Origin of the sequence: Chryseobacterium scophthalmum, assembly GCF_900143185.1 — a bacterium.
In the GTDB taxonomy this organism is placed as follows: Bacteria; Bacteroidota; Bacteroidia; order Flavobacteriales; family Weeksellaceae; genus Chryseobacterium; species Chryseobacterium scophthalmum.
Genome location: NZ_FSRQ01000001.1, coordinates 1152632 through 1383317, shown reverse-complemented (window position 1 = coordinate 1383317; position 230686 = coordinate 1152632). Strand labels below are relative to the sequence as shown.

At 33.3% G+C, this 230686-nt stretch carries 182 protein-coding genes and 1 tRNA gene (2 of these 183 cut by a window edge); 127 read left to right on the top strand and 56 right to left on the bottom strand.

The window, feature by feature from the left end:
- The 16 genes from BUR17_RS06215 to BUR17_RS06140 form a co-directional block, all read left to right on the top strand.
- A protein-coding gene (locus BUR17_RS06215) for a vWA domain-containing protein (protein WP_074229458.1) crosses the window boundary here: on the top strand, nucleotides 1–1236 show its 3' portion. Its footprint begins 1296 nt before the window's first position; the window shows 1236 of its 2532 coding nt (coding positions 1297–2532); the start codon falls outside the window, past its left edge; its stop codon occupies nucleotides 1234–1236.
- A gap of 67 nt (nucleotides 1237–1303) precedes the next feature.
- Nucleotides 1304–4069, top strand: coding sequence for a TonB-dependent receptor (locus BUR17_RS06210; protein ID WP_074229457.1), 2766 nt, complete (start codon nucleotides 1304–1306; stop codon nucleotides 4067–4069).
- Between the two features lie 3 nt (nucleotides 4070–4072).
- A complete protein-coding gene (locus tag BUR17_RS06205; protein ID WP_074229456.1) occupies nucleotides 4073–8632 on the top strand; it encodes a TonB-dependent receptor plug domain-containing protein in 4560 nt (1519 codons plus the stop codon).
- Nucleotides 8633–8852: 220 nt separating this feature from the next.
- Nucleotides 8853–9356, top strand: coding sequence for a GbsR/MarR family transcriptional regulator (locus BUR17_RS06200; RefSeq protein ID WP_074229455.1), 504 nt, complete (start codon nucleotides 8853–8855; stop codon nucleotides 9354–9356).
- A gap of 148 nt (nucleotides 9357–9504) precedes the next feature.
- On the top strand, nucleotides 9505–9891 hold the full coding sequence (locus tag BUR17_RS06195; RefSeq protein ID WP_074229454.1) for a hypothetical protein: 387 nt from the start codon (nucleotides 9505–9507) through the stop codon (nucleotides 9889–9891).
- An 18-nt stretch (nucleotides 9892–9909) separates the two neighbouring features.
- Nucleotides 9910–10722 (top strand): DCC1-like thiol-disulfide oxidoreductase family protein, encoded by an 813-nt coding sequence (locus BUR17_RS06190; protein ID WP_074229453.1) that lies wholly within the window; start codon nucleotides 9910–9912, stop codon nucleotides 10720–10722.
- Nucleotides 10723–10733: 11 nt separating this feature from the next.
- Nucleotides 10734–11516, top strand: coding sequence for a fatty acid desaturase family protein (locus tag BUR17_RS06185; RefSeq protein ID WP_074230248.1), 783 nt, complete (start codon nucleotides 10734–10736; stop codon nucleotides 11514–11516).
- 77 nt (nucleotides 11517–11593) lie between these two features.
- On the top strand, nucleotides 11594–12058 hold the full coding sequence (locus tag BUR17_RS06180; RefSeq protein WP_074229452.1) for an SRPBCC family protein: 465 nt from the start codon (nucleotides 11594–11596) through the stop codon (nucleotides 12056–12058).
- A 72-nt stretch (nucleotides 12059–12130) separates the two neighbouring features.
- Nucleotides 12131–12841 carry a YqjF family protein gene (locus tag BUR17_RS06175; RefSeq protein ID WP_074229451.1) on the top strand — a complete coding sequence of 237 codons (711 nt, stop codon included), beginning with the start codon at nucleotides 12131–12133 and terminating at the stop codon, nucleotides 12839–12841.
- Nucleotides 12842–12968: 127 nt separating this feature from the next.
- Nucleotides 12969–13862 (top strand): TIGR01777 family oxidoreductase, encoded by an 894-nt coding sequence (locus tag BUR17_RS06170; protein WP_074229450.1) that lies wholly within the window; start codon nucleotides 12969–12971, stop codon nucleotides 13860–13862.
- Between the two features lie 91 nt (nucleotides 13863–13953).
- A complete protein-coding gene (locus BUR17_RS06165) occupies nucleotides 13954–15393 on the top strand; it encodes an alpha-L-fucosidase (protein WP_074229449.1) in 1440 nt (479 codons plus the stop codon).
- A 243-nt stretch (nucleotides 15394–15636) separates the two neighbouring features.
- A complete protein-coding gene (locus tag BUR17_RS06160) occupies nucleotides 15637–18300 on the top strand; it encodes a glycoside hydrolase family 3 N-terminal domain-containing protein (protein ID WP_074229448.1) in 2664 nt (887 codons plus the stop codon).
- Nucleotides 18301–18397: 97 nt separating this feature from the next.
- Entirely contained in the window at nucleotides 18398–18661 is a 264-nt protein-coding gene (locus BUR17_RS06155) for a hypothetical protein (protein ID WP_074229447.1), read from the top strand.
- 216 nt (nucleotides 18662–18877) lie between these two features.
- Complete coding sequence (gene lpdA / locus BUR17_RS06150; protein ID WP_074229446.1) at nucleotides 18878–20266, top strand: dihydrolipoyl dehydrogenase; 1389 nt, start codon at nucleotides 18878–18880, stop codon at nucleotides 20264–20266.
- A gap of 153 nt (nucleotides 20267–20419) precedes the next feature.
- Nucleotides 20420–21034 carry a PH domain-containing protein gene (locus BUR17_RS06145; RefSeq protein ID WP_074229445.1) on the top strand — a complete coding sequence of 205 codons (615 nt, stop codon included), beginning with the start codon at nucleotides 20420–20422 and terminating at the stop codon, nucleotides 21032–21034.
- A 124-nt stretch (nucleotides 21035–21158) separates the two neighbouring features.
- On the top strand, nucleotides 21159–21959 hold the full coding sequence (locus BUR17_RS06140; protein WP_074230247.1) for a patatin-like phospholipase family protein: 801 nt from the start codon (nucleotides 21159–21161) through the stop codon (nucleotides 21957–21959).
- A gap of 40 nt (nucleotides 21960–21999) precedes the next feature.
- On the opposite strand, the gene BUR17_RS06135 is transcribed toward BUR17_RS06140, so the two are convergent.
- The 6 genes from BUR17_RS06135 to BUR17_RS06110 all read right to left on the bottom strand — a co-directional run bounded on the left by BUR17_RS06135 (nucleotide 22000) and on the right by BUR17_RS06110 (nucleotide 28299).
- Nucleotides 22000–22440 (bottom strand): hypothetical protein, encoded by a 441-nt coding sequence (locus BUR17_RS06135; RefSeq protein WP_074229444.1) that lies wholly within the window; start codon nucleotides 22438–22440, stop codon nucleotides 22000–22002.
- Nucleotides 22441–22521: 81 nt separating this feature from the next.
- On the bottom strand, nucleotides 22522–23247 hold the full coding sequence (locus BUR17_RS06130) for an ABC transporter ATP-binding protein (RefSeq protein WP_074229443.1): 726 nt from the start codon (nucleotides 23245–23247) through the stop codon (nucleotides 22522–22524).
- Nucleotides 23248–23331: 84 nt separating this feature from the next.
- Nucleotides 23332–23913, bottom strand: coding sequence for a hypothetical protein (locus BUR17_RS06125; RefSeq protein ID WP_074229442.1), 582 nt, complete (start codon nucleotides 23911–23913; stop codon nucleotides 23332–23334).
- Between the two features lie 512 nt (nucleotides 23914–24425).
- Nucleotides 24426–25553: a sensor histidine kinase gene (locus BUR17_RS06120; RefSeq protein WP_228418623.1), complete on the bottom strand. Its 1128-nt coding sequence runs from the start codon at nucleotides 25551–25553 to the stop codon at nucleotides 24426–24428.
- A 338-nt stretch (nucleotides 25554–25891) separates the two neighbouring features.
- The gene (locus BUR17_RS06115) at nucleotides 25892–27235 is read right to left on the bottom strand and encodes a sigma-54-dependent transcriptional regulator (protein ID WP_074229441.1); all 1344 of its coding nucleotides are present in this window, start codon (nucleotides 27233–27235) and stop codon (nucleotides 25892–25894) included.
- A gap of 23 nt (nucleotides 27236–27258) precedes the next feature.
- Nucleotides 27259–28299 (bottom strand): PDDEXK nuclease domain-containing protein, encoded by a 1041-nt coding sequence (locus BUR17_RS06110; RefSeq protein ID WP_074229440.1) that lies wholly within the window; start codon nucleotides 28297–28299, stop codon nucleotides 27259–27261.
- Between the two features lie 263 nt (nucleotides 28300–28562).
- Here BUR17_RS06110 and BUR17_RS06105 point away from each other — a divergent pair, with 263 nt between their 5' ends.
- From BUR17_RS06105 to BUR17_RS06080, 6 genes are all read left to right on the top strand, one after another.
- Nucleotides 28563–29804 carry an efflux RND transporter periplasmic adaptor subunit gene (locus tag BUR17_RS06105; protein ID WP_074229439.1) on the top strand — a complete coding sequence of 414 codons (1242 nt, stop codon included), beginning with the start codon at nucleotides 28563–28565 and terminating at the stop codon, nucleotides 29802–29804.
- A gap of 7 nt (nucleotides 29805–29811) precedes the next feature.
- Nucleotides 29812–31227: a DUF4932 domain-containing protein gene (locus tag BUR17_RS06100; protein ID WP_074229438.1), complete on the top strand. Its 1416-nt coding sequence runs from the start codon at nucleotides 29812–29814 to the stop codon at nucleotides 31225–31227.
- Nucleotides 31228–31257: 30 nt separating this feature from the next.
- The gene (locus tag BUR17_RS06095) at nucleotides 31258–32037 is read left to right on the top strand and encodes a GIN domain-containing protein (protein WP_074229437.1); all 780 of its coding nucleotides are present in this window, start codon (nucleotides 31258–31260) and stop codon (nucleotides 32035–32037) included.
- 39 nt (nucleotides 32038–32076) lie between these two features.
- Nucleotides 32077–32799, top strand: coding sequence for an ABC transporter ATP-binding protein (locus BUR17_RS06090; protein ID WP_074229436.1), 723 nt, complete (start codon nucleotides 32077–32079; stop codon nucleotides 32797–32799).
- A 93-nt stretch (nucleotides 32800–32892) separates the two neighbouring features.
- Nucleotides 32893–35307 (top strand): ABC transporter permease, encoded by a 2415-nt coding sequence (locus BUR17_RS06085; RefSeq protein WP_074230245.1) that lies wholly within the window; start codon nucleotides 32893–32895, stop codon nucleotides 35305–35307.
- 82 nt (nucleotides 35308–35389) lie between these two features.
- Nucleotides 35390–36688, top strand: coding sequence for a TolC family protein (locus BUR17_RS06080; RefSeq protein ID WP_074229435.1), 1299 nt, complete (start codon nucleotides 35390–35392; stop codon nucleotides 36686–36688).
- Nucleotides 36689–36908: 220 nt separating this feature from the next.
- On the opposite strand, the gene BUR17_RS06075 is transcribed toward BUR17_RS06080, so the two are convergent.
- Nucleotides 36909–38390 (bottom strand): aminotransferase-like domain-containing protein, encoded by a 1482-nt coding sequence (locus BUR17_RS06075; RefSeq protein WP_074229434.1) that lies wholly within the window; start codon nucleotides 38388–38390, stop codon nucleotides 36909–36911.
- Between the two features lie 65 nt (nucleotides 38391–38455).
- On the opposite strand from BUR17_RS06075, the gene BUR17_RS06070 reads away from it, so the two are divergent.
- The 5 genes from BUR17_RS06070 to bioA are packed head-to-tail and all read left to right on the top strand — an operon-like array spanning nucleotide 38456 to nucleotide 43095.
- Nucleotides 38456–39079 (top strand): hypothetical protein, encoded by a 624-nt coding sequence (locus BUR17_RS06070; protein WP_074229433.1) that lies wholly within the window; start codon nucleotides 38456–38458, stop codon nucleotides 39077–39079.
- Nucleotides 39072–40181 carry an aminotransferase class I/II-fold pyridoxal phosphate-dependent enzyme gene (locus BUR17_RS20895; protein ID WP_074229432.1) on the top strand — a complete coding sequence of 370 codons (1110 nt, stop codon included), beginning with the start codon at nucleotides 39072–39074 and terminating at the stop codon, nucleotides 40179–40181. Before BUR17_RS06070 ends, BUR17_RS20895 begins: the two co-directional genes overlap by 8 nt.
- Complete coding sequence (bioD, locus tag BUR17_RS20890; protein WP_074229431.1) at nucleotides 40182–40790, top strand: dethiobiotin synthase; 609 nt, start codon at nucleotides 40182–40184, stop codon at nucleotides 40788–40790.
- Entirely contained in the window at nucleotides 40787–41803 is a 1017-nt protein-coding gene (gene bioB / locus BUR17_RS06055) for a biotin synthase BioB (protein WP_074229430.1), read from the top strand. The genes bioD and bioB overlap by 4 nt, the downstream gene beginning before the upstream one ends.
- Before the next feature lie 26 nt (nucleotides 41804–41829).
- Nucleotides 41830–43095: an adenosylmethionine--8-amino-7-oxononanoate transaminase gene (gene bioA / locus BUR17_RS06050; RefSeq protein ID WP_074229429.1), complete on the top strand. Its 1266-nt coding sequence runs from the start codon at nucleotides 41830–41832 to the stop codon at nucleotides 43093–43095.
- A gap of 297 nt (nucleotides 43096–43392) precedes the next feature.
- On the opposite strand, the gene BUR17_RS06045 is transcribed toward bioA, so the two are convergent.
- From BUR17_RS06045 to BUR17_RS06030, 4 genes are read right to left on the bottom strand one after another with little or no spacing between them, the layout of a single operon-like run.
- A complete protein-coding gene (locus BUR17_RS06045) occupies nucleotides 43393–44955 on the bottom strand; it encodes a peroxidase, FMP-type (RefSeq protein WP_228418621.1) in 1563 nt (520 codons plus the stop codon).
- Nucleotides 44956–44989: 34 nt separating this feature from the next.
- The gene (locus tag BUR17_RS06040) at nucleotides 44990–46480 is read right to left on the bottom strand and encodes a ferritin-like domain-containing protein (protein ID WP_074229428.1); all 1491 of its coding nucleotides are present in this window, start codon (nucleotides 46478–46480) and stop codon (nucleotides 44990–44992) included.
- Between the two features lie 6 nt (nucleotides 46481–46486).
- A complete protein-coding gene (locus BUR17_RS06035) occupies nucleotides 46487–48550 on the bottom strand; it encodes a GMC oxidoreductase (RefSeq protein ID WP_074229427.1) in 2064 nt (687 codons plus the stop codon).
- Nucleotides 48547–49032 (bottom strand): sugar dehydrogenase complex small subunit, encoded by a 486-nt coding sequence (locus tag BUR17_RS06030; protein ID WP_074229426.1) that lies wholly within the window; start codon nucleotides 49030–49032, stop codon nucleotides 48547–48549. The genes BUR17_RS06035 and BUR17_RS06030 overlap by 4 nt, the downstream gene beginning before the upstream one ends.
- A 588-nt stretch (nucleotides 49033–49620) precedes the next feature.
- On the opposite strand from BUR17_RS06030, the gene BUR17_RS06025 reads away from it, so the two are divergent.
- Nucleotides 49621–50808, top strand: coding sequence for a GAF domain-containing sensor histidine kinase (locus tag BUR17_RS06025; protein WP_074229425.1), 1188 nt, complete (start codon nucleotides 49621–49623; stop codon nucleotides 50806–50808).
- Nucleotides 50809–50872: 64 nt separating this feature from the next.
- Here BUR17_RS06025 and BUR17_RS06020 read toward each other — a convergent pair whose 3' ends face one another.
- Genes BUR17_RS06020 through BUR17_RS21130 form a run of 3 tightly spaced genes read right to left on the bottom strand, consistent with a single transcriptional unit; the run spans nucleotide 50873 to nucleotide 52244 of the window.
- Nucleotides 50873–51544 (bottom strand): DNA-3-methyladenine glycosylase family protein, encoded by a 672-nt coding sequence (locus BUR17_RS06020; protein ID WP_074229424.1) that lies wholly within the window; start codon nucleotides 51542–51544, stop codon nucleotides 50873–50875.
- 15 nt (nucleotides 51545–51559) lie between these two features.
- Nucleotides 51560–52072 carry a methylated-DNA--[protein]-cysteine S-methyltransferase gene (locus BUR17_RS06015; protein WP_074229423.1) on the bottom strand — a complete coding sequence of 171 codons (513 nt, stop codon included), beginning with the start codon at nucleotides 52070–52072 and terminating at the stop codon, nucleotides 51560–51562.
- A 46-nt stretch (nucleotides 52073–52118) separates the two neighbouring features.
- Nucleotides 52119–52244, bottom strand: a complete 126-nt coding sequence (locus tag BUR17_RS21130) for a hypothetical protein (RefSeq protein ID WP_262484505.1) — start codon at nucleotides 52242–52244, stop codon at nucleotides 52119–52121.
- Nucleotides 52245–52488: 244 nt separating this feature from the next.
- On the opposite strand from BUR17_RS21130, the gene BUR17_RS06010 reads away from it, so the two are divergent.
- The 9 genes from BUR17_RS06010 to BUR17_RS05975 all read left to right on the top strand — a co-directional run bounded on the left by BUR17_RS06010 (nucleotide 52489) and on the right by BUR17_RS05975 (nucleotide 58922).
- Nucleotides 52489–52890, top strand: coding sequence for a hypothetical protein (locus tag BUR17_RS06010; RefSeq protein ID WP_074229422.1), 402 nt, complete (start codon nucleotides 52489–52491; stop codon nucleotides 52888–52890).
- An 87-nt stretch (nucleotides 52891–52977) separates the two neighbouring features.
- A complete protein-coding gene (locus tag BUR17_RS06005; protein WP_159437590.1) occupies nucleotides 52978–54633 on the top strand; it encodes an ATP-binding protein in 1656 nt (551 codons plus the stop codon).
- A 2-nt stretch (nucleotides 54634–54635) separates the two neighbouring features.
- On the top strand, nucleotides 54636–55376 hold the full coding sequence (locus tag BUR17_RS06000) for a LytR/AlgR family response regulator transcription factor (protein ID WP_074229421.1): 741 nt from the start codon (nucleotides 54636–54638) through the stop codon (nucleotides 55374–55376).
- Between the two features lie 323 nt (nucleotides 55377–55699).
- Nucleotides 55700–56068 carry a hypothetical protein gene (locus BUR17_RS05995; RefSeq protein WP_143747535.1) on the top strand — a complete coding sequence of 123 codons (369 nt, stop codon included), beginning with the start codon at nucleotides 55700–55702 and terminating at the stop codon, nucleotides 56066–56068.
- Between the two features lie 76 nt (nucleotides 56069–56144).
- Entirely contained in the window at nucleotides 56145–56795 is a 651-nt protein-coding gene (locus BUR17_RS05990) for a DUF2589 domain-containing protein (RefSeq protein ID WP_074229419.1), read from the top strand.
- Nucleotides 56796–56874: 79 nt separating this feature from the next.
- Nucleotides 56875–57405 carry a DUF2589 domain-containing protein gene (locus BUR17_RS05985; RefSeq protein ID WP_159437589.1) on the top strand — a complete coding sequence of 177 codons (531 nt, stop codon included), beginning with the start codon at nucleotides 56875–56877 and terminating at the stop codon, nucleotides 57403–57405.
- A 4-nt stretch (nucleotides 57406–57409) separates the two neighbouring features.
- Nucleotides 57410–57601 carry a hypothetical protein gene (locus BUR17_RS20640; RefSeq protein WP_143747533.1) on the top strand — a complete coding sequence of 64 codons (192 nt, stop codon included), beginning with the start codon at nucleotides 57410–57412 and terminating at the stop codon, nucleotides 57599–57601.
- Between the two features lie 5 nt (nucleotides 57602–57606).
- Nucleotides 57607–58068, top strand: a complete 462-nt coding sequence (locus tag BUR17_RS05980) for a DUF2589 domain-containing protein (protein WP_074229417.1) — start codon at nucleotides 57607–57609, stop codon at nucleotides 58066–58068.
- Nucleotides 58069–58109: 41 nt separating this feature from the next.
- Nucleotides 58110–58922: a glycoside hydrolase family 25 protein gene (locus tag BUR17_RS05975; RefSeq protein ID WP_074229416.1), complete on the top strand. Its 813-nt coding sequence runs from the start codon at nucleotides 58110–58112 to the stop codon at nucleotides 58920–58922.
- Nucleotides 58923–59270: 348 nt separating this feature from the next.
- Here BUR17_RS05975 and BUR17_RS05970 read toward each other — a convergent pair whose 3' ends face one another.
- From BUR17_RS05970 to BUR17_RS05955, 4 genes are all read right to left on the bottom strand, one after another.
- A complete protein-coding gene (locus tag BUR17_RS05970) occupies nucleotides 59271–60389 on the bottom strand; it encodes a hypothetical protein (RefSeq protein WP_074229415.1) in 1119 nt (372 codons plus the stop codon).
- Nucleotides 60386–64390 carry a hypothetical protein gene (locus tag BUR17_RS05965; protein ID WP_074229414.1) on the bottom strand — a complete coding sequence of 1335 codons (4005 nt, stop codon included), beginning with the start codon at nucleotides 64388–64390 and terminating at the stop codon, nucleotides 60386–60388. The genes BUR17_RS05970 and BUR17_RS05965 overlap by 4 nt, the downstream gene beginning before the upstream one ends.
- Before the next feature lie 184 nt (nucleotides 64391–64574).
- A complete protein-coding gene (locus BUR17_RS05960) occupies nucleotides 64575–66065 on the bottom strand; it encodes a contractile injection system tape measure protein (RefSeq protein ID WP_074229413.1) in 1491 nt (496 codons plus the stop codon).
- 50 nt (nucleotides 66066–66115) lie between these two features.
- Nucleotides 66116–66430: a hypothetical protein gene (locus BUR17_RS05955; protein ID WP_074229412.1), complete on the bottom strand. Its 315-nt coding sequence runs from the start codon at nucleotides 66428–66430 to the stop codon at nucleotides 66116–66118.
- 670 nt (nucleotides 66431–67100) lie between these two features.
- Between BUR17_RS05955 and BUR17_RS05950 the strand changes: the two genes are divergently transcribed.
- The 17 genes from BUR17_RS05950 (at nucleotide 67101) to BUR17_RS05875 (ending at nucleotide 91013) form a co-directional block, all read left to right on the top strand.
- Nucleotides 67101–67685 carry a DUF4255 domain-containing protein gene (locus BUR17_RS05950; RefSeq protein WP_074229411.1) on the top strand — a complete coding sequence of 195 codons (585 nt, stop codon included), beginning with the start codon at nucleotides 67101–67103 and terminating at the stop codon, nucleotides 67683–67685.
- A gap of 45 nt (nucleotides 67686–67730) precedes the next feature.
- Nucleotides 67731–69479, top strand: a complete 1749-nt coding sequence (locus BUR17_RS05945) for a phage tail sheath family protein (protein ID WP_074229410.1) — start codon at nucleotides 67731–67733, stop codon at nucleotides 69477–69479.
- Nucleotides 69480–69557: 78 nt separating this feature from the next.
- Nucleotides 69558–71282, top strand: coding sequence for a phage tail sheath family protein (locus BUR17_RS20965; protein WP_074229409.1), 1725 nt, complete (start codon nucleotides 69558–69560; stop codon nucleotides 71280–71282).
- A 34-nt stretch (nucleotides 71283–71316) separates the two neighbouring features.
- Nucleotides 71317–71748 carry a phage tail protein gene (locus tag BUR17_RS05935; RefSeq protein WP_074229407.1) on the top strand — a complete coding sequence of 144 codons (432 nt, stop codon included), beginning with the start codon at nucleotides 71317–71319 and terminating at the stop codon, nucleotides 71746–71748.
- A 23-nt stretch (nucleotides 71749–71771) separates the two neighbouring features.
- Nucleotides 71772–73121 carry a phage tail sheath family protein gene (locus BUR17_RS05930; RefSeq protein ID WP_074229408.1) on the top strand — a complete coding sequence of 450 codons (1350 nt, stop codon included), beginning with the start codon at nucleotides 71772–71774 and terminating at the stop codon, nucleotides 73119–73121.
- 33 nt (nucleotides 73122–73154) lie between these two features.
- The gene (locus BUR17_RS05925; protein ID WP_074229407.1) at nucleotides 73155–73586 is read left to right on the top strand and encodes a phage tail protein; all 432 of its coding nucleotides are present in this window, start codon (nucleotides 73155–73157) and stop codon (nucleotides 73584–73586) included.
- A gap of 2 nt (nucleotides 73587–73588) precedes the next feature.
- On the top strand, nucleotides 73589–74056 hold the full coding sequence (locus BUR17_RS05920) for a phage tail protein (RefSeq protein ID WP_074229406.1): 468 nt from the start codon (nucleotides 73589–73591) through the stop codon (nucleotides 74054–74056).
- 200 nt (nucleotides 74057–74256) lie between these two features.
- Nucleotides 74257–74415: a DUF5908 family protein gene (locus BUR17_RS20850; RefSeq protein ID WP_167594292.1), complete on the top strand. Its 159-nt coding sequence runs from the start codon at nucleotides 74257–74259 to the stop codon at nucleotides 74413–74415.
- On the top strand, nucleotides 74415–75173 hold the full coding sequence (locus BUR17_RS05915; RefSeq protein ID WP_074229405.1) for a CIS tube protein: 759 nt from the start codon (nucleotides 74415–74417) through the stop codon (nucleotides 75171–75173). The genes BUR17_RS20850 and BUR17_RS05915 overlap by 1 nt, the downstream gene beginning before the upstream one ends.
- Nucleotide 75174: 1 nt before the next feature.
- Nucleotides 75175–76917 (top strand): type VI secretion system tip protein VgrG, encoded by a 1743-nt coding sequence (gene vgrG / locus BUR17_RS05910; RefSeq protein WP_074229404.1) that lies wholly within the window; start codon nucleotides 75175–75177, stop codon nucleotides 76915–76917.
- 2 nt (nucleotides 76918–76919) lie between these two features.
- On the top strand, nucleotides 76920–77210 hold the full coding sequence (locus BUR17_RS05905; RefSeq protein ID WP_074229403.1) for a PAAR domain-containing protein: 291 nt from the start codon (nucleotides 76920–76922) through the stop codon (nucleotides 77208–77210).
- A 153-nt stretch (nucleotides 77211–77363) separates the two neighbouring features.
- Nucleotides 77364–77774 (top strand): GPW/gp25 family protein, encoded by a 411-nt coding sequence (locus BUR17_RS05900; RefSeq protein ID WP_074229402.1) that lies wholly within the window; start codon nucleotides 77364–77366, stop codon nucleotides 77772–77774.
- 88 nt (nucleotides 77775–77862) lie between these two features.
- Complete coding sequence (locus BUR17_RS05895; protein ID WP_074229401.1) at nucleotides 77863–80919, top strand: baseplate J/gp47 family protein; 3057 nt, start codon at nucleotides 77863–77865, stop codon at nucleotides 80917–80919.
- Nucleotides 80920–80943: 24 nt separating this feature from the next.
- Nucleotides 80944–83832 carry a hypothetical protein gene (locus BUR17_RS05890; RefSeq protein WP_074229400.1) on the top strand — a complete coding sequence of 963 codons (2889 nt, stop codon included), beginning with the start codon at nucleotides 80944–80946 and terminating at the stop codon, nucleotides 83830–83832.
- Complete coding sequence (locus BUR17_RS05885; RefSeq protein WP_074229399.1) at nucleotides 83822–86806, top strand: PKD domain-containing protein; 2985 nt, start codon at nucleotides 83822–83824, stop codon at nucleotides 86804–86806. Before BUR17_RS05890 ends, BUR17_RS05885 begins: the two co-directional genes overlap by 11 nt.
- A 101-nt stretch (nucleotides 86807–86907) precedes the next feature.
- Nucleotides 86908–89994 (top strand): PKD domain-containing protein, encoded by a 3087-nt coding sequence (locus BUR17_RS05880; RefSeq protein WP_074229398.1) that lies wholly within the window; start codon nucleotides 86908–86910, stop codon nucleotides 89992–89994.
- A gap of 104 nt (nucleotides 89995–90098) precedes the next feature.
- Nucleotides 90099–91013, top strand: a complete 915-nt coding sequence (locus BUR17_RS05875) for a hypothetical protein (RefSeq protein WP_074229397.1) — start codon at nucleotides 90099–90101, stop codon at nucleotides 91011–91013.
- Between the two features lie 74 nt (nucleotides 91014–91087).
- Here the strand turns inward: BUR17_RS05875 and BUR17_RS05870 are convergent, their stop codons facing one another.
- A complete protein-coding gene (locus BUR17_RS05870; protein WP_074229396.1) occupies nucleotides 91088–91750 on the bottom strand; it encodes a S24 family peptidase in 663 nt (220 codons plus the stop codon).
- Nucleotides 91751–92666: 916 nt separating this feature from the next.
- Here BUR17_RS05870 and BUR17_RS20740 point away from each other — a divergent pair.
- The 30 genes from BUR17_RS20740 (at nucleotide 92667) to BUR17_RS05730 (ending at nucleotide 134321) form a co-directional block, all read left to right on the top strand.
- Nucleotides 92667–92825 (top strand): hypothetical protein, encoded by a 159-nt coding sequence (locus BUR17_RS20740; protein WP_159437588.1) that lies wholly within the window; start codon nucleotides 92667–92669, stop codon nucleotides 92823–92825.
- Between the two features lie 303 nt (nucleotides 92826–93128).
- The gene (locus BUR17_RS20735; RefSeq protein WP_159437587.1) at nucleotides 93129–93305 is read left to right on the top strand and encodes a hypothetical protein; all 177 of its coding nucleotides are present in this window, start codon (nucleotides 93129–93131) and stop codon (nucleotides 93303–93305) included.
- A gap of 58 nt (nucleotides 93306–93363) precedes the next feature.
- Nucleotides 93364–93741 carry a hypothetical protein gene (locus tag BUR17_RS05865; RefSeq protein ID WP_074229395.1) on the top strand — a complete coding sequence of 126 codons (378 nt, stop codon included), beginning with the start codon at nucleotides 93364–93366 and terminating at the stop codon, nucleotides 93739–93741.
- 337 nt (nucleotides 93742–94078) lie between these two features.
- Nucleotides 94079–97966 (top strand): AHH domain-containing protein, encoded by a 3888-nt coding sequence (locus BUR17_RS05855; RefSeq protein WP_074229393.1) that lies wholly within the window; start codon nucleotides 94079–94081, stop codon nucleotides 97964–97966.
- Complete coding sequence (locus tag BUR17_RS05850; protein WP_074229392.1) at nucleotides 97950–98660, top strand: imm11 family protein; 711 nt, start codon at nucleotides 97950–97952, stop codon at nucleotides 98658–98660. The genes BUR17_RS05855 and BUR17_RS05850 overlap by 17 nt, the downstream gene beginning before the upstream one ends.
- Nucleotides 98661–99104: 444 nt before the next feature.
- A complete protein-coding gene (locus BUR17_RS20730) occupies nucleotides 99105–99473 on the top strand; it encodes an AHH domain-containing protein (RefSeq protein WP_074229391.1) in 369 nt (122 codons plus the stop codon).
- Nucleotides 99474–99475: 2 nt separating this feature from the next.
- Nucleotides 99476–100180 (top strand): hypothetical protein, encoded by a 705-nt coding sequence (locus tag BUR17_RS05840; protein ID WP_074229390.1) that lies wholly within the window; start codon nucleotides 99476–99478, stop codon nucleotides 100178–100180.
- Between the two features lie 356 nt (nucleotides 100181–100536).
- Nucleotides 100537–101046: an AHH domain-containing protein gene (locus BUR17_RS05835; protein WP_074229389.1), complete on the top strand. Its 510-nt coding sequence runs from the start codon at nucleotides 100537–100539 to the stop codon at nucleotides 101044–101046.
- A 15-nt stretch (nucleotides 101047–101061) separates the two neighbouring features.
- Nucleotides 101062–101337, top strand: a complete 276-nt coding sequence (locus tag BUR17_RS05830; protein ID WP_074229388.1) for a hypothetical protein — start codon at nucleotides 101062–101064, stop codon at nucleotides 101335–101337.
- A 61-nt stretch (nucleotides 101338–101398) separates the two neighbouring features.
- Complete coding sequence (locus BUR17_RS20635; protein WP_143747531.1) at nucleotides 101399–101623, top strand: hypothetical protein; 225 nt, start codon at nucleotides 101399–101401, stop codon at nucleotides 101621–101623.
- Nucleotides 101624–102079: 456 nt separating this feature from the next.
- Nucleotides 102080–102343 carry a hypothetical protein gene (locus tag BUR17_RS05825; protein ID WP_074229387.1) on the top strand — a complete coding sequence of 88 codons (264 nt, stop codon included), beginning with the start codon at nucleotides 102080–102082 and terminating at the stop codon, nucleotides 102341–102343.
- Between the two features lie 10 nt (nucleotides 102344–102353).
- Entirely contained in the window at nucleotides 102354–102761 is a 408-nt protein-coding gene (locus BUR17_RS05820; protein WP_143747530.1) for a hypothetical protein, read from the top strand.
- A 376-nt stretch (nucleotides 102762–103137) separates the two neighbouring features.
- Entirely contained in the window at nucleotides 103138–103773 is a 636-nt protein-coding gene (locus BUR17_RS05815) for a hypothetical protein (protein ID WP_074229385.1), read from the top strand.
- 291 nt (nucleotides 103774–104064) lie between these two features.
- Nucleotides 104065–104475: a 5-fold beta-flower protein gene (locus tag BUR17_RS05810; protein WP_074229384.1), complete on the top strand. Its 411-nt coding sequence runs from the start codon at nucleotides 104065–104067 to the stop codon at nucleotides 104473–104475.
- Between the two features lie 402 nt (nucleotides 104476–104877).
- Nucleotides 104878–105735 carry a hypothetical protein gene (locus tag BUR17_RS05805; RefSeq protein ID WP_074229383.1) on the top strand — a complete coding sequence of 286 codons (858 nt, stop codon included), beginning with the start codon at nucleotides 104878–104880 and terminating at the stop codon, nucleotides 105733–105735.
- Between the two features lie 264 nt (nucleotides 105736–105999).
- On the top strand, nucleotides 106000–109929 hold the full coding sequence (locus BUR17_RS05800) for a coiled-coil domain-containing protein (protein WP_074229382.1): 3930 nt from the start codon (nucleotides 106000–106002) through the stop codon (nucleotides 109927–109929).
- Between the two features lie 482 nt (nucleotides 109930–110411).
- Entirely contained in the window at nucleotides 110412–111896 is a 1485-nt protein-coding gene (locus BUR17_RS05795; protein ID WP_074229381.1) for a hypothetical protein, read from the top strand.
- Nucleotides 111897–112211: 315 nt separating this feature from the next.
- Nucleotides 112212–112958 carry a hypothetical protein gene (locus tag BUR17_RS05790; RefSeq protein WP_074229380.1) on the top strand — a complete coding sequence of 249 codons (747 nt, stop codon included), beginning with the start codon at nucleotides 112212–112214 and terminating at the stop codon, nucleotides 112956–112958.
- A 681-nt stretch (nucleotides 112959–113639) separates the two neighbouring features.
- Nucleotides 113640–114956 (top strand): ATP-binding protein, encoded by a 1317-nt coding sequence (locus tag BUR17_RS05785; RefSeq protein ID WP_084550429.1) that lies wholly within the window; start codon nucleotides 113640–113642, stop codon nucleotides 114954–114956.
- Between the two features lie 496 nt (nucleotides 114957–115452).
- Nucleotides 115453–115953: a hypothetical protein gene (locus BUR17_RS05780; protein WP_074229379.1), complete on the top strand. Its 501-nt coding sequence runs from the start codon at nucleotides 115453–115455 to the stop codon at nucleotides 115951–115953.
- On the top strand, nucleotides 115950–116390 hold the full coding sequence (locus BUR17_RS05775) for a lysozyme (RefSeq protein ID WP_074229378.1): 441 nt from the start codon (nucleotides 115950–115952) through the stop codon (nucleotides 116388–116390). Before BUR17_RS05780 ends, BUR17_RS05775 begins: the two co-directional genes overlap by 4 nt.
- A 217-nt stretch (nucleotides 116391–116607) precedes the next feature.
- Complete coding sequence (locus BUR17_RS05770; RefSeq protein WP_074229377.1) at nucleotides 116608–117219, top strand: hypothetical protein; 612 nt, start codon at nucleotides 116608–116610, stop codon at nucleotides 117217–117219.
- 14 nt (nucleotides 117220–117233) lie between these two features.
- Complete coding sequence (locus BUR17_RS05765) at nucleotides 117234–118253, top strand: hypothetical protein (protein ID WP_074229376.1); 1020 nt, start codon at nucleotides 117234–117236, stop codon at nucleotides 118251–118253.
- Nucleotides 118253–122278 (top strand): hypothetical protein, encoded by a 4026-nt coding sequence (locus tag BUR17_RS05760; protein ID WP_074229375.1) that lies wholly within the window; start codon nucleotides 118253–118255, stop codon nucleotides 122276–122278. Before BUR17_RS05765 ends, BUR17_RS05760 begins: the two co-directional genes overlap by 1 nt.
- Before the next feature lie 738 nt (nucleotides 122279–123016).
- Nucleotides 123017–123757 carry a hypothetical protein gene (locus tag BUR17_RS05755; RefSeq protein WP_074229374.1) on the top strand — a complete coding sequence of 247 codons (741 nt, stop codon included), beginning with the start codon at nucleotides 123017–123019 and terminating at the stop codon, nucleotides 123755–123757.
- Between the two features lies 1 nt (nucleotide 123758).
- On the top strand, nucleotides 123759–128579 hold the full coding sequence (locus BUR17_RS05750; RefSeq protein ID WP_074229373.1) for a leucine-rich repeat protein: 4821 nt from the start codon (nucleotides 123759–123761) through the stop codon (nucleotides 128577–128579).
- Between the two features lie 11 nt (nucleotides 128580–128590).
- On the top strand, nucleotides 128591–128791 hold the full coding sequence (locus BUR17_RS05745; RefSeq protein WP_074229372.1) for a hypothetical protein: 201 nt from the start codon (nucleotides 128591–128593) through the stop codon (nucleotides 128789–128791).
- A 910-nt stretch (nucleotides 128792–129701) separates the two neighbouring features.
- Nucleotides 129702–130553: a hypothetical protein gene (locus tag BUR17_RS05740; RefSeq protein ID WP_074229371.1), complete on the top strand. Its 852-nt coding sequence runs from the start codon at nucleotides 129702–129704 to the stop codon at nucleotides 130551–130553.
- Nucleotides 130554–130555: 2 nt separating this feature from the next.
- The gene (locus tag BUR17_RS05735; protein WP_074229370.1) at nucleotides 130556–131974 is read left to right on the top strand and encodes a phage tail protein; all 1419 of its coding nucleotides are present in this window, start codon (nucleotides 130556–130558) and stop codon (nucleotides 131972–131974) included.
- Nucleotide 131975: 1 nt separating this feature from the next.
- The gene (locus BUR17_RS05730; RefSeq protein ID WP_074229369.1) at nucleotides 131976–134321 is read left to right on the top strand and encodes a pyocin knob domain-containing protein; all 2346 of its coding nucleotides are present in this window, start codon (nucleotides 131976–131978) and stop codon (nucleotides 134319–134321) included.
- 235 nt (nucleotides 134322–134556) lie between these two features.
- On the opposite strand, the gene BUR17_RS05725 is transcribed toward BUR17_RS05730, so the two are convergent.
- The 5 genes from BUR17_RS05725 to BUR17_RS05705 all read right to left on the bottom strand — a co-directional run bounded on the left by BUR17_RS05725 (nucleotide 134557) and on the right by BUR17_RS05705 (nucleotide 139538).
- Nucleotides 134557–135093: a DUF3575 domain-containing protein gene (locus tag BUR17_RS05725; RefSeq protein WP_074229368.1), complete on the bottom strand. Its 537-nt coding sequence runs from the start codon at nucleotides 135091–135093 to the stop codon at nucleotides 134557–134559.
- A gap of 88 nt (nucleotides 135094–135181) precedes the next feature.
- On the bottom strand, nucleotides 135182–136330 hold the full coding sequence (locus BUR17_RS05720) for a helix-turn-helix domain-containing protein (RefSeq protein WP_074229367.1): 1149 nt from the start codon (nucleotides 136328–136330) through the stop codon (nucleotides 135182–135184).
- A 90-nt stretch (nucleotides 136331–136420) separates the two neighbouring features.
- Nucleotides 136421–137467 carry a serine hydrolase domain-containing protein gene (locus BUR17_RS05715; protein ID WP_074229366.1) on the bottom strand — a complete coding sequence of 349 codons (1047 nt, stop codon included), beginning with the start codon at nucleotides 137465–137467 and terminating at the stop codon, nucleotides 136421–136423.
- Between the two features lie 152 nt (nucleotides 137468–137619).
- Nucleotides 137620–138744: a helix-turn-helix domain-containing protein gene (locus BUR17_RS05710; protein ID WP_074229365.1), complete on the bottom strand. Its 1125-nt coding sequence runs from the start codon at nucleotides 138742–138744 to the stop codon at nucleotides 137620–137622.
- Between the two features lie 176 nt (nucleotides 138745–138920).
- Nucleotides 138921–139538, bottom strand: a complete 618-nt coding sequence (locus tag BUR17_RS05705; protein WP_074229364.1) for an RNA polymerase sigma factor — start codon at nucleotides 139536–139538, stop codon at nucleotides 138921–138923.
- 240 nt (nucleotides 139539–139778) lie between these two features.
- Here BUR17_RS05705 and BUR17_RS05700 point away from each other — a divergent pair, with 240 nt between their 5' ends.
- The 8 genes from BUR17_RS05700 to BUR17_RS05670 all read left to right on the top strand — a co-directional run bounded on the left by BUR17_RS05700 (nucleotide 139779) and on the right by BUR17_RS05670 (nucleotide 149213).
- Nucleotides 139779–140726, top strand: coding sequence for a FecR family protein (locus BUR17_RS05700; RefSeq protein WP_074229363.1), 948 nt, complete (start codon nucleotides 139779–139781; stop codon nucleotides 140724–140726).
- 62 nt (nucleotides 140727–140788) lie between these two features.
- Nucleotides 140789–144076 (top strand): TonB-dependent receptor, encoded by a 3288-nt coding sequence (locus tag BUR17_RS05695; RefSeq protein ID WP_074229362.1) that lies wholly within the window; start codon nucleotides 140789–140791, stop codon nucleotides 144074–144076.
- A gap of 79 nt (nucleotides 144077–144155) precedes the next feature.
- Complete coding sequence (locus BUR17_RS20725) at nucleotides 144156–144296, top strand: hypothetical protein (protein WP_159437586.1); 141 nt, start codon at nucleotides 144156–144158, stop codon at nucleotides 144294–144296.
- 75 nt (nucleotides 144297–144371) lie between these two features.
- Nucleotides 144372–145682 (top strand): hypothetical protein, encoded by a 1311-nt coding sequence (locus BUR17_RS05690; RefSeq protein ID WP_074229361.1) that lies wholly within the window; start codon nucleotides 144372–144374, stop codon nucleotides 145680–145682.
- A 72-nt stretch (nucleotides 145683–145754) separates the two neighbouring features.
- Entirely contained in the window at nucleotides 145755–146669 is a 915-nt protein-coding gene (locus BUR17_RS05685; RefSeq protein ID WP_074229360.1) for a T9SS-dependent choice-of-anchor J family protein, read from the top strand.
- Between the two features lie 146 nt (nucleotides 146670–146815).
- Nucleotides 146816–147556, top strand: coding sequence for a hypothetical protein (locus BUR17_RS05680; RefSeq protein ID WP_074229359.1), 741 nt, complete (start codon nucleotides 146816–146818; stop codon nucleotides 147554–147556).
- Nucleotides 147557–147572: 16 nt separating this feature from the next.
- Entirely contained in the window at nucleotides 147573–148937 is a 1365-nt protein-coding gene (locus tag BUR17_RS05675) for a S41 family peptidase (protein WP_084550426.1), read from the top strand.
- 3 nt (nucleotides 148938–148940) lie between these two features.
- Nucleotides 148941–149213 carry a hypothetical protein gene (locus BUR17_RS05670; RefSeq protein WP_074229358.1) on the top strand — a complete coding sequence of 91 codons (273 nt, stop codon included), beginning with the start codon at nucleotides 148941–148943 and terminating at the stop codon, nucleotides 149211–149213.
- Between the two features lie 192 nt (nucleotides 149214–149405).
- Here the strand turns inward: BUR17_RS05670 and BUR17_RS05665 are convergent, their stop codons facing one another.
- The 8 genes from BUR17_RS05665 to BUR17_RS05630 form a co-directional block, all read right to left on the bottom strand.
- On the bottom strand, nucleotides 149406–150155 hold the full coding sequence (locus tag BUR17_RS05665; protein ID WP_074229357.1) for a copper chaperone: 750 nt from the start codon (nucleotides 150153–150155) through the stop codon (nucleotides 149406–149408).
- A gap of 2 nt (nucleotides 150156–150157) precedes the next feature.
- Complete coding sequence (locus tag BUR17_RS05660) at nucleotides 150158–151696, bottom strand: tyrosinase family protein (protein WP_074229356.1); 1539 nt, start codon at nucleotides 151694–151696, stop codon at nucleotides 150158–150160.
- Nucleotides 151697–152140: 444 nt separating this feature from the next.
- The gene (locus BUR17_RS05655) at nucleotides 152141–153994 is read right to left on the bottom strand and encodes an alkaline phosphatase family protein (protein ID WP_074229355.1); all 1854 of its coding nucleotides are present in this window, start codon (nucleotides 153992–153994) and stop codon (nucleotides 152141–152143) included.
- An 84-nt stretch (nucleotides 153995–154078) separates the two neighbouring features.
- Nucleotides 154079–154747, bottom strand: a complete 669-nt coding sequence (locus tag BUR17_RS05650) for an HAD-IA family hydrolase (protein WP_074229354.1) — start codon at nucleotides 154745–154747, stop codon at nucleotides 154079–154081.
- Nucleotides 154748–154751: 4 nt separating this feature from the next.
- Nucleotides 154752–155906, bottom strand: coding sequence for a TIGR03364 family FAD-dependent oxidoreductase (locus BUR17_RS05645; protein WP_074229353.1), 1155 nt, complete (start codon nucleotides 155904–155906; stop codon nucleotides 154752–154754).
- Between the two features lie 12 nt (nucleotides 155907–155918).
- Nucleotides 155919–157229, bottom strand: a complete 1311-nt coding sequence (locus tag BUR17_RS05640; protein ID WP_074229352.1) for a DUF5690 family protein — start codon at nucleotides 157227–157229, stop codon at nucleotides 155919–155921.
- A gap of 3 nt (nucleotides 157230–157232) precedes the next feature.
- Entirely contained in the window at nucleotides 157233–160058 is a 2826-nt protein-coding gene (locus BUR17_RS05635) for a TonB-dependent receptor (RefSeq protein WP_074229351.1), read from the bottom strand.
- A 337-nt stretch (nucleotides 160059–160395) separates the two neighbouring features.
- Complete coding sequence (locus tag BUR17_RS05630; protein ID WP_084550423.1) at nucleotides 160396–160971, bottom strand: helix-turn-helix domain-containing protein; 576 nt, start codon at nucleotides 160969–160971, stop codon at nucleotides 160396–160398.
- A 357-nt stretch (nucleotides 160972–161328) separates the two neighbouring features.
- On the opposite strand from BUR17_RS05630, the gene BUR17_RS05625 reads away from it, so the two are divergent.
- The 3 genes from BUR17_RS05625 (at nucleotide 161329) to BUR17_RS05615 (ending at nucleotide 166170) form a co-directional block, all read left to right on the top strand.
- Nucleotides 161329–163830, top strand: coding sequence for a PIG-L family deacetylase (locus BUR17_RS05625; protein WP_074229349.1), 2502 nt, complete (start codon nucleotides 161329–161331; stop codon nucleotides 163828–163830).
- 100 nt (nucleotides 163831–163930) lie between these two features.
- Nucleotides 163931–165622 (top strand): sodium:solute symporter, encoded by a 1692-nt coding sequence (locus tag BUR17_RS05620; RefSeq protein WP_074229348.1) that lies wholly within the window; start codon nucleotides 163931–163933, stop codon nucleotides 165620–165622.
- A gap of 29 nt (nucleotides 165623–165651) precedes the next feature.
- Nucleotides 165652–166170, top strand: a complete 519-nt coding sequence (locus tag BUR17_RS05615; RefSeq protein WP_074229347.1) for a DUF2911 domain-containing protein — start codon at nucleotides 165652–165654, stop codon at nucleotides 166168–166170.
- A gap of 100 nt (nucleotides 166171–166270) precedes the next feature.
- On the opposite strand, the gene BUR17_RS05610 is transcribed toward BUR17_RS05615, so the two are convergent.
- The 8 genes from BUR17_RS05610 to BUR17_RS05570 all read right to left on the bottom strand — a co-directional run bounded on the left by BUR17_RS05610 (nucleotide 166271) and on the right by BUR17_RS05570 (nucleotide 176837).
- Nucleotides 166271–167782, bottom strand: a complete 1512-nt coding sequence (locus BUR17_RS05610) for a serine hydrolase domain-containing protein (protein ID WP_084550420.1) — start codon at nucleotides 167780–167782, stop codon at nucleotides 166271–166273.
- A 72-nt stretch (nucleotides 167783–167854) separates the two neighbouring features.
- Nucleotides 167855–169294 (bottom strand): serine hydrolase domain-containing protein, encoded by a 1440-nt coding sequence (locus tag BUR17_RS05605; RefSeq protein ID WP_074230241.1) that lies wholly within the window; start codon nucleotides 169292–169294, stop codon nucleotides 167855–167857.
- Nucleotide 169295: 1 nt separating this feature from the next.
- A complete protein-coding gene (locus BUR17_RS05600) occupies nucleotides 169296–170795 on the bottom strand; it encodes a serine hydrolase domain-containing protein (protein WP_074229345.1) in 1500 nt (499 codons plus the stop codon).
- Between the two features lie 102 nt (nucleotides 170796–170897).
- Nucleotides 170898–172034 carry a helix-turn-helix domain-containing protein gene (locus tag BUR17_RS05595; protein ID WP_074229344.1) on the bottom strand — a complete coding sequence of 379 codons (1137 nt, stop codon included), beginning with the start codon at nucleotides 172032–172034 and terminating at the stop codon, nucleotides 170898–170900.
- Between the two features lie 490 nt (nucleotides 172035–172524).
- A complete protein-coding gene (locus BUR17_RS05590; RefSeq protein WP_074229343.1) occupies nucleotides 172525–173637 on the bottom strand; it encodes a hypothetical protein in 1113 nt (370 codons plus the stop codon).
- Between the two features lie 468 nt (nucleotides 173638–174105).
- Nucleotides 174106–175206, bottom strand: coding sequence for a hypothetical protein (locus BUR17_RS05585; protein ID WP_143747528.1), 1101 nt, complete (start codon nucleotides 175204–175206; stop codon nucleotides 174106–174108).
- A gap of 95 nt (nucleotides 175207–175301) precedes the next feature.
- The gene (locus BUR17_RS05580) at nucleotides 175302–176255 is read right to left on the bottom strand and encodes a hypothetical protein (RefSeq protein WP_074229341.1); all 954 of its coding nucleotides are present in this window, start codon (nucleotides 176253–176255) and stop codon (nucleotides 175302–175304) included.
- A gap of 508 nt (nucleotides 176256–176763) precedes the next feature.
- Nucleotides 176764–176837: transfer RNA gene (locus tag BUR17_RS05570), tRNA-Arg, on the bottom strand.
- Between the two features lie 48 nt (nucleotides 176838–176885).
- Between BUR17_RS05570 and BUR17_RS05565 the strand changes: the two genes are divergently transcribed.
- From BUR17_RS05565 to BUR17_RS05555, 3 genes are all read left to right on the top strand, one after another.
- Nucleotides 176886–177932: an ABC transporter substrate-binding protein gene (locus tag BUR17_RS05565; RefSeq protein ID WP_074229340.1), complete on the top strand. Its 1047-nt coding sequence runs from the start codon at nucleotides 176886–176888 to the stop codon at nucleotides 177930–177932.
- A gap of 125 nt (nucleotides 177933–178057) precedes the next feature.
- Nucleotides 178058–178702, top strand: coding sequence for a monofunctional biosynthetic peptidoglycan transglycosylase (mtgA, locus tag BUR17_RS05560; RefSeq protein WP_074229339.1), 645 nt, complete (start codon nucleotides 178058–178060; stop codon nucleotides 178700–178702).
- 13 nt (nucleotides 178703–178715) lie between these two features.
- Complete coding sequence (locus tag BUR17_RS05555; protein ID WP_074229338.1) at nucleotides 178716–180749, top strand: recombinase; 2034 nt, start codon at nucleotides 178716–178718, stop codon at nucleotides 180747–180749.
- On the opposite strand, the gene BUR17_RS05550 is transcribed toward BUR17_RS05555, so the two are convergent.
- The 6 genes from BUR17_RS05550 to BUR17_RS05525 all read right to left on the bottom strand — a co-directional run bounded on the left by BUR17_RS05550 (nucleotide 180727) and on the right by BUR17_RS05525 (nucleotide 184027).
- Complete coding sequence (locus BUR17_RS05550) at nucleotides 180727–181023, bottom strand: hypothetical protein (RefSeq protein ID WP_074229337.1); 297 nt, start codon at nucleotides 181021–181023, stop codon at nucleotides 180727–180729. The two genes, BUR17_RS05555 and BUR17_RS05550, sit on opposite strands and share 23 nt — an antisense overlap.
- 56 nt (nucleotides 181024–181079) lie before the next feature.
- Entirely contained in the window at nucleotides 181080–181454 is a 375-nt protein-coding gene (locus tag BUR17_RS05545) for a four helix bundle protein (protein ID WP_074229336.1), read from the bottom strand.
- An 88-nt stretch (nucleotides 181455–181542) separates the two neighbouring features.
- Entirely contained in the window at nucleotides 181543–182646 is a 1104-nt protein-coding gene (gene recF, locus BUR17_RS05540; protein ID WP_074229335.1) for a DNA replication/repair protein RecF, read from the bottom strand.
- Nucleotides 182643–182948 carry a type II toxin-antitoxin system RelE/ParE family toxin gene (locus tag BUR17_RS05535; RefSeq protein WP_074229334.1) on the bottom strand — a complete coding sequence of 102 codons (306 nt, stop codon included), beginning with the start codon at nucleotides 182946–182948 and terminating at the stop codon, nucleotides 182643–182645. Before BUR17_RS05535 ends, recF begins: the two co-directional genes overlap by 4 nt.
- Nucleotides 182933–183250, bottom strand: a complete 318-nt coding sequence (locus BUR17_RS05530; RefSeq protein ID WP_074229333.1) for a hypothetical protein — start codon at nucleotides 183248–183250, stop codon at nucleotides 182933–182935. The genes BUR17_RS05535 and BUR17_RS05530 overlap by 16 nt, the downstream gene beginning before the upstream one ends.
- 12 nt (nucleotides 183251–183262) lie before the next feature.
- Nucleotides 183263–184027, bottom strand: coding sequence for a UbiA prenyltransferase family protein (locus BUR17_RS05525; RefSeq protein ID WP_185116685.1), 765 nt, complete (start codon nucleotides 184025–184027; stop codon nucleotides 183263–183265).
- Between the two features lie 18 nt (nucleotides 184028–184045).
- On the opposite strand from BUR17_RS05525, the gene BUR17_RS05520 reads away from it, so the two are divergent.
- The 16 genes from BUR17_RS05520 to BUR17_RS05445 all read left to right on the top strand — a co-directional run bounded on the left by BUR17_RS05520 (nucleotide 184046) and on the right by BUR17_RS05445 (nucleotide 200359).
- The gene (locus BUR17_RS05520; protein WP_074229332.1) at nucleotides 184046–190012 is read left to right on the top strand and encodes an alpha-2-macroglobulin family protein; all 5967 of its coding nucleotides are present in this window, start codon (nucleotides 184046–184048) and stop codon (nucleotides 190010–190012) included.
- 42 nt (nucleotides 190013–190054) lie between these two features.
- The gene (eco, locus tag BUR17_RS05515) at nucleotides 190055–190546 is read left to right on the top strand and encodes a serine protease inhibitor ecotin (protein ID WP_074229331.1); all 492 of its coding nucleotides are present in this window, start codon (nucleotides 190055–190057) and stop codon (nucleotides 190544–190546) included.
- Nucleotides 190547–190704: 158 nt separating this feature from the next.
- Complete coding sequence (locus tag BUR17_RS05510; protein WP_074229330.1) at nucleotides 190705–191160, top strand: DUF1569 domain-containing protein; 456 nt, start codon at nucleotides 190705–190707, stop codon at nucleotides 191158–191160.
- Nucleotides 191161–191260: 100 nt separating this feature from the next.
- Nucleotides 191261–191731: a hypothetical protein gene (locus BUR17_RS05505; protein WP_074229329.1), complete on the top strand. Its 471-nt coding sequence runs from the start codon at nucleotides 191261–191263 to the stop codon at nucleotides 191729–191731.
- A 2-nt stretch (nucleotides 191732–191733) separates the two neighbouring features.
- Nucleotides 191734–192132, top strand: a complete 399-nt coding sequence (locus BUR17_RS05500) for a hypothetical protein (protein WP_074229328.1) — start codon at nucleotides 191734–191736, stop codon at nucleotides 192130–192132.
- A 13-nt stretch (nucleotides 192133–192145) separates the two neighbouring features.
- On the top strand, nucleotides 192146–192517 hold the full coding sequence (locus tag BUR17_RS05495; protein ID WP_074229327.1) for a VOC family protein: 372 nt from the start codon (nucleotides 192146–192148) through the stop codon (nucleotides 192515–192517).
- A gap of 95 nt (nucleotides 192518–192612) precedes the next feature.
- A complete protein-coding gene (locus BUR17_RS05490) occupies nucleotides 192613–193062 on the top strand; it encodes a VOC family protein (RefSeq protein ID WP_074229326.1) in 450 nt (149 codons plus the stop codon).
- 228 nt (nucleotides 193063–193290) lie between these two features.
- Nucleotides 193291–193689: a DUF1398 domain-containing protein gene (locus BUR17_RS05485; protein ID WP_074229325.1), complete on the top strand. Its 399-nt coding sequence runs from the start codon at nucleotides 193291–193293 to the stop codon at nucleotides 193687–193689.
- An 11-nt stretch (nucleotides 193690–193700) separates the two neighbouring features.
- Entirely contained in the window at nucleotides 193701–193973 is a 273-nt protein-coding gene (locus tag BUR17_RS05480; RefSeq protein ID WP_143747527.1) for a hypothetical protein, read from the top strand.
- 321 nt (nucleotides 193974–194294) lie between these two features.
- A complete protein-coding gene (locus BUR17_RS05475) occupies nucleotides 194295–194969 on the top strand; it encodes a DUF2490 domain-containing protein (protein WP_074229323.1) in 675 nt (224 codons plus the stop codon).
- A gap of 277 nt (nucleotides 194970–195246) precedes the next feature.
- The gene (locus BUR17_RS05470; protein ID WP_074229322.1) at nucleotides 195247–196857 is read left to right on the top strand and encodes a Na+/H+ antiporter; all 1611 of its coding nucleotides are present in this window, start codon (nucleotides 195247–195249) and stop codon (nucleotides 196855–196857) included.
- Between the two features lie 23 nt (nucleotides 196858–196880).
- Nucleotides 196881–197261: a VOC family protein gene (locus BUR17_RS05465; RefSeq protein WP_185116684.1), complete on the top strand. Its 381-nt coding sequence runs from the start codon at nucleotides 196881–196883 to the stop codon at nucleotides 197259–197261.
- A 36-nt stretch (nucleotides 197262–197297) separates the two neighbouring features.
- Nucleotides 197298–198341, top strand: coding sequence for a glutaminyl-peptide cyclotransferase (locus BUR17_RS05460; RefSeq protein WP_074229320.1), 1044 nt, complete (start codon nucleotides 197298–197300; stop codon nucleotides 198339–198341).
- Between the two features lie 91 nt (nucleotides 198342–198432).
- The gene (locus BUR17_RS05455) at nucleotides 198433–199338 is read left to right on the top strand and encodes a hypothetical protein (protein ID WP_084550417.1); all 906 of its coding nucleotides are present in this window, start codon (nucleotides 198433–198435) and stop codon (nucleotides 199336–199338) included.
- Between the two features lie 32 nt (nucleotides 199339–199370).
- Nucleotides 199371–199985: a deoxynucleoside kinase gene (locus BUR17_RS05450; RefSeq protein WP_074229319.1), complete on the top strand. Its 615-nt coding sequence runs from the start codon at nucleotides 199371–199373 to the stop codon at nucleotides 199983–199985.
- A 26-nt stretch (nucleotides 199986–200011) separates the two neighbouring features.
- Entirely contained in the window at nucleotides 200012–200359 is a 348-nt protein-coding gene (locus BUR17_RS05445) for an ArsC/Spx/MgsR family protein (protein WP_228418619.1), read from the top strand.
- Nucleotides 200360–200432: 73 nt separating this feature from the next.
- Here BUR17_RS05445 and BUR17_RS05440 read toward each other — a convergent pair whose 3' ends face one another.
- Together BUR17_RS05440 and BUR17_RS05435 are read right to left on the bottom strand one after the other, a co-directional pair.
- Nucleotides 200433–200738, bottom strand: coding sequence for a DUF493 family protein (locus BUR17_RS05440; protein WP_074229317.1), 306 nt, complete (start codon nucleotides 200736–200738; stop codon nucleotides 200433–200435).
- 39 nt (nucleotides 200739–200777) lie between these two features.
- Nucleotides 200778–201455: a DUF4197 family protein gene (locus BUR17_RS05435; RefSeq protein WP_074230238.1), complete on the bottom strand. Its 678-nt coding sequence runs from the start codon at nucleotides 201453–201455 to the stop codon at nucleotides 200778–200780.
- Nucleotides 201456–201882: 427 nt separating this feature from the next.
- Here BUR17_RS05435 and BUR17_RS05430 point away from each other — a divergent pair, with 427 nt between their 5' ends.
- The 5 genes from BUR17_RS05430 to bglX all read left to right on the top strand — a co-directional run bounded on the left by BUR17_RS05430 (nucleotide 201883) and on the right by bglX (nucleotide 210998).
- Nucleotides 201883–204717: a SusC/RagA family TonB-linked outer membrane protein gene (locus BUR17_RS05430; protein ID WP_084550414.1), complete on the top strand. Its 2835-nt coding sequence runs from the start codon at nucleotides 201883–201885 to the stop codon at nucleotides 204715–204717.
- Nucleotides 204718–204727: 10 nt separating this feature from the next.
- Nucleotides 204728–206149: a RagB/SusD family nutrient uptake outer membrane protein gene (locus tag BUR17_RS05425; RefSeq protein ID WP_074229315.1), complete on the top strand. Its 1422-nt coding sequence runs from the start codon at nucleotides 204728–204730 to the stop codon at nucleotides 206147–206149.
- Between the two features lie 71 nt (nucleotides 206150–206220).
- Nucleotides 206221–207609 carry a glucoamylase family protein gene (locus BUR17_RS05420; RefSeq protein WP_074229314.1) on the top strand — a complete coding sequence of 463 codons (1389 nt, stop codon included), beginning with the start codon at nucleotides 206221–206223 and terminating at the stop codon, nucleotides 207607–207609.
- Between the two features lie 245 nt (nucleotides 207610–207854).
- The gene (locus BUR17_RS05415) at nucleotides 207855–208562 is read left to right on the top strand and encodes a carboxylesterase family protein (RefSeq protein ID WP_074229313.1); all 708 of its coding nucleotides are present in this window, start codon (nucleotides 207855–207857) and stop codon (nucleotides 208560–208562) included.
- Between the two features lie 108 nt (nucleotides 208563–208670).
- Nucleotides 208671–210998: a beta-glucosidase BglX gene (gene bglX / locus BUR17_RS05410; protein ID WP_074229312.1), complete on the top strand. Its 2328-nt coding sequence runs from the start codon at nucleotides 208671–208673 to the stop codon at nucleotides 210996–210998.
- A 76-nt stretch (nucleotides 210999–211074) separates the two neighbouring features.
- Here bglX and BUR17_RS05405 read toward each other — a convergent pair whose 3' ends face one another.
- Entirely contained in the window at nucleotides 211075–212562 is a 1488-nt protein-coding gene (locus tag BUR17_RS05405) for a T9SS type A sorting domain-containing protein (protein ID WP_074229311.1), read from the bottom strand.
- Nucleotides 212563–212850: 288 nt separating this feature from the next.
- On the opposite strand from BUR17_RS05405, the gene BUR17_RS05400 reads away from it, so the two are divergent.
- Complete coding sequence (locus BUR17_RS05400) at nucleotides 212851–213261, top strand: hypothetical protein (RefSeq protein ID WP_074229310.1); 411 nt, start codon at nucleotides 212851–212853, stop codon at nucleotides 213259–213261.
- 95 nt (nucleotides 213262–213356) lie between these two features.
- Here the strand turns inward: BUR17_RS05400 and BUR17_RS05395 are convergent, their stop codons facing one another.
- A complete protein-coding gene (locus tag BUR17_RS05395) occupies nucleotides 213357–214523 on the bottom strand; it encodes an iron-containing alcohol dehydrogenase (RefSeq protein ID WP_074229309.1) in 1167 nt (388 codons plus the stop codon).
- Nucleotides 214524–214590: 67 nt separating this feature from the next.
- A complete protein-coding gene (locus tag BUR17_RS05390; RefSeq protein WP_074230237.1) occupies nucleotides 214591–215466 on the bottom strand; it encodes an AraC family transcriptional regulator in 876 nt (291 codons plus the stop codon).
- A 403-nt stretch (nucleotides 215467–215869) separates the two neighbouring features.
- Here BUR17_RS05390 and BUR17_RS05385 point away from each other — a divergent pair, with 403 nt between their 5' ends.
- From BUR17_RS05385 to gcvP, 6 genes are all read left to right on the top strand, one after another.
- Nucleotides 215870–217873: a S9 family peptidase gene (locus tag BUR17_RS05385; RefSeq protein WP_074229308.1), complete on the top strand. Its 2004-nt coding sequence runs from the start codon at nucleotides 215870–215872 to the stop codon at nucleotides 217871–217873.
- A gap of 387 nt (nucleotides 217874–218260) precedes the next feature.
- Nucleotides 218261–218815 carry an RNA polymerase sigma factor gene (locus BUR17_RS05380; RefSeq protein ID WP_143747526.1) on the top strand — a complete coding sequence of 185 codons (555 nt, stop codon included), beginning with the start codon at nucleotides 218261–218263 and terminating at the stop codon, nucleotides 218813–218815.
- Nucleotides 218816–218826: 11 nt separating this feature from the next.
- Entirely contained in the window at nucleotides 218827–219165 is a 339-nt protein-coding gene (locus tag BUR17_RS05375) for a hypothetical protein (protein ID WP_074229306.1), read from the top strand.
- A gap of 90 nt (nucleotides 219166–219255) precedes the next feature.
- A complete protein-coding gene (locus tag BUR17_RS05370) occupies nucleotides 219256–219510 on the top strand; it encodes a hypothetical protein (RefSeq protein ID WP_074229305.1) in 255 nt (84 codons plus the stop codon).
- Nucleotides 219511–219970: 460 nt separating this feature from the next.
- Nucleotides 219971–220621: a DnaJ domain-containing protein gene (locus tag BUR17_RS05365; protein ID WP_074229304.1), complete on the top strand. Its 651-nt coding sequence runs from the start codon at nucleotides 219971–219973 to the stop codon at nucleotides 220619–220621.
- 390 nt (nucleotides 220622–221011) lie between these two features.
- Nucleotides 221012–223870, top strand: coding sequence for an aminomethyl-transferring glycine dehydrogenase (gcvP, locus tag BUR17_RS05360; protein WP_074229303.1), 2859 nt, complete (start codon nucleotides 221012–221014; stop codon nucleotides 223868–223870).
- A 71-nt stretch (nucleotides 223871–223941) separates the two neighbouring features.
- Here gcvP and BUR17_RS20845 read toward each other — a convergent pair whose 3' ends face one another.
- Nucleotides 223942–224112 carry a hypothetical protein gene (locus tag BUR17_RS20845; RefSeq protein ID WP_167594291.1) on the bottom strand — a complete coding sequence of 57 codons (171 nt, stop codon included), beginning with the start codon at nucleotides 224110–224112 and terminating at the stop codon, nucleotides 223942–223944.
- Nucleotides 224113–224448: 336 nt separating this feature from the next.
- Between BUR17_RS20845 and BUR17_RS05350 the strand changes: the two genes are divergently transcribed.
- Nucleotides 224449–227451, top strand: a complete 3003-nt coding sequence (locus BUR17_RS05350; RefSeq protein ID WP_074229301.1) for a LamG-like jellyroll fold domain-containing protein — start codon at nucleotides 224449–224451, stop codon at nucleotides 227449–227451.
- Between the two features lie 285 nt (nucleotides 227452–227736).
- Here the strand turns inward: BUR17_RS05350 and BUR17_RS05345 are convergent, their stop codons facing one another.
- The 4 genes from BUR17_RS05345 to trpB form a co-directional block, all read right to left on the bottom strand.
- The gene (locus tag BUR17_RS05345) at nucleotides 227737–228333 is read right to left on the bottom strand and encodes a hypothetical protein (protein WP_074229300.1); all 597 of its coding nucleotides are present in this window, start codon (nucleotides 228331–228333) and stop codon (nucleotides 227737–227739) included.
- A 64-nt stretch (nucleotides 228334–228397) separates the two neighbouring features.
- Nucleotides 228398–229129 carry a lipoyl(octanoyl) transferase LipB gene (gene lipB, locus BUR17_RS05340; protein WP_074229299.1) on the bottom strand — a complete coding sequence of 244 codons (732 nt, stop codon included), beginning with the start codon at nucleotides 229127–229129 and terminating at the stop codon, nucleotides 228398–228400.
- A gap of 32 nt (nucleotides 229130–229161) precedes the next feature.
- A complete protein-coding gene (gene trpA, locus BUR17_RS05335) occupies nucleotides 229162–229896 on the bottom strand; it encodes a tryptophan synthase subunit alpha (RefSeq protein ID WP_074229298.1) in 735 nt (244 codons plus the stop codon).
- A 76-nt stretch (nucleotides 229897–229972) separates the two neighbouring features.
- On the bottom strand, nucleotides 229973–230686 hold the 3' portion of the coding sequence (gene trpB / locus BUR17_RS05330; RefSeq protein WP_074229297.1) for a tryptophan synthase subunit beta. It continues 474 nt past the right edge of the window; 714 of the gene's 1188 nt are visible here — the last part of the coding sequence; its start codon lies beyond the right edge, outside the window — the gene reads right to left on this strand; its stop codon occupies nucleotides 229973–229975.

Below are 230686 nucleotides of genomic sequence, written 5' to 3'. Positions count from 1 at the left end.
TTTAAATATGATTATCCACAACCGAAAAACAATGAGCCGTTTTCTATTAATACAGAATACAACGATTCTCCTTGGAATAACAAACATAAATTATTGAAAATCGGTTTGCAGGGAAAAGAAATTCCAACAGATAAACTTCCCAACTCAAATTTTGTTTTTCTGATTGATGTTTCAGGTTCGATGAATGAACCGAATAAATTACCGCTATTGAAATCTTCTTTTAAACTTCTTTTGGATCAGTTAAGACCAACCGATAAAGTAGGAATTGTAGTTTACGCCGGAAGCGCCGGAATGGTTTTACCACCAACTTCAGCCAAAGAAAAAGGGAAAATCATTGAAGCCCTAGATAAACTTCAGGCAGGCGGAAGTACAGCGGGTGGACAAGGAATTGAATTAGCTTACAAATTGGCTCAGGAAAACTTTATCAAAAATGGAAATAATCGTGTCATTATCGCTACAGACGGAGATTTTAACGTTGGAGCATCTTCAACAGGTGATCTTCAGACTTTAGTGGAAGAAAAAAGAAAATCAGGCGTTTTTCTTACCTGTTTAGGTTTCGGAATGGGCAATTTCAAAGACAACAGAATGGAAACTTTAGCGAATAAAGGAAACGGGAATTATGCTTACATCGATAATCTTCAGGAAGCTAATAAATTTTTAGGAAAGGAGTTTGCCGGAAATATGTATGCGATTGCTAAAGATGTAAAAATTCAGATTGAATTTAATCCGAAATACGTAAAATCATATCGCCTAATTGGTTACGAAAACCGAAAATTGAAAAATGAAGATTTTACCAACGATAAAATTGATGCAGGAGAATTGGGAAGCGGTCATACTGTTACCGCTTTATACGAAGTCATTCCGAATGATGTGAATTCTGAATTTTTGCCAAAAGAAAATGATTTAAAATATACGAAAAACACAAATGATGAAAATTTTAATGATGAATTGGCAACGGTAAAATTCAGATATAAAAAACCTGATGGCGATACAAGTTCTGAAATTATTCAGGTTGTTAAAAACACAAATCAACCTTTTTCATCTTCAAGCAATGACTTTAAATTTGCTTCATCTGTGGCTTGGTTCGGATTGGTTTTAAGAAATTCTGCTTTAATCAAGAATAAAGATTTAAAAGAAATAGAAAATCTTGCTAAAAAAGGAAGAGGCAAAGATGATGAGGGCTACAGAGCGGAGTTTGTGAGATTGGTGGAAACATACAGGTCGACACAAAAATAACATTTCAAAAAAAGAAATTTCTTCGGAGATTTCTTTTTTTTCTCTATTTTTAGAAATATTATCAAAGATGAAAAAAGTTTATCTGTTATTGCCAGTTTTTGCGGTGCAGTTTGCCTTTGCGCAGAATTCTCAGCGTTATTATTCCGGAACGTTTTTTAATGAAAAGAAAAAGCCTCAGAACTTTCTTAAAATATTCAATAAAAACAGTGGAGTTTATGAACTGACCGATGAAAAAGGCTACGCAATTATTGCTGCAAAAGAATACGACACTTTAGTTTGGAATAACGGAAAAAATATTGAGGTTGTTAGTTGGGTTTATGAGCTAAAATATCTTTTAGAAAACCAGGTGCCAAGAGAAACGGTTAAGGATATAAACTCTAAAGATTACGAAAGCCTGCTTGAAAAACCCTTGATTGATAAATTTAGCATAGAACATTCTTACGATTCTTTAAGTAAAAACTCAGATCGACAATTTTCTGCGGTTAGAAAACTTAAATTAAAGTCAGATTCTCTATATAAAATTAAAAGTCAGCCAAAAAGATCTCTTGTTTTTAACGGAAGTTTTAGTACTTCTGTAGATATCAAAAACAGAAACAGAATTCCACAGACTCAAAGTCGTTATGTTCAGGGAAGATCTGAAAATGGTTCTCTAATTTGGAAGGGACCGGACACAGGCGAAATGTTCAGTTTCGGACCGGATATTTCTACTCTAGGCTTCAACGGACAACCGTATGAATATGATGTTAACGGACAATTGGTTGATTTATCCAATGCCGTTTCTCCGGCAAAAGCTTACAAAAACAATATTTTTAAGACAACGGTTGGTTACAGCAATCAGTTGAATATAAATGCCATGATTAAGAGTGATGGTTACAATGAAGATGCGCGAATTTCTTTCAGCTTAGGACAACGAAAAGACCAGATGTATTTTATAGACCAGTTTGATGTGACGAATTCTTTTAAAGCTAAATTCAGCACAAAAATTTTAAATTTTAATTTTAATGCAGGGTTTAATTATGAAGAAAATAAAGCAACCAATACCAATAGAATTGGGCTTTTTAACAGAGCATATCAAAATTCTTTATTAACTCCGGTTTCTTTTTCAAATAAGCAGAATGCTTATCTAAGCAATGGTTTGCAGAGAAGTTACAGTTTGTATGCAGATAATCCCGATTTTCTTTTTGATCAGGCTAATAAATACAATTATTACGAAAATATCCGCCAGTTTAATTTTGATGTAAGTAAAAATTGGGATGATTTTAAACTGAATATCAGTCAGGCTTATGACAATCAGGATATCATGCATCGAGATATTTATAAACCGTCAACCAATGAATTTATCAACGGACTATACAACAGAAGAGACCAAAAAAATGAGTTTTATAATTCCAATATTTTAACAAGCTATGAATTTGGATATAATGATTTTAAAAATAAGTTCAGTTTAAACTATATTTTGAATGACAGAAAAGTAAGTGTTAATCATAGTTTAGACCGAAACTATATGTATCAAAGAACTTCACAGGATTATATTTTTAATTATAATTTAGATTATGACGATTATGATGATGTAGAATTTGGAGTAAATGTTGGAAATTCTTTTTACATCTCAAATACTTCGTTGAAAAATGCTTATTGGCTTCCGAAAGCAAACGGATATTTTACTTTTAAAAATTTATTTAATAAGTATGGAAGTAAACTTCAGCTATTTGGAGCTTATACGCAATTAGCTACAGAACCGGAAATGGCAAAATCTTATTCCTCGTATACGACGACACAGTTTTCTGCTCAGAATTCTTACCAATATTTTCCTTTAAAAGAGGTTGAAACATTCAAAAATCTCTCAAATGTTGATATCAAAGAATGGAAAACTGGATTTAAATTTATGCTTAATGGGAAAATAGATCTTAGTGCAGAATATTTTAAACGAAGAATTTCTGATGACATTTTTCCAGTTTTTGAAGGACAGAATTTGGTTCTGAAAAATCTTGCAGATCATACCTACAAAGGGTTTGAAGTGAATTTAAATTATGATAGAATCATTGCTAATCAGAATTTTTCTTTAGGAAGTAAAGCTTCATTTTTCAAATATCGGGATATTGTAGACCGTGTAAATTCGGGATACAATAATTTGATGATTTCCGGTTTTAATGATATTTATAAAACATTGTCTGAAGGCCAGGTTTTGGGTGGAATAATGGGAAGTTATTTTGAAAGAAATACTGAAGGAAAAATAGTTATTGATGATTATGGTTATCCCGTAAAAGCTTCAGGAATGAAATTGATTGCAGATCCTACTCCAGATTTTGTTATGAAATTCTCTCATAATATCACTTACAAAATGTTTGCTTTAGACATCAGCTGGGAATGGAAAAAAGGCGGACAAGTATGGAACGGAACTCAGGCTGTTCTTGATTATTACGGTCGTTCCCAAACTTCGGCAGATGAAAGAAATATTAAAAACTATGTTTTTGAAGGCGTCAATTATAATGGAAATGTGAACCAAATTCCTGTAGATTTTTACAATCCCAATCAGTCAATAAGTGACAATCGTTGGACAAGGTATGGTTTTCTTGGCGTGGCTGAAAATTATGTTGAAAAAGCAGATTACTTAAGAATCAATGATATTACACTTTCTGCTTATTTCGATATAGGGAAATTCCGAAAAGCTCTTGGAATAAGTTTTTACGTGAATAATATTTTCCTTTGGCAGGCAAACAGCGGAGTAGATTCTGAACAGAATTTCTATGATTTTGATAACAGCCGAGGTTTAGATTTTTTCAATCTTCCTTCTTTTAAAACTTACGGTTGCACGGTTTCTTTTAAATTTTAAACTATGAAATTCAGATTTTTATTCAATATAGCTTTTGTTTTTACTCTGCTTTCATGCCTGTTTTTTAATGGACAGACTAAATTCAGTGATTTTAAAAAAGAAAAAACTTACTTACAGACCAACCATGTTTTTTATAAACCGGGAGAGGAAATGTTTTTCAAAATATTTATTGTTCAGGCTGATAATAATCTTCCCGCCAATCAAAGCAGAACAGTGAATGTAGAATTGATTGATCCAAGTGGAGCGGTTGTAAAGAAAAGCAAATATGCTATAAAAAACGGCCACGCAGAAGGTGCTTTTAGTTTTTCTGAAGATATGAAAGGCGGAATTTACAAAATCAGAGCTTTTACAGCCTGGATGCAGAATGAAACCGGGAAAAATGTATTTGAAAAAGAAATTACGCTCCAAAAGATAGTTTCTCCGAGGATTTTAATGAAACTTGACTTTCCTAAAAAAGGTTATGGAGCAGGAGATGAAGTTTTGGCAGATTTCTCGATGAGAAGTTTAAACAACCTTCCAATTCCGTTTTATGAAGCCTATTTTACGGTTAGCCACGAAGGTAAAAAAATTACAGAAGGTTCATTGATTACTGATAAAGAAGGAAAATATTTACTAAAATTTAAACTTCCAGAAGTATTGAAATCTTCGGATGCTTTATTGAATATAAAAGTGAATTACGATGGTTTCACTGAATCTATTTCGAGAAACATCCCAATTGTTCTGAATAATCTGGATTTGAAATTTATGCCTGAAGGCGGAACTTTTATCAACGGAATCGAACAGAATATTGCTTTTAAAGTTTTAGATGAATTTGAAAAGCCTGTTGATGCAGTTTTAGAAATATATAATCAAAATCATCAGAAATTGACTGAAGTTTCAGCTTATAATTTCGGAATGGGAAGTTTTCTTTTTAAACCTAAAAAAGGTGAAATGTATTATGCAAAAGTTCTTAAGCCCGAAAATATCAGTAAAATATATCAACTTCCCATCGCAAAAGATGACGGAATTGTTTTTAATGCTAAAAAAGAAAATCAAAATGTTAAGTTAATTATCAACTCAACTTTTGCGAGAAAAGTTTTAATCACCGGAAATTTCAGAGAAAAAGAAGTGTTTTCTAAATCTTTAAATTTAAAACAAGGATTAAATTTTCTCGATATTTCAGAAAAAGAACTTCCCATCGGTATTTGTAGATTCACGATGATTGTAAATAATATTCCTTTAGCGGAAAGAATTGTATTTGCAAATGAAAATAAGCAGATGAAGGTGAAAACTACTCCAACAAAGAAAAATTATTTACCGAGAGAAAAAGTAATTGTCAATATTGAAACTACTAACGAAAACAATCAACCTATTCCCGCAAATCTTTCGATGAGCGTAGTCGATGATAAACTCTGGACGTATGCAGATGATAAGCAAAATCATATTTTTTCCTGGCTTTTATTGGATTCTGAACTGAGAGGAAAAATAGAAAGACCTCAGTTTTATTTCGATAAAAAAGAAGAAAAAGCGACAAAGAGTTTAGACTTAGTCATGTTGACCAATGGTTACCGATATTTTGAAATGAATTCTGACGTTGAAAAAACAGGAAATTACAAATACCTTCCTGAAAAAATCAACCCAATTTACGGCATTGTAGAAGATGAGAATAAAAAGCTTGTAAAAGCAGAAGTGTATTTGATTGAAAATTACACTAAAATAAAAAAACAAGCTACTTCAGAAAACGGGTTGTTTTATTTCTCAGATTTAGATGGAATATATCAACATGATGTCATTGCAAAATCTTTAAATCCAAAACAGAAAGTGAAAATCAGAATACTTTCTTATCAATTGAATATTAATCCTTTGATAAAGCAATCTTTACAAAATATTAATGTTGAGGAAATTATAAAAGAAGCGGAGATAAAAGAGAAAAAGACTTCAGTTTCTAAAGGAATTGAAGGACTGTTGAAAACTTTGCCATCAGTTAATAGTAAATCTGATACGGTAAAATCTCAAAATATTGAAGAGGTTGTTGTTTTAGGTTACAATAAAACACAGATAAAATCTAAAGATGTTTCCGCAAGTACTACAGTTTCTTCAGAAAAGCTTGAAAATAGACCTAACGTATCTTTTTTGCAATCTTTACAAGGTCAAGCAGCAGGATTGTCCATAAGTTCGGCTTCTGGTTCGCCAGGTTCAAGTAAAATAGATGTTGTGATCAGAGGTGTTGGATCAATAGCAGCTCATTCTAATCCTTTATATGTTATTGATGGAATGATTTCGAACTCCACGCAGTTTAGAAATTTAAATCCAAACGACATCAATTCTATTTCTGTTTTAAAAGACGCTGCTGCGACTTCCATTTATGGGAATAGAGGATCAAACGGAGTGATTATTATCAATTCAAGAAATGGAAAAACTTCAAATATTAAATTCGACATTACACCCGAAACTTATTTTGCTGTCAAAAATATTCCACGTGATAGTCTGACGATTTATGGTGAATCTTATCGTTATGATGGCTACAGAAAATTTTCATATCCAATTTACAAATCGACAAACACTTCTTACCGCCACGATTACCGTGAAACTTTATATTGGAATCCCATTGTAGAAACCGATAAAAACGGAAAAGCTCAGGTAGAATTTTATCAGTCTGATGCCAATTCTGCTTTTAGAATAATGACAGAAGGAATTGCAGCTTCAGGATTAATTGGAAGAGATGAAACAACCTATGCAGCACAAAGTTTAATTTCAATTGATGCAAAAATTCCGCAATATTTAACAAGAACTGATCAAATGATGATTCCGGTGGTCATTAAAAATAATTCTTCGGAGACGAAAACCTTAACAATGAATGTCATTGTTCCGAATCATATTAAACTAATGGAAGCAGATAGTTTGATTACGCTAAAACCATTAGAGTCCGGAAGATTATTTGTTAAAATGCAGACAGATAAATTAATCAGTTCTAATATTCAGTTTACCGTAAAATCAAATGAATTTAGAGAAACAATGATTTTGCCGTTGAAAGTAGAAGAAAAAGGCTTTCCGCATCGTTTTTCAATTGTCAATAACAAACCAGAAAACACGAAAATCAATATTCCGGAATATGTAAACGGCAGTTTTGAAGCATCTTATTATGTTTACGAAAACTCGGCATTGCAAATGTTTGAAGATATTGAAAGGTTAAAACGAGAACCTTACGGATGTTTCGAGCAGCTTTCTTCTACAGTTTACCCGAATGTTTTTATTCTTGATTATTTAAAATCAACCCATAAAATTAACTCTGGAACAGAATATAATGTTATTCGAAATATGAAAAAAGGATTCGAAAAAATGCTGTCCTATAAAAATAGAGACGGCGGATTTTCTTATTTTGGTGATAGCGAATCTGATGTTGCATTGTCCGCATTTGCTTTACTACAGTTCAGAGATTTAAAGAAATATGTAAATGTAGATACAAAATTGGTTCAGAATCTTTCCTCATTTATTCTGTCGAAGAAAAATGCAAACGGACTTTTTGAGGTAAGAAGAAATTATGAATCGAAAGCAGGATATTCAGAATATTCATGGTCCAGAAATATGTATGTTTTGTATGCTTTGTCTAAACTTGGTATTAAAAATGAAATTCAGAATACTTACGAAACCAGCCTAAAAAGAGCTTTGGCCACAAAAGATTTTTATCAGTTGGCGTTAATGGCAAATGCATCTTCAAATCTTGGGAAAAAGGAAGATTACAATCAATTACTTTCTATTTTAAACGAACAGTACAAAAATAAAGAGGTAAAAACCAAAACTACATTTACAGGTTCACAAGGAATTTCAGCCAATGCAGAAACGCTTTCCTTATACATGATGGCTTTACAAAAAAATGAAAAAAATAATCAGTTGGAAATTGCAAAAGTTGCAGATGAATTGATTAATTACAACGGATATTACGGATTTGGTTCAACACAAGCTACAACAGTTGCTTTAGAAGCATTATTAGATTTCTTCGCTAAAAATGAAAAATTATTTGGAATTGATAAACCGGAAATTAAAATCAATAATGCCAAAGTATCACCAAATATTATGTTTTCTTCAGCTTTCAGGAAAGGTGAAAACGACTTGAGTGTTGAATATTTATGTGATAAAGGTTTACCTTATAAACTAGATTACCAATATTACACTTTGGAAGCTCCAAAAAGTGAAAATATTCCTGTTACTCTAGAAACAAAACTAAAATCTGAAACTTCAAAAGTAGGTGAGACCAACAGAATGACGGTAACCGTGAAAAATAAAATCAACGGAGATCTACCAATGACCACAGCAAAAATCGGAATTCCTGCCGGATTGACTTTACAAAATGCATTGTTGAAAGATATGGTTGATAAGAAGCAGGTTTCTTATTATGAAATATTTGATAACTATCTGGTTTTATATTGGGAACATTTTGATGCCAATGAAATAAAAACCATTAATCTCGATTTAAAAGTAGAATTTGCTGGAGAATATACCGGAAAAGCGAGTAATGTTTATCTTTATTATATGCCGGAATCTAAGTTTTGGAATGAAGGAATTAAAGCTAAAATAGAACCTTAATATAATTTGAACCTATTAAACAATTTCTTCTGTAGTTTTCAAATGTTCCAGCGGAGCAATATCTGTGTAGAAATAGCAAGATAATTTTAGATGGCACTCCGGAGGAGTGCTATCTGTTTAATAACAAGGAATTTTAATAAAACAAAAATAAACTTTCAAAAATTACTGAAAATTCAAAAACTATTATTACATTTGTAATAGAAATTAAAAAGATAAGAAAATGCAACTTTCAGAAGCTAAAGAAAAATATATTCAAACTTGGGGAACATTTGCTACGAGTTGGGGAATCAATCGTACGATGGCACAGGTTCATGCTTTACTTTTGGCCAACGGAAAACCGCTTTCTACCGATGAGGTAATGGAAATGCTTGAAATTTCGAGAGGAAATGCCAATATGAATCTTCGTGCATTGATGGATTGGGGCATTGTAAAGAAAGAGTTCATCAAAGGTGATCGTAAAGAATATTTTATCGCTGAAAAAGATGTCTGGTTTTTGTTTAAGCAAATAACGAAAGAAAGAAGGAAAAGAGAAATAGAACCAGTTGTGGCTTTTTTAGATGAACTAAAGAAAATCGATGACAACGATTCTGAAGAAGCTAAAGAATTTATCAAATTGATGGATGATTTTAGCAACGTGACGAGTAAAATAAACAATATTATGGATCTTGCGATAAAAAGTGACGATCATTGGTTGGTCGGAAAGATTACCAACTTATTAAAATAAAAAGGACTTTAAAATCCTTTTTTATTTCACACAAACTTTCAAAAATTATTGAAAATATTATAATTATGAAAAATTTAATCATTCATTTAGTCCTGATTTTTTATTTCGGAGGAAAAACGAAAAGACTCAACTTTTAAAATGTATTGCTATGAAAACTTTTATTAAATATGATTATTATACCCAAATGTTTGTTGCTTTGAGCTTTATCATACTTTTGATTACAGATATTGCAGTTTTTGAAAAAGGTTATAGCTGGTTAGGATATTTTTTAATGGCAGCTTTCCACACGGTAAGTTTCCTGATTAGAATGTTTTCAAAAGATTATTCCAAAAGCACAGAATTTAAAATTTATTCATTTATAAGTCTTACAATTCTTATCTCACTGCTGCTTATAATGATCTTTGACGATATTGATTGGGTGACAAATTTTATAGGATTAATTTTAATGTTTGGAATTCCTCTTACACCAATTTTGGCAATCTGTTATTTAATTATTATTTATAAAGACTATCATGGATTAGTGCAAAATTCTTAATGATTTAAAATTATAAAAATGAAAACCCTGCAAAATCACACCCTGATTTACGACAACGAATGTCCGATGTGTAATATCTATTCAAAAGGTTTTATAAAATCCGGAATGTTGAATGAAAGTGGAAGAGAAGCCTTTACTGAACTGAGTTTTAAGAATAAAAACCTCATCGATTTCAACCGTGCAAAAAATGAAATAGCTTTAGTTGATCACAACAAAAATAAGGTAATTTATGGTTTAGACAGTTTGCTGTTAATCATCGGAAACTCGTTTCCGACGTTAGAAAAAATTGCGAGAATACAACCTTTATATTGGTTTTTTAAAAAGCTGTATTCTTTCGTTTCTTACAACAGAAAACAAATTATTCCATCACAGAATGATGATGAAAACAGTTCTTGCATTCCAGATTTTAACTTGAAATATAGATTGATTTATGTAGGTTTTGTTGTTCTTTTTTCGGGATTGGTTTTGGGTATTTTTAGTTCTAAATTAGGTTTAAATTTAAATCAGAATTTCGCCAGAGAATTAATCATTTGCTTAGGGCAAATTGTCTGGCAAACTTTATTTTTAAGAATGTATTTAAAAGAGAAAATTTGGGATTATCTCGGAAATATGATGACGGTTTCTCTAATCGGAACCTTGCTTTTAGTTCCTGTTTTATTCATCAATTTAAGTCCTTTTTTCAATCTTATTTACTTTGGAACTGTAGTTTTCATCATGTTTTTAGAACACATCAGAAGATGCAGAATTTTAAAATTAAATCTTCTTCCTACAATATCTTGGATGCTTTTCAGATTGACAGCTTTGGCAATCATTATTTGGTTAAATTTCTAAAAAAACGCAAAATGAATCATCTTGAACTCACCAAAAAAGTAGTATGGAAAGATCTTAAAAAGCTTTCCGTAAAAGAAATGTTGATAGAAAATAATATCTCTTTGCCATGGCTTTTTATTTCTCTGTTTTTGGCTTACAAAGGATATTACTGGGCAGCGCTTCCGTTTTCCGGATTCTATTTTTTGACTGCCTTAAGACAGGTTCACAACGGATTTCACAACTCTTTAGGAACTGGCAAATTTCTTATCTGGTTTTCAATGTATCTCAACAGTATTTTGATGATGGCATCTATTCATGCTGTGAAATTCAATCACATCAGACACCATAAATTTTGTCTTTCCGAAGAAGATTATGAAGGAAAATCGGCTTCAATGAAATGGTATGAAGCTATTTTATACGGACCGAAACATATGTTCTTAATTCATTGGATGACTTTTAAATTATCCAATAAAGACTACAAAAAGAATATGTTTTTAGAGTTAATCTCGATTGCTGTTTTTGTTTTCATTGCTTTTTATTTCCAGATTGATTTTTTAATATATCACATTTTAATTATGTTTTTTGGTGAATTTTTAATGGCATTTTTTGCAGTTTGGACGGTTCATCATGACACCCACGAAACTCCAAACATTGCAAGAACTCAACGCGGATTTTGGAAAAATAAATTGACCTTCAGTATGTTTTATCACATGGAACACCACCTTTTTCCCGCAGTTCCCACCATAAAATTACCAGAATTGGCAGCAAGAATCGATAAAGTTTTGCCGGAATTAAATAAGAAACAAACATTTTAAAGGTATAAAAAATAGAGTCCCGAAGGGACGACTTAAATCAGGATAGGATAAAATCCTATCAAATAAAAAATTAAATCATGTCTACAATCCATTTAACAACAATCATCAAATCGGATATTCACAAAGTTTTCGATTTGTCAAGAAATATTGATTTGCATCAAAAATCAACTTCAAAAACCAATGAAAAAGCAATTGCGGGAAGAACTTCAGGAATGATTGAGCTCAATGAAACAGTAACCTGGAGAGCAAAGCATTTAGGATTTTACCAAACCCATACTTCAAAAATTACAGCGATGCAAAAGCCCAATCATTTCACAGATGTTATGCTGAAAGGAAGATTTAAATCTTTTAAACATCAGCATATTTTCAGAGAGGATGGCAAAAACACGATAATGACAGATATTTTAGAATTTGAATCACCTTTTGGAATTATCGGTCAATTGTTCAATTATTTTTTTCTGAAAAATTATATGAAAAAATTTTTATTAAAAAGAAATGATATGATAAAAAACACAGCAGAAAATCATAAAATAAACAGTTAGTATTAGAACTGTCATGCTGAGCGAAGTCGAAGCATCTCACGCAAGACCATTAACTATAAACAACCAATCATTATGAAATTTTTAAAAGCCGAATGGCGAAAGTTAGCTATCATCAACTACGAAATTAACCCCGATATATTATTGAAATATCTTCCAAAAGGAACAGAATTAAACTTCTACCAAGGGAAATGTTATGTAAGTTTGGTTGGATTTATGTTTTTAAATACCAAATTATTGGGACTTTCAATTCCTTTTTATCGAAATTTCGAAGAAGTGAACTTAAGATTTTATGTCAAGAAAAAAGAAGGACACCAATGGAAAAGAGGAGTAGTTTTCATTAAAGAGATTGTTCCGAAATATGCATTAAGTGCAATCGCAAATTCTATGTATAAAGAGAATTATAAAACTTTAAAAATGAAAAATCATATCAAATTTACTGATGATGATTTGATTGTAAAATACTCATGGAAAGATAAAGAGTGGTATTCTATGCAGATTATAGCCGAAAATAAATCTAGAACGATGGAAGATGATTCTGAATTTGAGTTTATCACAGAGCATTATTGGGGTTTTACGAAAAAAGATGATAAAACCTCAGAATACGAAGTTTGCCATCCAAAATGGGAGTGGTACATGGTGAAAAATCACCAGCTTGAAATTGATTTTAAAAAAGTCTACGGAAAAGATTTTGAATGTTTAAATCATCAGAAACCAATCTCTGTAATGCTTGCAGAAGGCTCTGAAATCGAAGTGAGAATGAAGAAATATTTGGTGCAAAAGTAAAAAGAGCCAAGTGAAAAGTAATTTGTAAATTTTTAAAACAGTTAGTATTAGAAATGTCATGCTGAGAGAAACCGAAGCATCTCACACAAAACCATCAACAAGCAACCAACAACCAAAATAAAATCCAATGAAAATAATCATCGCTGCCGGAACCGGTTTCCTCGGAAAAAATCTCGAAAAATATTTTACCGAAAAAGGAAATCAAGTGTATATTTTAACGAGAAATCCAAAACGTAAAAACGAAATTTTATGGGATGCAAAAACGTTAGGTGAATGGAAAACTTTGCTTGAAAATTCAGATGTTTTAATCAATCTGGCGGGAAAATCTGTCGATTGTCGATACACAAACAAAAATAAGCAGGAAATTTACGATTCAAGAATTAATAGTACAAAAATACTTCAACAAGCGGTTGACAATTGTATTAATAAACCAAAAATATGGTTGAATGCAAGTTCGGCAACAATTTATGTTCATTCAGAAACACATTTAAATACAGAAGCAAACGGAATAATCGGTGACGATTTTTCGATGAATATCTGTAAAAGCTGGGAAAAAGAATTTTTTAAAACTGAAAATAAAGACACCAGAAAAGTTGCATTAAGAACATCGATTGTTTTAGGAAATAATGGGGGAGCTTTTACCAAATTAAAATTGATTACAAAATTGGGTTTGGGCGGAAAACAGGGAAGAGGAAATCAAAACGTAAGCTGGATTCATATTAATGATTTTTGCAAAGCTGTAGAATATATTATTGAGAATAAAAATCTTTCAGGAGAAATTAATGTGACTGCTCCAAATCCTTTGTCTAATGAAGAATTTATGCGAAAATTAAGAAAAGAAATGAAAATTCCATTGGGTTTAAATGCTGCGGCTTGGCAACTTGAAATCGCCTCAGTATTTTTAAAAACAGAAACCGAATTATTATTAAAAAGCCGAAACGTCTATCCTAAAAAATTAATGAAAAGTGGTTTTAAATTTACCTATCCAAGTGTTAAAACTGCATTTAAAGATTTGATTTAGCAAAAAAATGAAAACTGAGGAAGAAAACTCGAAAAAACAACTGTTTGTGAATTTATCAAATGATGATTAAATTAGCGAAAAACTAAACTTTATGTTAAGTAAAAAAACTAAAAACTTATTTTTCTCATCATTATTCATATCATCTACTTTTTTTTCACAAGCGCACAATGTTTCGGAAGGTTATCAAAAACCGACAGACCCTTTAGTTATTCAAAATCTTGAAAATTGGCAGGATCTTAAATTCGGACTTTTCATGCATTGGGGAACGTACAGCCAATGGGGAATTGTTGAAAGTTGGAGTCTTTGTCCGGAAGATGAATCGTGGACGCAGCGTAAACTCGAACACGGAAGATCTTATAATGAATATGTAGAAAACTACGAAAACCTTCAGAAAACTTTTGATCCGACGCAATTCAATCCTCAAAAATGGGCAGATGCGACGAAAAAAGCGGGAATGAAATATGTGGTTTTCACAACAAAGCATCACGATGGTTTTGCGATGTTTGATACGCAACAGTCCGAATATAAAATCACTTCTTCAAAAACTCCTTTCTCTAAAAATCCGAAAGCGGATGTGACAAAGGAAATTTTCAATACATTTCGAAATGACGGCTTCAAAATCGGAGCCTATTTCTCAAAACCCGATTGGCATTCCGATGATTATTGGTGGTCGTATTTTCCGCCAAAAGATAGAAATGTGAATTACGATCCGAAAAAGTATCCTGAAAGATGGAACAGTTTTAAAAATTTCACTTTTAATCAGTTAAATGAAATCACTTCAAACTATGGTAAAGTAGATATTCTTTGGTTAGACGGAGGTTGGGTGCGCCCGTTTCATACGATTGACCAAAATGTTGAATGGCAAAGAATAATCAAGGTTGAACAAGATATCGACATGGATAAAATAGGGATGATGGCTCGCAAAAATCAACCCGGAATTATCGTTGTAGACCGTACTGTTCCAGGAAAATGGGAAAATTATGTAACTCCCGAACAAGCCGTTCCCGAAAAACCTCTTACAATCCCTTGGGAGAGCTGTATTACGATGGGGGATTCATTTTCATATGTTCCGAATGACAATTATAAATCGTCTCAGAAGATCATTGAAACTTTGGTTAAAATCATTTCACGAGGTGGAAATTACCTGATGAATATTGCTCCCGGACCAAACGGAGATTATGATGCGATCGTTTATGAAAGATTAAAAGAGATTTCAGCTTGGATGAATGACAATCAATCTGCAGTTTTTGCAACAAGAGCTATTGCGCCTTATCACGATGGAAATTTTTATTATACCCAAAGTAAAGATGGAAGAACAGTTAATATTTTTCACTTGGATGAAAAAGTAAATTATGAATCTCCTGAGACATTAAGCTTTGCAATTCCTGAAAATTTTAAACCAAAGTCAGTGAAAATTTTAGGTTTAAATAATAAAATTCAATGGAAGAAAAAAGGTAATTCAATTGAACTCATCTTACCAAAAGAAAGAACTCAATTAAAATATTCGACCGTAATTCAAATTATACAATAACTATAAACTGTCTTTAAAACGACCTAGGAAATCGGAGCGTTAAGAAAATTAAAACTTAATCGGTTAAGAAATTCCCATTGTTTGAAGCGCGACACAAATATTGAATCGAAGAACGAATATTGAATTCGCGCAAGTTTTGGGGATTTTAGGATTAAATTTTAATTTTTAGCGGAGAGTTCCAAGTCTTGAATTTTTGGTTCTTTTGTTTCAAGACAAAAGAACAATAATTAAATCAAATTATTTATGTGCTTTAAATTTCGTTTTAAAATTATAGCAATTTCATTATTGAGCACTACATTTATTACCGCTCAAAAACCTTTATACAAAGATCCCAAACAACCCATTGAAGCCAGAGTCCAAGATTTGCTGAAACGTATGACTCTAGAAGAAAAATTCTGGCAATGCTTTATGATTCCCGGAGATTTAGATAACGTTCCAAAAGGTCAATATTCTCATGGAATTTTCGGATTGCAGGTGAGTGCGGGAAATCAAGGCGGTGGAATTGCCGGACAATTATTGAAATACAATGCCAATGAAGATGCGGAAAGATTAGCAAAAAAAATCAATGCCATTCAAAAATATTTTGTCGAAGAATCGCGATTGGGAATTCCTATTATTCCTTTTGACGAAGCCTTACATGGATTGATGCGTGAAGGCGCAACCGCTTTTCCACAGGCGATTGGCTTGTCGGCAACCTTCAATCCTGAGTTAATGAAAGAAGTTTCGACAGCCATTGCAAAAGAATCAAAATTGAGAGGAATTCGTCAGATCTTAACTCCGGTTGTGAATTTGGCGAACGATGTTCGATGGGGAAGAACGGAGGAAACGTATGGCGAAGATCCGTTTTTGACTTCTGTAATGGGTGTAAATTTTGTCAGTTCTTTTGAAAATATGGGAATTATTACCACTCCAAAACATTTTTTAGCAAATGTAGGTGAAGGTGGAAGAGATTCTTACCCGATCCATTGGAGTAAAAGATATTTGGAAGAAACGCATTTAGTTCCTTTTCAAAAAGCCTTTAATCAGGGAAAAAGTCGTTCGGTGATGACTTCTTACAATTTGTTGGATGGACGACCTTCTACGGCAAATTACTGGTTATTGACCGAAAAATTAAAAAAAGAATGGAATTTCAAAGGTTTTGTCATCAGTGATGCAAGTGCGGTTGGTGGAGCAAATGTTCTGCATTTTACGGCAAAAGATTATGATGATGCTTCTACACAGGCGATCAATGCAGGTTTGGATGTAATTTTCCAAACCGAATATCAACATTATAAATTGTTTATTCCGCCATTTTTGGATGGAAGAATTTCTAAGGAAAGAATTGATGATGCCGTTTCGAGAGTTTTGAGAGCAAAATTTGAATTAGGTTTGTTTGAAAATCCTTACGTTTCTAACAAAAATATTGAAGAATTAAAGAAAATCAATCATAAACCTTTAGCCGAAAAAGTAGCTGTTGAATCTTTTGTTTTGCTTCAAAATAACAATCAAACACTACCGATTTCGGAAAATACTAAAAAGATTTTGGTTGTTGGAACCGATGCGGTAGATGCACGATTGGGAGGTTATTCCGGACCGGGAAATAAGAAGGTAGGTATTTTAGACGGAATTAAAAACTTCGTGAAAGATAAAAATATTGAAATCACTTATTCAAAAGGAATTGATTGGAATTTAAAGCAATTTGTTACGATTCCGACTGAGTTTTTATCTTTCGAAAATCAAAAAGGCTTAAAAGGAAATTATTTTTCTAATTCTGATTTAAAAGGAAATCCTGCTTTTGAAAAACAGGACGAACAATTGAATTTCAAATGGACTTTATATTCTCCAAACCCTGAAAAACTGCAGCCAGACAACTACAGCGTTCGTTGGACAGGAAAATTGGAAGCTCCAAGTTCAGGAAAATATCAATTGGGACTTCGTGGAAATGATGGTTTCAGATTGTTTTTAAATGGAAAATTATTAATTGATAATTGGGAAAAGCTGAGCTATTCAACAAAAACGGTTGATGTTGATTTAGTAAAAGGTCAAAAATCTGATATAATCATTGAATTTCATGAAAATAGGGGAGAAGCAAACATAGAACTGATCTGGAATTATGGTATAAATAATTACCAAAAAGATTTTAATGATGCTTTAAAATTAGCTGAAAATGCAGATTACATTATTGTTACCGCAGGAATTCATGAAGGCGAATTTCAGGATCGTTCTTCGTTGAGCCTTCCGGGAAATCAGGAAAAATTTATTGATGAAGTTTCAAAATTAAATAAACCAACAACAGTGATTTTGGTTGGAGGTTCTGCGATAAAAACGACCGATTGGAAAGATAAAGTGGGAGCGATTTTAGATGTTTGGTATCCCGGAGAAGAAGGTGGAAATGCGGTTGCAAAAGTTCTTTTTGGAGCTGAAAATCCTTCAGGAAAATTACCAATTACGTTTCCGATTGAAGAAGGGCAATTGCCTTTAACGTATAATCATCATCCTACAGGAAGAGGAAATGATTATCATGATTTGAGTGGCGAACCGTTGTATCCGTTTGGTTTTGGATTGAGTTATACGACTTTCGAAATCTCTGATTTACAATTAAATCAAACAAAATATTCTGAAAACGACACGATTGTAGCAAAAGTCAATGTGAAAAATACAGGTTCAAAAGCTGGAAGTGAAGTTGTTCAGTTATATGTAAAAGATTTACTGGCTTCAGTTTCAAGACCGATTATTGAATTGAAAGGTTTGGAAAAAGTATTTTTAAAACCGGGAGAATCTAAACAGGTTTCGATTGAAGTTCCTGTGAAAGAACTACAGTTTTTAGATGAGAAAATGAACTGGATTGTGGAAAAAGGAACCTATAGGATTTTTGTAGGAAATTCTTCAAAAAATCTGCCTTTAAAACAGAATATTGAAGTTCAATAAATTGAGGATATAAAAATATGGTACGATATCTGTAATAATCACTTTAAACCAGAATGAAATTAATTAATCTTAAAATCATTCAAAAAAATTAAATGTTATGAAAAAGCTATTGATATCAACCATTTTGTTAGTAGGATTGTCAACAGGTGTTGTAGCACAGAAACATCCAACTCCGCCGCCACATCCTTCGAAAACACAATTATACAACAGTAAACTGAATGAGTTAAATAAAAGGTACAATACTGAAAAAAAACTGATCATAAATCATCCGGTTGCTACCAAAAAAATGAAACAAGATCAGCTTAAAGCTTTAAACGTACGTTATCAAAACGAAAAGAAATTGTTGAGATCTGCTAAATAGATGTACAAAATATGGTAAAATGAAAATTTGAACAACTGTTTAATTTTACGATATTTTTACTATTAAATAAATTTATTAAAAGAGAATACGTTTTTGTGTTCTCTTTTTTGTTTATAATTAAATGAAAACCATGTTCGTTATGCATTGCTTCACGAATTTTCAGAAACGTAAAACATCCAATATTTTTCCTTAAATTCGCATAAAAATTTTAAGCTAATGAATTACGATATTATTGTCATCGGAAGTGGTCCTGGTGGATATGTTACAGCAATCAGAGCGGCACAATTGGGTTTCAAAACTGCAATTATCGAGAAAGAAAACTTAGGAGGAATCTGCCTTAACTGGGGATGTATTCCAACGAAAGCTTTGTTGAAGTCGGCTCAGGTTTTTCATTATATTAATCATGCAGAAGACTATGGTTTGAATAAAGTGGAAGCTAGTTTTGAGTTTCCAAACGTTATTCAGAGAAGCCGTGGTGTTGCTTCTAAAATGAGCAAAGGAATTGAGTTCTTGATGAAAAAGAACAAGATCGATGTTATTTTAGGAACTGCAAAAGTACAAAAAGGTAAAAAAGTTTCTGTTACAGATAAAGAAGGAAAAGTAACTGAATACACAGGAACTCACATTATTTTGGCTACAGGAGCTCGTTCTAGAGAGTTGCCAAACTTACCTCAAGACGGTAAAAAAGTAATCGGATACAGACAGGCATTATCTCTTCCTGAGCAGCCAAAATCTATGATTGTTGTAGGTTCTGGAGCTATCGGAGTTGAGTTTGCTGATTTTTATAACACAATGGGTACAAAAGTAACTGTTGTAGAATTTTTACCAAACATCGTTCCTGTAGAAGATGAGGATATTTCTAAGCACTTAGAAAAATCTCTTAAGAAATCAGGGATCGAAATCATGACAAATGCTTCTGTAGAAAGCGTTGATACAAGCGGAAACGGTGTGAAAGCTACTGTAAAAACTGCAAACGGAAACGTAACTCTTGAAGCTGATATCTTGCTTTCTGCTGTAGGAATTGCTGCAAACATCGAGAACATTGGTCTTGAAGAAGTGGGAATTCAGACAGATAAAGGTAGAGTTTTGGTAAACGAATGGTACGAAACTTCAGTTCCTGGTTACTATGCAATCGGAGATATTATCCCAACTCAGGCTTTGGCACACGTTGCTTCTGCTGAAGGTATTACTTGCGTAGAAAAAATCAAAGGAATGCACGTTGAAAAAATCGACTATGGCAATATTCCTGGATGTACTTACTGTCACCCTGAAGTTGCTTCTGTTGGTCTTACAGAAAAGCAGGCTAAAGAAAAAGGTTACGAGCTTAAAGTTGGTAAATTCCCTCTTTCTGCAAGTGGAAAAGCTACTGCAAACGGAAACACAGATGGTTTCATCAAAGTAATTTTTGACGCTAAATACGGTGAGTGGTTAGGTTGTCACATGATTGGTGAAGGTGTAACTGATATGGTTGCTGAAGCGGTTGTTGCTAGAAAATTAGAAACGACTGGTCACGAAATTATTAAGTCAATTCACCCGCATCCAACAGTTTCTGAAGCAATTATGGAAGCTGCGGCTGCTGCTTATGGTGAAGTGATTCACATTTAATATTCACTTTGTCAAAGTTGAAAATCTTTGATGAAGTTCAATAATATTAAAACCACAGATTTTGTCTGTGGTTTTTCTTTGTCTTAAATAACTTTTTTCATTTTTATCTCGCATATTTTATTAATTTTATCCACTTAATAAAGTACAAATTTTATGTTTAAAAAATTAGCTGCGGAAGCTTTAGGGTTAGGTGATATCGGTAAGATTATTCCTTCTCAGGATTATGATAAAGTAGATTCTGATGATTATATTTTATCTGAAGATAATGAGAAAATATTCTTTTTAATTAAATCTAAAAGAGATGAATATTGCTTTACCAACAGAGCATTAATTCATATCGACGGAGCAAGTGCATTGGATAAAAAGAGAGTTTTAAAGAGATACGAATATTATCAGTTTCCTTTTTCAAATATCGCATTACAGACTGCCGGAACGATTGATTTGGATGTTGAAATTTCATTTAATATCGGGAATGTTCCTTTGATGATTAGTGTTGCAAAAGGTCAGATTGATCAATTGAAAGACCTTTATAAAGCGCTTTTGGCTATTCAGCAGGAAGTTCATCATAATCATTCTTTGCTGAATTTTTCAAATGACAGTATACAGAAAGCAATTGGTAGTGTTGCATCAGGAAAACAGGAAAATGTTTCAAAAAGTCAGGAATTAAGAGCGATCAACGAATATATTTTTGCCTGGAACACCAATAGTTTTGATAAATATAATCAAAAAGATTTCTCAAGAATTTTTGAAAAATATATTAATAATTAGGATTTAAAATTCTATTTATAAAATTAAACCACAGATTTTGTCTGTGGTTTTTTGTTTAAATAATTAACAAAATATTTAGATTTCTTAAATGTAATGTTTAAGGATGTTTTCTTACATTTATTTAATGAACTTTGAAAGAACAGGATTGGTTTTATCAGGCGGCGGTACCAAAGGAATCGCTCATGCAGGAGTATTAAAATTCTTGAACGAACAGAATATTGATGTAGATATTCTGGCTTGCTGCAGCGCTGGTTCTATTGTGGGCTGCCTTTATGCAATCGGGAAAAAGCCTGAAGAAATTTTAGATTTCTTCCAATCGGTGTATTTTTTTAATTGGAAACATTTTACATTTAATCAGCCTGGCTTGGTTTCTTCGGTGATTTTCAATACTTATCTGAAGCCGATTTTCAATGATATGAAAATTGGTGATCTTGACAAAGAAGTAAAGATCGTTGCAACCGAATTGGTTGGCGGAACAGAGAAAATTTTCGATAATGATTTTTTAATAACTGATGCTATTATTGCATCATGCTCGATTCCCGGCATTACAACACCTTATATTTTAGGCGAAGAAATGTTCTGTGACGGAGGTGTTTTGAATAATTTTCCGGCAGATATTATCCGTGATGACTGTGATAAACTGATTGGCGTATTTGTTTCGCCTCCTCACGATATTAAAATCGATGATTTGAAGACGATAAAATCAATTGTTTCGCGGTCGTATGATTTGCTTTCTTATCGTATCGAAAAGGTGAAATTTGAGCATTGCGACTGGTTGATTTCTTCTCAGGATTTGTCAAGCTATGGAACTTTTGAGCGTAAAAAAGACCGTTTAGAACAAATATTTAATATAGGATATCGTGCTGCCAAAGAAAGTTTTGCAGAAAGTAATTATTTTACACAATTGAAAAAGTTTGGATCTTAAAACAAAAAAACTCTCACTTTATAGCGAGAGGTGATGAGTTTTAATTTTTTACAACTTGTGCATCCTGTCTTACCAAAGTTTCGCCATTTCCGTCGATGACAACTAAGGTATAAGGTGCTTTTTTCGGAGAGTCTGTTAAATAATTCCTCCATACCTGATAAAGAGTTCCGTTATTATTAAATTCGAAATAATAATTACCTCCCGATCCGTCCGGAACTAATTCTCCGTTACTGATAATCATACTTGGTTTTGCCGTAATTTTTGTATTGGCTCGCCAAGATTGATATAGATAATTTCCATTTGGTTGTTTATCGATTCTTACTTTGAATTTTTTTGTTTTAATAATAACCGTTTTAGGAACATTCTGAAAATATCCTGTTCCATTATCTTCTGTAAAATTTGGTGTTTGTTTTAAATCGTGAGCGGCAATAAGGGAAAACTGAGCGATGCATAAAGTTCCCAATAATAATTTCTTAATCATGTTGATTTTGTTTTAATTATTAGATGGGAATCAAATTTAAAGCCAATAAAAGATCTAAAAAGTTTTTACTTTTTAATTGCTTTAAGCCTTAGTCTCAACTTCAACCTTAAAATCCTGCGTATAACTCGCAAAAGCATCTTCTAAACTCTCAAATTTTCCTTTAAAGTCATTAATATTACAATCCTGAATGATATTTCCCTGATGAATAAGAATTACTCTTGTGCAAAGCGCTTCAACCTCCTGCATAATGTGTGTAGAAAGTAAAACTGTTTTTTCTTTCCCGATTTCTTTCACCACATTTCTGATTTCTAAAATCTGATTGGGATCTAAGCCGTTCGTTGGCTCATCTAAGATCAATAAATCGGGTTGATGAATAATTGCCTGCGCCAAACCAACTCTTTGCTTGTAACCTTTAGAAAGCTGACCGATTTTTTTAGATTTTTCGGGAGTTATTCCGACCAATTCTATCACCTCATCAACTCTGGCTTCAGAAATTTTATGAATATTGGCAACAAACTGCAGATATTCTTTTACATACATTTCCAGGTAAAGCGGATTGTTTTCAGGAAGAAATCCTATATTTTTTTTGCTTTCAATTTCGTACTCTGAAATATTTTTTCCGTTAAAGATAATTTCACCTTCATCAATTTTCAGTGCACCGACAATAGATTTCATCAAAGTAGATTTTCCGGCTCCGTTAGGACCCAAAAGACCGATGATTTCACTTTTATCAATGTTGATGTTGATGTTGTTTAGAGCAGTCTGCTCACCAAATTTCTTTGTTAGATTAATTACCTGAAGAGACATAGTACAATGAAATATTTTCACAAAAATAGAAATAAAAAAACTCATTCGGTAAGAATGAGTTGATATATATTGAAAAAACGAAATTTATTTTCTTTTTTTCGTTGGTTTTACCGGAGTTTTCGGAGTGTTGTTTTGATAAGTATTTGATGAACTTTGAGCCGAGGTATTATTCATTGAATTTACCGGAGTTTGTTTTACTGCAGATTTGGTGTACAATGCAGCTTTTGGAGTTCCGATACCGAAGATTTTATCAATCTGTTTTTTATTTAAAAACTGAGATTTACCGACATACTTTTTATTCTTGTTGATATATTGAATAATTTGTACCGTTGGTTGACCGTAGTTTCTCTCGTATTGAAGCTCAATAATATCATTAGGAAGTTCTAAAGAAATGTTTCCGGTAGGTTGATCAATAAATCCATCAGTAATCATTTTATAAAGTTCCTGCACATCACCGTTCATATCATTAAATGAAAATGATCTGAAAGTGTTCAGATTACTCGTGTTGAGATCCTGATAATTAAAAGTAAATTTATTTTCTTTTTTATATAAGCCGACAGAGTTATCCTTTCCGATTTCGACTAATGTTTCATTTTTCAGAACCTTGATTTGTGAGAATGCAGATATTCCGGAAAATAAGGTGAGGAGTAAAATTATTTTTTTCATGCTATTGTAAATTTAATATTTTGGTTGGTAATGCTAATTTATAGATAAAATCACAAACACCATTTTTTTATACTAAGCAAAAATAATGTTTTTTTTTAATTTGTTTTTTTTTGAATATTATGCAAATCGTAATATATACTGACGAAAATGACTTTAAAATTCAATTTTATTCTACATATTTAGATTTTTTTATAAAAATATTACTGCTTAAAAGTTAGATTTCAATAAATTACACAAGAACTGTAGGTAATTTGTCTAAAGACATATGTGATCTCAGTTTTTAACAATATAAATATCTTTACATTGGGTTTGTTTATAGGTTAATAGTTTAATGTATTTAAATACAATACTTTAAGTATATTAATGTTTTTATTTAAAATTTTAATTAAAATTTAATATTAAATAAAAATATGTAAGCTATTCAAAAAGATATATAAATAAATTTTTTATAAATCAATTGGAATCAAGAGTTATACCAATAATAAGATTTATTATAAAATTAACTTAAATCCTTAGCTTAAAAACCAAATTTCAAACCTACTTCCCTGATCGAGAGCTTTATAATTAAGATAGCCTTTATGCGCTTCTATGATGCTTTTGCTGAGCGTTAAACCAATTCCGGAACCTCCGTTTCTTGTTGTGAAAAAAGGAAGAAAAATCTTATCCTGAATTTCCTTCTGAATACCAATTCCACTGTCTTCTACACTCAGAATAATTCGTTTGTTAAGGGTTTTTATTTCTGTTTTGATGATTCTTTCATTGGTATTAGAAACTGCAAAAACTGCATTGAGATAGAGATTAATTAAACAACGTTCAATCATTTTTTGATCTGCAAAAACCATCTGATTCTCTAATGAATTAACAATCTTGATATTATTCTTCTCAAATTCCGGCTTCAAAAAATTAAGCGCAGACTCTACAATTTGAGTCAAGGAAATTGTTTTGAAAACAGGTTTTGGCAGTTCTGCAACCTGTCTGTAATCGTCTACGAAATTCAGTAATTGTTTTGATTTGTTATTGATAATCATCAGACTTTCTTGCATATCCTGTTGATCTTCTTTTTCAATGACATCCTGATTCGCAATATATTCCAGATTTTGAATCAAACTGTTTACAGGCGTTAAGGTATTAAGCAATTCGTGAGAAATCACTTTCATCAGATTATTCCAGGCTAACTTTTCCTTTTGCTCAATAATTTTCTGAACAGATTCTAAGCTGATGATACAAAAACGGTTTTTTACATTTTCAACTTTTTTGGTTCTGAGAGAAAATGATTGTTTTGTATTTTCATTAATAGAAATATCAAAGAATTCCTGTGAATTTTCATATTGTGTATCCTCAATAATCCTATAAAAATTCGGTGTTTTATTTTCGTAAAGATTCCAATAATTATACTTCGGAATTTCCAGAATTTCCAGAAAAACTGGATTCACATAAAAAACTTCCCATTCATTATTTTTTTTAGAGAGAATCATCAATCCTATTTCAAGTTGATTCAATATTTCTTCATACAAAAGCTTATAAGAAGAATGAGAAAGATGTTCTTCTTTGCTTTGATAATAGAGTTTTACGGCATTTTCAACCAGACTGTTTTGGTCGGCTTCAGGAAATAATGAAAAATCTTTTTTTTGAATTGCCAAAAGCAACTTTTCTGTTTTTTGAATATAAGACAAGGCCGAAGTCTGCGCAAAAAAAATACAAACCAAACTTATTGAGGAAAACAGGACGCAATTAATCAATCTGTTTTGTGAATAAAAATCAAAGGCAAAAATTCCGCTGACAATTGCAAGCAGAATAAATAGTAACCAAAAAAACTGTTGTTTTTTCATTGTTTTTTCAACGTTCATTGATAGGATTTTATCCTATCTTTTATTAAATCGTTCCTTCGGAACTCTCAAAATAACATTAGAGTGGTCACACTGAGCGAAGTCGAAGAGTTTTAATTCTATCAACCAAGAACGATCAACTAATAACCAAATCACAATTCAAATTTTTCCATTCTTCTATACAACGCGGCTCTTGATAATCCCAAATCTTCTGCGGCAAGAGATATATTTCCACGATGTTTTTTTAATGCTTTTTTAATCAGAATTCCTTCCATTTCTTCGATGTTGAGATTGACGATTGTTTTTTCTGATTCTTCATCTTGAGGCATCAACAATTTCAGATTTTTCTCATTAGAAAGAATCACGCTTCGCTCAATGCAATGATCGAGTTCACGAATGTTTCCAGGCCAGGAATAAGTGATTAATTCGTTAATCAAAGATTCATTTAAAACTAAATCTGGTTTGTGATATTTCTGTTTATATTTATCTAAAAAATAATTGGCTAAAGTCGGAATATCTTCCAATCGATTTCTCAGACTCGGAATTTGCAATTCAACCGTATTGATTCTGTAATACAAATCCTTCCTGAATCTGTTTTCTGAAACTGCTTTTTTAAGATTTTCGTTCGTTGCAAAAATAAATCTTACGTCCAGTAATCTCTCTTTACTTTCACCGATTCTTGACAATTTTCGGTTCTGAATCAAACTTAATAATTTGGTTTGAAGATGAAGCGGAAGATTTCCAATCTCATCAAGAAAAACCGTTCCATTTTGAGCATTTTCAATCTTTCCGGAATAATCCTGATTGGCATCTGTAAACGCTCCTTTTTTGTACCCAAATAATTCAGCTTCAAACAAACTTTCTGAAAGGCTTCCTAAATCGATGTGGACAAAAGGCTGATTTATTCTTTCAGACAATTCGTGGATGTGTTCTGCAAGAACGTATTTTCCGGTTCCGTTTTCACCTAAAAGTAAAATATTTGCATCAGTTGGCGCAACTCTCGTAATCTGATCCATCACTTCCTGCATTGCAAAAGATTGCGTTTCCAGTTGATATTGATTGGTTTTGATGCTCACATTTTCCCATTGATTGAGCTTTTTATTTTTTCGGGAAATATCGACAGCGAGATTAACGGAGGCGAACAACTTTTCGTTATTCCAGGGTTTTAAAATAAAATCAGAAGCACCATTTTTCAATGCTTCAACTGCTAATTCTACTTCACCATAAGCGGTCATTAGAATGATTGGAAGTTGCGGTTCTAAGGTTTTAATTTCCTGCATCCAATACAAACCGTCTTTTCCGCTTTCAAAACCTTTCCTGAAATTCATATCAAGAAGAACTGCATCAACCTGTTGCTCGGTTAAAAACTTCAAAATATTTTTTGGCTGACTGAGACAGCTCACTTCCGTGAAAAATTTCTTCAGCCACACTTTTGCCGAAAACAAAATATCTTCGTCATCATCCACAATTAAAATATGAGCTTCTTTTTTTCGCATTTTTTAAATTTAATAAATAAGAATTATAACAATTTTTTACGTTCGAAACGTTCTTTTGCTTCAATTAGAGCCAAATGTAATTTTCTTTCCAGTTCTTTTTTCGGTGGTAATTCCGTCCAATATTCTGCAACCATAATTCCATCTTTATGCATTTCCAAAAGTTCGATTTGTTCTTTACTGCTTTCTGCACAAAGTATTAATCCGATTGGTGTTTCTTCGCCTTCTTGTCTTTCATTTTTGTTGAGCCATTTCAAATATAATTCCATTTGTCCTTTATATTTGGCTTGAAATTTCCCTAATTTTAATTCGATTGCCACCAATCTTTTGAGTGAACGATGATAAAATAATAGGTCGAGATAAAAATCTTCTCCGTCGATAATCATTGTTTTTTGACGCTCCACAAAAGCAAATCCTTTCCCTAATTCTAAGATGAATTTTTCAAGTTCGTGAAGGATGGCTGTCTCGATATCTTTTTCTAAATGATCATTTTGCAAGCCAAGAAAATCTAATAAATAGGGGTCTTTGAATGTGTTTATTGGAAAGTTTTCGTTCTGTGATGATTGTAGATTGGCAATTTCGGTTCTTTCAAAAGCTTTGCTGGCGATTTGTTTGCGAAGTTCTCTCACGCCAAGTGTATCATTAATTGCTAATTGTGCGTAAAATTGTTTAGCTTCGACTGATTTTAAAGGAATTAAAACCAAAAAATGAGACCAGGTCAATTGTCGTGACAGTGTAACGACAATTTGCAAATCAGAAAAGTGTTCTGCAAATTGCATCATTCTTCGTACATTTTTTTCAGCAAAATTTCTTCCGTAAGAAGTTTCCAATTGTGCCGACAATGTCGATACAGTTTGCTTTCCGTATTCAGCACGTTGGTTTTGTAGAATATCATCATTGATACGTTTTCCAACCTGCCAAAACAAAATGGTAAGCGTACTATTGGCTTGCATCGCAACCTGTTGGTGACTTTGCTCAATCAGTTGGGATAAATCGACAAATAGTTTGTCGTTTGAAAATGCTATTTGATTATCGGGAGGTTCTGTATTTTTTAATTTTTTAGCCATATTTTCTTATTTGGTTGTCGGTTGATGGTTTTAATTAATACATATTCAATTGTTCAAGATTTAAAACAGATTTTAAAAACAATCAACTAATCACTGACAACCATCAACTAAATTTGTCCGTTTTCGCACAAAAAGTGTCCGATAATGAACAGTTTTAAAATTAATTAAAATATATTTAATCACATTATCAAAGAGTTATAAGATTATAAATCTCTGGCATTTGAATTGACTAATTATCTGTAAGTAAAATAGTTATCTCAAATATGGATACGAAAATAGTAAAAAAGAAGTCTAAACTAAAATTAATATTAATCATCATAGCTTCTGCGTTGGCAGTTTTGATTTTTGGATGGTACTTTCTCAATCAGAAAAAAACATTTAATGTAAAGTTAGAAGATATTCAAACTGATGTGGTGACGAAAGGAAAATTTGAAGATATGTTGATGGTAACAGCACAAACGCAATCTCTAAATTCTTCTTTAGTGAATGTTTTAGAAGGTGGCGCTGTGAAAGAGATTTTTGCAGAAGACGGACAAATGCTAACAAAAGGACAACCTATTGCGAGAGTTTACAATCCGAATACAGAATTTAATTACTTGAATCAGGAAACCGGGATTATGCAGCAAATAAGCCAAATGAGAAGTTCTCTTTTAGAATTAAAAAACCAGGAATTCAATCAGGATAAAGAATTATTGCAGTCTCAGAATGATTATAATACGGCTTTGCAGGCTTATAATCTTCAGAAAAGATTGTACGATGCAGAAATCGGAAAGAAAACCGATTATGATATGGCTTCCCAAAATCTTAATTATCAGAAACAAAGAAAACAAATTGTGGAAAAAGGGAGTGCCAATGAAAAAACATCCAGAAATTCTCAGTTTGCAGCCATTAATAATTCGATTAACCAAATGGAAAAAAGTTTGGATATTTTGCGCTCTAATAAAAATAATTTCCTAATTATGGCGCCGGTTTCCGGAAGGTTATCTTCATTTAACATTTCGCTGGGACAAAATTTGACAACCGGTGAAAGCATCGGAAAAATAGATTTGATGGGCGGTTACAAACTAATTGCAAAAGTAGATGAATATTATATCAACAAACTTCAAGTCGGAATTAAAGGAAGTTTGGAAAGCAATGCTAAACAGTATGAAGTGATTATTTCAAAAATTCTTCCAGAAGTAAAAGACGGACAGTTTTCTGTGGAACTAAATTTTATCGATGCAAAAATTGAGAATTTAAAAATCGGGATGACTTTCGGAGTGAAGCTTAAACTTTCTGCTGATACACAAAGCATGATGATTCCGAAAGGAAATTTTTATAAAGACACCAATGGGAAATGGATTTTCGTTCTGAAAAATAATAAAGCAGAAAAACGAGATATCAGTTTGGGAAGAGAAAACCCAATGTATTACGAAGTTGTTTCAGGATTGAAAGCGGGGGAAACCGTTATTACTTCAGATTATTCTGAATTGAAGAAATATGAAATATTAGATATAAAAAAATAAAATAAGCATGATTTGGATTAAAAAACTTTGGACGTTAATTGTTCTTTTGGTTTCAATTTTAAACTTTTCACAAGAAAAGCTAACTCCTAAAGTAGATGAAAGAGTAGAGATTGTAAGTACTGTTTTTCGATTGGCAGGAGCTCAAGAATATAGTCAAGATTACAATAAAAAATATGTGGCGGATATCAATACTTATTTTGATGCTTATAAAAACTCAGGAATTGTTGAGTTTATTAAGCAAAACAGAAACAAAAACGGTTTGGGAAGAGATGCAGTGATGTCGATGGCACTTCATTTATCTTTTAAAAATGGAAAATTCAGCCAGATAAAAGAAAAAGTAAATTTATTGGATAGAAGATGGGAAAAAGTAGACAAAAAGCAATTTGTTCTTTTGTTAAATCAATTTTACAAAACCACAAATTTTCAGCAGTTTTTTGATAACCATTCAGCAAATTATAAAAAAGCAGAAGACGAATATCAAACAACTATTTTGTCTGACTTTAATCAAGGTTGGTATTCTAAATTTTATGGTAAAAAAGCCAATGAAGATTACAACATTATTTTAGGCTACGGAAATGGTGGAGGAAATTATGGAATTAAAACTCATCCCGAAAACCAAAAAGAAACTGTAAATGCAGTAGTTGGAATGTCGTCTTTTGATAAGGATGGAAATGCAAAATTTGATAAAAACGAGTTTCAGCCTTTACTGATTCATGAATTTAACCATTCATTTATTAATTATATTTTGGAGATGGGCGATAACAAGTCCAAATTAGAAAATTCGGCCAAGATTATTTATGAATTGGTGAAAGAAGACATGGAATCTCAAGCTTACACCAATTGGGAAATCATGATTAATGAAAGTTTGGTAAGAGCTTCTGTCATTCGTTATATGATAGATAATAAATATTCGCAAAAAGAGATCAATGAAGAAATTTCCATTCAGGAAAAAAGAAAATTTTTATGGATAAAAGATTTAGTGGAATTGTTAGGGAAATATGATAACAACAGGGAACAATATCCCACGCTAGAAAGTTTTTATCCTGAGATTATTTCTTTCTATGATCAATTAGCTCCAAAATTTAAAACCTTTATGAATGATTATGAAAAAAATCAGCCTAAAGTACTGTCTATTTCTCCAGATATCTGGAACAAAAATGATGTAGATCCTTCGATTAAAGAGATCATCGTCAATTTTGACAGAGAAATGGCAGAAGGATCTTCTATTAACTTGGGAAGTACAGGAAAAGAGCATTTTCCTTTGATAAAAAATGAAGGTTTTGTGAATAACCATAAAGGAATAAAACTTTTGACAGATATGAAACCTAATACAGAATATGAGTTTGTACTGACTGATAATAAATTTAAGTCGAAAGAAGGTTATCCTCTAAAAGAAACTGTGATAAAATTTAAAACAAAATAAAAATTAATCTAAACAAAATAAAACATACCTATGAAAACTTTAGCAATATTATTTCTTACAACCTTTGCAACACAGGCTTTTCAGGCTTCTGCAAACCCCAATTTTTATATAGAAAATCAAAGTATCAAGTCTTCTCAAATTGAAACAAAAACCATTGCCTTAGAACATTTTGATGGCATTGCTTCTGATATGGTTTTTGATGTAGAAGTGGTAAAATCTAACGAAGAAAAAGTTGTGATTAAAAGCAATTATCTTCAATTCGTAGAAGTAAATGTGAAAAACAGTGTATTGAAAATCGCCTACAAAAGAGGACAGTCTTTAGAAAACGTGGATACTAAAATTATTGTTTATGCAAAAGATATCAAATCTGTGAGCGCAGGAATTGGCTCTATTGTAAAAATTAAGAATGATTTTGATATTCAAAAATTTTCTACAGTGAGTGGAGGAAAAATTTATGGTGATTCTAATGCTAAAAAAGTAACAATCAATACAGAGTCCGGAAGCTTGGTTTCAGGAACTATCAATACAGAAAACCTTGTACTGAATTCAAGATCAGCAAGCACAATAGATATTCAGGGCAAAATTTCAAAAGCAATAATCAATTCAGAACAGGCTTCTAAAGTTATTGCTACCAAAGCTATTATTACCGAAGCATTAGTAGACGCAAGATCGGCTTCTTCGGTAAGTTTAAGTGTGTCTAAAGAATTGACAGCATCTGCAAATTCATTAGCAAAAATCAGATACAAAACCTTGTCAGGAATCAAATTTTCTGCAAGCAGGGATTCTGGTGGAACGATTGATACGCTGTAACCCAATTCACAAAAACTATAAATTTTAAATAATACGACAATGATAAATATTCAAAACCTTTCAAAAGTATATAAAACGGAAGACGTACAAACCAATGCGCTTAATAATGTAAGCCTGCAAATCAAAGAAGGTGAATTCGTTGCGATAATGGGACCTTCTGGTTGCGGAAAATCTACTTTTCTTAATATTCTTGGTTTATTAGACAGCGCTTCTTCCGGTTCTTATCAGTTTGAATCTATTGAAACAATCGGAACTTCCGAAAAGAAAAAATCTGAAATCAGAAAGAAAAATATAGGCTTTATCTTCCAGAATTTTAATCTGATTGATGAATTAACAGTTTATGAAAATATAGAATTGCCTTTAATTTACAACGGAGTTTCTTCTTCAGAAAGAAAAAAACGCGTGGAAGAAATTATGGAGAAAATTAACATTGCGCACAGGGCAAAACATTATCCACAGCAACTTTCCGGAGGCCAGCAACAAAGAGCTGCCGTTGCGAGAGCTTTGGTTACAAAACCAAAACTGATTCTTGCCGATGAACCAACAGGAAATCTCGACAGTTCTAACGGAAATGAAGTGATGAATCTTTTGGCAGAACTTCACAGAGAGGGCTCTACAATTGCGATGGTAACGCACTCTTCTTACGACGCAGGTTATGCATCCAGAATCGTGAATATGAAAGATGGTGAGATTTTCTCTGAGGAACATTCTTCCCAAAGAAAAGATGTTTTCGAAAAAGCAGATGCCAAAAACTTCGCGTAAAAACTTTAGTTGAAAGTTATCGGTTGTTAGCTGATGGGAATTCTCAAAACTAGCAACGATCAACTAACAACGATCAATCAAAAAACTAAAATTATGCTACAAAACTGGCTCAAAATTGCCTTCATCAATTATAAAAAGAATTGGCTTTCCACAATAATCAATTTGTTTGGATTGACGATTGGGCTTACCGGATTTATGCTCATTCTGATGCATTGGAATGATGAAGAATCTTTCGAAAAATGGAATCCTAAGAAGGATAATATTTATTATTTTCAGACGTATTACAAAAAAGATAATATTTATGGCGGTGCTATTTCGATACCTTTAGCTGAAAATGCATTGAAGCGAATCTCTGAAGTTCAGGATTATGTTTTGATGAGCGGTTCTGATATCGCTTATAAGATGACCACAAAAAACAAAACAGCTTATCAAGAAGGTGGGCTTGCTGCGTCGGAGAATTTTTTCAATCTGTTTCCATTCAAATTGGTGACTGGAAGCTATAATGACGTTTTTAAAAATGATAACAATATTGCTATTTCTAATGTTGTGGCAAAAAATCTTTTTGGTAAAACTGAAGTTGCGGGCGAAACGATTAAAATTAATAAAACAGATTACATCGTTACAGCGGTTTATGAGTTACCGAAAGGAAACAGCCAGATAAAACCGGATTTTATTTTCAAACCTGCAGAACAGTTGAAAAATGATAAAGAATCTTGGGGTAATTTCAATTATGGAGGTTTTTTTCTGTTGAAAAAAGGAGCAGACCCGAGAAGTTTTGAGAAAAAATTTCTTGATATCATTATGCTGCGTGCGAAAATAAACTCTAAAGATGCAGGAATGACACCTCAGCAATTTATTGATACGTATGGACCAACTGATTCATTGCTTACACCGCTAGATAAAATAAAATTGCATGCAGAATCAACTTGGTTTGGGAACCCGGATTTCAAGTCATTAATGATCTTATTCACACTTTCGGTTCTGATTGTGATTTTATCAGCCATTAATTTTATCAATTTAAAAACAGCACAAGCTTCTCAAAGAGCCAAAGAAATAGGGGTAAGAAAAGCGATTGGAAGTACAAAATCCAGCCTTATAGTTCAGTTTCTGATGGAAACTTTTTTAATCTGTTTTGCTTCATATCTTCTTTCTTTGGCTTTAACAGAACTTCTCTTACCAAGTCTCAATAAGTTTTATAATAAAGAAATTGTGATGAGCGATTGGCGCATTTACTTCTATTCGTTTGCGATGGTGGCTTTAGTGACGATTGTTTCCGGGCTCATTCCGGCTTTATATTTATCTAATTTCAAAGCGATAGAAACCTTAAAAGGAAATTTTGCCAGAAGTAAAAATGGTGTTTGGCTGAGAAACGGAATTCTGACTCTGCAACTAATTATTTCTTCTTTTTTCATTATCGGTGGATTGATTGTCAATCAGCAGGTGAAACATATGATGGATAAAGATTTAGGCTTCAACGGGAAACAGATTTTTCAAATCAATTTTAATGAAGATAACAATGGAAAACCTTGGCTGAAATATGAAAGACTTAGAACCGAAATGGCAAAAATTCCTGGTGTAGAAAGTGTTTCATTTGCGGAAGCGCCTCCCGGAACCAGTAATCAGAGCAGTTCTAATATGGATTATTTGAATACGAGTATTCAGGCTCGTCACGGCTCTATGGATCATAATTATCTTCAGTTTATGGGTGTTAAATTGCTTAAAGGACGTTGGCTGGACCCAAAATTATCATCAGATACAATTAATAATGCCTTGGTAAATGAAGCTTTTCTTAGAAAATTTGGCTGGACAGATGAACAGGCAATGAAAAGAGAAGTCAGACCGGGGTTTGACAACAAAGCTTATCACATTGTAGGAATAACAAAAGATTTCAACGTCAGAAGTTTGAAGAGCGAAGTAGAACCCATGATATTTTTTCATTACAGAGAAACTACCTGGAAAAGATATAATGTAAACAATATTCAGTTGAAATTAAAAGCAGACGATATTGACGGAACTGTAAAAAGACTGAAAACGTATTGGAAAGATAATGCAGAACCGGGTTATCCATTCAGCTCTTATTTTATAGATAAACAATTTGCAAAAACTTTTGAAACGTATCAGAAACAGCAGACGCTTTTCACGATTTTGAACGCGATGGTTTTAATGGTGGCTTTACTTGGACTATTCGCTTTGTCATCATTAATGATCGAGCAAAAATTAAAAGATGTAGCGATCAAAAAAACTTTGGGTGCATCAGACGGAACTTTGATTGTAGGATTAACGAAACAATTCCTTTGGATTACCTTAATTGCTGTTCTGATAAGCATTCCTATAAGTTATTATCTGATGAATGAGTGGCTGAAAGATTTCGCATACCGAATTGATATGCCGGTTTTACCATTCATTTTAAGTATGATTTTATTATTGATTTTAACTTTCGCAGTGGTGAGTATTAAAGCATATCAAGCTACAAAAGTGAATCTTGTAAAATATCTGAAATACGAATAAAATTGGTTGATAGTTTTTGGTTTTTAGTTGATAGAAATTTTATCAATAAGACCATCAACTATCAACCAACAATCAACCAATTATGAAAAAACTAGTCTTCATATTCATCATCAATCTTTTCCCGGCTCAACAGAGTTGGACGCTCAAACAATGTCTCGATCATGCTTCGACAAATCATCCGTTGGTAAAACAGGCAACGGTCAATATTCAGAAAAATGACCGACAGATTGCAGCTTCAAAAGGGATGTTGCTTCCATCTGTAAATGCGGGAGTGAATCACAGCTACAGTTTGGGTTCGTCAATCAATCAGTCGAGTAATCAGAGAGAAACACTTAATACACAATACGATCAGGTGATTGCTCAGGCAAATATTGAATTATTCAATTGGAGGAATTATTTGAATATTTCATTGTCGAAACTCAATAAAAACGCGAGTACATATAAGCTTAAGCAGGCTCAGAATGAAGTGAAGTTTAATGTAATTCAGAATTTTTTCACGTATCAAAACAGTAAAAGCTGGTTGGAGGTTTTAGAAACACAGATCACAGGGATCGAAGACCAGATCAAACGCACAGAAAAAGAAGTGGAAATAGGAAGCCGTTCAAAAAGTGATGTTTACGATATTAAAGCTAATTTGGGAACTTTACAGGAACAGTGGGTTTCAGCAAAAAACCAACGTGATCTGGCAAAAATAAACCTTCTGAATGCACTGAATATTACTCAGGATTCTATAGATTTTGTAATGGATGATAATGCATCTTTAGTTCAGGAAGATTTTAATATGGCTGATCTTACCAATAAATTAATAGAAAATAATCCGGCTTATAAGACTGTTGTTGCAGAGATTACGGTTCAGGAAAAAAATATTGATATTGAAAGATCTTATTACCTTCCAACATTGACGGGAAACTACAGTTGGTCAACTTTTTACAATAGATCTCTGGGTAATAATTCTTTTACCAATACGAGTTTTTCAGATCAATTTAGTCAGAATAAAAACCAATCGATCTCTTTTGGTTTGAATATTCCGATATTTAATAAATTCCAAATTAAAAATAACGTAGAAATAGCAAAACTAAATGTTATTAATTCCAACTACAGCAAAGATTTAATCATTAATGATTTAACAAAATCGATCAATTCCATAAAAGCTCAGTTTCTGAATGCCCAGGAAAAATACAGCCTTTTGGAACTGAATTTCGAAAATCAAAAACTGTCTTTTCAGAAATCTGAAGAAAAATATAAAGAAGGTTTAATGGATGCTTATACATTTTTTGTGGTAAGAAATAATTGGCTTCAGGCGAATTATAATTTAATAAGCAGCAAAAATGATGTCAATCAGCAAGTAGAATTATTAAAGGTTCTTCAATCTGAATTTTAACATTCTGCAAATAATTTTTCGCTGATTTTTTATCTATTGTAAGCTCAACCTTGTCAAGGTTAATAATTCACATATTTATTAACCTTGACAAGTTTTTTTTTGAAATATTTTTAAAGAAAATGAGTACTATGGTTGTTGCTTTGTAAGCTTTTGAATTTCTCTTTTTTCATCATTTCTTTTGATACTTTTGCGGTGAAAAATATTCTTATTTTTTTTGAAATCAGGATAATAATTTGATGTTTTCAGATAAAATTTCAATGCTTTTATCCATTTCTGTCAGATTCAAATTTCCAAAACCCAACCGCATTGCTGTAAGATTTTTGTTCTGATAAAGCAGGGTTTTAGGAATGAAAAGATTGTTTTGGGCACAGTTTCTACTGAGTTGCATTAGATTTATATGGATTTTCCACTTCATCCACACCGCCAAGCCTCCTGAAGGTTTTTGAAAATCGATATAGCCTCCCAAGTCTTGTTCTAAAAGAGAAACGAAATGATCTCTTCTTTCCTGGTAGGTTTTTAATGATTTTTTTAAATATCGGCTGATCTCTCCTTCAGCGATCATTTCTCCCAAAACGTGCTCCATCAGAACGTCTCCTTGACGATCTATAATTCCCAAATATTTTCGCATTTCGGTCATCAGATCTTCTGGAGCTACAATGAATCCTGTACGAAAACCGGGAACCAAAGATTTTCCAAAAGAGCCGATATAGATGACCATTCCGTTAGTGTCTGCGCTTGCCAAAGGAAGAATAGGACTTTTATCATAATGGAAATCATAATCGTAATCATCTTCTAAAATGATAAAACCAAATTCATTCGCAAGATTGAGTAATTCCAATCTTCGTTTTGCACTCAAGGTGACCGTGGTAGGATAGTGGTGATGCGGAGTAAGATAAAGCATTCTTATTTTCTGCTTTTTACAAACTTCTCTTACTTCTTCTACATTAATTCCTTCCTCATCAATAGAAATAGACTGGATGTTTACTCCTGCTTTTTGGAAGATCATGTTGACTGAGAAATAACTTAATTCTCCGACCAAAACAACATCGCCTGCCGAAAGTAAAATTTCAGAGACAATGTAAATACTCATTTCTGTACTTCGAGTGATCAAAAGATTGTTTTTTGAGATCGGTAAGCCTCTTGATAGATTTAAAAATTGTGAGAGGTTTTTTTTGAAAAATTCACTTCCGTCCTGATTGTATTGTCCTATTTTATGAGCTTTTCTTTTTAAAATGGAACTGTAAATTCGGGAATGATGATCAATTTGCGTTAAACGGATATCAGGAACTCCATCGTTGAAAATGTATTCACAATCAGAATACTCAAACGGGTTGTCTAAAATATTTGAAGTTTTAAAAGAAAAACCTGTAGATTTGGGATAATGTTCAAGATTATTTTTTTCGAAATCTTGAATTTGAAATGGTTTTTCCTGATTTTTTCCAATTACAAAAGTTCCTTTATTGGGAAGACTTTCTACCCAGCCTTGTGCAAACAATTCATCATAAGCAGCAACAATTGTATTTCTGTGAACCTGCAAAATGATGCTCAAAGCTCTTGTTCCCGGAAGTTTTATACCAAAGGGAAGAACGCCTCTTTGTATTGCATTAATTAATTGATTGGAGATCTGCATGTAGATAGAAATCTCTGAATTTCTATTAATTAAAATAAAACTCTCATAAGGAAACTCAACCGGACTACTCATAATGTTGAAACTGGTACAACTTAACCATCCGGCAATATACTACTTTTGGCACAAAATAAATAGTAATGGAATTTTATAATCTTATTGATAAGATCGTAAGCGATAATAAAGCTCATTCAAAATGGCTCAATACGCTGTCTTTTATGGAAAATGCGGGAGCGAGAAAGATTTCTGCTTGCGAACATCCTACAAAAGTAAATTTAATACAGTTGAAACATGCTTGTGAAGAGCATCGTCATGCATATTATCTTAAAAAACAAATTGGGAAAATAAATCCTGAATTATGTAAAACTTATGAAAGTAACGAGCTTTTAGCACCGATCGCAACGCGACAATATCTTCATGCTTTGGATGTTAAAGCGTGTAAGTATCTTCATGCTCATTTTGATTTGACAAAAGAAGAATTAAAATATGCGGCTTATCTTTTCGTGACGTATGCAATTGAAGTTCGTGCCGATGAATTATATCCTGTATATCAGGAAGTTCTTACCAAAACCAATTCAAAAGTAATGGTGAGATCGATTATACTGGAAGAAGAAGGGCATTTGGAAGAAATGATCCATCAATTGGATGAATTTTCTGAGAACTGGAAACCACACGCAGAGAAAATTATAGAAATTGAAAAAGATTTGCACATCGATTGGGTTAATGCAATAACTGAGGAAGTGATGAAACCTGATTATGCTTAATCATCTTCATTATTTTCAGAAGGCGCTGGATAAAAGAAAAGCAGATCAAACTTTAAGAATATTAAAACCTCAATCTGAAGGTATCGATTTTTATTCTAATGATTATTTGGGATTGGCAAGAAATGAAGAGTTACGAAATTTATTGTTAAAACAGATTAATGAAAATCCTCATTTGCTTTCCGGAAGTACTGGTTCGAGATTGATCAGTGGAAACAGTAAGGAAATTATCGAAACAGAAAGCTTTATTTCAAAAGAGCATCAAAATGAATCTGTATTGCTTTTTTCTTCCGGATATAATGCCAATTTAGCTCTGTTTTCTACGCTTCCGAACCGTCATGATACGATTATTGTTGATGAGAAAATCCACCGTTCCGTACATGATGCCTGTAAAATGTCTCATGCGAGAAAACTGAAATTTAAGCATAATGATGTTGGTGATTTAGAACAGATTTTAAAAAGACAAAACGGGAATTGCTACGTTGCGATAGAAAGTCTCTACTCGATGGACGGAGATTTTGCCCCGATTGAGAAGATTACAGAAATTGCTAAAAAATACAAAGCTTTTTTGATTGTAGACGAAGCTCATTCTTTTGGCGTTTTTGGATACGGTTTGGTTGAAAAATACCAATTGCAAACAATGGTTTTGGCAACGGTAATTACTTACGGAAAAGCGCTTGGTTCACATGGAGCAGCAATTTTATGTGATGAGGTTGTCAAATCTTATCTTGTGAATTTTGCATCACCATTTATTTACACAACCGCCGCTCAGGATATTCAATGGAGAAGTATAAGAACTGGGTATGAATTTTTAAAAACAAACAAAAATCCATCTTGCAGTTTACAGCAAAACATCAAAGTTTTTCATCAACAAAATATAAAAACTCCGTCGTCGGAAAATAGCCCGATTCAGGCAGTTTTAGTTTCTGACAATCATCGGTTGAAAGATTTGCAGGAAACTTTATTGAGTGAGGGATTTTTGACCTATGCTGTTTTTAGTCCTACGGTAAAAGAAGGGACAGAAAGACTGAGAATCTGCCTTCACAGCTTCAATACAGAAGAAGAAATTGTAACACTAAGTAGAATTATTAGAAGATTTATTTAAATGAAATTATTTATAACCGGAATTGGAACCGAAGTCGGAAAAACTGTTTGCTCGGCAATTTTAATAAAATACTTTAAAGCTGATTACTGGAAACCCATTCAATCCGGAGATCTACATTTTTCAGACAGCATAAAAATTAAAGAATGGGTCGGTGAAAGTGTAATCATTCATCCTGAAAGATATAAGTTAAAACTCGCGGCGTCACCTCATCAATCAGCTGCGGAAGAAGAAATTTTAATTAACAGTAATGATTTTAAACTTCCTGAAACTCAAAATAATTTAATTGTAGAAGGAGCGGGAGGATTGATGGTTCCAATTTCTGATGATGAATTCATTATTGATGTAATTGAAAAACTAAACCTTCCCGTTGCTTTGGTTGTGAAGAATTATTTAGGATGCATCAATCATACTTTATTATCACTGATGGCTTTAGAACAAAAAAATATTAAGTTGGAATATCTGATCTTAAATGGAAGTTTCCCTGCAGATACAGAAAGAGTGATCTGTAAAAATATTCAAGAGGAAACCAAAGTTATAAGAATTCCTGATTTAGAAAAAATAACAAAAGAAAATATAGAACGTATTACAAAACAATTAGAAAAAATATGACAGATAAAACAAAATTGAGAAATAATTGGACGAAAGAAGAGATCGAAGAAATCTACAACCTTCCTCTCCTTGAATTGATTTATAAAGCAGCAACCGTTCACAGAGAATGGCACAATCCAGAAGAGGTACAAATGTCAACTCTATTATCTATAAAAACAGGAGGTTGCGTAGAAGATTGTTCGTATTGCGGACAGGCTGCACGTTATCACACCAATATTAAAGTTCAGGCTTTATTACCAACTGAAAAAGTAATCGAACATGCTCAAAAAGCAAAAGACAACGGCTCTTCTCGTTTTTGTATGGCTGCAGCTTGGAGGGAAGTGCGAAATAATCGTGATTTTGACCGCGTTATCGACATGGTAAAAGGTGTAAATGAACTCGGATTAGAGGTTTGCTGTACGCTTGGAATGTTGACGGAAGAACAAGCTGTTCGTCTTGAACAGGCTGGTTTGTATGCTTATAATCACAATTTGGATACTTCAGAACAGTATTATGAAGAGATTATTTCGACAAGAACTTTTGATAATAGAATTAATACCATCAACAACGTCAGAAAAGCTGGAATTACAGTTTGTTCGGGCGGAATTATCGGCTTAGGCGAAACGCATGCAGACAGAATTTCAATGTTGTTAACGTTGGCAACAATGCCGAAACATCCCGAGTCTGTTCCAATTAATGCTTTGGCAAGAGTTGCAGGAACACCTCTTGAAAATAATGAAAAAACTGACACTTGGGAAATGGTAAGAATGATTGCTACCGCAAGAATTGTAATGCCTTCGTCAATGGTTCGTTTGAGCGCGGGAAGAATTGAAATGACAGAATTTGAACAAGGTTGGTGTTTTATGGCAGGAGCAAACTCAATTTTTACAGGTGAAAGAGAAACTTTGTTGGTAACACCAAACCCGGGAGTTTCTGAAGATATGCAAATGCTGCAGACTTTAGGATTAAAACCGATGAAAAGACAAGCTGAAAAAGTAATGGATCAATTTGAAACCTGGAAAGCTAACTTCTAGTTTCTAATCTCTAACTTCTATAATCTATGAATTTACAAGAGCGAGACAGAGCCGTCAATTGGCATCCTTACACGCAAATGAAAACTGCAGATGATGCAATTCCTATCGTTAAAGCAAAAGGAGTTTACCTTTTTGACGATAAAGGAAATAAATATATCGATGCGGTTTCTTCATGGTGGGTTACGCTTCACGGTCATGCGCATCCTTACATTGCACAACGGGTTTCTGAACAGTTAAATACTTTAGAGCAGGTTATTTTTGCGGGTTTTACTCATGAACCGGCGATAGAGCTTTCTGAAAATTTACTAAAACTTCTTCCTCAAAATCAACAGAAAGTTTTCTATTCTGATAATGGTTCAACAGCGGTGGAAGTCGCTTTGAAAATGTGTATTCAGCATGCTTACAATCAGGGAAAAGAAAAGACAAAAATTTTGGCATTTAAAAACGCATATCATGGCGATACTTTTGGGGCAATGTCGGTGAGCGGAAGAAGTGTTTGGACAAAACCTTTCGGAGAAATGCTGTTTGAAGTTATTTTTATTGATATTCCTAGTTCTGAAAATATTGAAGATCTCAAAGCTGAAATTTCAGCGTATCAGGATGAAGTTGTTTGCTTCATTTACGAACCCCTCATTCAGGGAGCTGCAGGAATGTTGATGTATAATGCTGAAGATTTGGATAACTTAATGAAATTCTGCAGAGCAAATGAAATTTTGATGATTCAGGATGAGGTTTTTACCGGTTTTGGAAGAACAGGAAAATTGTTTGCAGCTAATTATCTTTCAGAAAAGCCAGATATAATGTGTTTTTCTAAAGGTTTAACAGGCGGTACGATGCCAATGGGAATTACAACATCTACTAATGAAATTTTCGAAGCATTTTTGTCTGATGATAAATATAAAACGTTGTTTCACGGGCATTCTTTTACAGCAAATCCGTTAGCTTGCACTGCAGCTTTAGCAAGTATGGAGCTTTTATTAAATGACGAAACTCAACAAAGTATCCAGCGAATTTCGGAACAACATTTTAGTTTTTCAAATGTTTTAAGAGAGCATCCAAAAGTTGAAAACGTACGACAAACCGGAACTATTTTAGCCTGGGAAATTAAAAATGATCATAAAACCTCTTATTTTAACGAGATAGGAAAAAAAGTTTATGACGAATTTCTGTCGAGGGGAATTGTTATGCGTCCGTTAGGAAATGTGATGTATCTGGTTCCGCCTTATTGTATCAACTCAGAAGAATTAAATTTCATTTATGAAAATATTTTGGAGGTGCTAAATTGTCTTTAATTTTAAGTCTATTTAAACTAATTTTAATTTTTACCACAAAAGAAACAAAAGACAATTATAAAGCTGTTATTAGATAATCAAAGTTCTCAAAAGAACAAAAAATCAAAGATTTTTAAAGGCTTTGTGTGCTTTTTTTCTTTATAGCTATTAACTTTAAATAGAAATATCTAAATCTTTTGCCTCTTTTGTGGTTTAATAAAAGTTTAAATAAGTTTTTTGTTTAAAACCATAAAAAAAATAAACATTTCAATATTGAAATGTTTATTTACCTAATTTTAATTTACTGAAATGTTTATTCTAACTTTTGTGATAAGGGCAACCTGAAGGAGGGTTTGCAACACGCTCGGTAATTGAAGCAGGTGTTGTCATACTCATTGCAGAAGGAGCGTTGAAGAACTGCTCTTCAATTACTTTTCTCTGATCTGCAGGAATGTCCTCAATTTTTCGAAGTGTATTTACCTGAATGTGCGGCCAGCTTGTTGTACCGCCGTCATTTCCAAAATCAAATTCGAAAAATATAATTTGCTCATATTGCAGCTGAAGAATTTCTTTTCCGTCTTCAATTACGGTTTCAATCCACAAGTTAAATTCTATTTCTACAGTGGGTACAAAACGATTAACAAAAGGAACATTTAAAATTCCACCTTGTGCACCAGTTGGCATTTTTGATGACATTTGGATTAGGACATAATTGGCAACAGTTTGTCCGCTCAATGTATCTCTTAATCGCATATCGGGTCTTACACAATAAGGATATAGCTCGTCTGCCAATATTCTCTGCGTATAGATTTTGTTTGAACCGGGATCATTTTCATCGTTTAATGTTTCGTGAACCCAAGCCGGAGCTGGTTCGTCAAGGTTAATCGCACCTCCTGCACCACCCATTGTAGGTGAAATCGCAAGATGAGGAGGATCCCAAGTTGCAATACCGGTAGGAAATTTTGGGGTACCTTTTCTAAGATAATATATTTTCTTATCAACACTTTCAGGGGTAATATCTCCCAACACAGTAATTGTGCTTCCGTGAGGAATAACACCACTTCTTGAGATAGAGTAGTCTGGGATAAAATAAGGTCCTGTGATTCCATCCATTGGCTTAATTTCCTGTGCAGGAATAATTTCGTAATATTTCTGTCCTTCTTTCAACTGGCTCAAAAGAATGTATGAAGAATTACCGTTTTCGTCTTTTACTTCAACCAATGGCTCGTTTCTGTATTCTCCTTTGTATCCGTATTTTTCAAAATCTTCGGTAGAAAATGCGTGAATTCCGCGGTCTTTTTCTATGGTTTCTTTCGTTGCAGCATAATTGTAAACATCACTTAACCAAAGATACATTCCATTTTCTTCATGAATTCCGGCGTATTGCAAATCTGGATTTCCTTCTACTTTATTTACACTTTTAATGGTTTGATCGTATTTTACAGCACCACAAAATAATTCGGTTGCACCACCACGGTTACGAACACCTCCTGGAACGATTTCGAAAGTTAATTTTTCAATATATTCTTCAGTATCAAAGCTGAATTTTCCGGGAATTGTGCTCGGATTTGTACCCGGAGAAGGCATAATGGTAGTATGTATTCCGCTTCCCAGAGAAGGTCTGCCGATGTTTGTATTGTAATTGGCATTATAACTTACCCAAGTACCGTTTAGCGCTTCCAAAACACCATAATCAACATTATTTGCAATTTCCTGAAGATTTTCTTCACTAAAAGGTCTTACAGGATCATCGATCAAAAGTTTCGAGTATCCGTTCATTAAATTGGCAAGATAACCTTTCGGGGCTTCATCCTGATTTGGAGCAGCAGCTCTTGAAAACTGATTTTCTTGTCCAAAAATTTCTTTATTTCTTTTTAACATGATGTATTAGTTTTTGATGGTTTTAGTTTTAAATTTAATTTGCAGGATATTCAAAAGTTGGTCCTGCATTTTGAGTAGAATTTAAAGGCTGGCTCATCAATCCAATGGCCTGTTCTTTCAAAGCGTACATGTACATGATTGATTTTTCCAATTCTTTCGCATTACCTTCTACTGCAGCCTGAATGGCGTCTAAAAGATTTTTATAGGTTTGGTTAAATGCTTTTCCCTGTGCGTACAATTGCGGATTCGATTGGTAATCGCTCATTTTCGGGTTTGGCTTCATCGGGTAGGCTGCGTTCCAGTCAACCGGTAATTCTTTTCCTACAGGTGGAGTGGTTACAGGCATCATTCCGTTTTCATCGGTGAAAGGTCTGTAGTCTCCGCCAAGATAAAAATGCTCATGAAAAACTTCTTTAAATCTGAAATAATGCGCCAATTCTGCACCTTCTTCAAACTGCGAAGGATCTACATCAAAAATAGAATCATCTGCACCTTCACCTTGTCCTTTAATTTCCTGAAAAACAGCAATTACTCCATCCAAAGCTTCTACAGGATGTAGTTTTCCGCCGCTTCCGTAATATTGTTCCGGACGAATTTGTTTTGCGGGATCTCCAGTGAAAATTCCACCTGTGTTTAACTCTTCAAAATTTTGGGGAAGCCTTCCGTTCGCTTTGTAATAAGCAATGATTTGAAAAACAACGATGTAAAAGAATAAAACGTCATAATATTCACCAATGGTATGAACATTCTGCATCATAAAATCTTTCATGTTTTCCAGCGTCCACAAATTATTTTCCTGAACAGCACTTTTGGAATATAAAGCTGAATTTTCTGCTTCAGGTGTATATTTCGGAGCTTTTACCAAAGGATTACTTGGGCTTTCAATCGCAATAAAAGTAGCAATACTGTTTGTAGAAAAAGTTTCAAGACCAACAAAAAAATCAACATTCATCGGCAATTTCATCGGATAAGTAGGGTAGTTCTGAGGTCTGTTTACCGACGGCTGAATACTTACCGCATTCATTACATTACAAACCATAATCATGTGAAGCATTTCTTCCACGGCAACACTTCTGATAATTTGTGATGCCAAAATATTGGTTCCGTCTTTAATCGAATATAAAGCCGTAAGATAAGGTGGAATCGTAGAATGTTCAATTAAAATTGCTGTTTGCAAAAGATCCTGTAAAATAGGACGATAGTCTAATTCCGTTAATCCTTTTTTAGCTTCAGTAAGTTGCCCTTTTGAAAGCTCTGCAGAAGGCTTTAAATTTGAAATTTTAATAGAGAATTGTGAGCTTAAATAATCATTGAATTCTTTGATTTGATTATTTAGCAACAGGTTTGTGAGCGTTTTGCTGTGGTATTTTAATCCTTCAATCCAGTCTTGTTTACTTATTGTTGAATCAAATAATAAGGACTGAAGAGAAATTGCTTCTGCTTCGATTGTATTTTGGGCTAAAGAACTTCTTGACGAAATATTAGTTTCCTGAGGTTCTGTTTTATTGATAAGTCTTTGTCTCATTTCTTTCTATTTTAAAATTGTTTCCAGATCCTTCAATATAGATTCTACCGAACGTATTGTGAATGCTGATAAGGTTAATGTAGGGTTTGAAGTTCCTAAAGTGGTCATGTTTCCTGCGCCGACGATGTATAAATTCGGGTGATCCCAAGATTTACAATAACTGTTGGTTACAGAATCATCCGGCGTGTCACCCATTCTGTGAGTTCCCACGATATGACCGGCTCCGTTGTAAGAATATCTCACATTATTGTACACAAAAGTGTTGTTATCCGTCGCGTTATACTTTGTGAAATCTTCAATATTTAATCTTGCAAACATCTGATCAGAAGCTAGTTTTGCCTGTTCCATCGCTCTCATTTCATATTCATTCAGTTCATAATTGATAACAGGACGCGGAATTCCTAATGCATCAAGATATTGATCATTAATGGTAACTCTGTTGTTCGGATTTGGAAGCTGTTCAATTTCAAAATGAAATAAAACCTGTCTCGAAAGTCTGTAGGTTAACGCTTCTTTTAATTCTTCGCCGAAAAGTCCCTGTCCCAAAAATTCTGAAAGATCAGATCCTGGTGAAAACGCTGGCCAGCTCCATCCCCAATTATCTAATGGAGAAATCCATGCAGAAAATTCGCTTCTGAAATCTCCGTCACGGAAAGACGAAATGTTCGTGGTAGAACCGGGACCTCTATAAGAATAAACCGGCTCCGGAAATAATCCCCAAGTAAGCATGACCATATGATCCATCAGGTTTCTTCCTACCTGATCGCTTCTGTTGGCAACTGTTTTTTCAACTTTTTGCCCGTTTTCGATAACGGTGTATTTTGAATTTAAAAGAATTTTAGGGTTTTCAAAAGCATTGGCTGCAAGAATGACAACTGAATTTGTAGTGTCGATTTCTTCTTCAATAAAATCTGTTTTTTCTCTGGAAGTATATCTTCTTATATGAACTTTTGAAATTTTTTCCTGATTAGCCTGATCCACACTTAATCTGTAAACAACACTCTGCGCTTGAATCTGAATATGAGGATTTCTCTGCAGGTTTTCGTTTTTATTGACTTTATAAAGTGCTTTTTTCAGGGTTTTCAAAGCGTTGTATTTTGCCTGAACCGGACAGATCGGAACGCAAGAAGCATTTCCTTCACAACGTTCTCCCATGTAAGGATTCCAGACTGCGCCCAATGCTTTGTAATCTTCGTGTTCGATATTATTTAATGATAATTTATATCCTGAATCTGAAGAATTTGCTTTGATTAATTTTGCTTTTCCATAAGCAATATTTGGAGTAGAATTTCTTCCCTGAGGCGAAGGAACCATCATCAACGGAATATTCTTAAAATTCAACTGAACCGAAGTTCCTGCTAATCCGTTAATAATTTGCTGATCCATATAACTTTGCGGAATTTCATCCATCGGAAAAACATAATCTTTACCATAATATTCTTCCATACTTTCCTTGATCGGATATTCCTGAGCAGAAACATTTCCGGAAACTCCTATTTCAAACTCAGCCATTTCATAATAAGGCTTCAGAGTTTCATAATCAATCGGCCAGTCCATTGCTCTGCCGTATTTTTCTTTTAATCTAAAGTCATTCGGAAGCATTCTCGGTGTAGTTCCCAACCAGTGAAGGGTAGTGCCGCCTCCAACTCTTATCGCATCACTCGCAAAAGGCATCGGACCAAACTGAACTAAATATCCTTTTTTATCAGGAAACGGTGGAATGATAGGTTCCATATCTAAAACATTGGGTGAAGGTGCCTGTTTCAGATTCGGATAAGGCGAGTTCGGAACTTTAGCTTCTTCCATGTAAAACTTACGGATGTAATCGTTGTAAGTCGTCATAGAAGTTGCGGAATCCAGTTCTATTCCGGCTTCTAAACCGGCTTCGTACATGAGAATAGATAATTCTTTATATGTTTTTGAATCGTTTATTTCAGAACGGTGGATCATTTTTCCTTTTTCTGTATCAAAAACATGATCGGTTAAAAGTTTTGCAATCAGAGATCCGGCAATTCCGGTTCCCACGATGATTACATCTTTTTTCTGCTGTAATTTTTCTTTCTGATTCATGAGTTGCTGTTTACAGGTTTTACGCCCCAAGATTTAAAGCCAGGTTGTTTTGCTCCGGGTGGATGAGCTTGCATTACGTTCCAGACCAATCCTTCTTTATAAGATAAATCGTTGATGTAAGAGCCTTCCCAGGTTCCAAGGTACCAAAGCGTGATAATACTGTTGGCAATATCCTGAGTCGCAGGATTGGCAAGAATGTTAGAAGAAATAGCGTTATTCAGTTGGTTTTGTGTAGTAGAATTTTCAAGAATATCTTTAGAAATATTCAGAAATTCTGTAAAAGTTACAGCTTCTATCTGATGAAGAATATGCGTGTAATAAGTCTCGGCTAAGCCTGTAGATTGCAGTTCGTTCACAGAAAATCCGGTGAGAGATTCTGAGATAGCCATGAACACGTCGTAATAATAATCGTCGACGTTGAAGATTTTTTGGATAATCATTTCGTTGAAATTTGGTGTTACAATAACTTGCCTTCTTATCATTTTAGGAAGACAAAATAATACAATCGAAAAATAAAAATGGTGACATTTTAGTCTTGATCAGACCGCATAGAAGTTTTGCAAAGTTTTTTTTAAGTTAGACATGGTTATTAGTTTTAGTTGTCCAAATTTATTGAGTTTTTGCTCGCCGAAACTCAGTATTTTTACTATAATGGCGCATGCGTGTGGTATTTGTAATTATTATAAAAAAGCTTTTTCGAAGAATGATTTTTATTATTCTTTTTTATTTAATTTAGAACTGTTCTAGTTTACGGAGTCGCTTAGAATTAAAACTCTATCGTGAGTTATTAATTTTGATTTCAACTTTCTATATAGATTCTAAGAAATTTAAAAAAAGAACTTTATTTATAACGATTTTCTTAATTGGTGCTTTTATTTGTCTGATTTCAACAAGATTATTCTCAAAATATTTTAGCCAAATTAAGAAGACAATTAAACCGAAATAATCCTCCATGCATTTTTCCAGAATCTAAAATCTTTGTAAATATCGTGGATTTATTCTTACCTTTATCAATTGGGAAAGCTTTAAGAAAATGGCTTCTAAACTAATTAAGACCGAAGAACTATTATATGGAATCTCGTACAATTGAAAGCGATTTTGAAAAAGATATTGAACAGGTTAACCAGATTCCGGCTGTTGCAAATATATTGGAAGTAATCTGCAGTACAACGGGAATGGGCTATGCAGTGGTTGCAAGAGTGACAGAAAACCGTTGGATCGCCTGTGCCGTGAATGACAAAATCAACTTCGGATTAGGAATAGGTGGTGAACTTAAAGTCGAAACTACGCTATGTCATCAGGTAAGAGAATTTCAGGAAACAGTTGCCATAGATTATGTAGACAACGATCCTTTATATTCTGATCATCATACGCCCAAAACGTATGGTCTTCAAAGTTATATTTCAATTCCTTTGATTCTGAAAAATGGAGATTTCTTCGGTACTCTTTGCGCAATAGATCCAAGACCCGCCTTGGTGAACAATGAAAAAACAATCAATATGTTTAAGCTTTTTGCTGAATTGATTGCGTTTAACCTAGATTCTATCCAAACGCTGAGTGAGACTAAAGACAAATTGCTGAAGGAACAAAAAGATGCAGAAACCAGAGAACAGTTTATTGCAATGTTGGGTCACGATTTGCGTAATCCTGTCAATGCGATTTCTATTTCTGCTCAGGTTTTATTGAGAAGTTCTATGGATGAGCGAAATATGAAGCTGGTAAAGATTATTCAGGATTCTACAATCCGTACAAAAGGTCTTATTGACAATATGCTTGATTTTGCAAGCGGACGTCTTGGAGGAGGAATTAAACTAAATTATGAAAATAATGACAGTTTGGAAGATGTTCTTAATCAGGTGATCAATGAACTGAGGGTCGTTTATCCCGATAGATTGATTCTTACTGATCTCGATTTAAATAAAGAAATTAAAGGAGATCATAAACGTATCGCTCAGCTTTTTTCAAATCTATTAGGCAACGCAATCACTCACGGAGAACAAGGAACTCCTATCATTGTAAGCGCAAAAACGGGATCTGATCATTTTGAATTGTGCGTAACCAATAAAGGAAATAAAATATCCAACGAAGCAAAAAGACATCTCTTTATGCCATTCTCCCGTGGAAAAGTACATCAAGGACAGGAAGGATTAGGTTTGGGATTGTATATCGCCAGTGAAATTGCTAAGGCGCACAACGGAAAACTGTCCGTAGATTCCACCGATGAACAGACTTGTTTCACATTTCATATTCCCAATTAAGCAGAGCGTTTTTTTTCTAAAATTAATGCAGATTACAAAAATAATATGATGTGCAGAATTTAAATTAAGGTTTTTTTTGTTTTTTTGGAGCAGAAAGATAGTAGTGCCAAAGCATCATTGAAGCTATCGACCGGAAAGGTGTCCACTTCTCACTGATTTCAAAAATTTCTTCTTTGGTAGATTTTGGAGGAAGTTGTTTCAGGCGTTTTAAAGCATTTACTGCAGCAAGATCACCGATTGGGAAAATATCTGTTCTTTGAAGAGTAAACATTAAATAGACATCAACAGTCCAGTTTCCGATTCCTTTTAAGCTGACTAATTCTTTTCGCACCTCATCATTCGACATTTTCGAAAGTTTTTCAAGGTCAATTTCACCATTTACAATTGCATTTGCCAAGCTTTTGATATAAATGTTTTTCTGACGACTGACATAACATTCCCTCATTTCCTCGTCGCTTACCCGAAGAATTTTTTCAGGAGTGATTTCTGTCAATTTTTCTTTTAATTTATTTAAAGCTGCCAAAGCAGAAGCCAAAGAAACCTGCTGTTCCAAAATGATATGAATGAGGGTTTCAAAAGTATTTTCACGCGCACACATTAGAGGATAACCATGATTTTCCAGAATTAATTTTAAATCCTGATCCTGACTTGCCAGATGATTACACAACTCCTGAAAATTTTCCAGATGGAAGGTTTCTATTTCTTTTAAAACGACACAATTTGTGGTTTTCTTCATAGCTTAAATTTGGGTTTAAAATAAACTTGGGATAGTAAAACCACACTCCAAATCGAGAAGAATAGATTTGTTTTCCAGACCACCTGCAAAACCAACCAGTTTTCCTGATGCTCCCACAACTCTGTGACAAGGAACAATAATCGATATCGGATTTTTATTTAAAGCACCTCCAACAGCGCGAACTGCTTTTATATCGCCAAGAATTTTCGCCAAGTCACCATAAGTTTTGGTAGCTCCGTATGGAATTTTCAATAAAGCTTCCCAAACTTTAACCTGAAATTCAGTTCCTTTAAAATCAAGGGGAATGTCAAAAGTTGTTCTTTTATTCTCGAAGTATTCGTTTAATTGCTTTTCAGTCTGTAAAAGTATCGGATGATTATTTTCTTGCACAGGTACAGAAAGCTTGGTTCTTTTATAATCTTCACCTTCCCAGGTAATTGCCACAAGACCTTTATCAGAAGCAATTGCCCTGATTAATCCGACTGGAGAGGGGATATCTTTGTAGCTCAATTGCTCTTTATTTTTCATCTTGTTGTGATAATTTTTTGATGTTTAGCTTAATGCTTGTAATATTTCAGATGAGTTTTTCAATGATTCTTTTTGCAGATTGTATTTCGTCGGCTCTTTTGAAAACAGAAGCGATAACAATAGAACCTTCAAGGATTGTATAAATTGTTTCTGTTAATTCTTCATCCGACATTTTTTTGTGTGATCTGAATTTTCCACCAATATTTTTATAAATTTTTTACAGTATTTATGATGAAAACTTCACCGAATTTTTAAAATCTAATCATTTAAAGGAAAAGAAATTTGGGCATCAATACAAATAAAATTTTTGTATCATTTAATTGTTGCGTAATCATATTCATATCAAAATTATCCCTATAGATACTATAAATTTATTAAATTGCATTCAATTAATAACTAATATTTTTGAAAATTACATGAGTGTCACATTTCCTTTTGAATTTACAATTGGTAATACAATTGAATTTAAAAACAACACAGGTCCTAATCCGTTGATGCCATTAGTACAGGCAAGTTATACTGATCAAAAAAAAAATAGTATCAGCGTTAGTGTTAACATATTTATTAATACCGAAGTGAAAATTGCTCATAAGGATATTAATATTATACAAGACGAACTAAATCAATATCTTTTTTTTGTAGAATATACTAATGACATAATAACTAACGCAGCAAAAACCTTTAGAAACTACAGACTAGATTTTGAAATAAACCAAATTAATGCAGATGATAATCATGGGGAAATCGTTGTTTATATGAAGGACGAAGATCCCACTTTATCACGTGGTACAGTAACCACAGTGCAGCATAATAATTAATGGAAAATCAAAATGTTTATCACAGAATATAATACTGGAAACTTAACACCTAAGTTATCAATATGTCTGTTATTTACATTTTGTTTGATGAAGTCTCAAAGTATTGTAAATGAGAATATAAAGAATAAATCTATTCAATTTTCATCACACCACAATTTTTATAAAGCTTCTACATTTTTTCTAAATAAGAATGAAGATTCTACTTTAATTTACACCGGGAGGCAATTGGATGCATTGAACAATCCACAAGAGATCAATCATTATTGTTACTATTTCCGGGGCATTGCTTTTAAAAAGAAAAGGATGTTTGAAGAAGCAAAAAATGAGTTTGGAAAAATCCCAGACGATTTTATTTTTAAACAAAAAATACAGGTGTATTTAGGTGATATTGCAGTAGAAAAACAGAATTATAAACAAGCCCTAAATTTTTACGAACAGGTAAGAAAAAATAAGGAATTTGAAAAATTTGATATTGACGAAGCAAAAGTCATTCACAACGTAGGATTGTGCCACCTTCATATGAAAGATTATAAAAATGCAGAAATTTATTTAATTAAAAGCCTAAAACTGCATGAAAATAAGAAAGATACAATAACAATAATCAGTTCCTATATGGATATTGCCGGAATGTATTATGAGCAGTATCTGGATAATTTAGCCATTCCATTTTATAAAAAATCTTATATATTATCAAAAAAAATAAAAGGCAACTACCTTCTCAAAAAAAATGCAGCACTGAATATGGCTGTTGTAGAAGAAAACAAAAAGAAATATTCGCAATCGTTAAAATACAGGAAAGAGTCTGAGATATGGAATGATTCTCTCAATAATCAAAGTCGAGTATGGTCTACTGTTCAGCTTGAAAAAAAATTGGCTATAAAAAGTAAACAAGTGGAAGTAAATGTACTAAAAGCTCAAAATAGATTGGAAGCTCTTGAAAAAAACAGGATTCTTTATATAACAATCTTACTTTTGATGATGTTTTTGGGAGGTATTTATTTTTATCTTCAAAAGCTTAAAACCAATAAAGTTATACTCGATCAAAAAACAAAACTAGACGAATCTAATACAGCTAAAGACATCTTGTTTTCTATTGTGAGCCATGACCTGCGATCTTATATTAATTCTTTAAAGAACAGCTATTTTAAAATGCAGGCCAATATAGAAGATTCGGATCTTGTTAAATTGGAAGAGGAGATAAGAACAGGTTCTACTATTGCCGAATCTACAAATCATCTTCTGAATAACCTTTTGCATTGGGCATTGATGCAGACCAATCAGCTTTATTTTAATCAGGAAAACATCAATATCTACATGATAACCGAACAGGTCGTGTACAACTACAGATCTTTGATGATTGAAAAAAATATTTTATTTGAGAATAACTTAACAAATAATTTAAAAGTTAAGGCAGATCAGGAATCTCTGAAGATTATATTGAGAAATATTTTGGATAATGCCATAAAATATACAGATAAAGGAGGTAAAATTTTGATTTATACGAACGCAATTTACGACCAATATCATTCTATAACAGTTGAGGATAGCGGAAAAGGGATGACCGAGGAATTACAAAATGAGATATTACATGATTCTAAAATAATTTCAGATAAAAAAAAGTCTTCAAGAGGTTTAGGATTACATCTTTGTCAGTCGTTAATTAAAAAAAATCTGGGTCTTTTTAAACTGGAATCAAGTACAAATATTGGGACCAAAATAACCATTTCATTATTAAGTGCATAATCATGAGCAAAGTCAATATTCTTATTTTTGAAGATCTTCAGGAAGATGCCATACAGCTTTCGGAAGTACTATTGACTAATCATTATAATGTCATCGGTATCGCTGCAACATTCGAACAGGCACTGAATTACATGCACAATGAGCCTGTAGATATATTGATTATCGACATTTTTATAGATAATCATCCTGAAGGTATTAATCTTGCACAAATGATCAATGCCAATCCGAAAACCACCAAACCATTTGTTTTTCTTACTAATTCTTCCGATAGGCGGGTATTTGAAAAAGCAAAACTTACCAAACCATTTAGCTACCTTTTAAAACCTTTTAATGAACTGGAAATATTATATGCGATAGAAGTTGCTATAGAAAAATTTTATGAACAGACGGATACTATTACCATCAGTTCTAATCCGGTTGTTGCTAATGATTATATATTTATCAAAAAGGGTAAGAGCCTAAAGAAAGTATCTATAAAAGACATCATATATATTGAAGTAGAGGAACGTTATTGCAATGTGATTACGGAGTCTGAAAAATATTTGATACAGATATCATTGGCTAAATTTTTGCCATTTTTAGAATCTAATCAATTCATCCGAACCCACAGAAATTATATGGTTAATCCCACCAAAATCATTGAAGTTACATTGTCAGAAAATACCATTTTACTTCAGGGAAATCATATAATCACTCTTAGTAACAAATACAAAGATTTCTTATCCAATTATAAGATATTCTAAAAAATAGCTGTTTAATATCTTTTTTAAAAGATTAGCTTTCATAATCTTATACCCGATTTTCTCAATCTTATGTCACTGGTTTTTCATCTGGTGACATCATTTTTTATTCACTTTACCCAACGCCGTAGTTTTACATCAGAATAACAAAAGAAGCTAGCACTTTAGTTACTTGAATTTTTCTTAAAAGGCTTATAGACAGGAATAAACCCACATGTGTTTTACGTGAATAATAAATATGATTCCCATCAAATCCCTTATAGAAAAATCAAAAACAGGGAAGCCGAAAACTGGTTAGAGTAGGTATGAATTATAAAATTAAAACTATGGCATCAAAAATTATTTCAAAGTCAGGAAGGGATCAACCTATTTATGGTTTTGATGACGAAACTGATCTTTATGAAGTTGCTGATCTTGTGAAAAAAATTCGAAAAGATCTTGGAACTGAGATGAATAAAGTAATGATCTATGTGCTTTCTGGTACACATGGTGATAAAAATGGGAATCTAGACGCAGAAGGAGAATTCTATGATGAGGATAAATTGGGAGAATTACAAACTGTTAAAGCTGTAAGAGTAGATCAAAAAACACCAGCAAACACCTGGACAAATTATTTTGGCAAAACAAAAAGCATTCTAATCTTAGCTTGGTGTTACAGCGACAGGTGGAAAGGGCTCGCTACATATAACAAATAATTAGTAGACAACCCATTCATACTCAGGGAAGCCGAAAACTGAATAAGAGTAGGCAAAAAAAATAAAATTAAATAAAATGAACGATCAATTATTATCTGTGGCTCAACAATTTTCTGGGCTACCAATCGACTCTCTAATTGGAGGACCATTATTGGCAGCAGCCAAAGCTAATGCAAATATGGCATATACGCAGACACAGTTTCTTTTGGATACATGTTTTAATCAGGATGCAACCTCCAAGAATTATACACCAATTATCATCAATATGGAATTACAGAATAATGTAATTACACCAGGTGATCCAACGGCTACTCCTCCTACAGAAACTACGGTTACACCATTTACAACAATCTTTAATCTACCTATTTTAACCATAATTCCTTTGAATTCTCTTGCGGTAGATAATGTAGATATTGATTTTGAAATGGAAGTAAAATCAAGCTTCTCTCAAGATACGCAACAAGACACAAGTAAAGAAACAAAAGGAGAGGGCGGTTTTGAAGCAAAAGCAGGATGGGGACCTTTCTCAGTCACCATTCATGGAAGTGTAAGTTACGATTCTAAAGAATCTTCTTCTGATAGTACTCATTACGAGAAAAGTAATAGTGCAAAATATAGCGTGAAGGTTCATGCAGGTCAGTTGCCTCTGCCAAAAGGAGTGTTAACAATTATTGATGCGTACAGCAAAAATATTACACCAATTCAGGTTCCTGCCAAAGATAAGTAAGCCATAAACTTAACATTATGCATGTTTGGAGATTTTATCTCCAGACATGTTTTTAAAGAAATCAATAAATATCAAAATAATGAGTGATCAGGAACAATACAATCATAAAGCAGCTTTAATAGAAGATCTCTTGGCAGCACCTTTCATTGCAGCTGCAAATGCTAATTCTAAAATGGCACAGGAACAGGTTAAATTTTTAATGGAAACTTGTTTTGACGCAAAAGAGGATTCATTTTCTCCAAAAATGGTCAGCCTGACTATCAGGAAAAATAATCAGTCTGAGACTGAACCCAACGAATTGCTGACTTTTGAGTTACCATTGATAACGATTATACCTTTTAACTCACTCTGTGTAAAAGATATTAATGTAAAGTTTGATATGGAGATCCTATCTCTTGCCCCAAAACATGTGGCAGACAATGATGAAACCGGCAAAAAAAATATGGAGATGAGGGGAAGTGTGGCGGCTTCGAAAAGCGATGACAGCCCTACCCAGAAAAGACATCAGTCTAAAATGCATGTAGAAATAACAGGCGGAACTATACCGCTTCCTGTAGGATTAACAACAATACTGAAATTTTATTCTAATAACATTCAATTAAAATCTTAATATCATGAACCAAACATTACAATGTCCACAATGTAAATCAGAAATAACTTTTAATGCACAGGCATTAATTGCGGGTGCTACTTTCACATGCACAACTTGTGAGTGCCAAATAAGGATGTCGCCATCAAGCATGAATCAGGCAAAAAAAGTGTACGATAAGTTTACCGAACTGAAGAAGAAAATCGCTCAAAAATAACTGATATGGTAAATTTTAAGAATTTAATAGAAGCGCTTAACGATTCCATCACCATAGCTAATGAATCTTTATTGAGTAACCATAATGAGTTTATTGACACTTATTTTGAAAAAGCTGAAAATGGCGGTTTGTTTGCAAAAACTGTAACACTTAATTTTCCTGTTAAAATGGGAGATAATACAATAAAAGATGTTCCTGTAAATGCTCCGGTCATAACACTTATACCCGTTTATTCTCCAAAAGTGGAGGAGGTTAAATTGACGGCAAGCCTTGAAATAGCTTTAGATAATGATGAGTTAATGGTAAGCTTTTCAAATGATGAAAAATCGAGCAGCCTCTTTGGTAATAAAAGCAAAACCTCAACTGCTAAACTAGAAATTGTTCTTAAACCTAGTGAAACTACAGAAGGAATGAAAGATATTATTGAAGGTTATGAGAAAGTACTGAGAGCACAAATTCCAGGTTAATAAAAGAGTAATTAATATTTAAACAAAAAAAAAACAAGATCATGAATTTAATATCAAAAATAGTTATTGGCGCAGTAACAATTAACGCACTAGGATTAGCTGTAATATCCTATAAAATAACAGACAAAGACTTAAAATACAAAGTCAGACAAATGATACCTGAGTCTTCAAAAAGTACTTTGACAACAGACAAAAATGTTTCTTCGAAAACAATAAATGATAATCCAATAGAAAATAATAATAATCTTAAAACCTCTTTACAAGGAATTGACGTTTCACATTGGAATGGCAATATTGTGGAAGATTTGCCCAAAAAAGACAATCTGAAATTTGTAATCTGCAAATCTACACAAGGAGAAAAGGATATAGATCCCGAGTTTGAAAAAAATTGGAAATACTTAGATGAAAACAATATCATGAAAGGGACTTACCATTTTTATGTATATTCTCAAGACCCTATAAAACAGGCTGAACATTTCTGTAAAACTGTAGATAAAGTAGCTAAGATTAAAGATACTGATTTCCCCTTAATTATTGATGTTGAAGAAATGAGCCTTCCTAGAAAATCAATTGATCTCCATAGGTTAAAAAATGATTTGATGGCATTTTTAAACTTTGTTGAAAACAAAACAAACCGAACGCCAATTATCTATTCCGATTTTTCTTTTCTGAATAAATATTTAAACCATTCCGATTTTTCAAAATATCCTTTGTGGCTAGCTGAATATTCTCATTCTTTACAACCTAAAATACCTACAATCTGGGAAAAAAAAGGTTGCCTGATTTGGCAAAAAACAGACAGCTATCATGTAAATTCAACGGATACCGATTTTGATATTTACTATAAGGAATAAACCTAAAGTAATCAATTTTGACTCAATATAAAGATGAAAATCTTACAAAAAGCACTGTAAATATTAATTTTACAGCGCTTTTTGTTTAATAATGGACAATCTAAAAATTGTATATTTCAGAGAAAATAGTAACAACAAGGTACCAGCGATTAATACAGCAAAACTTATGAAATATAATCCTTCAGGATTATAGAACCTATAATTGCGACCCATCAATTATGTTTTTGATAAAGATAAAAACTTTTTGAAATAAAACTGCCACACGAAAGGATTCGTGCGGCAGCTGGGTCATAAAAAGCGAAAATTCTAAAAAAATAGAAATTTCGCTTTAAATTATAAATAAACTAGTTAGAATTTATCTTTATAATGATTATAAAATTCTAATTGATCTATTAAAACCTCGTTAATCTCTGTCCAACCATGTTTTTCGGATAAATCAATAGCTGCTTTCCAAGCATTCATATTAGGATTTCCAAAATTTACTCCACTCCAATATCCTGCACTTACTAAAGCATCCCATGCCATAATAGGATCGTTTAATTCTTCATCTATTGCTTTGGCAGCTTCTATATGAGCATCTCCATTGTATGAACTTTTATTTTTACTAAGTATCTGACCTACTTTATATAACGGATGATTTTTCATTTTTGAAAAATAGCCTAATTCAGGTATAAATTTACTAATAATAGTATCTAATTGAAAACTGGATGATGTAGTATAAGGGATAAATCCAAAATCAAATTCTACTGCGTCAAAACCATGTGGCTGAATAAAACTTTGCCAAAATTGATTTTCTTTTTTTTCCGTTTCTATATCAATTAAACTATAAGCTCTTTGTCCAATAGCATTATAAGCTCTTGTCTTCCATATACCATAATCATTTATTTCAAAATCTGGAAGATAAGATTCATTTTCAATCATCGAATTCATTAATTGAACGTATTCTTTCTGTTGTGGAGTATTATAATAATAATTCCAAAAATCTAAATATACTTTGGTATAAAATTCCGAGGGATTTTCCAAATATTTTAATTTATCATCATTTTGCAGATATTCTTTTAAGAATTCTAATGAATCTAAGCTATTTATATATTCTCTAAAAGGCAAAGAAAGTTCTTCAAGTAATTGCCAATCATCCAAAATATATTTCTTAAATTTTGCTGATTTTAGCATTTTCAATTGCCTAAATATTAAAAAATTATCTAAATTATTCGAAAATAAACAATGATCAACTCCACTTCTTAAATAAACAGGAGAATCAATCAGCTTTTTATTTGGTGTTAATTTAATGGCATAACTATCATATGTCTCAAAGGAAACAGGTGCTACATACCATTGTCCAATTTGTAAGATCTTGGTATAAATTTTAGCTTCTTCCTCATGACTAAATTTAAAGCCTAAAATAGTATCTGTTTCTCTGCCTATATACAATCCTTTTAGATCTTGGTGTATTTTGTTTAGTTTCATAGATTAATCTTTTTAATAATATGATTTCTCCAAATTATATTGGCTATTTCTCTTAATTTATCTAATGCTTTTGGATGTTCAGATTTATCTCCATCTTTATCACTTTTACTAAGAGCTGTCGCCACAGTCTGAAGCCCCACAGTTAAAGCACTTTCATAGCTTTTTTCTGCAATATCATTTACGGTTTTTAGGATTTTTATTTTTTCACGTTCTAAATTTTCATCAAAAGCTCTTGTTCCAACAGCAAAACTATTAAATAAATCTTGAATCTGCTTAGTAATATCTTTAGAGATTATATCAAACGCTCCAGCTTTATTACCTTTTGATTTTACAACAAAACTACCTTCATTTTCTGTTACAAAACTATTTATATCAATATTACCACGTTTTAATAATAGATGAGCCTCTTTAATAAAATTATCCCAATGTGACTTCCACATCTGAGCTCGCTTAACATTATTTACACCATCATAACCCATAATTGTAATTTCCCTATTTTCTAAGGAATACTTCTCTACGTCTTGTGTGACGTCTTTTTGCAATTCTTTACTATGAACAGCTTCATCAGACTCTCTATGGGTATCTTTATGCAATAAAATTGCTGATAGGTTATTTCCGTGACCTGGGAATTTTGTTTTTACATCAGTTTCTCTTTGTAAAAGCTTGTCGACTACATCTTGAAAAGGTTTATCCTTACTAGATTCTTGTTTTTCATTTATTTTTCTTCCATTATGACCATAAAACTCCTTTATCCTATCCATAAATTTATTCTCTGGAACATGATGTGATTCTCTATCCTCTCCTTGTAGCGGATGCATTCCAACAACTAGTTCTCCAAAAGGCTTTTCTTCAATTTTCTCAAGTTCAGTTCCGGTCTCATGAACATTCTCCGGACTCGCTGTATATCTATAGATAATTTTATCATCTTTACTTTCAGCTCTTAAAGAACTAAAAACTGGATATTTTGCCTTAGTTTTTTTAGCGGCTTTATTTGCCTGTTCAAGAGTAAGCTTATTATTGTGATTATCATCTACTTTTTTCTCTTCCTCTTTTAAATAGATAAATCCTGCATCAATTTTCTTCTGTTTTTCAGGCTCATGGGTATTATCTTTTTTACTTTTTCCTACAATTTTCCCAAGCAATCCCTTAGCTTTCCCTTTCACAAAAGTCCAGAATTTGGTAATGGCTTTTACAATACGCTCTCTTATTTTATGAATAACGCCAATTACTCTATCTGCCAATCCGCTAATACCTAAAAACGATGCTAAAAACCCGATCAAGACAGGGATAGATTTGCCCAATGCATTTTCTATCGATTTGGCTACGGCGCCTATATTTCCGCTGGCAATTGCTTTTATACTTTCGGTAAAGGCTCTTACCAATTCCATGATTTGTGTAGCTTTCTGAATGAAGAATTTTACTAGATCTATAATTGCCATTGCGGCTTTTACAAACGCTCCCACCGGAGTAAGCATACTCATTATCGTTTTGATACCTGCCTTTATTACCTCTGTCTGAACAATATCCATGATCGTATCCATGATTGTTTCTTTCAGATCGGTAAACTGATCTTTTAAGTGTTCCCAAAGTCCTGCAATACCGTCTTTACGAACGATCTGTACCATTTCGAAGCCTGTTTCAAGAACTTTCATTACGGGTTCTCCGATCACTTTAGCGCCAATAGATCTAATGCCTACCCACGTTAGATCAAGCACTTGCATGGTAATGGAGAAAATTCCTTTTAATGAAAATGCATCTTCCGGTACGATAACAGAAACACCTTTTGAAGCTCCTGTAAGCCACCCAAAGAAACCTGTTTTAAGGTGGGTCCAGATATTGGCTCCAAAATTGGTAAATCCTTGCGAAACTCCGGCAATAAGATTTGACAAGAAATCAATTGGATGTGCAATGATTGATAAAATCACATCTATTGCTCCCGAAAGTAAATCGGTAAGTGTTTTTTTGATATTTTGTATGGTTTCCCAAACGCCTAATGTTGCTTCTTTTAAAGCGCTTAAGAATCCTTGGTTACGTTTTTTAAACTCTTCAACCATTTCATCAACTTCTTTAAGGGTATTGTTATATTTGGTTACCAATGAATCAATTAATGAAGATTCTTTTTCACTTATCGAATTTTCAAGTTGTTTAAATTGTCCCTGAATAGCATCAATATCGCCTTTAATTGCTTTTTTAACATCGGCAGGCAGATTTTTGATGAATGTTGTTACCTTTTGACGACCAGAAGTAATAGCAGCTTTGGCTTTATTTAATCGATCTGTTACCAATTTGGCGATAGTATCAATCGTTCCGTCTAGTTTTGTTAAAAATAACTTTCTTCCTTCAGTGAAAAATACATTTACTTCGTCTGGTAATTTTCCGTTCCAGCCATCTTTTATACGTTTACCATATCCACGAACATCGTACCAGCTTCCGTATCGCTTTTCTTTGTATTCGTCAGTTTTTTTAGTGACATATTTTTCAAATGCATCTTTAGCAACTTTAGCACCTGCATCAAATAACTGGGTTACTTTAGTCTCGAGATCGTTTAATTCGCCATCAACAGATTTTTTAGTATCAGCATAAATTTGATTCAGCTGAGCGACAACATCCTGATGTTTGCCTGTATTTTTTTCACCAGCCTTATGTTGTTTTTGAGTTACACCATCCAGCATTTCTTTTCTGCTGTGATGCATGCCTTCCATCGTGTTATTGGTTTTGCCTTGTGCTTCTTGTTTAGAAGATTCCAATTTTTTATTTTCAGCAGCCTTAAATTCTCTAGGAGTATTTTCGGCATTCTCTTTTGCTGCTTTTTTAGTATTGAGGGCATTGATGAAACTAGGTTCGTTGGAACTCGCCAACTGCTCATCTGTAATATTATTTTTTTCAAATTGCTGCTCAACTGCTTTGTAGCCGTTGGTGACAGGTTCGCTTAGTTCAGCGTCACCTCTTTTACCAGGTATTGTAGCTTTAATATTCACTTTTGAACCTATTTTCGGATCAGGTAATGCTGTGGTTACACGTTGCTGAACCTTCGATTCATTTGGCTCTTGTTTGGCAACTGCTTCAATACTTCCTGTTACATTATTTTTGGATGCAACAACATCTGCACCAGCCAACTGATTAACTTCCGCAATATTATTATGTGCTTCAAAATTTTCAACCTGTTTTTCATTGGTCGGCAATTTCATTTTATCAATTCTGCTTTTTAATTTTGCTTTGAAATCGGAAGGTTTGAAAGGGTTTGCCTTTTGTTGATCCAACTTCTCTACCTGTTGGCCTTTTGCTTTTGATTTTCGTTCTCCAACAGGTACCGCTGCTGCTGCATTTGCATGAGTTTCAGCTTTTTCTTTAGTAGTGTGGGTACGTTTTGTTTTGGCCGTATTTTTAACTAAACTTACTGTTTGAGTAAACTGTGGATCACTATGTGGATCAGTAGGTGTTGTTCTAACTGCAGCACCTTCTTGTTCAGCAGGCAAAACCAATCCTTCACTTTCTTCTGGTATGACAGCAGAATTTTGAACAGATTGTACTTCATTCAGAGCATTAGGTTCTGAATTCTCTGCTGTTGTAGACTCAGAATTGCTTTGAGCACTTTGAGACATAGTTGCTTGTTCTTGAGCAGTCTTTGGCAGATACGTTCCCGATTTAATATCGTTGTAATTTCGTGCCTGATTAATATTCAAGGTCGACATATAGTCTTTCTCCATATTTTTGGTATCGGGATGATTGATGTCTCCCGTTTGTGCCAAATTTTCCTGAAACTTTTTATACATTATTTCAGAGCCCTGATCGTAAATGGTTTGTGAACCATGAACGGCTACAATACTACCATTGCGATTTGTTGATCCGGATTTAACGGTGGAGTTATCGGGCTTTTGTGTTTGTGAACCGACAACTTCACCCTCGGATAGAGGTACAACCACCGGTTGTGTCAGTGTTTGCTTTTTGGCCTGACTCTGGTGGGGTTTGTTGTCTTTTTCTACAGGTTTTGCTGTTTTCATTGACTTAGTTTTTTAATTTCATATTGAGTTAGAAGACCTATAAAACGCAATTGATATGTTTGCGTTTTATAGGTCTATTGATCTTAAGAATTAGATCATAATAGATTTTTTAGAACCTGAAGGACTAAAAATGGCTATTCAGCTTGCGATTTTAGAATGTTTAAAAAAAAATAACTAGCGATGATTACCAATTCACAAACATAAATTTCTTTTTCCACGGGAGTTTGACGAGACCAAGTCCCCAACCGAGATTTTTAAGTAAAATATCTTGTGTTTTTTGTTCTACAGTAAGAGTATAATCATGATCGGTGACCACTAATTTACCCGGACGCTGGAAAAACTCGTTTTGTAATAATGCTACAGAGGATTTTTTCATTGAACTCCAGTTATGCTGAACGCTTTCTATGACATTTTTGGCTTGTGTTTTATGCTTACGAGAAAGTTTAATATGTCTGTTAATGGTTTGATGCATCGGAATATTGCATAAGAATTTTTCAAAAACCATGTCATATTCTGGGTCGTTTGTTTTTCCGGTCGCGATATAATGTAACAAATGCGCGCACAACTCAGGATTGATAAGTTGCTGGGTTTTTAGATCGATAAGATCACAATGTTCAAAAAAAGTTTTGATAAATGGATGGATCAAAATAAGTCCTGCATTTTGAACATATTGCCCATCATCTTGGCTTAATTCATTATTGTCGTCTTGACTTAAATTTTTGTGAAATGTTTCATTCTTTTGATGAATTGTTTCCTTCAGAGTTTTTGCATTTTCAGACTTTTCAGACTTTTCTTTTGGATTATTTTTGATGCTTTCTATACTTTCAAATATTTCATCTTCTTTAATAAAAGGGAATATCTTAACTACGGTTTTCAGATTCTCATGCTTGTTTTTTGTCTTTGAAAAAACGGTCGAAGCTGATTCAATTTTTATTATTTGTTGCAGAAGATATTCCCGAATATTAACATTTGATGAGCTTAAATGCTGCGACAACACATTCAAAACCAAACGCCAAACGATTTGTCTTTCTGCATGATTCAGTTTTGAAATATATTGTATGATATCAACATTTAAATTGATTTTTAACTCCCTATTTTTTAAAATAGACAAACATAATTGCGCAATTTGTTCATCTGAAAGTTGATTGATAATCCGTTCCTGAACATTTGGCTTTGAGAAAACAGAAATAATTTTTTTTTGAAAATTGCTGTTCACAATCAATGTGTTAAATACCGCTGGTTCCAAAAAAGCAATCCCATTTGTACTTGAATTCCACCAAGGCATATTTCCTTTTTCTAAAAAATAGATAAAAGTTTGAATTGCTTTTTCCTGATTGTCAACTAAATATGCTTTAGAATCGCTTTCTGTTTCTTGATCTGACTTGTCAATTGGCTTTGTAATTTCAGACAGTTCATCTTTAAAGAGTTGCGCAATTTTATCTTTTAATTCAGCATTTAGCGAGCTGCTTTTTACATCCAGATTCAGTTCTAAATGCGGAATTTGAAGAGTATGATCATCTAATTTGTACTCTAAAGCATTGATGTATTTTTCTATTTCCGGAAAAACATCAATAGACAAAAAGCTACTGATATCTTCTTTTATACTAAACGCTTTGTCTTTGTTGTTGACGCTAATTTCAACAAAAACTTTCTGTATGATATGATCTTGCTTCACGCTAAATGGATTTTAATTAAAAAATTAGGAGCTGTTAAATTGTTTGGTTTTTAGTCGAATTCTCCACCCCAAAAACCAGCCGGACAAAGACTTAATGTTGATCTTTGCTTGGCGCTCAACCTGCATCCGCAACCTCTTACAAACCCTTCTTTTGGATGATCCAGAACTTCCAGTGTATTCGGATTAAGCCATTTCATCGCATTACAGTTGTTGCCATTTTTTAAAGGACATTGGTTACAGATTTCTTCTCTTACAGAGAAAACGTATTCTTCGCTTTGATTAGCGATACCAATTTTTGAGCGTAATTCATTGAAATGACCGCCAATGATTTCATTGCGCTTGCTAAAAAGTTTTTTGATATTCATGTGATTAAAGTTTTAAAATTATTGGGGTCAAAATTAAGCGAACAAAAGACATATTTTCGAATTATGAAGTAGTTCTATTCAGTCTTTGCAGTAAAAGAGAAAATTATTTGCTGATCATGCAGGTTTACAATTTCTGGAAAATTCTTTGATGTAAAACGGAAAATTTATAATCAGAAAAGTGCTGAACTTTGTGCATTTTTTAGGAGCTTTATCCCGCTTTTCATTACAATCTTTTTTTTCAAAAAAGGATTTTCATTGCAATCGGGGCTAAGAATTTAGTTGCCTGTCAAAACATTAGGAAACATCCACAAAGTTTTTCAATTTTAATAAATATTGATTTCAAAACAAGGTCTAAAATCACAAAAAAATCATATTCAATTACTCTTCAATTTTCTACTGAAATAAAATGATTTTTAATTATAAAATTAGACCTAAATAACAAGCTTTAATTTCACTTTGATTAGATTAAAATAATTTTTATTTAAATTTTACTTTTAAATAATGGTTTTAATTATTTGTTTATCAATTGTTTATGTGTTTTGTTTTTAAATGTTTTCATAAATGAGTGAAAATAGTATTTACTGCAAAGACAGGTAAGAGACCCCAAAATATTTGTCTTTTGATTGGCGATGATTGTATGTTTGCAGCATAATAATTAAGAACAGAAATTATGATAAACGAAGTATTGACCATTTTAAAAAATCAGCTGAACAGCTCAGAAGGTTTACAGGATGTTTTAGGTGATATTGCTGTTGTTGATGACATCGCAAAACATGATGACGACACCTCAGGTCTTGATAATAAAGTAGTAATTACCCTGCTGAATGTTGAAGAAGAATCTACATTGAAAAACAGATCAAGATACAATAAAGTGCAGATAAGCGAAAACCCGACTCAGTTTGATATGAAAATGGAGAGCCCACCTGCTTACTTAAACTTATATGTAATGATCGCTGCTCACAGAGCAACCTATGCGAACGCTTTAGCAAATATTTCAAAAGTGATTGAGGTGTTTCAGACCAACAATGTATTGGAATATCTTGATCCGGAAGACGAGAGAGAGAATGATTTCAAATTCAGGATCGAGTTACACACTATTCCGTTTGAACAGCTGAGTTACATTTGGGGATTATTGGGCGGAAAGGTAATGCCTTCTGTCTTATATAAAATCAGTGTAATAAAAATTGTGGCTAAAGATGTTACCTCTATTGAATTAATTAATGACGTTAATATTGAGAGTATTAAAGTTAATTAACCATAAAAACAAAAACTAATAACCTTTTATTCAAATTTTTAAATCATGCCAAATCCAACAACACCAGGTGTTTCAGTTGAAGAAATTACAAAACTTCCTTATTCAATTGCATTAATAGACACAGCGATACCTACATTTATTGGGTATACTAATCAAATCCCAGAAGGTTATGATATTAATGATAATACTAATGCTATTAATATTAATAATAATACTAATAAAAATCTTAAGATCAGTTCTCTTTTGGAATTTGAAGATAAGTTTGGAAAAGCAAAGCTGGAAAGCATTCAACTAAAAGACACCAAAGATAAAGGACTAACTGTTGTAGCACCGGAAGTACAGTTTTTAATGTATTATTCACTACAGATGTATTTTGCGAATGGTGGCGGTCCGTGTTACATTGTTTCTGTAGGAACTTATGCTTCGGCTTCAACGGGAGTACAATTATCTTCCCTGCAAAATGGATTGGATAAAGTTGACACCTTAAAAGCTATTGAAGATCCTATTCTTCTTGTCTTTCCAGATGCTGTCTCATTAACAGAACCAAGTTTTTACGAGCTTTACAATTATACAATAGGAAAATTAGAAACAAAAAAAAGGTTTGCCATTTTAGATACTTACGAAGGAAATTCTGCAACAATTGGCAACTTTAGAGCTGGAGTAGGTTCAACTAACCATGCGGCAGCTTATTTTCCTCATCTTAAAACCATTTTGAATTATAGTTTTGATGAAGATAAGACAATAACGCATACCGGTTTACAAGAAACAAATCAAGAAAACGATGATTTTTATGCGGGTGAAATTGCTGCTTTAGAAGTATTGAGAGATTTAGCAACCGCTGAAATTTCAACCACATCTGTAAATGGTTTTGTACTGGCAGATTTATTAGAGCAAGCTATTGCGATTGCAGAAGAAATTTATGAAACTGCTGATTCTAAAGATGCTTTAAGAGAACCGCTTAATGAGGCTAAAGCTGTGGTAGATGCGATATATGACGGAACAATAGACGATTTTAGGATACCTCAGGATTTACAGGTGAATACCCCTATTTTTAGAGGAGAATTTGATGATTTAATCGATGCAATTCGTCTTTCAAAAGATAAGGTAGGGAATGCAAATGGTTTAACATTGAAAAACCTACAGTCATCTGATTCTTTATTATACAATCAAATAAAAGAAGCCATAAAATCTTTACAAGTTGTTTTACCACCATCATCAGCAATTGCAGGAGTTTATGGTAGAGTAGATAGTGTAAGAGGCGTGTGGAAGGCTCCGGCAAACGTAAGTCTTAGTTACGTCACAGAGCCAACAGAAAAAGTTTCTGAGAAGGAACAGTCAGATTTAAACATTCATGATTTCGGGAAATCGATCAATGCGATTAGATTTTTTACAGGAAAAGGCAACTTAATCTGGGGAGCCAGAACCCTTGATGGAAAAGATAAAAAAGGTGACGGAAAAGACAATGAATGGAAATATGTGCATGTACGTCGCTATTATAATATGCTTGAACAATCGATCAGTGATTCGCTCGAAAGATTTATTCACGAGCCTCATACTCCGCACACATGGTTGCGAGCAAAAACAATGTTAGAAAATTTTCTAAACCAGCAATGGATGGAAGGTGCATTGGCAGGAAGTACCCCGAAAGAAGCTTACGAAGTAAAAGTGTACGGAAGCAAAGATCCTGTTACTGAAAATATCATCAATCCGATGAATGTAGAAATCAAAATAGCATTAGTACGCCCTGCAGAATTTATCATTTTAAATTTCTCACACAAACTGCAACAATCCTAAAAATACAATCGATCACGAATGAAAATTCGAAGTTTTACTTCGAGGAATAATTAATATTAATTTAAAATTTTTTAAAAAATGAATTACAAAACCCCTGGAGTCTATGTGGAGGAATTGGCAAAGTTTCCGCCTTCCGTAGCGCAAGTTGAAACAGCTATTCCCGCTTTTATTGGGTACACTGCTGATGGACCAAAAAACAAACCAACAAGAATCTCTTCAATGTTGGAGTACGAAACTCTTTTTGGAAAAGCAAACCCTGAAACCTTTGCTGTAGCTTTCAAAGGTGGCGTTGCAACAGCAACACAAACGAAAGTAAGCGATTTTAAAATGTACTATGCCATGCAAATGTATTTTGCAAACGGTGGTGGTGCTTGTTATATCGTTTCTGTAGGAAATTACACAGATCTTGTGCTTGTAGAATCTTCTACAACAGATAAAACTTTATTAAAAGGTCTTGAATTGTTAAAAAAGGAAGACGAACCTACATTAATCGTCTTCCCGGATCTTCAAGGTTTAGTTCCTACTGCTGCTGATATTGCTGCTGCTCAAGCTGCTGCTGATGTTGCTGACAGTAATAAGCTTGCTGCTACAGCAGCTAAAGATGCCGCTAAAGCTGTTGTAGATGTTGTTGCTGGTGCTAATTTAGAGGCTGCTGTTGCCGCTGCTGTTGCTAAAGCTAACACTTATGCTGTTACTGATACTAACAACACAGTTCAAGTCGCTGCTGCTCAGGCTGCTCAAGCTGTCGTAGACGCTGCTCAGGTTGCTGCTGCTATTAATAATGCTACTATCCCTACTGTTAAAGCTGCTGCTCAGGTTGTTGCCGATGCTTTTAACACAGATTTTACGACCGCTACGACTGTCGCTACTGCTGTTGGTGTTGCTAAATCTTTAGCTGTTTCAAGAGCTGGAGATACTACTGGTATTAGTTTAGTCTATTCTCTTTACAACAAAGCTTTAGATCAGGCAGAACTAATGAAAGACAGATTTGTTATTATGGATGTTCTTGGAGATGAGGCTGTTTTTAGAAATAAAGTAATTTCAAAAGGTCTAAAATATGGAGCAGCTTATCACCCGAAATTAAAAACAGTTTTGACTTATGATTTTGAAGACGCTAATGTTTCTGTTACCGGTGCTTCTGGTGTGAAAAATTTAGCAGAATTGAAAACTTCAAGCTCAGAATTGTATAACCAAGCTAAAAAAGCAATTGAATCTAATAGAGTTGTATTGACACCATCATCAGCAATGGCAGGAGTATATGCTAAAGTAGATTCTACTTCCGGAGTATGGAAATCACCGGCAAATCTAGGACTGAACTTCGTAGAAGCACCGTTAGTTAAAATTTCTGACAGGGAGCAAGACGCTCTTAACGTAGATGCCGTATCCGGAAAATCAATTAACGCAATCAGAACTTTTACCGGAAAAGGATCATTAGTTTGGGGCGCAAGAACTTTAGACGGAAACAGCAATGAATGGAGATACATCTCTGTACGTCGTTTCTTCAACATGGTAGAAGAGTCTGTAAAAAAAGCTACAGAACGTTTCGTTTTCGAACCAAATACTGCCAATACATGGATTCGTGTACAAACAATGATCGAAAATTTCCTTAATCAACAATGGCAAGACGGAGCATTGGCTGGAAGTAAACCTGAAGATGCTTATTACGTAAGTGTTGGTTTAAATAAAACAATGTCTGCTCAGGATATCTTGGAAGGAAGAATGATCGTAGAGATCGGTATGGCAGCAGTGCGTCCTGCTGAATTTATTGTGTTGCGTTTCTCACACAAGCTACAAGAATCATAAAATAAACTAAATAACAATTAAATAAAAAATAATTATGAGTACATATCCATTAGTAAAGTTTGCCTTTGAAGTTGATTGGGGTGGAACAAAAGTAGGTTTTCAGGAAGTGAGCGGATTAAATGCCGAAGCAGCTTTAATTGAATACAGACATGGTGCAAGTCCTGATTTTAGTAAGATTAAAATGCCGGGATTGAAGACTTTCAGCAACATTACTTTAAAGAGAGGAACTTTCAAGAGTGATAACGAATATTTTGAATGGTTCCAAACCATCCAATTAAATACGGTAGAGAGAAGATCAATTACGATCTCACTTTTAGACGAAAACGGAGAACCTGCAGTAACTTGGAAAGTGAAAAATGCATTCCCGCTAAAAGTAAATGCAACAGATTTGAAAGCTGAAGGTAATGAGGTAGCTATCGAAACTCTGGAAATTGCACACGAAGGATTAACGATCGAAAATAACTAATATTAACTTTAAAATTAAAAAAAATGAATTACAAAACACCTGGAGTCTACGTAGAGGAAATTGCAAAATTCCCACCATCTGTAGCACAAGTAGAAACTGCTATTCCCGCTTTTATCGGGTATACAGCACAAGGTCCAAAAAATGAGCCAACAAGAATCTCTTCAATGTTGGAATACGAAACGCTTTTCGGAAAAGCAAAAAATGAAGCGTTTACATTTACTGTAGTTGAGGCGACTACAACACCACCAATTAAGCCGAGAACTGTTACGGCACAATTATCAGCACCTAGTCCTTTCAAAATGTATTATGCTATGCAAATGTATTTTGCAAACGGTGGCGGACCATGTTATATCGTTTCTGTAGGTAGCGCTGTAGGTTATCCAACTGGAGTAGATGCAGTAGATTTAGATGAATTGAAAGACGGTCTTGCTACTTTAGAAAAAGAAGACGAACCGACTCTTATTGTTTTCCCGGATGCGGAAGGCTTATCAACAACACATGCTTATCAATTGTATAATTTAGCTTTAGATCAAGCGGAAGATTTAAAAGACAGATTCGTTATTATGGACGTTCTTGGGGATGTTTCTACATTTAGAACTGCTGGTCCTAGTTCTGGTCCAAGCGGTGAGCGTCTAAAATATGGAGCAGCTTATTATCCAAAATTAGAAACAGTATTAACTTACAGTTATGATCCAGCTATTATTGTTACAGATAATAAGACTCTGGAATATTTCAAAACTAATGATTCAGAATTGTACAACTTGGCTAAAGCAGCAATTGAATCTAAATCAGTTGTATTGGCTCCATCATCATCAATGGCAGGAGTTTATGCTAAAGTAGACAGCACTTCTGGAGTATTCAAAGCACCAGCTAATGTTGGACTTAATTTCGTAGTAGCACCAATTGAGAAAATTTCTCACCAGGATCAGGAAGCTCTTAATGTAGATGCTACATCAGGAAAATCGATCAACGCGATCAGAACTTTTACAGGAAAAGGACCATTAGTTTGGGGAGCAAGAACTTTAGACGGAAACAGCAATGAATGGAGATATATCTCTGTACGTCGTTTCTTCAACATGGTGGAAGAATCTGTGAAGAAAGCTACGGAACGTTTCGTTTTCGAACCAAATACTGCCAATACATGGATTCGTGTACAAACAATGATCGAAAATTTCCTTAATCAACAATGGCAAGACGGAGCATTGGCTGGAAGCAAACCTGAAGAAGCTTATTACGTAAGTGTTGGTTTAAACAAAACAATGTCTGCTCAGGATATTTTGGAAGGAAGAATGATTGTAGAGATTGGTATGGCTGCAGTGCGTCCTGCTGAATTTATTGTGTTGCGTTTCTCACACAAGCTACAAGAATCATAAAATAAACTAAATAACAATTAAATAACAACAATTATGAGTACATATCCATTAGTAAAGTTTGCCTTTGAAGTTGATTGGGGTGGAACAAAAGTAGGTTTTCAGGAAGTGAGCGGATTAAATGCCGAAGCAGCTTTAATTGAATACAGACATGGAGCAAGTCCTGATTTTAGCAAGATTAAAATGCCGGGATTGAAGACTTTCAGCAACATTACTTTAAAGAGAGGAACTTTCAAGAGTGATAACGAATATTTTGAGTGGTTCCAAACCATCCAATTGAATACGGTAGAAAGAAGATCAATTACGATCTCACTTTTAGACGAAAACGGAGAGCCTGCAGTAACTTGGAAAGTGAAAAATGCATTCCCGCTAAAAGTAAATGCAACAGATTTGAAAGCTGAAGGCAATGAAGTAGCTATCGAAACTCTGGAAATTGCACACGAAGGATTAACGATCGAAAATAACTAATCATGGCTCTTTTATATCCTCCAACTAGTTTCTCTTTTATTGTTAATGGGATTTCAACAACAGAGGGTATTGACTCCAGATTTCAGTCTATATCTGGTTTATCAACAGAAATTACAACTGAAGAATATGCCGAAGGAGGTGAAAACAGGTTTACCCATCAACTTCCTTTGCGACCAAAATATCCAAATTTAGTTCTTAAGCGTGGATTAATAGTGAGTTCGGGATTGATAAGCTGGTGTAGAAATGCAATGGAAAACTTCGAGTTTGAACCCAGAGACCTTATTGTTTCTCTTTATGGAGGGCTTCAGTCTACAGCACCTTTAATGGTTTGGAATGTAGTTGGAGCATATCCTGTAAAATGGGAAGTTTCAGAATTCAACGCCGAAGAAAGCAAACTTGCTATTGAAACAATAGAACTGAAATATAGATATTTCACAATACCCACATCGTTAGCAAGCTTAGGCTTGTAATTTCTAAATCTATCTAAGCACTTTAAAGTGTGTTAGTTTTCATATAACATTCAGCGAAAATTTTCAGATAAAAAAATAAAGGATTGGTCTATAACAAGACTGAACACACTCTTTATGTGCTTAGATTTTTCAAAATAAATATGTTAAATCATTGGTTATTAGTGTTTTGAATATTAATAATTGATTAAAAAACAAACGAAATGCCAATAGAAATAAAAGAGCTTCACATTAAAATAAATGTGGACGAAAAAGCAGCAGCGACAACTGCCTCATCGGTAGATGAAGGAAAGATCATGCATGCAATTAGTGAAAGTGTAGAACAAATAGCAAATATTGAAAAACGTAAAAAAGAAAGATAATGGAAAAGTTAACGATAGATACGTATGAAAATAATAGTTTTTCATCTATAATTCAATCAGGTGCTTTTGTTGCTGCTATTAATCCTACAAGTTTTTCGATATCATATAAAACATTCCAAAATACTGATCAAGCTGCAGGTTCACCAAATACGAATGTAAAATATGAAAAATCACTTGCGCCTAGTTTACAGATAGAATTTCTATTTGATGCTACAGGAGTAACAGATATCAATTCTGGTAACACGCTCGTAAATAAAATAAGTAAGCTAAAAAAGCTAAGTAAAAACGTAAATGGGGGAAATGCTGTAACTGAGCAGATTAAAAAGTTTTATGAAGCGACTGGGGAGTTTGTAGGTCCTTTGCATAAACCTCGCAATGTGGTTCTTCGATGGGGAGCAAGTTTGCCTCCCGGTTCGAGTTCGAAAGCTGCTTTCGAATATAAAGGGATGCTTACCGATTTAACGATAGATTATAAGTTATTTGACAGTGAAGGAAAACCTTTAAGAGCTACAGCAAAAGCAACATTTACTGAGTCTATTAGCCCAGAATTAATGGAAAAACTTGTAAAAACATCTTCTCCGGATCTTACCCACAAAAGAACAGTGCAAGATGGAGACACACTACCCTTAATGACTAAAGGAATTTATGGTGACTCTAAATATTATTTAGAAGTTGCTAAATTAAATGGTCTTATCAATTTCAGACAGTTAAAACCAGGGAGTGAATTATATTTTCCACCTATAGAAAAAATATCATAACATGAACAATAGCGGATACATAAAAACAGCAAAAAATCCAGACCTGATTACTTTTAAGGTGATGTCCGGAGATACCGAATTGCCGGGTAAATATGGTATAAAAAGCATAGTGGTAGAAAAAGAAATCAATAGAATTCCTTATGCCCGCATTGTTATTTTAGACGGAAGTGCACCAGAACAGGATTTTAAACTAAGTAATGAAGAATTGCTTATTCCTGGGAAAGAAATTGAAATTACCGCAGGATATCATTCTAAGGAGGAAACTATTTTTAAAGGAGTTGTTGTAAAACATAATGTAAAAGTGAGAAGTGGCTCTTCTTACCTCATCATCGAATGTAGAGATAAGGCGGTAAAAATGACCTTAGGTAGAAAAAGTAAATATTTCTACGACAGCAAAGACAGCGATATCATCGAAGAATTAATTGGTAATAGTGGTGCAACTGCCGATGTAGAAGCTACTTCAAATTCACATAAAGAACTGGTTCAGTATCAATCTTCAGATTGGGATTTTATGTTGACCAGAGCACAAGCCAACGGTAAACTGTGTTTTGTTGAAGATGGAAAAATTAAAGTTGCTAAACCTGATTTCAGTGCAAAAGAAATAGAAACAGTAGTCTACGGATCATCAATACATGAATTTGACGGAGAGATTGATGCAAGAGACCAATTCAATAAAATTACAGCAAAAACATGGAGCTATACCGATCAGGAACTGACAGAAGTTGAAGCTCAGGATCCGGCAATTAATCTTAATGGAAATCTTTCATCCGGTGATTTGGCAAAAGTTTTCGGAATTGAAGACCTTCAGCTTAAACACGGCGGAAATCTTACCCAAAACGAACTACAAGATTGGAGTGATGCTAAAGCAACTTTCCAGCAGTTAGCCAAAACAAGAGGAAGGGCAAAATTTCAGGGAATTTCTGTGAAGTTGGGAGATACATTAGCATTGCAAGGAGTAGGAAACCGTTTTAACGGAAAAATATACGTCACAGGTGTCCGTCATGAAATTGTCGATGGAAATTGGCTGGTTGATGCTCAGTTCGGGCTTTCTCCAACATGGTTTTCAGAAACGTATGATGTAAGCGAAATGCCTGGTTCAGGAATTATTCCTTCAATAAGCGGATTACATATCGGTGTGGTTTCACAATTAGAATCAGATCCGGATGGGGAAGACAGAATTTTAGTAAAGATCCCAATCATCAATAACGAAGAGGAAGGAATTTGGGCAAGAGTTGCTACGCTGGATGCAGGAGAAAACAGAGGATCATTCTTCAGACCGGAGATCGGGGATGAGGTGATCATCGGATTTATTAATGACGATCCTAATGATGCAGTGGTACTGGGAATGTTGAACAGCAGTACAAAACCGGCTCCAATTGTAGCTTCTGACGATAATCACGAAAAAGGATTTGTTACCCGAAGCGAAATGAAAATGATCTTTAATGATGATAAAATTTCATACACACTTGAAACTCCAAAAGGTAAAAAAGTGATCTTGGATGAAGATGCCGATGTTATTAAAATAGAAGATGAACATTCTAATATTCTGACTCTTAATAAAGACGGTATCAGTATCGAAAGCGGAAAAGACATTAAGATCAAAGCAAAAGGCGACATTACGATGGAAGGAGTCAATATCAATGTGAAAGCAAGTGCTCAGTTTAAAGCAGAAGGCAGTTCTGGTTCTGAACTTAAATCTGGAGCGGTAACCGTGGTAAAAGGATCTCAAGTAAAAATTAATTGATCATGAAACCAGCAGCAAGAATTACAGATATGCATACTTGTCCTATGGTAACAGGTACAACTCCTCACGTTGGAGGTCCCATTATTCCGGCAGGAGAACCGACTGTATTAATCGGTGGAAAACCCGCCGGAAGAGTAGGAGACAAGGCAATATGCACAGGTCCGCCAGATACGATCGCATCAGGATCTTCGAGTGTAATGATCGGTGGAAAACCCGCCGCCAGAATGGGAGATTCTACAGCACATGGAGGCGTAATATCCGCTGGTGAAGCTACTGTTTTAATAGGTGGATAATATTTAAACATCAGTTTACATAATGATAAACTGCATTTAAATAACATTCAACTCAAGTAAAAAGTAAAACATCAATAACAAAACAGTTAGAAAAACTAAAACTCTATGTTACAGATGCAAAATGCTATAACTAAACATAATACAAAATAACGTATGAAAATAAATACAGATTTTTTAGGAACAGGCTGGAGTTTTCCGCCTGAGTTTAATGAGACTGAAGGAAAACTGGCAATGACCTCCGATGTAGAAGACATCAATAATAGTCTTATTATTTTATTGTCAACAAGACCGGGCGAACGTGTAATGTTCCCTGATTACGGATGCGATTTGCAGGAAATGCTCTTTAGTCCTCTAGACTTAACATTGATTACCCAAATGAAAGGGATCATTGAGCGTGCTATTTTATACCACGAGCCTAGAATAAACATTTTAAGTATTGAAATTGATACCCAAGATGAGCTTGAAGGTGAAGTTTTAATAACAGTTGACTACGAAGTAAGAAATACCAATACAAGAAGCAATATTGTTTTTCCTTTTTATAGAGAGGAAGCAACTGAAATATAATGAATTACGGGATGTCTGTAGCCATTTTGAATACTACCAACATTACAATAAGTATTGCATCTGACCATAGAAAGATAAATATAAACAAATGAAAAAAACAGATACATTTTCACATTATCGTGAAGGAAAATCACAAATGCAGCGCTTTTTAGCAGAATTAGATCCGGGCAATCTTGAATTACACGATTTCGATTTGTTTGATTGGCTATTGTTCGCAAACAACTTTGCGAGACGTGTAAACTATTTTGACAAAGATGATAATACAACACCAAAAGGAAAATGGGGAAACTTCTTCCTGGGTGATGATGGTCCTGATGCGATCCCACGTAGAGAAAGCGTTGAGTACAAAAGTATGAAAAAACAGGTTGCAGATTTGATGTCCCAGTTTGAGCAAGACAGCAACTTAACTCCCCATTTAACATTATTTGTCTGCTTTTTAAAGTTATTAGATTTCTCAAAAAAAGCTTTCAATAATTTAACGAAAAGGCATTTGGATTTCTATTATAATGAAATTCTTCAAATTGAAAAAAATGATGCCAAATCAGACAAAGTCTATGTGATTTTTGAATTGGCAAAAAAAGCGCTTCAGGAAAAAATTCCAACCGGAACATTGCTGGATGGCGATAAAGATGCTGGTGGAAAAAAACGAGTTTACAAAACTAATGATGATCTTATTGCCAATCAGGCAAAAGTTGTCGAGGTAAAAAGTTTTTTAAACGACGGTAAAGAAAGAGAGCTAAAAATGGCTCCGAAAGCAAATACTGCAGATGGTCTTGGTGATAAATTGCCGGAAGAAAGCAATTATTGGTGGCCTTTCGGGTACAACGCTAATGAAACGATCTCAGAAAAAAGATCTATTTATAAAGAGCTTCCAAAAGCTAAACTGGGATTCTCGGTGGCGTCATCTTTATTTGATTTAAAAGAAGGTGAAAGAACAGTAACTCTTACAATCGTTTTTGAGGAAAATTCAGCGCAAAAACTACATAGTATTAAGAATGAAGATATTGTAAATAATATCAAAGTGCTTTGTAGCGGAGAAAAAGAATGGTTATCAGGTGTTCCTTTAGAATGTCTCAAAAACAAAGAAAACATATTAGAACTTTCTTTTACATTACCTAAAGATTTCCAGCCAGTTGTAAAGTACAATAAGGAAGTTTTGCTAGAAACTTTTCAGACCAATTTCCCTGTTGTAAGGTTTATGATTGAAGGAAAAGAATACTACGATATTTATGAAGCTCTTTCAGAAACGTTAGTAAAAAACATAGAAATAGCGGTTAATGTAAAAGGAGTAAAATCTATTCAGATAGAAAATGATAATGGTGCATTAAATTCAGAAAAACCTTATTATCCATTTACTGCACAACCAATTAAAGGATCTAATTTTTTTATTAAATGTCCTGAAATGTTTTCAAAAAAATGGGAAGATGCAGACATTACCATCAATTGGAAAAATACTCCGAATTCTATAACAGATTTATACAACGGATATGTTATTAAGCCTAATCAAAACGTCAGCTTAGCAGATTATCAAAAATTAAAAACTTCGATTGTAGGTTCTGATGGTTATTTTAAAGCAGATACAGCATTATTGCACAAAGAAATTTGGTATACAAAAGCTAATAATATTGATGTATTTAAAAAAATAGAAGGTGCGGGTTATCAAACTCAGTTTTCTATCAGGAATAATAGTGATAAATCTGGTACAAGTGAATCGATCAGATTAACATTTAACCAATCTTCATTACAGGATGTTTATCCTAAACTATATACATTGGCGTTATCGAGCGGTGCTGAAAGCGGCAAGCTGATTCCAAATGAACCGTATATTCCTTTTGCGGAAGATATTGAGCTGAATTACAGTGCAAAAGATAAGGTTTATTTAGATTTAGAGACAGATTCTGAAGGAGAAGTTTTAAAAAGCGAAGACGTACAATTGTATCACGAAGATGCATTCGGGCAATACGAAAAAGAAGCTAAAATACAGGAAATTGTTCCGGTACATAAAAATGGAGGTGAATTATACATCGGTCTGGAAGCAACACCACAAACAACCGTTTCACTATTAATCCAAATGTTGGAAGGAAGTGAAAACCCTTTAGTGAATACTTTTGATGAGAAAGAGTTTATAGAATGGAGCATTCTTTCCGGCAATAAATGGATTGATCTTTCGGGTAATATCCTTCAGAATGAAACCAGAAAATTTTTGGAATCGGGGATTGTAAAGTTTAAAATCTCTAAAGATATCGACACCCATCACACAAGATTTACTGACGGATTGGTTTGGGTCAGAGCAAGATCACAAAGAAGCTATGATGCGGTCTGCAAAATTCAGGGAATTTACACTCAGGCTGTTTTAGCGACATTCCAGAATCAGGATAATGATTTGTCTCATTTAAATAACGGATTAGGTGCAGAAACTATTTCTAAGCTGATCACAAGAGTTGCTCAGGTAAAATCTGTTGACCAGCCTTACAATTCGTTTGGTGGTAAATACCAGGAAACAGATCCTGAGTTTTACAGACGTGTAAGTGAAAGATTGAGACATAAACACAGAGCGATTACACAGTGGGATTACGAGCATTTGGTATTACAGGAATTTCCGGAAGTTTTTAAAGTGAAATGTTTAAACCATACCTCCGAAAAATCTTATATGGCTCCGGGTAATGTAACCTTGATGGTGGTACCGAATATTAAAAATAAAAATGCTTTTGATGTTTATCAGCCAAGAGTAAGCAGAGCAACCCTGAATAAAATTCAGAATTATGTAAACGAATTAAATACAATGCATGTTGATGCTCAGGTAATTAATCCAAATTATAAAGAAGCAAAAGTAGAAGCAAAGGTGAAATTCTTTGAGCAGTATGACGAAACATTTTATCTGAAACAACTAGACGAAGATATCAAAAAATACATCTCTCCTTGGGCTTTTACAGATGCAAAAGAGATTGATTTTAATGTGGTTCTTAATGTTAATCAGCTTGTTACCTACTTAGAGCAGCTGCATTATGTAGATTACATTGATGAAGTGAAGATATCGGTGAATGATGAGCTGCAAAAACAGGCTTTAATAGAAGTAGATCCGAAATCAATTTTGGTTTCTGCTAAAGAACACAAAGTTAGCATTACAAATCAAGTATGTATTTAATTATAAATAGAAGAAAACATAATCATGTCAGAAAATAAGCACATTAGTATACCCAAAAATATAGAAACTGAAGACCAGAATGATTTTCATTTTCTACGAAAAACAGGTATTGAATACATCGAAAAGTTAGGAGGAAAACTCTGGACTGATTACAATTCTCATGATCCCGGTATCACCACTTTGGAAGTTTTAAGCTATGCCATCACAGATCTTGGGATGAGAATGAATCTGAATATGGAAGATATCTTGACTTCTGAAGACGAAAAGAAAGATATTCATACCCAGTTTTTAAAAGCTACAGAAATTCTGCCTTCAAGACCTTTAACAGAGCTTGACTACAGAAAATTATTTATCGATATCAACATGATTTCAGGGCATAAAAGACCCATCCGAAATTGCTGGTTGGTTCCTAAAACTGAAACTTTATATGTTGATTGTGAAAACGGAAATCTTGACTTTAAACCTATCGGAAAAAAGACAGAAAGTTTTAAGGTAAAAGGAATGTATGATCTTTATGTAGATTATGCCGAAGATATTGATGTTGATACGGTTGTTGATGGTGTTGGATGTGAAAAATCTAATATCAATACTAAAATATTAGACCGTTATCACGCCAACAGAAGTCTTTGTGAAGATTTAGCCGAAATTAAACAGGTCGAAACCCAAAAAGTTGCAGTTTGTGCACGTATCGGACTTGTCAATAAAGCTGATGAAGAACTGGTACATGCTAAAGTAACCAGAGCAGTTAATAATTACTTATCTCCGGAAGTTCATTTTTATTCACTGAAACAGATGCTCGATAGAGGTTTCTCTACAGATCAGATTTTTGAAGGACCTCTTTTAGATAATGGTTTTATTGATACTGAAGAGCTTAGAAACAGCCAATTAAGAAGAGAAGTTCGTCTTTCGGATATCATCAGTGAAATCATGAAGATTGATGGTGTTAAAGAAATTCATGAAATTTCTATTGCGGGTTGTGATAACGTAGTAAAACAAAACAACGACTGGTTGATCTGTATTGAAAAAGGCAGAAAACCTGAATTGTGCGAGCTGAGTTCGTTCAGTTACAGCAAAGGTTCTCTTCCGTTGAATATCAATAAAGAAAAAGTTCAGAATTATATTGAAACTCTTAAAAGAGAAGAAGAAGTTCTTAGAGAAGATGCAAGACAAAATAAAGAATTGATTTTACCACAAGGAACTTCTTATGATATAGCCAATTATGCTACTATTTTAAATGAATTTCCAGACACTTATGGAGTCGGAATATCAGGAATTATAGGAAATCAAAATCCTGAAAGGGAAGCATTGGCAAAACAGTTAAAAGGCTATTTATTGTTTTTTGATCAAATTCTTGCCGGTTATTTTAAGCATCTTGAAAAAGTAAAAGAAGTTTTAAGTGTAAATGGTGATCTAAAGAGAACGTATTTCACACAAGCTCTTAAAAACATCAAAGGCTTTGATGAATTGGTTTCTGATTATGATACCGAAAGTGATGATCAGCTTACAGATTCATTGTACGAAGAGCTTGATAATAGTGTAGAAAGAAGGAACGAAGTTTTAGATCATTTGATCTCTCGTTTTGCCGAAACATTCAGTGACTATACTTTCTTGATGAAATCATTGTACGGAAATTCTACAGACGAAATCGTTTTAAGCAATAAAGAGAACTTCTTAAACGAGTATACATCATTAAGTAAAGACCGAGGATTAGGGTACAATTACACATTGTTTTCAGATACAGATATTTGGAATACGACTAATATTTCCGGAGCTCAGAAGAGAATTGCCCGTTTGTTGGGACTTAAAGATTACACGCAAAGAACTTTATCTCAATCGCCTGTTTCAATTATTAAAACGCCTATTGGCAACAATAAATTTACGTATAGTTGGAAAGTAAAAGACGCAGAAGGCAATATTGTTTTATCGTCTGTGAATACTTACAAAATTGAATATTCTGCAACCAAAAATCTGAATGAAGCAATTTATCAAACCATTCAAATTGATCAGGAAGACCTTAAAAATGCATTAGAACAATTAAAAGACGATGACGAAAATCTTGCAGAGACAATAAAAAATCTAAAAGAGTGTGAAAAGAATTTCTGCTTAATTGGAAATATCAAAATCCGTGTTTCGTTGAACGATAACTTCTATCTTGAGATTGTAGATGATCCCGTTAAGCAAAATGTAATCGCTACTCACAAAAAAACAAATCCTTATTCTGATTTGAAAGAATTGAAAAAAGGAATTGTGAAACTGGTAGATTATTTAAAATATGGTTTTACTGAAGAGGGTATTTTCCTTGTTGAGCATTTATTATTAAAACCTACAGCTCGAGATTATAAACTCATGGGGGGAATCGGCTGTATGTCTATTGGTGAAACTTTTAGAATTGCCTATGACCTTCAGGAAGATTCTTCTATTGCCAATCCTTCTTTAGCAGATCCTATAAAATATTCAGAAGCGCTTATGAGCTCTTGTGAAGATTGCGAAATTGATATTTATGATCCTTATTCTTTCCGTGTAAGTGTTGTTCTTCCGGGCTTTGCTTATCGTTTCCAGGATCCTGATTTTAGACGTTATGCCGAAACAGTGATCAGACAGGAAATTCCGGCTCATGTTCTAGCAAAAATCTGCTGGGTTGGAGATCGATTCAGCGAAACAGAAACCGCTCAAAACGACTTGGCTGATTTTGAAGTTGCATTTAAAAAATATCTTTCAGATAAAGCAAAAAACAATACTGCAGTTTTAGGGCAAAGTATTCATGATGTAGTAAAAGCTCTTACTTACCTGAACAATATTTATCGACCTGGAAGACTTCTGGACTGTGCAGCAGAGGATGATGACAACTTAGATGGAAAAATCATAATAGGACAATCGAACTTATCAAAAAAATTGAAAAATAATGAATACTAAATTAGACAACGTAACAACCCAATATAGAAAGTTTAACGATAATCAGGCGTTAACAGAAGGGCAATTAAACGAATTTATAGACTATTTCGAAGATCAGGACAGATTATCAAGAACCCGATTGAGTGGTGTAGGTGTAGTGTGTGGTTTTAAATCAACTTATATAGATTTGATCTTACAGCCTGAAGCTACACTTGAGAAAAACCCCGGAGGTGTAGAGCTTGATTTTAATCTTGATACTATTGCAATTACACAGGGATCAGGAGTTACCACAGACGGAGACTTAATAACCCTGCGTCAAAAAGGAGCTACATCTTCAGAGGTTACTATAGATTTCGGGGTTAAAAATTACAAATATTACAAAGAATATATTGATGAAATCGGATACAAGCATTTTCGAATTGGCGGTCAGCAAATACCTCTATTAGAAGTAATCACACAACAAGAATATGAGGATTTAGGTAGTAATGCTGCAGGTTTTAAACTGTTATCCGACTTCCGTAATACTATACGTAACAAGGTTATTATTCTGTATTTAGAAAGTTATTCTAATGACGAAAATCCTTGCCAAGACGCAGATTGTGATCATACCGGATCTGAGCAGGTGTCTAATCTTAAAGTACTTTTAGCAGATTCTAGTTCTGTTTTGGAACTTGTGAAGAATGGTGATGCAAAAGACAGTATTTATACAGCTCATAATATGTATGAAAAACTCTTTGATCGCTTACCTAAAATAGAAGCCAAAAGGGTTATTTTAGACCCTACGATTAAAGAGGCATCAGAATTGAAAAAAAGATTTCAGGATGCGATCACTCCTGTTGTACAATTAAGTGAAGGTTTTAATGCAATTGCAGGTACTTTTGGAATAAGCATGAACCTGGGAGGACAAACACTTCTTGATAAGCTGAATTTTTTATTTGATGGCAGAGGATCAAGATTTGATCATTATCAATATAGATATGATTTGTTAAAGGATCTAATTGATACTTACAACGAAATAAAAGGTTTGATATTACATCTGGATGCTGAGTGTTGCCCAAGTATTACGTCATTTCCTAAACACCTTATGTTGGGTGCTGTTGGAGCAAAACTGGAATTAGGTGATCGTACCGATTTCCGTCATGGTTTCTATAATTCGCCAGTAACTACAAATGATGACGAGAATTACGAAAGAATTGTAATGCTTGCCAATCGTTTTGTGCAAAAAATAAACGGGTTTCAGTCTTATAGTGGAGCGATTAAAATTACCCCTTCCAACGTTAATGTAAGATTGGGTGAAAAAGCAATCCCATATTACTACAATGTAGATAAACCATTATTGACCCAATGGAACTTTGAAAAAACAAAAACTGATAGAGAAAAATATAATCTAAGTTATCATACAGCCAACTTAGCAGTAGATGACTTCATTCAGAACCCATTGAATTATAATATTGATAACAATGATTTCTATAGAATTGAAGGACATTTAGGATTGCCTTATAAAACGGCTTTACAAAACATCAATGATCTTAAAGCAAAATACGGATTGGCTTTTGATGTCATTGCATTGGTTTTACAAAAAGACGAAAAACCTGGAGGTGAAATACCACCTAGAGAAAAAACGGTATCTATTGATGACCTTAGGAAACAATTGGTATCTATTTCTAGCGATATCAGTAATAGAAAAATTGATTCCCAGAATACTTTATTTAACATCTCAAAACTGGATGAGAAATTAAGATTATTGAACAAAGCTGAATTCTCAAAAGAAGGATCGGAAGAAGGTATTACTGTTGTAAAGCAGGATCCTAGAAAAGATGATGTAGTAAGCGAACTTTTAAGCGAATTTTTAGAGAGAAAATCAGGATTGGAACATAGAGCCGGTGTAGAACCAGGTGGAACCTTTGCTTTAATTTACAATAATGAAACAAACAATCAGGTTCTTGCAGATTTCTCATTGCCTTATCTGTGCTGTTCTAAAAAAGAACCTGTATTCTTAATACTGCCTGACAATAAACTGTGTCAGAAAGATGCTCCGATTGCTATGACGGTTGTTCCGGAAAATGGAGAGGTAAAAGCATTTGTAAATGGTGTTCTTATACCGGCGATTACACAATCGGGAGGTCAGAACTTCTTCAATCCTGGTTTGGTTACTTCAAATTATTTAGGTCAGACCATTAAATTTACTGTTAATGATGATTCTGTGGAAGCTCAGATGATTGTACATAAAAATCCGGAAATAACATCAGTAACTGCGGGTACCGTTACTTATGAGACTCCTACAACAAATCCAAATACAACAAATCCGGATGCAACAGTTGCATTTGATGTTGTTGGTAACTTTACGGGTCTTACGTTTACATGGAACTTTGATGATGGTAGTCAGATTATTCAAAACGAAGCACCGACTACTAAGAAAACTCATGTTTACAAACTGATTGCCGGTCAGGAAGATACTTTCAACCCAACACTTACAGTAACTAATAGTAACGGATGTAGTACAGTTTATAGATTAGCACCGGTGAAATTAACCGGACAATCTACCATTGCTTGTTTAACAGGTATGAGAATTCTTGTACAGTATATACACGCGAAGGAAAGAGGAAGCCATACTTGTAATGAAGCTACATTTAATTTAAAAGGGAACGGATTAATCATAGGAGGCAGCCCGAATGGAAATGTTTTCTTAAGTAATACTGGAGGTTCTAATGATAAAAAGAATTATCCTAAAGGTCCTGCTTATGATCCGAATACTTATAAAGGATATGATCGAGCAAGTGAAATTGTTATTAATCAAGATGAAGCACAGCAAATTGCAGCATTGTCACCAGACGGATTCATATCATTCTCTCTTGAATGTGCATTGAATCGTTGTCACACAGGAGTTGCCTGGACTCAGATATTCCTTGCAGACAGTCTGGTTCCGATTTATGACGGTTATCCGCAGAATAATTTCTTATCAATTAACCCTTGTACAGGTGTAACAAGAAAATAATTCGAGAAAGGAGAAATAGTTTAATATCAACTCCATAGGCAGAAATACTGTCTATGGAGTGTATTAAATGACCTTAATGAATCATTAAAAAATTAATAATAATGAAGAATCAATTAAGTAATATTGCCGTCCAATACCGAAAATTCAGTAAAGGACAATATATAGATTACAGCCAATTCAACGAGTTTTTAGATTTTTTCGAAGATCAGGATCGTTTGTCTAGAGTAATGTTGCAGGGAGTAGGTATTTTGTGTGGTCTCAAACCCAAACTTATTTATGTAAATAACAAATTAAACAAAATACAACTTTCTCAGGGTGTGGCTCTTACAACTGATGGAGATTTACTTACCCTAAATAATGCAGGTGAGGTAAGTAAAGAGTTGTATGTAAGTGATCTGAAGAAAATTAAATTAGAAAATAAAGAGTTTACACATTTTAAAGTGTATGATAATTTCAAAATAAGATACCCTGCATTTAATACTGGATCTACTAGTCAAATTGAGCTTTGGGAATTGGCAACAACAGAAGAAGCAAATCTTGATTTTCAACCTATTGACAGTCTTTCAAGTTTAGAAGACAAATATTTACTGCTGTATTTAGAAAGTGACGAAAAAGAAATTAAACCTTGTAGAGGGGTTGATTGTGATAATCATGGGATCCTACAAATTCGAAACCTGAAAGTATTGGTTACTACAGCTGCAGGAATTAATCATATTCTTGAAAGTGATCAGATTCAGCCCCATCCTCTGTTTATAGATGGTATAATGAGTGCTGCAACTCAGGAACGAGTGATTGTAGAGCGACTTATTTTAGAAAGAGGAGTAGAAAAAGAGGTTTTCTCTTCTGACTTAAAGAAGATGTATCAGGATGTTTTAGAGAGAAATGGGTATGGTGATATTGTTTTCAAAAAAATCAATGAAATCGCTAAAATAATAGGCGTTTCAACTGTTGATTATCAAAACTTCAAAATTTCAATTGAAGAATGTCTTGCTCAAAAAACAGGTTTCCAGTATGCTTATGATGTAGTAAAAGATTTAATGGATACCTATTCTGAAATTGTAAAATTACTTCCAAAAGCATTTACGAAATGCCTTCCCGATTTAATTTCTTTTCCTAAACATGTAATGCTTGGAAAATTAATATCAGACAAGCAATTAGATTTCTCAAGACATCTGTTTTATAATTCACCTGTTTTAGATGATGAAAAAGCGACACAAAGAGTCAAGCTGTTAATTAATCGTTTTAAGCAACAGGCACAAAACTTCAGATATTCTGATAGTTTTGAAAATGAAGCACAAATTAAAATCACTCCATCTCAAAAACTAAATCCTCTTAGCAATAAAGCAATTCCTTTTTATTATCAGGTGACAGATGAGTTTTTGAAAGCTTGGAATTTTGATAAAACAAGCAATCGATCATTTAGAGAAAATTTAGGATATGATGTTAGTTTGCTGTCATCAGACATGCATATTCAAAATCCTTTAGATTTTAACATTGATAAAAATTCTTTTTATAATATTGAAGGTCATCAAGGGATGCTTTATCAAGATGCTTTTGAGCAGATAAAAGAAATTAGAGATAAGCATCAATTGGGATTTGATATTATGGCTTTGTCTTTACAGGGATTAGTAAATAATAAAGACTTGTCAAAAGCTTATTTCAATGAATATTTAGAAAAAAATCCGGGATTAGAACATAAACGCGGAGTAGAACGTAAAGGTACTTTTTTAATTGTTTATGAGATTATCGACGGAGAATCAATAGTTGTAGCAGATTTTTCAATTCCGTACACATGTTGTACTCCAAAAACTGATGTTAAATTGAGTTTACCAAGTACTGTTATTTGTGCTGAAGCAGCACGTATACCGTTTACCGTAATTCCTGTGAATGGAGAGGTTGTTGCAAATGTAGGTAGAGGTGTGGAACTAGATGGTGGTCAGTATTTCTTTAATCCAAAATTGGTAGATCCAAGTTTACATGGTAAGGAAATTACCTTTACTGTAAATGGAAAACCTACTAATTGCAGTATTAAGGTTATTGCACAACCGGAGATAAAAGTGGTTGTTGATCATGTCTTCTATCCTGAAGGAGGAGCAATCGGAACGACGGTAAATATGGTTGTTTCCGGTGAAAACTTTAAAGACTATACTTACAGTTGGGATTTCTGGGATAATGGAAGCTTTATTACGCTGAAACCGGATGCAAAAGGAAATGTTAATTATACTTATTATAATCTGGTGCCAACAAGAATTCCGACCATAAAAGTGAAGGTGAGTGGCAGTGGATGTACTCAGGATATCGCGATAAGAGATTGGTACAAAGCTTCAGTTCAATTAAGTTTGCCAAAAGCTGTTGTTTGTTCTAATTCATCTTCTATGCCTTTTGCAGTATCTCCTGTAGGAGGAGTTGTGAAAGCCAGCGTTGGTGGAGGTGTGGTAATAGATGATGATGGACAATACCTTTTTAATCCACAATTGATAAATGCAAGTTTACACGGTCAGGTGATTACCTTTACTGTAGACGGACAATCGACCAACTGTAGTATTAAGGTTATTACGCAGCCGGATGTTGAGATTAATGTGATTGCTGTTGATTATCCAAGTGGTGGTTCAAATGAAACAGTCATACACTTTAAAGTTACTCAGCAAAATGGACAAGATTTCACAAATTATAATTACAGCTGGGATTTTGGAGATTATGGTATTCAGTCTCCATTAAACCCGGATTCTAGTGGGAATGTAAGTTGTAAGTTATATAACGTGAGTTCCAAAAATATTCCACCGATAAAGGTGACCGTGAGTAACGGAGAATGTACTGAGGTTATAACGATAAATAATTGGTACAATCCTCCTCGAGCTTCTCTTGTAATAAAAGAGATCAGATTCTCAGATACAAATTGCTGCGAGTCTGTTATGCCTGCCGTTGCAGTTCAGGCAACAGGACCTTCGCGTGTTGCACTAAAGGAAGAGAGTTTTAAATTAAACGGAATAGCTCAGGGACCGCCAACGCTTATCTATTCATGGGTAAAATTGAAAGGTCCGATGGTAACTCTTAACGGAGCTAATACATCCATTCTTGATGTGAAAGATTTAGTGGATGACGAATATGAGTTCCAACTTACAGTTTTGGATGTTGACAGCGGAGCATTTGCTCAATCTAATATATTGGTTGTAAATGTATATCGTTAAGACTAATTAAAATTTGTGTGATACCTATTGTAAAGGGATGATTTATAAACAAAACAATCATCCCTTATACATCAATTAATTAATAAATAAGAAAAAATAATATAATGGAAGCAGCAAATTGTAAAGTTGTATGTAAGATAGATTATGATTATACATCTTCGGAGCCAATTACATCTTCATCTGCGCACTATAAAATCCAAGGTTCATCAGGTTCATCTATTGAATATACCAAAAACCCTGCACCCTCGAATGGAAATGAGGTTACTCTTGAAGGTATTCAATCTGCGGATCAATATGAGTTAACATTAACATTAACAGTAAATGGAACTACAGATCAGGAAATAGTTAATTTTCAGGTGGGTAAGTGTAATCTGACATCTTGTAAAACTCCGTCTATTGGCAATGTTTATTTAGGAACGGATGATCAAATCATTATGGACTATACGGTAGACAGCAATAATTTTTATGCGGCAGAATATCAAATAGCAAAAGATGATAAATTTACAGATATTGTTTATTTTAGAGTTATTATGGGATATAATTATAATCCCACTGAATATATTGAAATGAATGACGGAACTATTGAGCAAGGTACTGTTTATCATGTAAGAGCCAGAAAACATTGCTCTACATCTGAAGTCTCAGGTTGGTCGAATGTTTTTAAGTTTACATCAGGAAAATGGAGCAGTCAAAAAGTTTTAGATGTTAATTGTTTGGCTGATCATGATGATTTTGATAATGATATTTGCTTTGGGTTAAGAGATTACGTTTGGAATACGAAAATGATTTTAAAAACATCTCTACCAAGTATTGGAAGTTTAATTTATTTGACGAATGGCAAGGTTGCAACAATAGACAATCTAAAAATTCTTGATCAAGGTGTACCTGAAAAATTCAAAAATAATGGAATCAGATGGATAAGATTCTCAAGTGTTACTCCGAATAAGGTTTATGTTGTAAGACCGGAAACAGGTGAGATATTAGAAGCTGTGAATGATTTTGATTGTTCACACTCCTAAGCATTACTTAGGAAAAGACCTTTAATAAAATCCTCAAATTTTGAGGATTTTATTGAATAAATCGGGTCTTGTAATTATCTTCTGTTATTTTTTCTTCTTGTGCTGATAATATTAAAAAGCTTTGCAACATCCTGTAAATGGATTTCAAAATCTTCGTAGTATTCATTTAGAGAATGAAGGGTGATAATGCCTCTCTCAACATCGTGGTTGACGATTCGCTTTACAAGAATTCCTTTCTCTTTGTGAACGATTACAAAATCCCATTTGTCGTAATGCAGTTTGCTCATCCAGTAATCATGTCTTATGTTTCTGCACAAAATAATATCGCCTTCCAGATAGCTTTCGTAAGATCCGTTGTCCATGCTGTCTCCTTTCACTTCAAAACACATGTATTCACCTCGGTGCTCTACATCATCAGTAAAAGGAATTGTAGGTAAACTTTCTATATATTCTTCATCAGCAAAGTTGTGCAAATAGCCGGCTTGTGCATATTGATTGGCAAGAGGAACATTCATGATTTTTAAATCTGAGAAAACAACAGGTGATGCACCGTCATTTAATTTGTTTTCTTGTTCCTGTAATAGATTGGTTACAAAATAAGCGGTGGTTTCCGGTATTTTTCGTTCGCCTTTCTCCCAGTATTGTACGGCTCTGGTACCAACACCTATAGATTTTGCTATATCAGCCTGCTTCATCTTTAGTTTCTTTCTGATTTCTTTGAATTCTAAATAGTTCATTTTGATATGTTTATAGTTATTTTATAAAAATATATGAAAAATGTTCATTTTTTATTTTGAAAAACGAACAATGTTCGTATATTTGTCTCGTCGCTATGAAAGAACAATGCAAATATACAAAATTATATTAATGATTTAATTTTATTTTAATATTTAGATACTTTTTAAATAGATTATTATGGGTTGAAAATCAGTATATTGTATTTTGTTTTTTATGTTTGAAATAATTGAAAATTGGATTTTATTTTTATGTTTTATTTAATAATTACTGAACCTGAAATGTTTTTAAATCAGCGAAATGCGTTTTTTGTGCTTAGGTTAAAATGTATTATGTTCGTTTTTATTAAGTTTTGAAAATGAAAAAAATGCGTTTAATTTTTATCTGCTTCAAAATAAAGCAACCATTTAGCTCTTTTGTTTTTTTTTGAAACTAAAAGACAAGCCAAACAATGTAGAATAATACTGCTGTTTAGTATATAAAATATCGATTAATTATAGCTAACTGTAAGAATATTAATACATTGAAAGAGCAAATGAAGTTTGTGAAACAGACCTGCTAATTTTTAAAAATACTTTAAAAGTAAAATAGACTGTTGTGTTCTTTTACAAACAAATTACGAGAAGTAAATGCTGTTATTGGATGTTAATAAAACATCGATTTCTTATCAATATTCAATAGAATCATTTACCCAAAAGTAAAATTTAAAACAAAGAAGTTGGTGTATCGTTTCTGTTAGAAAAATACCAAAGATCGGCTTCTAAAAACCAAAATTAAATAATGTATAAACATCTGTTTAAAGACTTAAAATAAGTCTTTAGAGGCTTTGTTGTCTTATTTAAACAGAGACAGTTTTAATAACCATGAAACTTGTCTGATTATAAAAAAAACTTTTAACATAAAAACTTTTAACCAAAAATGAAACGTAGCAAAGAATTAGTAGAGAAAAGAAAAAATTTTGTAATTGATTATGTAAAACGCAATCAAAATAAGCAGATGAAAGTGATTGTAACCGAATTGACAGAAATGCTGTTTTTATCTGAAAGAACAATATATAACATTATCCTTGAGAGTTAGTTTGTAAATAATATTGCAAAATTCAGTCTTATATATTTTAAAAAGAGAAAATGATTTAAAGTCATTCTGTTGGCTTTAATAACTAACCCATCAACCATGAATTAAAAGAGTTGTCACAACTTCTTTCTCAAATGTAAACTTGTAGATAAAAGTATAAGGAAAAAACGGTTTTAGTTTTTTAGTTCTATTGTTTTTAGACGAAATAAAAGACTGAAAAGAAACCGTTTTGACCTTGTATTTCTAGAGAAATCAACTTTCAAAATATTAAAAAAACAACCAACCATTTAATCAACTTTAGAAACCATGAAAAAGAAAGATAAAAAAAAGAATAAAAAAAATAAAGAAAGTAAGGAAAAATTGAAAAAACCTAAAAAAGACATCAATGATCTTATTGACGAATTAGCCTATGTAAATGAAAAGGGAAACATTCGAAAAAGCAAAAGATTTTTAGATGACATGTACATACTTGATGAGGAATAGTTTTACATCTATAATTCGCGAAAAAAATAAAATTTTTAATAAATAATATATAGGAAGAATGAATTTGGATGGTTTAAAAGCTCTTTTAATCGGAACTGCAATTGCATTTTCAGGAGGATTATTAAGGGTACTGGTCTCAATACAAAACAAAGAGAAAAAACAATTATGGGAGCATTTTGTCACCTTGGCAATTGTTGTAATTGTAGGTTTTACAATGAGTTATTTAATGAATAGAGCCGACCTGCATGATAAATGGTATTCTACAGGAGTATTGTTTGTGCTTGGTTATGGTTATGATAAATTCCTGAAAATGATCACTACCAATCTGCCAAACTGGATTGACACAGCAGTGAATCTTTTTATTGAAAATAGATACGGTGTAAAAACAGATAGACATTTTGAGGATGAGGAAGATAAAAAAGATGAAAATATTTAACAGGGAATCAAAATACCTACGTCATTTAGATAGAAAAGATTCTTAAAAAAAGCCTACTGCAACTACAGAATCCCTCAATCAGAAAGCAGGTAATTCTCAAAAAAATGGGTGAATTTTGAAATTAAGAATTTGAAAACTTGAATATTTAGAAAAGCAAGAAAGTAACACTGTAAATAACTCAGCATACCCATTTCTCACCCCAAAGCTGGGTACTTCAATTCTTAAAAATTCACCATACACGGTCTGATTCCTCAGATCAACAGGTATATAAAACGCAATCACATCAATTGCGTTTTGTATGCCTTCTAACTCAATATGAAATAAAAAAACTAAGTCAATGAAAACAGCAAAACCTGTAGAAAAAGACAATAAAGTCCAACAAAGCCAGACTAAAAATCAACGGCAAAAAGAACCATCGGTTATACCTTTATCTGAAGTAGAGGTAGGAGGCGTACAAACCCAAAAGTCTGAAGAATCAAAAGGTAATTCCGGATCAGGAAACCTTAATGGAAGTATCGTACCTGTTCATGGCTCGCAAACCATTTACGACCAAGGCTCAGAAATAATGTATGGAAAACTTCAGGAAAGTTTGGCTCAAACCGGCGATATCAATCATCCCGATACTAAAGAGATTGAGAAAGGTTATATGACAACCCTGAATATTGATCAGGCACGTGATTATAACGATCTTAAATCGGGAACTTATTTACCAAAGACCGTACAAGAACAAGCTGCAAATCATCAAGAGAGCAAAAAAGACAAGGAAGTAAAGCCGAAACAAAAAGCAAAATCAGTGAGCAAGAGCAAAACCGATGCTTCTTTGGCTGACTTGTCAAGTTCTCCGGCTACGCAATTGGTTAGTGATTTTAATGCGGTACAAAATAGCAGTACTGCACTTTTAAATAGCCAAACCGAGAAAGCAAAAGGAGAACTTCCAAAAGTGAATGCAAAAATAGGGAGTGCTTTTTCCGGATCTAAAGCAAAAGGTAAAGCCGGTAAAGATAAAACTGTAGCAAAATCAAGCAAGAAGACAGTGAAATCTGCAGCTCAAAAACCTAAGTCAAAAGAAGTCTCTTTCCCGCAAAGCGAGCCATTGAAAAAAGTAAGCTATTCTTTTAATTCAGCAGGTGCTAAAAACGGAACTTTTGAAAGACAGGCTCATGATCAGCTTAGAGGAATTCAGCTAAATACTTCTGCAATTCCTACAAGAATGCAACAAAGTGCAAATTTAGATCTTAGTGGAGAAGCCGATACAGAACACTTATCAATTGAGCAAAATGATGCTGCACAAGATATGGGTATCAAAAAAAATCAGGCGGCAAAAGACATTCATAAAGATTATGGTGAAAACAGCATTATCAAAAAACCAAACGATGAAACCCTTAAATCCTCTCGTAAAATAACTTCCAAAGCTGTTAAAAAACAACCTATGGATGCTTTAAAACTGGATGGTATTGATGAAGCTAGTATCAATGCTCAATTTGAACCGATCATTCAATCAAAAATAGGAGCCGAAACCGAGAAATATCAAACGGCAGAATTTGAGCATAATCAAAAAGTAATTGAACATGAAAAATCTTCTGAAAATCAAATAAATGAAGAGAAAAACAAGTCGCAGGAAAAACAGCTGAAATCTGTAAAAGACGCTCAAGCTGACGTTAATCAATCAAGAACTGAGTGGCAAAATGAGCTCAATAAAACAGAATCTGATTTTGCGAAAAAATCGAGCAACCAGGCCAAAACAACTCTCGGAAATATAAAAACGGAGAAAAGCAGAGGTGAAACTGCAGCTCAGGGTCATATTGATAACGCTAATAAAGAAGCGCGTAAGAAAAAAGAAGTCGCAGATAAAAATGCTAAAGAAAAAAAGGAGCAAGAAGAGAAAAAGAGCGGAGGTTTCTTTGGTTGGGTTGCAGATAAAGCTACAGCATTTATTAACGCCCTCAAAGATGCGCTGAATTTTATTTTTACCAAACTCAGAGAAGCGGTAAAAGTTCTTTTTGAAGCGGCCAAAAAATTAGTTTTAGCAGCATTAGAAATAGCAAGAAAAGCAATTGTAGGCTTTATCAAAGGTTTTGCTTCGTTGTTAAAAGGTTTCTTAGACTTTGCTTTGGCGGCGTTCCCTGGTATCAGAGACCGACTAAAAGCCAAAATAGACAAATACGTTGCGGTTGCCGAAAAATTCGTAAACGAAACATTTGAAGTCTTCAAAAAAGCAGTTGTTGCTATTATTGATTTCTTGGCAGAAGCAGTAGATACACTTATTGGCGCACTGCAGGATTTTTACAACCTGATTCTTGATGCGGTTAATTTTATTGTAGCCGGAATTATAAAAATAATGGAAGGTTTATACAACTTGACAAGTTCGGCTATGGTAATGCCGGATAACTTTATGGGACAAATTTCTGAAGAGTTTTTGGGAATGGATGTAACAAAACCGTTACCATTTGAAAAAACAGCAATGACTAAGGCTGCAAGCTCAGGATCGGATTCAGAATACTCTGATTTGTTAGGAAGAAACTCTTACGATGAAAGTGATTTCCATGTTGATCCTGTAACGAATGATATGGAATTGAGCCCGGAACTTCTCTCTCAATTACAAGACAGTAATGGTGAAATTAATTTCGGAGCCAATAACAATACGCTTGATCTATTTAAACAATCTGCTGCCGGATCACAAGAAATGGAAGGTGATGCAACTGCAGCCGAAAAACAAGACATTCCAGCCGATCCATACGCTCAAGCTGATTGGTTTATTGATTATCAAAACAAACAATCACCGCCTAGTACAGATACAGGAAGTGCTTCTGGTAAACAGGCTGCAACAGAAAGCTCAATGCCTGAAGAAATGAAATTGGTAGGTCCTTGGACTCCTTTGGTTCGTATGTATTACCTAAAAGAGCAGATGTGGTCAGGAATTAAGAAAAACTGGGAAGAAAACAAATGGAAGTATATTGGTATCGGAGCTGCAATTGTTCTCGGAATAACCGCATTGGCGATTCTTACAGCAGGAGCTATTTTTGCATTGATTCCACCTGCACTCGAAATCTTTGCTGCTATAATGATGGCACAAGCAGTTGCAAAAGCGAGTGGTTTCTTCAAAACATTTATGACTGATGGTTGGCTAGGAAAAACAGCTACCGCAGGAAAAGCTTTAGCAAGAGCAATCGGGATTATTTTAGTTGAATTAATTTTCATACTTTTATTCGATTCTGCTGCATTGTTTAAAGTATTAAAAACAGCAGCCAAAGGCGGAGTGAAAGGAGTGGTTAATTTAGCCAAAGCGGGAGCGAAAAGCACATTGAAAGCCGGCAAAAATGCTCTTGTTGCTACCGGAAAAGGATTTGTAAAACAGGCTGGTAAAGCGAAGTTCTTTGTTCAGGGAATAGGAAAAGGAATAGCTAAAGGCGCTAAAAATTTAGACGAGTTAGGTGAAAACTTAGCGAAACGTTTTAAATTTAAAGGATTTAAAATTGTTGTCAAAGGATTTAAATTTTATCTTTACGGAAGCGTTAATCCTTGGGTTTTATTGGCGAGTGGAGAAGTTACAGAAGTAAAAGAAGTAATAAATAAAGGAGGTAAAAAAGTAGGTCAAAAAGGAGAGTTTACTACTATAGCAGGTGAACAAATTGAGGGAATCCTTATCGGTACAGGAAGAGGAACAAGAAAATCTAAATTTGTAAGAGCTATAGAAGACGGAACTCAAGATGCGGATGAATTCTTGAAATTAGCTGATGATTCCGCTAGACAAAAAATAATAAATGGTGTAGATTCATTTAATTATGAAGAAGCCATTAAGTTATATGGGCAAAAAGCTGCAGACATAATTAAAAATCGAAGCAGTATTGCTAAAAACGCAGGGAAACATTTAGCCAAAGAGTTTGAACAAGCGCATCACTTAATTCCTATTGAGTTAATACAAAAATCTAAGCTTGTTCGAAAAGCAATAGAAGGAGGTTTTGAATTTAACGGGAAAATAAATGCTAAATGGCTGAAACAGTTTAGTAGCAAATTTGAACATTTAAAAGACGGAGTTCATGCAAGCCATCCTAATTATACCAAAGGAGTTGAAAAAATGTTGGATGATATCTTAGTAGGATTAAATAAAAATATTGATGAAATATCAGAAAATGAAGCGAAAGCTATTATGGACAATATTGCTAAAAAATTAGCTAAGAAAATAGAAGAAAATCCAACAACAAAAATTAATGACTTATTTAATTGAAAACAATATTAATATGATTAAATTTTTTGAAATCACTTATAGTGTTGATGAAAAGATTTCGGGATGTGAATCTCAAATTAACAATTTTTTTGAAAAATCAAACTTGACCAAGCAAGTTATTGACTTGTATCAAGATAACATGAAAAATACTTTCATTGATGATCAAATTATAAATCTTCACAATTTTAGTATGGACAAAAAATCTAAATTAACAGACATATTGAGTAGCGATTATTTAAAACTTGATGGTTTTTTTATTAGCAAAAAATTGAGAGAAATTATTGAAAAAACGATAGTATATAAATTTAAAATTTTAGATACAACTTTATATAAAAAAGGCGAAAAAATTGTTAACTATTTCTTTTTTAATGTAATTAATACAGATAACATAGATTACAAAAAAAGCTCATTTAGAGTTGATGCTTCTCTTGTTAATTGGCGTGATGGAGGTAGAGAAATTGAAATTAATAACGAAGAAGAATTATTTTCAAAGGCTTGGGAAGTAATTATGGATGATCCTACGATGAAAATACTTCCAAAGAAAGCTATTCTTAAAGAATATGTTGATATAATTAAATTTGCCAATTCAAGTTCTATTTATTGTTCAGAACATCTTAAGAAAAAAATAGAAGAAGAAAAACTGACAGGTGTAGTATTTGAAGAGACAGATATAGAATTTTATTTAGATCAATAAATCACATTTAAATTTTTTTTAACCGAAACTATAAAAAAGTTTCGGTTTTTTATTTAGACCCTGACTAAAGGATTTAAATTTTATCTTTACGGAAGTGTTAATCCTTGGGTTTTACTGGCAAGTGGTGAAATTACAGAAGTCGTTAATAAAGGCGGTAAAAAAGTAGGTGAAGAAGGTAAGTTTCTTACGAAAAGTGGGGATGAAATTGAAGGAATACTTGTTGGAATTGGTAAAAATCCAAATAAATCTAAATTTGTAAAGAGTTTAGAAGATGGTACAACAGATGTAGAAGAATTCTTAAAATTATCCGATGATGTTTCGCGACAACAGCTTATACGAGGTGTAGATTCATTTAACTATGAAGAAGTTGTTAAAGAATATGGCCAAAAAGTAGCAGATATTATTAAAAATAGAAGCAGTATTGCAAAAAATGCAGGAAAACATTTGGCGAAAGAATTTGAACAAGCACATCACTTGATTCCAATAGAACTGATAACAAATCAAAAAGTTGGAGAGTTTATACGGAAAGCCATAAATGGAGGTTTCGAATTTAATGGAAAGATAAATGCAAAATGGTTAAAACAGTTTAGTAGTAAATTCGAACATTTAAAAGATGGGGTTCATGCGAGTCATCCTCAATATACAAATAGAGTTGTAGATTTTATAGAGAATACTGTTAAAACTGAATTAGGGAAATCTCTAAGTCAGGTTTCTAAACAAGAAGCTAAAGAAGTACTAGAAATAGTTTCTCAATCTCTTGATGAGATTATTACAGTAAATAAAAATATGAAAATTAATGATATAATTTTTTAAACATGAAACTAGTTAAATATTATAGAATAAAATCTTCTATATCTTCAGATGTTACCGGTGTAAAATCAGAGAAAGAGCAATTGATTGATTTTGTTGATTTTGAAAATAATACACCCGAAAGAGTTTCGAAATATGGTGTTAATCATTTCGAATTATTGGATGATACCTTTGATATGACTAAGTTTAAGGCTCATGTTCAAGCTAATGAAACAGATGTTTTAAGTTCTGTTTTTTTATCTTCAGATGGTTTTTTTATAAATAATAAACTTAGAACTATTTTAGAAGAATATAAAATTTCTAATTATAGATTTATGGATGTTAAAATTCATGGACATCAATGTGCAGATTGGAAATATTTTTTTTTAAATATTGAAAGTATATCAAATATTGATTATAAAAAATCAATATTTGTAATCAATAAAAGAATTAAGTCTTTACGCAAACCTGAGTTTGAAAAAGAAATTAATTCACCGATTAATTCGTTCAAAGATTTGGTCAAAGAAAATAAGCGAATCACTAAAGAAGAAGGTGTTTTATTTAGTTCTTATCCAAAAAAAATAGTTATGGATGAATATTTTGATTTACTTCGACCAGAAATAGATACGGTTATGTGGTGTTCAGAAGAACTAAAAAGAAGGATTGAGAAGGAAAAAATATCAGGTGTTGAATTCATGGAACTTAATGTTGAAGAAGTATTTATTAAATAATAATTATATACTACAATAAAAAGAGATATTTACTTTCGTCTTGCTCAATTAGATGATAAACTTTAAATAAAAAACCGAAATTTTACAAGTTTCGGTTTTTTATTTAGACCCTGACTAAAGGATTTAAATTTTATCTTTACGGAAGTGTTAATCCTTGGGTTTTACTGGCGAGTGGAGAAGTTACAGAAGTTGTAGAAGTAACAAATAAAGGAGGTAAAAAAGTAGGCCAAAAAGGAGAGTTTAAAACTATAGCAGGTGAACAAATTGAGGGAATCCTTATTGGGACAGGAAGAGGAACAAAAAAGTCCAAATTTGTAAGGGCTATAGAAGACGGAACTCAAGATGCAGATGAGTTTTTGAAATTAGCAGATGATTCCGCTAGGCAAAAGATCATAAATGGTGTAGATTCATTTGACTATGAAAAAGCTATAAGAGACTATGGACAAAAAGCTGCAGACATAATTAAAAATCGAAGCAGTATTGCAAAAAACGCTGGAAAACATCTGGCTAAGAAATATGAACAAGCACATCACTTGATTCCAATCGAATTGATATCAAATGAAAAAGTTGGTAAGTTTGTACAAAAAGCAATAGAAGGAGGCTTTGAATTTAACGGGAAAATAAATGCTAAATGGTTGAAACAGTTTAGTAGCAAATTTGAACATTTAAAAGATGGAGTACATGCAAGCCATCCAAAGTATACAAATGGTGTTGAAGATATGATTGGGGCTCTTTTACTGACGTCTGGAAAAAGCATTGATGAAATTACAGAGAGTCAAGCTAGAATGATGCTAGAAAAAATAGCGTCACAAGTATTGAAGAAAATAGAAGATAACCCAACAACAAAAATTAATGAATTATTCTAAAATTATCTATATGTTATGTTAAAATATTATCGAATAAATTATTCTACAGACCAGAATATAATAGGTTCTAAAGGAGCACAAATTGACAATTTTTATAATAGAAGTTTGATCAAAGAATCTGAGATTAAAAAATACAATGATAATCGAAAAAACAGATTTATTGATACAAGTGAAATTAATGTATATAATTTTGCGTTAAACGCGGAAGCAAATCTAACGGATATTTTAAACAGTAATTATTTATTTTTAGATGGTTTTTTTATTAGTAGTAAGCTAAAAATAATATTTTAAAATAGTATAAAGGAAAATTATAAGTTTCTAAATACGAGTATATATAAAGGTGAAAATTTAATTGAAAATTATTTTTTTTTTTAATGTTATAGATACTGAAAATATAAATTATACTAAAACTATTTTTAGAATAGATTCAACCCTAATGTCATGGCGTGATGGCGGTAAAGAAATCATCATTAATAATAAAGAAGAATTATTTGAGAAAGGATGGGAGGTTGTATTAGATGATGCTACAAAAACTATTTTGCCTAAAAAAGCTTATATAAATATACAGATATTTTAAGATTTGCTAATTCACATTTTATTTATTGTTCAGAACATCTTAAGAAAAAAATAGAAGAAGAAAAACTGACAGGTGTAGTATTTGAAGATACAGATATAGAGTTTTATTTAGATCAATAAAATCACATTTAAATTTTTTTTAACCGAAACTCTAAAAAAGTTTCGGTTTTTTATTTGAGCTTAGTCAAAGCTTTAAAATTGTTGTAAAAGGATTTAAATTTTATCTTTACGGAAGCGTTAATCCTTGGGTTTTACTGGCGAGTGGAGAAGTTACAGAAGTTGTAGAAGTAACAAATAAAGGAGGTGAAAAAGGAGAGCTTTAATCATATTTTTGTTTTTAGATAATAGTAACCACACGAAAGGATTCGTGCGGTAGCGAGGGGAGTTAAAGCTATTTGATAATAATCTTAATGGATTATATAGATCAATAGAGTTACCCGATGGAACTTTCAAAAGAGTGATTACTTTAAAAGAAAACCCTAATGTAGCAACTTTTTACGAAGAATGTTATCATGCTTTGCAAGATTTGAATGGACATCCTGAAAGAGGAACAGTATATGCAAATGGAGGAACTATTTATGATAATGTTGATTTGTGGGAATATGATGCCAAAGTTAGAATTCTTGAAGAAGCCGAAAAGTTAGGTATATCTCAAAAAGAAATAGAAAAACTAAATGATCATATAGGAAGTGTTTTACGAAATGAATACGGAAATTACTAAAAATAAAACTATGAATACAAAAAAAATAAACTTGAATATTTCTTATAATATTGAAAAAAATAATTTTATCTTAATCATAGAAATGATAAATCTTACCGATGAAACTATAGAGTTTTCTTTTTCTAACGATACAGGATCCTTAGCAAGAAATTGCATCAAAGTATATGACGAACAAAAAAAAATGTTAAAAAGTTCTGGGCTATCCATAGGTATTCCCATAAATATATCTAATCATATGTATAATATAAGCCCTCATGAAAGTGAAATATTGAAATTAAAAGCAGAGATAGAACAAATAAAAGACTATATGTTTTTATCTTTTCATGGTGTGTCTTATTTAATTGATAAACAAAAAAAATACTACTTATCATTTAGTTTTTTATCCTCTACATCAAATTTACTTGAAATTAAAATTTAAAGAAAAAAGATGTTAAAATATTAGAACATCTAAGAGATAGAGATTTTCAAATATGGCAAAATAGTATAAATAAATGAGAATTAGATTTTAAAAATCAAAATATAATATTGAAATTAAAAGAAAATTAAAAATTATTTATCAAGAAAGCCACTCAATCAAAATGATTTTTTTCTGGCTTAATTTCAAGTTACAGGATTGATCTATAAACCCGAAAAATATATTTTTTTATATTGAAGTTAATAATGAGATTAGAATACCTCCTTATTAAATCAATGAATAACAATGATTCTAAAATATATATTACAACAAAATGAAAAGAAAAATATATGAAACTGAATATTTCTTATATATTAAACTATCAATAAAACCTAATTAAATGAACAACGAAATAAACGACCTCCTTTATCACTACAACGAAGAAGGAAATGAAGGATATGATTTAAATGAAGTTCAACTCCTTGAAAAAATAGATTTTGAAAGGGTTGAAAAATTAAAATTGCTTCTTCATAATGACAATCAATATATTGCTTATCAGGCAATGCTTATTTTACTTGCGTGGTCAATACCTGAAGGATTTCAACAACTAGATAAGTTTATTTCTAAAAAATGGGATGAAAAAGAAAATTTTGAACCTCACAGACTATATAATGAAGATAATGTATATGATGTAATTACAAATGCATTATTCATTGCTACTTTAAATGGAAAAAATGAACAAGAATTATATCCCTATATTAAACATTTTTTGAGTGTTTACGGAGATAAGTTTTTTGAATCTAATTTAAAAGATTTTCTATTAAAGAAAAATTGCAGACCACTTTTAAAAGAAATAGAACAAGCTATGCAAAGTGCTTTAAAAAATAAAAGATACTATCAGGCAAGCCAACTGTTTCCTGTTATTGCGCATTATGACAAAGACAATTTGAGTAAGTTCATAAATGTTTTTAATGACTTAATAAGTCAAGATGATAGAATTTCATATAATATAGAAGAAGCAGAAAAAAATATTTAATATCAGTTGAAAAAAAGCAGTTTTATGAGATCGTAAAACTGTTTTTTTTGTTGTCAAAAAGAATGCTCAAAAGTGTAAAATGTAAAGATTATAGATATAACAGGATAGTTCAAAATTACCATATTAATATTTTTTTCCTTCTTCTTTTTAGTAATATCTTTTTTGCGGAGTTTTTTTATTTTTTTTAAAATAAAAATTTTTAGAAGCTTCACCTTTTTTGTATTCAATAAAACTCATTATCTTTATACATGAGACCAAGGATCTAAATACATCTTATTAAATTTAAAAACCATGAAAAAAACATTATTCATTTGTTCCCTTTTGTTCAGTCTTTCCATTGCAAATGCGCAAACGATAGAATCGGGAAGTCGCAGTACTACAGGTTATATCAAAAGTGATGGTACGATCGAAAACAGCAGTCGTTCTACGGTAGGTTACATTAAAAATGACGGTACAATTGAAAATAAAAGCCGAAGTACCATTGGTTATATCAAGAGTGATGGTACGATAGAAAACAAAAGCCGCTCTACTGTAGGTTATGTTAAAAAAGATGGAACCGTAGAAAATAGCAGTCGTTCAACGATTGGTTACATTAAAGATGATGGAACGGTAGAAAACAGCAGCCGCAGTACGATTGGCTACGCAAGAGGAATTAAAAAAGAATGGGCAGCAGTGACTTTTTTCTTCTTTAAATTAGATTAAAAAATAATGCTGTTCTATTTAAAGATATCAATTAAAACGTAAGGCTCGGATTTTTATAATCCGGGCTTTTTCTTTTTTATAAGCATAAATGGATAAATATAATATTCCAATTTGAGATAGATATCTTCATTTCTATAAGTTTTCTAAGATACTGCAACTACTAATTTTACAAGGTGAAAAACTTGCGTAAAAATAAAAAAACATGAATTTTAAGAGTCGAGTTTAAATATGTAATTATTTGATTTTGATATAAATAGAAGTTGCTGCAACTACAGGATAGTGAGGGCGAAAAACTTTCATAAGAATGAAAAAAAGATGAATTTTGAGCTTTAAATCAGATAGTAATTGAAATCTCAAAAACATTCTACTAAAAACAGGAAGCAGTAAGAATATTAAAATATTATGAAAATAGACACATTAACAACAAGAGAACAGTTAAAAGCATATTTTGAAACAGGTAAATATCCGACGCAAAGCCAGTTTTCGGATTTGATAGATTTATTAAGACTTAAAGAAGATGTTCTTACCAAAAAAGAATTGGCAATCTTCGCCAATAATTTAGCAGCTATTGATAACGTATTCGTTAATTTTTTAGTAAGCGATATGGGAAATTTAAATTTTTCAATAGTAGTAAGCACGGAAGATGAACCGGATCAAGTGATCTCGGCGAGAGATTTCAAAAGTTTTTTAGATAAACGTTATATAATAGGCAGTGCACCTTACACGATTAAAGTAAAAGAAGTTGAAGAGGGTGATTTAAGAGAAAATGAATATTATAGTTTGGTGTATCAATTAAATCAGACCTATAGTATTCTTAGGTTGTTTGGAAATAATCTGAAAACAGTTCCTGTCGGGTTTGATTTTGGTGAGCTGGAAAGTATTGGCTTACCTATACAAATTTCAAAAGGTGATTATGGAAAAAAAATAAATGTTTTAAACACAAACATTAAGTTCGTTAATAAAACTCAAGTTCCTATTCGATATAGAGTTCAGGCTCCTGGATGGAGTAATACATATAAAAGCGAAGATACGGTGACTGACCATTATGACTTGGGAGATTATTTTACCTTCTATTATAATGCGGATCTTACAAAAGTTGATCAATCAATACAATGCAACGTTTATGATGCAGATAATGACAATCTTTTAACGACAGCTTACCTAAATGCAGGACAAAACCCAAACAATTTGAATGGCGGTCAGGTAGTGGGAATCAGAAATGTAAGAATAGAATGTAATTATTCTGCAAATGAAAAATAAATAAATTCAATCATTCAGAAAAATAAATCTGAAGAAATAAAGGGAAATAGCTTTCTAATAACTATTTAACAAGCGATTAAGGAGTACTAAAATCCTATAATTGGGCTCTACAAGAAATTGTAAAAACCAATACCGAAAACAGCAGACCAAAGATTCTTCGACGATATTATATGATGGCTTATTCTGCATCAATTAGCCTGTGATTGTATGGTATTGCTGGAAATGTAATTTTAATAATACTAAACCAAAAAATTAATAAACGATATGTCAATACCATTAGATACAATTTACAGTTATTTTGAAACCGGAGATTTTCCAACACAGGAAGAGTTTAAAGAATCTTGGTCTTCATTTTGGCACAAAGATGAAGCTATTCCGATGATTAAAATTATAGGACTTATAAATCAACTTCAAAATAAAGTTGATAAAACAACCTTGGATGGTCATGTTTTGTCCTCAGAAGCTCATGCAAATTATTTAGCAAAAAAAGATGCTTCTAATTTGAATCCAGAGAATATTCAATCTTGGAAAAATGTTTTAGGAGTAAAACAATTACTGAATAATGTGGCAACTTTTGATGACGGTCACAACATTGGAAATGTTTACACAAAAGATCAAAGTGATTCTAAGTATATGTTTTTGAAGGATTTTTTGAATGATGAGAATAAAATTTTAGCCGAAAAAATCGAAGCTTTAGGGTTAACAACTTTAATTGAAGCTACAGAAAAAAGTATTGTAGAGTTTACAGAACGTTCAGACTTATATCAATTCGAAGACAACGATTTTATCGCCATTCCAGATTCAAAAGGAAATTTCTCATTGTATTTGTTTAAAGGTGGAGACAAACGAAATAAATCGAATTATTTATCAACCGGACTTTCAAATATTACCGTTGGAATGGTTGAAGGACTTCAGGGTGAATTGAATAAAATCGCAGTAATTCAGGGAGAATTAAGCAACATAAATATTAATCTTCAAACTAAAGCAGATAAAATTACGGTTGAACAGGAGCTCAGTAAGATAAAAATTATTGAGGATGGATTAATCAATGTGAATACGAATCTTCAAAGCAAAGCAGATAAAGTTGTAGTTCAGGAACAAGTTAACGCACTAAATACCGATCTTCAAATTAAGGCTGATAAAGATACAGTTTACACAAAAGATCAGAGTGATTCCAAATATATGTTTCTGCAGGATTTTTTGAATGATGATAAAAAGATTATAGCAGAAAAAATTGAAGCTTTGGGTTTAACGACTTTAATTGAAGCTTCGGAGAAAAGCATTTTAGAATTTGCAGAGCGTTCCGATTTATATAAATTTGAAGATAACGATTTCATCGCAGTTCCCGATTCAAGAGGCAATTTTGCTCTTTATCTATTTAAAGGAGGTAACAAACAAGATAAAAGTAATTATTTACCAACCGGACTTTCGAATATTACCGTTGGAATGGTTGAAGGTCTTCAAACTGAAATCAATAAGATTGAATTTGTACAGGGAGAACTCATCAATGTGAATACTAAACTCCAAATTAAAGCTGATAAAGCTGCAGTTCTTGAGCAATTCGGTACATTCACAACCAATCTTGAAACTAAAGCGGATAAAGCTACAGCCCAGCTTGAATTTAATAAAATAAAAGTAGTTGAAGACAGATTAGTTGATGTGAACGCTGATCTTCTAATTAAAGCTGATAAAGCCACGGTTTTTGAACAGTTTAATACATTAAGCACTAATCTTGAAACAAAAGTTGATGTAGAAATAGCTCAATTAGAATTTAACAAAATAAAAGTTGTTGAAACCGGAGTAGCCAATTTAAATGCCAATCTTCAAACAAAAGCGGACAAGTCTGTAGTTCTTGAGCAATTCGGTACATTCACAACCAATCTTGAAACTAAAGCTGACAAAGCTACAGCCCAGCTTGAATTTAATAAAATAAAAGTAGTTGAAGACAGATTAGTTGATGTGAACGCTGATCTTCTAATTAAAGCCGATAAAGCTACAGTTCTTGAACAGTTTACCACATTAAACGCCGATCTTGAAACAAAGGTTGATGCAGAAACAGCTCAAATAGAATTTAATAAAATAAAAGTTGTAGAAACCGGAGTAGCTAATCTGAATACCAATCTTCAAACTAAAGCAGATAAATCTGCAGTTCTTGAGCAATTTGGTACATTCACAACCAATCTTGAAACTAAAGCGGACAAAGCTACAGTTCAGCTTGAATTTAATAAAATAAAAGTAGTTGAAGACAGATTAGTCGATGTGAACGCTGATCTTCTAATTAAAGCAGATAAATCCACAGTTCTTGAACAGTTTAATACCTTAAATACTAATCTTGAAACAAAAGTTGATGTAGAAACAGCTCAAATAGAATTTAATAAAATAAAAGCTGTTGAAACCGGAGTAGCTACTTTAAATACAAACCTTCAAGCTAAAGCCGATAAATCAGCACTTCAGCAAGAAGTAAATAGGATAAAAGTAGTTGAAGACGGATTAGTCGATATGAACGCAGATCTTCTAATTAAAGCTGATAAAGCTACGGTTCTTGAGCAGTTTAATACATTAAACACTAATCTTGAAACAAAAGTTGATGTAGAAACAGCTCAAGTGGAATTTAATAAAATAAAAGTTGTTGAAACCGGAGTTGCTACTTTAAATACAAATCTTCAAGCTAAAGCAGATAAAGCCACAGTTCTTGAACAGTTTGATACCTTAAATACTAATCTTAAAACAAAAGTTGATGTAGAAACAGCTCAAGTAGAATTTAATAAAATAAAAGCTGTAGAAATCGGAGTTGCTACTTTAAATACAAACCTTCAAACAAAAGCCGATAAATCAGCACTTCAGCAAGAAGTAATCAGAATAAAATCTGTTGAAGATGGGTTAATCGATGTGAATTCAAATCTTCTAATTAAAGCTGATAAAGCCACAGTTCTTGAACAGTTTGATACCTTAAATACTAATCTTGAAACAAAAGTTGATGTAGAAACAGCTCAAGTAGAATTTAATAAAATAAAAGCTGTAGAAACCGGAGTAGCTACTTTAAATACAAACCTTCAAGCTAAAGCAGATAAATCAGCACTTCAGCAAGAAGTGAATAGGATAAAAGTAGTTGAAGACGGATTAGTCGATATGAACGCAGATCTTCTAATTAAAGCTGATAAAGCTACGGTTCTTGAACAGTTTACCACATTAAACACGACTCTTGAAACAAAAGTTGATGCAGAAACAGCTCAAGTAGAGTTCAATAAAATAAAAACTGTAGAAACCGGAGTAGCCACTCTAAGTTCAAATCTTCAAGCTAAAGCTGATAAAGCCACGGTTCTTGAACAGTTTAATACCTTAAACGCCGGTCTTGAAACAAAGGTAGATGTAGAAACAGCTCAAGTAGAATTTAATAAAATAAAAGCTGTAGAAACCGGAGTAGCCAATTTAAATGCAAATCTTCAAACTAAAGCCGATAAAGCTTCGGTTCTTGAGCAATTCGGCACATTTACAACGAGTATTGAAAATAAAGCAGATAAATCTACAGTTCAGGAACTGAATGCCAATCTTCAAACTAAGGCAGACAAAGCTACGATTGAGCCAGAGCTGAATAAAATAAAAATTGTTGAAGAAGGATTAGCCAATGCGAATGCAAATCTTCAGATTAAAGCGGATAAATCTACAGTTCAGGAACTGAATGTGAATCTTCAAAATAAAGCTGATAAAAATGCATTAGAAAATCATCTTTGGTCATCAGATTCTCATGTTAGTTATTTAACGAGAAGAGATGCTTCCAATTTAGACTATGAAAATATTTATTCATGGAAAACGGCTTTAGGTATTTTAGATTCCACGGAACCTGGAAGAAAGTATAAAATTTACAGAGCTTTATTGCGTATAGATGAAAAATCTTTTGAACCTCAGTTTATTGTATTAGAAAACACGATTGGAGATATTTACTGGAGACGCGAAGAAACCGGATTTTATACCGGGGTGCTGGAAAAAGCTTTTCCTGAAGGCAAAGTTTGGATTAACAGCAAAATTAATATTCCATTTAGGAGATCATCTCCCGTAGATTGTATGTCTTTAAGGCTGGATGATCATGTTGTTGGGCTAAATGTTTTTATGATCCAAAAAGACGAGTCTATTCCTGTTGATATGGTAGGACACTTCGGAAATATTGAAATTTTTGTTTATAATCAAGAAAAATAAGAGGTACTGCAACTACAGGATAGGAGGGGCGAAAAACTTTTATAAGAGCAAAAAAATGATGAATTTTGAACTTTCAATGATAGGTAACAATTGCATTCCAAAAAGCAATTCAATTATATAATAATTACTAAAAATATAATCTCAATCGAGTAGGATGTCCTTTAAAGGGAAACCTTTTACTCTTGAAATATTGGAATTTTCTGATGTGTGAGCATTACAATTTCGTCCAAGAACAGAATGATAAGGCATGGCTGAACTGTTATTTCTTTTTTAAGAGCAGAAAAAGAATTCTGTGAAAACAGAGAGTTGATTCTTTAAAAAAGTAGGAACTCCAGTTAGGGAAAGACTTTCAAGAAAAACAACTTCGGTCGTTTTGGTAAGGCTCTCCAATGTGGATAACCTTTCGGTTAAGGTTTATTTTTCAGTAATTAAGCTAATTAAATTTTCAAAATTTCCTCCTTAAAAACAAAATAAATTACAATATGAAATCAAAAGAAGAATTAAAAAAATTATTCGAAAATGGAGATAGACCTACACAGAAAGAGTTCTGGGAATGGCAAGACTCTTATTGGCATAAAGAAGAAAAGCTCGCTGCAGATAAAATTGATTATGACTTTTCTAAAAAAGCAGATCTGATCGATGGCAAAGTTCCAGCTTCTCAATTACCTGATGTAAGTGGAAATGATACATTATCAGATGTAATGAGTAGAGGAAATATTGCAAATAAGGAAATAAAGTTTCATGATAATGCAAAATTATGCTACGATATACCGACAGAGTCTTATTTATTCACAACCGGGAAATCAACAACAGCAACAGGTAAATATAATACAGCTATTGGTTATAATGTTCTTTCTAAACAAACTTCAGGATATGAAAATGCAGGAATAGCTAATCAGACTTTGGCAAATCTAACAACCGGATTTTACAATGCTGCATTTGGTAATTTTGCACTTAATAAAGTAACAACTGGGGGAGCAAACACAGCAATAGGTTATGCTTCTTTTTTTCCGTTGGTAGATGGCAATGTAAATGTAGGATTAGGAAACAATACTGGTTTTTCCCAAACAAATGGTCATAACAATTTGTATGCTGGTGGTCTTTCAGGTAATAAAATAAGAAGAGGTAATAAAAATACGTTAGTAGGTTCTTTTGCAGGTTATAATTTAGGTGCAGTCAGCAACGCAAGTGAGTGGAATTTGAATACATTTATAGGTTACAATTCCGGTAATACGACCCATGCTAGTGGTGTGTTAGGTAATAATAATGTTGTGATTGGTGCTAATGCTCCTTTTGGAGGCAATCAAGATAATAAGTTGGTAATTCATTCTCAAGTTGATACATCAAGACATGATTTAACGCTTCCTTTAATTAGTGGAGACTTTGTTGATAGAAGTTTGAAAATAGGAGGTAAACTTAGTATACATCCTACTTATATTACAGATGCAACAAATAATACAGACTTTACTAAAGTATATGTAGGAAATGAAAATGGTGAATTTGGTTGGATTGATAAAACTGGCTTAAACGCAACTACACCTACATTACAAAAAGTTCTCGATAAAGATAATACTGCTTATAATGCAGATGAAAGTAATATCATAACAATTGATCCAAATTCTCAATTTTCTACATATTTAATAAACAAAGAGACTGGTGAAAGTTCTAGTATAGTAACTTACCCTGAATATTTAAGCATGCAAAGAGTTTTTGATTCATCAGGTTACGGTACGGGAATTACTATTGAAAAAGGTGGATTAAACTATCTTGAAGATTATTCTCAACGTCCAGAGTTCACTGAGAGAACATTAGTCGATAAAGCTTACGTTGATGCTTCCTTCACAAGAACTGAAGATATTGAAATTACAGATTCTACAAAAGGTATTATACTTACTTCGCCTATTGGTAATAGATTTAGAGTCACAGTAGCAGATGATGGTACATTAACAACAACTGCTTTCGATTAAGGATTACTCTTTTCAGTGATAAACTAAATACAATTTTCAAAGATTTTAAAACATTAAAAATGTTTAATTACTGCTTTTAGAGAAAGCAGAAAACAAAAATTTATCAGAAAGGATAAAGAAGATTAACTGTGGAATCAAATCAAAAATTGTTTAATTATTAAAAGAATAAGAGTTACTGCAACTACTGAATAGTGAGGCCGAAAAACTTCAATAAGAACAAAAAATAGATGAATTTTGAACTTTAAATCATAAAGAAATTAGCTCCGGAAAACAAGCATATTAAAAACATAAATCATAAAAAAAATTAAAAATGTCATGGGAGAAAAAAATAAATTCACGCAAAGAGAGGAGCTGAAAACCTATTTTGAAACAGGTAAATACCCTACACAAACTCAATTTGGCAGATTCATCGATAATTATGTGCACTTAAATGAATTTAATTTCGGATTGGATGTAAAAGCGTCAGGAAATAATAAGAAAAAATTTTATCATTTCTATATAGCTGAAGATATCGAAAAATCAGGCAGAGGACATATAAACATCGAAGATCTAGAAGAAAAAGAACCAAAACAAATAGATAAATATGTACATGTTTTAAGTAGAAATGTTGTTTATAAATGTTTAAACGTAAAATTATTAACTGAATTAGATATAGATAAATATCAACCTAAGATTATCATAAAACGTTACAAACAACAAAAAACACTTAAAAGCGGTTATGAAAAAAGCGCAGGATTTTATCAGGAGCTTCCTTTGGATGCAGAATCTTGGGGCAGACAATCTGAATATCCTGTAACGTCTAATGAAATGGTTATAGACCTTAATCCTATTAATTATTTCAAACCAAATGTAGATTACAAAGAGTTTTCTCCATCAGGAACATTTACCAGACCTGGTTCGTTTAAATATTCAACACATCATAGAAAACCATATTCTCTTATTCAAATGTTGTTGGAAATTGATGTTAATGGAACAAAATTGAGATCACAACCGGTTAATATAAAAATTATTTTAGGATCTCGAGATGAGGATGATTTAATCAACTATATCATTAATTCATAAAAAATATAATCTCAATCGTACAAGATTTTCAAAACAAATGTTTTGACATTTTAGGTAAGAGTCTGGAATGTGAAATACTTTTCAAGTGAAGATTATTTTTATTCACAAATAAAGAAGAGTAAATTTTTTTTATCAAAAATAAAACAACAAAAAAACAATGAAAAATGAGATGTTACAAAAGTTATTTTTATTCATAGGTGAGCAACTTTTCGGTTGAGGTTTATTGAAGAAAACCACAAATAATGTGGAAACATCAATAAAATACCTCAATTAAGTAAGATGCTCTATAACGGGAAGCCTTTTGCTTTTGAAATATTGGAATTTTCTGATGCACGATCACCAGAATTTCATCCAGGAAGCAGAATGATAGATTTAGTTTTTAAGATCTATTATTTTCTTTCAAGAGTAAAGAATGATTTCGTGAAAACGGAAGATTTATTCTTTAAAAAGTAGGAATTCCAGTAAGTGAAAGACTTTCTAAAAAGACTGTTTCGGCAGTTTAGGTAAGACTTTCTAATATGAATTGCATTTACTTTTAGTGGCTAATTAGTAAATGTTTTTAAAAATTAAAAAGGTCAAAACAGGATTAACCAACGCATTAAAGAGAAAGCCAAGATAAAGAATTTATTTAAAGAGATGAAGAAGAGTAAATTTTAAAAAATTAAAAAGACTAAAAAACCAATGGAACCAGAACAAATACAAAAATTATTTACTCATTTAGAAGAGGTTATTACATGGCGTATCAATAATGCTTCAGAAGATTTTAATACCGAAGCGCCCGAATTTAAAGCTAACGACCATGAAGGCTTTCAATTAGGAGATTATATTTCAGCGAAAGCGCTTACACACCAGGAAGTTGTGATTCTTTTAATGGCTTTATTACCGCGATTAGATCCGTCATTGCTGAAACGCATTTTTTTAGAATTTCCAAATAGTACACTGTTTGATTATTGTTCGAGCAATGATAATGGCAGACTTTTTAATCCTACCATTCAGGCTGTTCAATATATTTTAGGGGGAGAGAATATTTCAGAACGATTGAAAGTGCTGGATTATTTCAGTCCAAAATCAGTTTTAATTAAAGAAGAACTTATTGCATTTTCAAGTTCAGCTCATGAGCATACGCCAATAAATAGCCAGTTAAATGTTCATCAGGAAGCTTTTAATACTTTAATATTCGGAGTAGAATTATTGCCAAAAATGAGCAACGATTTCCCGGCAGAATTATTACATACCGATAGATCGTGGAATGATTTAATACTTCCTCAAATCACGTTAAACGAACTTCAAACTATTGAAGACTGGTACAACAGCAGCCAAATCTTGATGGAAGATTGGAACATGCAGAAAAAACTCAAACCGGGTTTCAGAGTGTTATTTTACGGAGAACCGGGAACCGGAAAAACTCTTGCAGCGAGTCTTTTAGGAAAATATACGGAGCGTCCTGTTTTCAGGGTTGATGTTTCTATGTTGGTCTCAAAATATATCGGAGAAACGGAAAAACAATTGGCTAAATTATTCGATAAAGCCGAAAATAAAAACTGGATCTTATTTTTTGATGAAGCAGATGCTATTTTCGGAAAGCGAACGTCTGTAAAAGATGCTCATGATAAATATGCGAACCAGGAAGTTTCTTACCTGTTACAGCGAATAGAAACATTTTCAGGGCTTATTATTTTGGCATCCAACTTTAAAAATAATATGGATAAAGCCTTTACGAGACGTTTTCACAGCTGCATCAAATTTAATAATCCAAAACATGAAGAGCGACTGCGTATCTGGCAACAAAATTTACCGGAACAACTTCAGCTTGAAGAGATTAATTTAAACCAAATTGCCAAAAGATACGAACTTACCGGTTCTAATATTATGAATGTCATACAAGATGTTAGTTTAAAAACAATCGCATCGAAAGCTCCTGATTACAAAGTAAGTGTAGAGATGCTTTTAGAAAGTATCAAAAAAGAATACGTGAAAGAAGACAAAATATTTACGTAAAATAAGCTGGAAGAGCGAGGTTGGATGGTTTTAGCCTATAATTTGCAGAGACAGCAAATACATTGAAAGCTTGTTTAAATTTTAATAGTTGGTAATCGCAAAGGCGCAATTTATAGTATAAACTGTTTTAGGGCGCAAGGATTTTATCTGCGATAAAATTTTAATTGTTTTATTTTTAAATCCTTTTCGAAATTTTTTAGTCACACTGAGCGAAGTCGAAGTGTTTTGCGCCTTAAAAACTAAAAAAGATAAAGAATTTGCGCCTTTGCGTTTCCAACAAAATATTATTTTATAAAAGTTTAAATAGATTTTGAATGAAGTCACTATTAAAAAAAATGAAAAACTTGGGGATTTTTTTATAAAAACAATAAATCCTCTCTTCCAGTTTCTGGTCTCTTAACCTAATAATTTCAAAAAAATAAAGCTCATGAAAGCAAAAATTCTGCTGCTGATTTTATTCAGTGGCCTCATATTGTGTTGCCGAAGTAAACATAAAATGACAACGACTTATCAAGAAAACAAAAAAGAAACGGAACAAGTAAAAGTAGATTCTGTAAGTGTTAAAAATATACAATCAGCTCAAAATACCTCTGTTGATGCATTGTTAAAAGAAAAGAAAAACGAAATATCCGGGGAAATATTGATTACAGGAAAATCTGATCCATCCAATCCTTTTGTTTTTCATAATGTAGTTGGCAAAGACACCATTCAAAGCATTTCGATCATTGGAAATGCAGAATACTCGATCAACAATCATTATACAAAGGTTGACAATAAAAAATCGGAGGTTAAAAAAGAAAAATTTACCAATATTATTCAGGATTTGGCTCACAATACTGTTTCAAGGGAAAGAATAAAAGAAGCTGATTCTGCAGTTTTTGAAGAAACAAAAACAATAAAAGCGAATGGTCCTCAAGCCGGAACCTGGATTGTCATTACAATCGTTATCTTTTTTTTAATCTTCATCTTTTTCATCTATAAATATTTTAAAAAATGAAAACATCACAAAAAGGAATCAATCTGATTTTATCATTTGAAGGATTCAGTTCCAAACCTTATCTGGATTCAGCAGGAATCCCGACAATTGGCTATGGAAATACGTATTATCCGGGTGGAAAAAAAGTAACCATGAAAGATCCTTCCATCAGCAAAGAAAAAGGAGCAGAATTATTTTCATCTGTTTTACCAACGTATGAAAAAATAGTGAAGAATAAAATTAAAATTATGCTTACACAAAATCAATTTGATGCTTTAGTATCGCATACTTACAATACGGGAGGTTCTGATACTTTATTTTCTTTAATCAATAAAAAAGCAAATTCTGAAATCATTAAAGATTGGTTTACTTCGAGATATACTACCGCCGGAGGAAAGACTTTAAACGGTTTGATCCGAAGAAGAAAAGCTGAAGCGGATTTGTTTTTTGCAAAATAGAATTTTAAAAACTGTAATTGGTATTTTAGGATTAATTCTTATCGCAATACAATAAAATGCATGGTTTTCTTGATGATGACCATGCAAATAATTTACTAATAGATAGGATGATAAAAGAGGGATAAAATATAAAATCTCATTCAAGGTAATCAGCCTATGAATGATACAGACTTTTTCCTAATTATCAATTGTATCAAAACTAATTTTCAATCATCAAATGAGTACACCATTAAATACAATCTTCAGTTGGTTTGAAACTGGAGATTTTCCGACGCAAACACAGTTTAAAGAAACATTTTTATCGTTTTATCACAAAGAGTATTTAATTCCTAAGGAAAATATCGAAGGCCTTAAAGAAGTTTTTCAATCATTTGAATTGGAGATAGAAGGTATTAAAAAGAAACTGTTATCTGATGATTTGTCTTTGGATGAGCTTCAGGAAATAGTCGGTTTCATTAAAAAAAGCCGTGAGGATATTGAAGCTTTAAAAGCTATTCCAATAGGAGAATCAAGAGAAGATAAAGTAAAGCTATTACTTGACTACGATTGGTTGCAAAGCCCGAAAAATCAACAGGAATTTAATAAGCAAATCTATGATAAAGTTTTGCTGATCTCACAGACCCCTACAAGTGCAGTGGTACAAATTACCCAAAGCACAGTATTTTCCAATGTTCTTGAAACAGAAAATGTAATTATTCAAGCCCGGGATAGTGTTACGGGTAAAAAAATAAATATTGACGATTATGCAACTAACCAGACCATAGAAATCAATATGTTAGGAAATCTTCCTAACCCCATTAACATTCTCATTTTAAAAGTTAAACCATAAAAAAATAAAAAACCATGAACAACAACGCAATAATAAGTAATAACGCACATCAGGATAATTTTTTTGGAGAACTGAAACGCACCCGTTTTCAATATTTTGATACACTTCCAAGTACAGATAATGTACCTGCAGGTTGGATTATTGATTATAAACGTCAGTTGCATCAATGGAACGGAACCGAGTGGATTGATTTGGCTCAAAATTATGTACATCCTGATTATCCGCTTACAAATAATCCTTTTCAGACAGATCAGACCAACGGACTTCTGTTGCTGAGTCAGATCTTGACCAATAGTTCAGGGCATGTGATTAAAGTAGCGGGCCGAAATCTTACCAATGCAGATATTGTTTCTATTTTCTTGAATGATGCCACTAAGTCTAATACATTTACATGGTCATCAAATAAGATTAAAACGTATGTCGAAAACTTTATAGGACAAAGTCTTACAGGAGCGTTGATTTATCAGCCGGGAGGTTATATTCCTTCAACTACCAAAGGTTCAATGACGGTTCCGTCACCAATGACATCAGCGAGCATCAAAACGGGTATGGTTTGGGTAATCACAGCAAATGGCTGGGTTGGGAATGAGCCTGTTTCTATTGGTGATCATCTTATTGCCAATATTGATAACGCTACCAATGTTCCTGCAAATTATCAAATTATAGAAAAAGGCATTCCTGACATTGTAGATGCTACAGAAACAGTGAAAGGGCTTATTCAAATTGCTACAGAAGCTGAAGCTATTGCGGGATCTGATGTCTTTAAAGCAATGACTCCAAGATCTACAAAAGTTGTTTTGGATGCAAAAATAAAATCTAAAACAGTGCTGATTGGAGATGGCTCTTCCGTTACTTTTCCCATTAATCATAATTGGAATACCAGGAATGTTGATTATACCTGCTACCGAAATGCAGATAACAGAAGAATAAATGTTAGTTGTGTCCCAATTACAGAAAATGATGTACAGATAGATGTTTTGGCACCTTTAACACCGAATGAATACAGAATAACCTTAACCGCAAGATTAGATTAATGATAGCTCCAGAATACTTTAATAATCACGTCTCCGTTGAAGGCGAGATTATCGTAAAAAGTGTTCCAAACGATGCTGGTTTTGTGTTGGTTTGGAACCCTACTACAAAAAAAATTAGTAGAAGAACGCATGCAGAAATAGCAACCGATTTAGGCGTATTAACTGATTCTTCCTGGAATAATATTACAGGTAAAAAATGGTTTTATACATCTGGGGGTTACGCTGAACAAAATCATTCATTAAGTGTAAGGTCTACAGATGGTTCTTACCCAGGTATTGCATTTTGGAGAGAAGGTGTGGATGTTGGTAATATAGTTTACACAGGAGATGATTTTGCATTTCTTAAAAACGATACTGGTACAACAGCTGCTATTAGTGCGGCAGGATTTTATAAATCAGGTTCAGATAATAATTATTTACTTTTAGGAGGAGGTGGTCATAAACTTGTTTCAGATTTTGCACTAACAACTGATTTAACAGGTTATGTTACCATTAATACTTCACAAGAAATTGAAGCAAGAAAAGTCTTTAGACCAGGAACAGGTAATACTTATGATACAGCATTATTAGAACTTAGAGGAAGTAATACTAATGGTATATATCCTACATTAAGTTTTCATGTACCTGGATTTTATGCAGCCACATTGAGTTTTAGGTCTAATGGATTTAATTTTATGAGTGCTAATGCTGATTCACTTACTGATGTAAATGCAGCTAAATTCATAAAAGGTGGCTCTAATGATTCTTATGTGCTGTTAGGTGGTGGCGGTCACAAAAATGTTAGCGATTTTGCAAGTAATAATTATATTGATTATACTGATGATAGAATTATTACACCAAGTGATATACCTTCAAAAAAAATTCAATATGGATTTACATCTTGGGATAATAATAATAGTTATCCTTATGCAGATTTTTTACATTTTGGAGGTTATCAAGATGGTTCAGGAGGAAATCAAAATCTTATCATGTTTAATAAGAATGGTTTTGGTTTTAGGCAGTATCAAAGTAGTCCACAAAATTCAAATCTATATACAGACTATATTGATTATTGGCATACAGGAAATTTTAATCAAGGATATGTTGATGAATGGGTTAATAAAGCTAATGAAGGTATTGTTTCAATACCTATGCTTCAAAATCAATTAATCAACTATGTCACTATAAATACACCTCAAACAATAATTGCTAATAAAAACTTTGCACCTACATCAGCAGTTTCATTTTTAGGAAATGATGTAAATAATGTACATGTATTTAGACAGGCTTTAGGTAATACAGGAATTGTTTCAGGACATGAATATCAACACTACAACACAATATGGAAAGTAGGTAATAAAAGAGGTGGTAGTGACAACACTTTAGGTTATGCATTTGAGTTATCAACTAATGGTGGTGGTAATACTTATAATGAAAAAGTATTAATACAACCTGATAGCAATATTGTTACTTCTAATTATGGTTCTGCAGACCAATGGAATGCCAAGGTGAATCAAAGTCAGTTAGATAATTATTTACCTTTATCAGGTGGTAATTTAACACAAGGAGGTATAATTGATGCAAGAGGAAATATTACAATACAACAAAGTGATGTTGGAGGTAATGCATCAGGTATATGGTGGGATGATATAGCTAATACTGATAGAATTGCTGGTATAGGTACATTAACTAATAATGGTGAAGTAAACATATTATATATGGGTTGGGGTGCTACACCTTGGCAGGAAACTACTTCACTTTCAGTAAGTGATTCTTTATTTAAATATAAAAATAGAAATATTTGGCATGAGGGTAATTTTGACCCAAATACAAAAGTAAATAAAGCTGGTGATACTATGACTGGTGCTTTAAATATAAAAAGTAATACAGGTATAGTAGGTAGTTTTAAAGGATTAAATAATGATTCAAATTTTCTTATTTGGAGAAACTTTGGAGATACCAAAGATATTGCTTATATAGGTGCTGATGGTAATTCAGCAGTAGGAGGAGGAGGAGGTGATGGATTTGGAATAGTTGCTCCATCAGGAAGATTACAACTAAATGCTCAAGATGGTGTTTTTATAAATGGTGCTACACCTTGGACAAATGTTAATTTTAATCCAGATTTATATTTAGCTGCAAGAGATTTAAATAATAATGCTTTAATAGCTGAAACAACTTATCCAAATTCAGTTACTTATCATGCTGGAGACCCAGCTACAACATATTTCCAAAGTTATTATGGAACATCTTTACATATTAAAAGTAATATAGGTTGGTATAATAGATTAGATTTTCCTACAAATGCTGAGAAATTATTCTTATCTCAAGGTATTAATACTACTAATATGTCTCTGAGAGGCTATATCCCCATTATTAATATTAATGTAACAAATTGGGATTCAACCAATTTTAATCCTTCTTCCAAAGCCAATGCTCTAGAAAATGCAACAGGAATTGGTTTTTCAGCAGGAGAATATCCTACACTTGATGGTGGAGAATATCCTTATATGTATCATGGCAATAGTGGTTCTAATACACCTTTTGTTGCATTAGCTACTCAAGAATTTACGAATGCTAATTATCATAAAATAAATCATTCAGGTAGTCTTGCCAACCAATCTGATTCTAATGTAAATAAGACATGGTTTGATTATTCTTGGGCGGGTTCGGGTTCACCAGGCTCAGTAATAAATTTTTCTGGATTAGGTGGCTATTACGCTACAGAATTATTTGGTGAATATGGAAATGGTGGTAATAGGTTTGGGCTTAGAACTAGAAATGGCGATGCTGCTCAATGGAATGATCCAAGATGGATATGGCATTCAGGCAATTTTAACCCTGCAAGTTATGTAACACAATCATCTTTAAATACCCAGTTAGGTAATTACGCAACACTCAATGGCGTACAGACTTTTAACAACACCAATACATTTAATCAAAGTCCCGTAATTCCAAATGGTACATTAGGAAATCATGCAGTCAACTTAAATCAGTTATTAGATGTAGCACCACCTTATCATTGGAACTATGTAGGTCAACCGGCGATTACTAATAGACGAGTTCTAAGAGAAATGACCTGGAATAATTATGGAAATGGGCATACTATATTTGATATTTCAAGTGGTACAACTCCTTGGGGTGCTTCAAAATCAAATGTAGATGCAGAGCAACCGTGGACTCCTAGTTATCCAACATTAGTAGGAGGAAATGGCTCCGAAACTTATGGGGTTAGAGTAGATAGTGCAAGGAATTCGGATAATTTAGGCGGAATTTCAGCAGGTAATTACGCAACACAAGTATGGGTAAATACTAATTTCATTCCTAAGTCACATCCTGTATTTAATATAACTCAAGCTAATATTAATTCATGGAATGCCGGAACAGGAGGAGGAAGCTCACATACCCATTTCAATTTATCTTATCTAAATAATATTGACCAATATTTAGGAACTGGTCAAGCTCCACAGTTTGGTAGTGTTAGACTAATGGATAACTTAGGCTATGGTTTAATAGCTTTGGAAGAAGATCTTATTGGGGGAGAAGTAGGATTAGTAGATTTAAGTAATGATAGATTTTATGCTGGTAGAATAAATGAATATCTGAAATATGGTTCATCAGTTAATGGATTTGAAGGATTAAATATTCACTTTGATGCAAAGTTACTTGGTATCGGAAGAGAGATCGGTAATGATGAAGATAAAGTTCAATTAGCCGGAGATCTATCAGTAGATACTGTTGACTTTGATCACAATTCTAGGCAATTAGTTCTTAACCCTCTGTATAATGCAGATGGAGATGTAAGGCGTTCGAGAAATGCTCATATTTATATTGTAACAAGAAATCCTGTAAGATTACCAGACAAACCAATATTAGGACAAAGAATTGAGATCTTTAATGACAGTGACAGTGATATAGAAGTAACTCATGGTAATGTAGGTACAATGTTTAAGGTTCCAGCTTTTTGTAAAGTAACAGGTATAGCCGCTAATAAAGGATTCAGATTTGATGCAAAACCTGTTGATACAAAGCAATATGACATCTAATTAAGAAAACTCTCTCTAATTTAATTTTTATTTAAACTTCTATAAAACACTATTTTGTTGGAAACGCAAAGGCGTAATTTTTTATTTTTAAGGCGCAAAACACTTAGACTTCGCTCAGTGTGACTAAAAAACATTATAAAGAATTTAGAAATAAAGCAGTTAAAATTTTATTGTAGATAAAATCCTTGCGCCCTAAAACATTTTAGACTATAAATTGCGCCTTTGCGATTACTAACTATTAAAATTGAAACATGCTTTTGTCATAAAACCCATAGTGAGAAGACATCGATTTTCTGATTGTGGGTTCTGTATACTATCACCATAAAATAGATGGTTTCCTTCTGAATGAAATAATTATTTCTCAGAAATACATGTTACTGAAACTACAGAATAGCAAGGTCAAAAAACTTTTATAAAAACCATAAAAACAGGAAATTTGAACTCTAAAGAATGTGAATAATCATTGGAGTCAAAAAAAGTTACCAAGAAAGCAGTATAGAAAAAATGTAAGAGAATGTAGTTGATTTAAAATAAAATTACAAAAAAACATTGTGAAAATATATACTTTCTAAGGTGGCAACCCTATTAATAATTCACTAATTGATAGTACGATAAAGAGGGCGGAAATCAATAATTACTCAAAAAAAAGTAGAATTCTATTTAACTACAATAAGTCCATCAAGAAGAGACTTTCCCTCAAATGATCAATTGTATCAAAAATAATTTTCAAAAATAATAATGAAAGTACCATTAAAAACAATATTTAGCTGGTTTGAAGAGGGTGATATGCCCACAGAATATCAGTTTCAGCAGACCTTTTCTTCATTCCGTCATGTAGATGAAAAAATCAAGATGGATGAGGTAATGGGTTTAAATGAAACTTTTCAAAAAACGGTATCCAGCACAACTTTTACAAATCATCTGCAAGATGAAAACGCACATCATTTAGTGCTCGCAAAACTTAATGCATCCAATCTTTCTGCTAGGAATGTAGAAGAATGGAAAGAAAAATTAAAGATCAAACTAGCTGCCACTATAGACGATGGTGAAGAGAACGGAAATGTCTATGCAAAGGAACAGATCGAGGAAATTGTAAATATACTTCAGGCAAAAGATAATGAAATGCTTGAGCTGATCGCAAAAATCAACAAAATACTAGATTCTAATGATGATGACCTTGATGAACTTCAGGAGATCGTAGACTATATCAAAGAAAACAGGAAGCAGATAGAATTGCTTAAAGGTTCAGGAGCAAATTTTGCCTTTGGAGGAATTTTAAGGCCTACTGATAATATTATTGTTAAGCCGGGATCATCAAAATGGTTTTGGGCAGGGAGTGGAGTCTACGAAAATGCTTCAGGAGTTACGATTGAAAATTTCGGGATAATTTCCTTTGACGGTTTTGTTTGGTCTGTTCTTGAGGTTAATATACCTGGAGGTGGAGCAGATGGTTTTATTGATTTAACACAAGAAGATTAAAATGAGATATACAGGAAGAATTTATTTCACAAATTATGAAAGGTCAGATAAAGAAGTTGCAGATAATTTCACTTATCCCGCCATGTTCTTCATTAAGAATGAAGACGGAAAGATCATTAAACAGATCGCATATTCAGCTTTAGGAGAAAAGTCAGAAAGTGAATATGGAACAGGTGATGGGGGAAGCGGAGGAGCCAATGGAATTGTTTTCCGCGCAAAATCTGAAATACCCACATCGTTCGTAAGATCATTTGGAAGTGAAGTTAAAATAGTTTTTTCGTGGTCATCCATCGACAGCATTGAGGGTAGTGAGACTGGCGGGGGAACTGCGAGTATTTTAAAAGGAAACACGATCCTATTTAATAAAAACATTGACCAGGGAGTCAATGAGATAGATATCACGTCATCTATTTTGGCGGGAGATAATACCATTACTCTTAGTATAACAGACAGTTATGGAAATAACAGGAAATTAAAATATGATATTCAAACAATAGCACTCGCTTTAAGTACTACATACGACAAGACCACTATTAATTCGGGACCAATCATTTTCCGATATGTCCCAACCGGTAATGTCGAGAAGACGATTCATTTCAAATTAAATGGATCAGATCTTCCGCCAGTAGTTACTTCAATTAATAACAAAGAGCTTCTTTATGAGATCCCTGCACAGTCGCACGGAGTTCATATTTTAGAAGCATATATGACTGCTGATTTATCCGGTGAAGTCATCGAAAGTAATCATGTTTTGACGGATATTATCTGCGTTGTGGCAGGGGATTTAACGCCTTTGGTTTCGTCAGCAAATAATGTTGTGGCAAATCAATATTCTCCAGCTTCAATTGAATATCTGGTGTATTCACCATCGTTAAATTATAGCGATGTTGAGATCTTGATCGATGGAGTTAAGGTTTCTGAATTATTGGTGAATAGAAGTTTGCAGAAGTTCACTTATACTTTTACTGATGCAGGGAATCACATGGTGACTTTGAAATGTGGTGCTGTAACGAAAAATACTTCAGTGATTGTTACTGCTTTCGATATTCAGGTAGAAGCGGAAACATTAGGTTTAGAATTGTTTTTATCAAGCCGAAACCGAAGTAATTCTGAAACTAACAAAAACGAATGGAAATACAAAAACTTGTCATGTACGCTTACTGATTTTGATTTCAGCACCAATGGTTGGATTCAAGATCCAAAGGGGTCTGTGGCTTTAAAAGTAAGCGGAAATGCAAGGGTTGAGATTCCTTTCAAAATTTTTGATAACGATTTTAAAACAGGTGGTAAAACATTAGAATTTGAATTTTCCACTTCAGATATAAAAAACAGTGAAAGTATTATTTTTTCATGTAAAAATGGAAATGTCGGATTTGTTGGTACCTCAAATTCGTTCTCGTTCAGTTCTGAGCAGGATGGAACTTCGATCTTTTTCAAAGAAGAAGAAAGGATCCGTGTAAGTGTAGTCGTTACAAAGGTTGCAGACCAAAGATTGGTTTTTGTGTATATCAATGGAATTATTTCCTCTCTATATCAGTATAATGCACTAGACAGCTTTTTACAACAAACTCCTCAAAACATTATCATTGGAAGCAGTGATTGCAATATTAATTTATACAACATTAGAGTTTACAATAATAATCTAAACGCCGATCAGATGTTGTCTAATTTCATTGCTGACATGGATAACCTGGTTGAAAAAGTCAACATTTACGAAAGAAATAAACTGTATGATGCCTTCGGAAATTTATCCTACGATAAATGCTTGGAGTCGATTCCATGTTTAACTATCGTTGGAGATTTGCCAACTTATAAAGGCGATAAAAAAACAATTGTTGGTGAGTATGAAAATGCGCAAGATCCTACAAAATCGTTTTCTTATGTAAATGCGAGTGTTGATGTTCAGGGTACATCATCACAATATTATCCCCGAAAAAACTTTAAAATCAAATTTAATGGAGGTTTTAAAAATGGTGAATTAAATTCTTCAAAATACAAGCTTCGTGATAATTCATTGGCCGAAAAGACTTTTACCTTTAAAGCTGATTTTATGGAATCTTCAGGTTCTCACAACATCGGTCTAGCAAGATTAGCTCAAGATAGTTTAAATCAATTAGGCTTTTTGGTTCCTCCACAATTAGAAAATCCTAATATTAGAACCACAATGGACGGTTTTCCGATGCTTATTTTTCATCGCGCAACACCAGATGCTGAACGTATTTTCTTAGGGAAATATAATTTTAATAATGATAAATCGAATGAAGCAACAACTGGTTTTACAGGTGGTCAGGAATGCTGGGAATTTTTAAACAATACGTCAGATAATACATTATTTATTGCTACAGATTTTCATAGTGTGGATGGTTCAGGAAAGAAGTTGTGGAAAAATGATTTTGAAGGAAGATATCCGGAAGATAATGAAGATACCACCAATCTCGAAGCCTTGCATGCTTGGATCGTGAGTTGCAAAAATGATCCTACAAAATTCAAAGCTGAAGCTAAAGATCATTTTAATATTCAATTTTTACTGTTTTATTATGTATTCACTGAGTTTTTCGCAATGGTCGATCAGCGCGCTAAAAACCAGATGTTTGCAATGTATCCGGACACTGAAGGAAACAATCGTTGGTATCTTATTTTTTATGATAATGACACGGTTTTAGGTCTTAATAATGAAGGTCACAATGTGTATGATTATTGGGTAGAGGCGCACGATCAGGTTGGTAGTGGGTTCGTTTGGAACGGTGCCTTATCGGAGCTTTGGAAATTGGTTGAAGTTGCATTTGATACTGAAATCACCGCATTGTATCAACAAATGAGAACTTCAGGAATTCTAACGTATGATAAGTGCAATACGTATTTTAACACATTAGAATCTGACAAATGGGCGGAAAGCATTTTCAATGAAGATGCGAAATATAAATATATAGATCCTTTGATTGTTGCTGGGAACGGAAGTTACTTATACACCGCACAAGGCTCAAGAAAATCACACAGGAATTATTGGTTATTAAATAGATTCAGATATATGGATGGAAAGTATGACACATCTACTTTCTCTTCTGATTATATCACGATGAGACTTTATACACCTTCGGGAACGCCTGCAGTTCCTCCAAATGCTAATTTTTTATTAACGGCTCAGAAAGACGGGTATACGAAAATTAAGTTTGGTTCTTACATCAATAGGGCAAGATTGCGAAAAAATGTTGCCTCCTTAGTTCAATCTCCGGCTATTACTTTTAACGATACAGAAACTATTATTTACGGTGCATCTGCAATTAAAGATCTAGGAGATTTGTCAGGAAAGTATCTTGGTACTTTAGATGTTTCAAAAGCGATGAATTTGTCGAGGCTTCGAATTGGAAGTCAAATTTCTGGTTATTCAAATCAAAATTTGAGAAACTTGTTTATTGGTAATAATACAATTTTGGAAGAATTGGATGTAACGAATTGTCCAAATCTAAAACAGTCAATAGATCTTACAGCTTGTACAAGTATTAAAAGAATTTCTGCTGCAGGAACAGGAATATCGTCGGTATTATTGCCAAAAGGTGGTTTACTTGCTTCTTTGATTCTTCCTGATACTGCAAATACTTTAATATTAGATAATCAGAAATTTATCAGCAATTCTAATTTAACTTTTACGGCAAGTTCTATAACAACTCTTGTAATTAAAGATTGTCCTTTAATTAATGTTAATAATATTGTTTCATATCTAAAAAATTTGAGCAGAGTGAGAATCAACAATCTAAATGGAAGCAGTACTTCTAGTGAAAATTTCTTTCCACTTATAAATGCTAAAGGAATAGATGATTCGGGTAATACAACCCCACATTCAATTGTTGAAGGAAAATGGACTTTTACAAACATTTATGCAGAAGATAAAACTTTTATGGAAGCTAATTGGCCGGACTTTAAATTTACATTTTCAAATGTTGCTACTTTCATTCAAATTTCGAGTGCGATTAGGAAAGCTACATTATTAAATGTCTTTAATACCAACGGTGATGGAGAACTCAGTTTTGCGGAAGCAAGAGCTGTTATCAATATTCCTGCTGACACTTTCAACACATCCGTTAATGCCTCGAGAGAGCTTTCTTACAGTTTTGATGAGTTTAGATTTTTCACGAATGTGGAGACAATTGGAGATAGAGCATTCAATTCAAATAAATTGGAAAGTATTATTTTTCCTCCCAATATAAAGAAGATAGGTTCCAATGCTTTTAGCTTCACTTCTTTTTCTACTATCGTAGGAAATTTTGATAAGATAGAGGAGCTTGGCGAAATTCCATTTTTTGGAAAATACTTCGATATTAATTTATTTAAGAATGTTAAGATTTATACAACAAATTCATTTCAGTACATGTATCCGAGAGCGGGGAAATATAACCTTCCTTATATCACGAGAATTTTCACGAATATGCTTACTAATCATGTAAATAATTATATTGTTGAAGAGCTTGTTTCCAATCTTGTTGATTTATCTGGGTGTACGAGTTTAGAAAGAATGGATTCGTTCGGTTTAACTTTAAGGCCTCTTAAGGGAGAAAATGAAGTTACTATTATTCTTCCGGCTTCAATAAACTACATAGAAAACTACTGCATGCCTATGTACCCGGCTGCAGGCCAATTAGGCGTTACAAGAGTAATAATTAAAGTATTGGCAACGACACCTCCTATTTTGGTTGGAACTAACTTTGTTGCTGACGGAATAATAATAGATACAGTAGAAATTCATGTACCCGCAGCAAGTGTTTCTGCTTATAAAACTGCAACCAATTGGAGCTATTTTGCCGCAAAAATTTATCCAATAACTTAATAAAAATATATATGAAACATACAGATAACGTAATTAAAGCGGAGCCAGGGAAATGTTTTAAAAGAAAAATAGATGGAGTTGTTTTTGGCGATGAAATCTATTTGGGAACTACTTACTATCTAGACGGAATAAGTCTCGAAAAACCAATTAAGGAAACTCCTGATGATTTTGAAGAAATTGATATCGAGGTAGAAACAGAAGAAATTAATTAAGAGATGATAAATTTTATAACTTATTTCCCCAACAGAGATTTATGATTCATCCTGAAAATACGATACAGATCTTAGGACAAAAATAAATAATTAAACCGGAGCAGAAACTTTTTTGCTCCGGCTTTTGTTTTTATAGCTTTTCATTTTTTATTACAGACTGTTTGTGCTTTTGTTTGAGAGTAAGATAATATGACATCTAACTTAAGAAGTAAAAATTCCCTATAATAAATTAAAAACATCTCATGATAATTTAATTTATCATAAAGGCAACAGTCTTCTGATTGTGGGTTTTGTGTTGCATTCCCGAGAGAGGTATTCCTCTTTTAGATGAAATAATTGTTTTTCAGAAAATGATTGATCATCTGATTGCAAATCTTACATATAAGAATGTCAATTTCATAAAATATTGAAACTTTAAGTACTGCAACTACAGAATGGAGAGGCCAAAAAACTTTCCTAAGAACTAAAAAAAAATGAATTTTGAACAGTCAAATTATAAAATACTATCATCCGATTTCAGAAAAATAAAGGTTACTGCAACTACAGAATAGAGAGGTCAAAAAACTTTTATAAAAGCTATAAAAACATGAAATTTGAACTCTAAATAATGTGAATAATCATTGAATTCAAAAAATATTATACTCAAGGAAGTAATCAAAAAAGCATTATAGAAAAAAATGTAGGTGAATGTAGTTGGCAGGAAATAAAATTACAAAAACATTGACAAAATATATGTTTTTCTAAGGCGACAACCATATCAATAGTTTACTAACTGATAGTATGATAAAGTAGGGATGAAATCAAGAGTCGCTCAAATAATCTAGAATTCCATTTAGGGGCAATCAATCTATCAAAAATAGAGACCTTTCCCAAATTATCAATTGTATCAAAACTAATTTTTAACAATCAAATGAGTACACCATTAAATATAATTTTCAGCTGGTTTGAAAAAGGTGATGTTCCCACAGAATATCAATTTCGGCAGGTCTTTTCTTCATTCCGCCATTTAGATGAAAAAATCAAAATGGATGAGGTGATGGGCTTAAATGAAGCTTTTCAAAAAAAAATATCCACCACAACTTTTACAAATCATTTAGAAGACGATAGCGCGCATCATTTAGTGCTCGCAAAACTTAATGCATCCAACCTTACTGCATCCAATGTAGAAGAATGGAAAGAAAAATTAAAAATCAAATTCGCAGCCACAATAGATGGGAGCGAGGGGATTGGAAATGTCTATACAAAAGAGCAAATCGGAGAAATTGTGAATCTATTTCAGGCAAAAGATGATGAAATGCTTGAATATATTGCCAAAATCAACGAAATACTAGACTCTAATGACGTCAATCTTGATGAAATTCGGGAAATCGTAGGCTATATCAAAGAAAACAGGGAACAGATAGAATGGCTTAAAGAAGAGATTGCCAGAAATGGTTCGGATGATAACATCAATCTTGTTGGAATGTATTCAAACTGGGGTGCAATCACTTTTCAAAACCAGTTTAATGATTTGGTGTATGATAAAATTAAAAGTCTCGAAGACGTAACAAATTCCGAAAAAAATAAATATGAAGAGAGAGTTAGGGGGGACTCTAGGATAAAGCATGATCTTGATACATTTAGCTTTGTGATTGATGCTTACGACACTGTTACTATGTTTACAGTGCCCCTCAAGGTGAGAAGAATAGACACTAATACTATTGAAGTGCTATTTGATTCTGTACCACCCAATATAATTCAGTTAACCATTAAAAAAATATAATTATGGACATTAAATACGCTTATTACAGAAGTTCTGTTGGATACAAAATCGAAGGAAAAACAGACAATGACATTTTAACCGCAGGAGGAAGTACAAGACCAATCAACTCTTTTTGGCATGATGGAAATTTAAATCCGTTAGATTATGTGCCAAAAACACGAACTTTAACCATTAACGGTACAGCTTATGATCTGTCAGCAAACAGAGCATTTACAACACCAGATACGATTACCCGTCTGAAAGGTGGTGCATCCGGAACTTTGGTATCCGGTGATGTAACGCTTGCAGCAGGAGCTAATATGGCGATTAACCAAACCGGGAGTACAATTACATTAGTTTCTACAGATACAACCTACAGTGCGGGTAATGGTTTGACATTAACAGGTACTTCATTTTCATTACCGGTTACTACTTCAGGTACAGGAAATGTGGTTACGGGAATTACTCAAACGGCTAACGGAATTACGGTAAGTTTAGGCTCGATGCCGACCTTAGCAGATTTGGCAAATTATGTTCCTTTATCACAAAAAGGAGCGGCGAATGGAGTTGCTTCATTGGATGCATCGGGTCAGGTTCCTGCATCTCAATTGCCATCTTACGTGGATGATGTTTTAGAAGGATATTATAAAACTGCTGACGGAAAATTCTACAAAGAAGCAGCCTATACTAACCTTATCGCCGGAGAAACGGGTAAAATTTATGTATCTCTCGATACTAACAAAACTTACAGATGGACAGGAACAACGTTTGTTTATATTACTTCTGGAGCTGTAGATTCTGTGAATGGATTAACGGGTGTTGTGGTTTTAAATAAATCTCATGTAGGCTTAAGTAATGTTGATAATACTGCAGATGCTGCAAAAAATGTTCTATCCGCTACAAAATGGGCTGCACCACGAACGATTACTCTTTCCGGAGTTACAGCAACGGTACAAACAATTGACGGTACTGGAAATGTAACAATTCCTATTACGGCTGTTCCTGCGACATTACTTACAGGAACTGCAGCAATCAATACAACAGGATCGGCTGCAAAATTGACAACACCCAGAACAATTGCTGCTTCAGGTGACGCTACTTGGGCAACAACTTTTGATGGTTCAGCAAATGTTACCTCAGCATTGACATTAGCTTCAACAGGAGTAGCTGCCGGAACTTATGATCAAGTTACAGTAGATGCTAAAGGTAGAGTAACTGCCGGAACTAATATTGTAAGTTCATACACTACTGCTATCTCCGGAACTGCGAGTATAGCGCACAACTTAGGAACTAGAAATGTAGATGTTGCAATGTATGATACGGTAACGTTTTACAAAATAGAAGGCAGAATAAAATTAACCGACCCGAATAAAATAGATATTGAATTTGATTCTGCTTTACCTAATACTGTATCCATAACAGTAACCCGTAAAGACATTTAATATGGACACAAAATATGCATTTTATAGCACTTCTAAAGGCTATAGAGTTGTGGGCGGTACTGCCGCCCACTTTTTAAAGGCAGATGGTAGTTTAGATAATGCTAGTTACTTAACGCAGTCTATTTTAAATTCTCAGTTAAGTAATTATGCTATGCTGAATGGAACACAGACTTTTACTAACATCAATACATTTGCTCAAAGTCCTGTAATTCCAACAGGTACATTAAATGGTCATGCTGTAAATGTTGGTCAATTAAACAGTAAATTAAATAATTATTTTCCTAAAAAAAATACAGTAGGGACAACCACTGACCTAAATGATTTATCTTTAGAAGGGATTTATTATGGTTATCAGTGGATAAATTCGCCACAAAACGGTATTGCGACAGTAACGGTAAAAAGATATTCAAATGATTGGATTAGACAAGAATTTGATTTAATAGGAGATGATGCCGGATTAACTTATGTTAGAGACCGCCATAGTGGAACTACTTGGACCGATTGGAAAACTGTGGCAAATAGAGATTGGGTTATAAATCAATTAACTTCTAAAGTAAATAATGTTGATAGTGTTACAGGTGTGGGGTTTGGCTCTAGTAATGAAGATTTACCTTTTATGCAACATTCTACAACAGGTGCAGTTTACCTTGCCACAAAGGAATATGCTAATGATGTTACAATTAATAAAGTTAACAATTTAGAAAATGCTACAGGTATTGGTTTTGGAGGAGGTAATGTTAATAATGCACCATATTTTAAACATACTAATAATACTAATATAAATATTGCCACGCAAAATTGGGTATTAAATAATTTTACAACACCATCATTTTTAGCCCAAAATTATGCTTTACGAGCTGGTTCTAATGCAACAGATACTTGGGCTCATACATCCTATGGTTTAAGTATAAACGCATACATTCCCGGTAAAACATTTAATGCTGCTGGTGCATGTTATTTGCAAGAAGCTACTTATGGTAGTGCAATGGGGTACTTAAACAGTTCAGGAACTGGTGCAGGAAACCCTACAAATGATTGGTGGTTTAGACTTAAAATGCTTCACAGTAATGCGAGTGGTTATTATGGCGAGATTGGTGTGAAAATGACAGGAGGTACTAATTCACTAAGATACAAAAGATTCGAAAATGGTGTTGATGGTGGATGGGTAGAAGTATGGGACAAACAAAATCTTACTCAAGGTAATATTAATAACTGGAATTTTGCTTACAACGGTATTTTATCAGATGTATTAAATTTTAATAATAATGAAGGTGACTATACAAGATACTATAAACTAGACGGTTCATCTTTTGACAGGCTTAGAATAGGTACAGGTATAGTAGATACTAGAGTTATGGGTAATGGGCTTGATTCAGATGGTTCAAGTACATTTGTACCTAATTCCGGAAATAAAGCTTTAAACCATAAATTTTTACCATTATTTCATGAAGTATCGGGTAGAGGATATCAATCTTCATTGATACTTAAAGGATGGACAGATAGTTACAGAGCATGGAGAATAACAGGACCGGCAGATTTAAGCAATAGCGAAGAAGATTTTTTCTTAAGCCAAACAGTGTCTGATACCGGAGATTGGTTTAAAGAAAGAAAGATTTGGACTGACAGACATTTTAGTCAAGCTAATATTAACAGCTGGAACTACGCAATTTCTAATAGTATTCAATTAAATGTTGAATTTACAACTAATACAGGATCAGGTTTAATAATTGCGGATGATTATTTTGGAGGTGATTCAGGTATTATAGATAAGCAACTGACAAGGTTTGTTGCAACAAAAAAAGATGAGTATTATTTTTATGGTTCAGAGTATGGTAAGTTTGATGGCTTAAATTTTAATTGTAAAAGAAGACTCTTCGGAATGGGGAGAGAAGCTAATAAAAACGATAAGTTAACCGTAGAAGGATCTGTAAAAGCCAGTAAAAACTTTAAATCAGAGGAAGAAAAACCAGATACCATATTTATTCCTAATGGAAGAACAGCTGACCTCAGAGACGAAATCATCAACGACGAATCAGATTATGCAATTAGATTAGATCCACACGAATATGATATAGATGCTTATACTACGCTTCAAGTAGACGATAGAAATAGATTGATCCATATTATTGGGGAACAGGTAGAAATGGGGGTTAATTTTAATAAACTTTACCCTAAACAACAGATTGTTATTTATAATTTCGATCAAAAGGGTAACGGTATGGAAGTTCAAATATATGGAAACACCAGATATAAGATTGAACCGCGTTGTTTCCTTAGATTGTATGTAACGAAATCATTAAGAGTCATTGCAGAAAGACAACAACCGTGTGATTTTATTTGGGGATAAGAATTAAAATATGTTCTCCAATAAATTAAAATTTCTCAAAATAATTTAATTGATATAAAATAAAACCCACAGTTAGAGGATAAAATATTCTAATTGTGGGCTTTGTGGAATATGTAACCAAATAATGGTTTTAATTCTCAAATTCCTAATAATTCGATATTTTTAAATTATCGTAAGATTTTATTCTCTTGCTTTTACAGAAAAAAACCTTGTTATGTTTTAGATAGAATTGATATTAAAATTGATATCCAATACTCAGTCCAAGCTTTATAACCTGAGTGTGATCTGTTTTATCTGCATTAAAAACAAGTTTTCCGTAAGCTGTATTGGCTTCAAAAATCAGCCCTTTCTTTGTAACCAGTTTCCATCCAAAACCTGCGCCTAATGCGAGATCATAAACATCTTTACCTTCAGAGAATGTCACGTTGTCTGCTGCATATATTTTTTTTCCATCAATGGATGTGAGCATTCCAAATCCTTCTACAAAAAAACCGGAAGCATATTTTTTTCCAAAATAATACCTGTAATAGGGAGAAATATAGTAATTCATATCATCATTTGAGGTATGCTCATATACCTTAAATGCAGAAATCCCCAGAGATGAATTTTTGTTGAGGTGACGTTCAAAGCCTACTTCAAAGGCCCCCAATAACGGAGAAATTATATTCAGTTTAATTTCATTGTTTTTCTGATAAGAATTTACATCAGTTTCATTTTGAGCTTGAGCCTTGACAGCAAATAAAATGATGAGCAGTAAAAAGTTTTTTTTCATAAAAATTAATTTAAATTATTTAAGCGCAAAACTCAGATAATTCAAATTAGAAAGGGTTTCAAAAGCTTAAAAATGGAGAAAATGGTACTTATTTGATGGTGTTTTTGTATTCATTGGGCGTTTGATCCGTCACTTTTTTAAAGGCTTTATAGAAAGTTGTTTTTGAGGTAAATCCAGATTCTAACCCCATTGTCAACAAGGTATAGTTTTCATATTCCGGATCTGATATCATTTCCTTGACTGCTTCAACCCGATAGTTATTGATGTAATTGGCAAAGTTGTCTCCTGTTATTGTGTTTACAATTTGTGAAACATATCCAGCGCTTATGCCCAGTTTTTCGGCCACTTTTTCTCTATTTAATGTACTGTCGGTATAAATGTGCTGCTCTTTGCAAAGAAGTTCTAGTTTTTGAAAATAAAGATTATCTACGGTTATAGATTCTTTGTATGCTTCTACAGTGCTGTTTTCTTGCGTTATATCTGCAACTTGCAGATTTGGATGTATAATAGCCAAATCGTTGTTTAGAAAATTGTAGACAGCATCTTTGTTTTTGGCCAATTTATATTTATAAATGCCTATATAAGCTGTCCAATGAATGATGAATGTTGCACATAAAGCCAAAACACTCATTGTAGAAGAAATGTCAACTTCAAAAAAGAAGCCAGCCATATATGTAATTAGCCAGGTGGATAACACTAAATACAGAGCTGTCAATAAGGTCAGTACCCAGTTTTTCTCGTGTGGGTCTTTTAAATGCCTTATCATAAAATAGGAGTAAAAAGGTGGAAACAGAATGATGATAAAGGCAAATAAAAGCTGAATCAGTCTAAGTATATTGATGATGAAAATGTCTGAATCTGTGATTTTATAAATTCCTAAAATATCATTAAGATGATAGGTAATAGTAAAAGTAGAGGAATAGACAAACGGAATATAATACAAATAAGTTTTTTGTCTGTTCTTTACCGTATCATCAATTCGGTGTATTATAAACAGGAAGATGAAGACGGGTAGTAAAAATATCCACTCAATATAGTCCAGAAAACATAGCAAAGGGTAAGACGTGAATGCACCTTCAATTTCAAAAACATAATTCAATAAAACAATGGAAAGTGCAAATAGTAAATAGGCTAAATATTTATTTGATTGACTATTGAATAGGGAAGATTTTAAAATAACTACGCCTAAAACTATTCCCTGAAAAATAGCAATATTTAAAAGTGTTGTATAAATCAATTTTTTGATATAAAATTTGTTTTTAAATATAGCTCTTTGATGTGAGTTAATAAAACAAATTTATATTAATACGGATGACTGTTTATTTTTTTAATTTACATTAATGTCATTATACAGGTTATCAACTACTTTTTCTAAAATGTCTCCTGTTTCATTAAAGCTGGTGTTTGTTAATATGGATATCCCGATATTTTGTTTAGGGTAAATCATAAACCAATTCTGCATTCCATATATGCCGCCGTGATGTCTGTAGATTAATTGATGATCATTTTCTATGATGTACCAATGATAACCTTCCCAAAAATCAGAACCTTCTTTATATAATTTTTTATGAGATTCGTTGACAATAAGATTTGATTGTTCCAATTGCAGTTTCATATATTTCACCAAATCAGTGGTCGTAGAATGCAATCCTGAAATTCCACCCCATAAAGTTCTGTTGAAGTTAGGCATTAGCTCGTTTTTATCGTTATAGCCTTTTGCCAATCTTTTTTTATCATTTTCATTGAGTGTAAACTTAGTTTGGTTCATGTTATTAGGTTTCAAAACAAATTCAGTTACCAATTCCTCATAAGGTTTTTGATACACTTTTTCAAGAATATACGCTGTCAGTTCCGGAGCTGTGTTTGAATAAGAATATGTTTCTCCGGGCTTTGTTTCAATTTTGATGAGTTTTAATCCTTCAAAAAAAGCTTTTTTATTTTCACTTTTTATAGGAAAATTAGGAAATCCGCTTGTATGCGTGATGAGGTGTTTGATTCTTATAGGTTCACCTTTAAACTCTAAATTGGGATAAGGTTCATCAAGGTAGATTCTTATATCATCATCTAAATTTATTTTTTGATCAAGTACGGCTTTAGCAGCTACATAACCTGTAAAAGTTTTGGTTACGGAAGCTAATTCATAAAGGGTAGAATCGTTGGGTTTGTTTCCTTTTCCAATCGTTAATTCTCCAAAATGTTTGATGGTAGATTTTCCATTTTTATACACTGCAACGGAAACAGAATGAAATCTTTTATCTTCTAATAACTGAAGCGCATTTTTTGTAATCGCATGTTCAACATTTTGTGTATTGATTTGCTGAATACTTTTACATCCAAGTAAGGCAAAAAATAAAATAAGGGTTACATATTTCATGGTCAGAATTTTAATTTGATATAATCTGATGCAAATATGCTGTAGAGAATCCTGAAAAAAGTCCGTTTAAAAAAAGTCGGACTCATTTTAATGAATAAAATGAGTCCGATTATCTGCAATTCAAAGTTCGAGTATGTACAATTGATTAATTATCAACTGTTTCTAAATGCTGTTGGTGTTTGATTCGTGTATTTTTTAAATGAAGTATGAAAAGATGATTTTGAATTAAAACCCACTTCATATAAAATTTCTAACACTGTATATTTTTTTTTCGTTGGATCTTTCAGAAGGGTCATTGCTTTTTTAACGCGGTATTCATTCACAAAATCAAAAAAGTGCTGATTGATATGATGGTTAATCAAAACAGACAGTTCACGAACCGGAATGTTCACCTGATCTGCCAATTCCTGAATCGTTAGAGATGGGTTTAAAAAGGGTTCTTTTTCAACCATGAAATTTTTAAGCTGTTCAATCTGAGTATTCTTTATTTCGTCGGTTTTATTTTCAGTCTCCAACGTTTCAGCAAAATCTTTTGACGGTTGTAGAGTAGAATCAATTCTGCGAAAAAGCTCAGGATAGTTTAATGCCTTTAAAATAAACCAACACGCAGCCAATAAAAATACTGTTCCCGCAACAATATTCAGCCAGATAAACAGATCCCTATGCTGTGTGTATCTTACAATATTTTTTAAAATAATACATAAATGGATAACTAAGAAAATCACAGTAAGCTGAGATAGCCATTTATATAACAAAGTATTGGAATTGGTGAAATTTTCAAGATAAATCTTCTTATATTTTTTAAGTACAAGAAATACTCCAACAATATAAAAGAAATACTGTAGTTCTCCGATGAGTTGATAAACAAACATTTCAGGGGAGTTCCACATCACTTTAAAGAAATCTTCTTTTGCAGTACCTTCTGCGAGATAAAGTCTTGGAACTAAAATTAAGTTGACAACAATAAAAGGAATAAGATGAAGTAAATGCTTTCTTTTTAAGGTGAAATCTGAATAGCAAACGGCATTTACATATAGATAGAACAGAGGCATAACCAACAAGTAAGCAGATATTTTGAAAGCTTTCAGATTATAACTATCTACAAAAAGATGCATAAAAAGTCCGCTGATATCAATGGCATTAATGATAAGAAATGCTGCAAATAATCTGTTTTCTAGTTTTCTTTCTGTTTTTACCGTTAACAAAAATACCGCAAGCAATAACGATATAAAAACGGCAATCGCAGCAATAACTTCCAGAAAACTTAATTTGTCCATTTAATCTTTTTTGTAAAAATAAGATATAAGTAATGATTAATAAAGGACGAATTTTTGAAATAGTGTATTTTTTAATTTGCTGTTCTTCAAATTTTATTAATCCTCTATTTTATATTAATATTTCCAGGATCAAATCAAAGCAATTTCATTTATATATTCAGGAATAACTAGCTGAATCAGCTTACCAAAATTTCCATAAGTACCAGCAAAGAAATAAGCTTTTTAGACGATTTATATTCTGGAGTTAACTGTTCTCTAATTGTGCCAATAGCTTTACTCAGTTTATTACTCACCGTTTTACTACTCAAACCTAAAATTTCTGCCGTCTCATCAACCGACAAATTTTTACGGATTCTCAGGTCATAAATCTTTTGTTCTGTCACCGGAAGTTGCGAAACAACTTCATCGATCATATTGAAAAGGTCTGAAATATCATGCTCTTCAAGAATTTCGAAGTAATCTGTATCTGTAATCTCAATAGAGTTTTCAGCGTCATCAATACGTAATGTTGAGGGTAAAGTTTTATAACTGTTAAAATAATCGATAACTCTATAGTGAAGATATTTTAGAAGATATCCTTTTGCACTTTCCTCATGATTGGTCTGGATGCTTTCTGTGCTTTCAAGAATCTTTATCCAAAGGTTTTGCAACAGCTCTTCGGTAACCTCTTTATCTTTTGTACGGGCAAAAACAAAACGGTACAAACTGTCCCAATAGCGTTCATAGAGCATCATAAAAGCAGGTCGGTCACCTGTTTTTATTTTATGTAATAATATTTTGTCTGTTGGGTTCATAATGATGCTGCAAAATTACCTAAAGGAAAATTAACTTTTTGTGAACATTAGGGAATCTCATGTTAATTATTTCTAAGAAATAATGCTCATAATATGAACTAAATATTGATAAATGCTGAAATGAAAGGAAAATGATTAACTCATTGAGTGTAATGTGAATTCAATGTTAAAACCGTGTTGGGGAAGTTTTAAAATTCTGCTGTTTTATAGATGTAACTACGAATTGATAGTAAAATCTATATGAGAAATTTAAACTATAAAGATATTCAGGCATTTGTTTTCAGGCTTTGGCAAAGAGAAGTTTCAGACGAAACAATTTCGGAGAAAGAAACTGAACTTTTAAACCAGTGGAAGATCAATGTAGAGAAAGACCTGAATAGTGATCATATTCTGGAATCTAAAGCAAGAGTTCTTTTGGCTTTGGAATCTTATTTAACACAAACAACCTATATAAATCATCCGAATGGCTTTAGAAAGTATTTTTACCAAATTGCAGCTGTCATTATACTTCTGTTTTCAGTAGGAGGCATTTTCTCTTATAATACTTTCTTTAAGCCGGATGTCTATGTCGCAGAAAAAGGAAATCAAAAAGTATATCTGAAAGACGGTTCGGTAGTTACATTGTTTCCGGGTGCTGAACTTAGTGTTGAAAAATCTTTTCCGGCCGATACCAGAGTAGTCGCTTTAAAAGGGGACGCTATTTTTTCGGTTGCAAAATCTAAAAAACATCCTTTCATTGTTCGTGCAGATGGTTTTAGTACCAAAGTTTTAGGAACGGTGTTTAAAATTACGCAGTCGGGGAATGATAAAGCGGTAGATCTTTATGAAGGAAAAGTTGCCGTTTCGTATGTAGGTGCACCCGTTACTTTCCTGAAACCTAATCAGAAATGGACGAATTTTGGAGTATCTCGTACAGCAGCAGTCATTTCTTTTACAAAAGCTAATACTTCAGTCAAAAAATTACCTTCACTATTATCCTTAAGTTTTAATGATGTGATGCTGAAGGATGTGGCTGAAGTTCTTCAGAAAAACTACAGCATCAGCATTATTTACCCTAAAGAATTAGCAGAGAAAAAAATAACGGCAGATTTCACTGGCGGAAATACTGATGAGAACATTGAGGCATTGGCATTTATTTTAGACCTCGAGGTTCAGAAAGAAAAGCAAACCTATATTTTCAAAAAATAGCCTTTTGTAAGCATTGAAAACTAATAATCAGATAAAATTTTAATTAAAAGAAAAACGTAAAAATGAAAAGTGTGAAATGTGGTTTTACGATCGCGGCTCTGTTCTTTACAGTAACAATAGAAGCCCAGGAATTAGTTCAAAAAGTATCTTTTTCTGCGCCAGTAGGTAAACCACTGATAGAAGTTTTGGAAGAATTTGCTGGAAAAACCAGAATGAGACTGGTATATTCCAAAGCAGATATTAAAGAATTAAAAGTAAAAAGCATTAAGTGTGACAATATTCCTGTCAATGCATGTTTAAAAGATATTACAACTGGTCTTCCTATTGTGCATCGTCTTCGGGGAGATCTCATTTCAATAAAATATCAAGGGTCGGATGTCTCTGCTTTAGGTGACGGCAGAGTTTCCGGGAAGATCGTAGATGAAATTGGTAATCCCATAATTAACGCAGACGTAAGCATTGCTGGGAAGAATGCGGTTACCGATAGTAATGGTGATTTTTCGATAGAAATTGCTTCAGGAGTTTATACTTTAATCGTGAAAGCTCCGAAATACAATGTATTGCGTGTAGAAAAATTACAGATTGCAAATAATGAGACCAACACTGTTTCATTTGTTATGAGGTCGACATCTGATAAGATCGCGAGTATAAAAGAAGTTGTGATCACAGGAACTCGAAAAGCAGATACACAGGCAGGATTACTGGCTTTACAGAAAAAAGCAGCACAGATGAGTGACGGAATTTCAGCTGAACAAATTTCCAAAACACCCGATAATGATTTGGGAGGAACGCTGAAAAGAATAACAGGTATTACTACGATCGATAATAAATATGTAGTGGTGCGCTCGATGGGAGAACGTTGGAACACGGCAGCGATGGATGGGATCAATCTTCCAAGTACGGAAGCTTATAACCAAAATTTTTCCTTCGATATTATTCCCAACTCCATGGTGGAGAGTGTAATCGTAAGCAAAACAGCCACACCGGATATGAATGCAAGCTTTGCAGGAGGTTTTGTAGAAGTTAAAACTAAAGATATTCCCAACGAAAATTTTACGACGGTAACGATGGGGACTTCTTACAATGATCAAACAACTTTTAAAGAATTCCTTACCAGAAAACGAGGGAAATATGATTACTTCGGGTATGATGACGGAACGAGGGATTTTCCGATGGGTCTGAAAGCGATGAACTGGGAAAACCCCTTATTTTTTGAGCAATCGAAGCAGTTTAAAAATGATAATTTCACCAATTATGCGACAACTGCGGATATGGGATCGAATATGCAGCTTGCTTTGGGAAGATCTTTTAAGCTTAAAAATAATAACAAATGGGGTTTTGCAGGAGCTTTAGTGATAAGAAACGAGCAAAACAAACTTCAGATCGATCATACAGGAAGAGGAAACTGGCTTGATACCACCTACTTTAAAAGTCCGGATGATGAAAATTATCAACAGGCACCCATAACGTTTTATAATTTTAAAAATCAGGGTGCATCATATAATTACAATTCAACAATTGCCGGAATGATGAATTTTGGATTACAGTTGGGTAAAAACAGGTTGTCTTTCAGGAATTCTTACAACCACATTTATGACAATACCGTCACAAGAATTACCGGCTGGAACGAGTATACATCAGGAAGCGGCTTACCAAGCAATGCAGAATTGGCCTACAATTATTTTTATAACAGAATTATTCCCAATAATGATCCCGAACAAATAAAAACGTTAGACAGGCCTTATACCGATAATGCCAATTATCCTGTTTATCAGACGCTTTTGCAAAATAAATTAGAAGGAAATCATAAAATAGGAAAGGTAGATGTCGACTGGTTCTTAGCCCGAACAAGTGTAGCTTCTGATACAAAAGATTATACACTGAACCAGACTTTATACCGTTTTATTGGTCTTGAAACACTGTCTTATCATTTTGTAAGTAACTCCTCAAGCGATTTTGCGAGAGGTTATATTAAAAGCAGAGAGACAGATTATAATTACGGAACATCTTTCAAGTTTAAACTGGATGCCGGAAGTTTTAAAAATGATATTAAAATTGGTTATGCGGGAGCTTCTAAAACCAATACCAACTCTCAGCAGAAATTTTTGTTACGCGTTGATGAAAAGGTGACAGGAAACAACGGAATGCCTTTGGAAGGTGCCCTTTCTGAATGGTTTGACGGTTCGCACTATGTTCCTGGAGGAATCGGTTGGCAAACAAGGCCACTCTATGAAAACGAAGAGTATAAAGGCGAAGTTGATCAGCATGCGGTTTTTGTGATGTTTGATAACCGCTGGAAAAATAAATTCAGATTGGTTTGGGGGCTTAGAGCTGAGTATTTCAGATACAAACTTATTTCGCAGCAATTAGATTCAAGTGATCCACAAAATATTTATAAAAATGATGTGGAAGATAAGCCTTGGCAATTTATGCCTTCTGCCAATTTTACGTACAGCCCCACCAACAAAATTAATGTGAGACTGGCGTATAACAGAATGGTCATTCGCCCGCAGTTTAATGAAAGAACAGGTTTGCCATATTTTGATCCGATCTCAAACGGGTTGATTTACAATACAGCCATGGTTTCGTCTGTCATTAACAATTATGATTTCAAATTTGAATGGTTTCCCGGATTAGGAGAGATTTTTTCAGCAGGATTGTATTACAAAGATATCAACAGACCCATCGAAAGGGAAGGATACATTTCGAATGAAGGAAATCTGTACCTCTACAACGGGAACTCTAAAAATGCAAAGCTAAAAGGTTTTGAAGTTGAAATGAGAAAAAATTTAGGCTTTATTGCTACAGATTCCTTTCTGGAAAAACTTTTTATCAGCGGAAATTTCACTTACAACGATACGAAAGTTATTGCTTTTAAAAACAGAGAAAAAACACAGGATACAGACGAGACTTATGAAGTTGAAAGACCGCTTTACGGGCAGACTCCTTATGCTTACAATTTAGGTTTAATGTATGAAGGTGAAAGACTGGGATTAAGCTTTTTATACAATGCAAAAGGCGACCAATATATTACTGTAGGATATGGTTACAACGGAGAAGAGATACAGAGGGCGTATGCAGTTGCCGATGCACAGATTTCATATAAATTTTTGAAAAACAGAAATCTTGAAGTGAAATTTAATGCAAGAAACCTTTTCAACAGAGTAAAAGAATTTTACAATAATTACAATTCCTATTCAGTATCAAAAGGTGGAAATGTACAGACCGAAAGAGAAATGTTGGAGCTTCTTCCGGGAGCTACAGATAAATATGATAAGAATATAGACAAGGTTTTATTTCGTGCTTACAGCGGAAGAATGTTTGGTCTAAATCTAAACTACACTTTTTAAAATTATTATAAAAATAAGAAAAGAGCTCATTGCAATGTACAGGTCTTGGTATCCTGAGATTGAATCACAAATTATACTGATGATGCGCAACACAGTAAGATTCAGAAAAAAACCACTGCCGATGTCTTCCCGATCATTGGCAGAAAATCACCGGGAACTCTGCACTGCAGCTCCTCATGCAAAGCAGAAGTCTTATCAACCAAATCGCAGAAAATACTGAGGCGGGTATTTCTGAATATTAAAAAAAACAGGCTTGAAACAATAACAAAACGCCTGACCTTTAAAAACTTTAACAATGAAAAGATTAACTTTAATCGCAGTAGCTGCATTATCTCTTACTGCTTGTCAACATGATTCTTTGGTAGATTCTTCAAACTCTTTTGAGATGCAATCTACTTCTGCAGAATATACTACAGCAGCTGGTCTTCCTGTAACGACTGTTAATTCAAACATTACGACCAACACTACGTGGAGCGGAGTAATCGAGCTTGATGGTAATATCGCTGTAAAAGATGGTGCTACACTTACAATTTTACCGGGAACATTTATTAAAGCAAAACCAAACGCTGCCGGAGAGGGTAGAGGGGTTTTGATCATTACAAAAACTGGTAAGATTAACGCTACAGGTACAGAAAATCAACCTATTATCTTTACAAGCTACAGATTGCTAGATAACAACGAAGATACTACTGCTGTTCCGGGAGATTTCGGTGGGGTTGTCATGTTGGGTAATGCTCCTACAAACGTGCCTACAACTACTACTGTTGAAGGTTTGTCAGGTGACGATTTCCATTTTGGAGGTGACAACGCTGCTCATAACGGTGGTACAATGAAATATGTTCGTATCGAATTTGCAGGTTATGATTTTATTGGTGAAAACTCTGGTAACGAGGTAAATGCTTTAACGTTGGCTGGTGTTGGAAACGGTACTGTTTTAGATCATATTCAAGTTTCTTACGGTCAGGATGATTCGTTCGAATTTTTTGGTGGAACTGTAAACGCTACAAACCTTGTTTCTTTCGCTGCAGAAGATGATAACTTCGATTTTGATAACGGATATACAGGTACAATTACTTGTGCTCTTTCTTTGGCAGATACAAATTCTTCTCACACAATCAGTGGTGGAGTTTCTGATACCAACGGTATTGAGCTTGATAACAACGCTGGAGGTACTGCTACACCGTTGATCACGCATCCGGTAATCAATAATCTTACTATTATCGGTGCAAGAACAAATGTGTTTTCTTCAGTTGCAGGAGTTGGGCCGGCTTACGAAAACGGTATTCACATCAGAAGACAGGGTAGATTAACTTTAAATGATGCTGTTATTACAGGATATCCTACAGGAATCAGAGTAGAAGGTACAGGTTCAGAATTATCTTCAGCTTCTGTTTACAGCTCAATCAAAGTACACGGGTTTACAACAACTGTTACAGGTGCAGGTACTGCAGGAATTCCTACTGCAAACTTAGTATTGTCAGCAACTGGTGCAGATTCTTTTGGAATGTCAAATCCTTTCTTCAATGGAGGTTGGAACATTTCTCCAAGAAACTGTGGAGACTTCCAAGGTGTTTGGACAAAATATAATTTCTCAATTCAGGAATAATTTTCAATTTATGCGGGGGAAGGTTAATCGCTTTTCCCTGCTTTTCTTTAAAATAAATTAATAATTAGTATTATGAAAAAAATAATTTTATTATCTGTTTTATTTCTTTCGCAAATGATTTTTGCACAATTCCCTGTTTGGATCAACTCTTTTAATACTCCTGCTGATTTACAGGGGTGGACTTTCCATGACATTAATGGTAACGGAAACCAATGGGTTCAGGGCCAAAATATTTATCACAACGGTACTTCTCTGGCGTACGGAACAACGGGAGTTCTTCGTTATTCTACCAATCTGGTTCCTACAGGAAATGCAACAGGTTTTGCAGGTGAGAACGATTGGATAATTTCTCCGGAAATAGACCTTACTAATGTTGGCGGAACGATTACTTTAGCCGGATATATTGGAAGACAAAGATCTACCCATGCAAGTGTAAGCAGAGATTTATATATTTTTGTAAGCACCTCTCAGAAACCAGTTCCTGGTCTTGCAGATTTTCAACAATTAGCTACTGATGCACAGGCTGCAGGCGGAGCAACATACAGATTCAGTGCAAGTACAAATCTTCCGACAGATCTTACACAGTTTGCAGAATCTTTGGTAAACATCTCAGCTTTTGCAGGAAAAAAAATCTATATAGGACTTTGGTCAAACAGAATTACCTCAGGTTCTGCACCCAATTCTCAGAATATCAATATCGACGAAATGGCTATCTATGCTTCAGTTTTAAATACAAAAGAAGTAAAAACAGGAAAAGCATTAAGCAAGATAATAGAAAACCCGGTATCATCGTCATTACAAATAAAACTTGATGCAGCTTTAAAGGAAAACAACACAACGGTAAGTGTTTATAATATGAGCGGTCAGCAGATTTTAAAAACAAAATATTCTAAAAACATCAATGTATCAGAATTTCCGGCAGGTACTTACATTGTTGAGGTATCAGACGCAATGGTCTCTGAGCGATTGAAATTTATAAAAAAATAGATTCTTTTTATAAAAACTTTATAACCATGAAAACTAAAACATATCCTTTATAATTTTTTTTATAATTAAGCAATTGTCCTCAGCTTTTATGTTTGGGCTGAGGCAATTTTTCTGATCAACATTTTTACTTTTTTAAAATTAAATAAATGAAAAATATTTTAGCACTGGCTGTATTTACCCTCTTTTTTTCGTGTACCGACAATAGTTCTTTAGATGTTTATGATAAAATTCAGAGGGCAGCACAGATAAATATTAAGGGATACTCAAAACCAGATGTTATTCAGATGAGACTCAACGGAGTTCCAATATCTGTTAATGGAAACACTTCTTACACCGATAAAATAGAAACTCAGATCAGTTTTGTTGTAGACAAAGGAGAGACCAACGAAATTGGAATTTACAATAATCAAACCGGAGCTCAGATCGCCAAATACAATATCAATTTTGATAATGTTTTAGATTACAAAGATTTGTATTTCTTCAATTTGCCAGGAATTTATTTGCAGACGTATGCTGTAAAACCTCAGGTTAATTTGGGTAGAGTAGGTTTCGAATTTATTTTTCCTAATCTTGGTGAATTTTCAGGAGCATCTTTAGAAGGTGTAAAAGGGGTTTTGAAGAGAGAAAACGGAACTGTACTTGCCGAATTTGATACTATTGGAAAAAAAGATTTTACAGCTGTTAAAATTTATACATTTTTCAGCGCTACGGCTCCTGCTTATCTGGAACTGTATAAAGTGGGAACCAATACTCCTTACACAGGTTCAAGCATCATCAAAGTAACTTTAAAACAGGATATTGGCGCTAATATGATCGTTCTTCAAGAAAAAATGGAGAATGGAGTTTGGGTAGTAAAAGGCGATATTGATGTTGCTGATTATTTATAAATGATCTTTAAATTTTATGAGCAAAAATTTTTTTAAAACTCAGTTACTGGCTTTAATTATATTATCTTTTTTGATAGTTTCTTGCAACCGTACAGATGATGAGGTGCCCAATTTTCCCGAAGGAAGCACCGAATCTGTGAATGTTTGGGTACAGGACAGCATGAGACGATATTACTATTGGGCAGATCAGATACCGCCAAAGCCCAATTATCATCTTCCGGTAAAAGACTTTTTTAAAAGTTTGCTGCTTCCTCAGGATCGTTTTTCATTTATCATTAATACAAGCGATGCATCTACTTATCCTCGTTCGGTAAGAAATATGTATGGCTTTGATTATGCTGTCTTGCAGTTGGGAAATGGTGAAATTGCGACAGTCATAAAATTAGTTTTGAAAAATTCTCCCGCTCTGAATGCCGGATTGGAAAGAGGAATGATTATCAAAAAAATCGACGGACAAAATATTACTGCTTCTAATGCGGAACAACTGACATCATCTATTGCCGAAAAAACTGTGATTGAGCTTACCGTAGGAAATTGGCAAAACGGATCGGTTGTTAATGAAAAAAACATTACGGTTTATTATGGGTATACTTTTGAGCAGCCTTTGACGTCTAAAATATTTGATAAAAACGGAAAAAAAACAGGATATCTTTATATATATGATTTTCCGGATGGAATGAGTCAGGCTCTCAATCAGAAATTCGCAGAATTTAAAAGTGCCGGAGTGCAGGATTTGGTTCTTGACCTTCGATACAATTATGGAGGTTCTGTTTCATCAGCTGCAGCACTTTGTGCGTTGATTCCAGCAGGAATTTCTGCAAATTCTCAGTTTATTACCTATAAAGGAAATAAAAACGGAGGCGAAGTTAAAAGGTCTTTTTCACAACAAATTGCTTACGCTTCCAATGCGATTAATTTTAATGCTTTACAAGCCAATTCTCTTGGTTTACAAAAAGTATATGTTTTAACCTCAAAAAGCACTGCTTCTGCTTCTGAAATTGTTATCAATAATCTAAAACCTTATATGGAAGTCATTCAGGTTGGCGAAGTTACATTAGGAAAAGACATGGCCGGATTTGTAATTGAAGACAAACGAAAACCTAAAAAAATTACCTGGCAAATACATCCTGTTATTTATAAAGTATTCAATGCCAACGGTGAAGGTAATTATAATAACGGGATCTTTCCGCAGATTTCTGTAAATGAATTTATATCATTACCATTACTTCCTTTAGGCGATCCTGACGAAATATTGCTTTCTTCTGTGATGAATAAAATTTATTCAAAGTCTGTAAATACAGATGCTCAATCAAAAAGTGTAAAAGTTTTATTTCAAAGTGATAGTCCTTTTACTGTTCTTTCAAAATTAAATTTTAAGTAAAATATGCAAGGTATCGAGCCAAAATTTCATAATGCTCTCATCGAAAGAGCTAAATATTACCGTTACTTATTGGTCGAATCACAAAAAGATACTGATTCTAATTACGCCATAGATATTGATGAAGTTTCTGAATTAGGTAACCTTTATGAAGAATATCTGAAAAATAAAATCCAACTTGAAAAAAGCATAAAAAAATACAAAGAATGTCATAAAAAAGCACAAGTTCAGCTCTCTTTAAAAATGCGTATTTTAAGAAGAAATTTAAGGAAAGGATGATGGTTTACCTTTAATTACAAAACGATTGGGGATTTAACAATCGAAACAAAATTCGCAACAATACATTTAAATATTAATGAGATTTGTAAATAACAAAAGGATATTAATTTAAGTTATTCATTTATCAAAATCAATAAAAGGTTCCATTTTAATTTAAAATGGAACCTTTTGGCTTTTAAAACAATAAATAAATCAACGTTTGATAGGATTCTGCAAAATTATTATTCTTAACAATTTTAGCCTGAAATCTATGCGCCAACGCGGAATTTGTGGATGTTCCATATGCTCACTAAACATAATAAAAGTCACGATTAACATCGCAAAATTATGTCCTTGTGGTAACACCATCGGAAAAAGCATTAATGCCCAACCTGCACCTACACACCAAAAACCGTGAGTAAGCCCAAATGAAAAAGCATCTTTATAAGCTTTTGAGCCCCATGCTGCCAAAACGGGGTGATGATGACCCTTGTTTAGACATCTTTGCTTAATTGGAGAAAATTGCCAAATTACAGCAATTATACCCAAAATAATAGCCGGAATAAAAGATCCAGGCATCTGAATATTAACAAACAAAATGAAAATGTTTAGCAAAAATCCAGCTGCAAGCCAAGTCAAAGCATATCCTATTACAAAAAGAACAACCATTAAAAACCGCATATTCTTAAAACTGTGATCAATAATGATTTGGATAGGAACAATCAGCTTAGGAAGCATCATGGCAAATACCATCAATATCCATCCAACCATCATTTCAGGAAAAGAATTTATTTTAAGCAGCATTTTTAATGACGTAACGCTTCCCTCACAGAAAAAAGTCATCTGACAATGTGCTGCGGTCATCAAATTACCGGGATTCCAAAGTAAGATAAACCAAAAGATAATACTGACACCCCATATAATATAACTTATGAGATTTCGATTAGCATTTGATGTTTTCATGGCTATTGTTTTTCTCTGTAAACACTTATTCTTCCTACTGTAATTTTTGTATCGGATAAAATTTCGTTATCGGGAGTAACAGCAACATTTAAAGAATTTATATTTTCAAGATCATTTTCAAGATGCAGCTCATCAATAATATTGGTAATGTCCAGAGAAAAACTAAGACCGTTGCGCCCTCCGTGAGAATCACCCAATGATGCATTGCGAAGTCCAAAAAGCGAGATAAATCCTACGTGTTGATTGTTTACAGAAACTTCAAGTGTATTTGCATTGACATTTCCCTTAACATTCTCAAGAACTAAATAAATACGGTCAGGAACTTCCTCTGCGGAAGCTTTTAAAAAGCTTTTAGAAACTTTTTTTAATCCTTTATCTGACAAATTAACTGTGGTGCTCGTTATTTCATTCTTAATTTCAAAAGAACCTTGGTTTGCACCGACCAATTCTGTTGGTTTCTCATTATTATCCATAGTATTTTCGGTTAGTTGAACATGATCCAGAGTCGGAATTCCTAGTTTTTTCAATCTTTCAGAAGTATTATCGACTGTATCACTTTCTGTTTTTGTTTCAAGATTATCATAGCCGTAATCTAAAGAATCCAGATTTGTTACATCATTTGGAGTATATATCCATTCTTTTCCATCAACTAAAGGCATTACAAACTCTCGTTCACCAATTTCTTTCGGACCTCCAAGCCATTCTGTCTGTGATGGATTATTGTTTCCTTTTGCGTTCCATGACGCCCACATTCTGTCAATATTGCAATGATGAAGATAAAAAATAGGATCCAATGCTGCAGTATTAGGATCAGACATAATACCTTCATTTCCCTGTGCAACTCCTCCCACATCATTATGAACAAAATTGTGAGGGTTGGTCTCTAAGCTTTCTTCAGGAAATAACGTTCCATAATGTGAAAATTCAGTTTCAGGGCCTCCAAAACAATTTTGATTACCTGTATATACCGTTTTAAGTTCACAATTTTGTGTAACTCTTGGCTTACCGTCTTTAAATAATTTAACGTAAATATTTCCGTCATTATCCGGACCGTATCTTGCTGTAACAAAAAGGGGATTGGGCGTGTTGCCATCAAAAAACTGTTGAGTAAATGCCGGAGGTATTTTATTTTCTTTGTCTCCTCCAAAATAATTCCAATATGGTAAAGCCCATTCATCAGGTCCATTAAGCTCTATCACTATTGCTCTGATCTGAATTTCCAAAGCCATAAGGTAGCCACGATGCCATGGTGCAAAGTACCAACTTTGGTGTTGACATTGATTCCAATACTTATTTTTTATGCTTGTAGATGGAACGGGACTTGTAGGCACATTGGGTGGAGTTTTAATTGTATTCCAATCAATTCCACTAGGATCTCCGGCAATATTTTCACCATGAATTGCGGCAAAAAACCACCAACTTGTCGGGTCATCCAATTTTCGGGACTGCATTTCAGCAACTGCTTTTGCATACCAGAATAAATCGGGATTATCAAACGTACCCTCTTGATTCCACGCATTTTTTCGTAAGAATTTTTTCATGTATTAATAGATTTATGATTAGTAGTTATTTGATTGAAGGAAAAATGTTTATTTTGTCTTCCTCCATCTTGTAAAAATATCATTTTTAAGATATTTGTCTATCAGTAATAATACCCAATATTTTATTTGTACATCTTTTATAACAATGGAAAATAGCTTTGGAGTACCATTAGAGTATCAAAAAACAGATGATAATTTACCAATTAAAATATATTAAACAATCAATTTATAGTTGAAAAGTTTGGGTTTTCTGATGAGGCTTTTATTGCAGAATTTCATGAAAAAGCATTAACGATCCTGCGATGGTTTATCAATGGTTTTTTAATGGAACAGCAATCTCTGGAGTCACAACAAATACAATCACGGCTGTAAATTTACAGGTTTAATGAAAAACACAGACTTACGAAAAAGCCTGTGTTACAAAAAAGGATATGAAATTAACTATTACTTTTTAATGAATTTTTTCTGGAATCTCTGATCTTCTGTATCTACAGTAATGAAATAGATTCCACTTTGGAGATTGGAAATATTAATTTTCTCATTATAATTTCCTGTTGAGGAATTTGCAGATTCTGTAAGCACTACCTTTCCATTGAAATCTACAATCTGAATGTTAATCTTATTGTTTTTAGATTTGAGCTGTACATTAATTTCACTTTTAGCGGGATTTGGATAAATTTTAAAATCTGAATCTGATTTCACAGCATCATTTATTGCTAAAGTTCCATTATTGCAAACCGGAATTCTATTAATACCATCAATTCCCCATGAAGATTGTACCGGAATACACAGCCAGTTGAGTACTGTAGGGAAGTGATCGGTCTGTCTGAAAGTATTCAAGTAATTCTGAATGATAAAATTCTCCGTAGTTTGAAGGTTTCTGGTTGGGGATCCCGTAATCGTTGCACTGTTGTTAAATGGCCCGGAATCTGTTAAGGTATTTCCAGAAGCTTCATTCATTTTATAATTAGCTAAAAGCTGATTGTAATTTGGATGTGAGTTGGTTACTTCCTGATTTGCCCATTGCACAAGCGTTTCATTTGATAAAGCCACGTTCCAGATTCTTATATCTTTGTACGATGTAGCAAGATTTACTCCGTACGTATTCGTTCCATCCTGATTAATAGTCAAAGGTAAATTTGAATTAATATCGCCAATAAGATTCATATTTCCGACTGTTACAGGAACACCGTTGTCATACATGGTTGCAAGACCGTCTCTGTCAAAAGTTACGGCAATATGCTTCCATTCGTCGGTGCTCAATTTTCCTCCTGTAAGATCTAATCTGTCGTTTCCGTCACCGATATTCATTTTAAAAGTCTGCCCGGAATATCCTGAAATGACAAAGCCTTTGTTGGAGCCACTGTTCCAGTTTTTATTTCCGATAAATACAGGATCGCTGCTGTAATTGGCATTAGGTTTAATCCAAAATTCTATGGTAAAATCCTGATTGGCTCCAAAGTTAAAATTCGTTTGAGAATTAGGTTTAGCATAAGTTCCCGCAGGAAAATTTACACGATTGTATGTTGCACTATTTTGTATCTCAGTTTTGCTGATTTGTTGAGAGGTAAATGAAGGATTAGAATAAATAGAAAAAATGTCCCTTTCCACAAGATTACCACCACCGTGTGACGTTCCGATGCCTCCATGATCAGTTGTTACAACAACCAGCCAATTTTCATTACTATAAGTGGTTCTGTTTTTCATCGCATTAAGAATTTCTCCTATATAAGTGTCGGTCAACTGAATGGAATTAACATATTGAGAAACCGAAGATGAAAATCCATAAGAATGTCCTGCGTGATCCACATCATCAAAATCCACAAACAAAACATCAGGATTATCATTCTGTAAAGCCTGAACTGCTGCATTTTTTACCGCCAAATCGGTACTGAAGTTTGTTTTAACATCCGCGGTATGAATAATATTGTTGTTAATGGGTGCCCAATGAGCTAATGAGATTGTTCTGAGGCTTGAATTATGCGCTTCAATTCTTGTTAAAAAATCTCTGTAATTAGCATAGTTAGGATTACTGAAGTTATTATCCGGAACGTTATGTTTGTTTACATTCACGCCGGTAAGCATTGAGCTCCATCCGTTTCCGCTGATCGTGGGAGTGAGTGTGATTCCATCCAAAGAGTAAATTGATGTTGGCAAAAGTCCCTGAATGTTGGGAGTATTGGATGACATCATGACATCAGGTCTACAGCCATCGATTCCGATGAATAGTACTTTTTTGGTTTGTGCACTCATTAAGATAGCAGACATCACCAAAACAGAGAAAAGTTTTGTTTTCATATTGATTTTATTTAAAGATTTATTGATGAAAGTGAAATAAAACTGCCTGCAGAAACTAATTTTGCAAACAGTTTTTTGAAAGAATTAGTAAAGTATTTTTTCAGCTTCTGAAAGGCTGTTGAAGATATAATCTGGTTTTGCGGCTTCAAGCTGTTCTCTAGTTTGTGCTCCGCTTAAAACACCTATGGTTAAACCACATCCTGCATTTTTTCCTTCTTCAATATCAATGGCAGAATCTCCGGCTTTCATCACGGTTTTAGGATCCATAATCCCGAATTTTGACATTGCGAGTTGAATCATTTCTGGGCTTGGTCTGCTTTCAAAAACATCATCAGCGGTAATGAGTTCGTCAAAATGAACGTCTTTTTTCCAGTTTAATTTTGAGAGCAGCTGTTGTGCAATTTTTTCGGTATAACCAGTATTTAAAACTATTTTTTTTCCTGAAGATTTAATTTTAATCAAGAAATTTTCAACACCATTGATAGGTTTTACATCGAGTTTTTCGTAGGCAATTGCAAGATCATCAGAAAAGTTTTTAAAAATAACTTCAGTGTCATCGGTATTTCCACCGATATTTTCGAGAAGATTCCTAATGGCTTCTGCTTTTTCCATTCCGGCGCAGATTTCCAGCACTTTCTCTAAGCTTACGTTGTAACCGTAATTGTTGACTGCGTTTGCTAAGGTTTTGTATACTACATTGTCTTCGTCTATCGTTGTTCCAGCCATATCCAGAACCAGTAATTGTATGTTCATTTCTTTAAGAAAAAATTGTATTGATATTAAATTTTGAAAATCCACCGCTCCCGGTCATTCCTTTTCCACCGATTCCTGTGATTATATGAATGTTTGGCGAAATAGTATGCTCAAAAATATCCTTTGTTTTACACTGAGAATACACACCAAACCATCTTTTCTGAATTTCATAAGTAGGAAGATCGATAATTTTTTTTGCTTCTTTAATCATAAATTCATCGATTTCCATATTCAAATCATAACCAAGATCATCTGCATTTTTTGCATCTGCATATTCATGAGAATCCCCGATAATAACAGATCCGTCCAAAGTTTGCTTGAATAAAATATGAATTCCGAACTTCTTTTCGAACGAGTTTTTATCTTCCTTTTCTTTGATTGATTTGAAGGAAGCGCATTCGCTGAATGATTCATATCTTCTGATTGAAAGTCCTGTAAGAATATTTCCCGGCAATGAATAAATTCCCTGAGGTTTTGTTTGCAGCATTTGCAGTTTACTTACTTCGAGATCGCTTTCGTTAAAAACTTCTGGAAAAAGTGTTTTAAACTCGTGTCCTCCACAAATAATGATTTTTGTAGCGCTTATTTTCTGCCCGTTTGAAGTTATTACGTTACACAAACCGTTATTTTCAGAAGCTTCTACTACAGTTGTATTGTAAAAAATGTCAAGTTTTTCCTGATTTTTTAAATATTGATGAAGCTTTACAATCATTTCACCAGAATCTACAGAGATTTCCTGTGGGAAAAACAATCCACCTTTGCAATAATCAGAACGAAGCCCGTCAAATTTCTGAATGCACTCGCTTTTAGAAAGTAAAACAGAGTCGTACTCATTATTTTTATTGATTTGATAGAGTTCTTCAATCAGCTGAATTTCTTCGTCATTGGAAGCGATATAGACTGAGCCATTTTGACGAACCGTAAGATCCGTTTTTGCCTGAAGCTCTTTGTAAATATGTAAACTTTCCTTTCCGAAATTTTGCCATTTGATGTCCATTCCGGAAGGAACAACCTGCCCGAAATTTCTTACGGTTGCACCTTGAGGAACAGAATTTCTTTCTATCAAAGCAACTTTTAGATTTTTTTGTAAAGCGTGGTAAGCGTGGAATGTTCCTAAAATTCCGCCACCTACGACGATGAGGTCGTATTGAATATTCATAATTTTATTTTTTTAAATTTTAAAAGAATCAAAACTAATGGTTGAAGAATGGTTTTCTTCTTTCTGTCTTGATTTTGATTTTTCCTGAAAAGCTAAAAAAGCCGCCACTGCAAATAATAAAACGGTTGCAGCGATAATATAATTGAGATTGATGTAAAACTGTAACCAGGATTGATTTCCCGAACTCAAATTCTTTAGAAATAGCACAGAAACGCTTCCCAGATAACCAAATGCATCCACAAAATAGATGAAAAAACCTACATTTCCTTTGATTTTGAAAGCGGCAATCATTCTGTCGAAATAAATTCCGTTGAAGGGAATATAGCATAGATACATCCCAAATCCTGAAACCGTCATCCAGAGAAAAGGCGAAATAATACCGCTCTGAAAAAAGAAAGTTGATAAGGCTACTGAAATAATTCCTCCAAATAAAATGTAATGATAATAGGCAAAAGCTTTCAGATTGTTTTTAACTTTAACCATAAAACCAAGAATCAACAAAACCATAATAGAAATAGGAACTTCGGTTAGGGTAAAAATAGAACTATCCGTTTTGCCATTCATTTCATCCCAAATTTCTCTGCTGAAGTTGTCTCTGAAATCCCTTAAAACTGTTAAGCTGATGTACAAAACTGTAATACCTGCCAAAGGCAGAAAGAATTTTTTGATTAAAGATTTTCTTTCTTCTCTGCTTAGTGTTTTTCTTTCCTTTTTTAGGGCAATATCTTCTTCATTGGGCGCCGGAATTTTATTTAAAACATTAGCAAAAATCACTAAAGGGATGATGAATAAAAGTCCTGTTGTGAAAGGCATCCAGAATTCTGAAATTCCAAAATGATCCATTAAATATTTTCCTGCAGATTTTACAACTCCTGATGAAACCACAAAACTGGAACAGAGAAATAGGCCGATGATTTCTGTGGTTTTTCTTCCTTCAATATAAGAGAAAACGATTCCCCAGATCATTCCCAATGGAATTCCATTGATGAACATAAACAGAATGTTGTAAGGAGCCGGAACAACTGCAAATCCCAATAAAGCCAATTCTGCAACCGCTATAAAAGCCAAAAGGAAAACAATTCTTTTTTCAGGTTTTAATTCTGAAATAAATTTAATTCCGATGAATTTTGAGATGAAATATCCGATTGCCTGAGCGATAATTATTAAGATTTTGTAATCAAATCCAAAAAATTCCAAATCGTTGAAAGATGCTATTGTAAAAGGTTTTCTGAAAGCGTACATTGAGAAATAGACTCCAAAGGCAGCGATGGCCGCTTTCAGAGTTACATTCATTGTATTGTTTTTTGAGATGGTGGTCTTCATGGTTTAGAAATTCACTTTTACACCAATATTCCCTCTTACACCATAATATTCTACCTGCTTTGGTCTGTCTTGATTTTCACCGAAATGATAAATCAATGGTCTGTTCAGAATATTATTTACATCTGCAAAAACCGTAAAATGCTTATTAATTTGATAAGAAGTTCCAAAGTCTAGATTGCTGTATTTTCCGTAGTATGAATCATAAAGGTCTTCTTCAGCATATTCTACAGCGAAATTTCCTTTATGATTGTATGCTAATCTTGCATTGAAACCACCTTTTTCAAAGAAAAGCTGTATGTTGTATATTTCTTTTGCCTGATACGGAAGTTTCACTTTTCTGCCACTTGGTTTTTCCATTTCAGACGTCATAAACGTTGCATTAAGCTGGGTTCCGAAATATTGCAAAAATCCAGGTAAAAAATCAAATCTTCTGTTGATTCCTAATTCAATTCCGCCTAACCAGGCTGCTTTTCCATTATTCGGAGCACTGAATTGTACTCCATTGATTCCGTTGTAATTTCCTATAAAAGAGTCTTGGAAAATAGAGTCAGTAATTGACTTATAAAAAACACCTCCGCTTAAAATTCCGACGTTTGAGAAGTAATATTCTCCCATTAAATCGAGGTTGATAGAGTAGGTTGGGTTCAGGTTAGGATTTCCTCCTTTAAATTCATTATCAGCTTCAATATAAGTTCCTCCCGGAGTTAAATCTCCAAAATTTGGTCTTGAGAAGGTTCTTGTCGCTGCAAATCTAAGGTTAGTTTTATCGTTGATGGCATATTTAAAATGTAACATCGGCAAAACCGCAAGATAATCTTTTGTGTTCTCTACTTCGGTTAAGGTATTATTAACAACGTTATAACCTTTCACTTTGGTGTGTGTATTTGATAATCTTACACCTCCCAAAATCGTCATTTTATCGTTGATTTTGTAAGTTCCTATTCCGTAAGCATCGGCGTGTTTTTCAAAAACATCAAAGTTTCTTCCCAAGGCTTTATTGTATTCCAAAGCTTCTGAATCTGTTTTATTAATGGTTAAATTTCCCTGATTCTGAAACCAGAACTGATCCATTCCGCCAGTCGACAATACCGGTCCGAAAGTATTTCCGATGTGGGCATTCATTTCGCTTAAATATTTTGTTCCGTTCGGTTGTGTTGTGGTATATTGACCGAATTCTGAAAGGAATGGTGCGGTTCCGTTGCTCCAATTGTAGAAAATATCAGAAAATCTGGCATTTCTTTCTTTGTCGCGGTACTTAAAGCCATATTTCAACGTCAGTTTATCAGATATATCGATTTCATGGTTGAAACCAGCAACGATTTTATCTCTTTCCTGAACATAAACCTTATAAAATTCAAGATCGGTAAATCTCATTTGCGAAGCATCCATTTTAAAATTTGGGTCGCTGTAAAAACCAAATAATGCATCCGGATCTTTGTAGTCTAATTTTCCGCCATCGGCTTTCCAGTAAGCTCTTGGGCCAACTCCTTTGTCTAAAATATAGTTTGGATTGATCCCTACGCCATTTTGTGTATATTTAATAACATAGTAAGAATTATTCTGCTTATCCGGAATGTTTCCGTATTTAAACAGATTGTTGTAATATGATAAGTCCCAATCGATTTTACTTTTATTCAATTGATGAATCCCGCCTAAAGAAACTGATGTTAATTCTGTGATCAGTAAATTATGAATATTCTGAAGCTCAACTCTTGCTGTATTGTTTGTGCTGCTGAATTTGTCGAATCTTACTCTGTGTTTGTAATGAGTTTCGTCATCAGAAAGTGTTCCGTACATACCTTTCAAATAAAAGGTGCTTTTGGGTGAAAACACATATTCTAAAGCGGCATTGGCTCCTGTGGTTTTTCTTACACCTTGATAATCTCTGAGCTCCATTCTGAAAACTCCTTCGTCACCGCTTCTTCTTGCTTCAAAATTATCTGTTGACCAATTTCTGATGAAATGAGAAAAATTAACTAAGTATCCGAATTTTTTATTCTTTGTTCTTCCACCATACAATAAGCCTAAATTATAAACTCCTTTGTCTGCTTTTTCGTTATATCCCGTTCCTAAAGTTCCTCTGAATTCTGTTTTCATTGGAGGTGTTTTGGTGATAAAATTCACTCCACCGCCAATTCCGTCTGCTTCCATATCGGGAGTGAAAGATTTATTGACATGAACATAAGAAATTAGTTCTGTAGGGAAAAAATCGAATGCTGTTGCTCGAGAAGTTGTTTCTTCTTCAGCGGTGGGAAGTCTGTTTCCATTAATCGTTGTAGAAGCCCAAAACGGCGGAAGCCCTCTTAAAGAAACGAATCTTCCTTCACCCTGATCTCTTTCGATAGAAACTCCCTGAACTCTTTGAACGGTTTCAGCAGCATTTCTGTCCGGGAGTTTCCCAATTCCGTCGGATGCGATAACGTTAGAAATATTGATGGCATTTTTCTGCATATTCAATGCTCTTGCTTCACTGTTTTTCAACGTTCCTGAAATAATAACTTCGTCAATGTTTTTCTGACGTTGGTATAAAACAATACTTCCCACATTAAGATTTTGTGCGTCGACAATTTCAATGTTTAGATTTTTAGATTCAAAACCGATATAGCTAACTTTCAGATTATATTGTCCTTCTTTTAAATCGCTGATTGTAAATCTTCCTTCCGAATCTGTGATGATTACTTTTTTAGTTCCTTCAATAGTAACGGCTGCCCCAGGAAGTGACTGATTTTCATCCGATACAATTCCGGTTACAATCTGTTTCTGTGCAAATACTCCAATCGTGCAACAGGCAAAAAGTGGAATAAAGCTTTTTTGGATTATGGTATTCATTTTTTTACAAATATTAAAATTACACTGCAAAAATATGTCTGAATTTTAATATTTATAAACTTTTAATGTTAACTAATAATGAAAAAATCTTGTATTTAATTTGAATTAAAAAATGAAGCAGTAACAAAAATGATATTTTGGTAATTATTTAAGATTCTTATAATGAGATGATTGAGTGTGTTTTGTTTATTTTTTGTCTGATATCAAATGCATTTTATTTCAGAATTGAAGATTAACTATCTGTTATTTATTTGTTAAATTGAAAAAATAAAAGTTTACTAATAGTAAACTTTGTTGGGCTTTTATATCGTTGAAATTATTTTTTTGATTAAAAAAATCAGTCTCGTTCTGAGTATAGATATAATACAAGCATGATGCAAGATTCATCAGAAATGCTTACAGGAACGTGGGGAAATCTCCCGTTAAAATATAATGCGTCACCCTCTGAGAGTATAACTTCTTCCTGATCAATCAGATATTTTACAGTTCCTTTTAAGATGTATTTGAATTCCCATGCATCAGTAATCACTTTTTCTCTTTTAGAATTCGGTTCCAAGGTGAGTAAAACAGCTTCGAAACCTAATGAATTTAAGCTTTTACTGAAAATGTGCATATACTTAAATCCTTGAGCTTCAATTTCTTTTTCAATAACCTGCTGATTTTCTTTTGGGATGTAGAGGTATTTTGCGCTATTTCTGTTTTCGACGCCTTCAAAGAAATAGCTTGCATCAATATCCAGAGACTGAATTAAATCTAATAGCACAGGGAGAGAAGGGATAGTTCGTCCGTTTTCAATTCTTGAAATTAAACCATTGCTAACGTTGGCTCTGTTGGCAAGTTCATTAATAGTAAGATTGTTTTCTTTTCTAATGTCTTTAATTCTTTTTCCAATGCCTATGATAAAGTCGCTCATTGCTGAATTTTTATTTTGTTTACAAATAGTAATATTTTGGCAAATGTATAATATTTTTGTTTTCTGATAAGTTTAAGAACCTTTTTTAATTTAAATTAAATTTTTTATATCGTATTGTTCTCTGTTGGTAGTATTTTGTAATCAAGATTAACGTATCTTCAAATACTTTTATCGATGATTTTGGTAATTTTAAACATTAAAAACAATCAAAGCCAGAATAATTGATTTTTAGTTTACTTAGGTGGTCTTTTATTTTAGGAAGAATATCATAGAATGTTTAGTGTTGCTAAGTGCTTTTTCTTTTTAAAGTTGAAAGAAAGATGATTTACTTATATTTGCCCTGCAAAGCAAATTCAAATGTTCAAAAAAGTAATCACTGCATGTATCCTTAGTTTCTATACGGTTTTTTCGGCTCAACAGGTTCGACCTTCCAAATCATCTGAAATTTATCGTGAACTCAAAACCCTTAAACAGCTACCTAAAGTTTTATATCTTGCGGCTCATCCCGATGATGAAAATACGGGATTGCTCTCTTGGTTAATCAACGACCAAAATGTAGAAACGGGTTATTTGTCTTTAACGAGAGGAGATGGTGGTCAGAATTTATTAGGTACAGAACAAGGTGCTGCATTGGGTTTAATCAGAACGCATGAGCTTTTGGAGGCGAGAAAGTTAGATGGCGCTCAACAGTTTTTTACCCGTGCGATTGATTTCGGGTTCTCTAAAAATACGACCGATACCTTTAAACAATGGGATGAAAATAGCATTATAGCGGATGTAGTTTGGGTCATCCGAAAATTCCGTCCGGATGTGATTATTTGTCGATTTCCTCCTACTGCTGCGGCAGGACACGGGCAACACGCTGCTTCAGCGGTGGTTGCAGAAAAAGCTTTTAAGTTGGCAGGAGATAAAACTGCTTTCCCCAATCAACTAAAATATGTGAATGTATGGCAACCAAAACGTGTATTGTGGAATACTTTCCGATTTGGTGCAGTCAATACAACTTCTGAAAATCAACTGAAAGTTACCGTTGGACAATATGATGCGCAACTCGGAATGGGGTATGGTGAATTAGCGGGATTAAGCAGAAGTTTACATAAGAGCCAAGGTGCAGGAACACAGTCTGTAGCCGGAATTAAAACTGAATATTTTTCCCATGTTGCTGGTGAGGCTGCAAAATCAACACTTTTTGATGGAGTTCTTAAAACATGGACTTCACAAGGAAACGCTGATATTGACCAATCATTAGATAAAATTATTTCAGATTTCAATTTCAATGAGCCAGACCGTAGTTTACCTGCTTTGCTTGTTTTGCGAAAAAAAGTTTTAGCATTAAAAGATTCAGATTTAAAAAAAGATAAAATTAAATCTCTTGATAATATCATTTTAAGCTGTGCCGGATTTATGGGTGAAGTGGTTACCAATCAGGCTGAAGCTGTTGCCGAAGATCATTATAATTTTAGATTAAATTTGATTTCAAGAACTTCAAATCCTGTTGTTTTAGAAAGTGTAAAATGGTTAAGTCAGTCAGAAAGCTTCAACAGAAAACTGTCAAAAGATTCTTTAATTACCATTCAGCATGATATTCAGATTCCTGCTGATGCAGCCCTTACAGAACCTTATTGGTTAGCAAAACCAGCCAAAGATGCGGCAACTTTCTCTGTTCCAAGTGATACTTTAGTCTGTTTACCTGAGACAGAATCACCACTGAATGTTTTGCTTGATTTAAAAATTGGGTCAGAAAATTTTCAGGTTAAACTTCCTTTATCTTTCAAGAAATTAGATCCTGTACGTGGTGATGTGGTGGAAGCCTTGCGCATTGTTCCTGCATTAGAACTTAAATTTACACAACCACTTTATCTGGTCAAAGAAAATGAAGATTTGAATTTAAGCTTAAATTTTAAAGTTAATTCGAGCAAGCAGTTCAAAAATGGAAAAGTAAATCTGATGTTTAACGGAGAACGATTAGGCGGCGGTGATTTAAAATCGATGAATGGAAAAGATTTTACTGTCGATTACGCTATTCCAAAAGCTAAACTTGCTTCAATAAAATCAAATCAGTTACAATTGGATGCGAATTTTATTGCAGATGGAGTCACTTATAATAAAAAGCAAGTATTAATTCAATATCCACATTTACCTTCATTACAATATTTTACGCCTGCAACAGTAGCAGTGATGAAAGGCGATATTCAGGCTAAGGTTAAAAAAGTGGGTTATGTACAAGGTGCGGGAGATTTTATTCCTGAGTTCCTAAGAATTGCTGGGATTCAAGTTGATGTTTTGAAAGACGAAGATTTTTATGGCAACTTAGATGAATCCAACGGAAACGGTAATCAAAACAAACTATCGCAATACGATGCCATTGTTCTTGGTGTTCGTGCCAATAATACAGAGAAAAAACTGGGTCGCTGGATGCCTTTTTTATGGTCTTATGTAAAAACAGGAGGTAATTTGGTGATGCAGTATAACACCAATCAGGACACTACCGTTAACCAATTAGGAATATATGATTTCAGCATTGCCAATAAGCGTGTTACTGAAGAAAATGCTGAGGTTAAATTTTTAAATCCAAATCATAAATTACTGAACTTTCCAAACAAAATTACCGCAAATGATTTTAACGGTTGGGTACAGGAGCGTGGCGCTTATTTCCCTGACAAATGGGATGCAGCATATGAACCACTTTTTGAAATGCACGATACGGGTGAAGAGCCACTGCAGGGATCAACTTTGTATGCCAAATACGGAAAAGGGAATTTTATTTATACGCCATTGGCATTTTTCAGACAATTACCTGCAGGAAATGTTGGTGCGGCTCGTTTATTTTTAAACTTTTTATCTGCACAGAAAAACTAATGAACAATCAGCTTAAAAATTGGAATATTTGGTACATACTATTGGCAGTTGCATTAGTAGTTCAGATCGCATTTTATTATTTCTTTACTAAATTCTGGGCATGAGTACGATAGATTGGACAGTTCTTATTGTTACATTGGTTGCAGTGGTGGTTTACGGCGTATTTATTGGTCGTGGACAGAAAAGCAACGAATCATACCTAAAAGCAGATAATAAAATGCCTTGGTACATTGTGTTGATTGGTATTATGGCTACACAAGCAAGTGCAATTACATTTCTTTCGGCTCCGGGACAAGCTTATACAGACGGTATGCGTTTCGTTCAGTATTACTTTGGTTTGCCTTTGGCGATGATTGTGATTTGTATCACTTTCATCCCGATTTTTCAACGCTTGAATGTTTATACGGCTTATGAATATTTAGAAAATCGTTTTGATAAAAAAACAAGGGTACTTACTTCATTGCTTTTTCTTTTTTCCAGAGGTTTATCAACGGGAATCAGTATTTACGCTCCGAGTATTATCTTGTCAAGCGTTTTAAACTGGGATATTTATTTAACGAATGTTTTAACGGGTGGAATTCTGTTAATCTATACCTATGTTGGAGGCGCAAAAGCAATTGCTCACACTCAAAAAATACAGTTTCTTATTATTTTGGGAACAATGGCTTTTGCGGGTTATCTGCTTATTCAAAATATGCCGAATGGAATTGGCTTCAAAGATGCGCTTTATCTGGCAGGAAAATCTGGAAAATTGAATGTCATCACCACAGAATTCGACTGGAAAGATAAATACAATATCTGGAGCGGGTTAATTGGCGGTTTTTTTCTGGCACTTTCTTACTTTGGGACAGATCAAAGTCAGGTTGGGAGATATATTACTGCGAAAGACAATACCAATGCAAAAATGGGTTTGCTGTTGAACGGATTGGTTAAAATTCCGATGCAATTTGCTATTCTTTTGATCGGTGCTTTGCTTTTCGCTTTCTTTTCTTTAAAACCGGCTCCGATTTATTTTAACGAACGTTCTTATCAACATTTAAAGGAAACAAAACCTGAACAGGCTGCGGTTTTTGAAAAAGAGCATCAGGATTTACAAGCAAAATTTAATGCAGAATCGAAAGAGATTTTAAAGCTGAAAGAAACTCAATCTCCTCAACTTAAACAAACAATTCAAGATTTTAAAAACACTCAAACCGAAGTGAAAGCGCTTCACGGCAGGGTAGAAGAAGCTATCAATCATTCAAATTTTAATGCAGAAAAAACAGATACGAATTATATTTTCCTGTATTTTGTAAAAAATACCTTGCCTGTAGGAATGATCGGTTTACTGTTTGCCGTCATTTTTCTTGCCAGTTGGGGTTCGATTTCTGCAGCGCTTAATTCCCTTGCTGCCTGCTCATTAAAAGATGTTCATTTAATATTTAAAAAAGAAATTCCAGATGATGCAACCGAATTGAAATACAGTCGTCTACATACTTTAGCTTGGGGGATTTTCTCCATTGGTGTTGCGATGTTCGCGACCCAAATGGGTTCCCTTATTGAAGCGGTTAATGTTTTAGGTTCTCTTTTCTACGGTCCGATATTGGGGATTTTTCTTGTTGCGTTTTACTACAAAAAAGTCAACGGGGCGATTGTATTTATTTCTGCCATTTTATCAGAAATTACGGTTATTGCTGTTTATCAGTTCGATATCGTTTCCTTCCTTTGGCTGAATGTAATCGGTGCAGCGGCAGTTATTATATTTTCTGCAATCGGATTACTGTTTTATAAGCCGAAAGCAGTAAATTCGTAGCAAATAAACAATCAAACAAAAATATTATTATGAAAGCAATGATCAAAACTGCTACCGTATTTGTAGCTGCAATGACAATTTCAGTAAATGCCTTTGCGCAGGAAGCTAAAAAACCGGCAAGTCCTCCGGCTACTGCAACAGGAAAAATTAAAGATGCAACTATTACCATCGCCTATAGCAGTCCTTCTGTTAAAGGACGTACAATCTGGGGTGGCTTAGAAGCTTATGATAAAGTTTGGCGTGCAGGTGCAAATGAAGCAACTACTTTCGAAACCAGTAAGGACATTACCGTTCAGGGTAAAAAATTGCCGGCGGGTAAATACAGTTTTTTCTTAATCCCTAAAGAAAGTGGAACGTGGACTGCGATTTTTAATAAAGAACCAAAACAATGGGGCGCTTATAAATACGAACAGTCTAAAGATGCTTTACGTGTTGATGTAAAAACAAAAGCTTTACCGGCAACACAGGAAACTTTAGTGTATAAAATAACCAATAACGGATTCACAATGGATTGGGATAAAATCTCAGTTCCTGTAGAGATCAAATAAATTTATATAAGAAATTAGAATCCCGGTTAACCCGGGATTTTTTGTTTAATTTTTGATATTTTCTCAAAAATTACTGTCATTAAATATTAAAAAGCATAATTTATTTTTGAGTGGTCAAAAGTTGATTGATTTTCAAAACCATTTCCTTTGCATTCTGATTGGCTGGATCAAGTTCAAATGATTTCTGATAATCGCTTTTTGATAATGTGTATTCTTTTTTGTTAAAATAGGCTTCACCACGACTGTCATACACATTTCCTGACTTTGGAAACTGATTGACATTTAAGGTGAAAATCTTAAGTGCTGCATCTAATTGATTATTTCTTAGAAATTCATAGCCAAGCCCGTTGAGTTCATTTTCATTGGAGAAATTGTAGTCATTTGGATTATTCTTTTTCAGCTCTTGGTACAACAAAATTCCTTTGTCGATATTTTTTAAACATTCTTTTCTAATGGTTAAGGCAATCGATTCTTTTTGAGGTTCAATGGGATAATTTTTCCATTGGTTCAAACTGGCAATACTTAAAAGAATTTCCTCTATTAGTTTAAAATTATTACCGTTAGTCATTACAACCAGACCGTTTCCGTTTTCAACACTTCCGATATAATAACACACAAAGCCTTCATTTCCACCACTATGTCCGAAATATTTTGTGCCATTAAAATCATTCAGAAATACGCCATAATTATTCTCAATCCTCTTTACTGACATTTCCTTAGATAAAACTTTATTCGATTTGCCAACTAATGACAACTGTGTTTCGATGATATATTTTGCCAAATCATTTGGGTTGGTCCATAAACCGGCTGCGGCTTTTTCAGGATAAATATGATATTTACCTTTTACTTCTTCTCCATTGTTATAAGCCGTTGCAAGTAATTTTTCTTTATCTGAAGAAGGTGGTTGATGGTAAGAACTTTCATTCATCCCTAACTGGGTCAAAACGTTTTTCAACATATAATCTTCGTACTTTTCTCCTGTAGTGTTTTCAAGGATTAATTGTGAAATAGTTGTTCCGCCACCTGAATATTGAAATTTTAGGTTGGGCTCAAACACAGAACGCACTGCAGGAGAATTGGCAGGTTTTTGTCCATCGAGAATTTGTATTAGGGTAGGTAATTCTTTCCCTTTTTGATAGCCTCCGAAGCCGTGAACAGATAAACCCGCTTTATGACTCAACAGGTTTGCAATAGAAATTTTTTTACCTTTTGAAAGCGAATCGTATGGGAATTTCCAAGTTTTTAAATAATTATTGATGTCATCGTCTAACCCCAATTTTCCTTGTTCAACCAATTTTAAAAGACCGAGACTATTGATAGACTTGCTAATAGATGCAGCCTGAAAAAGTGTTTGCTGGGTAGCTTTTCTGTTTTCAGCAACATCTGCATAACCATAAGCTTTTGTCCATTCTATCTTGTAATCTTTTATAACTGCAATGCTTACCGCATTCATATTGTAGAAAGCCATTCTTTCTTTTAGTGTCCATTTTTTTGTTTTCGATGTGTCCCAACTGAGCAGATTGTCTTCGAATGATTTTATTTTATCCTTAACATTTTGGGCAAAAACATTCAACGATAAAGAGAGTAGTAAGAGTAGGTGTATTTTTTTCATTTAGAATAATTAATTGATTTTGTATTTAACTAAGACAATTCAAAAAAGGATGTTGTTACATTTATGTTTATTTTACTTCCTTATTTCTTTTTCGATTTTTTCGATCATTTTTTCAGCATTACCGCTGGTTCCGCCAAGACTGATTGCTTTTTTATAACTCTCCAATGCTAAATTGTATTGCTTATCTGTAAAATAAGCTTCTCCTAAACTATCGAAAAGATTGGGATCTTTAGGAAACTCATTGGTAGCCAATTTAAATATTGTTATAGACTCATTGGTTTTTCCAAGTCTTAATAATTCATACCCTAATTTATTAAGTTCACCGGAATTCTCAAAGCTATATTCATTATTAGAATTTTCTTTGAGTAAATAGTAAGTCTTTATAGCTTTATTTACGTTGTAGAGAGATTCTTTTCTTATCGCTTGATAAATAGATTTTTTAGGAATTTCGTATTCTTTTCCTAACATTAAATTATGAATAATATGTCCTAAATCCCAAACTCTATTGAGATTATTTGACAATAGAATGATCGTAATATTATTTTTAAAATCGTTTAAAAAGATGGATTCAAATTTATAAGAAACTCCATTGTGTCTTTGCAGGTCTTCTTTTTCAAAATATCTTCCAAGTGATCCGCCTTCATCTTTTGCATATGGGTTATTCAACAAAGTTTGAAAGGATTCTTTGGATATTAAACGATTAGAATTCATGGCTTCAATCCATTTATAAAGGTCATTGATATCTACCCAAAGCCAGCCGCTAATAAATTTCAATTCCGGGCATCTTACATTGTCCATATCATAACAAGAGGTTCTGTTTTTATAACTAAATGTTGGATCAAATACCGAATTGGTCATTTTCAATGGTTTAAGTATGTTTTTAATAACAAATTGCTGAAAAGTCATTCCGGTTACCTTTTCAATAATTCTTCTTTGCAAAAATACATTGCCATTATCATACATATAATTAGTTCCTGGTTCAAACAATAAGGTGTCACTGTTTCTCAATATCTTCCAAGCTTCTTCATCATTTTTCGGGACTATTAGTTTATTTTCGATTTTAGGAATTCCACTTGCATAATTAATCAAATGCCTTGTAGTCACTTTTTCTGACCATTTTGGCAATCCTAAGTTATATTTAGAAATAGGATCATCAAGATTAAGAAGCCCGCGTTCAACTAAAATCATGATGGCAACAGCATTAAATTCCTTTGCAATAGAGCCAATATTGAATATAGATTTATCATTTAATTTAGTATGTTTCGTTTCATCGGTAAAACCAAATGATTTTTGATAGATGATTTTATTATTTTTAGCGATAAGAACATTTCCATTGAATAAATCTCTTTCATAGGATTTTGTCATCAAGGAATCAATTTGATTAATTTCTGATTTTTGTTCACTCGAATTTTGATGTATTTTCTTTGTTTCTTTAGAAATATTTAACGCTTGGGCAGAAAGCGTATTGGTAAATAAAAGAATTGTAAATAATAAGAAAAACAGGTTCTTCATTTTAATTAATTTTAGAAGATAGAATTTGATTGATTTTTGAAAGCATTTCTTTAGCATTATCATTATTAGGATTCAGTTCCAACGTTTTCTGATAATCCTTTTTAGAAGCATGATAATCTTTTTTAATGAAATAAATCTCGCCACGTGTATCATAAATATTGGATGAGTTTGGAAATTCTGAAACCGCATAATCAATAATCTTTAAAGCATCATCAGGTTTTCCTTCACCCAAAAACTTATATGTTAATCTATTCAATTCATTTTCAAAACCATTAAAATTATAAGAATCGAGTTTGTTTTTTTTCAGTTCTTTCAAATAAACAATGCCTTTTTCTACTGATTCTGCTTTCATTTTTTTATAAACTTCGAAGATAATTAATGGCTTAGGCAAATCAACTTTGGCATTGTAGAGAACTCCGAAGACATCATCGATAACGGCTTCCAATTGCCCGCCTCTTTTTCCTGCTCTAGTGTTATCAAGCAGGATCACATATATTTTGTCTTCCGGAATTCTGGCAATATTGCAGGAAAAACCATTGATTCCGCCGCTATGTGCCATTGTTGTAATATCTTTTCCCGAACCTGAAAAATTCTGATGTCTCTTAACAACCAAACCGTAAGCGTAATCACCTAAATTGGGTATAAAATATATTTTTTTGTTCTCGTCATTCAGCAAAGTATTCGTGTATAAAGCATTATCCCATTTTCGCATATCATTTGCTGTACTGTACATTCCGCCAGCAGAAAATACAGCCGTTTTAATATTGATGTAATCTGTTTTTTGATAACCATCGTAATCAAAATCATAGCCTTGAGCATAATTTGAAATGATTTCTTTTGAATCTTCAATTCCTGTATTTTTCATTCCAATGACATCAAATATTTTTTCCTTGAGAACTTTTTCATAAGGTTTCCTGGTAATTTCCTCAATAATTAATCCTAATAGATAATAGCCCGTATTGCAGTAATTATGCTTTGTTCCTGGTTCAAATCCTAAATTATCTTTGAAATATTTGACAGCAAAATCTTTCCCAGACAAATTTTCGAAAACCATTTTAGTTTTAAAATCAGGGAAATCCGTGTAATTTGGCAAGCCAGAAGTATGTGTCAGCAATTGATGAATGGTAATTTTGCTTCCTGCCGTTTTGCTAAACCAAGGAAGATAATCACTTATTTTGTCATCCAGCTTTATTTTTCTTTCTTGTTTTAACTGCATAATCAGCATTGCAGTAAACTGCTTCGTTACGGAACCAATTCTGAATTTGGTGTCAGAAGTTGCCTCGATATTCCATCCCATATCGGCTTTCCCATAATTTTTCCGCAAAATAATTTCACCGTTTTGAACAACCAAAGCACTTCCGTTAAAAAGATTGTACTCGTGATATTTACCAATAATCAAATCGATTTTTTTTGCTTTTTCTTTATTTGAACTGGATATGACTTTTTGTGCAAAAGTATTCAAAGATAAAAGCACAAGAAATGCAAGCAGAAAATTTTTCATAATCGATTCTGATTTTATAATTTGCTGCAAAGATGCTTTAAAACGCTTCAGTACGCGACCGACTAAAAAAAGTCGAACCCATTTCTTAGAAAAAGAATGAATTTAATTTGGATTTTTCCTGAAATCTGTTGGCGTTGTTCCGGTATATTTTTTAAAAGAAGTACTGAACGATGATTTAGAATTGAAACCAACTTGGTAAAGAATTTCTAAAATCGTAACGTCTTTTTGTGAAGAATCTTTCAGTATTTCCTTCGCTTTTTCGATCCGATATTCATTAATGAAATCAAAAAAATGTTTGTTCATATACAGATTAATCAAAGCCGACAGATCTTTTACAGGCATTTTTACTTGCTCTGCCAAATCCTGAATCGTTAATGAAGAATCAAGATAAGGTTCTTTTTCAATCATAAATTCTTTTAAAGCTAAAATCTGTTTATTTTTTTGGTCATCAATTGCAGGAGAAGGTTTTTGTTTCGGAATTAGCTCTACGATAGGTTTCAATTGAGCATTAACTCCTCTGAAAAATTCGGGTTTGTTTAAGGCAACAAACAGATACCAACACGTACAAAAGAAAAAAGCAAACCCATCAAGGATTACAATCCATTGTCTGAGCTCTCCCACACCAAAGATAAAAGTAACCAGCCATCTTATCAGTACTAAAAAATGTAAGACATAATATAGAATTGTTATTTTGTAAAGTGCATTTAGGATAGAGATATTTGGATTTGTATAATTCTCGAGATAGACGGTTTTAGACTTTCTGATCACCAAAAATGAAGCAATAAAATAAACTTGAAATAAAACCTCGAAAAGAATATGAAAAAATTGCATAATAGGTGATTCGCTCAAAGCGTTGATGAAAATCACTTTAGAAGCTCTGTCTTCAATATAAATCCCATACGTCATATACAAATTGAAAGCAACAAACGGAATGGTATGCCATAAATGTTTCGGTTTTAATCGAAATTTAGAAAAACAAACAGACAGTACATAGAGATAAAACGATGCCGGAACCAAATAATTAATACTCCAACGAAATGCTTCGAGGTTGATGAAATTAACAGGAAAATCACGCATCAAAAATTTACAAGCATCCACGGCATTTGTAAACAGAAAAAAAGCGAGAAGCCAATTTGCAAGTTTGTGTTTAGTTTTTACAGTCAATAAAAATAAGGCAAGAAACAGCACCAAAAATATTCCAGTAAATGCTGCTATTTCCAAAAAGCTGTATTTGTCCATAGTTTGTAACGTGAGTGCAATTTAATATTTAAATAGGAAAGCTTAAAAAAGTAGAGATGATTTTATTCAAATGTTAAAAGCTGTATTGTTGTAAATATCAATACTGCTATGTTTTTGACTTATTTTGAAGTAATTATTGAATGAGCAATGTGGAAAAGACAGTGCAAAATATACTAAAGAAACGCTGAAAATCTCCAAGTTTTACTCTTGATTTGAGGTTTCGAGTTTGTAGCAAATAGATAAAAAAATCGCCAACTTTTTTTAGTTGGCGATTTTTGGCTTTTGGTGAACTTAACAGAACTCTATCGAAACCATTTATTTGCAGATATAGATAATATTTTGAAGGTGTTAAAAAGCATTTAAGTTATGCTTTTGATGTATTAAACAATCATAAAAATATCTAATTGTATTTGTCTCCTAAATAAAAATGATGTAATTAAGTTTCCAAAAATAGCTTTCTATTTATTATAGAAAGAACTTATGCTGTTGATTAATTGATCGTGCAAATTGTCATTTCCTTTGTATAATTTGTTCTAGCAGAACTACTATTTTGAAGAACTTTATTCCCCCCATTGGCCATGTCGAAAAAACCATTATCTACCCAATTATGAAAAGCCATCGGACCTTGGAAGATTGTATTTACTTGATGTATTAAATTATCATCCATGTAATAAGATATTAAGTTTTTATCCATTGATATTTTATAGGAATGCCATTCTTCATCTAAAGGAACTGGAATTTTATATATGTCTATAGTTACACCATTGAATGTCCAAATTTGGAATTGATTTTCTTTAGTTGATTGATTTTGTTGCTGTATAAACCATGCTACTTTCATTCCCACTATAGGTAGAGCATCTGTATTCCAGAACCCCCATCCTCTAGATCCACCTTCTAAGTTTTCAACTTTTATCTGAGCCTCAAAAACAACTCTATGGGAAGCTGCAAAAGGGACATTCATAAAAAGGTCGGTTATGTAATTTTGCAGTTCATTTTCGTTAATAATTTTCTCAGCCGGAATAGGAGTAGCAATCACGCATTTGGGCGAAATACTTGTGTAAGGATTGTTATATATTTCAGCATTCGAATATATAGATTCAGAAGCATTCGGGATAGTATTTTTAAGATAATTATTATCTGTATTGAACGTATGTAAACCATTGGTATCCGAACGTAAAAACCAAAAATTCTGCTCAGGATTAACAAGAGAATAAGAAGCTGATGTCTGTATATAATCCTGACTTTTTCTAAAATCACCAATGATAACTAAAATATAGTTCCTGATTGTATTTATAAGATCGCCTATCTTATCCCCATCTGAGTATAATAAAGCATTCAAAATAAGATTCAGTGTATTCCCTATAAGTTCTATGATATGGGTGTAATACTCTGTATTTACATCAATTTTTGACTTTATAATAGATGAAATAATTTTATTGTCTGATGTTTTTATTGCTTTAATATCAGTGATTAAGCTGTCTTTATTTTGTATTGCAGCTAGAACCGTTTGGGTAATTAATTGATATTCGTTTGGTGAATTTTTGGATGTTACTAATAAAATCAAATTCTCAATAATCTGATTTACATTATTTTCTTTGTTCATAATTTTTATTTGATGGTTAGTTTTAGTTTTTTTAATAGAGAAAAGAATTCCCTTGTATTGGATTCATAAAGTCCCATGATCCATAACCGAATGCTAACTTGAAGGGGTTTTGTAAGCAGGTCGAGCCGTAGTTCAATACCTTATCTATTCTATTGGGACATTGATACGAAATTCACACCTTGGCGAAGACTTTCATATTATTGTACAATTTACTAAAAAGTTTTATTAAATAAACAATTATTTTTTTTTGAATTACAACTTAAAATTATGGGCAAAAAAAAGAGACAACTATTTAATAGTTGTCTCTTAAAGTGAACTTGGCAGGACTTTATTCAAACCATTTATTAGCAGATATAGATAATATTTTGAAGGTGTTAAATAATATTTAATATGAATTTCAAAGTTTGCCAATTCTAAATTTAATAGTTGAAATGATTATTTGTGCTTTGTAATTAATCCCAATTTTAATCATTTCTTCTTTTTGATTTTGGATAATACATTTTTCACTCCTTTAGTTTGAAATAACTTAGTTAAAGATTCTTTAGTAATTAAAACTTTATTTTTCTCTTCTTCAAATATTTCTGCTTTTAAAAAATAAAAAATGTCTTTGTCGCTTGCTGTTTTAAGAGGTAATTTACTTTCTGATGAATCTTTCTTGAGTATATTATATTTGATTTCAAGTTCATCATTGTATGATAAATCAATTTCTTTTATTACTCCCGTCAGGAATCTTTCATTATCATATTTATCTTCGATGTAAACATAATCGCCTATTTGAATTCCTAAAACGCTACTCTTCGTTTGAAGTAACTGTTTTCTTAGCAATAATTTTTGCTCTTTATTTTCAATCAAATTAATTATAGTAGTCGGTTTTATGCTCGAATAGGGATTTGGAGTATACATCTTCATTTTTTCTTTCAATATGGAAGTATCAATTATAATATTGTCTATTACGGTTGTAGAATAGCCAATAGAAAATGGAACTTTATTTTCTACAATAAATCTTCTAATGTCTGTATTATTACAACAATTTTCATCTGATAATTCTTTGTCAGATATAGCATTTTGTTTGCTCTCCAATTCCTTAGTTGATGCTTGAATTAATCTGTCGTGATAATAACAATCAAATTCAAACTCACTTTTTGTGAGATTCATATATGCTTTGCGAAAAGAGTATTCATCATTCTCTTTTGAATATTTAGACTTCATCAGAAATCTATCGAAGTAATTAAAGAAAGGTTCTGTTTCTAGTGAAATTACTTCCAAACTGCAATTTTCAGATAGAATATTTTTTATAAATCCGTTGAAAATATTTTTGGAAAATTCATAATGGTAAATAAAGGACTTTATTTCCTCAATATCTATATCACGTGCTCTTTGAGATTTGTAAATGAATGAAATGAATTTTTGACCTGTAGCATTCCCGTAATTGTGGAAAAATTTATGTACACTTCTTTTATCTCTATCGGTAAAAGCTTCAAAATCGAAAAATTCTACATCTATATGAAGTCTACACGCATAATTTGAGTACGCTTCAGATAATTCAAAAAAAAGAGAAACTTTCTTCAACTGATTTTTAAATTGAATAATTCCTTCACAATATCTATTAATGTATTCGGAAAAATCTGAGTTAATGTAATTGTTATATCGCATTCGCTTTGAATTTAAATGTCATAAGGTTTGATATAGAATACTGGGCTGTCCCAATCATCATCATCAAGGGATATGGATTCCCATTCGGTATTACCGTCAAATTCTAGCTCGCAATACTCTTCATAACAAGTTTTTGCATCAAATATATTCATCATTGTAATTACAGCAATGGGATACAAATCACTGTCATCTATTTCATATGCTAAACGTATGGCATCTCCTGAATCGTCATAACATTCCATATAAACCTGAAACTCTCGCCAGGATCTTTCTTTCATTTTATCCAGATGGTCTGTTTTTCCAATATTTTCTTTAATTCTTTTATAAGTAGTATCCCAGTATCTTTCCCATTCATTAAGCATTACTGGAAGAAATTTATGTTTTTCTATTCCAGGGTCAGCATAAATATCGCTCCAAATTGTTTCAGATGTTTGTGTGTATATTTCTGAATACGATTTTCTTTCTATAAGAGATTTAAGCTCAGTGGTTTTTCCTGCATAAGTGTCTATTTCATATATCTGATCTTTAGTATGAAAATGAATTATTTGACCAATGGTTTGGACTTCATAATCTTCTTTTTTTAGTTTTGAATATTTTTCAAATGCCTGAAGGTATTCGTCATATTTAGGTAATCCATTTTTTTCATTAGTAATATTAAACATATTTTTGGCTATCCCTTCTATTCCCGAACCATCAAGAAAATCTGAAGCTTCATTTTTTAATATAGTTAGTACATTTTCTTTTTCCTCAGTGTTTAACTGAAAATATCTTTTGGTAAGATATTCTTTAAAATCAGAAAGAGTAAAGTAGTATAAATTTTCGTTTTCAGTTTCTTCTTTTTTTGCGTTCCATTCTTTCGGATCAATTGTGTGCTCTAAACTAAAAGTTACTCTTTCTGTTCCGTCACTAATTCGGCAATATAAATTTTTCTTTCGACCTGTATTTAAAAAGTAAGCTATTTTCATTTTGTAATATTTTTTTAAATTACAAAACAAATTTAATTAAAAAATATGTTACAAAATTAAAAAATGTGAATAATTTAGAATCGCAGTTTTCAACAAATTAATATCACTTAAAAAAATTAGTGTTTAATAAACATATGTTATGAAACAGTTAATAAAAAATAAATTTAATTGATATGAATGTTTTAGCAAAAAAATATTATTGTAACCAAGAATAGTGTTCGGGTAAATGAGAAGGAAGCTAAAATCATATTAGAATTGTTATATTTAGTATCGAAAAGTTATAATAAACCAAAGGAGAAAAAATATTAGAACATTAATGAGATTTCAAACCATACTTCAATGCCGATGAAATCTCTGATGTAGTATTTTTAAGCTGTATATTTTAGATAGGCTAAAGATTTTGCGTGAAAAAAAATCAAACCATAAAATATCAGGCCGTAACAGTTTGATAAGTAATTTGTTATGCTTATAAAAAATGAGACAACTAATAAATAGTTGTCTCATTAAGTGACCTCGACAGGATTCAAACCTGTAACCTTCTGAGCCGTAATCAGATGCGCTATTCAGTTGCGCCACGAGGCCGTTGTTTAAAGGTTTGCAAATATAATACTTTTTTAGTTTCTTTGAAAGATGAAAGCAAATTTTTTACTAATAATCGCGTTTTTATTTCTAACCAACTGTAAAAGAGAACAAAAAATATCGTCTTCGGATTGGGAAGTAATCTCAGAAAGACTGCAATTTAAAGATGATGGCGGAAAATTAGACTTAAAATCGGGGAATTTTACTTATAATTTTGAAAAAAATAAAGTTCCTTTCCGTAAAATTATACTTCTGAATGCAAGTTTGATGGGTTTTTTTTCTGAACTGGAAGCCGAAAATGTAGTAATCGGAATTGCAAGTCCGGAATATATTTATTCAGAAAAAATTGATCAATTACTAAAGTCAGGGAAAATTCAAAATGTCGGAAACGAACAGAAATATGATGTAGAAAAAATAATTTCAATGAAACCGGATGCTATTTTTACCAATTACATTGCGAGTTTTGACAACACCTACCAGCTTTTGAAAAACAATAATATTCAGGTGATCTTTTTAGATGAATATAAGGAGCAAAGCCCGATGGTAAAGACTTCTTATATTAAATTATTCGGAAAGCTTTTAGGAAAAGAAAAAGAGGCTGAAGAAAAATTTAATCAAATTCAGAAAGATTATAATGATTTAAAAACATTAGCTTCAAAAGCAACTTCAAAACCCAATGTTTTGGCGAATGAAATGTATGGCGATATTTGGTATATGCCGGGTGGAAAAACCTTTACGGCCAATTATGTAGCAGACGCTAATGCTAATTATATTTTAAAAGATAATACAGAAGAAAAAGCTGTAACAATGAGCTTTGAGGAAGTTTTTGCTAAATCTAAAAATATTCAGTTTTGGGTAAATGCGGGAAATCATTTATCTAAAAAAGATATGCTCAATATCAATCCTTTTTATGGGAAACTGGAAGTATTTAACAAAGGGAAAATCTATGGAATTTCAGGCAAGGAAAAGCAGAAAGCCAATGATTTTTTTGAAAGTGGAGTGGTGCGCTCAGATTTGGTTCTAAAAGATTATATCAAAATATTCCATCCTGAACTTTTACCGGATTATCACCTGACTTACATGAACGAATTGCAGTAAGTTCTTATAAATATTTACATTTTCAGCTTTTAAAACACTGAAATTCAAACTATCAACAAACAACTAAAAACTATCAACTACTTAACTCGCAGTATTTTTATATTTTTGTGCCAAGTTTTTAGCTTATGTGGAAAAAAATAAAACAATTTATTTTTATTGTTCTGATTCTGAATGTAGTTTTCATTGTTTGGGGAAGATTTTTCAATCCAACCATTACGATTACACAGATCGGCGGTCTTTTTGAATACGGAAAATTGCACCGTGACTATATTTCTTACGATGAAATGGGAGCTAATGTAAAAAAAGCGGTCATTGCTTCAGAAGATCAGAAGTTTTTTAATCACAATGGTTTCGATTATACAGCAATCGAAAAAGCCATGAAAAATAATGAAAAAGGCAAAAAACTGAGAGGCGGAAGTACAATCTCTCAGCAAACCGCTAAAAATATTTTCCTTTGGCAAGGCAGAAGTTGGGTAAGAAAAGGGCTTGAAGCTGTTTATACCTTCATTATTGAAAAAGTTTGGTCTAAAGATATTATCCTTGAAAGATACCTGAATTCTATTGAAATGGGACAGGGCGTTTTCGGTGTGGAAGCTGCTGCGCAGTACTATTTTGGGAAACCTTCCAAAGATCTTAATACTTCAGAAGCAGCATGGATTGCCGCTGTTTTACCAAACCCTAAAAAATACGATCCTAAAAATCCATCCGCTTATTTGAGGAAGAAACACAACTGGATTATGAGACAAATGAGGAATGTAAGTTTGAAATAGTATCTTTGCACTAATGAAACTGTTGAGTTCAAGTACAAAAAATTTCGAATCTGTCCTTAAAAAGTATTTTTCTTTTAAGAATGAGACTGTTTCGTTGGAGCCTTTAGCTGAGTTTTTAGAGGCAATAAAAAAGACAGATTTTAAGAACGTTCTTAATTTTTTAAAATCAAACCCAAACTCTGCAACTCATTTCAAACATTATATTTACAACGTTTTTGAAGAAAGACCTTTCAATCTTTCTTTAACGGAAGCCAATATTCTTTCAGAAAATGCCTTCTTCCCCGAACTCAAAAAAAGAATCTTAAATAAAGTTTTACCACCCGTAGAAAACGAAAAAACAGTTTGGTATCTTATCGATAATGTCAGTTTCAGACCAAAAACTGATCTTGAATATTTACATAATATTCCTGAAGATGAGGTGAATGAATTTCTGAATATTTTAGGAATTTCAGATTTCATTGAGAAACCAAATGTAAAAAGAGAACTGATATTTTCGATGAATATCCTTTCGTGGCGCGTTACCGGGATGGCTCTTGAAGTTGATGTGGTAAGAATGGCTCCTGAATACAGGAATTTCGATAATCCATTTTTGGCATTGCAGAACGAACTTGAAGCTTTGGCAGAGGAATTTAAAATCAATCCTGAAATTCAGCTTCATTCAAAAGACAGCCGTTATAAGCAGATTAAGATTTATGCGGAACAATGTCAGGATTTTGTGAATATCGCCTTCAAAAACTCTTCTAAATATGGTATTTCAGGGAAAATTAATCAGTCTCTGCTTAAGATTCGTCAACAAACCCAGAGAATTTCTGAGATTGTCAATTTATTAATTATTGATCAGCCTGAAGATATTGTTATTAAGTCTAAACAGTTGATTTTTAATATCCTGAGCTATAAGTCTCACAAGAATAATATTTCAGATCTTATCAACGACAGTACGCGTTTGATTTCCCATTTAATTACCAATCATACTGCAGAAACCGGAAGTCATTACATCACGTCAAGCCGCAAACAGTACATGAAAATGTTCTACAAAGCAAGCGGTGGAGGGATTATCGTTGGTGCATTATGCGTTTTAAAAATGCTGTACGGTTTTATGCCCGGAAGCGATTTTTTCCATGCATTTTTGTATTCATTAAACTATGCAATGGGATTTGTGATGATTTATTTGATGGGCTTTACTTTGGCAACAAAACAGCCTGCAATGACCGCTGCAACGATGACCAAAGTTTTGTCTGAACAGGAAAGTACCAAAAATAATTATACCGAATTTGCTGATTTGGTTTCAAAATTATTCCGAAGCCAGTTTATTGCTTTTGTAGGAAATGTACTTCTTTCTTTCCCGATTGCGTTGCTGATTATTTATGGTTTGGATGTTTTCTTCTCGCAAAATTTGGCGGTGGAAAAGTCAGATAAATTATTGAAAGATCTTGATCCTTTTGAATCTAAAGCTATTTTACACGCTTGTATTGCCGGTTTTTATCTGTTTATTTCAGGGATTATTTCAGGTAATATTGGGAATAACTCGGTGTTTTATCAGATTCCGGATCGAATAGCCAAAAATCTTCCGATTAGAAGAATGTTTGGAGTTCGTTTTGCGAAAAGTCTTTCGAAATATTATGCTAAAAACTGGGCCGGAATTATTTCTAATTTCTGGTTTGGAGTTTTTCTTGGAGCAACAGCACCGGTCGGCTTATTTTTCGGTCTCGATTTAGATATTCGTCACATCACTTTTGCTGCCGGTAACTTTGCAATTGGTTTGTACGGAAAAGATTTCATTGTAGGTTCATCAGTTTTCTGGACATCATTTATCACCGTTTTTATCATCGGATTCTTCAACTTCCTGGTAAGCTTCAGTTTGTCGATGTTCTTGGCATTCCGTTCAAGAAAAATGAATTTTGGTGAAGTAAGAGAGATTTACCGAGCTATTTATAGATATTTCTTAAGAAATCCTTTGAAATTTTTTATTCCGCTTCGTTCAAGCTTTGATGTGAAATCGGATCAGTTAGTGCAAAGTTCAATGCCTACAAAATCTGAAGATCGATAAATTTTTCTTCCCCAAATTTATCCTGAAACTTTTTCAGATAAAAACTTTTCCTCATTTTAAAATCGTTTTTCAATAAAGGTGAATTGATTCTAATCTGAATAATTTTATCGTCTAAATTAACGCTTACAATTTCCTGAAAAAGACTTTCATCAAGATAATCTTCAAGAAAATCTTTAATATCAAAAGCAATCAGCTTATCTTCAAAACCATGAATTCTCGCAAAAGATTTTACAAGCTCAGAAGATTGGAATTCTCGTTTTTTATTTTTTTTCATAGGAGATGCGGGTTTCGTGATTCGTCGATTCGAGGTTTTTAAACTGATTATAAGTTTTAAGATTTACTTTCATTCCAATTTTCTTTTACCCATTTTTTATAAATATTAATTTTCCCACCTAGCAAATCGTATTGCTGTTTTAAAGCTTCAAATTCTGCTGAAAATTCAGGATATAGAATTATAATTTTCTCAAGATGATTTATTGTTTCATCATTACTTGTGTGGCTAAAGACTAAAAATCTATAATATTCATTTTTATAAACAGAACAACCATAACCTTCAACAATATTAGTAATTACAGAATCGGACGATCTTCTTAACTGGCTTCCTAATTCATACAGTTCATATTTGGGAAGAAGAAAAGAAGCTTTGTGAGTTTTTGTAAATAAATCAAAAGCCATTTTGTAAATGTCTAAATTTCTGTAACTCATTATTTGTGTTTTTTTTAATTAAAATACGATTTACCAAACTGTAATTTCGAATCTCTAAAACCTCGAATTTCGAAACTCGTATCTCGTATCACACTTCAAATATGATGCTTTCCTCATTAATCTTCTTCACAACGCTTTCAGTTCGTTCTCTGTGCGTATCTGTAATGAAAATTTGTCCGAAATTTTCCTGATTGACCAATTTTATCAACTGAGCAACGCGCGTATCATCAAGCTTGTCAAAAATATCATCAAGTAAAAGAATCGGTGTTTTATTCGTTAATTCTTTTATCAGACTCATTTGAGCTAGTTTTAATGAAATTAAAAACGATTTCTGCTGTCCTTGTGAACCTATTTTTTTTATCAAAACAGAATCCATTTCAAAAAGCAAATCGTCTTTGTGAATTCCTTTTGAAGTGTAAGTAAGCATTCTGTCTCTTTCTAAACTTTCAATTAAAAGGTCACGAAATTTTCTGTCAGGCTGAGCGGAGTCGAAGCCTTCCAATAAATGAGATTCATAAATAACAGAGACGCTTTCTTTTCCTCCTGAAATAATCTGATAGAAATTCTGAACGATAGGGTTCAGTTTTGCAACAAATTCTCTTCTTTTTTCAAAGATTTTAGTGCCGGATTTTGTGATCGGATCATCATAAATCTCCAATGAATCTTTATCCCAAACCCTGTTTTTTGCAAAATATTTCAATAAAGCATTTCGCTGCTGAACGATTTTCTGATACTGAATCAAATCATAAAGATATCCAGAATCGGTCTGAGAAATCATAGAATCTAAAAATTTCCTGCGACTTTCGCCAGAATCAGAAATAAGGTTTGAATCGTAGGGAGAAATCATCACACTTGGTAAATAACCAATATGATCGGCGATCCTATCATAACTTTTATCATTCTTTTTAATAACTTTTTTTGCTTCTCTCGGCTGAGATATTTTTATAGTATCTTCACTCTCTTCATTCTGAATTTCAGCATCGAGGGTGAAAAAATCTTCATCTTTTTTGATGTTATTGGTATCGGTATTTCCTAAAAAACTTTTTCCTACAGAAAGATAATGCAGAGCATCGAGAATATTGGTTTTCCCAACACCGTTATTTCCTACAAAGCAGTTGATTTGCGGGGAAAATTCAAACTTTTTTTTAGAATGATTTTTAAAATTGTAAAGGGTGAGTTTATTGATGATCATAATCCTAAAATGCTTTCAAGTTTTTCAGGATTTTGTCGAGTATCAAAAATACTTAAGATTTCAATACTTTTTTCGAAGTTTATATAAATGATATAATAATCTTTAATCAATCTTCCACGACATTCTGAGCCATTTATTTTTACTCCGATTTCAGGATATTCCAAAATCATTAATGCTATTTTATCAAAAAGCTTATTCAATTTTCTTGAATATTCTTGTGATTTGTTTCTATTGTTCCAAAATTCTAAAATATCTTTTCGTTGGCTTTTTGAAAACTCTGTCCATTTTAATCTTTTAGCCATTCTTCAAAATATTTTTCTACTTCTTCATTGTCAATAACACGTCCGTTTTTTACATCATCCATTCCACGTTCAATCATTTTCATTACATAATCAGGTAAAATGATTTCTTCTTCCTTGAAATATTCCTCAACTTCTTCATCTGTCATCGGCTTTTCAGAGTTGTAAAAAGAATGAGGTTCAGCAACTGATAAATTAGAATTCTTGCCATTCCAAAACTCCCACAGACTGAAGATCTTTTCTCGGTCAGAACTTTCGCTGATAGCTCTGATTAATTTATTCTGAATACTTTCAAAAGATTCCATTACTGCAAATTTTTAGTAAAGATAAAACTTTTCCAACAGAATTAAAAACAAAAAAGGTAAGCCGGAACAAGTCTCAACCCAAAAAGAAAAATACGAATCTCTATTAGAATTCTCCGAAAAATAAACCAGAATATAAGTAAATACCGAGGCTAAAAAAAAGCTTACAGCAAATTGAATTTTCAAATAAAAAATAGCTAAAATGCAAGCAATAAAAATAAAAATATAGGCAAGGTATTTTGTGTTTTGAACACCAATTAACTTTGGAAATGTCTGAACTGTATCACTTTTCATATCACGAATATCGAATGGCAAAACGAGTGCGGTCACAAAAAAGAAACTGATAAAAAATATAGGAAAATTAAACGCAGGTAAAGTAAGCCAACAATTGACCAATGCCCAAACTAAACCTACATAAAATACTTTGAGTAAAGGAATTTTCCGGATGTAAGTTTCAAGAAAAAAACTGTTGTATAATAATCCTAAAACCACAATCACAAACCATTTTACCAAACGTATTTCATTATGATTAAAAATAATTAAAGCCGCCGAAATAATTCCTGTGACGAAATTTAATAATAAGATTTTATAAAAATATTTTGTTTTTTGGTATTTCGTGTACAGATATCCGCTGAAATAGGTGATGAATATCAAAAGAACTGAAGGGAAACGGAATGTGTTTTGCTCCATCATGAAAAATACTGCGAAAACTGTTCCCATTAAGGAGACATAAAGTTGGCTGTCGATGACAGATTTTTTCAGTACTTTTAAGCAATTCATTTATCAAAAATAACACTTATGCAAAGATTTTCCAAGGTTTTGTTCCTTATCCTGTTTTTATCGTGTTTCTCTAATGCTTTCAGTCAGAAGTATTACGATACACAATGGAAAAAAATACAAACAAATTATGAAAAGGGAGCTTACAAATCAAATCTTCCGGTTGTTTTGGAAATTCAAAAACAAGCTATGAAAGAAAATAATGCCTTACAGTTGATTCGCTCTCTGAAAGCAGAATTCAGCATTGTAAATAGAACCAATGACGACGAGAAAAATGATTCAGTATCAAAGTTTTTTGCTAAACTAAAAACTACAGAAAAGAACCTGAAAGGTGATGATCTTTTAGTGTACAAGGTTTTGTTATCGGGTTTTACGTTTGATTATTACAATGAGCATTCTTGGGAAATCAATGGCAGAACCAATATGAATTCTCAGGATGTTTCAGAAATTGAAACATGGAGCAAACTTGATTTTAAAAATTATTTAATCCAAAATTTTAAGGAGCTTGACTCAGAAAATCAGGTGATGAATAAAATATCTTTGATAAAATACAAGGATATTTTTTCAAATACAGATTATATTGCTTATTTCCCTACTTTGCAGGATTGGTATTCTTTGAAAAAGGTCAATTTCTTATCTAATAATGAATTGTTTACAAAGAACGAACTGGCGGAAAACAGAGTTTTGATCAATACAATTTTTGATGAATTAATTGCTAAAAGTACAGGCAATTCTAAGCTTTATTTCATGCATCAGAAACTTTCTGAGAATTGTATTTTTAATTCTTGTAAAGATAAATTAGTACAGCTTCAGAATTTAATTAAAATGAATATTGAAGGTGATTACAAAATGCTTATTACTGAAGAAATAATAGATGAATTAATTAAAGGGAAAAAAGAAAAAGAAGCGCTTCAGCTTGTCAATTCTATCAAAAATCAATATCCGAAATCTTCTTTTATTGAAAATATTAAAAATAAGGAAAATCAGATTATTAATCCTTTCTTAAGCTTCAAATATGAAGAACAAACTCAGCCGAATCTGCCAATTCATTTGGTTGCAGAGTTTAAGAATGTGAAAGAATTTTCTATAAATATTTATGAAGTAAAAGATAACTTTTTACCGTTGATGCAATTTGCGAGAAGCCCTTACGATAATGCTTACTCAAAAATAAAAAAATCGTTGGTAAGAAAAGAAGTTTTTCAGTTAAATGATCCTCAGGATTATCAGCTTCACAAAACTTCTGTTGAAATGAAGGCACTTCCTTCCGGAATTTATGTTGCCGAATATAAAGTTTCTGGTTCAAAACCAGAAGAAGGTAATAATCATAACTTTTATTTTTTAGTTTCAAATCATAAAATTATTTATCAGAATATCAACGAAAGCAATAAACTTTCTAATGAATTGAAATTAATCAGTTCTGAAAATGGGAAGCCAATCAATAATGAAAATCTTACATTTTATGAGTTTGTAGAAGGTAAAGCTTTAAATAAAGTTGTCGGTAAAACAGATGAAAAGGGAGTTTTCAAATTTCCGATGACGAATAGTAAAGATTATTACAGAGCGATTTTGATTCAACAGCCGAAAACCAATGACTTTCAGCTGATGCAAATGTATGGTAATAATAGTCGGGAAATATACAATCCGAATAAACAAACCCGTACAAAAGCTCAGATCTTTACGGACAGAGCAATTTACAGACCCGGACAAACTGTATATTTTAAAGTCATTAATACCAAAATAGACAATGAAATAGAATCTGTTGCATCAAATTTAAAACAGAAAATAACTTTAAGAGATACCAATAATCAGGAAGTTTCGGTACAGAATTTTACGACTAATGAGTTCGGTTCTTATCACGGAAGTTTTATTTTGCCTAAAGGAAAACTGAACGGGAATTTTAGGATCATCACTGATGGAAATACGAGTGGCTACAGATATATAAAGGTTGAAGAATACAAACGTCCAAAATTTGAAGTGATTTTTGAACCTGTAAAAGATGAATATAAATACGGACAAACCATCGAACTGAAAGGTAAAGCAATGATGTTTTCGGGAGTGGCTTTGAGTAACACCAACGTCAACTACGAAATTAAAAAACAAAACATTCGTTGGAGATATTTCCCTTGGTATCCAAATGATAATGATAACGAAAACTCGATTCTTGGAGAGGTTAAAACTAATGAAAAAGGAGAGTTTACCATAAAATTAGACCTTAAAAAAGACGAAAAGCTAGAAGGGATTCAGATTGATAATTACCAAATCAACGCTTCTGCGACTGATATCAATGGGGAAACTCAAACTGCGAATACCAATTTAAAAGTAGCTTCGGTTTCTCATTACATCAAAGCTGACAATATTAATAATGTTTTTGCGGATGAAAACCTAAACGTAAAAGTTGAAACCAAAAATTACAACGAACAAAATCTTAAAAAATCTTATAAGGTAAAGCTTTCAAAACTGGAAACTCCGAATAGGATTTTCAGAGACAATTTCAAAACAGAAGTTCAGAATCTGCCGAAATTTTCAAAAGAAGAGTTTATCAGTAAATTCCCACATGATTTGTATGATAAAAATGATGAAATAAAAAACTGGAAAGTTGAAAAAGTTCTTATCAAAAAAATTCAAGAGCCATCAACCGACAACCAACAACTGACAACTCAATTAGACCTTGGAAAACTGGAAGCTGGAGATTACCAATTAGAATTGTATAATATTGAAGGGAAAGACACAATAAAATCTACTCAAAATTTCAGTGTTTGGGATAAAAAATCTTTAAAACCAACCCATAAAACTTTTTTAACGGTTTTAGAACCAAAAGATGAGGTTTCGAGAGGGGAAAAAGCAAAAAGTTATGTGTATTCATCAATTCCAAATGCTTTGGTGAATGTCTTCCTACAAAATGGTTTAGGAAAAACAGTTACCGAAGTTCATCAGTTCAAAAACGGTGTGCTTGAATATGAAACTGAAATTCCAAATGATAAAAATGTAACGGGTTTAAACATTCAGTTTCAGTTGGCTTCATTTAATGATATTCAGACCGAAACGGTTGATTTGAAAATTAAAGATACTGAGCAGCCATTGAAAATAGAAACGGTAACATTCAGAGATAAAATAGAACCTAATTCTAAAGAAAAATGGACTGTAAAAATTTCAGGTAACGACAAAGAAAAGATCAATGCTGAGGTTTTAGCCAATATGTATGATATGTCTTTGGACCAGTTTTCTGTAAATACTTTTAACTGGCAAGAATTATACAGACCTTATTCATTTACGTCTTCTTATGCAATCAATACCGGTCTTGAAGAAAAATATTTTCAAAGCAGAATGGAGTATTTTGATAATAAGGTGGTAGAAATTCCTCAGTTTAACTGGTTTGATGGAAATATTTACTTTGTAGATTACAGCAGACAATTGGAGACCACAACAGGAGTGGTCAATCAGGAAGGAGTAAAAGCAGCAGCATATTCTCCGCCACCACCGCCACCGATTGCAGGCGCAAAAGCAAGTACGGCGAGAATGAAATTGGAATCTTTAAGAATTGATGATGAAGCAATAGATATTATAAATTCAGGAAGAAAACTAACAGAACAGGAGAAAAAGCAATTTGTAGATTCTTATGATATTTCAGATAACGAAAATTTAAATGAAATCCCAGTTCGTCAAAACTTAAACGAAACTGCATTCTTCTATCCTGATTTAAAAACTGATGCAGAAGGAAATGTTAACTTCGAATTCACGTCTCCCGAAGCGCTTACAAAATGGAAATTGATGTTCCTGGCTCATACAAAAAACGCAAGAGCAACAACATTGGAAAAAGAAGTGGTGACGCAAAAAGAGTTTTCTATTACGCCAAATTACCCAAGATTTTTGAGAGAAGGGGATGAATTGAATCTTCAGTCAAAACTATCAAACTTAACAAGCAAAAAATTGAATGGTTCTGCGCAACTGCAGATTTTGGACGCGTTTACCAACAAAGATATTTCAGAGAAATTTGGGTTGAGTACTTTGACGGCAGTTTCCGGATATAATAAGGAACAGGCTTTTTCTGTAAATGAAAACGGAAACTCTGCATTGACATGGAAAATAAAAGTACCGAATAACGTTTCATCAATTATTTTAAAAGTCGTTGCAAAAGCCGGACAATATTCCGATGGTGAACAAAAAGCAATTCCGGTTTTACCAAACAGAATGTTGGTGACCGATGCCGTTCCGATTTTTGTGAAAGAAGGCGAAACGAAAACTTTTGTTTTAGACAATCTTAAAAATACAAACTCAACAACGGTTTCTAATGTTTCGAATACTTTAGAATTGACGACCAATCCGATTTGGGAAATTATGTTTGCACTTCCAAGTCTGAAAAATGATCAGAATAGTTCTGCAGATGTAATCTTTAATAAATGGTTTGCCGATGTTTTGGCTTCAGAAATTTTTAAAGCCAATCCGAAACTGAAAACAGTTTTTGAAGAATATCAAAGCAAAGGTTTATTAACTTCAAATCTTGAAAAAAATCAGGAGCTGAAACAGCTGTTGCTTGAAGAAACTCCTTGGGTTTTGGAAAGTAAGAACGAAGAGGAACAGATGGCAAAATTAGCATTGCTTTTTGATGCTAGTACAATGAAAAATTCTATTAATCAGGATTGGGACGATTTCAAAAAGCTTCAAAATTTGGATGGTGGTTTTTCTTGGTATCAAGGGTATCCGAGTTCGTACGGAACGTCTCTTTATATTCTTAAAAATTTAGGGAAAATAAATACTTGGTTAAAAGAGAATGTAAAAGATTATCAATCTTCCGAACAGAAAGAATTGGTGGCAAAACTGATTGGTTATGTTGACAATGAAATCAATAAATATACTGATGTTAAAAAAGAAAATGTAATCAATAACTGGACTTTAGATTATCTAGACACCCGAAATTATTGGGAAAAACAATATCCTTTAAAAGGAAAAGGGGCAACGCTGAAATCTTTGGTAAAACAAAAAGCCAAAACAATAAAAATTACCGATTTTACATTCTTCGGACTGCATCGTGCAGCTTTATTGATGAGCGATTATGGCTTAAAAGATGTTTCTGATAAATTATTAAATTACTTAAAAGAAACTTCAGTAGATTCTAAAACTCAAGGTGTTTATTGGAAGCAAAATCTTGATGATTGGGGATGGTTCAGTTCGAAAGTTGTTAATCATGCAGGAGCTTTGGAAGCATTCAATAAACTGAAACCGAACGACCAAAAATTCATTGAAGACATGAAAATCTGGTTGATTACCCAAAAAGAAGTCAATTCTTGGGGAAGCTCAAGAGGAACTTCAGAAGTGATTTTTACGATTTTAAATTCAGGAAAATCTTGGACTTCTGCGGAAAGCGATAAAGCAACAATCATTTGGGGCGGAAAAGAACTGAAACCGGAAACTCAGGCGACAGGTTATGTGAAATCTGCTGTGAAAACAGATGTTTTAGATAAAAATCTTGCAACAGTTACAGTAACAAAACCAGGCGCAGGAATTGTTCAGGGAGGTTTATTCTGGCAATATTATGAAGATTTGGATAAAATAAAATCTTCCGAAAATTATATTTCTGTTGTAAAAGAACTGTACAAAAAAGTAAAAACAGTAAATGGTGAAGAATTGCAGAAAATCTCTCCCGAAACTCTGTTGAAAGTTGGAGATAAAGTAACGGTAAGAATGATTTTAAATACAGACCGCGCCATGGAATTTATTCACATCAAAGATATGCGAGCGGCAGGATTTGAACCGTTGAATGTGCTTTCCGGTTATCAATGGAAAAATAGTTTGGGATATTATCAATCAACAAAAGATGCGTCTACCAATTTCTATATTCAGTATATGCCGAAAGGAAAATATGTTTTTGAATATGATTATGTAGCCAATGCATCAGGGAAATTCTCAAACGGAATTACAACGATTCAAAACTATTATGCACCGCAGATGAATTCACATACAAAAGGTTCGAATGTGGTAATTATGGAATAGTTTTTGAGTATAAGGAAATTGTAAATTTTAAATCAAACAATTATGAAATTTTTAAAAGCAGTATCCGTAGTATTGATGATGTTTGTAGTGGGTAATGTTTCTGCTCAGAAGAAAAAAACAGAGAAATTTGAAAAACTTCAGATAGAAATGTTTCCAAAAGCTAAAGAAGGTTTTAAGCAGGTTTATATTCAATTGCCTGTTGCAAAAAACGAAAATGATTTGAAAGTTGAATTTTTTGTAGGCGTTGAAAAATTATTGGACTGTAACAACCATTTTTTAATGGGAAAAGTTACTTCGCAAGATTTACAAGGTTGGGGTTACAATTACTATGAAGTAGAATCTAGCGGAGAAACAGGCGGAACTTTAATGGCTTGTCCGGATCAGAAAAAGACTAAGAAATTTGTTTATTTACAACCTGAAATTGTAAGATACAACAGCAAATTACCATTGGTTTTTTATGTGCCTAAAGACTTAGAAGTTCGTTACAGAGTTTTACGTCCAGACGTAACAATGAAAAAAGCAACTCAGAAATAAATTAGTTAAGAATATTTAACCATGCTCCATACAATTTGTATGGAGCATTTTAATTTCTGGGATTTTATTTTTAATAATAATTCACCATTCAAAATCAAAAAAAATATTTCAATGAAACAAAAAAACTGATATATTTGTTTCTAAAGATTTAGACAAAAATGGAAAACGTATTTGACGCAAAAGATGCTCAGAATTATATCAATAGAATAAATAATCTTGTAGAAGAAACTCACGGTTTGTGGGGAAGAATGACGGTAGACCAAATGTTGGCACACTGCTGTGTTTCTTATGAAATGGTTTACGAACCGGAAAAGCACAAAAAACCGGGTGCGATTGCTAAGTTTATTTTGAAAACTTTCGTAAAACCAAAAGTGACAAGCGAAAAAGCATATCCACACGATTCTCCTACTGCACCACAATTTATAATTAAAGAAAGAAAAGATTTTGAAGAAGAAAAAAAGAGATTGATTGGCTTTATTCAAAAAACACAACAATTAGGAGCTTCAGCTTTTGACGGTAAAGAATCTTCTTCTTTTGGAAAATTAAAATCTCAGGAATGGAATAATATGTTTGCGAAACATCTTAATCATCATCTGAGTCAGTTTGGTGTATAGTTCGTCTTTTGAAATTAATAGAAACGGGCTTTAGCCTGTTTTACAAAAAATATAAATTCTTTTGGCTTTAGCCTAAATATAATTTTAAGAATTTAAAACCATGAAAAAACTTTTATTCTTCCTCATTCTCATATCCAATTTTGCTTTTGCACAGATGCCAAATATTTCCAATGTTTGGCTAAATAATTCAAAGCCTTATGTAGGAACTATTGGAAATGATAAAGAAACCATTAAACTTAAAATAAATATTTCTGAGCAGGATAAGAAAAACGATCAGGAATATTTTGTTTCAGGATATACAGTTGTAGAGAATAACTCTTCAAAATTTGAGGGCAAATTTAAAATCACCAAATACAAAGATTCTAAAAGCAAAGGTGTTGTTTATGGTGATTATGAGTTGGTAGAAGAAGTAAAAGGCAAACATTCCGGAGTTTTTACGGGTAAATTTATTTATACTTTTAAATGGAATAAAACCTCAGAAAAAATTCAAAGTCAATACATCGAACTGATTGGTGACTGGAAAAGCTATGACAAAACTTTAGATTTCAAAACACGCTTAAAAAATCAATAACTATGTTAAAAAAAATATTGGCAGTTGTTGCCGGAATTATTGTTGGTTCCATCTGTGTTTGGGCGGTTGAAACGCTTAATCATATGTTGTATCCTTATCCTGAAGGAATGAAACCGGGCGACATGGAAGGTTTTAAAAATTATATTGAAACCTTGCCTTTTTTAGGAAAGTTTATGGTGATCATTGGATATGGTTTGGGAGCTTTGGTTTCGGGATTTATAGCTACAAAGATCTCAAAAGACGGAAAACCTACTGCAGCATTGATTTGCGGGATCATTTTTCTTGTTTTCACCATTTACAATATGACAGTTTTACCAACGCCTATTTGGTTTTGGGTTCTTGGAATTTTAGTTTGGACATTAGTTTTAGCAGGATACAGATTAGCTTTAAATAAAAAATAATAAAAACTTACATATGAAATTAGGTGTATTTTCGCTAAGCTTAAGTGTAAAAGATTTGGCAAAATCTAAAGAGTTTTACGAAAAGCTAGGCTTCTCTGCGATGGGAGGAGGTATGGAAAATAATTATCTCATCATGAAAAACGGAAGTACTTTAATTGGTCTTTTTCAGGCGATGTTCGACGGAAATATGTTGACATTCAATCCGGGATGGGATGAGAATGCTCAGAATCTTGAGGAATTTGATGATGTAAGAGAAATTCAGAAAAAATTGAAAGAAAGCGGAGTAGAATTAGATAAAACCGCAGATGAAACCACTACCGGTCCGGAACACATTTTCCTGAAAGATCCCGATGGAAACATGATTCTTATCGATCAGCATCGTTAATTCGAGTTCCGTGTTCCGTGGTTCGAGTTTCGCGCTCCGTGCCTCGAATAACAAATCTCGAATCTCAAATCTCAAATCTCAAATTAAAATATATTATGGCAACAGTAAATGTTTATCTTACCTTCAACGGAAACTGCAAAGAAGCTTTCGATTTTTACAAATCGGTTTTCGGTGGAGAATATCCTTATATCGGAACTTTTGGAGAAATGCCTCCACAGGAAGGAAAAGAAATGTCTCAGGAAGATAAAGACAAAATTATGCATGTTTCTCTTCCGATTTCAAAAGAAACCATTTTGATGGGAAGCGATACAGGTGGAGAATGGGCTTCAAGCTTAAAAGTTGGAAATAATTTTTCAGTGTCCATTAATGCAGATTCTAAAGAAGAAGCAGACAAACTTTTCAACGGACTTTCTGCAGGTGGAAATGTTACAATGCCTCTTGCTGATACTTTTTGGGGAGCTTATTTCGGAATGTTTACGGATAAATTTGACATCAACTGGATGGTAAATTATGATGATCCTGCGAAAATGCAACAACATCCTTAAAATTTATACCCCAAATTTGAAGCACAATAAAACAATAACCGGCAATTATCTGTCGGTTATTGTTTTACTATTAAGAAACTAGTTTTTCTTTGCTAATGTGAAATCGAAAATTCGACGAAGTCAAACGCCTTTGCGAACGAAAATATTTTCAAACATTTTAAATAAAATCTTTGCGCTCTTTGCGTTAAAAATATAATTTTAAAATATAACTTAAAAAAAATAAACAAGATGAAATTTACAATTGATGAAATTAAAGCAGAACACCAAAAAGTAAAAAGTGGTGCTGATTTTCCGAATTATATTCAACAAATAAAAAAACTGGGAGTTTCTCATTACACAACATTTGTTGCTGATGGAAATACAAAATATTTTGATGTTGAAAATAATTTTGCCGAAACAGGAAAAAAATATGATGCTTTAGAAATCGCCGAAAATGTAAATCTTGAAAATTTTAAAACCAGATTAAAGCTTCACCAGCAAGGCGGTACAGATTATCCTACATTTTGTAAAGATTGTGCCGAAAATGGAGTAGAAGGTTGGAAGATGAATCTCAATAAAATGACCTGCACTTATTTTGATAAAAATCAGAATGATATTTTAGAAGAAATAGTTCCTTCACAGCTTTAAATATTATGAGTGTGAAAAATAAAGTTGTTGCATTTTTTTCTTTGTGTTTTGTAGTACTTTTTGCGTTTATTATTGGAATAATCATTTATGAAAGAAGATATTCTTCAAGATTTAAAAATACACCTTTAAAGATTTCCGAGAGAAATTTAAAAAGTGAATGGGGAGAGCCGAAGAGAATAAATCAAAACGGTGAAACTAAAGTATTATTTTACAATTCGCTTTTTACCTATTATGCTTTTTCAATAGATGAAAATAATAGGATAATCCGTAAATATCAAGACTAAACTTATCTTTTAAAGAATTTTTGCTATTATAGATTTTTAATATTAATTTTGTTGAATATGATAGATGAATGAAATAATTATTCTATCATTTTGAATATTTGTTTTGACTTAGAAAATCGAAGCGTTAAGAAAATCAAGGATGTGAACGTTAAGAAAATTCTATTGTTTGAGTGCGGGATAAAATAAGAAATCAAACTAGAATCGTAAATACGCACGAGTTTAAAATTTTTAGTGAACAGCCTTTATTTTTAGCGAAGAATTTCAAGTCTTGAATTTTTGTTTCTTTTGTTTTAAGACAAAAGAAAAAGTAATAATAAAATTATGAAGTTTTTAAAAAAGTTAGCGGTTTCTGTTTTGTGTTTTGGAAGCGTTCTGTCATTTGCTCAGGAAAGTGATTTGGGAGCTTGGTATATGTATTTTGGGAATAATAAAATCAGCAAAAAGCTGAATTTCCATAATGAGATTCAATACCGTAATTTTGATGGAATTGGTGATTTGGAACAATTATTAATTCGTACCGGAATTGGTTATGATTTGACAGAAAATAACAATAATGTTTTGCTGGGTTATGGTTTTATTTTGAGCCAGCCTTATGTAAAAGGTGAAAAATCAGAAAATATTGAGCACCGTATTTTCCAGCAGTTTATTACAAAGCAGAAGTTCGGAAGATTTAATCTGCAGCACCGTTACCGTTTAGAAGAACGTTTTTTACAGGATGATTTCAGGATGAGGTTCCGTTACTTGTTAGGATTGAATATTCCGATTAATAACAAGGTGATGTTACCGAAAACTCTTTATGTTTCAGCGTATAATGAAATTTTTCTTAATTTAGATAGTCCTGTTTTCGACAGAAACCGAGTTTATGGCGCTTTAGGATTTATCATTAATAAAAATATGAGAATTGAAGCGGGATATATGAATCAGCTTCAGGAAAATAAAAACCGTGGACAGATACAAATCGGTTTTTATAATAACATACCTTTTACTAAAAATTAATTATTTTTAAACCACAAAAGAAACAAAAGATTTTATGAATCTTACGTTGTTCAAAAGTTTTCAAAATTGTAAATGAAGTAAAATATTACCTTTTGCAACCTTTGAGATCCTCTTTCTTCAATCATTTCTTTTGTAGCTTTTGCGGTTAAAATTTATGTCTCAAAAAACTAAAGTAAAAAAGACTTTGATTCGGTCTTTAAAAACAGGATCTATAAAGAGTTTTCAAAACTCAAAAAAACTAAAATACTTTTTTATAACAACTAAATAATCACAGACCATGATTCACGATTATGTAATTATTTCCATCGCTGTACTTTTATCGGTGATGATTTTGGTGATGGTAGGGCAGAAGCTCAAAGTAGCTTATCCGATTTTTCTTGTGATTGCAGGTTTACTCGTAAGCTTTATTCCGGGAATGCCGCAAATAGAAATTGAGCCCGATTTGGTATTTCTCATATTTCTTCCGCCCATTTTATTTGAAGCAGCTTGGTTTACTTCATGGCAGGATTTTCATAAATGGCGAAAACAGATATTTTCAATGGCATTTGGATTGGTTTTCTTAACATCGATTGTCGTTGCCTACCTTTCTTCATCAATCATTCCTGGATTGACCGTTGCAATGGGATTTCTTTTGGGTGGTGTAAATTCTCCTCCAGATGCGGTTGCAGCAACTTCTGTTTTAAAAAACATGAAGATTCCTAAAAAAATTACCACCATTTTAGAAGGCGAAAGTCTGATTAATGATGCATCGAGTTTAATTGTATTTAAATTTGCTTTGGCTGCGGTAATTTCAGGACAATTTATTTTCCGTGAAGCTGTTACGGATTTCTTTACAATGGCCATTGGTGGTGTTGCAGTAGGAATCGGAGCAGGTTTGGTTTTTGGAAAGTTTTTAAGATTAATTCCTTCCAATTCTAATATAGATACCGTAATTACATTGATTGTTCCTTACGTAATGTACGTTGCAGCCGAGCATTTTCACTTTTCGGGAGTTTTGGCGGTTGTTGCAGGAGGATTATTAATGTCTTATAATTCGCATTGTTATTTAAGTCATACGTCGAGAATTCAAACGGGGAATGTTTGGAGTGTTGTCATTTTCTTGATGAATACCATTATTTTTATTTTAATTGGACTTGAATTACCGATTGTAGTTGGCGCAATGAAAGATTATACAATTTCAGAAGGTGTTTTTTACAGTATTGTGATTGGAGGTGCTATCATTTTTACTCGTTTGGCTTACAGTTATGCAATTGTTTATGTTCCAAGGCTTTTGTCTAAAAAAGTTCGGCAGGAAAATCCAAAACCCGATTGGAAAGAACCTTTTATCATCAGTTTTGCAGCGATGAGAGGAGTGGTTTCTTTGGCGGCCGCACTTTCAATTCCTGTTTATATCAGTCCGGGAGAAGCTTTTCCGCACAGAAATATTATTTTGTTTGTGACTTTTGTGATCATTCTGATTACTTTGGTCGGACAAGGTTTGCTGCTTGCACCAATTTTAAAATTCCTAAAAATTGAAGACGCAGGAAGTGAGCTTCCGGAAGAAAAGCAGGAAGCTATTTTAATGAAAAAATTAAAAGAAACCGCGCTTCAAAAACTGACTTCAGATTTCTCGGAATTATCAGAAAGTAATAGTCTCGTAAAGCATCAGATCTATAAACTGGAAAACGAAATGAAATTAATTGCCGATAAAGCGCAATGTATGGGCTCTGCAGTAGATTATGCAACCGCAATGAATGAAAATAAAGATGTTTTAAGACAAGTCATTCAGGCGCAGAGAAACGAACTTCACCGTATGAAACGTGAAAAAATATTCGACGACCACGTGATGAGAACTATTGAAATGCAGCTCGATTTTGATGAAGCTAAAATTACAGGCTTTGCCCATTAAATTAATTTAAAAATTAAATTAATATGAAATTCAAATCTCTACAACCCATTTTATGGACTGAAAATTTAGATGAAACCATCGGTTTTTATCTTCATATTCTGGGATTTTCTTTAAATGAAAGAAACGACGATTGGCAATGGGCTTCTTTGCAAAAAGATGGTATTCAGATGATGATCTCAAAACCCAATCAACATGAGAAAATAAGCAGCATCGGTTTTTCCGGTTCGTTTTATTTTAATGTTGAAAATGTAGATGAGGCATGGGAAGATTTAAAAATCAAAACCAATATCTGCTACGAAATTGAAACCTTTGAATGGGGAATGAGAGAGTTTGCTATCTATGATAACAACGGATATATTCTGCAATTTGCTCAACCTGCGTCAGAAATTAGCAGAGCGGAATAAAATTTGCTATTTTTGGTGAAATTTTAGAAATAAAAAATGAAAAATAAGATAATTGTAGGTTTTGCAGCTTTACTTATGGTAATGTCTTGTAAAAACGACGAAAAAATATTGACTTCTCTGGCTGATTATAACGCATCGATGGAAACTACAGGTTATCATTTTGGCGACAAGCTAGATCTTCCCAAAGATGTTTTAGAAAATGCAGAAAGCATTACCATTAGTTTTGGCGAAAAAGAATCTACAAGCCTTACCGTTGACCCAAAATATTTTACATTAGGTGATAATGCGGTAACTTTTAATATTAAAACGAAAGGCGGCGAAACTTTATATCAGGATGCTACAATCAATGTATACAGCAAAAGCCCTGAACAAAATTTAAACTATGAAGTTATAGCTGAATATCCACACGATCCTAAAAACTTTACACAAGGTTTCCAGATTGATGGAAATACAGTTTATGAAAGCGAAGGACAGTATGGTTCGTCAAGATTAATCACATATAAACTTGGAGAAAATACTCCGATTAAAGAAACAAAACAACCTGATGATGTTTTTTCTGAAGGAAGCACGATTGCAGGAGATAAAGTGTATCAGCTGACTTGGGAAAACAAAAAAGGATTTGTTTACGACAAAAGTACTTTAAGCCTGGTTTCTGAATTTGCTTATCCCGATATGATGGTAAAAGGTTGGGGTTTAACGTATGACGGGAAAAATCTTATTGCTTCTGACGGAACCAAAAATCTTTATTTTTTAGATAAAAATGATCCTTCGAAAATGGTTAAATATATTTCTGTAGCAGGAAATACTTCAGTATATGACCAATTAAACGAGTTGGAATATTACAAAGGATTTATCTATGCAAACGTTTGGCACAAACCTATTATTTTAAAAATTAATCCTGCAAACGGTGAAGTGGTAGGGAAATTTGATTTTACAAAAATTGCAGAACAATATACTGATGCGAAAAAAAATCCAACAGCAGATTCTGAGCATGTTTTAAACGGAATTGCTTTTAAAGGAGATAATATGTTGGTTACAGGCAAAAATTGGTCGAAAATTTATGAAGTTGCCATCAAATAGTTAAAATTGAAAGCAAGTTCAGATTGAATAAAATAAAGTATGTAAATTGGTAGCGTTCCTTTTGGAGCGCTATCTTTGTAAAAAAGTTTTTTTGAAATTAATATCTCTCTTTCTGGTTTTGGTTTTCTGTTCGGTTTCTGCGCAGAAAGTACTCCCTTTTGATACATTAAAGCTTAAGGAGACGAAAGATATGTTTTCAGACGATTACGGAAACCTCTATCTATACCGAAACAAAGATTTCAGTTTTACCAAATACGATTCTCTGGGAAAACAATTAGGCAAACTGATGTTTACTGTTCCGTTTAAAGTTCAGGAAATACAAAATCCTTTAACGGTGGCACTTTTTTCTGAAAATGCACAGGAAATGAAATTTGTAGATCAAAATCTTAATGAAATTCAGAAGATTGATTTTAAACAAAAATTCAGCTTTATAAAACATGCGTATGCAGAAGATCTGCAACAGATTTGGTTGCTGGATGAAAGTACAAAACGTCTTCTTCAATATAATTTCAGAAACGAAACAACCATCAATTCCTTTCCTTTTGATGCCAGTTTCGATGAGGTGATTGATCTTTTGGTTTTTGAAACAAAGGTTTATATTTTATCTAAAAATCAGTTCAGAGTGTATAATTTAAAGTTCGAAAAACTCTTTGAAGCTCCTGTAGAAAATGCAAAACGTTTCCGCAGAGAAAACGAAGTGATTTTAATTATTGCTAAAAATACCATATTCAAGTACAATCCTGAGAAAGGTTTAACCAAAATTTTTGACGATCCCGATGCACAAATTGTGGATAAAAATTCGCTGTCATATTTTGAAATAAAAGGCAACAAACTCTATCTTTACACCCTTGAAGATATCGCTGGTATTAAAAAACTTAAAGAAGCGGAAAACCAGAAAAAAGAACTTGAAAAATCCATCGAAAAATTGGAAAAAGAAAAGTCTGAAAAATCAGATATTCTTAAAATAATGGATGAAATTCAGGATTTAGGCTTTTAGATTTTAACATTTCAAAATAAAGAGACAGAAATATGCATATTGCAGTTACAGGAAACATTGGTGCAGGAAAAACTACTTTAACGACGATGCTTGCCAAACATTACGGTTGGGATGCCCAGTTTGAAGACGTAGATCACAATCCTTATCTGGAAGATTTTTACGCAGACATGAGTAAGTGGAGTTTTGCTCTGCAGATTTATTTTCTGGGCAGCAGATTCCGTCAGGTAAAAGAGATCAGAGAAAGTGGGAAAAACATTATTCAAGATCGTACGATCTATGAAGATGCGCATATTTTTGCAGAAAACCTGAATGATATGAAGCTTTTGTCGGATAGAGATTTTAAAAACTATGCATCGCTTTTTGATTTGATGAAAACTTTTGTTTCGGCACCTGATTTGCTTATTTATCTTAAATCTGATGTGCCCAATCTGGTAAAAAAAATCTATAAAAGAGGAAGGGAATATGAAGCTTCAATCAGTATAGAATATCTTTCTAAGCTGAATCAGAAGTACGAAAAATGGATTTCAAATTATACAGAAGGCAAACTATTGATTATTGATGTTGATAATCTTGATTTTGTAGAAAAACCGGAAGATTTCGGCTTTATTTTAGAAAAAATAGATGCTGAACTGAATGGTTTGTTTTAAAATAATTTAGCTTAAATTTTATTATGATGATTAAGGTCTTACACAACGGAAACTGTTCAAAATCTAATGCTGTTTTAGAGTATTTAGACGAAAATGGTGTTCAGTTTGAAATTATCAATATTGTGGAAGATCCTTTAAGTGTTTTGGAACTGAAAACGGTTTTGAAAAAACTGAATCAAAGTGTTTTTCATATCATCAGAAAAGAAGAAAAATTATATCTTGAAAAATTTGCAGGAAAAGATCATTCTGAAGAAGAGTGGCTTCAGATTTTATCTGAAAATCCTTCTCTAATACAAAGACCAATCATTATAAAAGGTTCGGTCGCCATGTTGGGAAGACCTCTCGAAAATGTGAAATTCTTCATAGAAAAATAGATTTTAAATCTACATAAAAATAAAAAAGGTTAGCTTATAAACTAACCTTTTTCTATTTTGAATTTTATTCAGCTTACAATAAAATGACATTTTCTATTGTTGCAACTTCTTTATAAATACGAACTACCTGATCTGCATCCAAAACAAAAGCATTGATATTGCATGCTGTATATTTTCCGTTCTTGCTTTCGCGGTTTCCCAGTGTAAACTTTATACCGTCGAAAACTTTATAAATTTCTGTAAGCTTCGCATCATCTGTCGGAATAATAAATTTAAACAGATAATCTTCTGGAAAATCATGATTGTTTTCTAGTTTTTCCTTTAATGATTTATAAAATTCGTCAGGATTTTTGTTTTCATTTCCTTGTAATATTTCCATCTTCTTCCTTAATTATATATAAATTTAATGAAAATTGAGCTATTTTCCAAATGGCGCAAGCAACGACGCCGAGTTTTGCTTCTCATGATCTTCAATGATATTAAAAAGACCGTTTACAATTTGCTCTGAAGCCAACATGCTCAATCCACCTGCGTTGACGTTAGTTTTATTTCCACCTAAAAGACTTCCCAAAAGATTGCTTCCCGATAATACAGTGTTGATGGTTTTTACGATGCCATATTTATTAAGTTCCTGCTCAACTCTTGGTGCAATTGCTGCAACAAGTTGCGTCTGAGTTTTTTCTTTCAAAATTAAAGTGGCTGTTCCTTTTTCACCCTGAATAATTCTGGTTACATCTTGTGCATTCAAGCTATTTACTGCTGTTTCCAAGATTGGTTTTGAAATACCTACAGTGTAAACTGCAGCTTCGGCAATGTATTCTCTCTCTTTAGCAACGATTGAAGGCGCTATTTTTTCTAAAGTACTATTGATATCTCTCAACTCTTTAGGTAGCGCTTTGTCTACTAAATTGTTTTGTAAGAAAGCTTCCTTGTTGCCGTAAATATTCGCTCCTTTGTTGATTCCGCCCAATAATACTCTTTTAATGACTGCTAATCCTAAATCTGAAGTAGCAAGGGTAGAGCAAGAATTTAAACTTGTGGTAATCACTGCACCAGTTCCGAAGATTAATGCAGCGGCTATAATATATTTTTTCATTGTCAATTTTTTTATCATTTTCAAATAACGCACCAAAGGTAAAGACAATTGTGTGTTTAACAAAAATTTATTTGTTTCTGAAAAGAATAGTCTTTGTATAGAGAATTACGAGGTTATTTAGTGCAAAAATCCCGATTGCTTAGATTTGAGACATTAAAAGCAGTTTTTGGGAGATTTTCATCCAAAAATAGCCTTTGCTTCAATGTGAAATATTCATTTATATCATTTTTTTTAATTGCGAAATTTATTAAAATTTAGTTTTATTTAACATATTTCACAAATTAACAACCAATTAATAAATTATTTAACTAAATTTAACATCAGTTGATATTTTTTATATTTTTGACCAAAGTCTTCTTTTGAGAAAATAGAATTTGCTAAAAAGCTATTTTACACATTTGATTTATACAAGATAAAATTAAACTATATGAAACAAACTAATTTAAAGTACTCTTGTCTTATTGCCGTTCTCTATTTTGGGATGAATGTCAATGGGCAGGTTGCTCCTAAAGATACTGTTGCGAAAGAACAGAAAATAGAGGAGGTTGTACTCATAGGATATGGTACACAAAAAAAAGAAAACATCACAGGAAGTATTGGTTTGGTTACGGCTAAAGATTTAGCAGATAAACCGAATGCAAACCCACTAAACTCAGTACAAGGAAAATTGGCTGGGGTAAATATTGTGACATCTGGTACACCAGGTGGGTCTCCTCGGGTAGATATTAGAGGGGTTGGGTCTTTGTCTGGTAACACAGTTTTCATTGTTGATGGAATGTTAACGGAAGATATTTCTTTCCTTAATCCTCAGGATATTGAATCGATGAGTGTTTTGAAAGATCCTTCAAGTTTGGCAATTTTTGGAGCTAAAGCTGCAAATGGTGCTGTAATTATTAAAACTAAAACAGGGAAAGGGAAACCGGTTTTCAATGTTAATTCTTATTTGGGAATTAAAACGGTTACGAATGTTCCTAAAATGGTAAATGGAGATCAGTATATTGAGCTATACAATGAAAAAGTGCGTAATGATGTGTTGAATCCTCAACCTTCTGATTTTATAACGAAAGCACAATATCCTGGTAATGCAGATTGGTTCAAAGAGATTTTGCGTACAAGCATTATCAATTCTAATGATTTTTCTGCTTCTGGAAGCCTAGGTAAGCTTAATTATTATGGTAGTGTAGGTTATCTTCAGGATGAAGGGAATTTAGCTGCCGGTCAAGGAATTAATTCTGGAAGTGGTTTTAATAGGTTTAATACCAAGTTAAATCTTAGTTATAAGGTTACAGATAATATCACAGTTGGAAATAATTTTTCATTCTCCAAAACCCGTACTGATGTAGCACAAAATCCTTTATTGGATGCACGTAATGCACCACCTGTTTATGATGTAATGAATCCTGCTACTGGAAATTATCAGTATATTACATTAATAAATGTTCCTAATCCAAGGGCAAAGCTTGATCTTTATCGTTCTCAAGTAAGACAGGAAAGATTGCTTAATAATGTTTGGGCAGAAATTAAATTTTTGAAAGACTTTTCTTTTAGAAGTAGTTATACCACCGATAATTATAGCCCGAGCCAGTATGAATATACACCAACATTACTTTATGTTCCTGTTAGTAGCCAAAAACAATCAACACTAATAACTAGAGATAACAGATATAGAAACTATGTCTGGGATAACACTATTACTTGGAAAAAAGATTTTGGGAATCATAATTTGGAATTACTAGCTGGTTTTTCCAGAATTAGAGACTCTAGATCAGAAGATGTATGGACTGCTAAAAATGTAAAATATGACGGTACCAATGGTTCTCTAAATATTGGTAATGGTACTGATATTTTTAATTATCATGATACCGCTGCTGCAGTTACTGATGGTAGACCAGCAGCTACACAAGATCAGCAAAGAATAGAGTCTTTTTTTGGAAGGATAAATTATGACTATGCCGGTAAGTATCTTTTAAATGCCTCTGTACGTAGAGATGCAAGTTCGCAAATATCAACAGACAGATATAAAACTTTTCCTGCAGTAAGTGTGGGTTGGGTAGTTTCAAAAGAAGGTTTTATGAGTGAGCAGAATGTTTTTGATTTGTTGAAATTGAGAGCAAGCTGGGGTAAATTAGGTAACCCGAGAGTTAAAAGAGATTTTTCTCCGATTGTAACTAATATTGGTGGAGGTGTATATTATGGTAACACTGGATATCCAGCAGGAACGGTTGACAGAGTGATTGATCCGTCAATTGGTTGGGAAACAACAACGGGTTCAGATTTTGGCGTTGAGATGGCATTTTTAAATAATAAATTAAAAGTTGAGGGAACTTATTATAACAAAGAATCAAAAGATATAGTTTATGCAGTTAATCAAGCTACGATTTCCGGAGCTAGTAATCCATATGATTATATCACTAATGCTTACTCTTTTAGAAATAAAGGTTTTGAGGTATCTGTAAATTATAATGCAAATCTTAGTGAAGGTGTTAAACTTGGGGTTTATGGTAACTTCACAACTCTTAAAAATGAGATCACAAACGTTTATCAAGATTCATTCTTAGAAACCGGAGCTAGTTTATTTGGTAATTCAATTGTAAGATTACAAGCTGGGCAAGCTGTTAGTTCTTACTATGGATACGAAGTTGCAGGCGTATTCCAAACTGATGCTGAAGCTGCTGCATCCGGGCAGAACGGAGCTAAGGCAGGATGGTTCAAGTTTACGGATCTTGATGGAAATGGAGTAATTGATACCAGAGATAAAACTTTCTTAGGTAGCCCCATTCCTAAAGGAACTTATGGATTTGGAGTAAACTTGACAGTTCATTCAATTGATTTTGGAATTGATTTCCAAGGTGTTTTTGGTAATAAAATTTATAATTATAACCGTGAGCAACGTTATGGTAATGAAAGTTGGGATCTTGATATGTATAATAACAGATGGACAGGTGCAGGTACTTCAAACACCAATTCTATGATTACTTCCAACCAATCTGTTATTTTACCAAGTAGCTTTTATGTAGAAGATGGTAGCTATTTTAGAATCAGAAATATTCAGGTAGGATATAATTTGCCTTCATCATTAGCTCAATCTTTATCAGTTAAAAAACTGAGAATATATCTAAGTGCACAAAACCCATTAACAATTTTCAAGTATAACGGATTCTCTCCTGAAATTAACAATACAGACAGGGTACAAATGGGTATTGATAATAATATTTATCCAATTTCTGCTATTTATACAATGGGTATGAATTTAACATTTTAATTAAAAAGTCATGAAAAAAATATTTTTAACAATCTCAATACTTTCATTATTTGTTAGCTGTAATGATGATTTTGTTGATATAAAGCCGGAAGGAGTAGTAGTAGCAGAGGATTTCTATAAAACAGAAGCTGATGCTATGAAAGCAACGAATGCTATATACAGCTTCCTAAGAAGTTGGGAAAACTCTGGTTTTCCTGCACAATTTGTTTATGGAGTAACGGGTGATGATGTTGAAAAAGGATCAAATCCTGGTGATGCATCTTTTATCAATGCGTATGATAATTTTTCTTTTACAACGAGTGATGACGGAATTAATGGTTACTGGACTGGGCAATGGCAAGCTGTTCAAAGAGCCAACCAGGTTATTACCAATGTTCCGAACATTAATATGGATACAGCTCTTAAAACAAGATTGATTGCAGAAGCCAAAATGTTAAGAGCTTATTTCTATTTTAATTTGGTAAGAATATATGGCGGTGTTCCTATTTTTGATGGAATACAAGCTGATTATATTAATCAACCAAGAAATACCGCTGCAGAGGTATATGCATTTATTGTAAAAGATTTAACTGAAGCATCTGCAATTTTACCGCAAACCTATCCTGCAGGTCAGGAAGGAAGAGTCACAAAAGGTGGTGCTCTGGGATTACTTTCAAAAGTTTATCTTTATATGAAAGACTACCAAAAAGCTTATGACGTTTCAAATCAAGTAAAAGGAATGGGATATTCTTTAGATCCTAGTTTTAATCACTTATTTAGACCAGCAGGTGAATTTGGGACTGAATCAGTTTTTGAAGTTAATTGTGGTTGTTCTCCAGAATTTGGTGGGAGTCAGTATGCAGAAGTTCAAGGGGTAAGAAATCAGTACGGATGGGGTTTCTTTACACCAACTCAAGCATTAGAGAATGCATTTGAACCTGGTGATATCAGAAAACAATTTACAATTCTTAGAGAAGGTCAAACTACACCGGAAGGTGATCTTATCAAAAAAGGTGATCCACAAGCAGGTAATACTTGGAATTATAAAACTTACGTTCCTTCATCACTTAACAATAATGCGTGCGGATATGGATCTATTCAAAACATAAGAATCTTGAGATTTGCAGACATTCTTCTAATCAATGCCGAGGCGGCAAATGAATTAGGAAATACTGCGGTTGCGATTACAAATATCAACTTAGTAAGAAATAGAGCTCAGCTTGCGAATACAACTGCAACTAATCAGTCTACTCTTAGAACTGCAATCTGGCAAGAGAGAAGGGTTGAATTGGCAATGGAAAATGATAGATTTCCAGATTTAGTAAGAACAGGTCAAGCTGGTACTTTCCTTGGTCCATTAGGATTTCAGACTGGTAAAAATGAATTGTTTCCAATACCTTTAAGAGCAATTACAGATAGTAAAGGTATTTTAACGCAGAACCCTGGTTATTAATAATCAAATATATTTAGAGGAGAATGAAAGTTCTCCTCTTCTTTTAGTATTTAAGTTTTAAAAATGATATAATGAAAAGGATAATACTCTCAATCGCAGCGACATCATTACTTATAGTCTCTTGCAAAAATTCTCAAGTTTCAAAACAAGAATCTACTCAAAAATCAGTTGTAAAATCTAATATTACAGATGAGCAATTGATGGATAAAGTTCAGAAAGATGCTTTAAAATATTTTTGGGATTATGCGGAACCCAATTCTATGTTGGGTAGAGAAAGATATCACGAAGACAATATTTATCCTGATAACGACAAACATGTAGTTACAACAGGCGGGTCAGGATTTGGTTTGGCAACTATTTTAGTGGGTGTTGAGAGAGGGTTTATTTCTAGAAAAGATGCGGTTAAAAGATTAACTACAATGATGGATTTTCTTGCAAAAGCAGATCGTCATAAAGGAGCTTGGTCACACTGGATTAACGGAGAGACGGGGAAAACCGTTCCTTTCGGAAAAAAAGACAATGGTGGAGATTTAGTAGAAACTGCATTTCTTACCACAGGGATTATTCAGGTGAGAGAATATTTCAAAAACGGAAACGCCGAAGAAAAAGCGCTTGCCAAAAAATGCGACGAGCTTTGGAAAGGAATTCAATGGAACTGGTATACCAAAGGCGGTGAAAAAGTGTTGTATTGGCACTGGTCACCAGAATATCAATGGGAAATGAATTTTCCTTTGGAAGGATATAATGAATGTCTGATTACCTACATTTTGGCAGCATCATCACCAACTTATTCTATAGACGCTGAAACCTATTACAAAGGCTGGACAAGAAATGGAACCTATCTTTCAGACAAAGAAAAATACGGACTTCCGATGTATGTAAAACATAATGGAGCAGAAGAATATGGCGGACCATTATTTTGGACTCAATATTCTTATATCGGTCTGGATCCTACCAATTTATCAGATAAATTAATCAAAAATTACTTCGATTTAAATAAAAATCAAGTTCTTATCGATTACAAATATTGTGTCGAAAACCCAAAACAATGGAAAGGTTACGGACCCAATTATTGGGGATTAACGGCCGGTTATTCAAGAAACAAAGACGGAAGCGTTGGTTACGATGCCCACTTCCCGCAAAACGATCATGGAGTAATCACTCCAACAGCTGCTTTGAGCAGTTTCCCGTATTCACCAAAAGAATCTATGGACTTTTTGAGATTTATTTATACTCAAAAACCAGAATTCATCGGTTCTGCAGGACCTTACGATGCAACGTCAATCAATTATGATAATTGGACGACACCACGATATTTAGCAATTGATCAGGGAACAATTTCTCCAATGATCGAAAATTACAGAACAGGATTTTTATGGAAATTATTCATGAATGCTCCTGAAATTCAGAAAGGATTAAAAAAATTAGATTTTAAATCTGAAAAATATAATATTAAATAGTTTTAAGGAGCTTAATCCCGCTTTCCGCACTCGCTATTTTGTGGATTTCGGCGGCGGCAAAGCCGCCGCCGAAATCCACAAAATGAGCTCAAACAAATGCTACAATCGGGGCTAGTAATAATAACCCAAGCCTTGTCAAGGTTTTAAACCTTGACAAGGCTCACAAAATAATCAATAGAAACGGGCTTTAGCTCGTTTTAACCTAAGAATAAAATCAAACGGCTTTAGCCAAAACCTAAAGAAATATGAATTTAAAACTAAAACACTTACCACTTTTGCTTTTACCATTTTCTTTAAGCTTAAATGCTCAGGAAATCAAAGCAGAACTGAATAAAGAAGTTAAAAGAGTAGAAAAAATCTCATATATTTTAGATTATCCTCAAAAAGCAAAAGGCAATGTTCCTTTGATTGTCTTTCTTCACGGGTCAGGAGAAAGAGGTAATAATCTGGAATTGGTGAAAGCGCACAGTCCTTTTATCTACAAAAATCTGATTAAAGAACCTGTGGCAATTTTAGCTCCTCAATGTCCTGAAAATGCTTGGTGGGACACGGTAAGCGTTTATAATTTAATTAAAGAAATTCAGAGTAAATATAAAATTGATGCTTCCAGAATTCACCTTACAGGGCTTTCGATGGGAGGTTGGGGAACACTCAAATTGGCAATGGAACATCCTGAAATGTTTGTTTCTGTGGTTTCTGTTTGTGCACCTACAGATCGGGTGATGTATGCGAATATTCATCAATATAAAAATTTAAACATGAAAATCTTTCATGGTGGAATGGATGATGTCGTATTGCCTGAAAATGCTTTTAATTTTTACCAAGCATTGCATCCGGTGAACCCATCTGCAGAATTGACAATTTTCCCGAATGATAATCACAATTCCTGGGATTCTACTTATTCAAATCCAGCGTTGTACGAATGGATGTTGTCTAAGAAAAAAGAAAAATAATTGAATTAAATAATAAAAAACTTTGAAAAATTAACTATTTAGTTTTTCTTTGCTTTAAATAGAATCATTGATAAAACAAAAAGAAATATAATTTAAGAAGTAAGATATATGAAAAAGTTAATTGTAATTGCAACTTTAGCATTGGCTCCTGTGTTTTCGGCACAGGAAATGGTTACAAAGCCGGTTCAGTCTTATCAGACCGTACAATATCAATCAAAGAAAAAGGCTTTTGTTGATGCTCTTTTAGCTAAAATGACCTTAGATGAAAAAATCGGACAGCTTAATTTACCGACTTCGGGAGATTTTACAACAGGTCAGGCTCAAAGTTCAGACATCGGAAAAAAAGTAGAGCAAGGTTTAGTTGGTGGATTATTCAACATCAAAGGAGCCGATAAAATTAAAGCAGTTCAGAAAGTAGCTGTTGAAAAAAGCCGTCTTAAAATTCCAATGATTTTTGGGATGGATGTCATTCACGGATACGAAACTACTTTCCCTATTCCATTAGGTTTAGCAGCTTCTTGGGATATGAATTTGGTACAGCAGTCAGCAAGGGTTGCAGCAAAAGAAGCAGCTTCTGATGGAATCAACTGGACCTTCTCGCCAATGGTAGATATTTCTCGTGAACCAAGATGGGGAAGAGTTTCTGAAGGTTCTGGTGAAGATCCGTATTTAGGAAGTGAAATTGCTAAAAACATGGTCTACGGTTATCAGGGAAAAGACTTGGCAAACGGAACTAATATTTTGGCTTGTGTAAAACATTTTGCGTTGTATGGAGCAGGTGAAGCGGGTAGAGATTACAATACAGTTGACATGAGTCACGTGAGAATGTTCAACGAATATTTTCCACCTTATAAAGCAGCAGTTGATGCGGGAGTAGCTTCTGTAATGGCTTCTTTTAATGAAGTTGATGGAGTACCGGCAACGGGAAGCAGATGGCTTCAGACGGAGGTTTTGAGAAATCAATGGAAATTTAAAGGTTTTGTGGTGACCGATTATACTGGGATCAACGAAATGGTAGAACACGGAATGGGAGATCTTCAGCAGGTTTCTGCTTTAGCTTTAAAAGCCGGTGTTGATATGGATATGGTTGGTGAAGGATTTTTAACCACTTTAAAAAAATCTTTAGCTGAAGGAAAAGTAACGCAGGCTGAAATCGATATGGCAGCGAGAAGAATTCTTGAGGCTAAATATGATTTAGGTTTATTCGATAATCCTTACAAGCATGGTGATGCAAAATTAGCAGCTAAAGAAGTTTATAATTTAGAAAACCGTAATATCGCAAGAAGTGCTGCAGCGCAGTCAATGGTTTTGATGAAAAATGAAAACCAGGTTTTACCTTTGAAAAAATCCGGAACTGTTGCAGTAATCGGTCCACTGGTAAACAACTCTCTGAACATGGCGGGAACTTGGAGTGTCGCTACAAAACATGCGATTTCCGTTAACTTAATGCAGGGTCTTCAGGCTAATTATGGAAAAGATGTGAAATTTCTTTCTGCAAAAGGAGCCAACATTGATTACGATGCCAAATTAGAAGATATTTATGCAGCTCATGGTAAGAAAACCGACAGAGATAACCGTTCAAAAGAAGCCTTATTAAAAGAAGCAGTTGATATAGCGAATAAAGCTGACGTTATTGTTTTGGCAATAGGAGAGTCTGCAGAAATGAGTGGAGAATCTTCTTCAAGAACTGAAATTACAATTCCTCAATCCCAGGTTGACTTATTGAATGAATTGAAAAAAACAGGAAAACCAATCGCAATGGTACTTTTCACAGGTCGTCCTTTAGCATTAACTAATGTAAAAGATGCTCCTGATGCTATTTTGAATGCTTGGTTTGCGGGTTCAGAGGCTGGAAATGCAATTGCCGATGTACTTTTCGGTAAAGTAAATCCTTCAGGAAAATTGCCGATGACATTCCCGAGAAGTCTTGGTCAGGTTCCTATTTATTATAATGCTAAAAATACAGGCCGTCCTTTAGCTCAGGATAAAGTAGATAAATGTGTATACGAAAGATTCCGTTCTAATTATATGGATGAGTGTAATACACCATTGTATCCGTTTGGATATGGATTGAGTTATTCTAAATTCAATTATTCTGATGTAACGGTTTCTAATGCAAATCCAAAAGGAAATCAATCAATCCAGGCTTCAGTTACTGTAACAAATTCTGGAAATTATGATGGCGCAGAAGTCGTTCAGCTATACATCAGAGATATGGTGGGAAGCATCACAAGACCTGTAAAAGAATTAAAAGGATTCCAAAAAGTAATGTTGAAAAAAGGAGAGTCTAAAAAGGTTACTTTCGACATCACTCCAGAAAGCCTGAAATTTTACAACGGAGATTTGAAATACGATTGGGAAGCTGGAGAATTTGATATCATGATTGGTACAAACTCTGAAGAGGTGAAACATTCAAAAATCAACTGGACGAAATAAACTTTTTTAGGTTTATTATTCAATAAAAAGCCTTGTCACAATTGTGGCAAGGCTTTTTTATAAGTATTTAGTAGAGCTATTTCTTTATAATTTTGTTGGTGTAAGTTTGGCGATTCGTTTTGATTTGAATAATATAGTTTCCTTGCAAAAGTTTTTTTACGTTTACATTTTTTTCATCATTTCTAAAAATATCCGCAGAGATTTTTTGTCCGGACATTGAGAAAATAGAATAATCAATTAACTTTTCCTGAGTTTCTACGTACAAAATATCATCGGTAGGATTAGGAAAAACTTTTAATGATAAATTTTTCTGTGCAGCTTCCTGAGTTGAAAGCAAAGAACAATTTGAAGTTACTAATACATTATTACCAACTGCTAGTTTTACTTTATTTCCATAAATAGATGTCTGATTATCTACACATATTCCTAAAAGTTGTGGCATAAATTGATAATCAGAATCCATAAGCCATATGATATTCTGATTAAAACCGTTTTTTAAATTGATACGCTTCATTAATTGATTAGAAGTGAAACTTACATACTCTAAACTTGGATTATTGCTAAGGTCTAGGCTGGTAAATAAATTATTTCCTGCATGAAACATACGTAACTGTGATAAATGGCTCACATTAATAGTAGGAATGTAATTATTAGTTATACCTAATTCTTTTAAATTTAAATTGTTAGAAAGATCAAGAGTTGGTAAATGGGCAGTGCTTGCGTGAAACTCTTCTAAAAGTGGCTGATGTAACAAGTTGATGCCTCCTGCAAAATTGTTGTTTGAGATATCTAAAAACTTCAGTAAAGAATTATTAGTAAGGTTTAATGATGTAATCGCCGTATTTCCGGTAAACAATCGCTCTAAAGCTAAATTCATGCTTACATCAATAGAAGGAAGTAAAGAATGTCCTGAAACAGCTATCGTCTTAAGCAAAGGATTCTGTGTAACATTCAAAGTCGAAATACTTGTCGGAATGGTTGTAGCTTTTTGCAAAACCAATTCTTCTAAAAGTGGGTTTTGTGTGACATTTATACTGGTCAAATTATTATCGTTGATCCATAGTTTTTTTAATAAAGGATTTTGGGAGACATCAATGGCAGAAAGTCCGCCCATAAGTGTACCTCCAATTATGATCTCTTCTAAAAGTGGTTTATTGAGAACATTGATGGATGTATTAGGAGCAACGCCAATACTCAAATACTTAAGCAGTGTTAATCCGGTCAAATCAACCGATGTCACTGCTGTACCAAGTCCTAATCTAATGTTTTGAAGCTGAGTGTTTTGACTAAGATTAAGAGGGGCAGTAATGGGATTGTTCTTAATCATAAGAATGGTTAGATTAGGATAATACTCAATTCCACCCAGATTTGTAATATTATTATTGGTATCAATACTAATATAAGTAGCGTTTTGAGCTTCACTCAAAGAAATTTGTCCATCACCATTTACATCTTGAAAAGGCAATAATGCATTTTTAAAATTAACATCTGCGAAATTGATATTTTGTGATAAAACTAGACTAAAGCTTGTCAAAAATAAAAGAGAATAGATTTTTGATTTCATATATTTTTAAAATTATCGGGTTTTGATGGTGTATTAATTTTTGTCTCTAAAGATAGAAATATTATTTTAATCACCATATGATGTATTAAAATAATTTGAAAAGCTTCTGTTGTTTAAAAGGTCGCCTTTATTTAATCAAAAAAAATTACTTGAGAACTTTTAAATGACAGAAATAATTTTAATAAGCGGTTCAAAATGTGTTGCTTTTTTGTATCTTAGAATTAAATATACTAATACGGTATTTTTGGCATACTTTTTACCAAATTGAAAACATTTAAAAAATTAAATATGAAAAAAACAATTTTATTCAGTGCAATGTTTCTTGGTTCCCTTGTTTTTGCTCAGAAAGCTCCTGTTGTAGGTGGAGACAGAGACGTTCACGGTTGTATACCTTCTGCAGGTTACACTTATTCTCAACTCAGAAATGATTGCGTAAAAGTTTTTAATCAGAAAATAAAACTGAAAGAGGTAAATCCAGAAGGAAGTTCAACTTCAATGACGGCAGTCATTTTCAGTAAAAATATGAAGAAAGCCGAGATTTTTATTCCACATCAAAGTGCAAAAAGTATTATTCTTGACAGAGAAGGAAATGGCAAGATCTGGAAAAGCGGAAGTCACATCAAAGAAAGTTATGTTTTAGTTCCGTACAAGAAAAAAGGATATCAAATTAAAAAAGATGATGTAGTCATTTATCAATAAAACAAAACAGGAAGTCAAAACGACTTCCTGTTTTTATTTAAATCTAATTAATGAAAATCATTAATACATTTTACATTGTACTTTTTACAAAATAATTACCCTGCAACAACTTCTTCAGCATATATAACACCTTCATAACAAGCATTGTAAATCGCTTTCAACTCATCCAAAGAAGGAACTCTTGGGTTGAAACCAGTACAAGGGTCTACCAAAGCATTGTTTGCGATGTAATCTAAGTTTTTATTCCAATCTTCTCTTGAAATTCCAAATTCTTTAATAGCAGATTGATTATTTACTTCAGAACGAAGTGTTTCAATTGCTTGCGCCAATTCTTCAGTAGTTTCTTTACCAATTACTCGTGCTAAATCTGGAAAACGGTTTGTAGCAGCTGAGTTATAACGAATCACATTCGGAAGGAAGATCGCATTAGAAGCACCATGAGGAATTCCGTACAATGCGCCAACTTGGTGAGACAAAGAGTGTACAATTCCTAACCAAGCATTATTGAACGCCAAACCTGCCATAAATGATGCATCATGCATATTTTGACGAGCTACAATATTGTTAGGATTTTCTACAGCTTCTTTCAAGTTATCAAAAACAATCTCTAAACCACCTTTTGAAAGTGCATCGGCAATATTGTTATCGATATTTGAAACATAAGCCTCTACACAATGGGTCAATGCATCAAGACCAGTATTTGAAGTAACATGAGCCGGCATTGAAGCACAGATTTCACCGTCAATAATTGCAACATCCGGAGTCAATTCATAAGAAACTACAGGATATTTTACTCCTTTTTCTCTGTCGGTAATTACGGCAAGTCCCGTCGTTTCAGTTCCTGTTCCGCTTGTAGAAGGAATCGCGATAAATTTTGCTTTATTTCTAAGAACTGGTACTGTAAAAGGTTTGATTAAGGCATCAAATTCCACATCAGGATATTCATAAAATACCCACATAATTTTTGCTGCATCGATCGCAGAACAACCTCCTAAACCGATGATCCAGTCTGGTTGAAAAGCATTGATAACTTCAGCACCTTTTAGGCAAGTTGCAGATGACGGATCTTCTTCTACACCTTCAAAGATCTGAGTTTCAATTCCTGCTTCAGTAAGATAGGCAACTGCTTTATCCAGCGTTCCGCTTTTTCTCATTGAGCTTCCTCCGGTTACGATCACTGCTTTTTTACCTTTAATATTTGCCAGTTCAGAAAGACTTCCTGCTCCGTGGAAAACTTCTCCTGCAATAAATAATTTGCTCATTTTTCTTTTTTAATTTTAATAGAGCAAAATTAGACAAGCCAAAACGAGTGATGTTATACAAACAAGACTATGCGTTATACATTTGCGCCAGTTCTTGTTGAAGTTCGGTCGGAGTTTCTTTGAGTTTTGCTTTTACAAACTTGTTGAGTGCGGAAGGAGAATTAAAACCAAGATCGAAAGCAATTTCTTTATGAGAAAGATCAGAAAACATCAGTTGACGTTTTATTTCCATTAAAATTCGGTTATGAATGGCCTGAATTGCCGTTTCTCCACAATGTTTTTTAGTGATCGAATTTAATTTTTTTGTTGTAATTGCCAACTCTTCAGCGTAATACTGAACGGTTCTGTACTGTTTGTAATGTTCGTTCAATAATTTTTTAAATCGAACGTAAATTGGTTTGTCGGCTGAATCATTGTTTAAAATGGGATGCAGACCGTGAACGGATTCAATTAATTCCAAAAGAAAAATTTTAATTTGAAATCTCGCTTGTTCTTTTTTTATCAAACTCGGATTTTCATAAATTCCTTTGATGATTTTTATAGCATTTAAACTTTGTTCAAAATCTTCTTGAGATAAAATAGTACAGTTTAGCTGGGTCGAAAGGTTTACATTATAAGTACTCAACTCATTTTTCAGAATATCTGAACAGAATAATATTTCTTCGAACAGAATGATCTTTCCTTTTAAATCTTCACTTATATCTGAAATAAAATGAACCTGCTCAGGAAATAGTACAGAAATCTTTCCTGCCTTTAGAGAATGGATCTTATCTTCAATATGAACCTGAAGTTTTCCATTTTCTATAACAACAATAAAGAAATGGTCTTTTTTGTGAGGTTTAAAATATTGGTTTAAATTTTCCTCATTCAAATCAAAAACACGGAATGAAAGATTTTTATCTTCAAGTTTTTGGATGTTCTTTTTAATCTCCAGTTTCTTCATTGTTCCCATTCTTAAGCTTTGTTTTAAAACGAAGCGACAAATTTAGTCTAAAACAAGATGAAATTCCAAAACACAATGTTTTTAGAAAAGCTGTTGTCAATTTTTATCACGGAATAATTTAAAATAAAAAAACTTTAAACCTTATTTAACCGCAAAAGAATCAAAAGAAATGATTGAGGAAAGAGTAATTCAAAAGTTTACAAAATATGAATTTTAGTTTATTATCAGTTTTGCTGGCTTTTGAATAACTTATTTTTGTACGAAATCTTTTGATTCTTTTGCGTTTAAAAAATCTCATATACTAAAAAGTTCACAGTTAATTTCACAAATTAGCGATAAATAATGTAACGTTTTACGTATCTGAAGCGTCTTATAGTATATCGTTTAACCAAATCCACGAAATATGAATTTAAATTCCAAAATTTTAGGTATTACACAAGTGGTAATCACAAGTCTCATGATAAATGCACAAACTACTGAAAACAAATTGCCGGGCGACCCGACATTGGTTTCATCAAAAGCTACAATAGAAAAGCTTATTTCCTATGACAAAGGAAACTTTAAATACAAAGTAGAAGATTATTTTGCAAGACCGAAAGCTTCACAATTTAAAATTTCTCCAGACGGACTTTATTTATCTTACAAAGAAAAAGATAAGGACAGCAAAAACCATGTCTATGTAAAAGATTTAAGATCGGGAAAAATTACAAAAGCATTGGTTGAAAAAGATGACTTGATAAGAAGTTATGGCTGGCTCGATAAAAAGCGTCTTTTTTACACACAGGACAAAGGCGGAAACGAAAATATCCATTTGTACGCTGCCGATATTGATGGCAAAAACTTAAAAGATCTTACACCTTTTGAAGGAATCACGTTAAATTCGGTAAGATTGATTAAAGATACAGAGTTTGTTATTGTGAGCATGAACAAGAACAATAAACAGATTTTTGAACCGTATAAGATCAATTTTAATACGGGCGAAATTACGCAGTTGTATGAAAATAAAGATGTAAAAAGTCCGATTGATGATTATCTTTTTGACAGACAAGGGAATCTGAGAGGCTACACTATCCTTGAAAATGGTTTGACGACTAAATTGTTTTATAAAGATTTGCAGACAGGTAAGTTTAATCTCGTTAAAGCGACTGATTGGAAAGATACTTTTAGCGTAATTAGTTTTAATGATAATTCTAAAAACAAAGATGAGGTTTATCTGGTGACTAATCTTGGGAGTGATAAATCGAGAATTGTATTATATGATTTGAAGAAAAATGCAATTATTAAAGAAGTCTATTCTAATCCGACATTTGATGTTTCTTCAATAGCGCAGGCTGGGAAAAGCAGAAATTATGAACTAGATTACATCAGCTATAACGGAATTAAAAATGAAACGATTCCTGTAAGTAAATTTTACAAAGAAATTCATGATAAACTGACTTCTGAATTTGGCGATAAACAGTTTGGAATTGCTTCTTCAGATGATAAAAACGAAAAATTATTAGTTGTTGTTGACAGTGATAAACTGTATGGAAAGTATTATGAATATGATACAAAAACCAAAACGACCAAGCTTCTTTTTGATTTGATGCCTCAGTTAAAAGAGGAAGATATGGCAGAAATGCGCCCAATTCAGTTTAAAAGCAGAGATGGACTTACGATTCACGGATATATTACACTCCCAAAAGCAGCTTTGAACGGTGAAAAGGTTCCTTTGATTGTCAATCCTCACGGTGGACCGCAAGGAATAAGAGATGATTGGGGGTTCAATCCTGAAACACAATTGTTTGCAAGCAGAGGATACGCTACTTTGCAGGTTAATTTCAGAATTTCAGGAGGGTATGGAAAAGAGTTTCAAACATCCGGATACAAACAAATCGGCCGTAAAGCGATGGATGATGTAGAAGATGGCGTAAAATATGCGATTGAGCAAGGTTGGATTGATAAAAATAAAGTAGCAATCTACGGCGGAAGTCACGGTGGTTATGCTACATTGATGGGATTGATCAAAACTCCTGATTTATACTCTTGCGGAGTTGATTATGTAGGAGTTTCCAATATTTTCACGTTCTTCGATTCTTTCCCGGAATACTGGAAACCTTATAAAGAAATGGTAAAACAGATCTGGTATGATTTAGATAATCCTGAAGAAGCAAAAATAGCAAAAGAAGTTTCACCGGTTTTCCAGATTGATAAGATTAAAAAGCCATTATTTGTGGTTCAGGGAGCGAATGACCCGAGAGTAAATATCAATGAATCTGACCAAATCGTTAAAGCTTTAAGAAGTAAAGGATTTGAAGTTCCTTACATGGTAAAATATGATGAAGGACACGGTTTTGGAAAAGAACCCAACAGAATTGAGTTTTATAAATCGATGTTAGGTTTCTTTGCTGAGAATTTCAATAAATAAAAGAAGACAGTTTTTATAATTAATTGAACGGGAAGTATTTTGCTTTCCGTTTTTTTATTTGAAAGAGTGAAACAAAAATGTATATTCCTCAATATTTAGACGTACAGAATTCCCCTCCTTTGGAGGGGTGGATCAATTTTCAAAGAAAATTGAGACGGGGTGGTTTTTAGCCCGGATAAAAACGGTTACCCCACAGCAAGTGATGGACAAAGCGAAGGAGCGAGGAGTAATAGTGGATAGCCGGATAAGCTTCTGAAAAAAAATATTACGACAAAAAATCGATTAATAAAAGAAAAATTGAAAATCCGAAAAAATATTTTAAATTTATTAAAGTAAAACAAAATACACAGTCGTCATAGCAATATGGAGATTGCCGAAAAATTACCAATGCCACAGAAGGAAAAGGAAAACATTATTTCTCAAACCGTATCGAGTTACGGCGGAAAACTGATGTCTTTCATTCGTCCGAAAGTGAAAAATACCGAAGATGCGGAAGATATTCTGCAGGAAGTTTGGTACCAGTTCAGCAGTTTGACCAATCTTTCTGAAATTGTAAATGTTGGCGGATGGTTGTACCGGGTAACGGCAAATAAAATCACTGATAAATACCGTAAAAAGAAAACCGAAAATCTTGAAGATTTTGTCTACGAAGATGAAGACGGAACGTTTTCTATAAAAGATATTCTGCTTCTGGATGACAGCGTAGGACCGGAAGTGAAAATGTTTCAGGACGAGATTTGGAAAAAACTGTTTGCTGCTTTGGAAGAACTTCCCGAAAAACAGAAGTTGGTCTACATGGAAAACGAACTCAACGATAAGACTTTACAGCAAATCGCCGATGAACAGGGTGAAAATATTAAAACCATCATCAGTAGAAAAAATTATGCAGTAAAGCATTTGAGAAACAGATTGAAACAATTGTATGAAGATTTAAATAATTAGAAATAAATAAAATGAATAATAAATATAAGAAAAGTTGGGCTCTTTTAATTTTATGTCCACCCTTGATATTCCTTGTCGTTGCATGGATCGTAATGTCATTGTGGAATTGCATTCTTCCCGAAATTATCGGTGTGAAAACCATTAATTATTGGCAGGCAATGGGAATTTTAATTTTAAGTAAAATTCTTTTCGGAGGTTTCCACGGAAAATTCGGACAGGGAATGAGAGATATGAAAGAAAAACACCTGAGACATAAAATGGAAGGAATGTCTGATGAGGAAAAAGAAAAATTCAAAGAAATCTGGAGACAGAAATGCTCAACCGGATTCTTCAACAGAAATAACGAATAGTTTAAAAATTTTTAGAAGTAGTAAAGTAAAAATAAGAACGAATTCGTCTCTATAAAAAAACAAGAAGTAGTAAAATTTAAAATTTAAGAAATGAAAAATTCAGTATTAAAAGGTATTTTAGGAGCTGTTGCTGTTGCAGGAGTTGCCGTAATTGCCAAAAAAGTAATCGAAAGAAAAAGATTTGTAAGAGGTATTTTTAATGAATACGGAATCAAAGAAAAATCTCCATTCGGATTGGCGGATAAAATCAGAGAAATGGATGAGGAGCAATATCAGGAACTGAAAGGAAAGTTCAAAAAAGAATTTGCAAAATGTTGCAGAAAAGATAACACTTGCGAAGCATAAGTTTGAAATAACTAAATTAAAATTGTCTTATTCAGGCGCGGGAAGCTTTGCTTCCCGCGCCTGAATTTTTTTTGCAACGGATGTTTTTTTGCCACGAATGCACGAATATTATTATGAAAAATCTCCCACAGATTTCACAAATTTTCACAGATGATTTATTCTAACAATACAATGTTTGTCATTCCGCAGGAATCTAAGCTATTTCTAGATTCGTTGCAGAGATTCCTGCGGAATGACAAACTTGACGGGAATAAAATTCAAAAAATTAAAAGATTCTTCTTTGCTGAGTGAAATGCCTTTGCGAACAAAAAATATTTTCAATAGTTTAAATAAAATCTTAGCAATCTTAGCGTTAAAAAAAGAGATTACTTCGCTTTGCTCGCAATGAAAAAATTCGTGCATTCGTGGCTTCTTTATTTTTGCCCAAACCGACAAAATCCTTATTTTTGTATTCACTTTCATGAAAGACTACTACTATTTTCTCGGTATTCCTCACGATGCTTCGGATGAAGACATCAAAAAATCCTACAGAAAACTTTCATTAAAATACCACCCCGATAAAAATCAAGACGATGATTTCTTTGCAGACCGTTTCAAAGAAATTCAGGAGGCATATGAGACTTTGAGCGATAAAGGAAGAAGAATTACGTACGACCAGAATTTAGAAAGTCAGCAGAAAAGCTTTAGATATACTGTTCCACCTTCTATTAAAACTTTTACGGCTAATAAAATTCATGCGAAAAAAGGAGAGGAGATTATCATCACCTGGCAAACCCAAAATGCTGATGTGGTAAAAGTTTTACCGTTTGGATTGGAGAAAGCTTATGGAGAAAGAATTTTTAAAATCACAGAATTTAAAAACGGGAAATTTCAGTTGCTGCTGCATGCAACCAATTCGCTTTTACACAAAACTGTTGTTCAGGGAATAACAATAACAGAAGTTTTTGAAAGTGATGGTGAAAAATTCAGAGACAGGGCAGAAGAGCTTTTCAAATCACAGCCAAGAACAGCCATGAATCCTAAAGGACAGCCAAAAATTTTCAGATTAATCTTTGGGTTGTTGATTTTAGCTTTAGCAATTTACTTTTTAATTAGTAGCCTAACTAACTAAGCCAGTTTCTTTCTTCCGGGGCATTTTTTGCACCTTTTTCCTTTCTTGAACTTTTTACAGCAAGATTTTTTGTCACCACAGAACATTTCTTCATTCTTGAAAGAAAATGCTGGACTCAATGGCGGAACTTTAAAAGGAGTGATGATATTCATGTTGCAAATATATTAATTTAGAATAAATATAATTAATATATTTTAATAAATCTGTATTTGCTGATTAGCAAAGAGTTTGCACAACTTTAGGACAATTTAATTTGAAATTTTCCTTTTAAAATGTGTAACCAAAATGACTTGTTAAGAGAATTAATATCAGGTTAACATGGGTTGTGCAATCAGCTAAAAAATCGTAATTTTACGAATCTTTTTTTACAAACAAAATCTAATATAAAAAATGAATACAGAACAGTTTGTGAGCCGTCACATCTCCGTAAACGAAGCCGATAAACAGGCAATGTTGGAAAAAGTTGGCGTTTCAAGTATCGAAGAGTTAATTTCTCAAACCATTCCATCATCAATCCGTTTAGAAAATGATCTGAATATTTCTGAGCCACTTTCAGAGTATCAAATGCTGAATCATTCGAAAGAATTGGCATCGAAGAACACGGATTATACAAGCTATATTGGGTTTGGATACCACAATACCTTATTGCCATCGGCAATTCAGAGAAATATCTTTGAAAATCCAAGTTGGTATACAGCTTACACGCCTTACCAAGCGGAAATTGCACAGGGAAGATTAGAAGCTTTGCTTAATTATCAAACTGTTGTATGCGATTTGACAGGTTTTGCTTTGGCAAACGCATCTTTGTTGGACGAATCTACGGCAGCTGCAGAAGCAATGCATATGTTCTTTAACAACAGAACGAAAGATCAGAAAAAAGCGGGAGCAAACAAGTTCTTTATCTCTGATTTGGTTTTGCCTCAAACCGTTTCTGTTTTAAGAACAAAAGCTGAAGGTTTAGCAATCGAAATCGTAGTAGGTGATCACAAAACGCATCAGTTCGACGAATCTTATTACGGAGTTTTACTTCAGTATCCTGGTAAAAACGGAATCGTTTTAGACTATACAGAAGATATCGTTGAGTACAAAAAATTAGATTTACAGGTTGTTGTTGCTTGTGATCCTATGGCTTTGGTGAAATTAAAATCTCCTGCATCAATGGGCGCTGACTGTGCGGTTGGTACTTCGCAGAGATTCGGTATTCCATTAGGTTATGGTGGTCCTCACGCAGCATTTTTCTCTTGTAGAGAAGATTACAAAAGAGATATTCCTGGAAGAATTATCGGGGTTTCTCAGGATATGTACGGAAAACGTGCATTGAGAATGGCTTTGCAAACAAGAGAGCAACATATTAAAAGAGAAAGAGCAACTTCAAATATTTGTACAGCTCAGGTTCTTTTGGCAGTAATGGCAGGAATGTACGCTGTTTATCACGGTCCTAAAGGATTAAATTATATCGCTGATCAGATCCACTTTAAAGCTAATGCGTTGAAAGGCGGATTGAAAGCTTTAGGATATGAAATCGCAGAAGAGCCAATCTTCGACACTGTGAAAATCGTAATGGCTGAAGATGAAAAAGCAAGACTAAACAGATTGATGCTTGATCATAATTTAAACCTTAACTATTTCACAGAAGGAGTTGTAAGTGTTGCAATCAACGAAAGTACTACGTTAGAAAAACTAAATGTTTTGATGGCTTCTTTCGCTCAGTTTAAAGATAAGCAGACTTTCAAATTAGAAATAAAAGAAGGATACAGCATTCCTGAAGAAAATCTTAGAAAAGATGAGATTCTTACGGAAGAAGTATTCAACAAATACCATACAGAGACAGAATTGATGCGTTACATCAAGCGTCTTGAAAGAAAAGATCTATCATTAACTCACTCAATGATTTCTCTTGGTTCTTGTACAATGAAGCTGAATGCTGCGACTCAGATGTTGCCACTTTCATGGGCAGATTGGGGAAGTGTTCACCCATTTGTACCGGTAAATCAGGCAGGAGGTTATCAGGAAATGATCAAAGAATTAGAGAAAGATCTTTCTGAAATCACAGGTTTTGCAGGAACTTCTCTTCAGCCAAACTCTGGAGCTCAAGGTGAATATGCAGGTTTGATGGTGATTAGAGAATATCACATCTCAAGAGGTGAAGGTCACAGAAATGTGGTGTTGATTCCTCAGTCTGCGCACGGAACAAACCCGGCTTCTGCAGCAATGGCAGGAATGAAAATTGTTGTTGTTAAAAATCTTGAAAGCGGAGAAATTGATTTCGAAGACTTCAAAGCTAAAACAGAACAACACTCAGAAAACCTTTCTTGTGTGATGATCACGTATCCGTCAACTTACGGATTCTTTGATGCAAATATTAAAGAAATTACTCAACTGGTTCACGATCATGGTGGACAAGTTTATATGGACGGTGCCAATATGAATGCTCAGGTTGGATATACAAGTCCAGGAAACATCGGAGCAGATGTTTGTCACTTAAATCTTCACAAAACTTTCGCTATTCCTCACGGAGGTGGAGGTCCTGGAGTTGGTCCAATCTGTGTGGCTAAACACTTAGTTCCTTTCTTGCCTACGAATGCGAACATTAATGTTGGATCTAATGAAGCCATTGCAGGAATTTCTGCAGCACCTTATGGTTCAGGATTAATTTTAAATATTTCTTACGCTTACATCAAAATGTTGGGAACTTCAGGTTTGAAAAAAGCAACGGAGCACGCAATTTTAAATGCAAACTATTTAAAAGAAATCTTAGCAGAGCATTTCCCTATTTTATATTCAAATACTGAAGGTAGAGTAGCGCACGAATGTATAGTAGATTTCCGTCAGTTCAAATCTTTAGGAATTGAAGTGGCTGATGTTGCGAAAAGATTGATGGATTATGGTTTCCATGCTCCAACAGTTTCTTTCCCGGTTGCAGGAACTTTAATGATTGAGCCTACAGAATCTGAAAGCAAATCTGAAATTGATCGTTTTGCTGAAGCTCTTATCGCTATCAAACATGAAATCGATGAGATTGCAAATGGAGAAGCTGACCAAGCAAACAACGTATTGAAAAATGCTCCTCACACTGAGCAATTGGTGATTTCTGATTCTTGGGATAAACCATACAGCAGAGAGAAAGCAGCTTATCCACTAGAGTGGGTAAGAGATCACAAATTCTTTGCTTCGGTTTCCAGAGTTGATGAAGCTTACGGAGACAGAAACTTAGTTTGTACGTGTGAGCCGATTGAAGCTTATATGTAATTAAACGTTTTTTAGATATAATAAATCCCTTTCAGTGATGAGAGGGATTTTTTTTAATTCACATTTAAAAATTACCTTTTTTTGGAGGTAAAGACAATCAACATAGCAATTCCTCCAAAAATAAATGTAACAATCGAAACTGTTTTGATAGAAATGTCACTTTTTGTAGTGTATTCTTTTCCACATGAATATAGAAAGAATGCCGTCATCAAAAGATAAGTAAAGAGTAATTTTTTATTCATAAGCGTTTGTTTGTTTTTATGTGTATTAAATAATTTTTGCAACAAAAAGTTACGAATAATTTAAATATTATTCTAATTTTTCATTATTCTTTACATAGTTGTTTGGATTGAGTAATACTTTTCGTAATTCAAAGAATTATTTCTTTTACGGATAGAATTTTCCGGTTGTGCCTTTGTAGCTGCGATAAAGCTTTTATGTATTATGTTGTCTTATTAATAGGAGACAATTCTAAAATTTTGAGTCAATTAATTGATTTGTAATACATCCACAGGATGGGGCAGGATGCTCATATTTCTGTTTCTGGGTAGATTGGTTTATCCAAAAAATTAATATTTATGAAAAACAAATCTTTACTCATTAAGCAGACTTTTACCTCCTTATTGCTTTGCGGAATTACATTCTCTACTGCAGATTTGAATGCTCAAACATTAGCATTTCCGGAAGCTACTGGTTTTGGTAGATTTACCACCGGAGCAAGAGGAGCTGCCAATCCTCAAATTTATTTGGTGACCAATTTAAATGACAGCGGTCCAGGTTCGTTTCGTGATGCGGTAAGCCAGCCGGGTCGTTTTGTTATTTTTAAAGTGGGCGGAATTGTTAATCTACAATCCGTGGTTGCTGTAGCAAGTAATACCACGATTGCCGGACAAACTGCTCCCGGAGAAGGAATTTTATTTTTAGGACCGAGAGTTTCATTTTCTGGGTCGAATAATACGATTGCCCGATATTTTCGTGTTCGTTATGGAGGAACTTCCCAAAATCAGGATGCATCAGGAATTGCAAACGGAGCGAATATTATTTTAGATCACATGACCTTTACTTGGGGAACAGATGAGGTTTTCTCTGTTAACTGGGACAACAATGGCACCGCTCCCGATAATATAACCATTCAAAATTCTATTATCGGACAGGGATTGCATCGTCATAATCATTCTGCGGGAGGATTAATGCAACCTCCTCCAGGCGGAAAAATCAGCTTAATTGGAAATTTATATATCTGTAATAAAACCCGAAATAATAAAATAAAAGGAATCAATGAATTTGTCAATAATGTGGTGTACAATTGGGGGAATTATGGAAATACTTATGGACATACCCAATCAGGAGAAGCTTACATTATGGGCGGGGATTCTGCAGGAGCATCCTATGCAAACATCATCAACAACTATTTTATTGGAGGTCCCAATACAAGTTCTACCGTTTCTACACCTTTCAGTGTAGGAAATGCCAATTTTAATTTATATGGTTCCGGAAATTATTTTGATAATAATAAAAATGGAGTTCTGGACGGAACTTTAGTTCCTCAGAATTTAACAGGATATCCTGTCGGAGATATCAACGCTATTCAGGCAACTTCGTATGATTATCCGATGAAAAATCCGACCTTGACTGCACAAGGAGCTTTTGATAATATTGTTTCAAAAGTAGGAGCATCTTATCCGAGACGTGACCAGGTCGATCAGTTGATGATCTCAGATCTGATGTCAAAAGGTACAACTGCTACTTATGTTTATGTACAAAGCGATCTAACCACACAATTTGGTTTTACAAATGGTGGAGCAGGGCACGTTTATGGCGCTCCAGCTCCTTTAGACACCGATAATGACGGAATGCCGGATGCGTGGGAAACTGCAAACGGACTGAATCCAAATGTTTTTGATGCTTTGGCAGTAAGCACAACACACGCTCCGTATCTTAATATTGAAGTTTACATTAACGGTCTACATAACACGGTTGCCCCGGATTTTATTATTCCGCCATCCAATTTAAATTTCACAAATCCAATGACAGCGGGAACTCCGGCTGCAAGTTCATTAACGGTTAATTGGAACGATAACGCAACCAATGAAACGAATTATGTATTAGAACGTTCTACAAACGGAACTGCATTTACAGTCATTGCAACATTACCTGCGAATACAACAACTTATAATGAAACGGGTTTAATGCCCAATACCCAATATTATTACAGAGTGAAAGCGGTGAATGCTACAGAATCTTCAGTGTATACTTCAAACACTTCTGTCACTACACCGCCTGTTCCGTCAGCTCCTACAAAAGCAGCTACTCCGAATCCTGCAAATGGTTTTAATGATGTCCAATTAAACAATGGAAATTTACTTTTAAAATGGACAGGAAGTACCAACACCACGACATACACCGTTTATTTTGGAACAAATCCACAGAATTTAAGCAATGTAGCTACCGTTCCTTATTCAGCTGCGCCATCATATCAACTAAGTAATTTAAATACAGCAACAAATTATTATTGGAGAATTGATTCGTCTAATACATTGGGTTCTGTAACAGGCGATGTTTGGAATTTCCGTGCATTGACACCGAGTCTTGTCGGAAACTGGCCATTTTCAGAAGCTCCTTTGTCGGGTGAACAGATTTCAGATTTAACTTCTTATGCGAATCACGGAACATTAAACGTGGTGTATGATAATGCCAATGTGAGAGTTTCCGGAAAAGAAAATTACGCATTAGATCTGGCTACTTCACCCAATACGCCATACATAGCGAGTATTCCACATCAGGATCAGATTTTATTTAATACAAATTCTTTCACGGTTTCTTACTGGATGAAAGCTCCGACAAGCATGATTCCATCGTCTTCGGCGACAAGTCTTTATGTATTGTGTAAAGGTTCGTTTACCAAAAATACAGCGACAGGAGCAACAGGAAAACGTTTTAATGTAGAAATAAAAGGCGGTCAGCTACGATATGCAATTGATGATGATGTTACGAAGAAAGAAATCACTTCCCCAATTGCCAATTATTTTACCAACAACTGGGTGCATGTTGTGATACAGAGAGATATTACAGCGCATAAAATGAGAATTTACACCAATGGGGTTTTAAGTGCTGAAGGTGATGAAACCGCAGTTACAGGAATTGGTGAAGCAAGTGATCTGATTATCGGAAATATTGGTGAACTGGAATTTTTATCAACAACCAATGCTCCGGCTCCTTACAAAGGTGCATTTGACGAACTCAAAATGTACAACTATGCATTGTCTCCAACGGAAATATCTGCTTTATACAATCAGGCGGTGTTGAGAAATGCGGAATTCAGTATCAGCAAAAATGTGGGAACGGTATATCCGAATCCTGTAAAAGATCAGATTTTCATTAAGCTTCCTGAATATAAAAAATCTAGCTTAACTGCTACCATTTTAGATATGACAGGAAAAGTAATCGTTAAAGAGAAAATAAACGCTAAAGAAAACGGAGTATTTAATCTAAATATTGCCGGGAAAAAAGTATCAGGAAATTATATATTGAATGTTTCAGGAGAGGAATTGAATAGCAATTTTAAAATTATTGTTCAGTAAAATTTAGAGCACATTTAGTTTAATTCATATTTTATAAAAAATCCTTTCAATTTTTTGAAAGGATTTTTGTTTATGAATATTTAAAGCATTTTTGCCATTAAGAAGTTGATTGGTTTACTTAAAAAAAATTATGCTTATCCGTTTTTACTAATAATCTGAGTTCGATTCTTACATTTTAACAAAATATCAATAGGAAGAGACTATCTCACTTTTGAGACAGCCTCATTGTGTTTATTTATAATAATTGTTGATGCTCAAATTATAAATTGTTGTAGAATTTTTCCATCAAATTTTGGCTGACCGGATTTCGTTCAACATTTCAAGAAATTTTTTAAGAACAACTTTATTAATTGTTTTATCAGTGCATTTTTCCAGATAGTATTCCGGAGCATAGTATCCGTAAGAATTTTGTTTATTGTTTTGAATAAACCAGATTTTATATCCTATAGAATCAGAAATCATACATGATGGAGGAGCAATAGATTTATCTTTTTGCTTAATTTTAAAATCATTCTGACTATATTTCTGAAAATCAGTAATCTTTTTTGAATTGATAATTTCAAATAGTTTATCTTTAGTATTTTCTGAAACTGATATTTCCCTGATTGATTTTTTTAAATCAGGGTTTTTGATGTAAGGCTTTGGAGATTCTTCTTTATAAATTTTTAAATCTCCATTGTTCTTGAAAATATAATAGATGTTTCTGTCAAATGCAGTCCAGCCTCCGTTGTAATTTATAATAATGGCTAAATCATTTTTATCTACAACTACCGGCAAAACAAGATTATTATCGACTTTTGATTTTAAAATAAGTTTCGGAATGTCCTGAGCTTTTAAAGAAACCAAGATCATTAGCATTAAAAAAATATATGTTTTTTTCATACTTGTATTATTGATGCTAATAGTCTCAGCATTCTGTGTTTAATTCATCAGTAATTTATAAAAATTATACTTTTACCACCAATTCCGCCTCAAAAACATCCGCAAAATGCTTTCTGATTTTGGCTTTAATATCTTCCATTTCTTCGAGAGTAAGCTCTCTTTCCAATTCTCTTTTCAAAGAAGTTACCTGTTTGTCTTTTATACCGCAAGGAATGATGTATTCAAAATAACGCATATCGGTATTGATGTTTAAGGCAAAACCATGAAGGGTAACCCAACGTGAAGCTTTTACACCCATCGCACATATTTTTCTTGCGTAAGGTTTTCCTACATCTAGCCAAACTCCGGTTTCTCCGGGAGAACGCTCGCCTTTCAATCCGTATTCGGCAATAGTTCTGATGATGACCTCTTCAAGATTCCTCATGTATTTGTGAATGTCTGTGAAGAAATTTTCAAGATCTAAAACCGGATAACCCACGATTTGTCCGTAACCGTGATAGGTAATGTCACCGCCACGATTAACTTTTACAAAAGTGGCATCAATTTCTTTCAGTTTATCGATCCCGGCAAGCATATTTTCTTCATGACCGCTTTTACCGAGTGTATAAACGTGAGGATGCTCTACCAAAAGAAAATGATTGGGCGTGGTAAGATGTTGTTCAGCAGGGAGATCCCTGTTTTTAACTTTAATATCAATAATATCTTTCATCAGTTTTTCCTGATAATCCCAAGAAGGTTGATATTCTTTGATGCCTAAATCTTCAAATTCTACGACTTTATTCTGATGTGTATTCATTCTTTAATTTGATGAAACAAATTTAGTGATTTTTACGCTCTTATGGAATGGATGAAATCTATGGCTTTGGTCTTCCAATCTCTATTTTGCAGAAGGATGTTGACGAAAGCAGTACCAATGATCCCGCCGTCTGCTTTTTGGGTAACGTTTTCAAAATCTTCTTTAGATTTAATTCCAAAACCTATCATTACAGGATTTTTGAGTGGGAGAGTGGCAAGCTTGGAAAGATATTCTTCATTTTTTAGAACAGTATTATCATTTCCTGTTGTGGATGAAGAACTTACCGCATACAAAAAACCTGAACTTAAAGAATCCAAATATAAAATTCTTTCATCTGACGTTTCGGGAGTTACCAAAAACGTAAAATTTAAATTATATTTTTCTAAAATTTGCTGGTAATTTTTTTCAAATTCAATCGGCGGTAAATCAGGAATAATTAAACCTGAAACTCCACTTTCAGAACATTCTCTGCAAAAATTTTCAAACCCAAAACTTAAAACCGGATTGATGTATCCCATTAATATAATTGGAATTCTGATCTCGTTTTTAATAGATCTCAGTTGAGAAAGTAACGTTGAAATTGTCATTCCGTTATTTAAAGCCAGTTCGTGCGCTTTTTGAATGACAGGACCATCAGCAACAGGGTCGGAATATGGCATCCCGATTTCCATCATATCAGCTCCGGAATCCTGAATAAGTTTTATAATTTCAGCGGTATCTTCCAGTTGTGGAATTCCTGCTGTGAAGTAGATGTTTAGTTTTTTCATAATAGAGTTGTATTAATGTATCATGTAAAATGTATTTATGTACTTAAAATCATTTTACATTAATACTTTTTACATTTTACAAGTTCTTTAAGTAAGTTTCCATATCCTTATCACCACGACCAGAAAGACAAATCACGACAATATCATTTTCGTTAAATTTCTTTTTATCTAAAACGGCCAAAGCATGAGCGCTTTCCAAAGCAGGGATAATTCCTTCCAGTTTGGTCAGTTCAAAAGCAGATTGCAAAGCTTCATCATCATTAATGCTGAAAAATTCTGCTCTGTTTTCTTTAAATAAATGCGCATGAAAAGGTCCGATTCCGGGGTAATCTAAACCTGCAGAAATAGAGTGTGGTTCGATAACCTGTCCGTCTTTTGTCTGCATCACCAAGCTTTTACTTCCATGTAAAACGCCTAAAGTTCCCAGAAAAGTGGTCGCAGCCGATTTCCCTGAATCCACTCCAAAACCTCCGGCTTCTGCAGCAATAATTTTTACATTTTCTTCCTCTACAAAATGATAGAAAGTTCCTGCAGCATTGCTTCCGCCACCAACACAAGCGATGACATAATCAGGAGTTGAACGACCGATGTGCTCGTGAAGCTGTTCCTTAATTTCTTTTGAAATCACAGATTGAAATCTCGCCACCAAATCGGGAAACGGATGCGGCCCAACCACACTTCCGATAACGTAATGAGTTGTCGTTGAGTTGTTAATCCAGTCTCTTAACGCTTCATTTACTGCATCTTTCAAAGTTTTTGAACCGGAAGTAGCAGGAACGACGGTTGCTCC

Coding starts and splice junctions, on each gene's coding strand:
- BUR17_RS05615 (WP_074229347.1), top strand. CDS start 165,652: ATGAAAGCAATGATCAAAACTGCTACCGTATTTGTAGCTGCAATGACA.
- BUR17_RS05750 (WP_074229373.1), top strand. CDS start 123,759: ATGAGATATACAGGAAGAATTTATTTCACAAATTATGAAAGGTCAGAT.
- BUR17_RS05975 (WP_074229416.1), top strand. CDS start 58,110: ATGAATTTAATATCAAAAATAGTTATTGGCGCAGTAACAATTAACGCA.
- BUR17_RS05625 (WP_074229349.1), top strand. CDS start 161,329: ATGTTCAAAAAAGTAATCACTGCATGTATCCTTAGTTTCTATACGGTT.
- BUR17_RS05815 (WP_074229385.1), top strand. CDS start 103,138: ATGAACAACGAAATAAACGACCTCCTTTATCACTACAACGAAGAAGGA.
- BUR17_RS05415 (WP_074229313.1), top strand. CDS start 207,855: ATGAATTTAAAACTAAAACACTTACCACTTTTGCTTTTACCATTTTCT.
- BUR17_RS05395 (WP_074229309.1), bottom strand. CDS start 214,523: ATGAGCAAATTATTTATTGCAGGAGAAGTTTTCCACGGAGCAGGAAGT.
- BUR17_RS05865 (WP_074229395.1), top strand. CDS start 93,364: ATGAATTTGGATGGTTTAAAAGCTCTTTTAATCGGAACTGCAATTGCA.
- trpA (WP_074229298.1), bottom strand. CDS start 229,896: ATGAAAAAACTAAACATCTACTTCACAGCAGGAATTCCACAACTGGAA.
- BUR17_RS05995 (WP_143747535.1), top strand. CDS start 55,700: ATGGCATCAAAAATTATTTCAAAGTCAGGAAGGGATCAACCTATTTAT.
- BUR17_RS05390 (WP_074230237.1), bottom strand. CDS start 215,466: ATGAAGAAACTGGAGATTAAAAAGAACATCCAAAAACTTGAAGATAAA.
- BUR17_RS05735 (WP_074229370.1), top strand. CDS start 130,556: ATGGACATTAAATACGCTTATTACAGAAGTTCTGTTGGATACAAAATC.
- BUR17_RS05345 (WP_074229300.1), bottom strand. CDS start 228,333: ATGAAAAAAACATATATTTTTTTAATGCTAATGATCTTGGTTTCTTTA.
- BUR17_RS05785 (WP_084550429.1), top strand. CDS start 113,640: ATGGAACCAGAACAAATACAAAAATTATTTACTCATTTAGAAGAGGTT.
- BUR17_RS20640 (WP_143747533.1), top strand. CDS start 57,410: ATGAACCAAACATTACAATGTCCACAATGTAAATCAGAAATAACTTTT.
- BUR17_RS05495 (WP_074229327.1), top strand. CDS start 192,146: ATGAAATTAGGTGTATTTTCGCTAAGCTTAAGTGTAAAAGATTTGGCA.
- BUR17_RS05405 (WP_074229311.1), bottom strand. CDS start 212,562: ATGAAATCAAAAATCTATTCTCTTTTATTTTTGACAAGCTTTAGTCTA.
- BUR17_RS05745 (WP_074229372.1), top strand. CDS start 128,591: ATGAAACATACAGATAACGTAATTAAAGCGGAGCCAGGGAAATGTTTT.
- BUR17_RS05765 (WP_074229376.1), top strand. CDS start 117,234: ATGAACAACAACGCAATAATAAGTAATAACGCACATCAGGATAATTTT.
- BUR17_RS05805 (WP_074229383.1), top strand. CDS start 104,878: ATGAAAATAGACACATTAACAACAAGAGAACAGTTAAAAGCATATTTT.
- BUR17_RS20740 (WP_159437588.1), top strand. CDS start 92,667: ATGAAACGTAGCAAAGAATTAGTAGAGAAAAGAAAAAATTTTGTAATT.
- BUR17_RS05965 (WP_074229414.1), bottom strand. CDS start 64,390: ATGAAAACAGCAAAACCTGTAGAAAAAGACAACAAACCCCACCAGAGT.
- BUR17_RS06025 (WP_074229425.1), top strand. CDS start 49,621: ATGGAATCTCGTACAATTGAAAGCGATTTTGAAAAAGATATTGAACAG.
- BUR17_RS20895 (WP_074229432.1), top strand. CDS start 39,072: ATGCTTAATCATCTTCATTATTTTCAGAAGGCGCTGGATAAAAGAAAA.
- BUR17_RS05640 (WP_074229352.1), bottom strand. CDS start 157,229: ATGAAGACCACCATCTCAAAAAACAATACAATGAATGTAACTCTGAAA.
- BUR17_RS05620 (WP_074229348.1), top strand. CDS start 163,931: ATGAGTACGATAGATTGGACAGTTCTTATTGTTACATTGGTTGCAGTG.
- BUR17_RS05435 (WP_074230238.1), bottom strand. CDS start 201,455: ATGAAAAAATATATTATAGCCGCTGCATTAATCTTCGGAACTGGTGCA.
- BUR17_RS05660 (WP_074229356.1), bottom strand. CDS start 151,696: ATGAAAAAATTCTTACGAAAAAATGCGTGGAATCAAGAGGGTACGTTT.
- BUR17_RS05990 (WP_074229419.1), top strand. CDS start 56,145: ATGAACGATCAATTATTATCTGTGGCTCAACAATTTTCTGGGCTACCA.
- BUR17_RS06155 (WP_074229447.1), top strand. CDS start 18,398: ATGAAAAAGCTATTGATATCAACCATTTTGTTAGTAGGATTGTCAACA.
- BUR17_RS05475 (WP_074229323.1), top strand. CDS start 194,295: ATGAAGTTTTTAAAAAAGTTAGCGGTTTCTGTTTTGTGTTTTGGAAGC.
- BUR17_RS06160 (WP_074229448.1), top strand. CDS start 15,637: ATGTGCTTTAAATTTCGTTTTAAAATTATAGCAATTTCATTATTGAGC.
- BUR17_RS05930 (WP_074229408.1), top strand. CDS start 71,772: ATGAATTACAAAACACCTGGAGTCTACGTAGAGGAAATTGCAAAATTC.
- BUR17_RS06205 (WP_074229456.1), top strand. CDS start 4,073: ATGAAATTCAGATTTTTATTCAATATAGCTTTTGTTTTTACTCTGCTT.
- bioA (WP_074229429.1), top strand. CDS start 41,830: ATGAATTTACAAGAGCGAGACAGAGCCGTCAATTGGCATCCTTACACG.
- eco (WP_074229331.1), top strand. CDS start 190,055: ATGAAATTTTTAAAAGCAGTATCCGTAGTATTGATGATGTTTGTAGTG.
- BUR17_RS05970 (WP_074229415.1), bottom strand. CDS start 60,389: ATGAAACTAAACAAAATACACCAAGATCTAAAAGGATTGTATATAGGC.
- BUR17_RS05610 (WP_084550420.1), bottom strand. CDS start 167,782: ATGAAAAAAATACACCTACTCTTACTACTCTCTTTATCGTTGAATGTT.
- BUR17_RS20725 (WP_159437586.1), top strand. CDS start 144,156: ATGATGCGCAACACAGTAAGATTCAGAAAAAAACCACTGCCGATGTCT.
- BUR17_RS06140 (WP_074230247.1), top strand. CDS start 21,159: ATGAACTTTGAAAGAACAGGATTGGTTTTATCAGGCGGCGGTACCAAA.
- BUR17_RS06115 (WP_074229441.1), bottom strand. CDS start 27,235: ATGCGAAAAAAAGAAGCTCATATTTTAATTGTGGATGATGACGAAGAT.
- BUR17_RS05635 (WP_074229351.1), bottom strand. CDS start 160,058: ATGAATACCATAATCCAAAAAAGCTTTATTCCACTTTTTGCCTGTTGC.
- BUR17_RS05440 (WP_074229317.1), bottom strand. CDS start 200,738: ATGGAAATATTACAAGGAAATGAAAACAAAAATCCTGACGAATTTTAT.
- BUR17_RS05675 (WP_084550426.1), top strand. CDS start 147,573: ATGAGCAAAAATTTTTTTAAAACTCAGTTACTGGCTTTAATTATATTA.
- BUR17_RS05740 (WP_074229371.1), top strand. CDS start 129,702: ATGAGTACACCATTAAATATAATTTTCAGCTGGTTTGAAAAAGGTGAT.
- BUR17_RS06185 (WP_074230248.1), top strand. CDS start 10,734: ATGAATCATCTTGAACTCACCAAAAAAGTAGTATGGAAAGATCTTAAA.
- BUR17_RS05530 (WP_074229333.1), bottom strand. CDS start 183,250: ATGGAATCTTTTGAAAGTATTCAGAATAAATTAATCAGAGCTATCAGC.
- BUR17_RS06080 (WP_074229435.1), top strand. CDS start 35,390: ATGAAAAAACTAGTCTTCATATTCATCATCAATCTTTTCCCGGCTCAA.
- BUR17_RS05820 (WP_143747530.1), top strand. CDS start 102,354: ATGAATACAAAAAAAATAAACTTGAATATTTCTTATAATATTGAAAAA.
- BUR17_RS05445 (WP_228418619.1), top strand. CDS start 200,012: ATGATTAAGGTCTTACACAACGGAAACTGTTCAAAATCTAATGCTGTT.
- BUR17_RS05485 (WP_074229325.1), top strand. CDS start 193,291: ATGAAATTTACAATTGATGAAATTAAAGCAGAACACCAAAAAGTAAAA.
- BUR17_RS06090 (WP_074229436.1), top strand. CDS start 32,077: ATGATAAATATTCAAAACCTTTCAAAAGTATATAAAACGGAAGACGTA.
- BUR17_RS05900 (WP_074229402.1), top strand. CDS start 77,364: ATGAAAATAAATACAGATTTTTTAGGAACAGGCTGGAGTTTTCCGCCT.
- BUR17_RS06170 (WP_074229450.1), top strand. CDS start 12,969: ATGAAAATAATCATCGCTGCCGGAACCGGTTTCCTCGGAAAAAATCTC.
- BUR17_RS05510 (WP_074229330.1), top strand. CDS start 190,705: ATGGAAAACGTATTTGACGCAAAAGATGCTCAGAATTATATCAATAGA.
- BUR17_RS06015 (WP_074229423.1), bottom strand. CDS start 52,072: ATGAAAAATAAAGAGCAATTGAGCTACAAAGATATCCCCTCTCCAGTC.
- BUR17_RS05950 (WP_074229411.1), top strand. CDS start 67,101: ATGATAAACGAAGTATTGACCATTTTAAAAAATCAGCTGAACAGCTCA.
- BUR17_RS05840 (WP_074229390.1), top strand. CDS start 99,476: ATGAAACTAGTTAAATATTATAGAATAAAATCTTCTATATCTTCAGAT.
- mtgA (WP_074229339.1), top strand. CDS start 178,058: ATGTGGAAAAAAATAAAACAATTTATTTTTATTGTTCTGATTCTGAAT.
- BUR17_RS21130 (WP_262484505.1), bottom strand. CDS start 52,244: ATGTCGGATGAAGAATTAACAGAAACAATTTATACAATCCTTGAAGGT.
- BUR17_RS05430 (WP_084550414.1), top strand. CDS start 201,883: ATGAAACAAACTAATTTAAAGTACTCTTGTCTTATTGCCGTTCTCTAT.
- BUR17_RS05595 (WP_074229344.1), bottom strand. CDS start 172,034: ATGGACAAATACAGCTTTTTGGAAATAGCAGCATTTACTGGAATATTT.
- BUR17_RS05915 (WP_074229405.1), top strand. CDS start 74,415: ATGGAAAAGTTAACGATAGATACGTATGAAAATAATAGTTTTTCATCT.
- BUR17_RS05705 (WP_074229364.1), bottom strand. CDS start 139,538: ATGAACCCAACAGACAAAATATTATTACATAAAATAAAAACAGGTGAC.
- BUR17_RS05935 (WP_074229407.1), top strand. CDS start 71,317: ATGAGTACATATCCATTAGTAAAGTTTGCCTTTGAAGTTGATTGGGGT.
- BUR17_RS06130 (WP_074229443.1), bottom strand. CDS start 23,247: ATGTCTCTTCAGGTAATTAATCTAACAAAGAAATTTGGTGAGCAGACT.
- BUR17_RS06190 (WP_074229453.1), top strand. CDS start 9,910: ATGAAAACCCTGCAAAATCACACCCTGATTTACGACAACGAATGTCCG.
- BUR17_RS06135 (WP_074229444.1), bottom strand. CDS start 22,440: ATGATTAAGAAATTATTATTGGGAACTTTATGCATCGCTCAGTTTTCC.
- BUR17_RS06175 (WP_074229451.1), top strand. CDS start 12,131: ATGAAATTTTTAAAAGCCGAATGGCGAAAGTTAGCTATCATCAACTAC.
- BUR17_RS05905 (WP_074229403.1), top strand. CDS start 76,920: ATGAAACCAGCAGCAAGAATTACAGATATGCATACTTGTCCTATGGTA.
- BUR17_RS06075 (WP_074229434.1), bottom strand. CDS start 38,390: ATGAGTAGTCCGGTTGAGTTTCCTTATGAGAGTTTTATTTTAATTAAT.
- BUR17_RS06200 (WP_074229455.1), top strand. CDS start 8,853: ATGCAACTTTCAGAAGCTAAAGAAAAATATATTCAAACTTGGGGAACA.
- BUR17_RS06195 (WP_074229454.1), top strand. CDS start 9,505: ATGAAAACTTTTATTAAATATGATTATTATACCCAAATGTTTGTTGCT.
- BUR17_RS05800 (WP_074229382.1), top strand. CDS start 106,000: ATGTCAATACCATTAGATACAATTTACAGTTATTTTGAAACCGGAGAT.
- BUR17_RS05690 (WP_074229361.1), top strand. CDS start 144,372: ATGAAAAGATTAACTTTAATCGCAGTAGCTGCATTATCTCTTACTGCT.
- BUR17_RS05955 (WP_074229412.1), bottom strand. CDS start 66,430: ATGAATATCAAAAAACTTTTTAGCAAGCGCAATGAAATCATTGGCGGT.
- BUR17_RS05525 (WP_185116685.1), bottom strand. CDS start 184,027: ATGAATTGCTTAAAAGTACTGAAAAAATCTGTCATCGACAGCCAACTT.
- BUR17_RS05945 (WP_074229410.1), top strand. CDS start 67,731: ATGCCAAATCCAACAACACCAGGTGTTTCAGTTGAAGAAATTACAAAA.
- BUR17_RS05795 (WP_074229381.1), top strand. CDS start 110,412: ATGAAATCAAAAGAAGAATTAAAAAAATTATTCGAAAATGGAGATAGA.
- BUR17_RS05875 (WP_074229397.1), top strand. CDS start 90,099: ATGGAAGCAGCAAATTGTAAAGTTGTATGTAAGATAGATTATGATTAT.
- BUR17_RS06010 (WP_074229422.1), top strand. CDS start 52,489: ATGAGTGTCACATTTCCTTTTGAATTTACAATTGGTAATACAATTGAA.
- BUR17_RS06110 (WP_074229440.1), bottom strand. CDS start 28,299: ATGGCTAAAAAATTAAAAAATACAGAACCTCCCGATAATCAAATAGCA.
- BUR17_RS05565 (WP_074229340.1), top strand. CDS start 176,886: ATGAAAGCAAATTTTTTACTAATAATCGCGTTTTTATTTCTAACCAAC.
- BUR17_RS05715 (WP_074229366.1), bottom strand. CDS start 137,467: ATGAAATATGTAACCCTTATTTTATTTTTTGCCTTACTTGGATGTAAA.
- BUR17_RS05590 (WP_074229343.1), bottom strand. CDS start 173,637: ATGAACAAAGAAAATAATGTAAATCAGATTATTGAGAATTTGATTTTA.
- BUR17_RS06070 (WP_074229433.1), top strand. CDS start 38,456: ATGGAATTTTATAATCTTATTGATAAGATCGTAAGCGATAATAAAGCT.
- BUR17_RS05780 (WP_074229379.1), top strand. CDS start 115,453: ATGACAACGACTTATCAAGAAAACAAAAAAGAAACGGAACAAGTAAAA.
- BUR17_RS05470 (WP_074229322.1), top strand. CDS start 195,247: ATGATTCACGATTATGTAATTATTTCCATCGCTGTACTTTTATCGGTG.
- BUR17_RS05365 (WP_074229304.1), top strand. CDS start 219,971: ATGAAAGACTACTACTATTTTCTCGGTATTCCTCACGATGCTTCGGAT.
- BUR17_RS05670 (WP_074229358.1), top strand. CDS start 148,941: ATGCAAGGTATCGAGCCAAAATTTCATAATGCTCTCATCGAAAGAGCT.
- BUR17_RS05605 (WP_074230241.1), bottom strand. CDS start 169,294: ATGAAGAACCTGTTTTTCTTATTATTTACAATTCTTTTATTTACCAAT.
- BUR17_RS06005 (WP_159437590.1), top strand. CDS start 52,978: ATGAAGTCTCAAAGTATTGTAAATGAGAATATAAAGAATAAATCTATT.
- BUR17_RS05490 (WP_074229326.1), top strand. CDS start 192,613: ATGGCAACAGTAAATGTTTATCTTACCTTCAACGGAAACTGCAAAGAA.
- lpdA (WP_074229446.1), top strand. CDS start 18,878: ATGAATTACGATATTATTGTCATCGGAAGTGGTCCTGGTGGATATGTT.
- BUR17_RS05375 (WP_074229306.1), top strand. CDS start 218,827: ATGAATAATAAATATAAGAAAAGTTGGGCTCTTTTAATTTTATGTCCA.
- BUR17_RS05730 (WP_074229369.1), top strand. CDS start 131,976: ATGGACACAAAATATGCATTTTATAGCACTTCTAAAGGCTATAGAGTT.
- BUR17_RS05555 (WP_074229338.1), top strand. CDS start 178,716: ATGAAACTGTTGAGTTCAAGTACAAAAAATTTCGAATCTGTCCTTAAA.
- BUR17_RS05545 (WP_074229336.1), bottom strand. CDS start 181,454: ATGAGTTACAGAAATTTAGACATTTACAAAATGGCTTTTGATTTATTT.
- BUR17_RS06030 (WP_074229426.1), bottom strand. CDS start 49,032: ATGATAAGAAGGCAAGTTATTGTAACACCAAATTTCAACGAAATGATT.
- gcvP (WP_074229303.1), top strand. CDS start 221,012: ATGAATACAGAACAGTTTGTGAGCCGTCACATCTCCGTAAACGAAGCC.
- BUR17_RS05350 (WP_074229301.1), top strand. CDS start 224,449: ATGAAAAACAAATCTTTACTCATTAAGCAGACTTTTACCTCCTTATTG.
- BUR17_RS06105 (WP_074229439.1), top strand. CDS start 28,563: ATGGATACGAAAATAGTAAAAAAGAAGTCTAAACTAAAATTAATATTA.
- BUR17_RS05895 (WP_074229401.1), top strand. CDS start 77,863: ATGAAAAAAACAGATACATTTTCACATTATCGTGAAGGAAAATCACAA.
- BUR17_RS05425 (WP_074229315.1), top strand. CDS start 204,728: ATGAAAAAAATATTTTTAACAATCTCAATACTTTCATTATTTGTTAGC.
- BUR17_RS05645 (WP_074229353.1), bottom strand. CDS start 155,906: ATGAATATTCAATACGACCTCATCGTCGTAGGTGGCGGAATTTTAGGA.
- BUR17_RS05500 (WP_074229328.1), top strand. CDS start 191,734: ATGTTAAAAAAAATATTGGCAGTTGTTGCCGGAATTATTGTTGGTTCC.
- BUR17_RS05925 (WP_074229407.1), top strand. CDS start 73,155: ATGAGTACATATCCATTAGTAAAGTTTGCCTTTGAAGTTGATTGGGGT.
- BUR17_RS20850 (WP_167594292.1), top strand. CDS start 74,257: ATGCCAATAGAAATAAAAGAGCTTCACATTAAAATAAATGTGGACGAA.
- BUR17_RS05725 (WP_074229368.1), bottom strand. CDS start 135,093: ATGAAAAAAAACTTTTTACTGCTCATCATTTTATTTGCTGTCAAGGCT.
- BUR17_RS20965 (WP_074229409.1), top strand. CDS start 69,558: ATGAATTACAAAACCCCTGGAGTCTATGTGGAGGAATTGGCAAAGTTT.
- BUR17_RS05460 (WP_074229320.1), top strand. CDS start 197,298: ATGAAAAATAAGATAATTGTAGGTTTTGCAGCTTTACTTATGGTAATG.
- BUR17_RS06020 (WP_074229424.1), bottom strand. CDS start 51,544: ATGAAGAAAACCACAAATTGTGTCGTTTTAAAAGAAATAGAAACCTTC.
- BUR17_RS05535 (WP_074229334.1), bottom strand. CDS start 182,948: ATGGCTAAAAGATTAAAATGGACAGAGTTTTCAAAAAGCCAACGAAAA.
- BUR17_RS06145 (WP_074229445.1), top strand. CDS start 20,420: ATGTTTAAAAAATTAGCTGCGGAAGCTTTAGGGTTAGGTGATATCGGT.
- vgrG (WP_074229404.1), top strand. CDS start 75,175: ATGAACAATAGCGGATACATAAAAACAGCAAAAAATCCAGACCTGATT.
- BUR17_RS05760 (WP_074229375.1), top strand. CDS start 118,253: ATGATAGCTCCAGAATACTTTAATAATCACGTCTCCGTTGAAGGCGAG.
- BUR17_RS05665 (WP_074229357.1), bottom strand. CDS start 150,155: ATGAAAACATCAAATGCTAATCGAAATCTCATAAGTTATATTATATGG.
- BUR17_RS05920 (WP_074229406.1), top strand. CDS start 73,589: ATGGCTCTTTTATATCCTCCAACTAGTTTCTCTTTTATTGTTAATGGG.
- BUR17_RS06040 (WP_074229428.1), bottom strand. CDS start 46,480: ATGAGACAAAGACTTATCAATAAAACAGAACCTCAGGAAACTAATATT.
- BUR17_RS05370 (WP_074229305.1), top strand. CDS start 219,256: ATGAAAAATTCAGTATTAAAAGGTATTTTAGGAGCTGTTGCTGTTGCA.
- BUR17_RS05810 (WP_074229384.1), top strand. CDS start 104,065: ATGAAAAAAACATTATTCATTTGTTCCCTTTTGTTCAGTCTTTCCATT.
- BUR17_RS05680 (WP_074229359.1), top strand. CDS start 146,816: ATGAAAAATATTTTAGCACTGGCTGTATTTACCCTCTTTTTTTCGTGT.
- BUR17_RS06100 (WP_074229438.1), top strand. CDS start 29,812: ATGATTTGGATTAAAAAACTTTGGACGTTAATTGTTCTTTTGGTTTCA.
- BUR17_RS06000 (WP_074229421.1), top strand. CDS start 54,636: ATGAGCAAAGTCAATATTCTTATTTTTGAAGATCTTCAGGAAGATGCC.
- BUR17_RS05830 (WP_074229388.1), top strand. CDS start 101,062: ATGTTAAAATATTATCGAATAAATTATTCTACAGACCAGAATATAATA.
- BUR17_RS05870 (WP_074229396.1), bottom strand. CDS start 91,750: ATGAACTATTTAGAATTCAAAGAAATCAGAAAGAAACTAAAGATGAAG.
- BUR17_RS05630 (WP_084550423.1), bottom strand. CDS start 160,971: ATGAGCGACTTTATCATAGGCATTGGAAAAAGAATTAAAGACATTAGA.
- BUR17_RS05980 (WP_074229417.1), top strand. CDS start 57,607: ATGGTAAATTTTAAGAATTTAATAGAAGCGCTTAACGATTCCATCACC.
- recF (WP_074229335.1), bottom strand. CDS start 182,646: ATGATCATCAATAAACTCACCCTTTACAATTTTAAAAATCATTCTAAA.
- BUR17_RS05520 (WP_074229332.1), top strand. CDS start 184,046: ATGCAAAGATTTTCCAAGGTTTTGTTCCTTATCCTGTTTTTATCGTGT.
- BUR17_RS05885 (WP_074229399.1), top strand. CDS start 83,822: ATGAATACTAAATTAGACAACGTAACAACCCAATATAGAAAGTTTAAC.
- BUR17_RS06045 (WP_228418621.1), bottom strand. CDS start 44,955: ATGTTAAAAAGAAATAAAGAAATTTTTGGACAAGAAAATCAGTTTTCA.
- BUR17_RS20735 (WP_159437587.1), top strand. CDS start 93,129: ATGAAAAAGAAAGATAAAAAAAAGAATAAAAAAAATAAAGAAAGTAAG.
- BUR17_RS05400 (WP_074229310.1), top strand. CDS start 212,851: ATGAAAAAAACAATTTTATTCAGTGCAATGTTTCTTGGTTCCCTTGTT.
- lipB (WP_074229299.1), bottom strand. CDS start 229,129: ATGAATACACATCAGAATAAAGTCGTAGAATTTGAAGATTTAGGCATC.
- BUR17_RS06180 (WP_074229452.1), top strand. CDS start 11,594: ATGTCTACAATCCATTTAACAACAATCATCAAATCGGATATTCACAAA.
- BUR17_RS05385 (WP_074229308.1), top strand. CDS start 215,870: ATGAATTTAAATTCCAAAATTTTAGGTATTACACAAGTGGTAATCACA.
- BUR17_RS05985 (WP_159437589.1), top strand. CDS start 56,875: ATGAGTGATCAGGAACAATACAATCATAAAGCAGCTTTAATAGAAGAT.
- BUR17_RS05465 (WP_185116684.1), top strand. CDS start 196,881: ATGAAATTCAAATCTCTACAACCCATTTTATGGACTGAAAATTTAGAT.
- BUR17_RS06125 (WP_074229442.1), bottom strand. CDS start 23,913: ATGAAAAAAATAATTTTACTCCTCACCTTATTTTCCGGAATATCTGCA.
- BUR17_RS05890 (WP_074229400.1), top strand. CDS start 80,944: ATGTCAGAAAATAAGCACATTAGTATACCCAAAAATATAGAAACTGAA.
- bioB (WP_074229430.1), top strand. CDS start 40,787: ATGACAGATAAAACAAAATTGAGAAATAATTGGACGAAAGAAGAGATC.
- BUR17_RS06210 (WP_074229457.1), top strand. CDS start 1,304: ATGAAAAAAGTTTATCTGTTATTGCCAGTTTTTGCGGTGCAGTTTGCC.
- BUR17_RS05790 (WP_074229380.1), top strand. CDS start 112,212: ATGGGAGAAAAAAATAAATTCACGCAAAGAGAGGAGCTGAAAACCTAT.
- BUR17_RS05775 (WP_074229378.1), top strand. CDS start 115,950: ATGAAAACATCACAAAAAGGAATCAATCTGATTTTATCATTTGAAGGA.
- BUR17_RS05710 (WP_074229365.1), bottom strand. CDS start 138,744: ATGGACAAATTAAGTTTTCTGGAAGTTATTGCTGCGATTGCCGTTTTT.
- BUR17_RS05880 (WP_074229398.1), top strand. CDS start 86,908: ATGAAGAATCAATTAAGTAATATTGCCGTCCAATACCGAAAATTCAGT.
- BUR17_RS06165 (WP_074229449.1), top strand. CDS start 13,954: ATGTTAAGTAAAAAAACTAAAAACTTATTTTTCTCATCATTATTCATA.
- BUR17_RS05380 (WP_143747526.1), top strand. CDS start 218,261: ATGCCACAGAAGGAAAAGGAAAACATTATTTCTCAAACCGTATCGAGT.
- BUR17_RS05685 (WP_074229360.1), top strand. CDS start 145,755: ATGAAAAAAATAATTTTATTATCTGTTTTATTTCTTTCGCAAATGATT.
- BUR17_RS05650 (WP_074229354.1), bottom strand. CDS start 154,747: ATGAACATACAATTACTGGTTCTGGATATGGCTGGAACAACGATAGAC.
- BUR17_RS06085 (WP_074230245.1), top strand. CDS start 32,893: ATGCTACAAAACTGGCTCAAAATTGCCTTCATCAATTATAAAAAGAAT.
- BUR17_RS05755 (WP_074229374.1), top strand. CDS start 123,017: ATGAAAGTACCATTAAAAACAATATTTAGCTGGTTTGAAGAGGGTGAT.
- BUR17_RS06095 (WP_074229437.1), top strand. CDS start 31,258: ATGAAAACTTTAGCAATATTATTTCTTACAACCTTTGCAACACAGGCT.
- BUR17_RS05695 (WP_074229362.1), top strand. CDS start 140,789: ATGAAAAGTGTGAAATGTGGTTTTACGATCGCGGCTCTGTTCTTTACA.
- BUR17_RS05450 (WP_074229319.1), top strand. CDS start 199,371: ATGCATATTGCAGTTACAGGAAACATTGGTGCAGGAAAAACTACTTTA.
- BUR17_RS05655 (WP_074229355.1), bottom strand. CDS start 153,994: ATGAAAACAAAACTTTTCTCTGTTTTGGTGATGTCTGCTATCTTAATG.
- BUR17_RS05550 (WP_074229337.1), bottom strand. CDS start 181,023: ATGAAAAAAAATAAAAAACGAGAATTCCAATCTTCTGAGCTTGTAAAA.
- BUR17_RS20845 (WP_167594291.1), bottom strand. CDS start 224,112: ATGAATAAAAAATTACTCTTTACTTATCTTTTGATGACGGCATTCTTT.
- BUR17_RS05420 (WP_074229314.1), top strand. CDS start 206,221: ATGAAAAGGATAATACTCTCAATCGCAGCGACATCATTACTTATAGTC.
- BUR17_RS05855 (WP_074229393.1), top strand. CDS start 94,079: ATGAAAACAGCAAAACCTGTAGAAAAAGACAATAAAGTCCAACAAAGC.
- BUR17_RS05600 (WP_074229345.1), bottom strand. CDS start 170,795: ATGAAAAATTTTCTGCTTGCATTTCTTGTGCTTTTATCTTTGAATACT.
- BUR17_RS05580 (WP_074229341.1), bottom strand. CDS start 176,255: ATGAAAATAGCTTACTTTTTAAATACAGGTCGAAAGAAAAATTTATAT.
- BUR17_RS06035 (WP_074229427.1), bottom strand. CDS start 48,550: ATGAATCAGAAAGAAAAATTACAGCAGAAAAAAGATGTAATCATCGTG.
- bioD (WP_074229431.1), top strand. CDS start 40,182: ATGAAATTATTTATAACCGGAATTGGAACCGAAGTCGGAAAAACTGTT.
- BUR17_RS05850 (WP_074229392.1), top strand. CDS start 97,950: ATGACTTATTTAATTGAAAACAATATTAATATGATTAAATTTTTTGAA.
- BUR17_RS05770 (WP_074229377.1), top strand. CDS start 116,608: ATGAGTACACCATTAAATACAATCTTCAGTTGGTTTGAAACTGGAGAT.
- BUR17_RS05700 (WP_074229363.1), top strand. CDS start 139,779: ATGAGAAATTTAAACTATAAAGATATTCAGGCATTTGTTTTCAGGCTT.
- bglX (WP_074229312.1), top strand. CDS start 208,671: ATGAAAAAGTTAATTGTAATTGCAACTTTAGCATTGGCTCCTGTGTTT.
- BUR17_RS05505 (WP_074229329.1), top strand. CDS start 191,261: ATGAAAAAACTTTTATTCTTCCTCATTCTCATATCCAATTTTGCTTTT.